Below are 229,606 nucleotides of genomic sequence, written 5' to 3'. Positions count from 1 at the left end.
CGACCCAGTATCCCAGATAGACATAGGGTAGGCCGAGGTGTTGAGCGCGGGCGATGTGATCGAGGATCATAAAGGTGCCGAGGCTTCGGCTGGTTTGGGAATGGTCGAAGAAGGAGTAGACCATGGAGAGGCCGTCGCAGAGGCGGTCGGTGAGGGCGACGCCGATCAGTGGGCCTTCTCCTTCACCGGAGAGGAAGGAATTTGGGCCTCGGCGGCGGTACTCGATGATGGCTGTGTCAACGTGCGTATCTTCGACCATCATGGAGTAGTCGCCCGGGGACATCTCTGTCATGCCGCCATTGGTGTGGCGGGCATTCAAATATTCATGGAACAGGTCATATTGCTCTGTTGAGGGGCCGGGTGGTAGCTCGGTGCCGATCAGATCCTGATTGTCTTTCCAGACGCGTTTGAGCGATTTGGTCCACTTGAACTCCTGAGCGCAGACGCGGATAGAGACGCAGGCGCGGCAATCCTCGCAGGCAGGGCGATAGGCGATGTTCTGGGAGCGACGGAAACCGCCTTGTGTGAGAACGTCGTTGAGCGCAGGGGCATTGGGTCCAACAAGATGCGTGAAGACTTTGCGTTCTTTACGATCTGGCAGGTAGGGGCAATCCGTGGGGGCAGTCAGATAAAACTGCGGGTTATCATAGGCTTGCCGTGTCACCTAGCGCGTCCCTCTCTCTTCTTTATTTATCGCTGGCCTTACAGATTATAATAGTAAGGAGCTGCAAATGAGAAGGTCAACCATATGATTATGGCGAGAGGTGTGCCGGCGAAGAGGAAATCTGAGAACCGGTAGTGGCCTGGGCCCATGACGATGAGGTTTGTCTGATACCCGATTGGCGTTGCAAAAGAGCAGTTTGCCGCAAAAATCAGGCAAACAATGAAGGGCTCTACAGGTACGCCCACCCGGTGCGCCATTTCGATTGCAATGGGCGTAAACAGCACCGCGGTTGCGTTGTTGCTGAGTAAGTTGGTTAAAACCGCGACAACAGCAAAGAGCAATGAGAGGACAAATGCCGGTGATCGGCCATCGGCGATGTTGAGAAGTGCTGAGGCGATGGCATCGTCGCCGCCGGTTGCTTCCAATGCCAGAGAGGCTGCGATCGAGGCGCCGATGAGCATGAAAATGCGACTATCGATGGTGCGTAGGGTCTGGCGGATGTTGAGGCAGCCGAAGGTGATCATGGCAAAGGTTGCTGCGACGGAGGCCACCATAATTGGTACAACTCCGGTAACGGCAAGCGTGATCATGGCAACAAAAATGGCCAGCGCACGGCGGGCATATTGTCGTTGAGGCAGCTCGGTTGCGGACCAGTCCATGAGGAGGACATCTCGGTTGCCGCGCAGACGGTTGATTTCTTCCCGGTTGCCAGCGATCAGCAAAACATCTCCAGATTCCATACGGATATCCGTCATTGGCATGCGCGGCATGCGGCTGCGGCGCTGCAATCCGGTCACCACACAGCCGGTATCAGCGTGGAAACTTGTCATGGAAAGCGTGCGGCCAATCAGGCGTGAACCGGGGGCAATAACTGCTTCAGCAAGGGTGAGGGTGCCAGACGGGGAAGCGTGCTCTGCTTCGCTGGTCGGGCTTTCGTTGGCGTCTGCTGGAAGGAGGGGATGGCGTTGGCTGATGGCGCGGGTGAGGGTGTCGCGGGTGGCGGCGACGATCACGGTGTCGCCCGGCTGCAACTGGACCTCTTCGAACGGAGGCAGGAGCGGGCGTTCGCCGCGCTGGATCAGGCGAACAGTCATTTCTTTCAGGGCAGGGAACATGCCCGCAACGGCCTTCTCACCAACCAGAGGATGGCCGTAAACTATTGGAATCTGTGCAATAAACTGGCGCCCGTCTTTGCCGGTAAACTCTTCCGCCATGGTTTGGCGCGGTTTGAGGACGCGCGGCAGAACGAACAGAACGTAGACGGCGCCAACGGCTGCCAGAATGGCGCCGAATGCGGTGAAAGTGAAGAAATTGATACGGACTTCACCGGTTGCGTTGGCCACGTTGGCGACGAGCAGGTTGGTGGAGGAGCCGATCATTGTTGTCATGCCGCCCAGGATTGTGATGAACGAGAGGGGCATAAGAAAACGTGAGGAAGAGGTGCTATGCGCGGCGGCGACTGTGGTCAAAATCGGCAGTGTGATGACCACGACAGGCGTGTTGTTCAAAAACGCGCTGACGATGCCGACGGTGATAAGCAGCGGTCCGGTCGCGAGCCAGCGGCGCTGCTTTGACATGCGCAGGATGGCCTGTGCGGGTTTGTCGAGAGCGTCTGTCTGAAAGAGGCCTTGCCCGACGATAAGCAGGCAGATCACCGTGATCAGGGCCTGATTGGAAAAGCCGGAGAGAAAATCCTCCGGCCTGATCGGTGATCCATTGAGTGTATGTGGGAAAGCCATGAACAGCAGCATGAGGGCTACGATGGAGCCAAGTGCTACGATTTCGATGGCGATGCGTTCCAGCGCATAAAGGACAATCGTGAATCCGATGATCACAAAGGTCAGGATCATCGGTATGTTCAGGTTCTCCATGCGCGTCCCCGCTCGTGCTACTCTTTCACACGTTATTAGAGGGTCCGGGCGGGTTCGTCACTGCACGTTGCATCATTGGTTTGTTATCGATGCAGACTATCCACCGGGGAATTCATAATAACGGCACCTAGCACGATATCATGGAGCAGTCGCTTTTGGTCACTAAACAATGAGACTATGAGGACAAAAGGGCTGAGTATTGTTACCGAGAAATAAAAGAGCAGAACGTGGATTGCTGCGTAGAGCGGATACGGGCGGCCACCATTCTGCAGGCGCATTTCCAGCCCAAACGCGCGCATACCCGGTGTTGCGGAGTTGTATCCGCCCAGTGAAAATGCGGTGTAGGCAAGGGCAACAAGTGGCCAGATTGCAGGGAATAACAGCCATGCAAGGCCAAGCGTCAGGATGCCGAGAAAGCCAACGACGAAGTAAGCGATACCAGAGAGAACGGTGATCGCGATGATATCAATCACGCACGCAAAGATCCGCTTTTTCCGCACACCATCAAACAGGTGCGGATTAAGGTAGGGATCATAATAAGTGTTGGGGTGCGCGCTCACTTGCTGGCTCATTTCTTCCTCGGTTAGATTCAACTGTGCTGAGGTCTTCCCCAGCGTCTTTCAGTAGAATTGGGTGTGCATTTTCAAGTTTCAAGCGGGAGTAGTAAACTATTTTTGTAGAATCCGGCATGTGAGGATATTTTTGCGTAGACCGCAATAGTTGCGCAAGCGCCAACGCAAGAGTTTGGCGCTTGTTCTGATTGCTCGTCGTATTGTCAGGCGTGGATAAGCCTAGAACCGCATCTCACCGGAGGAGAGTAGCGTGACGTGGATATCTCCGGCTTCCAGTGCCGCGATGATCTCTTTGGCGTGCTGGTTATCGCGGGTCTCAATGGCCACATCCAGCGTTGCCCCTTTGACTGAAACATCTAGGAACAGGCGGTGGTGGGAGACTTCCAGAATGTTGCCGCCCAGCTGGCCAATGGTGGTTGAGATTTCGCCGAGGATGCCCGGACGATCCGGGATGTTGCAGCGGATGTGAATGATGTTGCCGAGGCGAACCAACTGACGCAGTGCGATGGAAGCGAGCAGGCGTGGATTAATGTTGCCGCCGCAGAGGACAAGTCCAACTTTTTTGCCTTTGAAACGCTCTGGATGGGCGCACATGGCTGCAAGGCCGGCGGCCCCGGCGCCTTCGGCCACTGTTTTCAGGCGGGTGAGGAAGATGTTGATGGCTTCCTCAATCTGGCTTTCGCTGACCAGCAGGATGTCATCGACATATTCTTTGACCAGCTGCTGGGTGTAAGTACCGGGCACTTTCACCGCGATACCTTCTGCCAGCGAGTTGCCGCCACATTCCATCGGTTCGTCGCGCAGGGCTGCGTACATGGATGGGTAGAGCTCGCTTTCAACGCCGATGATTTCGATATCCGGTTTGATCGCTTTGGCTGCAACTGCGATGCCAGAGATCATTCCGCCGCCACCGACTGGCACGATCAGGGTGTCCAGATCCGGCTGATCCTTCAGCATTTCAAGGGCAATGGTGCCCTGGCCTGCAATGACCTGCAAATCATCGAACGGGTGGACCCAGATGTAGCCGTGTTCCTCAGAGAGGCGGTCGGCTTCTTTCTTAGCATCGTCGACGGTTTCGCCTGCGAGGACGACTTTGGCGCCATAGGCTTTGGTTGCCTCCACCTTCACATAAGGTGTGCCGTTGGGCATGACGATGAGAGCGGGAATGCCAAGGCGCTGTGCATGAAGTGCCACGGCCTGTGCGTGGTTGCCTGCGGACATGGCAATCACACCGCGGCTCTTTTCTTCTTCTGTCAGGTGCAGCAGCTTGTTCAGGGCGCCGCGCTCTTTGAATGCGTTGGTGGCCTGCATGTTCTCGTATTTGACGAAAACGGAGGCACCGGTGATGGCATCCAGTTGAGCTGCTGGCAGGAGCGGTGTTGAAATTACCGCGCCCTTGATGTTGTTTGCAGCCTCTTCAATGTTGGACAGGGTGAGAAGAGGTGAGGCCACCTTTGGCATATTTTGTTCTCGCAGGTGTCTTGTTTTACGGGCTTTATTTGCCGTTCAGTTTTTTCGCAAGTTCAGGTGCAAAGTAGGTTAAGACGCCATCTGCACCGGCGCGTTTGAAGGCCATCAGGCTTTCCATCATCGCCTTGTCCTTGTCCATCCAGCCGTTTTGAGCTGCCGCGCAGATCATCGCGTACTCACCAGAGACCTGATAGGCGTAGGTTGGTGCAAGGAAGGTATCTTTGATGCGGCGGAGAATGTCGAGATACGGCATGCCGGGCTTCACCATGATCATGTCCGCGCCTTCTGCCAGATCCAGCTCGGCTTCTTTCAGTGCTTCGTCAGTGTTGGCCGGGTCCATCTGATAGGTACGCTTGTCGCCCTTCAGATTTGCATTGGAGCCAACAGCATCACGGAACGGGCCGTAAAAGGCGGAAGCGTACTTAGCAGAGTACGCCATGATCTGCAGATTTTCGAAGCCCTGATTGTCCAGCGCATAACGGATTGCGCCGATGCGACCATCCATCATGTCGGATGGAGCAATGATGTCAGAGCCTGCTTCTGCCTGAATAAGCGCCTGACGGCAGAGCTGATCAACGGTTTCGTCGTTGATGATCTTATCACCTGCCATCAAGCCGTCGTGGCCGTGAGAGGTGTAAGGGTCAAGTGCAACGTCCGTCATCAGGCCAACAGGGAAACCTTCTGCCTTGATCGCCTGAAGGGCGCGGCAGGTGAGGTTGCTGTCATTCAGCGCTTCTGTGCCCATTTCGTCGCGCAGGTCTGGATCTGTGTTTGGGAACAGGGCAATAACCGGAATGCCCAGTTCTGCTGCCTGCTCAGCGGCGCGCACAGCCATATCGACAGAGTAGCGCTCAACGCCCGGCATGGAAGCAACTGGTTCCGTTTTCTTTTCGCCATCAATCAGAAAGATTGGCCAGATCAAGTCGTCAGTGGTGATTGTGTTTTCGCGGATGAGGCGACGGGACCAATCGCTGTGACGATTGCGACGCATTCGGCGGCCGTTCAAAATCTGGTTCATGTCTACGGAAGAATGCGATTCATTGGCAAACGGCATGGTAACTCACCTGAATGACTGGTTGTTGGCGCTCTCGTAGAGCTGAGAGCGACGGCTTACTCAAAACTACTAGGGCATTTGATGTCAGATAGCACGGTGTGTTTGCTTGATAAAACTCAAATTCTTTTTGTGTTCCAAAGCTTCTTTAGAATCGCAGAAAGGTTTTCGCTTTCCGTGCAATTTAATAGTGGACGACCTTGTTATCCCCTCAGCAGATTGGAAACGCAACGGGAACAAGTGGGGAATCAGTTCAGAATTGGACGCCAGTTTCAGCTTTGCGCGATTTATTGCGTTGGTTTGAAAGCTTTGCGTTTTTTGAACGTTGTTGTGTACGGGGCGCTGTTTTGACTGAGCAATTGGTCTTATCTTGGTCTTTCCGAGAATTGACGCAGTTTGGGTGCGGGTCTACCGATTGACGCAATTACTTCAATATTGGGGCTGATGGTTGTGGGAGGCCGTTGGCTGGGAGGACGGATTCCATGGAATTTGAACTGAACGAAGATCAACGTGCCTTTGTTGATATGGCTGCCGGGTTTGCGCAGGAGGAGATGGCGCCTTTTGCTGCGGAGTGGGATGCGAAATCTCATTTCCCTCTGGATGTGCTTCGCAAGGCGGCTGCGCTGGGTCTGGGCGGACTTTATGTGCGTGAGGATGTGGGCGGCTCTCAGTTGGGGCGGCTTGATGGGGCGTTGATCTTTGAAGAGCTTTCCAAGGGCTGTGTTTCCACGTCTGCGTTTCTTTCTATCCATAATATGGCAGCGGGTATGCTGGACCGGTTTGGATCTGATGAGCTGAGGCAGAGATTTCTCCCTGATCTTTGCAGCATGGAGAAAGTAGCGAGTTACTGTTTGACCGAGCCGGGTGCTGGTTCTGATGCAGCGTCTTTGAGAACGCGGGCTGTGCGGGATGGGGACCATTATGTGATCAACGGTTCCAAGTCCTTTATCTCCGGTGGTGGTGTGTCTGACGTTTATGTCTGCATGGTGCGCACCGGTGAGGATGGGCCGAAGGGAATATCTTGTATCGTTGTTGAGAAGGATGCGCCGGGGCTGTCCTTCGGTGCCAACGAGCATAAGCTTGGATGGTGTAGCCAGCCGACGGCGCAGGTGATCTTTGAGGATTGTCGTGTGCCAGTTGCCAATCTGGTGGGTGAAGAAGGGCAGGGCTTCAGTATTGCGATGGCTGGGCTTGATGGTGGTCGTCTGAACATTGGTGCCTGTTCTCTAGGCGGGGCGCAGTTCTGTCTGGACCGGGCGCTGCAGTATATGGACGAGCGTAAGCAGTTCGGGAGGTCTCTGGCGCAGTTTCAGGCGCTGCAGTTCAAAGTGGCGGATATGGCGACTGAGCTGGAAGCCGCGCGTCTGCTGCTTCACAAAGCGGCGTACTTGCTGGACAAAAAAGATCCTCAGGCGACCAAGATGGCGGCGATGGCCAAGCGGCTTGCGACGGATACGGGCTTCAAGGTGGTCAATGAGGCGCTGCAGATCCACGGTGGTTACGGTTATCTGAAGGATTATCCGCTGGAGCGTCATCTGCGTGACTTGCGGGTGCATCAGATTTTGGAAGGTACCAACGAGATCATGCGCGTCATCGTGGCGCGTGAGCTGATGAAGGCTTGAGCTGCCTAGCTGGTTCTTCATAGGATGAATTGAGGGAGCTGCTTTGGCTCCCGTGTTGCGTATCTTTGCCCGAAACTCGGTGTCTACTGCGCGGAGATACGCCTAACATTTTTAGCAAATGAATAGGTGCGCTGTGCAACAGGAATATGTGGGGGATGTCTTGTCCGAAACTACTGATGTTCTTTTTGAAGAGAAAGGCCATGCGGGCCTGATCATTCTCAATCGCCCGAAGGCGCTGAATGCTCTGACACATGAGATGTGTGTTGCCATGCATCGGCAGCTGGAGCGCTGGCTGATTGATGATGCGGTCCATCATGTTCTCATCAAGAGTAACAGCGAGAAAGCCTTCTGCGCAGGCGGTGATATTCGTCAGGTGGCTGAAAACGGCCCGGAGAATATCGACAAGAGTCTGCCGTTCTTTGCGGATGAGTATCGCCTGAACACCTACATGGAGAGCTATCCTAAGCCGTTGATTGCCTTGATTGATGGGATCGTGATGGGTGGCGGTGTCGGCATATCTGTGCATGGGGCTTACCGCGTTGGTAGTGAGAAGACATTGTTCGCGATGCCGGAGACAGCGATTGGCTTCTTCCCGGATGTGGGCGGCAGTCACTTCCTGCCGAAAATGCCTCAGAACACGGGCATGTATTGCGCTATGACCGGTGAGCGTCTGAAACAGGCAGATTGCTACTGGACCGGTATTCTCACTCATGCGGTGAAGCGGGATGATATGGCGGCTCTGGAAGAGGCGCTGTGCGAGGCGCAGGATGTGGAGCCAGTGCTGGCGCGCTATGCGTTTGATCCGGGACCTGCACCGCTGCATGCCAAAGCAGATGTGGTGGATGAGTGCTTTGGTGCTGAGAGCACGCTGGAAGTTGTGGATCGTCTGCGTAAGCTTTTGGGCTCTGAGCACGATGATTTTGCAGCTGCTGCACTGGATACGATCTCCAAGCGCTCCCCGCTGAGCATGGAAGTGGCTTTCCAGCAGGTGCGGCGCGGTGAAGGGCTTTCCATGAAGGACTGCATGATCATGGAGCATCGGATCGTTTCACAGATCCTGCTGGGCAAGGACTTCTATGAAGGTGTGCGAGCTGTGATTATCGATAAGGATCATGCACCTAAATGGCAGCATTCAAGCCTTGATGAAATAAAAACAGTTGATGTTGAGGCCCATTTTATGTCACCGAAGGGGGGTGACCTCGTATTTTAACGGGGCGAGGGGCCTCCTGCCTGTTGATGAGGCGGATGAGTAAGGTGGAGCTAAGAGTATGCCTGGCGTTTTTGTAGAGCTGATGAAGAGGGTTCCCTCCTTTCAGTTTTTGCTGCATGCGTATGTCAGGCTGCTTGCTGTGTTCATGTTGTTTGCTGGCCTCAACTACTGGAGCGCGATTATCGGTGTGCGTCTGATTGATGGCATGCCGTTTGAGGATGTGGGTGTGCAAGTGCAGTCCACCATTATCTTTTTCGCGATTCTTGATCTGGTGACTGCCATCGGCTTGTGGCTGCTTTCCAGCTGGGGAACAGTCATGTGGTTGTTCCGCTCACTGGCCCAGGTGGTGATGTATTCCGTGTTCCCCATGGTCTTTGGTCGTAGTCCGACCGAGGTGGTATTCTACATCAGTGCAATCGCCGTTTACCTCGTTCTGCTTTATCTTGCAGAGCGAGAGGAGCGGGCCTGATCGACCAAAGTCGTGTTTGGTCTGTAACTCATTGAAATTTATCGTTTTGCAAACGGCCGTTCACGTCAATTTGATCTGAGCGAACCCTAGGTGATCAGCTTCGGGCAAGTTCTAAATGTTCAAAATCCAGACGGACGGCGATTTTCGGGAGGATGCAATGGGAGAAACTGTTCTTCGCGTTGCTTTTATTGGTCTTGGCAATATGGGCGGCCCTATGGCTGCAAATCTTGTCAAAGCCGGACATGAAGTCGTCGGTGTAGATCTTTCTGAAGAGGCGCGTGCTGCGTTTCAGGCTGCAGGTGGGCAGGTTGCCACATCCGCGGTTGAAGCAGTCCGCGACGTTCAGGCTGTTGTTACCATGCTGCCAGCAGGGAAGCATGTTCGCGCCGTTTATACGGGCGCGGATGGCATTCTTGCGCATGCACCAAAGGGCACGCTGTTCATTGATAGCTCGACTATCGATGTGGACAGCAGCCGCGATGTTGCAAAAGCAGCGAGCGAAGCTGGCATGGACATGGTCGATGCTCCGGTTTCCGGTGGTATTGTGGGTGCTGCGAACGGCACATTGACCTTTATGGTTGGTGGGCCTGATGCTGCATTTGAACGGGCTAAACCGCTCCTGGATATCATGGGAGCCTCAATTGTTCATGCTGGTGATGCTGGCGCTGGGCAGGCGGCAAAGATCTGTAACAACATGTTGCTTGGTATTTCGATGATCGGTACCTGTGAGGCGTTTGTTTTGGCTGAGAAGCTGGGTCTGGACCCACAGAAGCTCTATGACATCTCCTCCAAGTCCTCTGGTCAGTGTTGGTCTTTGACCTCTTACTGCCCGATTCCTGGACCGGTCCCGACTTCGCCAGCCAACAATGAATACAAACCCGGCTTTGCAGCGCCAATGATGCTTAAAGATTTGTTACTGGCGGAAGAGGCAGCAGATTCGAGTGGGGCGAATACACCTATGGGTGAAAAAGCGGCTCGCCTTTATGAGGAATACTGTAACAATGGCGGGGAAAACGTCGACTTCTCCGGCATCATCCACTTGCTTCGGAAGTCAGGGTAAACAGAGGGTTAACGGAAAGGTCTACACGCTTGCTAGTGATTAAGAAATAATTCATCGTGTCTCTTAAGCGGTTCTTAGAAGCGGTCGCGTAAATTTGCTTCAAGTGCTGATAAAAATACGAACGCACGAAAAATATGGACATGAGGCGCAACCAGATGATCAATACAAACAGGGCCGTTGAGGTCTTGGCGCAAGAAGAAGAAACGGTAGGGCTGAAGCCTGCGTACCTTGAGGCACTTACGCTCATTGAGCGTTTGCATCGTCGCCTTCTTGACGTCATCAAAGATGAGTTTGACCGGATGGGTCGTTCCGATGTGAACAGCGTTCAGGCGCTGCTTCTTTTCAACATCGGCGACGCCGAGCTGACTGCAGGCGAGCTTCGTACTCGCGGTTATTATCTAGGTTCTAACGTTTCTTATAACCTTAAGAAGCTCGTAGAAACCGGATACATCAATCATGAACGTTCCCAGATGGATCGCCGTTCCGTACGTGTGAGCCTGACGGACAAAGGACGTGAAATTGCTCAGATTGTTGACGATCTTTATAGTCGTCATATCCTTTCTGTTGAGCAGGTTGGTGAGCTCTCAACCGAGAACTTTGAGGAGCTAAACCGGTCCCTGCGTCGTCTGGAACGCTTCTGGACAGATCAAATCCTCTACCGTCTCTGATTTCAGAGTGGTTTCTGACCTTTCAAAAAACACCGCTTCCGAAACCGGGAGCGGTGTTTTTGCTTGTCTGGATGAAGTTGCTGCTTCAATACCTGATAAGTTCAGATATGGTTTCAGGCGCGCTGGTAGAAGGGCAGGCCAGCCTCGCAACAGCCATCTGTGAGTAAGTCGGCCTGATTGTTGCTTTCTTGCACTAGGTCGGAACGAACACCTGCACAGCAGCCACCTTTTTCCCACTTAGGGTAAATAGCCATTAAACGGTCACATTGAGTGAGGAAGACACTTGCTCACTTTTCGGGCTGAAAAAGTACTGTTGGTTTTTTGAAATTTAGAAACTGTCAACTCTGATTTGTTCAGGGAGCCGATCACTTTCTCTAATTCACCAACAGATGTTCCTCCCCGAGTTTTGACGAAAGTCTTGCGAGTTTGCGCAGATAATGCCATGTAGATTTGCCATGTTAAGTCTCTGTTTACCAAGTTCGCATGGAATCTTACGGGACGATTGATTGCTAGGAGAACTATTTCGTGTTGGCACCTCTTTTAAACCGCAGCAAACTTGCTCTTGCTCTCGTTGTGAGTACGGGTCTTTCTGCAGGTATGATGTCCGCACAGGCGCAGGTTAAGGTTCCTGGGTTGCTTTCCTATAGCGGAAACATCCAGCAAGCTGTGACCGAGCCAGCTCCGGTCGTCACTGAGCAGCCGATTGTTGGTCAAGGCACAGAATGGGAAGACACCTTTGATGAGGGTGTTTCATCTCTGGAGCAGATCGACTTTGTGGCGCCGATTATCTCCAAGCAGACCACCCAGTACATGATTGACGCGATTCTCGATTATGAGCGCATCGCCCTCAATGGTGGCTGGCCTGAAGTTTCTACCAAAAAGGTTCTGCGCATCGGTATGCGCGCACCGGCCATTGCTTCCCTGCGACAGCGCCTGATTGTTTCTGGCGACATGGCGCAGCATGCTGGTGTTTCTGAAGTTTTTGACAGCTACGTTGATTCAGCCGTGCGTCGTTTCCAGCTGCGCCATGGTCTGACACCGGATGGTGTTGTGGGCCGCGCGACTGTGATTGCCATGAATGTGCCTGTTGAGGTGCGTTTGCAGCAGCTGCGCACCAATCTGGAGCGCGTTTCCGCTCTGGCTGATAACGTGAGTGATACCTATGTGAACGTGAATATTCCGGCAGCTCGTATTGAGGTTGTTGAGAATGGCCGCGTTCGTTCCCGCCACACTGCTGTTGTTGGCAAGCAGGATCGCCAGTCTCCAATCTTGAGCTCTGCGATCTACGAGGTGAACTTCAACCCGTACTGGACTGTTCCTGTCAGCATTATCCGGAAAGACCTTATTCCGAAAATGCAGAAGGATCCGCAGTATCTGGCGAAGAACAATATCCATATCTTCGACTGGTATGGAAAAGAGAAGCAGTGGCAGGAGATCGACTGGAACACGGATGAAGCGACCAAGTATCGCTTTACGCAGGAGCCGGGCGAAGGCAACTCCATGGGCAGCATCCGTATCAACTTCAACAACACCCATCAGGTTTACCTGCATGACACGCCAGAGCAGTCTCTGTTTGGCGAAGGCTATCGCTTCCATTCTTCCGGCTGTGTGCGCGTACAGAACGTGCGTGAGCTGGTGACATGGTTGCTGGGCTCCACAACGCCTGAGTGGACCCGTTCCCGCGTGGATGCGACCATCAACTCCGGTGAACGTCTGGATGTGAAGATGAAGAGCCGCATTCCGCTGCATCTGTCCTATGTGACCGCATGGGCGCTCAGCGATGGCATGGTCCACTTCCGTGATGACATCTACGACAAGGATGGTCTGTATTCAGCAAGTGTTGATCCGCTGGCGCAGGCCTCTGCTCAGTAAGCAGGCTTCACAGTTTCGAATTAAAGGTCGCTTCCGGCGTTTGTCGGGGCGGCCTTTTTCTTTTGGGGATGTGCTCGCTGACAGGCCTGCGTGTTACGTCACATGCTGCTAAAAATGCTGATGCAATTTACGAATCCTGAAGAGGTAAGGTGAGGGGCTCTATGGCAAAACTGGGACAGGTCTACTTTGAAGCGCGTGTTATCGGCAACTCCGTTCGCATGTCTGCAATCTGTGCTCAGAGCGGTGTTGAGGTGTTTGTGGTGGGGCCACGTAATGCGAGCGAATCGCATCTGAAACAACTGGCGCTCCGTAAGCTGGAACGTAAATTACAACCTCAAGATGCGTAATTCATAAATTTTGGGTGATGGCGGCAATACTATTGCGCAATTCCTATGAACAAAGCTTGGTTCATTACCCCCTATATGTTAATGGGCTAAGCACCCGAAGCTACAACTTGTCGGGGATCGGAATGCGAAACGATATTGGGACGTTTCGTCAGTTTGTTGCTCCAACCTTGTAATGAGGTCCACCTATGTCCGTATCGGATAGTCCAATTACGACGCCGCTCTACCCAGAGTTCTTTACAGGTAGCCTGGCTTCTGGTGACCCAGAGCTTCTCGAGGCAATCAATAAAGAGCTTTCTCGTCAGCAGAACGAGATTGAACTCATCGCTTCGGAAAATATCGTGTCCCGCGCTGTGCTGGAAGCACAGGGTTCCGTTCTGACCAACAAATACGCTGAAGGTTACCCTGGCCGCCGTTACTACGGTGGTTGTGAGTATGTCGACATTGTTGAGCAGCTTGCGATCGATCGTGTGAAGACACTGTTCGGCTGTGAGTTTGCAAACGTGCAGGCGAACTCCGGTTCTCAGGCTAACCAGTCTGTTCTTCTTGCGCTGGCTAAACCAGGCGACACTCTGCTCGGCATGAGCCTTGATGCGGGTGGTCACCTGACACACGGTGCACGTCCTAACCTTTCCGGTAAGTGGTTCAACGCTGTTCAGTACGGCCTGAACACCGACACTGGCCGCATCAACATGGACGAAGTGCGCGAGCTTGCAAAAGAACATCAGCCTAAGATCATCATCGCTGGCGGTTCTGCATACTCCCGTGAGATCGACTTTGCTGCATTCCGCGCAATCGCTGACGAAGTGGGCGCGTACCTGTGGGTCGACATGGCGCACTTTGCAGGTCTGGTTGCGGGTGGTCAGCACCCAAGCCCGTTCCCGCATGCGCATGTTGCAACATCCACCACGCACAAGACCCTTCGTGGTCCTCGCGGTGGTCTGGTTGTGACCAACGACGCTGACATTGCGAAGAAAATCAACTCCGCGATCTTCCCAGGTCTGCAGGGTGGTCCTCTGATGCACGTGATTGCTGGTAAGGCTGTTGCCTTCGGTGAAGCGCTGCGTCCTGAGTTCAAAACCTACGCAAAAGACGTTGTTGAGAACGCACAGGTTCTGGCTGAGACCCTTGTTGAAGGTGGTCTGGATATCGTTTCTGGCGGTACCGACACACACCTGATGCTGGTTGACCTGCGCCCAATGAATCTGACCGGTAAGAATGCAGAGATTTCTCTGGGCCGTGCGAACATCACCTGTAACAAGAACGGTGTTCCGCTTGATCCTCAGAAGCCTACCATCACTTCCGGTATCCGCCTTGGTACGCCTGCTGGTACTTCCCGCGGCTTCGGCAAGGAAGAATTCCGTGAAATCGGTAAGCTGATTACCGAGGTTCTGGAAGGTCTGCGTAAGACAAATTCCGTTGACGGCAACGAAGCTGTGGAAGCACAGGTCAAAGAGAAGGTACTGGCCCTTACTGCCCGGTTCCCAATCTACAAAAACTAATTTAAACGAGAAGAACCGCCGGAGATCCCTTCGGCGGTTCTTCAGTGTTTAGTTAAGGAGGCAGGCGAGATGCGTTGTCCGTATTGCGGGGGTGAGGACACCCAGGTGAAGGATTCACGCCCAACCGAGGATAATACAGCTATCCGTCGACGCAGAGTCTGCCAGACTTGTGGTGGTCGTTTTACCACCTTTGAACGTGTTCAGCTGCGCGAGCTGACCGTTATTAAGCGCAATGGGCGTCGCGTGCCGTTTGATCGCGAAAAGCTGATGCGCTCTGTTTTGATCGCAACCCGCAAACGTCCGGTGGAGCCTGAGCGTATCGAGCGCATGGTGAGCGGACTGGTTCGCCAGCTGGAAAGTTCCGGTGAGAGCGATGTTGTGGCGGAAGATATTGGTCATTTGGTCATGGAAGGGCTGAAAACCCTTGACGATGTGGCTTATGTGCGGTTCGCTTCTGTTTACAAGAATTTCCGTGAAGCCAAGGATTTCGAGGCTCTGCTGGATGAGCTTTCCGATGCGGATGTTGATCCGCTGATGATGCCACCGCGGACCTAAGCTCTGGCTTTTCGTTGTCTGTGACGTATATTCTGTTCGGGTTACGTCAAATCCATTTGAGGAATACGCTTTAAAGCAGTTCGCGTATCTTTATCCGAAAACGACGGACACTTTTCGGCGATACGCTTTAGCGCTGGCAGGGGGACAGCTTTGTCTGGTCACAAAGCATTAAATGCAAAGGAGCGAGCTGAGCACGAGCGCTTTATGGCGGCCGCACTCAGCTATGGCATTCGCGCAAAGGGTCGCACATGGCCCAATCCTCCGGTTGGTGCAATCCTGACAAAAGACTTTGGTGATGGCCCGGTCATCGTGGGGCAGGGGGCAACGCTGCCTCCGGGTGGTTCTCACGCTGAAGTGCTGGCCATCAAGGACGCTGGCGAGCATGCCAAAGGCGCGACTGCGTATGTGACCCTTGAGCCGTGTGCGCATTACGGGCGGACTGGCCCTTGTGCGCGGGCGCTGGTGGCTGCAGGTGTCAGCCGCGTTGTTTATGGCACGGCGGATCCAAATCCGGCAGTGGCGGGGCGCGGTAAGAAGATTTTGGAAGAAGGTGGTGTTGAGGTGCTGATTGGCGTTCTTGAGAAAGAATGCCGCGAAGCTGTGCGCGGTCATATCTCCCGTATCCTCAATGAACGCCCGTTTGTGCAGCTCAAGATGGCTGTTTCCAAAGACGGTTACATCGGCAAGCGTGGTGCGGGACAGGTGGCGATTTCCAGCCCGCTGTCACGCCAGCTGGTGCATGCTATGCGCGCGCAGATGGATGCGATCGTGGTGGGCATCGGTACTGTTCTGGAAGATGATCCGGAGCTGTCTGTTCGCTTGCCGGGCATGGCGCATCGTTCGCCGCAGCCAGTGGTGTTTGACAGTCAGGCGCGTATTCCGCTTTCCTCGAAGTTAGTGCAGAACGCAGAGAGCAATTCTTTGTGGGTGGTGATTGGCGATAATGCGCCGGATCATCGTGTCAGCGCGCTTGAGCGGGAAGGTGTGACAGTTATCGTCAATGACTGCCTCAGAAATGGCAAGGTATGTCTTGATAAGGCACTGGATGCGCTTTACATGCATGGTCTCTCCCAGATCATGGTAGAGGGCGGTGCTGAACTTGCGCACGGCCTGCTTCAGCAGGATCTGGTGGATGAGCTTTTGATTTTCCAGGGAACCAGCACGGTTGGTTCTGATGGCCTTTTGCCATTCGGTTTTGAAGGTCTGGAGAGTTTGCAAGACGGTTATAACAAGCAGATGCTGCGCCATGTGGGTGAAGATCTGTTGTGGCGGTATACGCCAAAAGAGAGGTTCTAGGTGTTTACGGGCATCGTTAGTGACGTTGGAACAATCCTTGAGCTGGAGCAGATTGCTGCAGGTCAGAGAGCGAAAATTGGAACTGTTTACGATCCTGATGGGATTGAAATTGGCGCGTCCATCGCCTGTTCCGGCGTCTGCCACACCGTTGTTGCGAAAGGTCGCGACGGCGAGCAGAACTGGTTTACCGTTGAATCTGCTGCTGAGACACTGGCCCTGACCACCGTGAAGGACTGGAGCGTCGGCAAGCGGGTTAATCTGGAACGTTCCCTTTCCATGGGCGCGGAGCTGGGCGGTCACCTTGTTCTGGGTCATGTGGATGGCAAGGCCACCATTGTGGAGCGGACCGAACACCCTGAGAGTGTTTACCTGAAATTTGAGTGTGCTCCTGAGTTCGCACGGTTCATCCCGAAGAAGGGATCTGTTGCGCTGGATGGCACCTCTTTGACGGTGAACGAGGCTGAAGGAAACACATTTTCCGTGTTCCTCATTCCACACACTCTGGAAGTGACCACGTGGTCCGACAGGGCGCAGGGGGATGAGATAAACTTGGAAGTGGACATGATGGCACGGTACGTTGCGCGTCTTGCAGAGTTTCCAAGTCTTGCAGAAATTGCAAAATAGCCTTATAGCCAAAAAATTCCGCAGGAAATAACTGGACATTTCGCTTGGGGCGTGGTTCCTGAGCGCACATACGTGGGTACTGTGAGTGCCCGTGGCCTTAACCAGCTTTGCTGATTGATGCAGCGAAAAGAACTGGTTGGCATTAGGAGAATTAAAATGAGCGCGGTTCCGCACATTCTTGTTATTGAAGCACGTTTTTACGAAGATCTGGCAGATGCCCTGTACGAAGGTGCTGCAGATGTGCTGGAGCGTGAAGGGGCGAAAATCTCTCGACTGGCTGTTCCTGGTGTGCTCGAAATTCCTGCTGCGCTTTCCATGGCGTTAACCGCAATGGAAAATGGCGAAGCAGATTATGACGGTTTTGTATTGCTCGGTGTTGTAATTCGCGGTGAAACCACCCATTACGACATCGTTTCTAACGAGTCGGCTCGTGCGATCATGGATCTTTCTGTGGATGCAAATGTTGCAGTTGGTAACGGTATCCAGACAGTTGAGAACGATGATCAGGCATGGGCGCGCGCAAGCGTTTCCAAGAAGAACAAGGGCGGCGGTGCTGCTGAAGCTTGTCTTGCTATGATTGACGTGCGCGACCGGTTCGGTGTGTAAGGTTTAGAATGACAACTGAAAACAACAAGAAAAACGCTGAAGTAAGGCCCGCTAACAAACGCGGTGTTGCCCGGTTGGCTGCTGTTCAGGCCGTGTATCAGATGGAAATCACTGGTGCGCGTTTGAACGATGTGCTGAACGAGTACGAAGCTTACCGCCTTGGACAGGAAGTGGACGGCGAGCAGTACCGCGATGCGGATCCTGCGTGGTTCCGCGATCTGGTGCAGGCTGTGTTCGAAGACCAGCTGCGCATTGACCCTCGCATTCACACAGCGCTTTCTGAAGACTGGCCGCTGAAGCGCATCGATACCACACTGCGTGCGATCCTTCGCGTTGGCTGTGCAGAGTTCCTGCGCAAGAAAGACGTTCCGGCCCGCGTGATCATCAATGAGTACATTGATGTTGCGAAGTCCTTCTATGAAGGAGATGAGGCACGTTTGGTCAACGGTATCATGAACCGTCTGGCTCGCGAGCTGCGTCAGTCCGAATTCGAAGACTAATTACATGAGCGAGAAAGCTGCCAGTTCCAGACCGGGAGAGTTCTCGCTTATTGAGCGCTATTTTGCGCCGCTTGCCACCAGCGCAGGCGCTGTGCATCTGCAAGATGATGCTGCTGTTTTTGCCCCTGACACCGGATGTGATTTGGTTGTGACCAAGGACATGCTGATGGCAGGGGTTCATTTTTTTAAAAACGATCCTCCCTTTGAAGTCGCGCAAAAAGCGCTTGGTGTGAACCTTTCCGATCTGGCTGCAAAAGGCGCAGAGCCCAAGGGCTATCTGCTGGGCCTTGGGCTTTCCAAAGAGATTGGAGAAGAGTGGGTTGCTGAGTTCTGCCGCGGTCTGAAGCTGGTTCAGGATCAGTTTCAGATTGATCTGCTTGGCGGGGATACGATTTCCTGCCCGCAAGGTCCGCTACTCTCCATCACCGCGTTTGGTCAGGTGCCAAAAGGGCAGGTGGTTCGGCGGAATGAGGCTGTTGCCGGTGCACTGCTTTATGTGACAGGCACTATTGGTGACGCTGCGCTTGGTTTGAAGTTGCGGTTGGGCGATGAACTAGCTAGCGAGCTTGAGCTTTCTGCTGAACATCGTGATTTTCTGCTGAACCGTTATCTGTTGCCTCAGCCTCGCGTTGCTGCTGTTTCTGCGCTTCGTGATTTTGCTGTTGCTGCGATGGATATCTCGGATGGGTTGATTGCCGACCTTGGCCACATGTGCCGGACGTCGCACGTTCAAGCTGCTGTCAGGTTGGAGAATGTGCCGCTTTCTGATGCTGCCTCTGCTATGATCGCAAAAGATGCCGCGTTCCGTGAGACTGCGATTACGGGCGGGGATGACTACGAGATCCTTGCGGCTGTGATGCCTGAGAATGCGGTTGCTTTTGAAGTGGCCTTGCAGGACGCCGGATTACGCTGTGCTCAGATTGGCGTGCTTTCTACCGCTGATGTTTCCGAGGATATGATTTCTTTGAGCCTGAATGGCGAAGCGTATGCGCTTCATGGTGCTGTCGGTTTCCGGCATTTTTGATTAGTGGTCTCGACCTGAGCTTTATTTTTGCTAGGGTACTCAGATGGAGTCGGCCATCTATTATTTAACATTCGTTGTTTCATTGCTTTATTTGATTGCCAAGTTGCGGAAGGTTCCTCGCGCAACGACAATACAACGCCAAAGACGGGCCAGAAAGCGTCTGATTTCTTATTACCTAGGAAGGTCGTTGTTTTTGTGGTGGGGCCTGATAGTGGTGATCGGAATTGCAAGACGCATTGTGTTGGGCTTGCTGGCATGACGTCAATCTGGATTCTGTTTTCGTTCATTATTTCAATTATTTATCTTATTATCAGGTTGTGTAAGTTGCCCGATGCAGCGACCTTGAAGAGGCGGAAGTGGACTAAAACTCGTGTGATTGTGCGAAGCGTGGCGTCGTCCTGGCTTTTGTTATGTGGATTGATAGCCCTGGCAGGGATCATAATGCGTGTTGCGTAAGTAATGCGATATAATCGACAATCCTTACGCCGCATGACGTATTTTCATCGGGTTATGCGTATATCTCCCAAAGTTGCAGATGATCTGGTGAGCTCTGTGGTTGCTCATTACGTGGAATTGATTAGGCTGTCGGTTCCTTCCTGCATTCTTTGAAAGATTTACATTATGGCAAATACTCTGGCGGCTCCGTTGATTGATGACGGATTGGCAAAGCGCAATGCGTTGCTTTTGGCGCTTGCCCAGTCGTTTGCTGGTGGTGTGCCTCCGATTATTTTTGCGACCACTTCTATTCTTGCTTCTGTTTTGCTGGTTGATGACAAGTCGCTTGCCACATTGCCAGTGACAGCCTTCGTGCTTGGGACGGCGATTGGTACGCTTCCTGCTGGCATGATTATGCGAAGCTTTGGGCGCCGTGCCGGGCTGGTTGGAGCCTTGTTGTTTGGCGTGCTTTGTTCTTTGCTGGCCGCTTATGCTGCTTACATCGGCAGCTTTATACTGCTGTGCATCTCCACTTTGGGCAGTGGGTTTGTTATGGCCTTTACTCAGCAGGCACGGTTTGCGGCAGCTGATACGGCGAGCCCTGCCTTTAAGCCAAAAGCAATCTCCTGGGTTTTGACCGGTGGGATTCTTGCAGGAGTGGTCGGGCCGCAGACCGTTATTCTTACTCAAGGCATGTTTGAGCCGTTTCTTTTTGTCGGAACGTACCTTGCTCAGGGCGTTTTGATGCTTATCGGTTTGTTTTTTGTAGCGTTTTTGGAAATACCGCTGCCACCGAAAGCAGAGAAGCATGAACGTGGACGCCCGCTTTCGGAGATTTTGAAGCAACAAAAGTTCTTCGTGGCGGTCGGATGTGGAATGATTAGTTACGCAATCATGAACCTGATCATGACCTCAGCGCCTCTGGCCATGGTGGCATGTGGGTTAACCAACTCAGATGCGGCGTTGGGCATCCAATGGCACGTGATTGCCATGTTCGCACCGAGCTTTATTACGGGCAGTTTGATCAGCCGATTCGGCCATGGTGCTGTTATCGGAGCTGGATTCCTGCTTTATGCAGTGTGCGCGCTGGTTGGCCTTACGGGACTAGAACGTTGGATTTTCTGGAGTTCCCTGATTTTACTTGGACTTGGTTGGAACTTTTCTTTCGTCGGGGCATCGGCTTTGCTCACGCAAACTTACCGACCAGAAGAACAAAACAGAGTCCAGTCCATAAACGACTTCTTCGTCTTTGGTTTAGTAGCAACTGCCTCGTTTTCCTCAGGGAAATTGTTAAACGTGTTTGGTTGGGAAACTGTCAACCTAATGGTGTTCCCGTTCGTTATCTTATGTCTATTTCTTGTTGTGTCACTGATGTTTACTGAAAAACGGGAAGTTAAAGTTTGAATAATTCCAAATAATTTCTCTCCTTTCAACATACGTGTTTCCTTCCACTACCGCGCAAAAGCAACTTGACGGATAGTGACAGGTATATACCGTCACTGTGTGCGTTAATTTACACAAGTGCAGTGCGGATTTTGCTACGAACACACACATAAGTAGCAGGGTACCCTTAGGGGAGGAAATATGACTGAACTTATCGTTACCATTGCGTGCGGTTTGCTATCTGTCGTTTACGGCATTTGGGCAATTCAAAGCGTGATGGCTGCTGACACTGGCTCTGCGAAGATGCAGGAGATTGCTGGTGCCATCCAAGAGGGCGCTCAGGCGTACCTCACTCGTCAGTACACCAGTGTCGCAATTGTTGGCGTTGTTATCTTCGTAATCGTTGCTTATCTGCTGTCCATCACTGTTGCTATCGGATTTGTTATTGGTGCCGTTCTTTCCGGCGCCGCAGGATTTATTGGAATGCTCGTCTCCGTACGGGCAAACGTTCGCACTGCACAAGCTGCAAGCCAGAGCCTGGGGGCAGGGCTCTCTATTGCATTCCGCTCCGGTGCCATCACTGGGATGTTTGTGGCCGGTCTCGCTCTTCTGGGCGTTTCCGTTTACTACCTCATCCTCACCGGTCCTATGGGTATGGACCCAACTTCCAGAACCGTGATTGACGCGCTTGTGGCTCTGGGCTTTGGTGCATCCCTGATCTCCATTTTCGCCCGTCTTGGCGGTGGTATCTTCACCAAAGGCGCAGACGTGGGTGGTGACCTTGTTGGTAAGGTGGAAGCCGGTATTCCTGAGGATGATCCGCGCAACCCTGCAACCATTGCTGATAACGTGGGTGACAACGTTGGTGACTGTGCCGGTATGGCCGCTGACCTGTTTGAAACCTACGCTGTGACGCTGGTTGCGACCATGGTTCTTGCAGCGATCTACTTTGCCGGAACTGCTGACCTTCAGGCGGCCATGCTGTATCCAATGCTGATCTGCGGTGTTTGTTCCGTAGCTTCCATCATCGGTACATTCTTTGTTCGCCTTGGTGCTTCCAACTCCATTATGGGTGCGCTGTATAAGGGCTTCATCGCAACAGCTGTTATCTCACTGATCATTCTTTATCCGCTGACCCATTGGGTATTTGGTGGAATGGATACAGTGCTGACAATGGGCAATGGCTTGAGCTTTACGCCGATGGCCTTGTTCCTCTGCGGTGTTTCCGGTCTTGTTGTAACTGGTCTGATCATCTGGATCACCGAATACTACACCGGTACTGGTTTCCGTCCTGTGCGTGCAATCGCGAAGGCCTCTGAAACCGGTCATGGTACCAACGTTATTCAGGGTCTGGCGGTTTCCATGGAATCCACCGCTCTGCCTGCGCTGGTGATCATCGCTGGTATCATCGTGACGTATCAGCTTGCTGGTTTGTTCGGTATTGCGATTGCGGTGACCACGATGCTGGCACTGGCCGGTATGGTTGTTGCGCTGGATGCGTTTGGTCCTGTGACGGACAACGCTGGTGGTATTGCTGAAATGGCTGAGCTGCCTGCGGAAGTTCGTGACACCACTGATGCGCTGGATGCTGTTGGTAACACCACAAAGGCTGTGACCAAAGGCTACGCTATTGGTTCTGCAGGCCTTGGTGCGCTGGTGCTGTTTACAGCCTACACTGAGGATCTGAAGTTCTTTGTGGCGAACTCTGATCAGTTCACCTACTTCCAGGGTATGACTGAGGCGTCCATCGACTTCTCACTGTCCAACCCATATGTGGTGGTTGGCCTGTTCTTTGGTGGTCTTCTACCATTCCTGTTTGGCGGTATCGCAATGACCGCTGTGGGCCGTGCTGCTGGTGCGGTGGTTGAAGAAGTTCGCCGTCAGTTCAAAGAAAAGCCTGGCATCATGAAGGGTGAAGAACGCCCTGATTATGGCCGTGCGGTTGATATGCTGACCAAAGCGGCAATCAAGGAAATGATTGTTCCTTCTCTGCTGCCGGTTCTGTCTCCGATTGTGATCTACTTTGTCATCAACGCGATTGCAGGTAAGGCGAATGCGTTTGCATCCCTGGGTGCGATGTTGCTGGGCGTGATCGTGACCGGTCTCTTCGTTGCGCTTTCCATGACCGCTGGTGGCGGTGCGTGGGATAACGCGAAGAAGTACATCGAAGACGGAAACCACGGCGGGAAGGGCTCAGACGCTCACAAAGCTGCGGTGACAGGTGATACCGTTGGTGATCCTTACAAAGACACCGCTGGGCCAGCTGTGAACCCAATGATCAAGATCACAAACATCGTTGCTCTTCTGCTTCTGGCAGTTCTGGCACACTAGGTTTGCTAGCGCATATCCTTATCCGAAAACCGGAACCACTTTTCGGGGATATGCGCTAAGTTTGATCCGATCTGAAGTTAAGAAGCCCGGTCTGAGAAGGCCGGGCTTTTTGCTGTTCTGGTGCGTTTAAGAGCTGGTCAGAACTTTACTGAAAACTCTGTTCCAAAGACCCAAGCGTCGGGGATGTCGTCGTTCCCTGCCGGGTTGACCACGTACTGGAAATCCAGCGTGAGGTAGGACCAGTCGCGGAACTGGTAGCGATGGGCGAATTCGAAGACGAGTTCGTAGGATTGGTTGACGAGGTTGTCGCTGTAAAAGCCGAGGATGAAAGCGCCTGCTGTGACGTCGTCGTCGCGGTTGGGGAGGAGGCCCTGATAAAAGAAGCCACCACTGACGCCGTAGGGCTGGGTGTTGATGGCTTGTTGGGGCGCCATGGTGAAGAGGCCCCAGAGGCTCAGGCCCTGATCTCCTTCCTCCTGATAGACCATCTGACGGGCAATCCCGTAGAGACCCCAGTTGCCTTCCCGTGACTCTGTGCTGTTGCCAAGCACATCCACGGTGCCGCTGTTGTAATAGGCGCCAAGTTGATAGTGGCCGGGAAGAAACTGGCTTGTATCATCCTTACCCGGATTGACGCCCACCTGACCAACCACCAGCACATTGCCTTCTGGCTGAAAGCGGAAGTTGAAGCCGTGTTCGGCGTTGTTCAGGTCATCGACGTTGGCATCGTAAACACCCAGGCCGAAATACTGGTTGTCAGGGAAGGTGTAGGTGCCAGCTACTCCCCATGTGTTGAAGGGATAGGTGGTAAAGGCAGGCTGGTTGATCAGGAGTTGGCCCGGCGTGCTGTTGAGGGCACCGTTGAGGTAATACGCAAATGTATCATCGCGGGCGAAGATGTCTCCCACTGCGAGGCGGCCTGCGGAGAGGTAGACCTGATCATGATAGAGCTTTTGCTGAAGGCTCAGGTTGGCGATGGCGAGGATGTCGCTGGAGAAGATCTGCGTGACGCCAAAGTCGTTGCCAATGGCTTCCTGCGAGAGGCCCTGACCCAGCCCCTGATACATGATGTAATGCAGGCTGCTGTTTTTGATGCCGAAGATTTTGTCAAAGTCCAGCTTCGCCATGCCTTCCAGACGTCCGCCATAAGTCAGGCTTTGCTTCATGCCGCCTGCGGGGTTTGCGGCGACGTCCTGCGTATAGAGAACGCCGAGGTCGAGGCCTTTATCAGAGAGGTCCGTGCGGATGCCGCCCCAGTCGCGGGTTTTGTTGTGCCATTGAGCCCAGACAAGCGGCCAGTTGCTGCTGTCTTGTGCGCGTAGTTCTGTGCTGGGTGTCAGGCATGTGCTGGCAACCGCGATACACCATAGAACTGACGACCTGCGTTTGAGTGGGGCAGGCATCTTGAACGCTCGCAAAAGCAGGTTCCCCTAAACTGGCTCAGCAAACAGAGAAACTCCGGAACAGCCCGTGGTCTCCTCCGATCACACGGCATGCTCCAGCCTTTAGAGCTTGTCACGTTCATTTGCATTCACGTGCCGCGCTCTAAGTCTTCACTTCAAAGCGTACCGAAAGCCGGAAGTGCTTTTCGGGGATACGCTCAAGATGGAACCCATCCTTTTTGCGAAAAACGCCGCAGATTTCAAAGAATATGCCCGCATCCTTCCGGTATGCAGCAGGGCTACATGCCGTACTCAGATTCACTCAATAGGTTGAGTATAGTCGGTTGTTCTGCGCGCTGCTGCTATCTGAAACCTGCTAAGTAAAATTGAGGTGGTTGCTTAGGCTGTTGGTTCCAGAAGCAAGGTTTCGCAGCGCTCTTTAACGTGTGGAGGGAACGGGCAGGACTTTCTGATTTCACGGTCCATGTGCATGCCCACGGCCTGCATGGTTGCGACTGGGGTGTCGTTGATCGCCTCAAACATGGTGTGTTTGAAGAGAATGGTTTTATCGCGCACTTCTTTGATTTCTGAGCGCACGACCAGCAGGTCACCCGCGGAGACTTCTGCCAGATACTTATATGTAATCTCCAGCGCTGCCATGCCCTTGTTGCTTTCGCGAATATAGGCAGGCGTGATGCCGATGTGGGCGAGCATGTGCCAGGTGGCTTCATCAAACTTGGAGGTGTACCAGGCCACATTCATATGGCCCATGTGGTCTTCCTGCTGCGGATAAACGATCCCGCGATATGTCTCAAACATCTTTGTTTCCAATATGATTGCAGTTTGAACCAGCCTATTGGGAAGCTGATGGCAGGTCATTACGACTGTCGGCTACGTTCGTTGGGGGCAAAGAAAAGCCGGCACCTGATCACAGGCACCGGCTCATTGTGTCTTTCAGATAATTCTTAAATCAGTAGTTCTTCCAGAGGATGATTGCGGCTGCGAGGAGGAACTGGTCCTTCAGCACAAAGACGCCAGTGCGGTTGAGGAGAGGGAAGAAGGAATCTGCATCCCAACCCGGAACAGAGAACATGAAGGTGAGGGTGCCGAATGCTGTGGCGGCAATGCCGAGGACACCCAAACCACCGAGGAAGCGGTTGAATGGCAGACACAGCAGCAGAAGAAGGAAGACCCATTCCACGATGCCGATGAAGTTGGAAGCGCCCTGTACATCCCAGACCTGATAGGTCCAGCTGAAGAGCACGTTGGATTCCATCAGGCGGACAATGCCTTGAGCTTCAAACTCATAGAACTTCATGGCGCCGATCCAGCCCATGACCAGCGCAATACCGGCAAAGCTTGCGAAGACTGCGAGCTTTTTGAGTGAGCCAGCTGTCTTGTCCTTTCCCGCTGCCTGCATGTGATGGCCCAGAATGTAGGCTGGCACAGCGAACATGGAGAGGTACTTGAGGAGGTTCTGCCCTGAGCCGATGATCGGGAAGCCGCCAAGAGCATCCATCCAGACCGGGTTTGTGAACAGGTATAGGAAGTTCAGCAGGAAGATCAGCATGGCCATCAGGCAGCCGAGGATGCCGAGACGGCGATCTTTGAGGCCGAGCAGAACCAGAATACCTGCTGGAACTTCAAAGAGGGCCATCAGAACGCCTGTCACTGGTGCGCCAAGAGCTGTAACCAGCCAGCTGAAGAGAGGGCTGTTGCCCAGCCAAAACTCAATCTGCTGATGTTCTGGTGCTGTGAACTTCAGCAGGCCCAGCCAGATCAGATAGGTTGCGGTGACAAGGGTGAGGTAGACAAAGAGAGCGTTTTCGGAGGGACGTATGTCTGTAATTCTTTTGAGGGGAGAAGAAGCTTGCGTCATGATTTTACTTCGCGTTTGTCGTTGAGGCCTTGAAGAAACCACGGAAGAAGACGGCCAGAATGCGTATAACTCCTCAATACAGGATCACATGTAGCAAACCTCCAATAACACCGGCGTTATTTTAAGATTGAAACTTAGAGTTTGGTGGGAAATGCAAAACGGCATTTATCTGCTTGTGATTGCGCATAAAAAAACGGCGCCTGCGAAAGGCGCCGTTTCTTGCAATTGAATGCAGGCAGTTTAGAGGCCGATTGATGGGTTTGCAGCTCCACGCAGGATCTGCGTCAGGAGACCATAATCAGCACCGCCGGTGCGTGTTTTTCTGCCGAGGTAATCAAAGACCTTCCCGTCTTCGATGCCGTAGTCAGCAACAGATTTCACGTAACCATCTTTATCAAAGTAAACTGCGACAACGCGCTGATCCACGATGGATGGGGACCAGAATGCCACTGTTTCGCTCTTTTGAGAGATATAATAGTAAGCTTCACCGTCCAGATTAGATGTTGTGGACGGGCTACCAAGGAGGAGTTCAACCTGCTCACGGCTGGAACCGACCTGTACATCTTGAATTGCATCAGGTGAAACCACCTGGCCATGCGTTAGTGTCTGGGTGAAGCAGCCGGCAAGTGGCAGGCTCAAACAAGCAAGGAACACAGTACGGCGCGCAAATGCAAACATTCCAAACATCCTGTTGGCTTGCAAATGCTGGCAAAATGCAGCAAGCAAGCGGTTTAGATTCAGACTTGTGCTTATGCCACCGACGTGGCAGGGACACAAGTAACTCGACAAGCGCAAGAGAGGTGCCATGATCTTCGGTTTTTTCCGTCGACGTAAAGACACATCCGTCAGAACAACTTACGAGCGGATCGTCGCGCAGGCACGACTACCAGTGTTTTATCGACACTATGGTATACCTGATACGAGCGAAGGTCGCTTCGAGATGATTGTTTTGCACGCTTTTTGTGTCTTTCACCGGTTAAGAGGCGAAGATAAGGCGTCCCGAAAATTTGCACAGGCTGTATTCGATTATTTTTTTCAGGATATGGACCAGAGCATGCGCGAGCTGGGTATTGGCGATGAAGGCGTGCGCAAACGTGTCCGAATTATGGTCGAATCGTTTTATGGCCGCACTGCCAGCTACATGGAAGCTTTGGAAAACAAGGACAATGCCGCTCTATTTGAGGCCTTTATGCGAAACATCTATGGGCAGAGCGGGGAAGCTGTTGCGATAAAGGCGCTGGTTCATTACATGCATGAGGCGGTGGAAGGCCTTGCTGCCCTTCCTACATCAGAAATTCTTGCGGGCGACGTCAAATTTGTGGCTCCAAAAACAGAACTTATAAGGGAAAGCGCCAGTAATGGCTGATACTGATTACCCGTGGGCTTATCAATTTGATGCGACGCGTCTTGGTAACAAAACCAAGCATCTGAAACTCTCTTTGAATGAGAGCGAGCGGGCGCAAATCGCCAAAGCCTATGATCTGCTTGAGCTGCCGGAACTGGATGTGGACCTTGAGGTGCGCCCATGGCGCCGTGATGGATTGGCCGTGCGTGGTCACATTCGTGCCAAAGCCATCCAGCAATGTGTCGTGACACTCGAACCCGTTGATTGCATGGTGGACGAAGAGTTCGACCGTACATTTTTGCCAGAGCAAGATTCCCGGGGGCGACGTCGCAGTGACGATGATACCTTGGAAGTAGATCTGGATATTGATGAGAGCGATCCACCGGACTATTTCGACGGGCCGCAGGTGGATCTCGGAGCTGTCATTTGTGAACATTTTGCTTTGGGTCTTGATCCATTCCCTCGGGCTAAAGGGGTTGAAATGGATGAGAAATATGCTCCGGACCCAGAGGAAGAACTAAAACAGGATGAAGAGCAAAAGCCTTCTCCCTTTGCTGCGCTAGAGGCCCTTAAAGGCAAAAAGTAAATCTTAGACTGCTGCAAAGGTTTTTTGGAGGTGGGTGTTGCGAGACGTTTATAATCGAGTATCTTCGCGACGCGCATTTCCACTGAACATAGGGAAAATGCTCTTAACTATTCCAAGGTCTGCCGATACAAGGGCAGACTTTGTTGGGACAAGGCAAGAAATTGGAAATGTCTGAAAAAATACGTATTTCTCTTGATGCTATGGGAGGGGATTACGGTGTTGAGGTGGTGTTGCCAGGTGCTGATCTGGTTTTGCAACGCTGCCCGAATATCGAGTTCCTGCTTTTCGGTGATGCCAAGGTCATCGAGCCAATGCTCGAGGAATACCCTCGTCTGAAACAGGCATCTGTCGTTCATCACTGTGATGTTTCCATTGGAATGGATGAAAAGCCCAGCCAGGCCCTTCGTAAGGGGCGCGGGAAGTCTTCCATGTGGAACTCCATTGCTGCGGTGAAGAACTCTGAAGCTCATGTTGCGGTTTCTGCCGGTAACACCGGCGCGCTGATGGCCATGTCCAAGTTCTGCCTGCGCACCATGTCTGGTATTGAACGGCCTGCGATTGCCGCGATCTGGCCGACACTGCGCGGAGAATCCATCGTTCTTGATGTGGGCGCGACTATTGGCGCGGATGCTCAGCAGCTGATCGATTTTGCAATTCTGGGCGGCGCGATGGCGCGTTCTGTCCATGGTGTCAGCCAGCCTACGGTTGGCCTTCTCAACATCGGCGTTGAGGAAGTGAAGGGTGTTGAGGAAGTGCGGACCGCAGGCAAAATGCTGCGTGACCTTTCTCCTCCAAACCTTGTTTACTCCGGCTTTGTTGAAGGCGATGACATCGGCAAGGGCACGGTTGACGTTGTGGTCACCGAAGGTTTTGCAGGTAATATTGCGCTCAAGACTGCGGAAGGCACAGCAAAACAGTTTGCTGGCTATCTGCGAGCTGCTATGAGTCGTACGCTCATGGCGAAGATTGGTTATCTTTTTGCACGCGGCGCGTTTGAACGTCTGCGCGCGAAGATGGACCCACGTAAAGTGAATGGCGGTGTGTTCCTCGGGCTGAATGGCATTGTGATCAAAAGCCATGGTGGAACAGATGCCGAAGGTTTTGCTGCTGCCGTTGAACTGGCCTACGATATGGCCAAGAATGAACTGATTAAAAAGATCTCTGACGATCTGGCAAACTACCATCGCGGTCGTTTCTCAGAGGCTGAAGAAAACTGAAGGGTTTAAAGTGAAGGCACTTCGCTCTGTATTTTTGGGCTGTGGCAGCTATCTGCCTGAGAAAGCACTTACTAACCAGCAGCTTACCGAGATTGTTGACACTTCGGATGAGTGGATCGTTCAGCGTACCGGGATCAAGAACCGTCACATTGCTGCAGAAGGCGAGTTTACCTCTCACCTTGCAGTGAATGCTGCCAAGGCTGCGCTGGAAAATGCCGGTGTTGATGCGCAGGACATCGATCTGATCGTTCTGGCAACCTCCACACCTGACAACACTTTCCCGGCAACAGCTGTTGCTGTGCAGGCTGCGCTTGGCATCAACCACGGATTTGCGTTTGACGTTCAGGCTGTGTGCTCCGGCTTCGTTTATGCTGTGACCACTGCGGATGCGTATCTGCGCGGCGGTCTGGCGAAACGTGCGCTTGTGATTGGCGCAGAGACTTTCTCCCGCATTCTGGATTGGGAAGACCGCACGACCTGTGTTCTGTTTGGCGATGGCGCTGGCGCTGTTGTGATGGAAGCGCAGGACGGCGAGCCTTCCATGGACCAGAGCGGAGTTCTGACTTGTCAGCTGCGTTCTGATGGTCGTCACAAAGAGAAGCTTTACGTGGATGGTGGGCCTTCCACCACTGGCACAGCTGGTCATTTGCGCATGCAGGGCAAAGAAGTGTTCAAGCATGCGGTTGGCATGGTCACTGACGTGATTGAAGCTGCCTTTGATGCCACTGGCACAACTGCGGAAGATCTGGACTGGTTTGTGCCTCACCAGGCGAACCAGCGCATCATTGACGCTTCTGCAAAGAAACTCGGCATCGCTCCTGAAAAGGTAGTGAAAACAGTTTCCCAGCACGGCAACACTTCAGCGGCATCGATTCCTTTGGCATTGGACAGCATTGTAAAAGCTGGCAAGGTCAAAAAGGGTGATCTGATCATGCTGGAAGCTATGGGCGGCGGCTTTACCTGGGGTTCAGTGCTCCTTAAGTGGTAAAAAGCAGCAAAAAACCCCAGAGGGTTGCAATTCTTAGCAAATGAGCTGTTGACCCTGACGCCGGTTGGCCATACCGTAACTTGTTGAAAGCAAGCTTTATTCTTACGGATCATGGCTTTACCGGAGGAGGGTGGAATGGGTAGTCACACTGTAACCCGCGCTGATTTATGTGAAGCGGTTTACCAGAAGGTCGGCCTATCTCGGACTGAATCTGCCGAACTCGTCGAGCAGGTGCTCGCAGAGATTTCTGCAAGCCTGGAAAATGGCGAGTCTGTCAAACTGTCTAGCTTTGGCTCTTTTGTTGTTCGCTCGAAAGGTGAACGCATTGGCCGTAACCCAAAAACAGGCGAGGAAGTTCCGATTTCTCCACGCCGGGTTATGGTGTTCAAGCCAAGCAATGTTCTTAAGCAGCGCATCAACGATGCACTGGTTGAGGGCGCCAGCTAATTTGCTGCCCCAAAAATAATAAGGTTTAGAGGGTCTGCATCGTGGAGAAGAGCGCCGACGCGTTCCGAACAATTAGTGAAGTAGCAAGCGAACTGGATCTGCCGCAGCACGTTCTGCGGTTCTGGGAAACTCGGTTTACCCAGATCAGGCCTCTGAAACGAGGTGGTGGTCGCCGCTACTACAGACCTGACGACCTTGAGCTTTTGCGCGGTATCCGCCATTTGCTCTATGGGGAAGGCTATACGATTAAAGGCGTGCAACGTATTTTGCGAGAGCAAGGCGTGCGCGTCGTTATGGACGTTTGGAAAGAGGGCGGTGGCGTTGTCATCCCGACCTCATCCAGCGCTTCTACGCCTGTAGGCGTTGCTCCTGATCCATCCCAGGTTTCTGATCATTCTGTGCGCAGTGCAGCGGAAGCTGCTGTGGCTCAGGCTGTGATGGCGCCTGCGCAGGATGTGTATGAGCCTCAGGAAGATTGGGTTGCTGAGCGACCTGCAGAAACACAGGCAGATCTTCCGCTTGAAAGTGAACCTGAGCCACAAATGCCGCTGCCATCTGGTTTACTGCCAGATGATGAGCCAGAGGCGGGTGGCAAAGGGGGGCATGGTGCCTTTGGCTTCATGGACCGTCTGATGGGTTCAGAGAAGGAAGAGGCTGCTGCGCCTGGTCTTTCCAAAGATGATGTTGATCGTCTGCAATCCACGCTGTTTGAGTTGCTGGAATGTAAGCGTATGCTGGATCAGGCACGCTAGTCAGGTCGATTTGATTTCGAGGTTTAGGGCGTTCACTGTTTCACGCAGTCGGCGCCCTTTGTCGTTTCAGGTGCGCTGAAACTCATCCCGCAAAATGACAGTGGTTGTCAGGTCCTTCACGCCATCTGTGGAGGCAATGGCATCGCGCACGTTGTTGAGCACTTCCATGGATGGGGCGACCACTTCAACCACCAGATCCAGCTCGCCGCTGACAGAGCTCACTCGTTTTACTTCCGGGAATGCGGCTAGCACGTCCAAAATTTCGCGCATGGGGGTGCGGGAGAGGCGAATGAAGAGGAAGGCGGAGATGTGGGTTGGGTCGAGACCGCCGATGTCTGCTCTGTAGCCGCGGATTGTGCCGTTGTTCTCCAGTCGAGTGATGCGCTCGCTCGTGGCGCTGCGGGACAGGTTGATGCGCGCGGCCAGTGTTTTGATCGGGATACGGGCTTCTTTGGAGAGGATCGCGATAATCTCGCGGTCGGTGGCGTCGAGCATTGGTGGTCCTTAAAGCGGGCTCTCAGGAAGAGTGCCGTTAAAATACTTATTAATCGCGACATAGTGTCGGCGCAACTGGCATAAAGTCGGTATTCTGAAATATCAGTGTCAGTTATATTCGGGTCAACCGGAGAGACCCATGACTGATATTAGCCATCCCGCCCCGAATTTTGACCGTGAAATCATTGCTGAGCTTCTGCATAAGCATTGGGATCTGAAAGGTGCTTTGTCGCCGCTGGAAAGTGAGCGCGACCAGAACCATCGCCTTGATGCGGAGGATGGAACGCGCTGGACCGTGAAGGTCGTCAATGCCAGTGAGCCTGAGGCGGAGACCGGTTTTCAGACGGCCATGCTACAGCATCTTGCTGTTTCTGCACCAGAGTTACCAATGCCGCGACTGCGCCTGACCAATAATGGCGGTGCCACGCAAAGTGTCTTTGGGCCAGATGGAGCACAGCATGCAATGCGTGTTGTTTCCTGGGTGACAGGCGTGCCGCTGGCTGAAACCAAGCGGGAGGAGGGCGTTGTTGCCAGCCTTGGCACTTTGGTTGGCAAAATGGATAAGGCGCTTCGCGGTTTTGTACATCCAGGAGCTCTGCGCAGTTTTGAGTGGGATCTTCGTGCTGCTGGTGATGCGCGTGATCGATTGACCGCGATTGGCGATCCTGATCATCGGCGTATTGTGGAGTACTTCAGTGAGCGCTTTGATCGTCTGGTTGCTCCTAAGCTCGCAGGCTTGCGGGCAGCTGTCATTCACAATGATGCAAATGACTGGAATGTGCTGGTCGATCCTGATGATCATTCCCGTGTCTGTGGTCTGATTGATTTTGGGGACAGCTTGCATACGCCAGTGATTGCGGAAGTTGCGATTGCGGCGGCCTATACGATTATGGAGGTGGCAGATCCAATTGGTGCTGCAGCAGATCTGGCCGCGGCTTATCATGCGGAGTATCCTTTGGAAGAGGGGGAGGTTGATCTTCTCTTTGACCTGATCGCTATGCGGCTTGTGACCAGCGTGAGCCTTTCTGCGCTTCGGAAAGACGAGACTGAAGACAATCCTTATCTGGCGGTCAGTGAAGCGCCGGCATGGAACCTGCTCTACAAACTTTACAGCATGAAGCCTGCGTTCGCGACGGCAATCCTTCGCAAGGCCTGTGGGTTTGAGGCGGTGCCGGGCGCGCGGAAGGTTGCGGAATTCTGCGCGAAGAACCGCAACTCCTTTGCCGGCTTGTTTGAGCGTCATCCCAAGTTGATGTCCAAGGCCATGGTGCCCTATGGAGATCCTCAAAATGAGATGACTGTGAAGTCCCGGGATCGTCAGCCGGAAGCGGCGCAGGAGTGGTGGGAAGATTACTGCGAAGCTCACAATGTGGAGCTGGGTATCGGTCCATGGGGTGAAAGCCGCAGTGTTTACTCCTCTGACTTTTTTGAGAGCCGATTTATCGAAGGTGAGCGCCGCCGCAATCATCTGGGGTTTGATTTGTTCCTTCCATCTGGCACCCGCGTTCGTGCGCCTATGGATGGCAAGGTCCGTTCTGTTGTGATTGAGACTGATCCTCTCGGCTATGGTTGCATGATCGCGCTGGACCATGAGACGGATTGTGGTCAGCCCTTTGTGAGCCTGTGGGGGCACATGGCGCATGAGGCGGCAAGTCGATTAAAGACAGGAGATGTCGTTAAAGCGGGTGAGACAGTGGGGTACCTTGGTGCCGAGGATGAGAATGGGGGCTGGGCACCTCATTTGCACTTGCAGCTTTCAGCGGATGTTTCTTTGAGCGCTGAGGAGATCCTTGGTGTTGGGGAAGAAAAGTATCTCGATGTGTGGGCGGATCTGTTCCCATCCGCCATTGATTTTGCCGGGCTTCCTCAAGAGACATTGGGCAGTGGCGGGCGTTCTATTGATGAGATCGTGTCGTCGCGCCGTCAGAACCTGTTGCCGAACCTTTCCATCTCCTACAGCGAGCCGATTAAGTTTGTGCGCGGTGAAGGGGCTTATCTGATTGACCATCGCGGACGAGCTTATCTGGACTGCTTCAACAATGTTTGCCATCTGGGACATGCGCATCCGGAGGTGGTTGAAGCGCTTTCTCATCAGGCAGGCCTGCTGAACACCAATACCCGTTATCTGCATGACAATATTGTGGAGTACTCCGAGCGCCTGACGGCTACATTGCCGGATGATCTGGCTGTTGCGTCTTTTGTGTGTACGGGCAGTGAGGCGAACAGCCTGATGATCCGTATGGCTGAAGCGCATACGGGCCGCCGGGATGCGGTGGTTTTGGACTGGGCTTATCATGGCACTACACCTGAGCTGATTGCGCTGAGCCCTTACAAATACAAGCGCAATGGCGGGAAGGGGCGGCCTGACCATGTGTTTGAGGCTGCCATTCCTGACGCGTACCGCGCTCCTGCAGACTGGGCACCTGAGGAGATCACTGCGCGTTATGTGCAGAGCGTAGCTGAGCAGCTGGATCTGATGAAGAAACAAGGCCGTGCACCAGCTTTCTTCATTGCTGAATCAATTCCAAGTGTGGCTGGTCAGGTGTTTATGCCGGATGGGTATCTGGATGAGGTTTACAAGCTGATCCGCGCTGAGGGTGGATTGTGTGTGGCTGATGAAGTGCAGGTTGGCTTTGGCCGGGTTGGTTCTCACTGGTGGGCTTTTGAAACCCAGGGTGTGACGCCTGATGTTGTGACGATGGGCAAGCCAATTGGTAATGGTCATCCTATGGCCGTTCTCGTTACCACGCGCGAAGTAGCGAAGAGCTTCAACAACGGTATGGAGTACTTCAACACGTTTGGCGGCAATCCGGTTTCCTGCGCGGTTGGGCTTTCTGTTCTTAATGTTATTGAGCGAGATGGGCTGCGTGAGAATGCTCGTGTGGTTGGTGACTATATTCTGGCTGGCTTCCGCAAGATGATGGAGAAGTATGAGTTCATTGGTGATGTGCGCGGCATGGGCTTGTTCCTTGGTGTGGAGCTTGTGAAAGACCGCGAAACCAAGGTGCCTGCAACGGATATGGCCAAACGCGTGGCGAACCGTGCAAAAGATCTGGGCATCTTGATGGGTACTGAAGGGCCCTATGACAATGTGTTGAAGATGCGCCCACCGATGATTTTTTCTAAGGAAAATGCGGATTACCTGCTGGACGTGCTCGATCAGGCCATGAATGAGTCCGTTTCGGCTCTGGAAACCATGTAAACTATCAAAAAAGGGCCAAAGTCTGGCCTTTTTTACCTGAAGAATAGGCGGGGACAGGAGGTTGTCTCCGCTTTTTCTTTGTCCTGAGGGCTAACTGGATAGGGCTAAGCGTGAGTTCATTTCATGTTCAATGTCCGGAGGCGTCGCTCAAGATCGCAACATACTGAGTGCTCCGGTTTGGTGTTTCGGGTTTGTTTTCAATTGGGTTGACTTACCAACCTTGCGGGAACAGGCCCCAGAGTTTGAAGGTGGGCGAACATGGTAACCATTGAAAGCAGTGCAAGCATTACCGCCTGGGGTGAGAGAACCTTTGGTCAGGTGGCTGATCTGAATGCATTGATTGAGCGGGCACGCGAAGAGCTGGCAGCTCTGCAAATGGCTGTCGAAAGCGGTGACAGTGCGCGTGATGTTGCAGCTGATGCAGCTGAGATTGCTATTCTATTGCATCGCCTCGTTGGTCTGCATGGTGCCGAGCTTTCCTTTGCCGTTGATGAAAAAATGGCACGTAACCGCACCCGCATCTGGTCTCTGGCTGGTGATGGTACCGGTCGTCACGTCGCTTAAGGCATCCGCCAGAGCTTTACGGTCTCATCAAGACTTATCCCCCTCGCTACGCTGAATGATACGCTTTTGCGTAGGCTAGGCGATCTATGGGGATCTTGATGAGTGAATGGACGACACATCTTAAGCTGCCGTTTCTGGCAGCTGCTCAAGCACAAAAGCATGTGACACATAACGAGGCCTTGGCGCTCGTTGATCTGGTGGTGCAGCTTGCTGTTGTTTCTGACAGCGTGAGCGCGCCTCCTGTGGACCCTGCTGAGGGTGATCGCTACATCGTGCCTGCTGGTGCCACGGGCATCTTTGCCGGACATGAGCACAAAATCGCGGCCTTCGATGGAGGTGTCTGGCGGTTTCTGGCACCAGTTGATGGCTGGGCTGCCTGGGTGCAAAGCCTGGGTGCCATGCGAGTTTACTCCGGAGATAACTGGATTGGGTTCTCTTCCGTTGCAGGACTAGGCGTTGATAGCACCACTGGCGGTGCTGCGTTTCAGCAGGAAACGACGGTACTTAGCGAAAGTGCGCATAAGGCACAGAGCCAGTTCGTGACCGTTGATGAACTGATCACTCTTTCCGGTAGCTATTCCGACAGCACTCTCCTTATTCCCTCCCGAGCAATCGTGTTCTGCGTTTCTACGCGTGTGACAGAGGCCATTACGGGCGCGAGCTCCTATGATTGTGGGATTTCGGGTGAGACCAGCAAGTTTGGTGGTTCGCTGGGAGCGACTGCTGGCTCAAACAATGCCGGGGTGATTGGGCCGACAGCGTTCTATGTAGATACGCCTGTGCGCATCACAGCGAATGGAGGCGGCTTCACTGGCGGTAAGCTCCGGCTTTCCTTGCATTACTTCCTGCCGATTGTGCCGCAGAGCTGATCATATTTACTTGAGTTTTCTGAGGCCGCTTCTGCGGTCTTTTTTTGTGTTTTGATGGAGGCCTTGAGCCTCCTTTTTTTGTTGGGAGATGCTGATGAAGTCTACGTTTGATCTGATTATCACTGATTTGCTTCACACCGAAGGCGGGTTTGCCCATCGCAGCCGCAAAGCGGATCCGGGAGGGCCGACACACTATGGGATCACGCAGGGCACATTGAGTGCGTGGCGGGAGCGAAAAGTGAGTGTGGAGGAAGTTAAGGCGCTGAGCCAAGCTGAGGCTGTCGAGATCTATCGGGCGCAGTATTGGGATGCTGTGCAAGGGGATCGTTTGCCGGTTGGTCTGGATTATGCGCTTTTTGATTTTGGGGTGAACTCGGGTCCTGCGCGGGCCGTGAAGACACTTCAAGCGATCCTCGGGGTGGGCGTTGACGGTGTGATTGGCTTGAAGACGCTTGCTACGATCAAGCAGCGGCCCGTGGTCTATCTCGTGAATGAGCTTTCAGCTCAAAGACTGGCTTTCATGAAGCGGTTGCGGAACTGGCCTTACAACAAGAACGGCTGGTCACGCCGGGTGCGGGAAGTTCAGGAAAAGTCGCTCAAGCTTTTGGAGGATCATGGCAAGCAGAAACAAACAGTGCCAGCTCTGGATGGGTTCGATCGCGGGCAGGGGGCAAAAGCGTTGGGGCAGGAGACTGGTGTGATCAATGCGTTGATGACACCGGAAGGTCTGAGCAAAGCTGCGGCGGCTGTTTCTGGCCTAGCCGGTATGCTTGCTGGTTCTGGCCCCGTGCAATGGGCGTTTGCGCTTTCACTGCTGATTGGTGTGGGCGTGGGCGGTTATCTGCTGGTGCAGAGAACGCGGGAAGCCTGATGATTGGAAGAAAAATGGTCGGGTAGGCCGGATTTGAACCGACGACCCCTTCACCCCCAGTGAAGTGCGCTACCAGGCTGCGCTACTACCCGAACCTATGAGGATACTTGCGCCTGGATGCGGGGACCGCACATGCAAGTATTCCTATTTCAGGAGTAGCCTTAACGGCTTATCCTTACAACTTTCCTACCTAATTCAGGTTGTCTGATCAAGGATCAAATGCGGCTGGCGTTATTGTGCTGGTGGAAAACGCCTGTATCGGGAGATGCCGGATTCCGCTGCAATGATGGCCCACAGGATGCCGAGCAGCAGGAAGTAGTGGCGCCAGTGGTCACTGTCAATAATGAAGCTAACACAAGCGTGTAGCAGGAACGCCACGTAGGTGCAGACGATATATTTCTGCCATGGACGTGGTTTGAAAACCAGTGGCAAAGCTTTGATCAGTGTCCAGAAAACGAGCGTTACATAGGAGAGGCCCCCAAGCCACCCGTAGGTTGTAAAGGCCTTCAGATAGGCGTTGTGCTCATCCTCCGGGAAGATGGAGTTAAACCCGCCAACACCAAGGCCAAATGGGCGTTCTGTGACAAGCGTGAAGCCTTCCCCCCAGCGGCCAAAACGACCCAGACGAGCACCATCATAATCCTGTACGAGCTTAGCGCGGAGAGTGAACATCTCCGAGATCGATTCAATGGAAAGGATTGCCAGGAGCGCTACAACAAGTCCGATACCTGCGAGGCCAAGGATGCCAAGGAGCTTCAATCGTGGGACTGAACGGCGCTCATTGATGAAGACGAGCAGGAAGACCATGAGTGCGCCGCCGAGCGTCATGCCCCAGGCTGCGCGGGAGAAGGAGAGGAAAGCGCCTAGCAGCAAGATAAGCAAGATGCCTGCTTTGAGGATGTTCTCCTTCAGTGGCTTGGTCAGGATGTCGTAGGTAATCAGCAGCGTCGGCAGCAGCAGGAACGGACCGTAGACGTTTGGGTCTTTGAAGGTACCTTTGGCACGGCCATACAGGGTGAACTGGTCATACGCTCCGGGGAAGACGTTGAAGTATCCAGCAACGGCCAGCAGCGTCGCAAACAGGGCTGCAAGCATATACCCCTTCTCAATAGCCTCAATCCGCTCGATTTTTGCTGAGAGTGTTGCTGCGTAGAGAAATGACGAGAAGGCTAGGAAGACCGTGACTGCGTAGAAGATGACAGCTTCTTTGGTGTCTGCCGCTGCTGGCAAAGCCATGATGCCGCCTACAATGTAGAAGCATAGCAGGATCAGAAGAGGCAGGATGTCTTTACGCAGTTCCAGCCCAAAGAAGGACCAGCCCACCAGCAAAAGTGCGATGAGTAGGTCATATGGGGCAGGTTCTATGATGACGAGCGCGCTCACGGACGCGGTCAGAAACAGCAGCGCGCGGGCGATTGTTTCTGTGCCGATCGTCAGAGGCACATGCCAGAAGGGGCGCGTGCGTCCGATAACATCGTGTGGGCGCGATAGGTCGGTCAATATGCGTTTTCCGTTTCCAGCAGGCAGAACGGTGTTTTAATCAGGATGTAGAGATCAAAGAAAACAGACCAGTTCTCGATATAGTAGATGTCGCATTCGACGCGCTTCTGGATTTTGTCTTCTGTGTCTGTCTCACCGCGCCAACCTTTGATTTGCGCCCAACCTGTTACGCCTGGTTTCACTTTGTGGCGTGCGAAGTATCCATCCACCACGTTCTCATAGAGGCGGTTTTCGGCCTTTGCGGAAAGGGCATGAGGGCGTGGACCAACGAGTGACAGCTGGCCCATCAGCACGTTGATGAGCTGCGGAAGTTCATCGATGGATGTTTTGCGGATGATACGGCCAACCTTGGTGACGCGTGGATCGCCTTTGGTCACCAGTTTGGAGGCGTTGGCGTCCGTCATGTCGTGATACATGGAGCGGAACTTGAAGACGTCGATCAGCTCGTTGTTAAAGCCATAGCGCTTCTGGCGGAAGATAACCGGTCCGGAACTGTCCAGCTTGATCAGCAGTGCCGTGATCAGCATGACAGGGGAGAGGGCGATCAGCGACAGGCTTGCAAAGAAGATGTCGAATGCCCGTTTGGCGATGGTGTCCCAATCCGCAATTGGCTTTTCCAGAACATCAACGAATGGGACGGTGCCCACGAAGGATGATGCTCTTTGACGGAAGCGGAGTTTATCTGCGTGTGCGGACAGGCGGATATCGACCGGCAGCACCCAGAGTTTCTCCAGCAGCTGAATGATGCGCTTTTCTGCGCGGATCGGGATCGTCACCAACAGCATATCGATCTGTGCGATACGAGCAAACTCCACCAGATCAGAAACGTTGCCGAGCTTTTGATAGCCAGCCACACTTGGCGGGGAGCGGTCGTTGGAGCGATCATCAAAGATGCCGCAGATCTCGATGTCATTGTTTGGCTGGCGTTCCAGCTCTGCAATAAGGTCGGCAGCTGCTTGACCGCCGCCCACCAGAACGGCTCGGCGGCTCAGACGGCCCATGCGTGTCCAACGTACGATGAAGCCGCGTATGACCATTCTGAAGATGGTCAGGACAGCAGCGCCGCTGACAAACCACTTCAGCAAGAACGCCTGCGGAATTTCAGCAGAAGGCAGGATCAGAAGCAGAGATGTAATCAGAGCGGCAAACACAAGCGCCCATGCTGTGATCAGGCGCATAACTTGTGCAACTACCTTTTGCAGGGCGTTGGCCTGATAAAGATCAGCCATCTGAAACAGCATGATGCCGATCATGGAGGCTTCGAACAGCGCAAAGATCTGCCAGAGGGGCGGGATATCGAGGGCTGATCCGCTTAAGTATGCGACAATCCCCGTGATAACGATCAGGGCTGCGTCTGCTGTGCGCATGAAGCCGTCAAAAACGGATTTGGAGATGGTGTTGGTGCGCAGGGTTGCTGCCACCTCCAATGCATCCTTGGAAAGATTGCTGATAGTGACGTCTTCGTTGTGCGTCGCAGATGCCTGGTGATCGTCTGTCGTGGTTTTTTCGTCAGGTGACGGGCCACTCTCAATTACATTGAAGCGATGTTTGACCATGTTGCCGTGCGCCTAAGTGAGTTTTTCTGGTGAGTGCAGCGCGGACTGTTGAGACTGCTGTGAAGCGTCTGCCAGTTCGTTCTTCGCACTTTGAACGGGTTGATAAAGTTGGGTTATGCTCTGTGCCATTTGTGACAGAGTGAAATTGGATTTGAGATGGTCCTGCAATTGCAGGCTCAGCTCGATCTGTTCATCCGTATGCGACAGCGCCCAGCTGACGGCGTTTGTCAGGGCTTGCTGGTCGTCTGGTTGAACGAGTGTCTTCTTGTGCTGCGCGTAAATTTCCGGAATGCCACCAACACGGGTTGTGATCAGTGGCTTTTGAGCAGCAAGCAGCTCCAGCACAATGTAGGGAAGAGCTTCTGCTCTGGACGGAATGACAGCCGTTTTTCCTAAGGGGAGAGCTTGATCGAGTTTCTGGAAGCCATGAAACGTGATGTAGGCCTGCAGGTTCCTGTCGCTGACCATTTGCTCAAAGAGCGCACGATCCGGTCCGTCGCCGACAACAGCGAGGGTTGGCCTGGAGTTGGTGTTTCGATGCAGGTCATCAATGGCGTTGATGAGCAGGTCTACCCCTTTGAGCAGACGTAACTCACCGATAAACAGGAGATCAGCAGCGTCTTCATCAACGGGGCTTTGCCAGAACTCAGTTTCTCTCAGGCCATTATGAACGATCTTGCTGTTTGGGCGTTCGCCCTTCATGCCGATCTTTTGTTGATAAGCGGCTTTCTCAAACGCACTGGTAAACACTAGTGAGTCTGTGAGAGGCTTCAGGAGCTTTTCAAGCGTGATGTAGACCTTGCCTGAGGTGCTGGAAAAATCGTAGTGCAAGCTTCCGCCGTGAGGGCTGTAAACACGTCTGGTTTGGATACCGCGCAGTTTGAGCGCTGTACCGATTGTACGTGCCCATACTCCCCCCTTGGCACCATGGCCGTGGAGCACATCTGGCTTTAAAGGAGCAAGATGTTTGAGCAGTTTGAAGAAACTAAACAGGTCTTTGGGAGCGAGCGCCCGCGCCATTGGGAGGGTGACTAAACCCAGAGAAAGTCTGGGTTTTAGTGTCTCCAGCTGTGCCAATGAAGAGGATGGAATATCGTTGGAGGCGCAGACGATGCCGAGCTCGTGACCCATCTCAATCTGCTCTTCGACCAGATCCATAAGATGGCGAAACGCACCGCCCAAAGGCGCACGTATGCAATGAACGATTTTCAGCTTGTCCGTAGACATCCGCAGCAAACTCCCCACCGCGCATGCATGGTCTGATGCTCCCCAGCACAGACCGCCGCGCAACTGAGTTTATTGCTAGCTTAAAATACTGTTTGACCTGTTAATCGACAGGGTTAATTAACTCTTAACCTGCGGTTTTAGCTTAACAAGACGCAAAGGCATGTAGGGTGCATGCTCTTAATTTTAAAAGAGCCGCTCGTGCACATACAGCGTGTCCCCTGGACGGACTGGTGCTGTGATTGGAACAACGCCGTTGGTCACTTCAGCGCCCAGTTGGCGGGTCAGGTCTACATCTTGCTGGCGTGCGCGTGCTGTGAAGCCACCGGCTGTTGCGATGGCGTTCTGCACTGTCATGCCTGGAAGATAGGCGTACTGGCCCGCGTTTCTGACTTCGCCCATAACGAAAATCGGACGATAGACGGCCACTTCAACGGAGACATCCGGATCGCGGATGAAGCCGTTCTTCAGGCGTGCGCGGATCATGCTTGCCAGTTGCTTGGGTGTTTTGCCGTTTGCGTTGACTTGCCCGATGAGTGGAAAGGCGAGGCTGCCGCCCTGATCAATCTTATAGGTGTTGGACAGATCAGCCTGTCCAAAAACAATGATGCGGACTTCGTCACTCGCGGCAAGCGTATAAGGCTGGACCAGCTCCTCATGGAAAGCAGGCTCTGGCTTTTTATAAGATGAACAACTCGTTAACAGAGTTAAGCCAGCAATAACTGCTAGTAGGCGCGGGCGCATTACGAAATCCTTTAAATTCATTGGGAGTATATTTCGGCGCTCAAGGTTAACAGAATATAAATATTGTAATTATCCTCCAATTAATTTTGTAAGAATTGTTGGGCTCTTTGTCATTTCTTTCCAGCATTTGATTAAGGTGCTTAATAACTTGGTTACCCTGTCTATGCATTCTTGTGCGCAGAAAATTGTTTCGGGCTTTGTATTGAGTGGGGAAGTGGGCTGTGCCGCAAGAAGATGTCTTTCTTGATATGGGCGTGCTGTTCAAAAAAGTGCTGAAGGGACTCCTTTGGGTGATCCCGTTTGCAGCGCTGGTCGCCTTTGGCACCTTCTATCTGGCCAGCAAGCAGGCTGCTAAATACACCAGTGAATCCAAAGTTCTTATCGATACTGCGAAGATTGTGCTGCCGGGGCAGATCCGGAACAGTGAGCAGGAACGCTCCCTCTTAGATAAAGAAGGCATCGCCAGTCAGGTCCAGCTGCTGCAATCGCGCGATCTGGCGCGTCATGTTGTTCAGAAGCTTGATCTTGAAAACAACAGTGTGTTTGCTTCCAAGAGTGAGCCGGGCCTCGTTGATCGGCTGATGACCTCCGTCGGGTTTGAGCCAACTTCCAATCAGGTGAGTAAAGCTGAGCGTCTTCTGAACAAGTTCACCAGCAATCTGGATGTTTATCAGGTGGACGGCTCCCGCGTGATTGCGGTTCGTTTTACCAGTAAGGATCCGGAACTGGCTGCACGTGTTGCGAACACCGTGGTCAATGAGTACCGCACGCTGCAGGACAATGCGAAGCGGGCAGTGACTAACAATACAGCGGATGCACTTGCTCCTCAGGTTGCTCGTCTTGAGAATGAGGTTGAGGCTGCGCAGCAGAAAGTTGCTGAGTTTCGCTCTGGTGCTGATTTGTTGCTGGGGTCTGAAAACAGAACACTTAATCAGCAGCAGTTGTCCGAGCTGAATTCTCAGGTCTCCGCTGCGATCGTGGCGAAATCTCAGGCTGAAGCGCAGGCCAAGCAGATCCGGTCTTTGTTGGAGAATGGCGGATCCCTGGAAACTGCGACGCAGGTGCTGAACTCTTCACTTATTCAGCGTTTGCGGGAGCGCCAGCTGGCGTTGGAGAACCGCATTGCTGAGCTTTCCACCACTTTGCTGCCGAACCACCCGCAGATCAAAGCTCTGCGCTCTCAGCTGCGTGGGTATGATCGCCAGATCCGTGCTGAGGCTGAGAAGATTGTTATTGGTCTTGAGAATGATGCCAAGATTGCTCAGGACCGTTATGTTGCTTTGAATGCGCAAGTGAATGAGCTGAAGAAAGAAGCGGCTCGTTCCGGTGCGGATCAGGTGCGTTTGCAGGAACTGGAGCGTGAAGCGCGCTCTAAAGAAGAACAGCTGAACCAGTTGCTGGTGAGTCTTCGGGAAGCGGAGGTTCTGCAGGGTGTTGGTGTTTTGAATGCTGACTCTCGTGTGATTTCCCGTGCCTCTGTGCCTAGCGAACCATCTGGCCGTAAACCATCTGCACTTGCTGCTATTGCTGGTTTTGCCGCGTTCTTCCTGGGATGTCTCTGGAGCATTGTTCGGGCGTTGATCTCTGGTGAGGTGCTGCGCCGCGAGTCTTTTGCGACGCCAGCTGCACCTGCAGCCAATCCGAGAGAGTCTATCGGGACTGCGACATCAAATGCGTTGGAAAGCGTAGTTGATGCGACAACCCGCAGCCATGCGGTTGCTGCCCCTCCTGTTGAGCTGAAGCCTTCCTTTGAAGAAGAGGAGGACAAGCCAGCTCCTGAGGAAGAAGAGATTCCTGAAGACGAGCTAACAGAAGAGCAGGCTGAGCTTCCTGATGATGCGGAAGACGAAGTTGTTGTCGATGAAACTGAAGAGTTTGATGAAGAGCAGGACGAAGAAGAGCACGAGGTTGACGTTCCATCCATCGCTTTAAAGGAAGTGAAAGCAGACAATGCGAACCAGCTGGAAAAGGTGAGCCGTGTTGTTGTGCTTAGCGTTGAGGATGAAAGCCTTTCTTCTCGTGTGGCTCTAAGCTGTACTCGCAAAATTGCAGCTCGTGGTATCATGCCAGTGGTTGTTGAAGTCCGCTCAGAAGGTGGAGAAGGTGCTCAATCCATCCTGAAGGAAACTCCGCTTGAGGAAGTGGGTGATGTTCCGCAGTCCGAAGATGGTTCAGAGCCGCTCAAGCCGGGCTTTTCTGAGTTGTTGGAAGGGGAAGCAGCTTTTACTAATGTGATCCACCGCGATCCGGTTTCCCGTGCGCACGTGATACAATCAGGTGTCATGCCTATTCGTGATGAGGTGGTTTATGGTGGTCGCTATAACCTCATCATGGAAGCGCTGGATCTGACTTATGATGTGATTGTTGCTGACCTTGGCCTCATCGAGCCAAGCCTGATTTGTGCGCAGATGCTCTCTGAAGCGGATCGTGTGATTATTGCGACAGATGGTTCTCCTGCAGGGCCTGAGTTGGAGAAAGCGCTCTCTATTCTGGAGAAACACACCAAGGCACCTGTTGAGGTGGAGCGTGTGGTCAGCAATGAAGCTGCGGCGTGGTTACAGGTCGATATGGCGGCGTAAGGGCTGCCATTTGCCAGCTTATTCTCAAAAAGAATTTTAGTGCTGCAGGCGGGCGAACATTCCGCGTATGCGGCGGTATAACTGCCAGAAGCTCTGGTTGTTTCTGAGCTTGCGCTTTGAGCTGAGTTTAGCGCTCTCTAGGGCTGCCGCGAGTTTGCCTTTGAAGGTAAGGGGCTCAATCCAATCTTTGAGATACTCTGGCTCAGCCCATGCCAGCTTGAAGCGTTCTTCCCCCAAGCCAAAATCAAAGACTTCCAGACCTTCCTCGCACATGTCCTCAATCACGTGTTGCATGAGCAGCTCGCCCGGGCTGTAGCGCATCAGGTCTCCGCTGATGATGGATGTGCAATAGCAATAGATGCGTTTTCCGGATTTGAGGCTGAGGCAGGTGCTGATGATCTCCTCATCAAGTTTCAGGCTATAGATCAGTGGCTTTGTTGGGCTGTCCTCTTTTGCTAGATCAGCGAAAGCCTCTCGTGCAAAGCTTTGATAATTGGGTAATGCAAAAGCTGTCGGAATGCCGGTTTCGGCTTGCCGCACTTCGCGCTGCTTGATCATCGCGTCCACAGTGGCTGATGCACCTTCGCAGGTTGTTTCTTTTGTGAAGGTGAGCGTGCCGAGAGACTGTAGCTTGTTCAGTTTGCTGCGGTGCTTCTTGCGGGCAGCTTTGGAGCGTTTTGCTTTGACAAATTCTTCTGCTGGGTCTGTCAGCTCAAACGGATAGATTGCGTTGGTGCTGGTGGTGTCGTCCATACGCACCAGAGGGTTGTCTGCGGTTTCCACCTTAAAGCTCATGTTGCCCAGATGGATGAGATCAACGCCCCATGCCTTCAGCACAGTAATCAGGCGAGGGCGGAGGAAGTGGGCTTGTGGTGCGGCCAGCAACTCTTTTGACCAATACCCTGTGTTCTGGTTGAAAATCTCCTCGCCAAGCCATCTTGCTGTTTTTGCCAGATGACACTGATGGAGGGCGAGGGGGAGAAGGACGTGGAGTTTCTTGTCGATGTATCCAGCAACAATCAAGGCTGTGGCCTTTTCGGAAGCAGCCACGTGTTGAGCCCAGCTTTTGCACCATTCATAGGCATGATAAGCGCTTCCTTGGGCTTCTGCTTCCAATGCCAGCCAGTCTACTCGCAATTGCTGCAGGTTGTTGCCGGTGTAAATCTGAAAGGAAAGTTGGTTCAAATCCAGCGTGGTCTTGCGATCAGCGCATGATGTGCTCTCGCTTTTTTCGGTGGATTGAGGAAGTGCCATTGAGAATGCCCTAAACAAAATACAAGGAATTATTAGTTCCAAGCTCTTAATGAATCTCAAATCTAACTATGTAGAGCAACCCAAATTGAAATTAATCGTAAATAATTCCCAGTTACAATTTGATACAATTTCGGTTGGGAACTAGGGGGTCTCCGTGCGGAAATCCTTCAAACATTTATTTATTAGTTGCGCGAGTTATCTTTTTAGCAGTCGTGGTCCCGCTCGTTTTTTTAAAGGGGTGACCGCTGGCGACGGTGTTATTTTTACGCTGCACCGCGTGCTGCCCGCGTCAGATCGAGCTTTTCAGCCCAACAAACTCTTGGAGGTCACGCCGAAGTTTCTTCGTGATACCGTCAAACAAGTGAGAGCTTCTGGATACGAGTTTGTATCATTGGATGTTGCGCTTGAGCGGCTTCGAGCCGGCGAGAAGTTTGCCTGCAGGTTTGCTGTTTTGACGTTTGATGATGGCTACAAAGACAATCGAGATGTGGCTTACCCCATCCTGAAGGAGCTGGGTGTCCCTTTCACAATCTTCATCAGCAGCGAATACAGCAACCATAATTCAGAGCTCTGGTGGATTATTCTGGAGCAACTCATTGCCGAGAACACGAGTGTTTCTCTGCGATATGGTGAGCGGCAGTTTAATTATGATTGCTCGTCACTTGAGTTGAAGGAAGCTGCTTTTGAAGCTTCACGGTGCATGCTGATCAGTGAAGTGCCTGAGACCGCTCAAAGAGATGTTGTTCGGGAAGCTGCAGAGCGATATGGCCATGACTGGCGAGCACTGTGTCAGGAACTTATTCTTTCCTTCGAGGAGCTGAAAGAGCTTGCTCAGGACCCTCTGGTGAGTCTGGGTGCTCATACCGATACTCATCCGATGTTGGCACGGCTTTCAACTGAGGAAGAGATCCGGCAGCATATACAGGCCGGACAGGAAGAAATGGTTGCGCGGCTTGGAACGAGGCCGACTATGTTGGCTTACCCTTATGGGTTTGCAGAGGCGGTTGACCGACGGTGTGAAGCTGTGGCGGAGGAGCTTGGGTTTGCGGCGGCTGTCACAACGCAGCCCGGGACGCTCTCTGCGAAGAACCTTGAGCGGCTCTATCATTTACCACGAGTCTCTCTGAATGGACTACATCAGAACCAGAGGATGGTTGATGTGTACCTGACCGGGGCTGCCTTTGCAGCCTATCACGCGGTGAAACGTGTACGGTCTTTGTTGCAGATGTAACGAGCGCTAGAGAACCTAGCGCTTCTTATAGGTCCAGCTGATGATCATGCCTGCCGGGATAACCCAGATCAGACCAGCGATTGCGAAGAAGATCAACTTAAGGGACCAGTGTTTGTCTGCCATTGTCAGATCACCAATCACCATGGCGACGAAGACATAGACGACCACAAACGTGACCAGAAAAATCATACCGATGAAGCGGCGCACTGGCGAAGCCATATAGTTCTCCTTAAAAGCCTCATTGCATTGGGCTCTTCTTTTCCGCGCAAGCCATAGTTCAAAATGCATATATTTTTCAAGAGGATCTTACTGATAATTTGCAGGCCTTGCTGATCTGATCCTACTGTTGGGCCTCTAAGCCTATGACAGCGCTGCGCTATTGAGTGGCCTGCTTTCGCCTGAAAATTCTAGGTAATTTGTCTAGACTGTTGTGAGGATCTGCGTATTTTTCCTGATTTGGCTGCGGATCTGACATATATAGGGGCAAACAAGCTCTTCGAATAGGTGTCATGTCTACTCCGTTCTATACTTCAGATCTTTCCGCCCAAGACCTATCCAACCGCAGGCAAATTCGTGTGTGGTTGCTGTTCATCTGCTTTTTGATTTTGGCCATGGTTGTTGTTGGTGGGGCGACCCGCCTGACGGATTCCGGCCTTTCCATCACGGAATGGAAGCCAATTCACGGTGCTATTCCGCCGCTGAACGCAGCTGAGTGGGAAGAGGAGTTTGAGAAGTATAAGCAGATCCCTCAGTACAAAGTTCTCAATGAGGGGATGACACTTGATGAGTTCAAAGGCATTTTCTGGTGGGAGTGGGGGCATCGCCTGCTAGGCCGCGTGATAGGTCTGTTCTTCTTCATCCCATTGGTGTGGTTCTGGGCACGCGGACAGGTCAGTTCCTGGTTGAAGCCACGGCTTGTGATCGCGTTTCTGCTGGGTGGTCTGCAAGGTGCGATTGGCTGGTGGATGGTGGCTTCAGGGCTGGTGAACCGGGTTGATGTGAGCCAGTACCGTCTTGCCGTGCATTTGAGTGTGGCGTGTATTCTGTTCGCCTATCTCTATTACCTTGCTGGCGTTCTCAAGCGACGTCCTGAGTTGAAGCGTGATGGCTGGGATGTGTTTGGTGATGGGCTGATGGGGGCGTATGGTTTGGTTGCTCTGGTGCTTTTCCAGCTGTTCCTTGGGGCGTTGGTTGCTGGCCTGAATGCGGGTCTGACCTTCAACACATGGCCGCTGATGGATGGGCAGATTATCCCATCTGGTCTGTTCATCATGTCTCCTTGGTGGATTAACTTCTTTGAGAATGTGATGATGGTGCAGTTCCAGCATCGCATGATTGCCTACGTGTTGGTGGTCGCTGTTTTCCTGCAGAGCTTTTATCTGATGCGTGGGAACCGGGATGCTGCGTTAAAACAGAATGCCAGCTGGTTGATGGTGGCGATTATCATTCAGGTGTTCCTTGGTGTCGTAACACTACTTGGCATGGTTCCAATGGATCGCGCATTGGCACATCAGGCCATGGCGCTGATTGTTCTTGCACTGGCTGTTGAGCAGGTTTGCCTGCTGCGCCGGGAAAAGGAAGCTGCGCTCAGATAATGATTCCGATTTCTGGAATAAGTGATTGATGTAGAATCGAAAAAGGCGCCCTAAGAGGCGCCTTTCTTGTTTTTTGAGCTGAAGCTTGGAGATTGATTCATTTTTCAATCTCAAGTCTTTGACTTATTTGAGAATTATGCGTTCTCAAGTGCTTGTTTCAGATCTGCGATGATGTCTGCTGCATCTTCAATGCCGATGGAGACGCGCACCACGTCTGGGCCAGCGCCTGCTGCTGTTTTCTGTTCGTCAGAAAGCTGGCGATGGGTGGTTGAAGCCGGGTGGATGACCAGTGAGCGGGTGTCGCCGATGTTGGCAAGGTGAGAGAACAGTTCCAGACCTTTCACCAGCTCTACGCCTGCTTCGTATCCACCTTTTAGGCCGAAGGTGAAGACAGCGCCTGCACCCTTCGGACAGTACTTCTGATGCGCCTGATAGAACGGATCGTTTGCGAGGCCAGCGTAGGAGACCCAGCTGACGGCTGGATGACCTTGCAGGAACTCGGCGACCTTTAGCGCGTTGTCAGAATGCTTTTGCATGCGCAAGGCAAGCGTTTCGATGCCTGTGATCAGCATGAAGGCATTCTGCGGTGAGATTGCAGGGCCAAGATCGCGCAGGCCTAGGACGCGGCAGCAGATTGCGAAGGCGATGCTACCGAAGGTCTCGAAGAGGCGCATGTCGTTGTATTCAGGGCGCGGCTCGGTCAGCATTGGATATTTGCCGGAGGCTGCCCAGTCGAATGTGCCAGCATCAACAATCGCGCCGCCCATGGAGTTGCCATGACCGCCCATGAACTTGGTCAGGGAGTGGAGCACGATGTCTGCGCCGTGCTTGATTGGCTGGCAGAGGTATGGTGTTGCCATGGTGTTGTCGACGATCAGCGGGACGCCAGCTTCTTTCGCAACGGCTGAGATGCCCTCAATGTCCATGACCACGCCGCCCGGGTTGGCAACACTTTCAATGAACACGGCGCGGGTGTTTTCGTCGATCTGGTCCGCAAAGCTTTGTCCATCCAGACCTTCCGCCCACTTCACATCCCAGCCAAAGCTCTTGAAGGAATGGTTGAGCTGGTTGATGGTGCCGCCATACATGCGCTTGGAGGCAACGATGTTGCAGCCCGGGGTCATGAGTGCGTGGAAGGTGAGGAGCTGTGCAGCATGACCAGATGCTACAGCCAGCGCTGCTGTGCCGCCTTCCAGCGTTGCGACGCGCTCTTCAAGCACTGCTGTGGTTGGGTTGGTGATGCGGGTGTAGATATTGCCAAACGCCTGAAGACCAAACAGGGAAGCGGCGTGGTCTACATCATCAAACACGAATGAGGTGGTTTGATAGATTGGTGTTGCGCGTGCGCCTGTGGTTGGGTCTGGTTTCGCGCCTGCGTGAATTGCAAGGGTATCAAAGCCTGGGGTGTTCTCGCTCATAAGGCAGTCCTTTCAATGCGCTTGCAGGATGGAGCGGTGCTGCGCAAGGTGCATGGCGTGCAAATCCTTGGAACAGGCGCGTCATTCTCTGCTGAAATTTATATAATTTCCCGCTAGGAACTATGAGGGGGCAACCGCAGGTTGGCAAGCGCAGAAGGGAAAGATGAGCGCGCTTCACTCTTGCAGAAAGCTCAAGCAATATGACGGCTATCTGATGCTTGAAATTCTGTTTGCTTTAGTGGTGAGGGATTGGAAAATCATTCTAAGAAGTGAAATGCGCTCTCAGGTGTAAGGATCCGAGAGCGCATAAAAATGCGTGTTTAGCTGGCTGCAACAGATGCCAGGCGCGGGATTTCGATCTTTGGGCATCGGTCCATAACCACTTTGATTCCCTTTTCTTCTGCCCGCGCAGCTGCGTCGTCGTTTCTCACACCCAGCTGAAGCCAGATGGCTTTGGGAGGTGTTGGCAGTGCGATGGCCTCATCGATGACGCCGCCTGCGGCTTCTGAGTTACGGAAGACATCAATCATGTCGACCGCTTCAGGCAGATCACTCAGGGATGCGTAGACTTTTGCGCCTGCGATTTCGGTGCCAGCCTGTCCTGGGTTGATTGGATAGACGGTGTAGCCTTGCTCCAATAGGTAGCCCAGCACGCGGAAGCTGGCACGTTCCGGCTTGTTGCTGGCGCCGACCAACGCAATTGTCTTGGTGCTTTCCAGTATGTTCTGAATGTAATCGTCGGAATAGTGATCGTGGTTCATATTCTTATCAACTCTCTGCAATTTCTCTGGCTGCCTGCTGCAGTTGCCGATGCGCGGCACGCAGCTCCTTGCGAATGACAAGTTTAAGACCGGACCAGACTGCATCAACGGCGCAGACCTTGATGTCGACCAGTCCCATAGGCAGGCAAATTTCTCTTACTTTATCTTCTGTCACCTCAGAGGGGACTTTGGATGCTTTCTTAGGCCATGACACCCAGATCATGCCGTCTGCATCCAGTTTCATGCGCAGCTTACCCAGCAGATCTGACAGTTCGCTTTGACCTGTTACAAAGATATGGGCAGTGCTTACGCCGGTTTCCAGAGTGGGCAGGAGGACCAGATCGTCAACTCCTGCGGTAATTTCATCGGAAACGCTCTGTGGCATGTTGTGCCACCAACAGTGCATGCCGGGTTTCAGACCTAGTTTTTGAGCTAGCGATCTTTTTGAATACCCGGCTGCCATGTTTGCCGCTCCTTACTAGCTGATCAGCTGTCTTTCCATTCCGGCGTGCGCTTTTGCAGGAATGCGCTGATGCCTTCTTCTGCATCATTGGCCAGCATGTTTTCAGCCATGACCTTGGAGGTGTAAGCATAAGCTTCTGCCAATGGCATATCTGCCTGCTTGTAGAAGGCCTCCTTGCCGGTTTTGACTGTCAGGGCAGATTTGGAGCCGATGACTTCAGCATACTTCTGCACCACGACTTCCAGATAGTCTGCCTGTACCACGCGGTTGATCAGGCCGTACTCTTTTGCGGTGGAGGCATCGATGCTTTCACCGGTCAGCAACATTTCCATGGCCTGCTTGCGGCCAATGTTGCGGGTGAGGGCAACCATTGGTGTGGAACAGAAGAGGCCGATGTTGACGCCAGGTGTGCAGAAGGTTGCGGTATCTAGCGCTAGAGCAAGGTCACAGGAGGCAACGAGCTGGCAGCCTGCTGCAGTTGCAACACCTGTGACGACAGCGATGACTGGCTTTGGCAGGTTCACAATTTTCTGCATCAGCTCAGCGCATTGGTCGAATGTTTGCTGATAGAAGGCTTTGCCACCGTCCGCCTCTGCGCGTGCAGCGGTCAATTCTTTCAGGTCGTGGCCTGCGCAGAACACCTTGCCTTCTGCGCCGAGCAGGACAACGCGAACTTCCGGGTTGGCTGCGGCTTCATCCAAGGCGGCGCAAAGCTCTTTCATCATGGCCATGGACAATGCGTTCATACGCTCCGGGCGCTGCATGACGATACGCTGAACACCATTGTGCAGCAGTTTGCCGAGCATTGGACGCTCTGCTTCGCTCTGATCTTTTGCGGTGTCTGCGTCAGACATGGTGGATCTCCATCGTGCTTAAAATAGTCGTTGAGATGCCTTTAGCAGGCTATCTGGCCTTGATTAAGTGTTAAATCACAGAGTGAACAAAACTTGAGCCTAGCGCAACGGTTTAGAACTTTTGTTCAGCTGGTAAATCGCAGCCTCATATATCAGTATGCCGGCTTGCATGAGGAGGAGGGACTTCATGACCAGTGAGGTGGCGGCGCCTGCTGTTAAGTTTAGTCCGGCAGAATTGACGGAATTTCTGGACAAGGCATTCCCGCAGATGCATGCGTTGGGGCGCGCATATTTCATCGACGAGATTCTACCGGGGAAAGCCATTGTCAGGTTGAAGGCAGGGGATGTTCATCTGCGTCCGGGCGGAACTGTGTCCGGCCCATCCTTGATGGCGCTGGTGGATTATGCCGCTTATGTGGTGCTGCTTGGCAATATGGGTCTGCACGCGCTTGCGGTGACCACCAACATCAACATCAACTTCCTGCGTAAAGCTGAGGCGGGCGATATGATCGCCACGTGCCGTATTCTCAAAGGTGGCAAGCGCCTTGTGGTTATGGATTGCGAAATCATTCGCGAAGGCAGCGATGACCTGATCGCCCACGCCACCGCAACCTATTCCATCCCACCGGCCTCGTTTAAGGGTTAGAGATCTGAGTGTGTAAAGCGAGTTTACACAGTTTGCGTTCTCGCGATGCTTCGCTCTTCAGCGTACTGTATCAGATCGGGCGCAATAGAAGCGATCTCTTGTCTGGCGATCTTTACAGCTTCTGCGCTGGCGGTTTCTGGCGAACCGGAGTTGAAAGGTGGTTCGGGGTGGTACTCAAACATCAACTGCAGAAGTTGTGCTTCTTCAGGCCCGAATAGTTCTGCCGTGAGAGATAGGGCAAAATCTATTCCTGCAGTCACGCCTCCACCAGTGATACGATTTCTGTCAACTGAAACGCGTTTGTTGACGACTGTAACATCGGCCAGTTTTTCCAGGGTTTCCCGATAAGCCCAATGGGTTGCTGCTTCGTATCCATCCAGCAAACCGGCTTCTGCCAGTATCAACGCTCCGGAACAGACAGATGTGACGTATTGTGCGTTATTGCCGACGTGGCGCAGGTGCTCCAGTACGCGTGAATTTTGCATCTGCTCAAGTGGATTTCCAGCACCGGGAACAAGAAGAATGTCGATTTCCGGGCAGTCCTCAAAACTATAATCAGGCATAAGCTGGATACCTGCATCGCAGGGCAGTGGAGCGCTGCTTTCAGCAAACGTAAAGGTCTCTAAACCTCTTGCAAACGCTAGGAATTGAAGGGGCCCGTAGGCATCCAGCATGGTCATGTCGGGATAAAGGAAGAGACCTGTTTTTAGCTTTTTCATGAGGGTTCCTCTCTGCTTGTTTAGTGATCAGGGCGCAATGATCCATTCCCGGAGAGGCTCCGGGTTGCATCAATGCCTTTGTTGTTGGTGTTTTAGAGTTGGCTGCTACAGAATCTGTTACGGTAATCCTGCGGGCTGATGCCTAAGTTGCGGATGAAGCTGCGGCGCATTTTCTCGCCATTCTCAAAGCCACATCGCCTGACAACCTCATTTATTGATGTTTGTGGGTTCTCGATATATTGGCGCGCCGTGTTCAGGCGGAGCTCCTCAACATACTTTGCTGGCGAGGTGCCGACATGTTTTTTGAAAAAGCGGGCGAATGTTCTGGGTGCCATATTCAAGAACTCTGCCATGCGATCGACTGAGAGATTTTGTTGCAGATTGGCAAGTATCCATTCCTGAAGTGCAATCATGCGTGCATCATCGCTTTTCTGGTAGGACAAGACGGAGCTGAACTGCGATTGCCCGCCCGGACGTTTTAAGAACATGACAGAATACTGCGCTATTTTGAGCGCAGTCTCTCGCCCCAAATCTTCTTCAGCCAGTGCGAGCGCAAGGTCGATGCCTGCGGTCATGCCAGCTGAGCTATAGAGCTTACCGTCTTTCTTATAGATCGCGTCAGGCTGCACCTTTATCTTCGGGTAGCGCTCCTGAAGCTGTTCGGCCCAGTTCCAGTGTGTGGTTGCGGATCTTTCATCGAGTAACCCTGCCTGAGCTAAAGCAAAGGTTCCGGTGCAGATTGATGCAACACGTCGGGCTCTTTGAGCTGCCTTCCTGATGCAGTCAATAAACGGTTGATTTTCGATGACTGATGACTTGTGTGCACCGCCAGCTATCAGAAGCGTATCGATTGCTCTGTTCTCAAACTCACTGAATGCCTTACTCATCATCTGAATGTTTGTGGGCCAGGTGGTTACAAGGCCTCCATGCAGTGAAACGACTTCAACTTGGTAGGTGGAAGGCTGCTCGTTTTTCATAAGTGAGGCAGAGGCAAAGATATCTAACGGTCCTGCAATATCTGTAGCAATGGCGCCGTCGAAGACCACCATAAGAACGAGCTTTGGTGTGTTGTGCGTTCCTGAGTCATGAGAGGTGGCAGTCGGTGTCTTTTGCATGACACTCACTATAAACGAGGTTCGTGCTGGCACAATGACAACGACCCCTCGTTTTCTGCCAGTTCGTTTCGTTAGTTGCTCTTGGCCTTTTGCAGGATCTTAGATGTCTGCTGCTTGGTCTCCAGCCGTGTTGTTGGGCAGCCGTCCTGGATTTTGCGCCACATGGGGTTGTTGAGGGCCATTTGGCATTGGGCGAGGTAGGATGTGCCATCGACGTAAAGGCAGGAGAAGTCACCGAGCTCTATGCGTTTGCCGCGATTGGTGCAGTAGCAATCCGGTTGTTTGAACAGGCTACGGGGCCGTTTACGAAACTTGCTTTCCTGCGCTTGTGCGTTCCAGATGCTAACCAGCAGAACGGACAGGATGATGATGAGATAGCGGTGCATTCCCTATGATAAGATAGGTGAGAGGCATCGCTACCTTTGTTTTTAAGGGGCCAGAGGTGCGTCTCAGAGATAGATCAATGTGCCTTGAGCACGTAGATCACGGAACCAGTCTGGCTCTTCTGTCAGGCGTGTCCAGCGCAGATCCAGTTTGCGCAAGTTTGTCAGGTTCTTCATTGAGTTGGGCAGCTCTTCAAGCGGGTTTGCGCGCAGATCAAGCTGGTAGAGGTTGGTGAGGCCTCCGATGTCTTCTGGCAACCGGTTGATCTGATTGTCACGTAAATCCAGAATTTCCAGCTGCTTCAGCTCACTTATGTTGGGCGGCAGTTTGGTGAGTGCGTTGTTGCGCAGGTAGGTCTCTCGTAAACTAGAGAGCTTGCTGAATGTCTGCGGAAGCTCCTTCAAGCCGTTGCCATAGAGACGAAGCTCCTGGAGGTTCTTTAACTGGCCAATGCTGTCAGGAAGCTGGCGGATGTTGTTGTCTGTACACCCAAAATACTCCAGTGCTGTCAGTTCTCCGATGCTGTTTGGTAGCTCTGTCATGACAGTGTTGCTGGCGTAAAGCACACGCAGCTGCTTCAGAGCACCGATTGTAGACGGCAAACATTCGAGTGGTTGGTGACTGAGGTCCAGAATCTGGAGTTGGCTTAACTGAGTGAGTGTTTCGGGTAGTCGGTGGAGTTTGCAGCCGTAGATGTAGAGTTCTTTGAGGCTAGTTAGCCGTGAGAATTCGCTGGGCACTTCTGAGAGAGCATTCTCGCCGAGATAAAGACTTTCCAGTGCCTTGCGTGTGAAGACTTCGCTGGGAATTACAGTTAGCCCGCAATTCGTCAGGGCCAGGTCTGTGAGATTGCCGCCTTTAACAACTGCGCAAGGTTCACCATCTTTCCGGTGCCGGATGGTATCTAACTGCAGAAAATCGAGTTTGTCTTCTATCATCACGTTTCTGGTCTTCTTTAGAGAAGGAACTGCTGTTGTAGTTCCTGAAGGCGTTCTTCTGAAATGGATTGCTTGAGTGAGTTGAGCAGCGACTGTGGCAGCTTGTGAGTTGAGGGCCGTGGCTCCTCAAATGTTGTCATGAGCTGATCCAATGATGCTCCGTGCTGTTGAAGCTCCTCATCAACTGCTTGCCAGAACGCAGCTCCTTTGACGTAAAACAGAGGGTAGTAGCTGGGATCGTTGGCGCCTGTGACTTTCTGGTGTGCTTCATACAGGCCTGTTGCGGCATGCGGAAAACGCTCTTTGAAAACCTGCCACTGATCCATGGGGCTTTCAGAGTGGATACCTGCCACTTTGAGTGATTTGTAGCCGTAGTACTGAGCAAGGCTCTCTGAGATCCAGAGCGGATAGGGGGTGTTTGCCAACAGGTGGAACAGTTCATGGGCGGAAACCCAATGAAGCTTGGCGATGTCTTCTGGAGATGCTGTTCCCTCGCTTGTGGCGAAGTTGGCCAGGAATGCCTGTTTGCCAGCTGCGCCTGCGATTTGTCCCAGCTTCTTGTCGATGGCCACCCACACCAGATCGATGTTCTGTTCCAATGCAGTCCGAGAGCCAAGGACGCTTTGTAGATACTCAAGTTGTTTTTGAAGGGCAGGGAGGTTGTCGGCTTTTAGAGCTTCTGCCGGATCATCTTTGTAAAGCGTCAGGGTGGTTTGGTTGGTTCTTAAAGTCTTGGCAGCATCACCCCAAGAGAGGATGAGTGGTGGTTCATGTGCTGTTGGGAGATCTGCGCATTTAAGTGTGGGGTCACTCCCTTGGACTTTGCCGCAAACTTCCACCGTCGAATAGCTTTCGAAGCGAGGAATGTCATCCCATTCCGTGATGCTCCACCATCCTTGAGGGGAATAGAGGTTTAGCTGGTTTGCCACAGCCAGTGGGATCTCACGCGGGTTTTGAAAGGTAACGTTCCATTGCAGCTTTCTGCATGAAAGCGCTCGGCCGTACGGCTCAAGGACTTCAACTCCATCGCACATGAGTTGCAGCGCGTTGGTGTCGCTTGGTTGAAACTGCGTGCGCGGTGCGTGCAGTGTGATCTCTTGCTTCGCCGGGAGTGTGATTGTTGCCGTTGCGTTTTCAGGGTGGGTCTTATCTGCTTCGATAATGATCTGAAGTGGAGGTGTTAGGGCAAAGGCAGAAGTGGCGCTTAAGGCCGCCATGAAGGAAAATAGAGAGAGGCGCATATTCAGGAAAACACTTGTTTGAAAAAAAACAATCTTGGATTGAGTAATCGATTCGATGATTACCGCATGGAAATGTGTTCTTCCCATGTTATCCAATGCAGGAGACATATGCTCCATAAAAGTGCACTGCGTTGAAGTGCCTAAAACTCTCAGCTTATTGAATTTTTTGAATTAAATTTGCCTGAAAGTTGAATTGTCGGTTGATCCAAAAGCAAAAAGCCACTTAAAATTCAGGGACTAAAGCCAAAGGCCGTTTTTTGAAGGAGGGGAGACCTGAGAGAGACGGCATGAGTGGGAGCGGGCTGGTGTTCTATCGTGCGTTTTTCGGTTTCATTTTTGATTTCCTTTTGGTGCCGCTGCGGTTCGGTTCCTTACTCGCCACGATCGGCTATATCGGCTTTCTCGCACTGAACATCCTTCTCATACTGGCTGTGCCAGCCTTCTTCGATCTGTACGTGGCCAGCGAGCCACGGGTGTTTGCCGAGTTCCGGGAGACCATGTTCTATCAGGACACCTCGTTTATTGGTGATCCGATCGTTTTTGTGAGTCTGGTGTTCTTCAACCTGCTTCTGGCGAATGCAACGCTGACGACCCGTTTGACCCGCAGCCGATGGCGGTTCTTTTACCCAACCCACTTCACTCCGATCAACTTGCGCGAATATCGTGTGGCCCTTGCGGGTGTTGGCTATTATGTCAGCTGCTATAGTGCCAACTGGGTCTTCTATGAATTGCAAGTGGACGACCTTATTTTGACTGCTGCGCGTGCTGCCGGAGTTTCCTGAGCACCAGAATCTTCAGATTCATGCGGAAAAAGTGTGGTATTATAATACCTATTTTATATCATATTGATTTTATTGATTAATTTGCTCGAGTGTGTAATTTTTTGCTCTTGACGCGGTGCGCAACCTCGCGTATCTACCCGTTCCTACACGGAGCTATCACGTTTAGCTGCTCTTTCGGGCCTGAACGCATTTCTCCCAAGAATTTTAACCGTCAAAACTACGGTAGATCTTATGAAGACTCATTCCACTAAAGTGGCTGAGGTCGACAAGAAGTGGATCTTGATCGACGCAGAAGGCGTTGTTGTTGGCCGTCTGGCAGCATTCATCGCAAACCGTCTGCGCGGCAAGCACAAGCCGACCTACACCCCGCACATCGACGATGGTGACAACGTAATCATCATCAACGCTGATAAAGTTGTACTGACTGGTAAAAAATACCAGAGCAAGAAGTACTACTGGCACACTGGTTACCCTGGCGGTATCAAAGAGCGCACCGCACGTCAGCTGATCGAAGGCCGTTTCCCAGAGCGCGTTCTGGAAAAAGCTGTTCAGCGCATGATGCCAGGTGGTCCTCTTTCCCGTGCGCAGCTGCGTAACCTGCGTGTTTATGCTTCTGCCGAGCATCCGCATGATGGCCAGTCTCCAGAAGTGGTAGACGTTAAAGCCATGAATCCTAAAAATGCGAAGAGGGGTTAATTATGTCTGAGCTACAGTCCCTTGAGGAACTGGGCGGCGCAATCGCCCCTGCTGAGAACGAAGCTCCTGTACATGTTCAGAAGCTCGACGCACAAGGCCGTGCATACGCAACCGGTAAGCGTAAAGACGCTATCGCACGTGTATGGATCAAGCCAGGCACCGGCAAAATCGTTGTAAACGGCAAAGAGTACAACGAGTACTTCGCTCGTCCAGTACTTCAGCTGATCCTGCGTCAGCCAATCATGCTCACCGAGCGTGATGGTCAGTACGACATCAACGTTACCGTTGCTGGTGGTGGTCTTTCCGGCCAGGCTGGTGCTGTTCGTCACGGCATCTCCAAAGCACTGACTTTCTATGAGCCAGAGCTGCGCGCTGTGCTTAAGAAAGAAGGCTTCCTTACTCGCGATAGCCGTGTTGTTGAACGTAAGAAGTACGGTAAGCGTAAAGCTCGTCGTTCCTTCCAGTTCTCCAAGCGCTAATACGCGATACTGGAAACAGTTTTACGGAAAGGGCTGCCATTTGGCGGCCCTTTTTGTGTTTGGCCTATGCTTTGCGGCTACTGAGATTGCGGAGTTGTTGCGGGCGGTGTTAGCTGCCACGTTGGATGAAAACAGCGGCGGAGTTCTGCGGTGGTCCAGTGGTTGCGAAAGTTTCTCTCAGCATTTTTGATGGCATTGGCGCCGCATAAACGAAGCGGGACACTTGCTCGTCTGGCTTTGGGGCTGGATAAGAGAAACCTGATGGCTCTCAGGGTTCTTTATCTCAAAGAGCACAAAGACTTTTCCAATATGCGGCGGCTTGGAGAAGTTCTGCAGTTGGGACTGCATGATCCGCAGCTTGCTCGTTTGGCAGAGCAGTATTTCCTTCACAGTCGTGCTCAGCGTTTTCAAGAGCTTCATTTTCTCAAGCTGTTTCCGCAGTATGAGCAGCAGCCGGGCTACTTTGTTGAGATTGGTGTTGGAGATGGAACGCATCTCTCCAACAGCTTTCTGTTTGAGAAGTCGCTTGGGTGGTCTGGTTTGCTGGTGGAGCCTAATCCGGATTGCTGGGAGCGTATTGGTGCTGCGCGTGATGCGCATCTGGATAAGCGAGCTGCCTGGAGTTCCGGGGGAGGGGTGCTGAAGTTCTTTTGTGCTGATACGCCAGAATACTCGGGAATGGCCTCAGTGGTGCAGGTGGGCGATAAGCCGGGGCGCGAGATTGAAGTGCCGATCGCGCGGACAGAGGATGTCTTGATCGCGTATGGGGTTCCGGATCATATCCCATTCATTTCCATTGACACGGAAGGGAGCGAGCTGGAGGTTCTGAAGGGGATTGACTTCTCGCGCCGGACGTTTGACTTCCTCTGCATTGAACATAATCACAGACCCGCGCAGCAGGATGCGTTGATCAAGTTTCTGTCTGCTTCTGGATATGAAGTGGTGCAGCCGGAGCTGTCAGGTATCGACTATTGGTTCATTCGAGTGGGGCGCGATGAACGTGTTGCACAAGCGGTTGAGGTTGCGCAGATTGCCGATGAACCTCTATTGATTTAGCTGGTTCAGCCGGCTTTCGCTTTCAGGCTGTTATCGTTGACTGGTACGTTGCGCCAGCTTTTGTAGAGCGGGTGGGCGTTCTTCATGTGCTCGAAGATTTTCACCATAACAAAGAGTGAAGCGAACTTGGCGAGATAAGCGATGATACCGCCTGTGAGCATGAGAGGCAGGTTGTTGGTTGCTGCTGCCCAGATGGCCAGGCCAACTGCGATCAAGCCGACGACCAAGAGGGCGAGGGCTTTCTGGTGGTAGGGCGCCGGGATTGGAACGAACATGCGGTTGAGCCACATGCGTTCGCCCAAAATAGCCTTTTGCGTCCAGGTTTGTGCGCCGACGTTCTTTTTGCCAAAGGGTGGAATGATCCAGACCCACGCAACTGCTGCGATAGACAATGCGACTGCCCAGAACCAGCCTAGGGTGGGTTGATACCAGAGCGGTGCGAGCAAGGCAGGCAGGACAAGGGCTCGAACAAGCAGGCTCTTTGGCTTGTTCAGGCGTGTTAGCGCAGCACTTTGGGTGTTCAGGTGACGAACGTGTCTAGGATCCCATCCGCCGATTTTCTGCGGTTGCATCTGCGAAAGCTTAGGATCGCCTGCCACGTTGTCCTCCATTCATTCCATGAGAACAGCGTGGCTTCAGACAGACTCACTGCGTGTTCTCGTTATATGCGCACCTTAACATAACTGCCTGGTGCGTCTTCCAATATTTTTGTACGGCGTGCGCCCGGCTTGCGTGCTTTTACCCGATTATCATCCTGAGATGTAATCCATTTTTGCCAGTGTGGCCACCATGACCCCGCTGTTTCAGATGCGTTCTGCATCCAATCATCCAGAGAGCCTTCCGGTTTGTTGCCGGTCCAGTATTGGTACTTCTCTTTGGATGGCGGGTTGACGACGCCAGCGATGTGGCCTGAGCCACTCAGTACATACTCAACAGGTCCACCAAAACAACCGCAGCCTTTGAAAACGGATTTTGCGGGAGCAATGTGGTCTTCTTTTGTTGCCAGATTGTAGACTGGGATCTGAATTTCACTCAGATCCAGTTTTTCCCCGGCCAGTTCCATCTCACCTTCGGCAAGTGCGTTCTTGTGATAGCAGTTGCGCAGGTAATAGGAATGATTGGCTGCCGGCATGCGGGTGCTGTCAGCATTCCAATAGAGTAGATCAAACGGGAATGGATCTTTGCCGCGCAGGTAGTTGTTGACCACATAGGGCCAGATCAGGTCGTTGGAGCGCAGCATGTTGAAGGCGGTCGCCATTTTGGAGCCGTCCAGATAGCCCTTCTGCCCCATGCGATGCTCGAGTATTTCAATCTGCTCTTCGTCTACAAAGACCTTCAGGTCACCCGCATGGGTGAAGTCCACTTGTGTGGTGAGGAAGGTCGCGGAAGAGATGCGGTCTTCTTCGCCAATTCTTGCCAGATAGGCGAGGGTAGCCGCGAGCAGTGTGCCACCAACACAGTAGCCAATGGCATTGACCGTAGACTGCTGTGTGGTTTTGCGAATGCGTTCCAGTGAGTTCAGGATGCCATCGCGCATGTAGTGCTCGAAGCTCTTTTGCGCTTGCTTCTCATCCGGGTTGATCCATGAAATGACGAAGACCGTGTGGCCCTGATCAACGGCCCATCTGATGAATGATTTTTCCTGATTGAGATCAAGGATGTAGTACTTGTTGATCCATGGCGGAACGATCAGCAGTGGCCGCTTCAGAACCGTCTCAGTGGTTGGTGTGTACTGGATCAGCTGGCATACATCGTTTTGCTCGACGATCTTGCCCGGCGTCACCGCAACGTTGACGCCAACCTCAAACTTGTCCGGATCGGTCTGGCGTATGCGCAGGTCGCCGTGGCCAGCTTTTATGTCTTCTGCCAGCAGCTTCATGCCTTTTACAAGGTTGCTGCCGTTTGAGGACATGGTCTCGCGCAGCAACTCCGGATTTGTCAGGATGAAGTTGGAGGGCGACATGGCGTTGGAGATCTGCTTCACATAGAAGCCCGCTTTGTGGCGTGTGTGATCATCCAGTTCATCAGCACCTTCCACCAGCTCCTCCGCCCAGTTGCTGGTTTGCAAGTACATCTGCTTGATGAAGTCGAAGAAGTTGTTGTCGTCCCACTGGCTGTCTTTAAAACGCTTGTCGGCATTAGATGGAGCGACAATGGGCTCGCTGTCTTCGCCTGCCATGCGTTTGAGCGTGGAGTTCCAGATGTTCATGTAGCCGGACCAGAGCTTCGTTTGAGCTTCAATGGCGCGGGAAGGGTCTTTCATCCAATAATTGCCGACTTCGGCGAGGGTTTTGACCACTGCGTTGAGCTCTTCGGTGCCTCCGGTTGCTGCCTCGCCTTTTTCGCGAGGTTCAAGGTAGGCTGCCAGAGCCTTGCCGCCGTTCTCGGCTATTTCAGAGAGGTTCTTGGCAAATTCCTCAGGATTATTGAGGATGTACTGCAACATTGGATTGGTGTCTTCACCGGTCATTTGCCTGCTCAGTCCTCGTATCAGGTGTCTGGTAAATACTCACCAGACCCAACCACATTCAGTGTCCGCTATCCGCACTCAAAAACATGCCGCATACACTCATGCGTTATCGGCGGTCTCTTAACCTACAAAAACGGCATAATGAGTATATCCCTAAGAAATTTGACAGGCACGTGAAAATCAGTGTGGCCTGTCTTAGTCCTTAGACGGATTCTTAGTAGGTATTTAGCAAGTAAAGTGATCTTACGGAACTGTGAGAAGTTTTGGGTTATTCTTAAGTTTTAGGGAGATGTTTAACTCTTGAGGAAAACTGGGAATACTCCGAATTCTTGAGATATTTCTTCTTAATATTTATCGGTTATGATTTGAGTATATCGTGTTCTGTATTCAGTAAATAAGAAGTGCCCTAGAGTAATAAACTAAGTGTTGTTAACGGGGTAATATATGTGGACTACGGATGACGCAACTGCTAAGTGCATTTTAATTAAAGTTAAGTGCTCTGCTGTTGTGTAGTAGACGGATCAAACGCGAGGTTCCAGATGTTGCTTAAGTTTCAACGAGTTTGCAGTGCAGTTGTACTGGCAGGTTTTGTTGGAGGTTGTGCATTGGGCGAATCTTTGACTGTGTATGAAGCGATTGAGAAGGGCAACGGTACCAAGCAGACCGGTATTGCTGAGCTTCCGCCTGAAGTTTCCAGTGATCTGCTTTCACCGGAACAGCGTGCTGCCTCAGAAGCTAATCTGCTTGCAATTTCCTCCGAAAGTAAGCGCAGAGCTGGCATTGGCAACACCTTTGAGAGCAGTGCCGACCAACTGAAAAAGATTGCTGGTGAGCAAGCGCAACAATCTCAAGCTGCGCAGACGCAATAATCTTTCGCCGTTTGTGGGGTTAGCGAATGCACCTTTAGTTGTGCATTTTGCGTGAATAGCCTTCTAAATTCTCAACTTGAAACCGCATGATCGATCACAAGCCGCAGATTTCTGCGGCTTTTTTGTTGGATTTAAAGTTTCCAGTCTTCTTTGAATACTTTAAAAAAATGTCGGTTTTATGCCTCATGAATGATGCGAAAAATGTTCGCACCTGCTAAAAGGCCGTGGAAACTTGGCCTTAATGACTCGTGGCCGGTTTTGAATGGAAATCAAAATATAGCTTGAAACGCTAAATACTGAAGAAAGTGAGGCTCGCGTCATGGACGACTTTCACAAGACACGCCGGCTCCCGCCATATGTCTTTGAACAGGTCAATCGTCTGAAAGCCAAAGCGCGAGCGGCAGGCGCCGATATTATCGACATGGGTATGGGCAACCCTGATTTGCCTACTCCGAAACATATTGTCGATAAGCTGGTGGAGACTGTGCAGAACCCGCGCACACATCGCTATTCCGCATCCAAAGGGATTCCGGGACTGCGTAAGGCACAGGCTGGCTATTATGAGCGTCGCTTTGGTGTAAAGCTAAACCCAGATACGCAAGTTGTTGCGACACTGGGTTCCAAGGAAGGGTTTGCCAATATGGCTCAGGCGATTACCGCGCCGGGCGATGTGGTGCTTGTCCCTAATCCATCCTATCCAATTCATGCATTCGGCTTCCTGATGGCAGGTGGCTCGCTGCGTTCCATCCCGGCCACTCCGGGACCAGAGCTTTTTGAAGCGCTGGAGCGGGCAGTGGTTCACTCCATACCTAAGCCGATTGCGATTATTCTCTGCTTCCCTGCAAACCCGACAGCAAGCGTTGCTGATCTGGACTTCTACCGCGATGTGGTGGCGTTTGCGCGCAAGCATGAGATCTATGTGCTTTCTGATCTGGCGTACTCTGAGATCTACTTTGGTGATGTGCCGCCGCCAAGCATCCTTCAGGTGGAAGGGGCAGCGGATATTGCTGTTGAGTTTACCTCTTTGTCCAAAACCTTCTCCATGCCGGGGTGGCGCATGGGCTTTGCAGTTGGTAATGAACGTCTGATTGCGGCTCTTGCTCGTGTGAAGTCCTATCTGGATTATGGTGCGTTCACTCCAATTCAGGTGGCAGCCGCGTCTGCTCTGAACGGATCTGATGACTGCATTCGTGAAACGCGCGAGATCTACAAGAAGCGCCGTGATGTGCTGATCGACTCTTTTGGACGCGCCGGTTGGAATATTCCTGCTCCGGAAGCTTCCATGTTTGCCTGGGCTCCAATTCCAGACCAGTTCAAACATCTAGGGTCGCTGGAGTTCTCCAAGCTGCTTATTGAAAAGGCAGATGTGGCGGTTGCTCCGGGAATCGGCTTTGGTGAACACGGTGAAGGTTTTGTACGTATCGGACTGGTTGAGAATGAACAGCGTATCCGCCAGGCCGCACGTGGCATTCGAAAGTTTTTTGAAGACGCGGGTAGCAATTCTAAGGAATTGAGTAAATCGGGCGCTTAGGCGCCCGCCCACCTACAGATACTGGGTATTTATGACTGATATTTTGAAAGTTGGCGTTGCTGGTCTTGGAACCGTCGGTGCTTCGTTGGTGCGTATCCTCGAGGCTAAGGCGAACGTTCTTGCCAATCGATGTGGCCGACCTATCAAAGTAGTGGCTGTGAGTGCTCGCAGCCGCTCTAAAGATCGTGGTGTTAATCTGGATGGATTGACCTGGTTTGAAGATCCCGTTGAACTTGCCAAGTTTGACGGGATTGACGTTTTTGTAGAGCTGATTGGCGGCGAGGACGGTCCGGCTGAGGTGAGTGTTCGCACTGCTTTGGAAACCGGTAAGCACGTTGTCACAGCCAACAAAGCATTGCTTGCCAAGCATGCTGTTGTGCTCTCCCGCCTTGCGGAAGACAAAGGCGTGAGCCTGAACTATGAGGCTGCTGCTGCCGGCGGTATTCCAATCATCAAGACCATGCGTGAGAGCCTTGCGGGCAATGATGTGTCGCGCGTTTACGGCATCATGAATGGTACCTGCAACTACATCCTCACCCGTATGGAGCGTGAAGGACTGTCGTTTGCAGAATGTCTTGCTGATGCGCAGCGCCTTGGTTATGCGGAAGCTGATCCGACCTTTGACATCGAAGGGTTTGATACCGCTCACAAGCTTGCTCTGCTCACCAGCCTTGCGTTTGGCTGCGAAGTGAATGCGGATGCGATCTATGTGGAGGGGATTACGTCCATCACCACAGCTGACATTCGCGCCGCGGACGAGCTTGGCTACCGCATCAAGCTGCTGGGTGTTGCTCAGCGCACAGATACGGGCATTGAGCAGCGTGTTCACCCGACCATGGTGCCAAAGTCTTCTGCGATTGCCCGCATTGATGGCGTGCTGAACGCTGTTGCTGTTGATGGTGATGCGGTTGGCGAAGTGGTGCTGGTTGGCCCGGGTGCTGGCGGTGATGCGACAGCGTCCTCCGTGATCTCTGATATTGTCGACATTGCCCGCAATGTTTCCATGCCAGTGTTTAGTCAGTCTGCGACAACACTGGAGACATATGTTCCAGCGCGTATGCGAGCGCATGAAGGTGGTTATTACATCCGTCTGGCTGTTTTGGATGTTGCCGGTACTTTTGCTACAATTGCGCGCTGTATGGCGGACAAAGGCATCTCACTTGAGTCTATTGTCCAACGTGGACCGCATTCCAGAAATGATAAGGATGGTGTAAGCGATCCTGCAGCACCGCGAAGTGTTATCCTTATCACGCACGAGACCACTGAACTGGCTGTGCGCGAAGCTCTGGATGCAATTGCTGCTGAAAATGTAACCTCTGGTAAGCCACAGATGTTACGAATAGAGAACCTGAAATAAAACTTCCTCACGTTTAACGTGAAAACAGGACACCCGAGAGGTTTAAATGGCGGATAGTCATCAGGACGCAACTGACGTTCTTGACCGTATTCTGACACTGGAACTTGCACGTGTTACGGAACGTGCTGCTGTATCTGCAGCGCGGCTTCGTGGACGGGGCGATGAAAAGGCAGCTGACCAAGCTGCTGTGGACGCAATGCGCCGCGAACTGAACCAGCTGCCAATCGACGGAACCGTCGTGATTGGTGAAGGGGAACGTGATGAAGCGCCGATGCTCTACATTGGCGAAAAGGTCGGCACCAAAGACGGGCCAAAGGTTGATATTGCACTGGATCCGCTGGAAGGTACCACGATCTGTGCGAAGAACATGCCAAACTCCATCGCTGTTATTGCGCTGGCGCCGGAAGGTGGCCTGCTGAACGCGCCGGACAGCTACATGGACAAGATCGCGATTGGTCCGGGATATCCTGAGGGTACCATCGATCTGGACCGTCCAATTCAGGAAAACCTTGCAGCTGTTGCGAAAGCAAAAGGTTGTGACGTTAAAGACGTGACTGTCTGTGTGCTGGATCGTCCGCGTCATGCTAAGCTGATTGACGACATTCGTGCAACTGGTGCTTCCATCTACCTGATTGGTGATGGTGACGTTGCTGGCATCATCTACACCACTGATCCTGAAGAGACCGGTATCGATCTTTACGTTGGTATTGGTGGTGCACCTGAAGGTGTTCTGGCTGCTGCAGCTCTGCGCTGTATCGGTGGTCAGATGCAGGGCCGTCTTGTGATCACCCGCGAAGAGCAGGTTGAGCGTGCAGGCCGCATGGGTATTGACGATATCAATCGCAAATACACCATGGAAGAAATGGCTGGCGGAGACGTTCTGTTCGCTGCAACCGGTGTGACTACTGGTAACTTCCTGAAGGGTGTGAAGCTGGGCCGTGACAACATCACCACCCACACTGTTGTGATGCGCTCTACGACCGGTACTGTTCGTTTCATTGAAGCGAAGCATACCCAGTTGGAAAAGTTCCATCTGGATTGATTTCGGTCTTTCACCGAGCTAATTGATGAAAGCGGGCGGGTGTAACAAACACTCGTCCGCTTTTGCATTTCTATGAGATATCGGGCAGTTTCTTTCTATGGTTATGACATTGGATGCAACCAGTGCTGAGCGACGTGTCGTTCTTGGTGTCAAAAAGTCCTTGAGCGCACGTGTGTGGCGTGAGCGGCTGGATGATCAGGGGCTTTCACAGGCGCTTGCCATTGCACAGAGAACGGAACTGCCTGAAGTGGTGGGACGTGTGCTTGCCGGGCGCAGTGTTCCACTGGAGGACGCCTCCGGGTTCTTAAACCCTTCCATTAAAGACCTGATGCCTGATCCATCCAAACTGGTGGATATGGACAAAGCCTGTGCACGCGTTGCCGATGCTTTGCAGGCTGGTGTGAAGATCGCCGTCTTTGGGGACTATGACGTGGATGGGGCTACTTCTTCCGCACTGCTGAAACGCTATCTGATGCAGCTGGGTGTGGAGCCGGATGTCTACATTCCCGATCGCATCATTGATGGTTACGGACCGAATCCGACAGCTATCAACCAGCTGCATGCAGGTGGTGCGCGGCTGCTGATCACTGTGGACTGTGGTTCCACCTCGTTTGAGGCATTTGAAGAAGCCAAGCGGCTAGGGCTTGAGGTTGTGGTTCTGGATCACCACCAGGTGGATGAGAACTTTCCGGAAGTGCATGCGCTGGTGAATGCCAACCGGCAGGATGATTTGTCCGGGCAGGGGCATCTGGCAGCTGTTGGTGTGACTTTCCTGTTTCTGGTCGGGCTTAATCGTGAACTGCGCCGCCGTGGGGCCTTTGCCCAACGGGCTGAGCCGCGTCTCATGGACCTGCTCGATCTTGTGGCGCTTGGTACCGTCTGTGACGTGGTTCCGTTGAAGGGCCTGAACCGTGCTTATGTGGTGCAGGGACTTAAAGTGATGGCGCGGCGTGAGAACATTGGCCTTTCCTGCCTTGCTGACATTTCGCGGTTGAGCGGTAAGCCGACGCCTTATCATCTGGGCTACATGCTTGGACCACGCATCAACGCCGGTGGTCGTATCGGCGATTCTGCGCTTGGTATGAAGCTGCTGTCCTCTGATGTCCGGGCTGAAGGGGAGCGCATTGCTGCCACGCTGGAGCGGCTCAATCAGGAGCGTCAGGCGATGGAAGCGGTCATGTTGGAAGAGGGCGAAGGTCAGGCCTTCCAGAAAATGGAAGGCGCTGCTCCGCCCGCTGTTTTGCTGACCGGCGCAGATGGTTGGCATCCGGGCGTTGTGGGTCTCATCGCGTCCCGCCTGAAAGAGCGCTATCGCCGTCCTGCGTTTGCTATGGCGTTCAATGAGCAGGGTGTTGGCACTGGTTCTGGTCGCTCAATCATGGGCGTTGATCTGGGTTCTGCGGTGCGGGCTGCTGTTGAGGCTGGCTTGCTTGTGAAAGGTGGTGGCCATGCGATGGCTGCTGGCCTGACCATCCAAAAAGACAAAGTGCCTGAGTTTGAAGCCTTTTTGACTGAGCAGCTTGGTGAGGATGTGGAGCAAGCCTCCGCTGATCATGAACTGACCATTGATGGTGTACTGACACCGGCTGGTGCGAACCTGAGCCTGCTTGATATGCTGGAACAGGCTGGGCCGTACGGGGCGTCCCATGCCGAGCCTGTTTTTGCTTTGCCATCGGTACCAATCAAGTTCTCCAAAGTTGTCGGACAAGGGCATGTGAGTGTGACGCTTGGTGGCAATGATGGAACCAACCTGAAAGCAATCGCCTTTAAGGCGGAAGACCAGCCACACGGCAAAGCGCTCTTACAATCTCGTGGCAAGCCCTTACATATTGCCGGAAGTTTGAGTGTTGATACATGGCAGGGGCAGGCGAAACCGTCCTTACGCATCATTGATGTTGCAGACCCATCCAAAGGCCAGTTTGGCGCCTAGTTGTTTGGGCGGCATGATGAGGATTGATCCTGTATCGTGAGAGGGGGGAAGTCATTGAATATCATCGCAGCAATGCCGCAACATCTTTCTGAAATGAATGAGGTCATCCTCTCCGCAAAGCGCCACTGGGGGTACTCTGAGGAGATGATGTCCGCGTGGCTGCCTGATCTGTTGGTGGATGAGAATATTCTGGCGAGCCGTCATTTCTGGGTTCTGGAAGAGAAGGGCAGCGTTGCCGGCGTTTTCTCTATCTATGTAGAAGATGACCTTAGCTGTGAGCTTGAGGACTTCTGGGTTTCTCCAGAGCTGATGGGCCAAGGCGCAGGCCGTCTTATGTTTGCTTTCATCCAGAACTGGCTACGTGAGCAAAAGCTTCCTGAACTCACGATCGTCTCTGACCCTAACGCAAAGGGGTTCTATGAGCACATGGGGGCTGAAGAGGTGGGTTCTAAACCATCGCTTCCGGTTGGGCGTACGCTGCCTGTGATGCGGTTCACCCTTGAAGATCTATGAAAGCCAACTGATGGAAATTCGCAGGTATGAGCAGACTGATTTTGCTGCATGCAGGGAGATCTTTTTGAGCAATGTTCCTCGCTTCTTTATGCCTGAGGAGCTGGATGAGTTTGCTCAGGATCTGAAGAGGCTGAGTGATCCTTACTTCGTTGCCGTAAAAGCGGGGCAGGTTGTTGGGTCTGGCGGCTATTTCCGTGGAGCAAAAGGAGTGGGACTTTCCTGGGGAATGGTGCTCCGTGACTTGCATGGTCAGGGCATTGGCAAGGCTCTGGTTCAGTATCGGCTGGAGCGCATTGCGGAAGACTGTCCGGATCAGGCGGTCCATATTGATACCTCTCAGCACACTCGGCCCTTTTATGAGAAAATGGGATTTATCGCTGAGCGTGTTGAAGAAAACGGTTATGGACCCGGGCTGCACAAGGTGCTTATGAAACGGCCTCCCGCTTTACCTTAAGTCTTTGCGAAAGATATCTACTCCGCTGACATCGGCTTCAATGCACTGCCAGCCCAATCCTTCGTAAAAACTGCGAAGGCTCAGTTTTGCGAAGAGGTAGAGGTGAGGGTACCCTTGTTGAGTGGCCAATGTCTCCAGCTCTTTTGTCAGCCGCGCGCCAATACCTTTTCGTCGGTGATCAGGCGAGATCCACAGTGAGGCCAGCCACGGCGTATATTGAGGGCGTTTGCTCATATCTGACTGCACGAGCATGACCATACCGCAGAACTCATCACCTTGATGGGCGATCAGTGTTGTGGGCAGAACTTCCGGGCTAAAACTCTTTTGCAGCTCGTCATAAACGTCCTCAATCGGGTGGCCTTCTTCCTCCCACCATTCCTGCCACATGCCTTTGGCTGCTGCTTCCAAAAACTGAGGAACGTTAGCCAAATTTGAGATTGTCAGAGTATCCTGCATCACCCGCCCATATGCTGTTTGATGAACAGTATCGCAGAAGGGTCTTTTGAGAGCCAACAAATAAGGCCATGAGCTGCGGTAGGTATGCGGGATCAGGCTGTTTGATCGTCTTCCTTCAGCGAACTTATCCCCCTTTCTGAAAATGCCTGCATACTGAGTTGCAGGTTCATGCGAATGGGCAGCTTGTGGGAACGTCCCTCAGGCTGGTGTGAGCCGGGCGGGGCTACTGTGAAAGGTAACGTATTTTACAGCAGGTCCGTGGAGGTTCCCCTTTCACCAACAGTGTTGAGGGATAGCGGATGTCCGGCCAGACCAGAGGGCGCCAGCACTGAGACCTGAGGCTTTCCAACCGCTTCAGGTCTTCCAAGTGTCTTTTGGATCCTGGCCTTAGCCTCCTGCAAAAACGCCCGGGCAAGGCGACAGCCGATGCTGAAGACTCACCAATTTACCATATGCGCAGGCATTGCCTGTCGCCTTGCTCATCCCGATCTTTGGGAGTTCTGGCTCAACGCTGCATGACAGACCATGCGGTGCTCTTTGTGTTGCTTCATCCCGAGGAGGTTGCAGTTCGTTCTTAAGCTGAAACAGCTGAGTTGGTTTTGATCTTTCCGCCTAGCAGCGATGAGTGGTTTGAAACTCAGAGTGAAAGCTCTTGCTAAGCCTCGCTTCAATCTGATGCAGGCGTTATGCATTTTTTGGAGAACACTGAGGACGATGCCCATGCAAAAGCAAAAAAGGAGCTTAGCATGCCATCTATATTTTCAAGAATGCAGCGCGTTGTGCTGACTGGATTATGTTCATCTGCCCTTTTGATTTCACCTGTTGTCAGTTCATCCGCTTGCACCAGTTTTGTGGTGACGGCCAAAGATGATAGCCGTGTGTATGGGCGGACGATGGAGTTTGGATTTGAAACTGAATCGACCGTTTCTCTCATCCCGCGAAACTATAAAATCACCAGTGCTGGTACTCTGGAGGATGGCAAAGAGTGGGAGGGGACAAGCTGGACAAGCAAGTATGCGGTCATAGGTATGGATATCAGAGGAGAGCAGACTGCGATTGTTGATGGCGTAAATGAAGCCGGACTTGCCGCTGGAGCTCTCTACTTCCCGGGTTTTGCTAAGTATTCAGAAGCAACATCAGGCGGAGCTGATGGAGAGCTTGCGCCGATTAACTTCCTGGTTTGGGTGCTATCGCAGTTTGAGACCGTTGAAGAGGTGAAAGAGGCGGTCAAATCAGTCAAGCTGGTCAATATTGAGTTTAAGGTTCTTGGAGAGATACCACCGCTCCATTTCACCATTCATGACCGTTCAGGGAAGTCTATTGTGATTGAGCCAGTGGACGATGGCTTGAAGATTTATGACAATGAACTGGGTGTCATGACCAACTCACCGCAGTTCGAATGGCACATGACTAACCTGCGCAATTATGTGAACTTAACGCCCATCAACACAGCTGCGAAAAAGTTCCCTGAAGGTGAGCTGTCTCCATTGGGGCAAGGTTCGGGGATGCTGGGTGTGCCGGGTGATGTAACACCGCCATCACGCTTTGTGAGAGTGACCACTTATGTTAACAGTGCCGAGGTCAAAGACACTTCAAAAGAGAACCTGAATGTTGCCGGTCATATTCTGAATAACTTCGACATCCCTAAGGGGTTTGCGCGTGATAGTGATCCAGATGCGGGAGCTGATGATGGTCCGGACTACACCCAGTGGTCTGTTATGGCTGATCTGAATGAAGCTACATATTATGTGCGTGCGTTAGATGCTATGAACTTCAACTCTGTGACCTTTGATGATTTTGATGTGAATGGCACGGAGGCAACCAGTTTGAAACCGATGGTGTCAGATCCATTTAGTAATCTGGCAGACTTAGCGAAATAATCCATGGAGGCTGTTGAGGAAGGTCCTCTGCAGCCTTCTATCATAATGCGACTTATTTCTGTTTGCTGAAGGTTTTGCAATTTTTGACGGTTATCCTATATGCAGTTGATGCGTGTAGGTGTTTCGCGCAGTATGTGATTTGGAATAGGGCATTAAGGAGCAGCTATGCCGGAGAGTGCAAGTGAAGCGGTGCCTGCGGAGCAGCCTCGCACCAAACTCGGACAAGGTCTTGGTCTTGGATTGGCGCTTGGTGGTTTTTGCGGTGTCATTGCGATCCTGAGCTCAGCTGCCAGCTCTCACACGATAGATAATCAGTATCTGGGCATTATCTCCCAAATCACCATGATGCATGCCGCCGCCTTTGTCGGGCTGGGTGTTGCGCATGGGATTACCAGTTCCAAAGGCATCGCCTTCGCCATGCTGCTGCTGTTTGCCGGGGTCGGCTTGTTCTGTGGCGATCTTGCCCAACGTTTGTTTGTTGGCGAGAAGCTGTTTGATTTTGCAGCACCAACAGGCGGGATGCTGATGATTTTGGGATGGCTGTTTGTGTTTCTGACTGGCCTGAACCGCATGATGAAAGGCTAGTTGGCTGATCCTACAGATCTCACAGTAAAGGGCGAACCGATTGGCCCGCCCTTTTTTGATAACTGAACTTGGTCGCTGATGCCTAATTGACCAGTCCACGGCCTTTCAGCAGTGGCTCAATGGATGGCATCTTGCCGCGGAAGTCCATGTAAGCCTTTGCCGGATCCTGAGAGCCACCAGCCGCGTAAATGAATTTTTCAAGCTTGGCGGCTGTGTCCGGATCAAATGCATCGCCGGTTTCTTCAAAGGCTTCGAACGCATCTGCATCCATGACCTCTGACCAGAGGTAGCTGTAGTAGCCTGCGGAGTATCCGTCTCCAGCAAAGGCATGAAGGAGATGTGGGATGCGGTGGCGCATGATGATCTCTTTTGGCATGCCGATGCCTTCCAGGATCTTCTTTTCCATCTGGGCCGGATCAAGGTTGTCCAGCTCGTCTTCCTTATGGATCGCCATGTCGACAATTGCGGTTGCCAGATACTCGACAGTTGCAAAACCCTGATTGAAATTTGCTGCTGCCAGCAGACGTTCCAGAAGCTCTTCTGGAATGACTTCGCCAGTTTGATAGTGGCGGGCGAACTTCTTCAGGATCTCTGGTTGCGCCAACCAGTGTTCGAAGAGCTGGGATGGCAGTTCTACAAAGTCGCGAGCTACGCTGGTGCCAGAGACGAGCGGGTGCGTGACGTTGGACATAAGACCGTGGAGACCGTGACCAAACTCGTGGAACAGCGTGCGTGCATCGTCAAAGGTCAGAAGGGTTTGCTCGCCTTCTGGCGCTTTTGAGAAGTTCATCACGTTGACGATGATCGGACGGATGTCGCCTTTGAGCTTTTGCTGAGAGCGGAATGCACTCATCCATGCGCCGGAACGCTTGGAGGCGCGGGCAAAGTAGTCGCCGATAAAGATGCCGAGATGATCGCCGTTTTTGTCAAAGACTTCAAAGACACGTACATCGGGATGATAAACATCTTGTCCCTGCAGTTCCTTGAAGGTGAGACCAAACAGGCGGGTTGCGGTGTAGAAGGCCGCGTCGATCATCTGATCCAGCTGGAAATATGGTTTGATTTCCGCTTCATCCAGATCATGTTTTGCGCTGCGTACTTTCTCAGAGTAGTAGCGCCAGTCCCATGGAGCGATTTCGATGTTGTCGCCTTCGGACTGTGCCATGTCTTGCAGATCGGCAGCTTCTTCCTGTGCGCGTGCTTTGGCCGGTCCCCAGACGTTGGTGAGCAGGTCATCGACTGCGCCGGTGGTCTTGGCCATCACATCATCAAGCTTGAAGGCCGCAAAGCTTTCAAAGCCCAGGAGCTTTGCTTTTTCGTTCCGCAGCTGCACGGTTTCGCGTACGATGGCTGAGTTGTTGGTTTCGCCAGCGTTGTCACCGCGCTTTGCCCATGCGTTGAAGGCTTCTTCGCGCAGGTCACGGCGTTTGGAGAACTGCAGGAATGGCTCAATGGAGGAACGGGAGAGGGTGATGGCGTACTTGCCCGGCTCACCGCGCTCTTCAGCTGCAGCGCTGGCGGCTTTGACGAGAAACTCTGGTAGGCCTTCCAGATCGCTCTCATTCTCCAGAACCAGCTTATAGGAGGCTTCGTCTGCCAGAACGTTCTGCGCAAAGCTGGTGCCCAGCGTGGCGAGGCGCTCGTTGATCTCTGCGATGCGGGACTTACCGGTCTCATCAAGGCCAGCACCAGCGCGGTGGAAGATGGAGTAGTAACGCTCCAGCACACGGTCCTGCTCAGGTGTCAGGCCAAGTGTGTCTTTCTTCGCCATCAGGGTCTCAACGCGCTTGAAGAGCGCCGGGTTGAGGAGTTTTTTGGTGTTATAGGCAGCCAGTTTGGGAGAAACGCTGCGCTCGACTTGCTGCAGGGTTTCGTTGGTATCCGCCGAGGAGAGGTTGAAGAACACGCTTGCGACTTGCTCTAGGGCTTCTTCTGCCAGCTCCAGAGCTGCAATGGTGTTTTCAAATGTCGGTTCTTCAGAATTTTGAGCAATGCGATTGATGTGGTCTTCGCCTGCCTTAAAGGCTTCTTCAAAAGCACCCTCAAAGTCTTCCGGCTTGATCTGTGAGAACGGCGGAAGTCCAAATGGGGTTTTCCAATCTTGCAGAAGAACCTTTGCGGTCTCGCTCATATTCAATCTCCGATGAAACGTAAAAGCGTTTTACTCTTCCTGAAATGCAGAAAGAGCCAAACAGCAGTCACTCATAAATGGTCGCAAATGCCTGCGGGAAGGATGCCTTGTGCAGGAATAGGCGGTAGAGATCTGAATATGGGTGCTAACAGCACTTGCGTAAAGGAAGGGCGGAGAAAAATCCCCCGCGCAGTTCCTGTTTGCGGGTCTCTATTGAACAGGGAACGGCAGTGAGACTGTTGTAAAGCCTGTCGCCGTGACGGGTTTCTGAGGGGCGGCCAGTGTCATCACCCAGAAGTTCCTGTAGGTGCCGTCTGTCCTGTTGGTGCGGGCAATGCCCATGTGGGTGACGTGCTTGTTGAGCAGGTTTTTGTTGTGGTCCGGAGAGGTCTTCCATCCGGTCATTGCCGCAGAAATGTTGGCGTAGCCGGCGCCGAGGTTCTCAGCTCCTGCATAGGATTTGTAGCCGTTGGTTTGGGTACGGCTGAGCAGGCTGGAAGAGGAATGGCGCTGTGTCTTGAGAGAATCCAGGCTGGCGATGTGGTCAGCCATATCCTGCGAAACTTCCGTGAGATGCGGATCGAGCTTGATTGGAGGTAGGGCGTGTTTGGCGCGCCATGCGTTTGTCTGGCGCATAGCTTCCTGCTTGTTGATTGCGATGTGCTGCAGCTCAACGTCTTCCGCACTATCAATACCCAGACTTGCACAGCCAGACAGCATTGCAGCCAACAGCAGGGCTGCAGTTCCCTTAAATTCCAATGTCACGCGCTTTTCCCGAAATGCCCGATTAGTCGTTTTCATTTTAGGGCGGAATTTGGGCCGAAACTGTACTGGCCAGGATTAATCCACGTAATTCCCAGATTCATTTGATCTCGGCCAATCCATGCAGGCCGACGGCCTGTGTTTCAGGTCGTCTTCAGCTTCCAAACCAACGGTGCAGTCCAAGCATTGGATGGTGCAAGTATTGAGTGAGGAGTTTTGGGGAATGGGTTCCAGATGATGTGCTGCTTATTGTTTCGGGGGAGCAATTTGCTCTTAGCTCCGTTTTTCCCGAGAGCGTGGAGGGCAGCAGGGCGGTTATGTCTGCGCAAATGAATCTTGCAGTACCCATGGATAGGAACGAAGCTGGGCCGTCCGCGCCAACAGCATGGTGGCTTCGCGTTGTTGGGCGTGACTGGCTGGCACCCTTTGTTTTGCTGGTTGTGTGTTTATGCCTTTATCTGCCAGGTCTGACGTCTGTTCCGCCTCTGGATCGTGATGAACCTCGATTTGCGCAGGCCTCCAAGCAAATGATGGAAACAGGCAATTATGTATCCATTCATTTTCAGGAGCTTGCGCGCAACAAGAAGCCCATAGGCATCTATTGGGCTCAGGTGGGTGTGGCGAAGCTTCTGGGATATGGAGAAAGCGCACCAATCTGGGTTTATCGAGTCCCCTCCGTTCTCGGGGCAATTGCCGCAGTCTTACTGAGTTACTGGACAGCGCGTGCTTTTTTCAGGGAACAGGAGAGCTTTATCGCGGCGTTGATGGTCGCACTTGCTCTCATTTTAAATGTTGAAGCACATTTAGCGAAAACGGATGCAGTGCTGCTGGCCTGTGTGATGCTCTCGCAAGGTGCGTTGGCGCGGATATGGGTTGCTCAGCAACGACCAGCGGTGTGGTCTTCGGCTTTGCTTTTCTGGTTGGGACTAGCGCTGGGCACCCTGATCAAAGGCCCGATTATTCTCATGGTCAGCGGTTTGACGGTTTTGTCTTTATGTCTCTGGGAGCGAAAGGTTTTCTGGCTACGAGGGTTGGCGCCGATTACTGGGTTGCTGATGTTTCTTGCGTTGGTTTCACCATGGTTGGTGGCTATCTACATAGAGACAGATGGTGCCTTCTTCAGAGATGCACTAGGTGGAGATCTGTGGGGCAAGGTGGGGACCGGGCGGGAGTCTCATGGGGCTCCGCCGCTGACGCATCTGTTAATCAGTTTCATTATTTTCTGGCCAATCCCTTCTTTTCTCCTCGTGACTTTCAAGGGAATTAGGCAAGATTTGAATAAATTTTGTTATAGATTCTTGTTGTGTTGGCTGATCCCGTCGTGGGTCGTATTTGAATTGGTTTCAACAAAGCTGCCTCATTACACTTTGCCCATGATGCCTGTTTTGGCGCTGCTGGTGGCAGGCGTGATGATGACAGATAGAGCAGCGAGTGCCGGTGTTGGCTGGCGATTTGCTTCTGCTGCTTTGTTTTTACTGGTGCCGCTGGGCATCCTGATCGCCGTTGTTGTCGGACCTTTGCTGCTAGATCTTTGGCCGTCTCCCCCCGGTGTGGTGCTGTGTGGGCTGGCTGTCATTGCTGCGTTATCAGCTACTTCTAAGCTGTTTGAAGGAAAGCTTGTTTCTGCATTGCCAAGTGCAAGTGTTTCCGCAGTGCTGATGTTCGTTGGCTTCTGGGCATTTTCAGGCCCGGCATTATCAACAATCTGGATTTCCTCCCGTCTGGTGGAAGCGGTTGATCAGCTTCCGGGGTGTGAGCGGAAAGAGATTGCTACAGCAGGTTTCTATGAGCCCAGCTTCGTATTTTTGCAGGGCACGCAAACAAAGCTACTTGGCGCAGAAGCTGCAGCACGTTTTCTGGCAAATGGAGGGCAGGAGACGGGCGCGTCCTCCGGGACTTGCAGAGTTGTGCTGGTGGAAGGACGGCAGCTGGATCGGTTTGATGCAGAAGCTCTTCGGTTGGGGATGAAGACTTCAGAGGTATCAAGTGTATCTGGCCTGAATATCAATGGCGGTAAAACATTGCTGGTACATATTTTTTCTGCGGGTGGGGCGGCGCAATGATTGATGACGGCTCCATAGACACTTTAGAGCGCCCTGTACGGGAAAAACAGAAAAACGAACAACAGGCTGATCTGAACCGTGATGCTGTCGATGCTGAGTGGGAAGAGCGGCAGGAAGACACAGATGGTCGTTGTGTAGAGGGTGAAGAGACTAGGCGGTCTTTCTTCCATCGGCTGCGCGCTCTAATGCAGGTTGCTGGTGGCAATGTGCGGATGCAGTTGAAGCAGGCGCGAGCGATTATGCGTAATCGAAAGAAGCGGAGTATCGGAGATACGACTGCTTTGCCGCCTCTCGTCAAACCTCAGAATATTGCCGCATTGCTTATAGCGCTTTGCGGATTGGCTATGGTTTTCCTTGATCACAGCAGTCCGATCTGGGCGCGGCAACTGCCTGTCGCCTACCATGATATTTTCGAAGTGATTACCGATGTAGGTAAGTCTGATTGGGTTCTCATTCCGACCGGACTATGGATTCTAGCAATGATTTTTGGAGGCTGGCAGCCCCGTGCGTTTCGTAGAAAGATGGCAGTGTCGTATTTGACGATATACGGGAGTTATCTGTTCTTTGTTGTCGCTGCGAGCGGGTTGCTTGCCATTGCTTTGAAATGGAATATTGGGCGAGCAAGGCCGACTTTGTTTGATGAAACGGGGCCGTTGTATTTCGACTTTTTTGCATGGGAAGCAAAGCTTTCTAGCCTTCCAAGCGGACATTCGACAACAGCTGGTGCTCTCATCGTCGCTCTGGCGCTGATTGCACCGAGGCTGCGGTGGTTGCTTGCCGTGTTGGGGCTTTGGATTGCTGCAAGTCGAGTGATTGTTGGTGCCCATTATCCGAGCGATGTGGTGGCTGGTATCATCATTGGCGGAGCATTTTCTTATTGCTGTGCGCGATGGATGGCGCGTCGGCGACTTGGGTTTGCCTTCGATAGCAAAGGTGGTGTACAGCCCATCATGAGCAGTTTCTCAGCTTCAATATGCTTGCGGAACTGGCGTGCAGCGCGATCTGGCAGTTCTTCTCCCGTACATGAACAATCGGAGACACTCCGGGCTAACTAGGTTTTTATCCCTGGCCTGAACGGAGTTCCGTCTCAGGGTAGGGGTAGCTGGAATGACCAAGAGTACCGCTGTACAGAAAATCGACGTGAGCGTCGTTATCCCTGCGAAGAATGAGAGAGATAATCTTCCTCCGCTACTGGATGAGATTGCTGAGGCGCTGAAAGAGTATCGGTTTGAGGCGATTGTTGTTGATGATGGGTCGACTGATGACAGTCTTGTTGTGCTCCAGCAATATGGGGAGAAAAACGGTTTTTTACGGGTGATCCATCATAAGCGGTCTGGTGGGCAGAGTTGTTCTGTTCGTACCGGGCTGCTTCATGCGCGTGGCACTTATGTGGCTACGATTGATGGGGATGGGCAGAACAATCCTATCTACTACCGCGAGATGCTTTCGGCGATGGAAAAGGGTGGTGAGCGTGTGGGGCTTGCTGCTGGCCAGCGGCTGGGTCGCAAGGCCAGTGTTTTCAAACGCTATGCATCCAAAGCTGCCAACAAGCTGCGTGGGGCGATTCTGAAAGACAATACACGTGACAGTGGGTGTGGTCTGAAGCTGCTTCGCCGCGATGTGTTCTTAAAGCTCCCATATTTCGACAGCTGGCACCGTTTCCTGCCAGCGCTTGTGATCCGCGAAGGATATGACGTGGTTCATGTGGATGTGGTGGACCGGGAGCGGGAGCACGGTGTTTCCAAATATGGGATCTTTGATCGGGCGTTGGTGGGCGTGTTGGATCTCTTTGGCGTGTGGTGGTTGCGCCGTCGCCGAAAAGTCATTCCTGAAGTGGTGATGGTGACTGAGTCGGACAAGTCTCCAGCGAAGGAGGCACATTGATGCTGGCTGGTCTTTATGAGTGGGTTTATGACGTCTTTGTAGCCCAGTGGGACTTTTGGGTTCTTTGGGGGTTTGTGGCGCAGTTCATGTTTATGATGCGCTTCATGATCCAATGGATTGCCTCTGAGCGGGTGGGACGATCCATCGTCCCGGTGGCCTTTTGGTTCTTCTCCATTGGGGGCGGATCGCTTCTTCTGACTTACGCTATCGTCAAGAAGGATCCTGTTTTTATTGCGGGACAGGGCCTCGGATTGATCATTTATTTCCGAAATCTATGGCTTATCTACAAGGAAAAACGCCAGGACCCGAATTTCTAGGCGATTTATCCGCAATAAATGCAACCAGAATGCAATTAAATTGCTGAACGCTATTTGCCCATGGGGAAGATAGACTTCCTCGTGGGTTTTTCGTAAAATTGCGTATTATTTGTGCATATTGATTGTAAAGGTTAGTGTGAAATACGTATTTTTGAAGAAAATTGCTCCGAATTTGCGCTCAGTTTTCAAGGTTAGTTTTTTCATTGCGCTTGTAATCTAAGTAATATTTCCTCTCTATTTCAGTATTGTTTGGATTAATTTGTTTGTATGTGTATACATAACTATATTTCTCGATTTTGATTAATGGTTAAATCGCATGCATTTGAGATATAATTTGCATAGAAACTTTGCAATCGTTGATGAATATCACCTCGTAGACTAACTTATTAATAAAAACCTCTTGACGTTTTTAGAGAAATATCATCGAATGCTTGATGAGGAGTGGTTGAAGCCAATAGGGGGGCTTTAAGGGCACGCGCTGACGTGTTTGTTTCGGATGTTTTCCTAGGAGAAAGGGAACAGCCTGCTACTTCCGGTGATGAATTTTAAAATTGGACAAAAAAAGAGGCTCCAATTCTATGAAAAAAATGATCCTTCCAGTTGCGCTGGGTGCAGCGTTCGCAGCGACTTCTTTGTCCGCAGCTTCCGCTGGCACTCTTGAAGACGTGCAAGAGCGCGGCAAACTGCGTTGTGCGGTTTCTACTGGTCTTGCAGGCTTTTCCTACACTGACGAAAACGGCAAGTGGCAGGGCTTCGACGTTGACTACTGCCGTGCGGTAGCTGCTGCTGTTCTGGGTGACGCGGATGCTGTTGAGTTCTCTCCAACCACTGGTAAGACCCGCTTTACTGCGCTGGCTTCCGGTGAGGTAGACATCCTGTCCCGTAACACCACCTGGACATTCTCCCGTGACGCTGACCTGAAGTTCACCTTCCTGGGTGTGAGCTACTACGACGGTCAGGGCTTCATGGTGAAGAAGTCTCTCGGCGTTGCTTCTGCTAAAGAGCTGGACGGTGCAACCGTTTGTATCCAGACCGGTACAACTACAGAGCTGAACCTGTCTGACTACTTCACAGCTGAAGGCATGTCTTACGAGCCACTGTCCATCGAGACAAACACTGAAGGTCGTGCAAACTACCTTGCAGATGCTTGTGACGTGTACACCACCGATGCTTCCGGTCTTGCAGCATCGCGTGCGACTTTCGAGAACGCAGACGACCACATCGTTCTGCCTGAAATCATCTCCAAAGAGCCACTCGGTCCGCTTGTCCGTCATGGCGACGATCAGTGGGCAGACATTGGCCGCTGGGTTCTGAACGCGCTGAAGATTGCTGAAGAAAAAGGCATCACCGCTGCGAATGCAGACGAAATGGCTGCGAACTCCAAAGACCCAGAAGTACTGCGTCTGCTTGGTGCTTCCGGCGAAATGGGCGCATCCGTTGGTCTGGGTAACGACTTCGCTCTCGTAGCTATCAAAGCAGTTGGTAACTACGGTGAAGTGTTCGAGCGTCACCTCGGTACACAGACCAAAGTTAACCTTACTCGTGGTCTGAATGCTATGTGGACTGAAGGTGGTCTGCAGTACGCACCTCCATTCCGTTGATCTGATCGAGATCTGACAAAAGGGGGCGCTGTTGCAGGATAACAGCGCCCTTTTTTCTAAGCATAATAAATAAGGCGGGCTACTTATGAGCACTTCAACCGTACCAGCCGATAATAGCTTCCAGTTGTCGCAACTGTGGCGAGATGCTCGATACAGATCCTATACGATCCAGATTATCGCGCTTGTCGTTGCTCTGTCAGTTGTGATGATGCTCATCAGCAATGCTGTCGAGAACCTCGAAGCACTTGGCAAAGATTTCAATTTCGGATTCTTATACGAACCAGCAGGCTATGACATTGGTCAGGTCCTGGTGAACTACACCTCCGCTTCCGGTCACTGGAAAGCGGCACTTGTCGGCTTGCTCAACACGCTTCTTGTTGCGTTTCTCGCGTGTGTGACTGCGACTATCATCGGCGTATTTGTCGGTGTTCTGCGTCTCTCCAATAACTGGGTCGTTTCCCGTTTGATGGCGGTTTACATTGAAGGCGTCCGTAACGTACCGCTGCTGCTGCAAATTCTGGCTTGGTACGCTGTCTTCATTCACGTGTTTCCGACACCAAAGCAGGCTGTCAAAGCACCAGTTATTGAAGGGGCGGTTTATGCAACAAACCGTGGTTTCTACATTCCGGGACTGACGTTTGACGGTGGCTACCAGATTGTTGTTGCAGTTCTGCTGGCTTCCATCGCGGGTATTTTTGTCTTCCGTCGTTGGGCGCGTCAGCGTCAGGAAGCAACTGGCCAGATTTTGCCAGTTGGCTACATCTCTCTGGCAATCCTGATTGTACCGACCGTGCTGGCTTACTTTGCTTCTGGCATGCCGATTGGTCTTGATTACCCTGTAGCCGGTCGTTTCAACCTGAAGGGTGGCCTGAAAGTTGGTACGCCGCTGATTGCTCTGTGGTTTGCGCTTTCCATCTACTCTGCTGCGTTTGTTGCGGAAATTGTACGCGCGGGTATCATGGCGATCAGTAAGGGACAGACAGAAGCTGCTTATGCGCTTGGCCTTCGTCCAAGACGGACCATGAGCCTTGTTGTTCTGCCGCAGTCCCTGCGCATCATCATTCCACCAATGATCTCCAACTACCTGAACATCACCAAGAACTCATCTCTTGCGATTGCGGTTGGTTATATGGATCTGACGGGTACGCTCGGCGGTATTACGCTGAACCAGACCGGTCGTGAGATGGAATGCATGTTGCTGCTCATGGCAACGTATCTGCTGATTTCGCTAAGCATTTCAGCTGTGATGAACGTTTACAACGAATCCGTAAAACTGAAGGGGCGCTAAGATGAGTGAAAACACTTTTGCCTATGTCGCGACCTCTGAAAAGCCTCAGTTGCCGCCTCCCCAGGGCACAACTGGTGCTGTTGGCTGGGCTCGTGAGAACCTGTTCTCTTCACCGCTGAATACTATTTTGACGCTTGTTTCCGTCTTTGTGGTGTTCTCGACTGTCCCTGGCATCTTCAACTGGGCGTTTGTTAACTCCGTGTGGAATGCAAACTCTCTGGATGAGTGCCGTGCGCTGACAGAAAATGGTGCGTGCTGGGCGGTAATTCGTGAGCGTTATCATCAGTTCCTGTTTGGCTTCTACCCAACTGAGCTGTACTGGCGTCCAATCTTGGCATTTGTGCTGTTGTTTGTGGCTCTGGTTCCCGCTCTTTGGGATGGTATGCCGAAGCGCGGTGCTGCGCTGATGGCGTCCATGACCTACCCATTTGTGGCGTTCTGGCTGATCTGGGGTGGTTTTGGTCTTGAGCCAGTGTCTTCCACCAAGCTGGGTGGTCTGCTGCTGACCATGATCATTGGTGTTTCCGGTATTTCGTTCTCGCTGCCGATTGGTATTGTGCTGGCGCTGTCCCGTAGCTCCAACCTGCCGATCGTGAAGTCACTTGCAGTGATCTTCATTGAGTTCATCCGCGGTGTGCCGCTCATTACCCTTCTGTTTGTTGCGCACGTGCTGCTCAACTACTTCCTGCCGAAGGGCGTGAACTTCGACATCGTGCTGCGTGTTGTTATTATGGTGACGTTGTTTGCCAGTGCATACATGGCGGAGGTTATCCGTGGTGGTCTGGCGGCATTGCCTAAGGGACAGTACGAGGCTGCGGATGCGTTGGGGCTGAGTTATTGGCAGAGCATGCGTCTAATTATTCTGCCGCAAGCGCTGAAAATCTCCATCCCAGGAATCGTGAATACCTTTATCGGCCTGTTTAAGGACACCACTCTGGTGCTGATCATTGGCCTTATGGATCCTCTCGGACTGGTTGCGCCTACGCTTGCTGACCAACGTTGGAATGGTATCTTTGTGGAACTTTATGCGTTTATCGCGTTCATGTTCTTTATCTTCTGCTTTGCAATGTCCCGATATTCGATGTATTTGGAACGCAAACTGCATACCGGCCATCGCTAGTCGCCTGGTGCATGCCTAAAAATTCGGAGTTATAAAAATGAGTGACGTAAACCTCGCTGAAGATATCCAGGCGGACCGCTCTAAAATGCATGTATCCGATACCGATGTGGCTATCGAGATTACAGGTATGAACAAGTGGTACGGAGACTTCCACGTTCTGCGTGATATTAACCTGAAGGTTATGCGCGGCGAACGTATCGTTATCTGTGGCCCGTCCGGTTCTGGTAAATCAACCATGATCCGCTGCATCAACCGCCTTGAGGAACACCAGAAAGGCCGCATCGTTGTTGACGGTATTGAGCTGACCTCTGACCTTAAGAAGATTGATGAGATCCGCCGCGAAGTGGGTATGTGCTTCCAGCACTTCAACCTGTTCCCGCATCTGACCATTCTGGAGAACTGTACATTGGCTCCAATCTGGGTTCGCAAGATGCCAAAGAAGCAGGCTGAAGAGATTGCGATGCACTACCTTGAGCGCGTGAAGATCCCTGAGCAGGCCAACAAGTATCCTGGTCAGCTTTCCGGTGGTCAGCAGCAGCGTGTGGCGATTGCCCGTTCGCTCTGCATGAACCCGAAGGTCATGCTGTTTGATGAGCCAACCTCTGCGCTTGACCCTGAGATGATCAAGGAAGTGTTGGACGTGATGATCGGTCTGGCGGAAGAGGGCATGACCATGCTCTGCGTAACCCACGAAATGGGCTTTGCCCGTAAAGTGGCGAACCGCGTGATCTTCATGGATCAGGGCCAGATTGTTGAGCAGAATGAGCCAGAGCCATTCTTCACCAATCCGCAGCATGAGCGTACTCAGCTGTTCCTCTCCCAGATCCTCAACCACTGATCTGGTCAGAGTTCCAAATTCAAAGCCTCGCTGTTGAAGCGGGGCTTTTTTCGTTTTGTTCGCAGGCATCTTTCACAGCACAGGACCTGTCACGTCTTTCCTTGCAGAGCATTGCTCTCAACAAGGAAAAACAAAAATGGCAGACTTTGATCTTTATGCTGGTATCGTCCAGCATTCTCCTAAATCCTGTGGTGCTTACTGTGTGAATGCGGCTCTTGCACAACTTGGCTTTCTGCCCAAGGCAACAGACGTCAATACGCTCAATGCGGCTGATCTCACCAAAGGCTATGACGTCACAACTGATCCTGGATGCATCAATTTGTGGCGGCTGAGCCATCTTATTTATCATCGCTTGCAGATTGCTGAGGTGGTAACGACGCAGACCTACAAAGTTTCGGGGAATCTGGAACTTGATCTGACTGCCTCACCAAACCCGACCGCTCTTTATAAAGAGAACGATGGGACACTTGATTTGGAGAACAGTCCGTCGGGCATGGTTGCTGTTGCTAAAACTATTGCCCCGGGTTTGGCAAAGAACATTACTTATTACACCGCGTTCGGCAAAGCGCTGTTCAACAACTTCAAGGTTCTGAATGCTGCTGGTGGTTATCTCTTCAATCGTGAAGAAGACTTGATCCAGAATAAACTTAGTCAGACTGTGACGCAGTCTACTGTGACTAGCATTCCCTTCCAGACTAATCAGGTAAACCTCATTCTGGTGCAATATGCGGGTACCAGTACAATGCATTGGGTTGCTGGCACGCGTCATCTGACGGACACGGACAAGGCCATGATCTATGATCCGGCGACAGGTGATGTTCTTGAAATTGCGACCACCGGTAACTTCAAGCTGCAAACCAGCCCTTCCGCAAAGCCTGCCACAAAGATTGGTCCTAACTCCTATGAATTTCCGGGCATCTGGATTCGGTTGGGCGCGTAATCTGCGTTCCTGCCACTAAATGATGCCGTGGAGCTACAAAGCCTGCGCACTCCTGACGGCGGCGCGCAGGCCTCGGCGGTGGGCGCCGGGGCTGCTCCAGGATTTTAGGAGGAAGTCGCGTATGTCGGCGTGGTGGGCTTTGGTGAACTGTGCGGCTTCCAGTGCGCTGACAATGCGGGAGGTGCGGATGCCTTCGTTGGCAGCGTAGGCGATGAGGGATGGATTGCGGCGGGCCTGAGCGCGGGTGAGGGGATTGCCGTGTTTGTCCAGAATGGTGCCATCAGCGTTGGTTTGCGGTACGGCCATATGGTGGACGGCGACAACTTCCCAGCGGTTGTTGAAGACGGGAGAACCGGAGCTGCCTTTCTGTGTATCGCCCGAGTACCAGCAAAACATGTGTGCATCAGTTCCATTTTCAATATGCAGAAGGTGGTTGTTATGAACGACCACGGCTTTGTTGCGACCAAGGGGATGCTGAATGATATTAATCGGATCTCCTTTCTTGATTTTGCCTTGCTGGCGGATGAGGGCATGCCATCCGTAATGATCCAGTGGAATGAAGCCAGGATCTTCATCCACCACAGCCACCACTGCGATGTCCAGCTCCTCACTGGCCCAGAAAAAACGATCCGGATCGATGGAGCAGATCTTTGAAGGGGTTTGGTTGCCAATGCGGTTGGTTTCTGCGCCGAGCTCAAAGAAGTGGGCTTTGGCGTCCTCTGGCGTGCTGAGAACATGGTGGTTGGTCATCATCAGGCCGTGGCCCACCAGAAAGCCTGTGCCGAACCTCAGTCCTTCCACGTGCTCAATTCTGCCAACAGAACGAGCGGCATAGAGGCCGTACTCAAAAAACTCGATTGGGAGCAGATCGTTTTGTGTGCCGATTAAGGCTTCCTTGCCGATGCTGGTGAGGTCTGGCTTTTCTTCTTCAAAGATCGGGCTCTGAACGGGCGTGGTTTGACCTTCAGACATGGCCAGCGTGGCGGCGCGTTGATTGTAGAGGGCCAACCGTTCCTTGCTGTCTGTTTCTGCCTGAGTTCCTGCCAGAATTGCGCTGCGGGTCTCTTTTAATTCCCCGCTTCGGTCTCTTAGTCGTTGGGCTGCTTTTTCAAGTAATACACTGTTTAAATTCTGTAATTTAAGAGTCATGAAATGTACCTTTAAATTGTTATCTGCATATGGCAAGCTTAACCGTAAACTCACCTCTTGTGTAAAGTTTAGTAGTTAATCGTAGAGGGGGAATACTATGAAAATTACATATGATGAGTTTTTGAAGTTAGCTCGTGACCCAAGTGTCCCTGAAGAACAACTGCTGAAATACTGCAGGGTTGTTCGGCATACGGGTGCATTCGACATACAATTCCAGGTGAAGCCGGAACTGGTGGAGATGACCGAGATTGATGAGGAGTTTGAGAATGCTCTTCAGATCGGTAACTGGGCTTCCCGCATTCGTCGGTACTGGCGCTTCAAAGAAGCCATGAAGGATCATCCTGAACGGCCTATGCTGATCTCTGAAGGGGACAGCTGGTTTCAGTTTCCAATTATCATTGACGATGTGATTGATCATCTGAGCGAGCACTACAACATTTACTCGTTGGGTGCTGCGGGTGATACGGCGCAGAACATGGTCTACGGTCCGGACCGCGCCCGGCGGCGGGAATATCTCTCCGCGCTTTATGACTACAAGGACAAGGTCTCCGGCTTCCTGTTCTCAGCTGCCGGAAATGACATTATCGGCGAAGATCCAGATACGGGTGTTGCAGTTCTCTTTGACATTCTTCAGGACTTCAACGGCGATATCAACGATGTGGACGGACATATCAATCGCGCGGCCTTTGATGAGAAGCTTGCTTTCCTGAAAGGGGCCTATGAGCGGGTGATCAGCGATATTCGCGGGGTTTCTGAGCTGCAGAACATGCCTGTGTTCGTGCATGGCTATGATTACGTGTTCCCTTACAAATGGCAGGGAGATACACGCGATCCGCTGCATGCGGCCAAGGATGAGTGGTTGGGAGAGCCGTTGTCTGACCGCAACATCCCGAGTGTGTTGGGACGGAAGATTATCAGCGCCATGCTGGATGAACTTTATGCCATGCTGGATGGTCTGGCAGCCGCGGATGCCAATGTGATTGTAGTGGATTGCCGGGGTGCTATGCCAAACCTGACGGACTGGGTGGATGAGATCCACGGCACGTCTGATGGTTTTGCCAAGGTTGCAGGCCGGTTCAAGATGGCGATTGATCAGGCGCTGGTTACTCATGGCGCCATGACCTGAACCAAGCAGGTGAGTTGACGTGAGAGCACCGGTTTAGAGGTCCGGTGCTCTCTTTTTTGCCGATGGGGCGGCGTGTTGTGTGAGGTGTTCTTGTCGGCGCTAGGCGAGGATCTGAGAGATGCCTGCTTTGGCAGTGAGTTGCAGTTCCTCGCGCGAGGTGCCGGAGCGGGCGCGTAGGGAGAGACCGTTGAGCAGGCAACCCAGCAGGTGGCCGGTGATCTCGGCGCTTTGTCTGGGCTGGATTTTCTGATCTTTGATCGCGACTTCAACGGTTTCGCGCATGGACTGGTCGATGGTGTCGAGGACCATTCTCAGGACTTCCCTGATCTCCTCATCGGCACCGGCCTCTGCTGGGGCGGTGCAGGTGACAAAACAGCCGAGCGGGCCACCGTCTTCCATGGAAGCTTCTGGGCGGTAAATCTCCATGGCTTTCATGAACACCTTCTCAAGGCCTTTGGAAAGGTCAGGCTCGGAGAGGATGGCGTTTTCGGTGCGTTTACCCATCATCTCTGCGAAATGCTGCAGACATTTGATGTACATGTCCTTCTTGGAGCCAAAAGCGGCATAAAGGCTTGGACGGTTGATTCCGGTCTCTGCAGAGATCTGGTCCAGGCTGGTGGCCGAGAAGCCGTTTTCCCAGAAAATTCGCTGCATTGTGGTTAGGGCGGTCTCTTTGTCATAGAGGCGGGGACGCCCGCGTGGTCGTGATGTACTCATTTATGTACTGCTTCGCATAAAAATATTGAGCTCTAAATATTGATGCGATACGGTACATAATTATTTTTGTAATTGGAAGAGTGAGTTATGTCTGTCACGGCAAAGGATTGTGGAGCCACTGAGCGTGTGATGGGAAGCCTGAACTGGGGCCAGAGAACAGGAGCTTACAGCAAAGGGCGGATGACGCGGCTGGAGCATTTGAAGCTTGTTGGCAATCTGGTGCGCACGCAGCTGGTGGATCTGGGTGATACGGTGAAAGACCGGCTGGGTTTGCTGTCGCCGGTTTCCTCAGAGCTGGAGGCGCTGTTGCCTGCTGAGACCTCATTGGTGCGCGATAGTCTGGATTTTGCGGCGGAGACCCATGATGCAAGACTGTTGCACCACAGTTGGCGGACTTATCTGTTTGGGGTGCTGCTGGGTGAGTATGCAGGTGTATCATTTGATCGGGAGCTGTTGTTCTCCGCAGCGATTTTGCATGACAGCGGGCTGATCAACAATCGCCAGACGCAGGTGCATGAGTGCTGCTTTGCGATTTCTGGGGCGGAGGTGGCGTGCAACCATCTTACCAGCTGTGGGCATGACAGGGACACGGTGCACAAGGTGGGCGATGCGATCGCGCTGCATCTGAATGCCTATGTGTCGGCCCGTGCTCATGGAGGTGAGGCGTATCTGGTGAACCGGGGAGCCATGTGTGATCTGTTTGGTGCCGGGCATCGGCGGATGGCCAAGTCCAGCGTAGAGCAGATTATGCACAAGCACCCGCGGGATGGGGTGATTGAGGCGCTGGAGTTTGAAACTGCAAGACATATGAAGGGCACGCGGCCCTATGTGCTGACGAAACTCACAGGCGGCACAGCGCCCAAAACCGTGTTTGACGTTTACGGCGTGTAGCGCTGATCAGAGCACAAGGGAGAGCAGTTTGCCCACTTCGGTATGCTGTTCTTCGGTGGTTGGGTACTCGCCGCAGACGCGGCTGATGGCGGCGTGGATCATGAAGGCGCGCACAGAAACAGCCCCCAGTTTTGGGTCCATGGCGCGGATGGATTTATCCTGCTGGCCCTTCTCGATGAAGCGCTGAAACAGCTTGTCGATGCTGCCAGCTACATCAAGGAAATTTTCTGCCCGGCTGCCTTTTTCCCAGCCTGCGACGTCGATGAAGATGCGCAGGAATTCTGGTTGTTTTTCAAAGTACTGCAGAATCTTCATGAGAGAGTGATTCAACTGCTCGCGGCCACTTGCTGTGCTTGTTTCAGCTTCCTCGTGCAAGGCATCCACGCAGATCTTGAGCTCCTTCAAACCGATCTCCGCAAACAGGCCGAGCTTGTCACCGAAGTGGGCGAAGAGCGTGCCTTTGGACACGTTGGCCTGCTCCGCGATGCTTTCTGTGCTGACCGCGTTGAAGTTGCCCTGATTGAACAGGTCCGTGGCGGCCACCAGAATGCGCTGGCGGGTTTCTTGCGCGCGTTTTTGTTTGCCCTGAAGCATGGTTCCCTCAAATTCAATAAAGTGACTATGGTCAAAAAATAAATTGACTCCAGTCATATTTTGAAAATAAGTTGACCGCAGTCAAATAAATGGAGTTCCCATGACAAACCGAATTTTTGTGTTTAGCGGTCATCTCGGAGAAGATCGTCTCGGGCATGCTCTTGCTGAGGCTTATGCGGATGCTGCGCGCAAGGCGGGAGCAGAGGTTCGTGTGATGAACCTGAGTGCGATGGCGTTCGATGTTGGCTTGCGGTCTGGCGATTACAAGGGGGGGCAGGGGCTGGAACCTGATCTGGTTGCGTTTCAGGAGAACCTGACCTGGTGCACGCATTGGGTGCCTGTGTACCCGCTGTGGTGGGGCGGTATGCCGGGGCCGATGAAAGGAATGCTGGACCGTACTTTGCTGCCGGGATTTGCGTTCCAGATTGTGGAAGGTGAAGAGCTGCCAGCCAAGCTGCTGACGGGGCGGAGTGCCCGGGTGCTGATCACCAGTGATACCGCTTCGAACTACTATGATGAGCTTTATAATCGCGCTCATGACACAGTGATGGGGCTTCAGATTCTCGACTTTGTCGGGTTTGAAAATCACAGCTTCCGCATGTTCTCACCGACTTACCTGTCGACTGAGGAAGAGCGTGCCGCATGGATTGCTGAGGCGGCTCAACTTGGTGAGCAGGATGCACTTGCCAAGCAGGAAGAGTTGGCTGTCGCCTAAATAAAAGCCCTGCAGGTCAATGACTTGCAGGGCTTTCTTGCGAATATGATTCTGGTTTAACTCAGGCTGGTTCGCTGATGACTTCTGTCTTTTCGCTGGAGCCCCATTCGGTCCAGGAACCGTCATAAAGTGCGTTTTTGCTAAAGCCGACCTGCTCCAGTGCCAGCGTGATAACGGCAGCGGTTACGCCGGAACCGCAAGATGTGATCACCGGGGTGGAAGCATCCACGCCGACCTGCTTGAAGATGTTTTGCAGGTCTTCCTTGGAGCGGAGTTTGCCTTCGTTCAGCAATAGGCCGAATGGCAGGTTGAGAGCTCCCGGCATGTGACCAGCACGAACGCCTTCGCGTGGCTCGGGTGCCAGGCCTTTGAAGCGCTCCGGTGCGCGGGCATCCAGCACAAGGTGGCTGCTGCTGTCCAGTGCATCCTGCACTTCATCCAGATTGCGCACCATGTCGTGGTTGAGCATGGCTGTGAAGTGGCGCTCCAGACGAGTTGGAACCTCATCGGTGAGCGGATAGCCTTCTTCTTTCCAAGCTGGCAGGCCGCCATCCAGAACGAAGACGCTCTCAACGCCAAAGGCACGGAACATCCACCAGACGCGTGCGGCTGAGAAAATGCCAGCGCCGTCGTAGACCACGATGGTCTGGCCGTCGCCAATGCCCATCTTGCGCATTTTGGATGAGAACACGTGTGGCTCCGGCATCATATGCGGAAGCGGGGAGCTCTGGTCGGAGACCTCATCAATGTCCATGAAGACAGCGCCGGGAATGTGCTCTTGCTCGTATTCCTTTTTGGCGTTGCGCTCCATGGCAGGCAGGTACCAGGAGGCATCAATGATGACCACATCGGGTGCATCAAGATGGTCCTTGAGCCAACTTACTGAGACAATTGGATCCTGCGCCATGTGTTAGTCCTCCAACTGGATGCGGACGCGTCTGTTCTGACGGCCTTTTTTCTCAATCTTAGTGATTGCAGCGGTTCCGATCTGTGCGGTATGGGACACATGTGTGCCACCGCATGGTTGCAAATCAACGTTCTCGCCAATTCTTACCAGTCTTACCCGTCCGCTGCCCATTGGTGGTTTTACACTCATGGTCTTTACAAGGCCGGGATTGGCTTCCAACTCTTCGTCGGTGATCCATTCCTGCGTGACAGCATAATCACCAGCAATGAGCTCCTGAAGCTTCCCTGTGAGCTCTTCCTTGTCCAGTGCAGCTTCTGGAATATCGAAGTCCAGACGGCCTGTGCCATCGCTGATCTGGCCGCCGGTGACTGGGAATGGCAGCACGACGGAAAGCAGGTGCAGGGCTGTGTGGACGCGCATGCGCTTGTAGCGGGTTTCCCAATCAACGTGCGCGGTGACCTTTGCTCCTGCGCTCAAGGCTGCTGGCAGCTGCGTGTCTTCTGCTGGCACATGCACGATCTGGGTGCGATCTTTGGAGTAAACGGTAGTCGCAATTGGAATATGGGTGCCGTCTTCCAGCTCAATGGAGCCACTGTCGCCCGGCTGGCCGCCGCCATTGGGGTAAAAGCAGGTCCGGTCCAGAATGATGCCGCCTTCTGGTGTGATTTCGCTTAGAGCCGCTTCGCTGCTGCGCAGGTAGGCATCGTCTCGGTACAAATGTTCTGTCATGGAATAATCTCAAATGGATAGGGAAAGGTGCGCCGTGAAATGATTTGGCGCACCTTCAAGGAGAAGTCTTAAGCGGTGGAGCGTGCGCTGAGCAGTTTGACTGCAAAGGCGGCCATGATACCCGCAAAAGAGTAATCGAGAATGCGCATCACACGTGGAGAGTTGCGCAGGAACTTGGAGACAGCAGAAGCACCAAACACCATGACCAGACTGCTTGGCACGTTCAGCAGAATGAAGAAGAAGCCAAGGAACAGCAGTTTAGAGGTCGCGTATGGATCTGATGCAGACACAAACTGAGGCAGGAAGGTCACGAAGAACAGCACAACTTTCGGGTTGAGCAGGTTGATCGTCACGGCCTTTGCCCAGATGGCTCTTGCGGTTTCGCGGGAGGCTTCACCCTCTTCCAGTGACAGCGCAGAGCCGTTGCGCAGGATCTGGAAGGCCAGATAAACCAGATAAAGCGCGCCAACGGTTTTGAGGATCTGGAAGGCAAACTCTGAGGCGGCGAGCAGGGCGGAGATGCCAACGGCAGCAAGGAACGCGTGGATCATCACGCCGTTTGTTGCGCCAACAATTGCCATCAGGCCGGCTTTGCGGCCCTGCGTGAGCGTTTTGCTCATGAAGAAGGTCATGTCCGGTCCGGGGGTGATGGACAGGATGAAGGCAGCAACGGTGAAACCCGCCATCACACTTAGTTCAGGCACAAAATACATGCGAAAGGCCCTCTGGGTTATTATTCTCAATTGGCCCTAACGTATTTTACTGTGCCAGCGCAAGTCTACTGAACTGTCCTCATTAAAACTAAAGTATTGGTGAGAACAGGCGGGCGGCCTGGGCTAGGACGCGGAAGGCGTAGCGGCGGTTGTTGAGTTCGAGGCGGTCGGTCTGGCGGGCGCCTTTGAAATCCTGCTGCAGCATCTCTTCTGTTTTTTGGATCATGTTCCGACCGGTGAACCACAAGGTGATCTCGAAGTTGATGTTGAAGGAGCGGTTGTCGAAGTTGACTGTGCCGATGCCAGCCAGCTCATTGTCGATGAGGATGACCTTCTCGTGCAGGAAGCCTTCCAGATAGCGGTAGACCTTGATGCCGTGGCTCGCGAGGTTGTCTGCGTGGGCGTAGCTGGCGAGCCAGACGAGCCAGTGGTCGGCTTTCTCCGGCAGCAGGATGCGCACGTCAACACCGCGCAGAGCGGCTGCATAGAGCGCTGTGAGGACTTCAATGCCCGGCACGAAGTAAGGGCTGACGATCCAGAGGCGATCTTTGGCGCGTGCAATGCTCTCTACGAACGTAATGGCGCAGTCTTCCTGAATGTCGGCGGGGCCGGTCGGCATGACCATGACGCTCTCGCCATCTGCTTTCGGGAAGCTGCCCGGCAGTTCCAGTTGGAGGGTTTTGCCAGTGGCGAACTGCCAGTCCTCGCTGAAGGAGAGTGTAGCAGCAAGAGCTGCAGGGCCGGAGACCTTTACGTGCGTGTCGCGCCAATGGCCGAACGTTTCTGAAAGGCCGAGGTACTCTTCGCCGATGTTGTGGCCACCAATCCAGCAATGCTTGCTGTCTGTGACCACCACCTTGCGGTGATTGCGGTAGTTGAGGCGCATTGGCCCCAGCATGCGCATGAGGCGGTGGCGTTTGTTAAACGCGCTGACGCGGACGCCAGCGTCCTGCAGGCGCGTGATGTACTGGGTTGAGAGGGAGCGGGAGCCGATATCATCATAAAGCAGGCAGACACGCAGGCCTGCTTTGGCGCGCTCAATGAGGGCATCTGCCAGCTCCAGTCCGATGCTGTCTTCGCGGATGATGAAGAATTGGACGAGTACGTGCTTTTCTGCGGTGCGAATGCCTTCAATGATGGAGGCGAACATGGCCGGACCGTCAATGAGCAGGTCGCAGGTGTTGTTTTCCAGAAACGGGACGGAGGCCACGCGGGTATGGACGGGCCAATGGCTGCTGGCTGCGCCGTCTACATAGGGTGTGTGGCGGTTGAGGACGTCGGCCTCGATTTGGGAGATGTCATCGCGCACTTCGATGTAATCATCCAGCCGTTTCCACGCGAAGATGAAATAAAGCGGGACGGTTGGCATGGGGATGAAAAACAGAGAGAGCAGCCAGGCAATGCTGCCTTGCGAGGTGCGGGAGTACATGATCTCGCGAATGGCACAAACCACTGCCAATGCGTAGAAAAATACACTGAATAGGGCGATCAGGGAGAGGAGGCTGAATGAAGATTCCAAGCGTTACAACTCCTGTAATGCGAGGACCTACTTATAGCTGTGCCAAGAGGATTGGTCAAAACCTCTTGGCGAATTTTGCAATGCTTTCCGTTAAGGGCAGGTTGTCGGAGCTTATTGGCGCTTTCTGGAAAGCTGGCGCCCTAAAGCGGGCACCAAAGGCTGATCATGCTGCTTCGAACGGGATAGCGATGTCGGACTTGCGTTCCATCCACTCTGGCACTGGCAGGCCTTTTTCGCGCAGAAATGTTGGGTTGAACATCTTGCCCTGATAGCGGGTGCCATAATCACACAGCACGGTCACGATGGTGTGGGCCGGACCAAGTTCTTTTGCCAGACGAATAGCGCCAGCTACGTTGATGCCGGAGGAGCCGCCGAGGCAGAGGCCTTCGTTCTGCAGCAGTTCGAAGTTGATCAGGAGGCCTTCTTCATCCGAGATGCGGTAAGGGATGTCGATCGGCGCGTCTTCCAGATTCGCGGTGATGCGGCCCTGACCGATGCCCTCTGAGATGGAGGAGCCTTCGGACTTCAGCTCGCCATGGGCGTAGTAATTGTAGAGCGCTGCGCCGTGTGGATCAGCGAGGCCGATCTTGATGTTCGGGTTCTTTTCCTTCAGACCGATACCGGTACCCGCCAGTGTGCCGCCAGTGCCGACTGCGCAGATGAAACCGTCGACTTTGCCGTCGGTCTGCTGCCAGATTTCCTGAGCGGTGGTTTCAATGTGACCCTGACGGTTGGCGACATTGTCAAACTGGTTGGCCCAGATGGCGCCTTGCGGATGGGTCTTGTTCAGCTCTTCTGCGATGCGCTGAGAAACTTTGATGTAGTTATTCGGGTTCTTATACGGAACAGCCGGAACTTCGATCAGCTCAGCACCTGCAATGCGCAGCATGTCTTTCTTTTCCTGAGACTGGGTCTCGGGAATGACGATGACAGAGCGGTAGCCCAGTGCGTTGCCGACCAGTGCAAGGCCGATGCCGGTGTTGCCTGCGGTGCCTTCCACGATGATGCCGCCTGGCTTCAGGGTGCCGCGTTTGACGGCATCGCGGATGATGAAGAGCGCAGCGCGGTCCTTGACGGACTGGCCCGGGTTCATGAACTCAGCTTTGCCGAGGATTTCACAGCCGGTACGCTCAGAAGGGCCTTTGAGGCGAATGAGGGGGGTGTTGCCGATAGCTTCGATGGCAGAGGCGCGCGTGTCCATAGTGTCTCTCAAATAACTCGTATCAGGATAAATTTCAGAATGCGGGTATTCGACCCCTTTTGAGACCACGCTACTGTGCTGGCCCGGCAAGAACAAGAAATGGGCTGCCAAAGGGTGCGTTAGACTAGGATATTATTCTCTTCGGATTTCCGTAGGAGAATAAAATTGCTCACGGGGTGTGTGCGGTTCGAATGTGCGCGCTAAATGCGATTTGAGAGAGTATCGATTTGCGCGCAGCTGGTTCCTGTCAGGATCTGCTTTCCAGCCAAGAGATGGCGTCTTTGGTGGCCTTCCAGAGGATTTCACCATTCTCTCCTGCGCGGAGCATGAAAGAATTATGAACTTCCTCTGGAACAGGCTGCACCTCCAGCAGGTTCACCTGCGTATCCAACGCTGGGGCAAAAGCTTCCTTGCGGGTGACCACAAAGCGCTCATCCGTTGGTACGCGGGACTGGTCCTTCTTCAGAGCAGCCGACTGCATGGCTTTGCTGTGGCTGTCTGGCTGCATCACGGTCACCGCAATGGCCCTGCCATCTGGCAGGAGATGGGTTTCGTTCTGCTGGACTTCGGAGTTGTAAATGACTTCGCCGTGCTGATCGATCAGCTCGACCCATAGGGTTTTGCGGCCCTGAATTTCGACTTCACCTACCCAGATGGACAGATCGCTTTCCAGCGGGTCTGCATAAGGGGCTTTGGGTGGTGGGGCGACGGTGACGGCGAGGTAGTCCTCTGGCATGGCGTAGGTGTTGCCGTCCGCGGACTTATCAATAAGCTGCGGGCCGGAAGGTGTGACCGGATCCGTTGCAGGAGGTGTTTCTGCCAGAGCAGGCGCGGCCAGCGTGAGCGGCGCAGCGAGACAGGCGGCAAGAAGACCAGATTTTGCGAAGCGAAAATTCAAGACGTGCGACAGACCGCACAGCGGAAACAGACTACTCATTGATGGCTCCCTGACTTTCACGCAGCAACTTTCCCAGAGGGGGCGCCTTATTGTGTGCAATAACACAGTCATCACGAAGTAGTGACTATGATAAATTGCACCAGATACATTAGAGGTATACGTATTTACTTAGAGTATCTATGCCATAATAATTGTATATAAATTATGTTTCGCGTATTTATACTTTCAGCTTATTTAATTGCTATTGTATAAAATTTTCATTGTGTTGATTTGCTATATGAAATGGAGAGAACTGTGATGGATGTCTCAGTTTCTCTCATTGGCAAAAAAATCACTTATTTTTTCAAGTGGCTTAAGTTTTTGAAACAACAGCGCTTCATTTCTGCCCCTTTTGTGTGGGGTGCGCCTGCCTGTAGTGCGGCGTTTTAAGTGCTGCGTGATATGCACAGCTCTCCCAGCTTATGAACTCCCCGATAATTTGGGGAGGCGTTGCTTGGCTAGTTGGTTGCCATATGCAGGATCAGGGTGAGTTTTGCGGCGAAATGGAGTGCCTCCGCTTTTGTGCGGAAGAGAGTTCTACCCAGATGGACTCCGTTTCTTCGGCCTGCGGCACTTGCCAGTGCTGCGGTTTCGCTGCGCGTGAACATGGTTTTCTACCCACTGTTTTTATTATTGTAGGGTTAGACGCGCGCGCACGAATTCTGTGAGATGAAACACTGATTTAAAGGGGAGGGGAAATTCAAAAAGGATGGCTCCCCGGGCCGGATTCGAACCAGCGACCAAGCGGTTAACAGCCGCTTGCTCTACCACTGAGCTACCGGGGATCATGACACCCTTGCGAGTTTGCCTCGCCGTTTGCGTGAGGAGGCTTTTACAGAGGCATGGTGTGTTTGCCAAGTCGTTTTTTAGGAATTTTTCGATTTGTGGACAGTTTCTCGTTTTTTTTATTGAGATATCCAAGGGGGTTAGCCAGAAATCTCCAAAAACCGCGGATTTTGCGGGTTTGATTTTCCGGTGATGTTGGAATCCTCACAAAGACAATTGACAGGGGAGCTGATTGCGCCCCACACTTAAGCCCAGAACTCCAGTTTCTTTTCGTCTGTGCCGAGGCTCCAGGCGGAAGGATTAAACGGGAATGCGGTTCCATATATATGGAAGTAAGCCGCAGCTGCCCCCGCAACTGTGAGCGGCGAGATCATTGCGATAATCCCACTGGCCTTTCTTAAGGCTGGGAAGGGGCTGTGATCGACAGAGCCGCAAGCCAGGAGACCGGCTGGAGATATGATTTGACATAGGACTGCTGTCGGGTGGACGGCGAGAGGTGCTCATGACACATATTTCCCTGTCTCCGTGTGAGACAGCTGCTGTACTTTCATATTCTTTGAGTGAAGCTTCGGCTTCCATGCGCTTGCTGATCAGCTAATTCAGATGGCTGAACAGAGCGGCGACCTTTGCGTTCGCCATTGTCTCGTAACGGGCGGTGCTCGTTCCGGGAAAAGCGTATATGCGGAAAAACTGGTTTTAAGCAGCGGGCGACGCCCGACTTATATTGCGACAGGCCAGGCCTTTGATGGTGAAATGGAGGAACGTATCGCGCATCATAAGATGCAGCGAGGCGACCTTTGGGACACTGTTGAGGAGCCGCTGGAGCTTGTGCGCGTGCTGAAAGAGCATGCCCATGCGGAGTGCGCCATCCTCGTTGATTGCCTAACGCTTTGGCTTTCCAACCTTATGCATGCCCAGCGGGACTGGAGCGTTGAGCTTGAGCAGCTGCGTGCTGTGCTCTCCGATCTGCCATGCCCCGTTGTGTTTGTTGGCAATGAGGTGGGCATGGGCATTGTGCCTGAAAACGCCATGGCCCGCGCCTTTCGTGATGAGGCCGGGCGCCTCAACCAGCGTATCGCTGAGTTTTGCCACTACGTGATGTTTGTTGCTGCCGGTCAACCGTTGCAGCTGAAGCCTGCTGTTTTTCCGGAGATTTCCCTATGACTGTTTCTTTTGCTGCCCCTTCTAAAAAAATTCCTGCTGTCATTATCACTGGTTTTCTGGGTGCCGGAAAAACCACATTGGTCCGCAGTCTTTTGATGAAAGCGCAGGACAAGCGCATTGCGCTCATCGTCAACGAGTTTGGCGAGATGGGCTTTGATGGATCGCTGGTCAATGGTTGTGCTGATCCGGATTGTTCAGCTGAGGAAGTGGTGGAGCTGGCCAATGGCTGCATCTGCTGTACGGTGGCGGATGATTTTCTGCCAACCATGGAAATGCTTCTGGAGCGGGAGCAAGTACCGGATGTGATCGTGATTGAGACCTCTGGTCTGGCTTTGCCGCAGCCTTTGGTGCGGGCATTTAATTGGCCTTCCGTGAAACCGCGCGTCACCGTCGATAGTGTGGTGACTGTGGTGGATGCGCCAGCAGTTGCTGCTGGCAAGGTAGCCTCTGATGAAGAGGCGGTTGCGGCGCAGCGTGCTGCAGATGAGGCGCTGGACCATGAAAGCCCGGTAGAAGAGCTGTTTGCTGACCAGCTGACCTGCGCCGACCTTGTTGTGCTTTCCAAAGCAGATCTTTTGACTGATGAAGAGCTTGCTGCGGTGAAGGCAACCATCAATGGCCGTTTGCGCGATGGGGTTGAGATTGTGGCTACCTCTCATGGTGAGCTGGCACTGGATGTTCTGCTGGGCCGGGATGCCGGGGCAGAGGATGATATGGACTTGCGTCTTTCTCATCATGAAGCGCAGCATGCTCACGACCACGACCACGACCACGACCACGACCACGACCACGACCACGACCACGACCACGACCACGACCACGACCACGACCACGACCACGACCACGACCACCACCATCATCATCACGATCATTCCCATGATGACTTTGAGAGTTTTGTGCTGCCAACCCGCCGGTTTGCCTCCATTGAGGAGGTGAAAGCTCAGGTGGAGGCGGCCATGAAGGTTTCCGGCGTGCTGCGGATTAAAGGCAGTGTGGTGGTGGAAGGCAAAGTGGCGCCGGTGCTGGTGCAGGCGGTTGGCCCACGTGTGGAAGCCTGGTTTGCGGCTGGCAGTGAAAGCCATTCCAAGCTGGTTGTGATTGGTCTTGCAGGATTGGACAAGCATAGCGTGAATGCTGCGCTGAGTGAATTTGAGTTGGTTTCTGCCTGATGCACGTACTTGTCGGGCAATCACGCCGATTGGATGATGGAGAAGAGGCTGTCGATCTGGGGCAGACGCCTGCGGATGTTGTGTTTTTAAGCGCAGCGGACACAGAGCTTGCTGGCCTTGCGGCCGCCCATGCCCAGCATGAGGGCTACTCCCTGCGGCTTGCCAGTTTTCTGGCGCTGTCCCATCCGTACTCTGTTGACCTTTATATTGAGCAGTGCATTCAAGCCTCCAAGCTTGTGGTCGTGCGCCTGTTGGGCGGCGTTGAATACTGGCGCTACGGCGTTGAACGGCTGGAAGCGGTCGCCCGTGCTGAAGGTGTGAAGCTGGTTCTGCTGCCGGGGGATGATAAGTGGGATGAGGAGCTTGCAAAGCGTTCCACCGTACCGCTGGAAACTGCGCAGATGTTGTGGCGCTATCTGATTGAGGGTGGTGCTGAGAACCTTTCCGGTGCCTTGCTTTATGCGGCGCGGATTGCTGAGCTACCAGTTGAAACACCTTCTGAGCCTATGGCGTTGCCGCGGGCCGGGCTGATGTTGCAGGGGCATTCGCTTCCTTCCTTGGATGATGTGCGGGCGAGCTGGAAAGATCCGAGCCGTCCTGTTGCAGCCATCGTGTTTTATCGGGCGCTTTATCAAAGCGGAGCAATTGAGCCAGTGCAGGCATTATGCCATGAGCTTGAGGCACAGGGGATAAATCCGCTGGTGCTTTATGTGGCGAGCCTGAAACAGGCGGAATGCGCGGCGGTTGTTTCCAGCGTGTTTGAAGAGTGCCCGCCTGATGTGGTTCTGAACGCCACGGCCTTTGCTTTGTCAAACGCTGGGGCTGTTCATTCCGGCACGGTGCTGGACAATCCAAGTGCATGCGTTCTGCAAATCGTACTGTCGTCTTCCTCTGAAGAGGGCTGGGCGGAGAGTGATCAGGGCTTATCCCCGCGCGACCTTGCTATGCATGTGGTGCTGCCGGAAATCGATGGCCGTCTTTTGACGCGTGCGATCTCGTTTAAGGAAGAAGGTGGCCGCGATACCAAAACACAATGTTCGCTTGTTCGTTTTGTACCAAAACCGGACCGGGTGCAGTTTGTAGCGGCACTAGCGGCCAATTGGGCGTGGTTGAAACACAAAAACACATATGAACGCAAAGTCGGCATAGTGCTCGCAAACTATCCCAACAAGGATGGGCGTATAGCAAACGGCGTGGGGCTGGATACGCCTGCCTCTTGCGCGCATCTGCTTTCTGCCATGAAAACAGAAGGTTATAGCGTTGCTGAGAATGCGCCTCGTTCTTCTGAGGCGTTGATAGAGGATCTGCTGGCAGGCCCAACCAATGCACTTAGCAACGCAAACCAACGCAAAGGCGGGGAAGAGCTGCCGCTGGAGCGTTATAAGCAGCTGTTTTCTCAGCTGCCTTTGGCGGTGCGCGCGGGGATTGAGGAACGTTGGGGTGCACCAGAGGATGATCCGCATGTTTTGGACGGATCTTTCCAATTGGCGCTGAAGACTTATGGCAATGTCACAGTCGGTATTCAGCCAGCACGCGGCTATAACATTGATCCTAAAGAGACTTATCACGATCCGGCGCTGAATCCGCCGCATCATTACCTCGCCTGGTACATGTGGCTGCGTGACAGCTTTGAGGCGGACGCACTTATTCACCTTGGCAAACACGGCAACCTTGAATGGCTACCCGGAAAAGCCCTAGCCTTATCAGAGGCTTGTTACCCAGAGGCGGTGATTGGGCCACTGCCGAATATCTATCCTTTCATCGTCAACGATCCCGGTGAGGGTTCTCAGGCCAAGCGGCGGTTATCCTCGGTGATCATTGATCATCTTACCCCTCCGCTCGCCCGTGCTGAGAGTCACGGTTCCGCTCTGGAGCTGGAAGCACTACTGGATGAGTATTACATCGCTGCAGGGGTGGACCACCGCCGCCTGAAAGCGCTTGGAAAAGAGATACTTGGCGTTGCTGCCCGTGAAGGTATGGACAAGGATATCGGTCTGACTTCCGATATGGATGAGGACACCCGTCTGGCGCGGCTGGATGCCTATCTTTGTGACCTGAAAGAGCTTCAAATCCGTGATGGTCTGCACATTCTTGGGCAGTCTCCTAAGGGCGAGCAGCGAGCAGAGTTGCTGGTGGCCTTGCTACGCGTGCCGCGTGGTGAAAAGCCTCATGAGAACAGTCTGTTACGCGCACTTGCTGAGGATTTGAATCTGGCTGGGTTTGATCCGCTGGACTGTGCATTTGAGCAGGCATGGGAAAGTGCGCGGCCAATGGTTTTGCAGGAGCTGTTAGAGGCTCCATGGCGCAGCTGCGGGGACACGGTTGAGCGGCTGGAAGCGCTGGCGCTTGAGCTGGTTTCTGGTGCGCGGGTGGTTCCTTCTGCGTTTACAGCGACTTCTGCGGTGTTGGAGGCGATGAGCCAAGAGATTGCACGCAATGTGGATGCGTCTGGCTCTGCTGAGGTGGAGGGGGTGTTATCCTCCCTTGCGGGTCGGTTTGTCCCCCCTGGGCCATCTGGTGCGCCGTCCCGTGGTCGTCCTGACGTGTTGCCGACCGGGCGTAACTTTTATTCTGTTGACGTTCGCTCCGTTCCCACAAAGGTTGCCTGGAGGCTGGGTGAGAGAAGCGCTAGCGCGTTGATACTACGTCATTTTCAGGATCACGGTGAGTGGCTGCAAAGCATCGCCATGAGCTGCTGGGGAACGGCAAATATGCGCACTGGCGGGGATGATATCGCTCAGGCTTTGGCCTTGATCGGTGCCCGTCCGGTGTGGGAAGAGGCCTCTGGCCGCGTAACAGGATTCGAGATTGTCCCACTTTCCGAACTCCAACGGCCCCGAGTTGACGTAACCCTCAGAATTTCCGGCTTTTTTCGCGATGCGTTCCCGCAACTCATACATCTGTTCGATGCTGCCGTTGCTGCGATCTCAGAGTTAGATGAACCGGAAGATGCCAATCCACTGGCGGCTCGCTTCAGGTCAGAGCTTGGGGGATTACTGGCCAAAGGCGTTGACGAAGGACAGGCCCGTAAGCGGGCGTCCACACGGATTTTCGGCAGTAAACCAGGGGCTTATGGGGCTGGATTGCAGGCTTTGATTGATGAGGAACTGTGGGATAAACGCGCAGATTTTGCGGAGAGTTTCCTTGAATGGGGCGGTTATGCCTATGGCCGTTCGCAGGAAGGCGAGCAAGCCAAAGAAGATCTGGTCACCCGCCTTTCTCAAGCTGATGCAGTGGTTCACAATCAGGACAATAGAGAGCACGATCTCCTTGATTCTGATGACTATTATCAGTTTGAGGGCGGTCTGGCAGCGACGGTTGAAACGCTGAAAGGCGATGCTCCACACATCTACCACAACGACCATTCCCGCCCTGAACGTCCTGTCATTCACACGCTTTCAGAAGAAATCGGGCGGGTTGTCAGGGGGAGAGCTGCCAATCCAAAATGGATCGCTGGTGTCATGCGCCACGGGTATAAAGGTGCTTTTGAGATGGCGGCGACACTGGATTATCTTTTTGCTTTTGGGGCGACAACCAATGCCGTTTCGCACCATCATTTCGATCAGCTCTATGATGCATATCTTTATGATGATGAGGTGCGGGACTTTATTGCGGAGAAGAATTCCGCAGCGCTTTTGGAAATGACCGAGCGATTTTTAGAGGTCATTCAACGAGATATGTGGGTGCCAAAACGAAACAGCGCCTATGATGATTTGTTAGAGTTGCGACGCGCACTCATGGATGGAGGGGAATAACATGGTAACGAAGACAGACATGAGTGAAGCAGATCTGGACGCCCGACACGCGGAAAAGATGCGCAAGAAGAAGGCGGCGCGCGACAAGATCATGGCGACGAAAACTATCGAGAAGGGATTGCTGATCGTCCATACCGGAAAGGGGAAAGGCAAGTCCACCGCCGGTTTCGGCATGATCTTCCGCAGCCTTGGCCACGGCCATAAAGTTGCTGTTGTGCAGTTCGTGAAAGGCCGGTTAGAGACCGGCGAACGCATGGCGCTGGACCGCTTCTCCGATCTCGTCACTATCAAGCGTATGGGTGAAGGCTTTACGTGGGAAACGCAGGACCGTCAGCGGGATATCTCTGCTGCGCGTGCGGCGTGGGACGCCGCGAAAGAGCTGATCAGCTCCCGTGAACACAAGATGGTTCTGCTGGATGAGCTGAACATTGTGTTGCGTTACGAATACATTCCGCTTGAAGAGGTTGTCGCTTACCTGCGTGATGAAAAACCTGAGGATGTTCATGTGGTTATCACTGGCCGTAATGCGAAGGATGAATTGATCGAGATTGCGGATCTTGTGACTGAGATGGGGCAGATCAAGCATCCGTTCCGCTCTGGCGTGAAGCCGCAGGAAGGGATTGAGTTTTAAGTCGTGCTGTCACCAGATAAGGGGATAAGAAAGCCAGCCCTGATGATACAGGGCACGGGTTCCAACGTGGGCAAAAGCGTTCTTGTGGCCGGGTTGGCCCGCGCTTTCACACGCCGCGGCCTTTCCGTTCAGCCGTTCAAACCGCAAAATATGTCCAACAACGCCGCTGTGACCGCTGATGGCGGGGAGATCGGGCGTGCGCAGGCGCTTCAAGCGCGCGGTGCCCAAGTTGCAACAAGCGTGCATATGAATCCTGTGCTGCTGAAGCCGGAAAGCGACAGTGGCTCTCAGGTGATCGTGCAGGGCAAGCGGTTTGGAACACTGCGCGGTGCGGAGTTTGGTCGGCAAAAAGGCACGCTTATCCAGTATGTTATGGAGAGTTTTGCTGAAGTTGAATCAAAAGCGGATCTGGTTCTGGTGGAAGGCGCTGGCTCCCCGGCGGAGATCAACCTTCGCAGCGGGGATATCGCCAATATGGGGTTTGCGGAGGCTGCTGACATCCCGGTGGTATTGTGCGGGGATATCGACCGCGGCGGTGTTATAGCCTCGCTGGTGGGGACGCATGCGGTGTTGGAATCTGATGAGGCAAAACGCATAAAGTCGTTTTTGATCAATAAGTTTAGAGGTGAACCCTCACTGTTTGATTCAGGTGTAACAGCTATTGAGGACAAAACCGGCTGGCCCTGCAATGGCGTGGTGCCGTGGTTTCCGCAAGTGATGGACCTGCCAGCGGAAGATGCGCTGGACCTTTCAGAGAGTACCAATCGCGGAAAGCTGAAGGTTGTCGTTCCCGTTATCAGCCGTATCGCCAACTTTGATGATCTGGATCCGCTTCGCATGGAAGCAGATGTTTCGTTGGAGTTTGTGTTGCCGGGCGAGGTGTTGCCAGCTGATGCGGATGTGGTTCTGCTGCCGGGCACCAAGTCCACCATTGGTGATCTGGCCTTCTTCCGGGCTCAGGGCTGGGACATTGATCTTTACGCCCATGTGCGCCGTGGTGGTCAGGTGCTTGGCATTTGCGGCGGCTATCAGATGCTTGGCAAGACCATAGCTGATCCGGAAGGGATTGAAGGTGAGGTGGGGTCTGTTGACGGGCTTGGCTTGCTGGATGTTGAAACGGTTCTGACACCTCACAAGGAAACCACTGAGAAGACCGGTCGGCATATTCCAAGCGGTGAAGATGTGACCGGCTACGAGATTCATGTTGGGCGGACATCTGGGCCTGACTGTGAGCGACCGTTTGTTGATCTGGGTGATCATGTGGATGGCGCGATCTCGAAAGATGGCTTGATTTCAGGCTGTTACATGCATGGCATCTTTGGTTCTGATAGGTTCCGTGCTGCTTTCCTGAAGGGCTTCGGCGCTACCTCTCAGCTGGGCTATGAGCACCGCGTGGAGCAGGCTCTGGATGCGCTGGCGGATCATCTGGAGGAGCATCTTGATCTGGATGCGCTTTGGGAGATTGCTCAGTCGCGGGTTTAGATGAGCCACGCGACTGCGGCAATAAGCAGAGCCAGCAGGGTGCAGGAGATGCCCATGAGTTTGAGTGAGCCATCGATATCATCTGCATCTACTGCTTTTCGGCCATTGGTGTTCATGAAGGGATCTTCCACGCGATACTCTGCATATTGGCGAGGACCGGCCAGAGCGATACCCAGTGCTCCAGCCATAGCCGCTTCTGGCCAGCCAGCATTGGGGGAGCGATGGTTTTTTGCTTCTCTCATGATGGTGGTGAAGGCAGCTTTGTAAGCGCGGCCTGAGATGAATGCAGAAAGTACGATTAGCAGGCCTGAGAAGCGTGAGGCGGGCAGGTTGATCAGGTCATCAAATCGGGCTGAGGCCCAGCCAAAGTCTTTATAGGTTTCGTTTTTATGGCCGATCATGCTGTCAGCGGTGTTGACGGCTTTGTAGATGAACAGACCCGGCAGACCTAACACGGCGAACCAGAAAATGGGTGCGACCACGCCATCCGAGAAGTTTTCGGAACACGATTCAATCGCTGCTCTGCTGACGCCAGCTTCATCCAGATAATCTGGATTGCGACCGACGATCATAGAGACCTGTTTGCGGGCTTCATCCAGACCGGAGTACCTCAGTGCATCGCGCACTCTGGCGACATGTTCGTAAAGACTCTTTTGAGCGATCAGCGTCATGCCAATCACGGCCAACAGGATGTTGCCTACAAAACTCCCCTCCAAAGTCGTTTGGAGTAGGGCGCCGATGATACCTGCTGTGGCAATCAGGCTTACAAGTGTTCTGACGCCATTCACTTTGCGTCGTTTTGCCGAGAAACTTGTTTTGTTGTACCAGCTTTCCAACTGGGAAATCTGCTTGCCAAACAACGTGACCGGATGCGGAAGTCTGGACCAGAGCCAGTTTGGGTCACCAATCACAGCATCCAGCAGGATCGCAAGCAGAACGATCCAGAGCGTATCTTCAAAGAACAGCATGGTTTTCGATCGCTGACAGAGACTGTTTCAGTGCGATTGCAAGCCTCTGCCTAGCAGCTTTATCGGCGGGCAGGCCAAGGCGCAACCAGCTTGGAGAGTAGTCAAATACGCGGGTCCAGATGTGCTGCTTTGCCAGTGCTTTATGCAATGCGTGTGCGTTTGGGTGGTCGATCAGGATGTAAAGATCTGTTTGGCCGACAATTGGCAGGTTCAGCTTCTGCAGGGATGCGCTGAAGATTTCCATTTCTGTTTTCAGGAAGGTGCGCATTTCGTCTTGCCAACGCAGGTCGGAAAGGGATGCGCTGCCGATATCCAGTGCAGGACCGGAGACGGCCCAGCTGCCAAGCTGGCTTTGCAGTTTTGCTGTGATCGCTTTGGGGCCAATCAGAAAGCCCAGACGCACACCGGCGAGGCCGAAGAACTTGCCGAAGCTGCGCAGCACGAGGATTGGCTGATCATCCAGTTCCGGAATGATTGAGGCATCCGGGTAAAGGTCCATGAACGCTTCATCGACAATCAGATAACCACCTGCCTTTTGCTGTTTTTCTGCCAGCTGAAGGAGTTCTTCTTTTGCAAAGATATTGCCGTTGGGATTGTTCGGGTTCACCAGCAATAGATGCTGTGTCGAAGCCTTGTGAGCCTCTGATGCGGAAATTTTTTGGACATCAGCGCCAGCCTGTTGCCAGCTTTCTTCGTGAGAAGAGTAGGTGGGACTGACGATCGAGATGGAAGAGTTCGCACCAAGCAGGGATGGGAGGGCGGTGATGATCGCCTGTGTTCCCGGGGCTGCTGTAATGCCGCTCTGCGATGGGATGCGGTAAGCTGTTCTTGCGGCCTCCAGAAGGGTGGTTTCAGCGCCTTCCGTTGGCAGCTCAGTCAAGCCGCGCAAGGTGATGTGTTCTGCTGCCGGATAAGCCACGGGATTGATGCCGGTGGAGAGGTCCAGCCAGTCCTCAGGAGTGCCGCCAAATTCGGCGATTGCCTTTGAAAGATCTCCACCATGTTGCATTGGTCGTACCCCGCTCAAACTTGCTCACCTGTTGTAGCGGGGTGCCCTTACGAATGCTATGAATCGCTGCGGAATTCTGCTGGTTTCAACAGGTGTTGGCAGCAGATACTCCTATTGGTTCATAGCCATCAATGCGATTGGTCTTGTTGATGTCGCCGCCAGCCCATTCCAGCACTTTGGGGTCCAAGGTTTTGTACCAGAGGGAGGGGATTGCAGCTAAAGCGAAGCAGCCGGGATAGCCGCTTGGCAAGCTGGGCAGATCCGGGAAGTTTCGAAGCGTTTGATAGGGGCGTAGCGGATTGGCGTGATGGTCTGAATGGCGCTGCAGATGGAAAGTGCTGAGGTTTGAAAAAATGTGGTTGGTGTTCCATGAATGGCGCGGCTGACAGCGCTCATACTTGCCATTTTCATCCTTCTGACGCAGCAAGCCGTAGTGTTCCACATAGTTGGCCTGTGTGAGGCCGTACCAGGCTACAACGCTTTGAATAACCAGCAGGAACAAAACTTTCCAGCCGAACAAGGCTGTGCAGATGGCAAAGACAATCAGGGTGATGGCATAGCCTTGCAGAATGTCGTTCTGGAGTGAGAATGTGCCAAGGCTTTTGCGATTGAGACGAGCCTTTTCGTTCTGCCAACCTCTCACAAAAGTACCAGGGATTTCTCGCAGGGCAAAGGCGTAGATGCTTTCTCCCATGCGTGCGCTGGCTGGATCTTCTGGAGTTGCTACATGCACATGATGGCCGCGGTTGTGTTCTATGCAGAAATGGCCGTATCCAACAACGGCCAGCGCCAGTTTGGCCAGCCATTGATCTGTCTTGTTGGTTTTGTGGCCTAGCTCATGAGCCAGCATGATTGTGCCGGAACCGAACAGGCCTTTGCCAAAGGCGAAGAGGGCAATGAGCCAGAGCGGAAGATCGTAAGTGCCAACAAGCCAGACGCCCGCAAACAGGTTGATCCATGCATAAGGCACCAGCCAGCGGACAAGGCGACTGTAATACGGATCTTCCGCCATTTGGGCGAGCACATCATCGGGTGGATTGTAAGGATCTTCGCCGATTAAGGCGTCCAGACCCGGGATGACGATGAAAAAATAAATGAGAGGGATGAAGAGTGTCGCGGTGACCAATGTATAGGCATAGAGCGCGACCGTGATCAGTGTGACGCTGCTGCTGGCATAGGCAATCAGCCAGTAATAGCGCTTTGCGTCCTTGTATGTGGTGATATTCCCTGCTTGATCCCGTGTTCTGAAAACCATCGCTCCCTCCCAGATGCTAGGTTTACCTTAGGGTAAGGTAGCAGCTTTTTGGGTAAAGCGAAACTGTGTTGTTTGGCGTGAGGGATTGGCGCTGATTACGCGACAGGTTCTTCTTCAGCCGCTGCCGGTTTGATGATGTCGTCCATCGGCAGGGTCTTGGACCACGTTTTGTAGCGCTTTTCCAGTTCATCGTAGTTTTCTTCGCAGCCCACGCGGAAATCCGGAAAGTTGGGGCCGCGCAGCCATTCCCCACGTGCGTTTCCTTTCAGCATCCAGCCATTGCCAGAGGAGAGGAAGAGGGTGGTGTTGAGGCTGAGGGCCTTAAACAGCTTGCGGGTGGCGACACCATGTTTCTTCAAGATGACATCCAGCTTGATGGCCTTGATCTTCCATGGTGTCAGCTTGATTGGTGCGGGCTTGCCGGCTTCAACAACAGGAATAACCTCCGGCAGCTCCAGCCGTTCAAGGGGGTAGAACTCCTTGAAATTACCAGCGGGTGATGCGCGATCCGGATTTGGCAGTTTGGGGCGATACCAGTTGACCGTGCTTGGGCTTTTGGAGGTTTCGCTCTCAATCTCAATGATTTGCAGCTGCAGTATGTTGCAGACAGGCTGGAAATCCAGATTTGAGCCTTTCGGGATCAGGATCGCTCTGCAATCCGGGCCGGGTTTATCGGCCTGATAGGCGGTTTCAGCGGACTGTGAAATGACTTTTGCATTGAGGCGCAGTTTGGCTTCTATGCCGACCTGAAAACCGTCTGACTTTCTGACGAGAAGAATATCCCAGTTGCCCCATTCTGGGTAGGCGATCCATTCCTCTGGCAGTTTGCTGATGAAGTGGGCGCACATCTCGTTTTCTGAGGCAAACTCTGCCTTGCGCCGTCTCTTTTTTCGGCGAGCAGGCGCAGAGCGTTTTTTTGATGTGTCAGTTATATCGCTCATAGAAAGCTGCCCCTTAAATCAGCCGTGCTGCAATCGCATGCCACTTGAGTTTAATTGGCAAATGCTTGCGCGGAAACGCAGAGTACCGGGTACTGCACAGGTTCTGTGGTGTTTGAGGTCGTGAAGGGGATGGATGTGCTGCGAATTCTGAAAGGTCCGATCTGGGCTGTTGATGCATTGATGGGGCAGAAGTCCTTTAAAAAGAACCCGATTATCGGCAGCCGCTGGCTGAATGAGCGCGGGTTTTATCTCAAACGCGTTGCCTGGGCAGAGCGGATGGCGGCGCTGCGCAGGAGGCAGATGGCGCATTACCTGAGTGATGATGACCGGCAGTTCTTCCATCGCAATGGCTATCTGGTGAAAGAGAATTTTCTGCCTTCTGAAGTTTTGAAGCGGGTTCAGGATGAGATTGCCACCCGCGAGTTTGCTGCAAGCGAAATGCGGCAGGGAAAAACGGTGACGCGGTTTATCGGGTTGCCGCCCTCCGTTTTGAAGGATTTGCCTGGCTTGCAGCAGGTGGTGCATGATCCGTTCCTGCAAAAAGCGATGCGTTATGTGGCCTCTTATAATGCGGATCCAATCCTGTTTTTGCATGCGGTTTTGTGGGATCTGGACAAGACACAGAAAGACCCGCAGACGGATTTTCACATCGATACCTTCCATGCGACCTCTAAATGCTGGCTGTTTTTAAAGGATGTAAAGGCAGAAGACGGGCCGTTTCATTACGTGCCGGGCTCTCATCGCTATACGCCTGAACGGCGGGAGTGGGAGTTTGATCAGAGCCTTGATGCTGTTCATCATAGCGATGGCATGCATGCAGCGGGCTCATTCCGCGCAAGTGAAAAGACGATCCGCAAGCTGGGATATGGTGAGCCTGTGAGTTTTGCGGTGCCAGCAAATACACTGGTGATCGCGGATACACACGGTTTCCACCGCCGGGGCATTGCAACACGCCCGGGTGTTCGACTTGGTCTCTTCGGAGACCTGCGCCGCTCACCGTACTTTCCATGGTCCGGGCTGGACGCACGCTCTCTGCCAGGCATCAAAGGCAGGCAATCTGAGATTTATACGGCTTATCTGAATTTCAGGAGCAAACTGACCGGCAAACCAAGCCATCATCGGGAGGTCGGACACGTAAAGATCGACGCGCCGCCGGTGTTGTGAGGGGCGAGCGACATTATTCGCGCAGAGGGCGCTGATTAATCGATACTATCAATGTTGGGAAGAAAAGTGGAGGCCTCTGCCGGAATCGAACCGGCGTACACGGATTTGCAATCCGCTGCGTCACCACTCCGCCAAGAGGCCCCGTGTGGTGTGAGAGGGCTTTTCTGATATTTGGGGCGGATAGTCAAGCGGGCAATTTCAATTCTGGTATCACTCTTGTGTAAAACACCGAAATCTATGGGGTTTACCTGAGTTCATGAATTTCTGAGTTGCACATGACCTTTGTCAAATTTCTTCGAAAAAGCTCATATTTGCATTGCAAAATTGAAAAATGGAAAAACAACAGAGGGTACTGTTTATTTTTACGGATGTGGCAGCTTGTGTTTGTGAAGCATGAGCGATATTTCTCAGCCAAAGAATCTTGCGAGACAGTGAGGACAGGATGGTCAACTTCGCGGAACAAAGAACACTGATGGTCGATAATCAGCTGCGGACCAATGATATTACAGACCTGCGCATTATTGGTGCGATGGGGAAGGTGCCTCGCGAAAAGTTCGTTCCGGAAAACCAGCAGGAGTTGGCTTACATCGATGAAGATGTGTCCGTAGATGAAAACGGCGAGCGCAAAATGCTCAAGCCGCATATCTTTGGCCGTCTTGTTCAGCTGGCTGACATTACAGACAAGGACGTTGTTCTGGTTGTTGGTGCTGCTTCCGGTTACGGTGTGGCAGTTGTTTCTTACCTTGCTGAATCCGTTGTTGGTCTTGAGGTTGATGTGGCGCTTTCTGAAGCTGCCTCGGCGAATCTTGAGCAGCTGGGTATTGAAAACGCAGCCGTGATTGATGGCGATCTGGCGAAGGGCTATGCGGCTGACGCGCCTTACGATGTTATTCTGGTCAACGGTTCTGTTGAGCAGCTGCCGGAAGCTTTGACTGCGCAGATGAAAGACGAAGGTCGTCTGGTTGTGGTTGAGGGTGAAAGCAATGCAGGTGTTGCGAAGCTTTACACCAAGTCCGGCGGTAATGTGAGTTCACGCTTTGCATTTAACGCGCATGCAAGTGCGCTGCCAGGTTTTGAGAAGCCGGAAGTCTTTGAATTTTAATTGACTTCACGCTTAGTGAGTTGAAGTGAGGCGAGGGGAAACCTTCGCCTTTTTTGTTTTTCTGTGAAAAGTTGAAATGAGTTTACCTTTTCGTGACGTGAATTACAGTTTTCTGGTCACGCAGGTTTAAAGCACTCCCAACTCCGGTGGGGTAAAATAGGAACTGCGGGCTGCTGCTGCCGTTTGCTTTGGTGATGTAGAGATATCCACGTCTCAATCATTGGGCGAAAAAACGGTAGTAAAATCTTAATGGTTCTATTAGTGTGCCTCCGGGGAATGATATTGCGTATTCGGGCTAGTTAGATTTCTGGATAAGATGTTGCTGGTTCGTCGCAGTATTTATTTTTTTTCCAAAATCGGTTTGATCGCCGGTTTCGGAAAACGCCGAATAAGATATACATTTCGGCGAACGTGTTGGGTTTGCGGTTCGTAAGATTGACCCTTGTTTGAGGCATTGAAAGTGGTTTCTCGAAAAACGTTAGCGGGTGCAGTTGCAGTAGTCGGCTTGCTTGTAAGTGCTCAAGGCGCGAATGCTCTCTCTATTAAAGAGGCATTATCGGCCACCTATCAGAATAACCCGACACTGAACGCATCACGCGCGCAGCTTCGTACGACGGATGAAGGCGTGCCGCAGGCGTTGTCCGGATGGCGCCCAACTATTACCGGTACTGGACAGTATGGATACCGTTGGGAAAGTCGCCAAGGCACCTTCAGGGATAATAGCGAATATCAGTTATCTCTTCAGGCAACGCAGCCACTATTTCGCGGGTTTAGGACAGTAAACTCCACACGCCAAGCTGAATCTATAGTTCGGGCACAGCGTGAAGATTTGCGTTTTGCGGAACAGACAGCTCTCTTTCAGGCTGCAACGGCCTATATGGATGTTATTCGCGACACTGCGCTTGTTTCTCTGCGCCGGAGCGACTTGAAGTTCCAGGAAGAGCAGGTTCGTGCCTCCAAAGACCGCTTCAATGTGGGTGAGGGTACGCGTACAGATGTTTCTCAGGCTGAATCCGGTCGTGCTCGTGCGCAGTCTGCGCTGAACACCTCTCTGGCAAACCTGAATACAAGCCGTGCTATTTTCCGTCAGGTGATCGGTATTGATCCGAAAAACCTGAGTGCTCGCACCAATATTACCAGTCTGCTGCCAAAAACAGTTTCCTCAGCAATCTCCATTGGTCAGGATGAGCATCCTTCCATTCAGTCTTCTCAGTTCATGGTTGATGCAGCGCAGTTCGCGGTAAAAACCGCTGAGGGCGTGTTGCTTCCGTCTGCAGATTTGGTTGGAACGCTTTCGTATAGCGACAACAATCAGAACCTTCCAGGTGTTACAGATAATTCTATCCGGTCGGCAACTGTGTTTGGTCGAGTAACTGTGCCAATTTATCAAAGTGGTAGCGAGTATTCTGCGGTTCGTCAGGCGAAAGAAGATCTGGGTCGTACAGAGATCCTCGTTGATGTTTCCCGTGATAGCATTCGCGCACAGGCAATTACTGCCTGGGGGCAGCTGAATGCGTCCATCGCGTCTATCACAGCGGCGGAAGCGCAGGTTGCTGCGGCTCGTCTGGCTCTAGAAGGTGTGATTGAAGAGCAGCGCGTTGGTCAGCGTACCACGCTCGATGTTCTGGACACTCAGAGTGATCTGGTTGATGCGCGTGTTACTCTCGTGACCGCACAGCGTGATCGTGTTGTGGCTGCTTATGCTGTTCTTTCAGCGGTCGGTCGTCTGGACTACGACAGCCTCGGTCTTACCGGTGCGCGTTACGATCCTACTGAACACTACCGTCTGGTGCGTGATAAGTGGATTGGTCTGCGGACCCCGGATGGACGTTAAGTTCCTCTGATAAAACGAAATTTTGAAGAAGGGAGCCTGTTGCGCTCCCTTTTTTGTTGCCCGGATTTGAGAGGATGCCAGTTTTCCTTGTGGGAATTGGCGTTTTGCCCGTTCTGTAGCTGTCAGGTGGGGCGGCTTTTCTCTTATATTTGAGTAAGTATTTATTAATGAACTGAGTCGGAAAGCCGGCGGATTAGACGCATTTAGAAGTGGAGTACATACATGGGAGCTGTTTCTCAAGGTAACGAGCCTTCCATGGAGGATATCCTGAGCTCGATCCGCAAGATTATTTCGGATGACGAAGCGAGTGGCGCAGAGCAAATGACAGATGCTGCATTAAGTGAAGCGGACGCGGGTCGTGAACTATCACAGGACGATCTGGATAAACTCTTTGACGATGCGCCAGCGGAAATGGAGCCAGCTCCGGCGCCTGAGCCTGAAGAGGTGAAGGCGGAAGAACCTGAGGTTCTTGAGCTGACACAAAAAGAGAAGATCGAAGAGGAAATCTCCTCCTTGAAGATGGTTGAAGGCCTTGCGGATGAAGACAAAGACGACGGTGGCGACATCGCGTTTCTTGATCAGCCAGGACCGGAAGCCTTTGGATTGAGCAGCACGGAGCAGGATGATATTCTTGAACCTGCTGCCGCAAAAAGTCCGACAGAAACACTTATCTCAAGCGCGACGGACGAAGTTGTGTCCAGCGCCTTTAACGGTCTTGCCAACACGGTGCTGTCCAAGAACGCCCGTACGCTGGAGGACCTTGTTGCTGAGATGCTGCGCCCGATGCTGAAAAGCTGGCTCGACCAACATCTGCCAAGTGTGGTGGAACGGCTCGTGCGCCAAGAGATCGATCGTATCTCACGCAAATAACTTACCGGGGAGAGGGGCGTTCCGTTCCCCTCACATCTCCCGGCCTTCATCACTCCCTCTGTGAAAACCTTGTCAAAACCCGTTTGTGGTGTGGGCTGTTTGGGTATTTGTCGCTCAAATATGCTCTGTAACCGCATGAAAGGTTGACTTAGGCGAGTGCATCCGATTTACACCAGACAAACTCCATAAGTGGAAGAGCTTTTAGGTATGCTGGATAAAACATATGAGGCGGCCTCTGTTGAGCCGCGGATTTACGAAGCCTGGGAACAGGCTGGGGCCTTTAAGGCAGGTGCGGGCGCAGAAGATGGAGCTGCGACCTACTCAATCGTGATTCCGCCGCCAAACGTGACGGGCTCTCTGCATATGGGCCACGCACTCAACAACACCCTGCAGGATATTCTTGTTCGCTACCAGCGCATGCGCGGTCGCGATGTTCTGTGGCAGCCGGGTATGGACCACGCTGGCATCGCGACGCAGATGGTTGTTGAGCGTCAGATGGCAGCTGATGGCGGCAACGTCACGCGCCGTGATCTTGGCCGTGAAGCGTTTGTTGAGCGCGTTTGGAAATGGAAAGGTGAGTCCGGCGGGATGATCTTCAACCAGCTCAAGCGTCTTGGTGCGTCTTGTGACTGGTCCCGTGAGCGTTTCACCATGGATGAAGGCCTCTCCAAGGCCGTTCTGGAAGTCTTTGTTTCCCTTTACAAAGAGAACCTGATCTACAAGGACAAGCGTCTTGTGAACTGGGATCCTAAACTTCTGACTGCGATTTCTGATCTGGAAGTTGAGCAGAAGGAAATGCAGGGTAACATGTGGCACTTCCGCTATCCGTTGGCGGATGGTGTGACCTACCAGCACCCAGTTGCATTTGACGAAGATGGCAAGGCAACCGAATTTGAGACCCGCGATTACATCGTGATTGCGACCACTCGTCCGGAAACCATGCTGGGTGATACGGCTGTTATCGTTCATCCGGATGATGAGCGCTTTAAAGAGCTGCAGGGCAAAGACATTATTCTGCCGCTGGTTGGCCGCCGTATTCCAATCATTGCTGATGATTATGTTGATCTTGAAACCGGTACAGGCGCGATGAAGGTTACGCCTGCGCACGATTTCAATGACTTTGACATTGGTAAGCGCCACGATCTGGCACAGATCTCCATTATGGACCGTGAAGCCAACATTGTTCTGCGTGAAGCAGAAGGCTTCATGGATGGTCTGGAGATGACCGACGAGTTGACCAAAACCCTTGAGACGCTTGAAGGCGTTGAGCGTTTTGCAGCCCGTAAGCTGATCGTTTCCATGCTGGATGAAAAAGGCCTGCTGGATGAGGTTGTTGACCACCTGAACATGGTTCCACATGGTGACCGTGGTGGTGTGCCGATTGAGCCTATGCTGACTGATCAATGGTATGTTGATGCCAAGACCATGGCACAGCCTGCTATTGCTTCCGTTCGTGAAGGCCGCACCAAGTTTGTTCCTGCAAACTGGGATAAGACCTATTACGAGTGGATGGAAAACATCCAGCCGTGGTGTATTTCCCGTCAGCTGTGGTGGGGACACCGTATCCCTGCGTGGTATGGCCCAGAAGGCAAGTTCTTCGTTGAGAAAAGCGAAGAAGAAGCTCTGGCGGCTGCTGCAGAGTTCTACGGCAAGCCTGTTAAGCTGATGGAACAGAACGATGCTCTGGCTGCACATGATGCAGGCGAAGCTGACTTTGTTGCCATGTACCGCGATGAAGACGTTCTGGACACCTGGTTCTCTTCTGCGCTGTGGCCATTCTCCACTATGGGCTGGCCTGACAAAACAGCTGAGCTGGCACGTTACTACCCAACGTCCGTTCTGGTAACTGGCTTTGACATCATCTTCTTCTGGGTTGCCCGGATGATGATGATGGGCAACCATTACATGAAGACCGAGCCATTCGACACGGTTTACATCCACGCCCTCGTTCGTGACGAGAAGGGCGCTAAGATGTCCAAGTCCAAGGGCAATGTGATTGATCCGCTGGCGCTGATTGAAGAGTACGGTGCGGATGCACTGCGCTTCACACTGTCTGCTATGGCAGCTCAGGGCCGCGACATCAAATTGGCGACCTCCCGTGTTGCTGGTTACCGTAACTTTGCGACCAAGCTTTGGAACGTGTGCCGCTTTGCGGAAATGAACGAGTGTCTTGCTGTTGAAGGTTTTGATCCGGCTCTGGTCAAGCAGACTGTGAACCGCTGGATCGTGACTGAAACCAGCCGCGCTATCCGCGAAGTTTCCGAGGCAATTGACACGTACCGCTTCAATGATGCTGCCGGTGGTGCTTATCGCTTTGTCTGGAACACCTTCTGTGACTGGTATGTTGAGCTGACCAAGCCAATCTTCTACAGCGATGATGAAGAGGCGAAGGAAGAAGTTCGTGCGACCACTGCTTGGGTTCGCGACGAAATTCTGAAGCTTCTGCATCCATTCATGCCGTTCATCACCGAAGAGCTGTGGCAGCGTACTGCTGAAACTGCAGGTTCCAAGCGTGATGAAATGCTGGTTCTGTCTTCCTGGCCAACTCCGATTGGTGAAGATGAGGAAGCTGCTGCTGAGATCAACTGGCTGATCGATATGATCGTTCAGATCCGCTCCGTTCGTTCTGAAATGAACGTTCCTGCGGGCGCGAAGGTTCCTGTTGTTCTTTCCGGTGCTTCCGAGCAGACCAAAGAGCGTTTGGCGATCCACGAAGCTGCGATCATCAAGAACGCACGTGCAGAAAGCGTCACTACTGCTGATGAGATCCCGCAGGGTTCTGCTCAGATCGTTGTTGGTGAAGCGACTGTTTGTCTGCCGCTGGCTGGCGTTATCGATCTGGATGCGGAAAAAGCACGTCTTGGCAAGTCTCTGGACAAGATTGTTGGTGAGCTCACCAAGATCTCCAAGAAGCTGGAAAACGAGCGCTTCCTTGCGAAAGCTCCTGAAGATGTTGTTGCTGCTGAAAAAGAAAAAGTGGCAGAGCTCGCAGAGCGTAAGGAAAAGATGGAAGCTGCTCTGGAGCGCCTTGCAGCTCTGGGCTAAAGCTCACATCCTTCTTAGAAATTCAAAACGCGGCTCCTCGGGGCCGCGTTTTTCGTTCAGGCCTTTTTCGCCTTCTTTCGTTCCTTCTTTTTCTTTGGCGTTTTTGCCTTGGGTTCTTTCTTTGTCTCAGCCTTGGCTTTGGGCTTTGGTTTTACAGGTGGCACGACGGTTTTCTCGGGCATCTGGAGATTGCCGGTTTCGCCGTAGTTGGTGACGAAGGGGTGGGCGACTTCGATGTTCTCATCTGAAATGAGTTTCAGGGTGCGGATGATGATACTTTCCTGAATGGCGAGATACTCATCACGAGTCGCGGCCTGCACGCTATCTTCGATCTGAATGACGATGCCGTTCTCGTCGATGTTCTCCAGTCTCACTTTTGCTGCGTCTGGTTGGGAGAGGGGATGTTTGGCCAGCATGCGTTTGATCTTGGTGATCAGCCTTTCCAGCTGCTCGGCGCTGGTGTCATATTTGAGGGCAAACCTGAGGACCACGCGGAAGTGGTCCTTTGCCGTGAAGTTCATAAAGTTCATCTTGGCAAGGTCCGCGTTGGGAATGGTGACCAGCGTTCGGTCTGTGGTTCTGATGCGGGTGGAGCGCATGCCAATGGATTCCACATGTCCGCGTATCTTGTTGAACTCGCAATAATCTCCAACCCGTACAATGCCGTCTGCATAAAGGATCAAGCCGCCCAGAAGGTTCTCCAGCGTGGGTTGGGCCGCAAGGGCGATGGCAAGACCACCCACACTGATACCGGCGATGATGCCGTAGAGCGGGATGTTCAGCCGCGTTGCGCCATAGGTGAGCAGGACAAGGGCGCAGATGATGGCGAAGAACTGGGTTGCTGTGCGAATGATGCTGCGATCGATGGAGGGAGCGCCGCGATTTTTCAGGAGCACCAGTTCGCTCAGAAGACGCAGGCTTTTGTAGATGATCACGGCTGCACCAATCCAGACCAGCGTTTCAATGGTCAGATCATAGACCTGCAGGACCGGTCCACCGATGTTGATCTGATAGTCCGCCAGATAGCGCAGGAAGATGAGGGAGCCGACAATGACGCTGGAGGTGATGATGCTGAGCACTTGTCGGCGAACCGGCTTCTTGCGATCCGGTAGGCGTCGCATGACGTTGATGAAGGCAAACAGAATAGCTGCTGCAATAGCAGTGATCAGGATCAGCGCGAACCACTGCCAGACGGCTTGACCGTAGTAAAGCTCCAACAACCAGGAAGGCTGGCTTTCAATCAGTGAGAACCATGCCGGAGGCAGCAGATGCCCCGGACTGCTGGCAAAGAAGTGGTAGAGATCCTGCGGGATGGAAGAGCGAGACGGAAGGTTCTTCACCTCCTCATAGAACTCAGGAATTCGGTCTACCGTTTGCGCTGAGAAAACATATTCTCCCTGCTGCGGTCCCTCTGTCATCTTGGTGATGACGATCTGGGTGAACGGGATTGTCCATGAATTCTCCAGTCCCGCCTGATTGAAGTCATAGGTACCAGCAGCGGTTCCCGGGATGTCGGGGAACGGCGGCAGCGGGATGCGGTCCAGTATCTCTTTGAGCTGGAGAACCAGCTCCAGAGAGGTTTGCTGCCGGGTTGCACTGGGAAGGCCGGAGAGATCGAAACAGCCTCTGGCACGTTCCAGAAGGATCTCGGCAAGGTGGATCTTGTTTTGCAGGCGCTCATGGTTCTTGCTCATGCCGAGCGTTTCCATGGAGAACGCTCCCATGCCGGTGTTCTCCTCATATGCTTCCTGAATGAGGTGGTTGGTTTCCTCCATGATGTCGAGGAAGCTGTCGAGGGTCGCTCTTGGGGAGCTGGTATCAGCAGGGGCGAGGGGGAACATCCCGATGATATCTTTTGCGCGGAACTCCATCAGTGGCATTGCTGGCATGCGCAAGGTCTCAGGCATGCCGTTCTCATCGCCTGGCATCTCCGGCTTCTCGGAGGGCGCTTTCAGGATCTCCTTCTGCTGCTGTTTGATGTACTTCTGGTAGAGGGATTGGGCAGGGGCCTCGCTTGGGAGTGCCAAAAACATAAGAACGCAAAGAAACGCAGAAAAAACGCGTGCAACGCATAAATAACGCAAACCAACGCAAAGAGGGGGCTTCAGGCTCTGTGCCTGTTGTTCTTGTGGTAGATATGCACGTTGTTGCTGTGGTTGCATCAAGGTCTCGGGTGTTGCCAGCAGTGAGTGTTATGAAACCAGTGACACAAGACCATTTGGGAAATTGGCGCCTTGTTATTTAAGTAAAATTTGCAGGTGAGCCATAAAAATCCACCGTGACATCTGGGCAACGCCTGTGGGTTAGCTGAGATTCCTCAGCGATTGCCGCCTGTTTGCCTCGTTCTGGCCTTTTCCCCGCGCCATTCCAGTGCTAAGCCCTGTACAGCTTGGGCGATTGAATCAATAGCTGCTGGAAAGTTTTATGGGTTTTACAATGCGTAAATATCTTGGGCGTGCTGCATCCTGCGCACTCGCTGCGTTGATTGGTGGGGCAGCTTACTCATTGCCTGCTCAAGCTCAGACACCAATTCATAACCCAGTTGCTGTGTTTAAAGGCCTCGACAAAATCACAGGCCGTATCACCACGTTTGATGTCTACATTGATGAGACCGTTCAGTTTGGTGCACTGCAGGTGACACCGCGCGTGTGTAACTCCCGCCCATTGACGGAAGCCTCTCAAACCACTGCGTTTATTGAGGTTGATGAGCTGACACTAGACAGCAAAGTGCGTCGTATTTTCAGCGGTTGGATGTTCGCCAGTAACCCAGGCGTTCATGCTGTGGAGCACAGCGTCTATGACATCTGGCTGATTAACTGTAAGAAGACCACATCGGTTCCACCGCCGGAAGGCTATGCTGGTCCTGCCGTTGAGCTTGTTTCCGAAGAGGATGAGCTGGCTGGCAAAGACTTTGTTTCTTCAGGTGAAATTCCGGTGCCGCGGCCTAAGGTTGTTGCCACCCTGCAGTAAAGATGATGCGGCCTCTTACAGGAGGCCGTTTTTGTTTTTGGGTGGAGCAGGACGCATGTCCTCAATGATCTGAAGCAGCAGCTTGCCTGAGGTTTTTTGCGGCAACGCGTTGAAATCACCATGCACCATCAACGCATTTTCCAGTAGCTTGCCGTACTGCTCTTTTGGAACTTCAGTAGCGCCGAATTGCTCCAAATGCTCTGTTACGAACTGGGCGTCCAGCAGCCTGTAGTTGCCATAGAGCAGGCGTCCATAGAGATGGACCAGCGCGACCTTTGAGGCGTCGCGTTCCAGCGAGAACATGCTTTCGCCGAAGAAGGCTCCGCCGAGCGACACCCCGTAAAGACCGCCTACGAGCTCGTCAGAAGTGTTATAAACTTCAACGGTGTGGCAATAGCCCATGGCGAAAAGCTCTGTGTAGAGCTTCCTGATCTCCGCATTTATCCATGTCTCTTTGCGCTCCGAATTGGTGGTTGCGCAATGGGAGATGACAGCTTTGAAGTTGCGGGAGGCGCGGACGATGAACTTGTCTGCGCGAACGGTTCGTGCGAGCCGTTTGGGGATATGAAATGAATCGAGCGGCAAGATGCCTCGCCGCTCGGGATCGATCCAGAAAAGATCAGGAGAATCCGCAGTTTCAGCCATTGGAAAGATGCCACAAGCATATGCTTTAAGCAGAATTTGTGGGGTAATCTTAAATTCCATGCTGGGCTGCTTTTGACCTCCCTAAATCTCCTCAGTTTTCTTCTGAGTTCTGTTCTGCAATGTGCGCTTCCAGGAACTTCTCCAGCCAATGGATATCATAGGCGCCATTGGCGATATCCTGGTTGTCCAGAAGCTCTGTGAAGAGCGGAACAGTGGTGTTGATGCCATCAACCACAAACTCGCTGAGCGCACGACGCAGACGCATCATACATTCCACACGAGAGCGGCCATGAACGATCAGCTTACCGATCAGGCTGTCATAGTGCGGAGGAATTTTGTAGCCCTGATAAACGCCGGAATCCACGCGCACGCCCAGACCGCCCGGTGGGTGGTAGTAGGTGATGGTGCCCGGAGATGGAGCAAATGTCAGTGGATGTTCTGCGTTGATACGGCACTCAATTGCGTGACCGGAGAAGCGTACATCTTCCTGATTGATGGAAAGGGTTGAGCCTGCAGCGATGCGGATCTGTTCGATCACGAGATCAATGCCGGTTACCATCTCGGTCACAGGGTGTTCCACCTGCAAACGGGTGTTCATTTCAATGAAGTAGAACTCACCGTTTTCATAGAGGAACTCGATGGTGCCCGCGCCGCGATACTTCAGCTTGCGCATCGCTTCGGCACAGATCTCGCCGATTTCCATCCGCTGCTCTTCGTTCAGAGCTGGGGAAGGACACTCTTCGAATACCTTCTGGTGGCGACGCTGCAAGGAACAGTCGCGCTCACCAAGGTGGATCGCATTGCCCTGACCATCACCCAGAACCTGCACTTCAATGTGGCGTGGTTTGCCGAGGTACTTTTCCATGTACAGCGCATCGTCGCCGAAAGCTGCTTTGGATTCAGAGCGTGCAGTGGAGATTGCAGTGTCCAGATCATCAGCGGTCTGAGCGACCTTCATGCCACGACCACCGCCGCCTGCAGCTGCTTTTACGAGAACCGGGTAGCCGATCTCTTTTGCAATTGTATGGACGTCATCTTCCGGAGTGATACCACCGTCAGAACCCGGCACAACTGGAATACCCAGTTCTTTTGCCGTGGTTTTTGCCTGAATCTTATCGCCCATCACGCGGATGTGCTCAGAGGTAGGGCCGATGAAGGTGATGCCGTGTGCCTCAAGGATTTCCGCAAAGCGTGCATTCTCGGAAAGGAAACCGTAACCGGGATGCACCGCATCGGCGCCAGTGATTTCACAGGCTGCCAGAATCTGCGGAATGTTGAGGTAGCTGTCGCGTGCTACCGGCGGACCAATACAAACACTTTCGTCAGCAAGGCGCACGTGCATTGCGTCTTCGTCGGCAGTGGAGTGGACCGCAACAGTGCGAATGCCCAGCTCTTTACATGCCCGAAGGATGCGGAGTGCGATCTCGCCGCGGTTTGCGATGAGGATCTTGGAGAACATAGAGACTACGCCTGTTATTCGATGATGATGAGTGGTTCGCCGAATTCTACTGGCTGACCGTCTTCAACCAGAATTGCAGTTACAGTACCTGCTTTTGGAGCAGGGATCTGGTTCATGGTCTTCATTGCTTCCACGATCAGGATGGTGTCACCCTTCTTGATGGATTTACCAACTTCGATGAACTGCGCTGCGCCTGGCTCTGGAGCGAGGTAAGCGGTACCAACCATAGGAGAAGTCACTGCGCCCGGATGGCTTGCTGCGTCTGCGGACACTGCGATCTCAACTGGCGCTGCAGCCGCAGGAGCTGGTGCTGGAGCTGCTACAGGAGCCGGTGCTGCGACTGCAACAGGAGCTGCCGCGACTGCGCCTGCTGACAGCTGACGAGCGACACGAACGCGGAGATCTTTGTGTTCCACCTCGATTTCGGTCAGGTTGGTTTCGTCCAGCACGTTAGCAAGCTGGCGGATCATTTCCTGATCAAACTTAGTTTCTTTCGTCATCGTTTTCATCGTCCAGTTCGAAATGCCCTGACTGGTGTCAGGAACTTTCGGTTTGGCCCCCCAAAGCGAATGTGCAGCAAGGATGGCCTTTAAAAATCTGTGAAAATCCAGTTACTCAGAGCAAAACACGGATCTTCTTAGTGAATGAACGCATCAAGCAGTCAGTCATTAACTGCATAGATGGCCATTAATTCTCTAGTTGCGAGATGCTGCTTTTAAAAAAGTATGCATCCGGTGTGCCTAGGCTGCGCATAAGGCAATATCATGTTTAACCGCGCAGAAAGGCACATTTCCCTTTGATTTACTCAGAAGTACACAAATGTAGTTGCGACTCCGCAACCAATCTGTTCTCAAAAACTCTGTGTAATGAGCTAGGTTTACTTGACGTATTGGTAAAGTGTAGCCAGACAAATAAACATAACTGGCCCTCTTATATGATCAGAGCGGACCAAGGAAAAGACCTTTGTCCGCTCTGAGCAGAGTTCTTAAGGATAAAGCAGCGAAAATGCGTTGATATGCGCGATTAAGATGAACTTACTCGCGTTCTGCTGCAATTTTTTCCTTCAAAGTGTCGTAGCCGACAGCGCCTACAATCACCTCATCACCCAGAATGTAGGATGGTGTGCCTGTGATGCCGAGCTGTTCTGCAATGGTGAAGACTTCCTGGAAGGTTTCAGCTGCGCGGCTGGACTTCATGGACTTTTCCAGATCTGCATCTGCAATGCCAAGGTCTTTCGCCACTTTCAGGCTGCTCGCCAGATTTGCACGGCCAGGCTGGCTGAGTAGGGCGAGGTGGAAGTCCTCGTATTTGTCTGGTGCAACTTCAGCAACTGCGATCGCAACGCGTGCAGCTTCCTGAGAGGCTTTGCCAAGAACTGGGAACTCTTTCAGCACTACGCGCAGGTTCTTGTCTTCATCGACGAGGCGAACGAGGTCAGACAGGGCGCGCTTACAGTAACCACAGTTGTAATCGAACAGTTCCACGAGGGTGACGTCACCATCCGGGTTGCCGAGAACGATCTGGTATTCACTGTTGTAGATCTCGTCGGAAAGGCCGGTGATGGCTTCTTTGCGAGCGCTTTCTTCTTCAGCGAGGCGACGCTTGTCCAGTTCCTGCAGTGCTTCCAGCACGATCTCAGGGTTCTGAACGAGGTACTCCTTGATGATCGTTTCCACTTCAGCGCGGTTCACCGATTCTGCTTGTGCAGAAAAAGTTGCTGGCAGCAGAGCGAGCGTTGCTGCACAAGTGATCGCAGCTCGGCGAATGAGTTTATTCATGACATCTCCTGTAACCCTGTTCGGGTGTTGGTTTTTATCTGTCTGATCTGTTAGCGGCGTCTTACCTGAGGCACTTTAACCGACAGTATATCGTCAGCTTGTTGCCAAGCCGGTGTGCCGACCTTCAATTTTTTTTGAGCACGCTTTGCGTAGCGCTGTGCGCTGCGGATATCGCCGCGGGCCATGTGACTTTGAGCTGTTGCCAGATCAGCGCCTGCGACGTCGCCGAGGCGAGCATTTGCGATGGCGAGCTGGGCATAGCCGTTCATGGAATACCGGTCTTTCTGAAGTGCTCTTGTGAGGATGCTCTTGGCTTCTTTCAGATATCTTTGGTCATTGGAGGCGACCATGGCGAAACCGAGCCAGATTTCGAAGTGCGGATTGCCCGGATAAAGGGCTAGTGCCTTGCGGAATGGTGCGATAGCGGCTTTGGGCTTGCCGCCTTCGAGCAGGGCTTGTCCCTTAATCTCATAGAAGTATGGATACTCCGGAGCCTTCGCGATCAGCGCGTCGATTTTTCTGACGGCTTTGGAAACTTTGTCAGAGCGCATGCTGGCAATCGCGCGGGCATACTGTGCGGCAAGGCTTTTGTCTTTGTCCGGGTAAGCCCGGTAAACAGAGTTTTTGTGACTGGTAAAGGCCAGCAGTTTGGCTTTGACCATGTCATGCTTCAGCTGAAGGCGTTCAGGATCCTTCTTGTTGAAGTGCCTGTTTTTTGCGCCTTGTTCTGAAGTGCGTTGAAACGTGCACGCGGCATTGGGTGGCTGAGTGCGTATGGATCAACATACTGAGCTGAGAACAATGCCTGATCTGCCATGCGCTCGAACGTGGTGAGCATGCCTTTGGCCGAAACGCCAACGCGATCAAGGTAGCGCAGTGCTGCCTGGTCAGCTGCAGATTCTTCTGAGCGGCGATAGGACAGGAAGTTACGCTGTGCGAGAGCGCCACCGCCAGATACAGCTGCCGCACCGCCTCGTGCGATGGAGCTGTTGCCTGTGGTTGCGCCTGCTGCCATTGCACCAGCACCAAGGATCATGCCGATGACGGACATGATTTGTGCGTTGGAGGCAGCCTGGCGCATACGAACGAGGTGATTACCTGCGATGTGGCCGGTTTCGTGCGCAATCACGCCGATCACTTCGCTTGGTGTTTTGGCGTCCATGATCACGCCGAGGTTGATGAACATTCTGCGGCTGTCAGGCACAAAGGCGTTGAAGCTTTTGTCGTTGACCAGAATAATCTCAACCTGATTTGCAGGAAGGCCTGCAGCACGGAAAATTGGTTTGGCGTACTCGCGCAACAAATCTTCAGTCTCAGCATCACGAACGAGGGGGAGACCCTTCTTTTGTTGAGCTTGAGCTGTGGTGATTGCCACATTAGGTACAACCAGTGAAAGTGCAGTCGCTGTGATGAGAAAATTGCGCGCAAACTTTGTTGCTTGTGATTTGACTGGTTCAATCACACGTTTCAATGCATTGTTCTTAAATTGCACGTCAAGTCCCCTTAGTTGGCTTGGCAGGCGCAGAGCGGTTCGCACTTAAAGTACTACATAGACTTTCAAATAAGCCTTAACCACCCAAGATAGGCAGTTATTAGGCAAAATTGCTAGGTGGCCCGAAAAATTAAAGCACAGGCTTTGAGAAGAAGAAATAAGAGGGAATGCATTTGTCAGTATTAATGGGATCAAAACGGAGTGAAGTGCTGCCATTTCAAGCTATGGAAGTGCTGAATGCTGCTAATCGCCTTGAGCAAGCCGGTGAACATGTGCTGCACATGGAAGTTGGGCAGCCTGGCGCACCGGTTCCTGACTCGGTTTTAAAGGTGGCGCATGAGTATCTGTCTTCCGGTCTCCTGGGGTACACAGAGGCGCAGGGCATTCCACTGCTGAAGAAGAGCATTGCACGCTATTACAAGCAGACCTTTGGGCTTGAAGTGCCGGAATCCCGAATCTTTGCAACCACCGGTTCTTCTGCCGGCTTCAATCTGGCGTTTTTGGCGGGTTTTGATCGGGGGGACCGGATTGCGATTACATCTCCGGGATATCCAGCCTATCGCAATATCATTGAAGTGCTTGGCTTGGAGTGTGTGGAAATCGAAGTTGGGCCGGAGACCCGATGGTCGCTGACGCCAGAGATCCTTGAGGAGGTGCACAAGGAAAAGCCTCTCAAAGGGGTGTTGGTGGCAAGTCCGGCTAATCCGACAGGCACCATGATGTCGCCTGAAGCCTTGAAAGCACTGGTGGAGGCCTGTGAGGCGTTGGACCTCTGGTTTATCTCAGATGAGATTTATCATGGTCTTGCCTATGACATGCAGGAGGAGACCGCACTTCGGTTTACGGACAAGGCGATCATCGTCAACAGTTTCTCCAAGTACTACTGCATGACCGGTTGGCGTATCGGCTGGATGGTGTTGCCTGAGGTTCTGGTGCGGCCGATCGAGCGGATTGCGCAGAGCCTTTACATCTCACCGCCGGAACTGGCGCAGGTGACTGCTGCAGCTGCGTTTGATGCGGTGGAGGACTACGAAAAGATCAAGGCGGGTTATGCTGCGAACCGTCAGGTGTTGCTGGATCACTTGCCTCAGCTGGGCTTTGATGTGCTGCCAGTGGATGGCGCGTTCTATGTTTATGCTGGTGTCTCCAAGCTGACCAATGACTCAATGGATTTCTGTCAGCGTATGCTTGCCGAAACGCATATTGCTGCAACACCGGGTGTCGATTTTGATCTCACTCGCGGCCATCAGTTCATGCGTTTTTCCTTTGCAGGTAAGGAGGCTGATATCAAGCTGGCCGTTGACCGATTGGAAAGTTGGCTGAAGTAGAGCCGAACGAATAACAAAAAAGCCCGCTCAAATTAGCGGGCTTTTTATTTGATCTCAGATCTTCCTAGAAGAAAGAGCGGCGCTGCCACCAGCCGGTGCGGCGTGGTGTGTCTTCATCGCTCTCAACCGCTACGGTTTCACCTTCAACCACCTTGTGAGAGGTGACGACTGGCTTGGTTGGTGCCTTTGGCTTTGCCGGAGCTTCAACTTCAACTGCTGCCTCTACCGCTGGAGCTTCCTCAGCAACAGGAGCTTCTTCCTTTGCTTCGGTCTTTGGCTCTTCAGCTGGCTTTTCTTCCTTCGGCTGCTCAGCAACAGCGTCAGCTGTCACAGCGACGGGCTCTGCTGCCGCTTCAACCACTTCTGCGACAGGTTCAACCGGTGCTTCTACTGCAGCTGGAGCTTCTTTGACGGCTACGTCTTCGGAAGCTTCTGCCTGAACAGCAGGTGCTTCGGCTTCTTCCTTGGCTTCAGAAGCTGCTTCTTTTTCTGCAGCAGGCTTTCTGCGACGACGACGCGGCTTGCGTGTCTCTTTCTTTGGCTCTTCTTCAGTTTCCGCTGTGGCTTCAGCAGGCGCAGAAGCTTCTTCTGCCGGTGCTGCATCTTCAGCGGTTTCAGATTTTGCCTCAGCGATGATTTCTTCTACGCTGTCCGCTGTGCCTTCTTCGGAGCGCTCAGCTTCTTCAGAAGATTCTGCGCCTTCAGCTGCTTCTGCGTTCTCGCCGTTTTCATCAGATGCATTTCTGCGGCGTGAGCGACGGCCACCACGGCGACCGCGACGACGCTTACGGCGGCGATCGTCCTCATCATCACCTGCGTCTGATGCTTCAGCATCCGCAGATTTTTCTTCAGCGGCTTCTTCGTCATCAGAAGGTTGTTCTTCAGACGGATCAGCATCGTCCAGCTTCTGTTCTGCTTCAGCCTTGTCTCCACCGCGACGGCGGCGGCGACGACGGCGACGGCGACGATCGTTGCCATCTTCGTCAGAAGCTTCCTGCTTCTGCTCGTCTGCGGCTTCCTCGATCACGTCTTCATCTTCCTCAATCGGGAAGATGGTGTCCGGCTGAACGGTTGCAGGCAGCGGCTGGGTGCGTTCGCTTGGTGTTGCGAGTTCACCGCGCTCCAGAGTGAAGTGCTGCTCGGTAACGCTGTCGTCACCAAAAATGGAGATTTCCAGACCGAAGCGGCGTTCCAGATCCATCAGGTGATGGCGCTTCTGGTTCAGGATGTACATTGCCACTTCGTTTGGCGTGCGCAGGTTCAGGTTATGTGAGGAGCCGCGCAGCAGCTGATCTTCCAGAGAGCGGAGGATGTGCAGAGCAACGGATTCTACTGAACGGACGATGCCAGAACCATGACAGTGCGGACATACAACGGAAGAGCTTTCCAGTACGCCAGTACGGATGCGCTGACGTGACATTTCCAGCAGGCCGAAGTGAGAAATACGGCCAACCTGAATGCGGGCGCGGTCAGACTTCAGGCATTCCTTCAGGCGACGCTCAACAGCGCGGTTGTTGCGGTTCTCTTCCATATCGATGAAGTCGATAACCACAAGGCCGGCGAGGTCGCGCAGGCGGAGCTGACGTGCGATCTCTTCAGCAGCTTCAAGGTTGGTTGCCTGAGCTGTGTCTTCAATATTCTGTTCGCGTGTTGCCTTACCGGAGTTCACATCGATAGCGACCAGAGCTTCTGTCTGGTTGATGACGATGTAACCGCCAGACTTCAATGTCACCTGTGGGGAGAACATTGCATCCAGCTGAGCCTCAACACCGAAACGGGTGAAGATTGGCGTCGCGTCACGGTATGGCTGAACATTTTTGGAGTGGCTTGGCATCAGCATGCGCATGAAGTCTTTTGCTTCACGGTAGCCTTCTTCGCCAGCAACCAGAACCTGATCGATGTCTTTGTTGTAAAGGTCACGGATAGAGCGCTTGATCAGGCTGCCTTCCTCATAAACGAGGGTAGGGGCCGCTGAATCAAGGGTCAGTTCGCGGACGTTCTCCCAGAGACGCAGGAGGTATTCGAAGTCACGCTTGATTTCTGCTTTGGTTCTGCTTGCACCTGCAGTCCGCAGGATAACACCCATGCCGTTTGGCACATCCAGATCACCAGCAACCTGCTTCAGGCGCTTGCGGTCTGTTGGCTTGGTGATCTTACGAGAGATCCCGCCACCACGGTCGGTGTTTGGCATCAGAACAGAATAACGGCCAGCGAGAGACAGGTATGTGGTTAGAGCTGCGCCTTTGTTGCCGCGCTCTTCCTTCACCACCTGAACTAGCAGCAGCTGGCGGCGTTTGATGACTTCCTGAATTTTGTAGTTGTCGCGCAGGCGGCGAGGGCGCTCGGTAACTTCTTCCTGCGCTTCGTCTTCGCTTTCATCCTGCTCGTCAGCGTCAGAGGCTGCTTCTGCAGTTTCTTCTTCTGCTTCAGCCTTTTCTTCAGACGCTTCGTCGGAAGCCTCTTCCTCAGTTGTTTCTTCGGAAGTGGTTGCTTCTACAGGAGCGGCTTCCTCGGAAGCTTTTTCTGCAGGAGTTTCCTCTGCGCTTTCACCTTCTGGGGCAGCTTCATCAGCAGTCTTTGCATCTGTGTCATCTTCGTCAGAAGGTGCTTCAGCTTCGATGTCCTCGATGCTGTCGTCCTGGAACGGCGCATCCATGCTGGCGAGTGCTTCAGCTTCGTGCTCGGCTTCAAGCGCGCTGGTTTCAGCTTCAATCAGCTCAGCGACAACCTCTTCAGAAGCTTCTGCGGCTTTCGCAGCGGCGGCTTTCTGAATTTCAGCTTCACGCTTAGCTTCTTCTTTTTCACGACGCTCGCGCTCGCGCTGGTTTGCAGCGGCTTCAGCTGCAAGCTGAGCTTCAAGAGCTTCGCGATCTTCTTTCGGAAGCTGATAATAATCCGGATGGATTTCGCTGAATGCGAGGAACCCGTGTCTGTTGCCACCATATTCGACAAACGCTGCCTGAAGAGATGGCTCTACTCTGGTGACTTTAGCTAGATAAATATTTCCGCGAAGCTGCTTTCTGTTTGCTGCTTCAAAGTCAAATTCCTCAACCCGATTCCCGCGCACGACCGTAACCCGGGTCTCCTCCGGGTGGGTCGCATCTATCAGCATCTTGTTTGCCATGAAGTGAGTTCCTTAGGACCAAGCCCTGAAGACGGCGCGAGTGGCGCTGAGATTTGTACATCCCCAGGTCGGTCAACTTGTTATTTAAGTTGCTAGTAGAAAAGGCGAGACGGCGGCGCGCATGAGCACGACAGGAAGGGACCGACTGACACGTCGGCGCACTGCTTCCTACAGTGTGTTCATTTGTATTTGCGCGTAGCTTTGACAAACCGTTCGCCCTTAATGATCTCTTGTGTCCGCCCAAAAGGCGGTATGCTTTAGATAGAAGCGCTTCTTCAGGCTTCCAGTAAGTAAACAACTCTTCGTGCGCCTAGCTGCCCTACCTCTCCGAATTTTCGGGGATAAAGCACTTATCCAGAGCGACAGAAAAACTGTTCACAACCCGCCATGACCGAAAATGTCACGGCAAAACTCTGTCTTGGTTCTCGAGCAGACTGCTCTTCCGGTTGGTTTATATCGTATCCACATCAACAAACTGGAAACGACATAAATTGCTCATATGGGCTTTTGAAGCATTCCGATCAGCTTGAAAACTGCGAAAATCTCAGGATATCAGCTTCAAAAAATATGGCTCACAACTTTACAGAACAGTTCCAAATCGAAGTCCTAGTAAACCTTTTACGATCCATCGAGACGCTTGGCAAGCTTGGGAAAATCGATCTGGCAGTGTGTTGCTACGAAAGCTGCAGTTGTTAATCAATGCTTAATGAAGGGTTTGGCGGGGTGACTTTCGCTTAATCGTCATTTAATCGTTCAACTTGATTTAAACTAAATTGCCAGCGTTTATTGAGGGGAGTGAAAAGGTGAGCCGCATCAGTCATGCATTCCAGTTCTGTGCTCTCAGCTTTTGTTGTTTTGCGTTTTCTCTTCTTGCGATTGTCGCAGTGAATGGCCCGGCAACAGCGCAAAATGCAGTTTCTGTCGTCTCGGATGCACGTGTTGCCGGAGATCTGGCGCGAACACGCTTCATTCTCGATATGGACGGTGAAGTGGGCTATAGCCTGTCATTCTTGTCCCGTCCTTATCGTCTGGTGATTGATCTCCCATCAGTGACCTTTGAGTTTCCACGAGATTTTACACCGAAGGGGCGGGGGCTTGTACGTTCCTGGCGCTACGGCTCCATTTCCAAGGGGCGTTCACGTGTGGTTCTGGATTTGAACTCACCGGTGGCGTTGGACAAAACCTTTCTGCTGCCCGGAGTTCAGGATCAGCCGACACGGTTGGTGATTGATTTGACCGAATCTTCCCCTGATGAGTTCGAGGCTTCCATTGGCCGTGCGATCTCGCAGACTTTGCCGGTAGGCGCGACAGCTTCTGTTCCTGATGAGACGAAGGTTGAGGAACCAGTACAAGCCGCTGATAGCAACTTGCCGGTGATCGTTATTGATCCAGGACATGGCGGCGTTGATTCCGGAGCCGTGGGCAGTAACGGGACGCTGGAGAAGGCGATTGTGCTCAACTTTGCGCGGTTCCTGAAACAGAAACTGGATAAACTTGGCTACTATCAGGTTCATCTAACCCGTGAAGACGACAAGTTCATTTCTCTTGGCAAACGCACCAAGATTGCTCGTGGCAAGGATGCTGACCTCTTTATCTCCATTCATGCGGATTCGATCACAAATGGGGCAGAGACCACGCGTGGTGCCTCAATCTACACTCTTTCAGAGAAAGCCTCTGACCGTATGGCAGCTGCTCTGGCGCGGCGTGAAAACTATTCTGATGTGATCGGCGGTGTGGATTTTTCTGATGAACCAGAAGAGGTTACGGATATTCTTGTGGAGCTGACACGTCGCGAAACCAAGAATTTTTCGATCCATTTTGCACGATTGGTGGTTGAAGAACTTAAAAGCGCCACAACAGTTATTAAAAATCCTCTTCGTTCTGCGGGGTTTCAGGTGCTGAAAAGCCACGATGTCCCTTCCGTTTTGATCGAGCTTGGATTTCTTTCCAATAATCTGGATGAGAAAATGTTAGGTTCTGATGAGTGGCGGGAACGTGTGTCGGATGCGATTGTTCAGGCAACGAACAGTTTCTTTCGGGCCAGAATTGCGCAGCAATAGCTGTTTGGCTGATTGTTTTTCGGGTGCGTATATGTCGCTGTTGCGGTGGGATAATTCCTAAGTTCCTGCCTCAGCTTTGCCATAATGAAAAGCGATTGGGTGCCAAACTGTAACAGTGAAGTCTGGATTCGGTTCTGCTGCACTCATTCGGGCCAAGACCTCTTGACCCTTTACCGGAAATGCATCAGGAACGGCGTTTGAAACTGGCTCTGGAATGCTGGCTTCACGACTCGAACATTCTTAGCGGGAAAGCAAACGAGCCCGAATATGAGATTATTTTTGAAGTTCATTGGATATCTCTTTGGGATTTCAGTTGTTCTGGGGCTGATTGCAGCGGCCGGACTGTGGATTTATCTCAATGACATAACCAAGGATCTGCCGGATTACACCGCGCTGAAGGATTACGAACCACCAGTCATGACACGTGTGCATGCTGCTGATGGTCATCTCATGTATGAGTTCGCGCGTGAACGGCGTTTGTTTATTCCGATTCAGGCTATTCCTGACCGTGTGAAGCAGGCTTTCCTTTCTGCAGAAGACAAGAATTTCTATGAGCATATTGGTATTGATCCGTGGGGCATTGGCCGTGCGGTGATCACCAACGTGCGCAACAGCGGTTCTGGTCGCCGCCTTGTTGGTGCGTCCACCATTACGCAGCAGGTAGCGAAGAACTTCCTTCTGACCGGTGAGCAGAAGTATGAGCGCAAGATCAAAGAAGCGCTTCTGGCTCTGCGCATCGAGCAGGCCTTCACCAAAGACGAAATCCTCGAGCTTTATCTGAACGAGATCTATCTGGGGGTAGGGGCATATGGTGTTGGTGCTGCATCCCTGATCCTGTTTGATAAATCCGTTCATGAGCTTGAACTGCAAGAGATTGCGTATCTGGCTGCCGTTCCTAAAGGCCCATCCAACTATCACCCATACCGCTATCGTGATCGCGCGATTGAGCGTCGTAACTGGGTGATCGACCGTATGGTTGAGAACGGATACGTTTCTGTTCAGGAAGGTATTGAAGCAAAAGCGAAGCCACTGGATGTGAAACTGCGTCCAACAGGAAACCTTGTGAGAGGGTCTGAGTACTTCTCTGAGGCTGTGCGTCGTCAGTTGGCTGCTCAATATGGCGAAGAGAAGCTCTATGAGGACGGTTTGTCCGTTCGGACCTCTCTTAATCCTGATATGCAGCTGAAAGCGCGTAAAGCCCTGCGTGATGGTCTGGTTGATTTTGATCATAAGCGCGGTAAGTGGCGTGGTCCGATCGGTAACATCGAAATCGCTTCCAGCGACTGGGGTGCTGCTTTGGATAAAGTTCAGACCCTGAATGATGTTCCTGAGTGGACCAGTGCTGTTGTTCTTTCTGTGAGCAATCAGAAGGCTGTTGTTGGACTTCGCCCAGAGCGCCTTGCGAACCGTAAGCTTTCTACCGAGCGCGTACGTGCTGATCTAAACCTGAGCGACATGAAGTGGGCGCGCGTTAATGGACGTGCTCCACGTAATGTTCAGGAAGTGCTGAACCCGGGTGATGTTGTTTACGTACAGCGTATGCCAAGCGGTAAGTACGTTCTACGTCAGGTTCCGGAGGTTTCCGGGGCTTTGGTGGCGATGGATCCGCACACTGGCCGCGTTCTAGCGCTTGTTGGTGGCTTCAGCTATGCAGAAAGTCAGTTCAACCGCGCGACACAGGCTTGGCGTCAGCCGGGTTCTGTTTTCAAGCCGTTCGTTTATGCGGCAGCGCTGGATAATGGCTATACGCCGTCTTCCGTGGTGCTGGATGCGCCAGTTGAGATTGAACAGGGGCCGGGACAAGACCCGTGGAAGCCACAGAACTATGGCGGCAAGTTCTATGGTCCGTCCACTCTGCGGACAGGTATTGAGCTTTCCCGTAACGTGATGACCGTGCGCCTTGCTCAGGACATGGGCATGGATCTGGTTTCCGAGTATGCGCGCAGCTTTGGCATTGATGACAACATGATGCCTGTGCTCTCCATGTCTCTGGGCGCTGGTGAAACAACCGTGATGCGTATGACTGCTGCGTACTCCATGATGGCCAACGGTGGCCGCCGTGTGCAGCCAACTCTGATTGACCGCATTCAGAACCGTTATGGTGAGACCATCTATCAGAACGACCAGCTGGTTTGCACCAACTGCTCCGAAGAGTATTGGGACAATCAGGCTGAGCCTGAACTGATCGACACTCGCGAGCAGGTGCTCGACCCAATGACGGCTTACCAGATCACCTCTATGATGGAAGGTGTGGTACAGCGTGGTACGGCGACAGGTGTTAAGGCTGTTGGTCGTCCGGTTGCTGGTAAGACCGGCACCACCAACGACGAGCGTGATGCTTGGTTTGTGGGCTTTACGCCAGAACTGACAGTTGGTGTATTTGTTGGTTACGACACACCTCGCAAGATGGGTAAGGGCGCGACTGGTGGTCAGGTTGCTGCGCCAATCTTCACTTCGTTCATGAAAGACGCGCTTCAGGATGCACCTCCACTTGAGTTCCGCGTTCCTAATGGCTTGCGTCTGGTTTCCATCAACCGCCGCACAGGTCTAAGGGCGTCTGCAGGCGCTCCGGGCACCATTCTGGAGTCCTTCAAACCAGGTACTTCTCCACCAGACAGTTACTCTGTGATTGGCTTCCAGGATGAGATTGGTATCCGTCAGGATCTTTCTCCGGAAGCAGGGCGGGCGGTTATGTCCGGTACCGGTGGTCTTTACTAAAACTCTTCATGGGCTGGTCATGCTAACTGCGTGACCAGCCCACAGTTTCTGTGGTCTGACTGATTGCGGAAATGATTTGCTGCGACTATGTTCGCAACCGACGCAGTACAATTGACTGCATTAAAGTTTTTTCAAAACAGTGAGGTATCCGATGCGCGCCGAAATGGAGGCCATCGTCGACGAAATCAAGCAGGCCATAAGCCTGCTGAGGAGGCATCTTTGACTGGGACGTCGCACTTGTCCGTCTAGATGAACTCAATGCGCTTTCTGAAGATCCAGATCTTTGGAATGACCCGACGAATGCGCAAAAACTTATGCGTGAACGCCAGCAGCTTGATGACAGCATCAATGGCGTTCGCAAGCTTGAGCAGGATCTCGTTGACAATCAGGAACTGATTGAAATGGGCGAGATGGAGGACGATCAGTCTGTCGTTGACGAGGCTGAAGGTGCTCTGAAAGCTATGCTTGAGCAGGTCAACAAGCTTCAGCTGCAGTCTCTGCTTTCCGGTGAAGCAGATGGCAACGACACTTACATCGAGATCAACTCTGGTGCGGGTGGTACGGAGAGCCAGGACTGGGCCAGCATGTTGCTGCGTATGTATCGTCGTTGGGGCGAACAGCACGGCTACAAAGTTGAGCTGATGGAATACAACGACGGTGAAGAAGCTGGCATCAAGTCTGCGACTTTGCTTGTGAAGGGTGAGAATGCCTATGGCTGGATGAAGACCGAAGCGGGTGTTCACCGTCTGGTTCGTATCTCCCCATATGACTCCAACGCGCGCCGTCATACGTCCTTTGCGTCTGTCTGGGTTTATCCGGTTATTGATGACAGCATCAATATCGAGATCAACGAGGCTGACTGCCGCATTGATACCTACCGTGCATCTGGTGCAGGTGGTCAGCACGTCAACACGACTGACTCTGCTGTCCGTATTACGCACAATCCGACAGGTATTGTTGTTCAGTGTCAGAGCGAACGTTCTCAGCATAAGAACCGCGCCACCGCGTGGGACATGCTGCGTGCGCGGCTTTATGAGGCTGAGTTGCAGCGCCGTGAAGAGCAGGCCAATAAGGATGCAGCCTCCAAGACCGATATCGGTTGGGGCCATCAGATCCGCTCTTACGTTCTGCAACCATACCAGCTGGTGAAGGATCTGCGAACCGGTGTTGAAAGCACAGCGCCTTCTGATGTTCTAGACGGTGATCTGGACAAGTTCATGGAAGCAACGCTTGCGCACCGCGCCTTCGGTAACGCGCCAGCAGCGGTTGAAGATCTGGACTAAACCTTATCTTCTGCAATGAATGAGAAAAGCCCCGGAACTCAGTTTCGGGGCTTTTTGCTTTCAAGGCAGTCTTTATCAGGAAGGTTTTGTCTGATCTTGATCGGTTTGCGCGGTGTGAATGTGATTATTGTGCTGTAGCAGCGATCCTCGCTGGTCAGGTGTATTGTGTCGATTACATCAGAAATGCTTGTGTTCTCTTGCATATGATCGCTTTTGAAGATCTGATTTGAAACCGGTAGATTGATGTAGAAGTTACCCTCGCCATGCGGGACTACCAATATCCCCTCACACAAGTAGTCTTTGCATTTTTCTGCAGTTTCGATGCGAAAGAGTTGCAAGGAGTAGGTTGAGTGAACTCTCGTATTTTCCGTGTCTTCTTGCCTCAGTACGCCATCTTTAATCAGAGGTCTCAGCTCACTGGGTGAGGCCTCTGAAAAAGTGGTGATCATTGCTCGTGCGTAACTGATGTTTGGGAAAGCGACTAAAAGAAGAAGTAGGATTAGGTAAAGCGGAAATTTCTGTCTCATTGCAAAGCACACGAAAGTTTTTGAGGCACACATAGGATAAGTATGAACTTAACCTATGTTGCTCTGTGTGTATTGCAAGTCAGGATACATGAAACATGCAGTCGATATGGTCACGGCAGGTTGAGGGCGACCTTGGTTTGCTGTTTTGGGCGGAAGATCGCTGCTAGTCTGTCGCCTGTGCGGATGAAGCGCATTGGGTTGACAGGTTTGCCGTTCAGGCGCACTTCGTAGTGAAGGTGAGGGCCGGTGGAGCGGCCTGTGTTGCCGACTGTGCCGACCAGATCGCCCATGTTGACGCGTTGACCTTCACTCACCAAAAGCTTTTGCATGTGGGCGTAGCGGGTGATCAGGCCGTTGTCGTGAACAATCTCTACAGACAGACCATAGCCGCCGTTGTAGCGGGAGAGTGAGACGATACCAGCGCCGGTTGCTTTCACAGGGGTTCCACGGTTGGCTTTGAAATCGAGTCCAGTGTGAATAGCTGGTTTGCCGAGGAATGGATCAGTTCGTGCCCCGTAAGGGCTAGAGATGTTAAAGCTGTTCAGTGGTCGCCCGAATGGGAGAGCGTCTACCTTTGCATTCAGTTCAATGCGTTGCTCGATGATCCGGCGGGCTGCAATCATGCTGCTGTCGAGATCCGCCGTTCCAATATCCTGATAAATGCCGCCTGCAGAGGAACGAGGTGTGACAAACGCTGGTTGAGACACCCCGGCTTTCTTGAGTAGGGTGTTGGCCCGTTTGATGTCGTCCAGTGCGGCTTGCGTGTAAGCCGTCAGCAGAAGCTGGCCTTGAGCTTGCTTGGAGTAGAAATCTTTGTGTGTTGCTGCTTGTTGCTCAGCAGCGGCCTTTTTCCCCGACAGAGTGCCCAGAATATCCAGCGGTGCAGAGCTGTTCTGCTGCGGCGCGTAGGACAGACTTGCTGTTGGAGCTGCAGGTGTCGTGCTCTTGAGCGGTTTGCGCTTTGGAGACGGTGGGATTGCGGAAAGGACGAGGTTGGACTGCTCCGCAAGTGTTACGAGAGCTTCGATTTCTCGGAACTGGCGCAGCAAGAGTTCTTGCTGTTTACGAGCCGGAGCGCTCAAACCAGAAGCGTCTTGATCCATGCGGCCTCTCAGCTCTCCAAGCTGAAATTTGAGGTCACGGATTTCGCTTTCATAGTTTTCACGGAGAGCTATTTCTCTGGATAATGTTGAATTAAGTCGTATCTCGCTGAGAGACTGCTGAAAGCTGCTTGCTAATACTGCAGAGACCACAGCCGTGGCTGCGAGACCGGAAATCCAATAGGCCACGGGCGGAATTGAGCGCAGCTCAGATGTGATGCGCGAAAGCCACATTGGACCATCCAACTTCAATTGACTGTAATTGCTGGAAAACTCGCTGCACCTAGAAAGTTTCATCGGATGACCACTTGCTCAGTTTGCCTACTGGAAATGATTTGTTAAGTTCGATTAAAGTTAGTTATGGTTAATAAAGTCTAAGTGCGGTGTATCATTAGGTCAATTTGATGAGCGGGCGGTAGAAGCCCGGAGTGAGGCCAGCTTCAGATCTTGCCCTGTCATTAAATGGGGGCTTCAGTGGTCCTTTGAAATGCTGTTTTACGAGCTGTTGAAAACGTGGCTCCGGGCGGACGCGCTGGCGGTCGCACATGAAGCGGAACCACTTTGCGCCAAAGGCGACGTGTCCTTTTTCATCCCGGTAGATCACATGCAGCACACTGGCTGTGTCCTCATCACCCATGGCGTTGGCCTTCTCGATCATGGATGGTGTGATGTCGAGGCCGCGTGCTTCCAGCACCAGAGGGATGATTGCCAGTCGGGCCAACAGATCTTTACCCGTGGATTGAGCTGCCTGCCACAGGCCATCGTGGGCAGGGAGGTCGCCATACGCTGCGCCAAGCTTCGCCAGCCGTTCCTGAATGAGTGTGAAGTGTTTTGCTTCTTCCAGACCTACGCGGACGAAATCATCGTAGTAAGAGCGCGGCATTGGTACATGTGTGAAGCGGCCAATCAGATCCCAGGTGAGGTCGATAGCATTCAGCTCGATATGGGCCAATGAGTGGAGTAGGGCGACTTTGCCGTTTTTGCCGCCGACGGCGCGCTTTGGCATATCGCGAGGTGGAAGCAGCTCTGGTTTGGCCGGGCGGCCCGGGCGGTCCGGCATTGGCCTTTCAGCGGATCCTCTTGAAATGGAGAGTGCGCCTTTGAACCATTGATTGGCCACGTAGTAGGCCAATGCGACTTTCAGGTTCAGATCAGGTGTCTCCAGGATCTGGCGTGCACCGTCCTTGAGCGACTTTACACTGATATATTCAGGGAGGTTGAGATGCGCTTGTCCAGCAAACGCATCTGCTTCATTCTTGCCCGGTAGTTTTGGCATTCTTTACTGGCTCAAACTCTTCAGTTCTTCCAAGACCTTTTCGACATGGCCGGGAACGCGGACCTTGCGCCAGATCTTGGCAATCTTGCCCGTTTTATCTATGAGAAACGTCGAGCGTTCAACGCCCATGTACTTCTTTCCGTACATGTTTTTTTCTACCCAGACGCCGTAGGCCTCACAGACCTCTTTGTCGGTATCTGCCCCAAGTGTGACAGTTAGCCCGTGTTTCGCCTTAAACTTGTCATGCTTTAGTGCTGTATCGGGCGAAATGCCAATGATAACAGCATTGTGTTTTTGAAACTCAGCCGCATGTTCGGTAAAGGCAATTGCTTCCTTAGTGCAGCCGGGCGTGTCATCTTTAGGATAAAAGTAAACAACGACTGACTGGCCAGTTTGTTCTGATAAAATGAATTGTCCTTGCGAATCTGTGGCTAAGGAGAAATCCGGTGCCGGCATTCCTTCCAGCGGTAAGGAAGGTGTCGCATCTTTTGTATCAGGCATTCTTTATTTGCTCCTGGGGTGTGCAATTTGTCTCTCAGGACTGCGTTTTTCTACATGGTGTAGATAAGTAATTTATCTTGCAGAGCACCTGTGATCACGCGATGCTAGCGCAGGTTACGATTCGAGCATACTCGAACGGACTACTAAAACAGGGAATAAGATTCTGGCTGTTGATGTTGGGAATTCAGCAGAGCTTGAAAGCTCTTCGGTTACACGCCGTTTTAAGCGCCGCGTTGTCTGGGGCGTTGTTTGTGTTTTTCTGTTTTTGACGATTGGTTTTGGCGGTTACCGTTTGATGAGCGGGCCGGTTTCTGTGCCTTATCTGGTGGATTGGGCGATCCGTCAGTTTGAAAGCAAGGCATTGAATGTCACGGTCGGCAGTGCCCAGTTTGACCTGTTTGGGGACAATGGCAGCCGCATCATTCTTGAAGACTCTCTCATTCGTGTCAAAGGGCGCACAGCTGCGACTGTTCTGCTGCCCCGGGCTGAGATTGGCATCAATCTCTCCGGTCTTTTGACGGGTGATCTGGAGATCACCAGTGTGGCGCTTGAACGCCCATCTGCAACCATTCGGCTGGCAAGCGGCTCAGAGCCTCTGCCACGGGTTCAGAACCGTGTTGTTGCGATTGACAAGTTCAGTGTGATTGCAGTTGAGGAACTCAAACGCTGGCACCTGGAAAAGGTTGCGATTGAGTATGGTCGGCTGGTGATTAACACTCAAGGGGAAGAGTTCGTCGCTGATGGCATTGATGCAAATGCGGTACTGCTGGATGACCTTTCCTTTGCTGTGAATGCGAAGATTGTGGGCCGTGAAGGGGATTGGTCATGGGATCTGAAACGGACCGTTACGCCTGAAACGGGTGTTCGCAACATCTCCGTCAATCTGCGTGAGGCTTCTCTGCGTGATCTGCTGCCGACACATAGTTTTGCGCGCGATGATAAGCTAGCAAGTACCCGCTTGTCGGTTGAAGCCAACGCTGAGCTTTGGGCAACTGGTGAGTTTGTCAGCGCAGATATGAATGTGCGGACGTCTCCGATCTTCATCCGCACTGCACCAGACAACTCCATCACCGTTGATGAAGCGTACCTGGATCTGAAACTGCAGCGCGATACTCCGGATATTATCGTTGGTCGGTCATATCTGCGCCGCAAGAATACGCGCGTGGTGTTTGGCGGTGTGTTGCAGCCACCTGTCACTGAGGGGGCAGAATGGAACTATTCTCTGGGCTCTCGAGAGATCGTACTGGCACCTGCGGATGTGAACTCGCCGCCACTGCTTTTCCCGGATGCGTATGCGTCTGGCTCGTTTGATCCAGCCAACTCTCTGATCTCAATTGAGCGAGCACGGGCCGTTGGTCTTGATGCGGACATCAATGTCGCTGGTTCTTTCTATTATGGTAAGCCGGGACCATCTTTGGCTCTTTCTGTTTACACCCCAAGCCTGAGCTTTGGTGAGGTGCTGCAGGTTTGGCCAACGATTACAGCTCCAAAAACCCGCGACTGGTTGATCAACCATCTTGGTCCTGGCCGTGTTGATAATGTGTACCTGGACTTGGCGCTTGGGCCTGCAGCTTTTGATGGTGATAAGGCAACGCCTGCCTGGCAGGGGAACGGGCTGACAGCGAAATTTGATGTGATTGATGGTTCTATCAAGGCGTTGAAGTCACTTCCTGTGGTGCGTGACCTGACTGGATCAGGGAAGATTGAAAACGAAGACTTTTCAATCTCCGGCACCAATGGCCACTTCCGCATGCAGGATGGTAATATCGTCAAGGTTCCGGAAGTTCAGTTTGCCATCAAGAAGATTGCAGGGCCCGGTATCCAGCCAGCGGAACTTTCTGTTGTTGTGACGGGCCGGGCAGATGATCTGGGTGTCCTCGCAGATTCTGAGCCGATCAACGCACTGGACGGCTTTAGCGTCGTGCCTGCGGATCTTTCCGGAACAGGTGAGGTACGCGTTGAGGCATCGTTCCCGCTTGCTAAGAACCTGAAAGTCAAGGACGTTGACTGGCGAGCCAATCTTGATCTGAAAGACTTTACCAGCAAAGCGAAGATTTCAGGTCAGACCATTGAAAACGCAGATCTTATTGTTCAGGCAGATACGAAACAGACGTTGATTACAGGTAAGGGCAAGCTCAACGGCTTCCAGTCCGAGATTGATCTGAGCACCAGCCGGGATGGTAGTGGTGGTGAGGATCGGCAGGGTGTCACGTTTGTTGCGAATGCCAAGGATCTGAAAGACTACGGCGTTGATCTACAGGATTACATCAAGGGTCCGATCAAGGTCAGCTATGAGGATAGCGGCGGTGCGCAGGTGTTTGAGCTGGATCTGGCGAAAGCTTCCATCAATGTGAGGGAAGTTGGTTGGAGTAAAGTTCCCGGCGTTCGTGCAACTGCACGTTTCCGTGTGACCAGCTCGGGCAATGCCAAGACACTGCATAACTTCTCGTTCCTCTCTGAGGGAGTGGAAGTGCGTGGCAATCTGAAGATTGATAGCAGTGGCAAGTTGTCTCTGGCTGATTTCTCCGCTTTCAACTTGCGTCCGAATGATAATGCGAAGATGACTGTTCGCCCGCGTCGTGGGGGTGGCTACAAGGTCGTGCTGAATGCAGAGCGCTTTGATGGTCGTGCCCTGCTGGATAGTTTTGGCGGCGATGGTGGTTCTTCTGCTGGCAAAGGCAGGAGAGATGTTGTTGAGGTTGATCTGAGCTTCCGCCGTTTGATCGGTTACAGAGGCGTTCAGGCGTCTAACGTGCGCGTAGACGGGTTGTTCCGCGGTGAGAGCCCGGTCGACCTGACAGTCTCTGGAGCGACCTCCAGTCGTGGTCAGTTCAACTTCACCGTTGGTGGCGAAGGTAAGCATCGTTTTGCGAAGGGCAAGCTGAACAACACCGGTGAGTTCCTGCGCTTCATGGACATCTTCCCGCGTATGCGTGGTGGTAGCGGACGTGTTGATATTCAGATGCCGAGTGATACCAACTGGGCTGGTCAGCTGACTGTGACGAACTTCTCTATTACAGAAGATCCGGCCATTAAGGCGTTGAAGGGCATTAAGCCTCGTGAAATTCGTGGGTCGCGGAATAGTGAAGTCTACTCGGCTGCGGTGAACTCTGGTGAGGCATCGTTCCAGAAGATGCGCATGCAGTTCTCCCGTAATGGCGATACGCTGAATGTTTCCAAAGGAACGCTGAGTGGTGCGATTATTGGTGGGACGTTTAGCGGCAATGCTAATCTGAAGAGCCGCAAGCTGGATATAGCAGGTACATTTGTACCGGCTTATGCGCTGAACAACCTGTTTGCCAAACTGCCTGTGATTGGCCTCATTCTTGGTGGTGGATCTTCTGATGAAGGGCTGTTTGGTGTGACTTACAAGCTGGATGGTACTTTCGAGAAGCCACAGTTTCAGGTCAATCCGGTCTCAGCGATTGCACCGGGCGTGTTCCGCCGTATCTTTGAATTTAAGTAGTGTTGACAGGGAGGTAGGCTGCGAAGCGCATGCACACGTAGTCTGCTTCCCAACCGTTTTCTTTTGAGTAGAGATCCGGTTTCAGGCGTTTGATCGTCTCTTTGTAAAACCGTTTTTTATGTGCCTCGCTGAGCTCTTCTGTGAGGCTGCCGGTAAAGAGCTCCAACCAGCCCTTCATACCCGTTTCCAGTGGCGTCCTGCGTTCTATCTCCGTGTGATAGGTGAGCGAAAACCCTGCCTCTTTCAGGGCGTGCATGTAGGTCTTAGGAGATGGGAAGATCCAGGGGCTTTTGTAGGGACCGAAATCTCTGTTCTCAGCAAACACATTTTCCATGGCAGAGCGGATGATCCGGCAGTTTCGGTCACAGCCCATTTCACCTACAAACCGTCCTCCCGGTTTCAGGGCTTTGACAACACCGCGAATGACGCCTTTGTAGTCTTGCATCCAGTGAAGGGCAGCGTTGGAGAAGACAGCGTTGAACTCATTTTCAAACTCAAGCTTTTCGCCGGACATGAGCAGGGTTTTGATGCCTTTTTCATCGGCTTGCCTGAGCATGTCCTCTGCGGTGTCTATGCCGGTGACGAGTGCGCCGCGGTTTTGAATTTGCGCTGCCAGTGTGCCTTCACCGCAGCCAAGATCCAGAATGATTTCTCCCGGTTCTACAGAGAGCAGCTCAAGCGCATCCTGTCCGAAGTCGGGGACATAGGCGGCGTGTTTGAGATACTGCTGTGCGTTCCAGTTCTGCAGGACCATGGATTTGCTCCGTCATTCCTGAGTAGAGGGTACTTGAAGGAGCCTAGTTCTGAGTGCAAGTTTCTGCGCGTAATTGGTTAAACTTGCGCTGTTTTGTGAGCAAAGAAAAAGCCGGGTGTTGTGACCCGGCTTCTCTGAATTCTTTGTGCTGTCAGTCGGTTAGACAGGCTTGACAAGAACGTGCTTTTTCTTGCCGAGGGACAGCTTGATAACGCCGTCGTCGGTCAGGTCTGCTTCGGTGATCTCGCGTGTGTGATCCTGTTCCGCTTTATCGTTGATGCGAACAGCACCGCCTTTGATATTGCGGCGGACTTCACCGTTGGAGGTGCACAGGCCTGCGGTTACGAACACGTTGAGGATGCCGATGCCTGCGTTCAGCTCTGCAGCTGCGATCTCGATGGTTGGCAGGCCAGCTGCGTTCGCGCCTTCTTCAAAGGCCTTGCGAGCGGTCTCTGCGGCTTTTTCAGCTTCTTCACGGCCATGGAGCAGGGCGGTTGCTTCGGTTGCCAGAACCTTCTTAGCTTCGTTGATGCCAGCACCTTCCAGAGCTGCCAGACGCTTGATTTCGTCCATTGGCAAAATGGTGAAGAGTTTTAGGAACTTCTCTACGTCAGCATCTTCGGTGTTGCGCCAGAACTGCCAGTAATCGTAGGGGCTGAGCATGTCAGCGTTGAGCCATACGGCACCAGCAGCGGTCTTGCCCATTTTTGCGCCGGACGCGGTGGTCAGCAGCGGTGTGGTGAGAGCGAAGAGTTCTTTGTCTGCCAAGCGGCGGCCGAGGTCTACACCAGAGAGGATGTTGGACCACTGATCAGAGCCACCCATCTGCAGGCGGCAGCCGGTGCGGCGGTGGATCTCAAGGTAATCGTAGCCCTGCAGCAGCATGTAGTTGAACTCGAGGAATGACAGATGCTGCTCGCGTTCCAGACGCAGGCGCACGCTGTCGCGCTGGATCATCTGGTTGACAGAGAAGTAGCGGCCTACGTCGCGCAGGAAGTCCATGTAGTTGAGTTTCAGGAGCCAATCGGCGTTGTCCATCATCATTGCGTCAGATAGACCATCACCAAACTTCAGAAACTTTTCAAAGACTTGCTTGATGCCGTTCTTGTTGTCTTCGATGGTTTCATCGGTCAGAACTTTACGGCTTTCATCCTTACCAGTTGGATCGCCAACGCGTGTGGTGCCGCTGCCCATCAGGGTGATTGCGCGGTGACCAGCCTGCTGGAACCAATAGAGCATCATGATCTGCACGAGGGAGCCGACGTGCAGGCTGCTCGCGGTACAGTCAAAGCCAATATATGCGGTGACGGTCTCGTTGGCGCACAGCTCGTCCAGCCCTTCGGCGTTGGAGAGTTGGTGCAGAAAACCGCGTTCTTCCATTGTCCGCATAAATTCGGATTTATATGAGCTCATTGGTCAAGCCTGTTCAATTTACTGAGTATTTCCAAGTTGAAAGGTCTATACCTGAGTTTTTGCTGGGATTCACTCGTTTTTTCTGGAAAGCCCAAAAGGGATGCGGGGTGTTTGGGATTGTGCGAGTAAATTGTGTGGTTGCTGTGAGAGAGCAGTGCTGCAACGGCGTGTGGCGCAGTGGCTCTTATGAGGTTTAGAGCGGAATGCGCCCGAATTTCAGTAGGTTACCGTGTGGGTCGTGGATGTAGAACTCTTCCATGTCCCAGGGGCGTTTGGCGAGTGGGGTGAGGCGGGGTTCGCTTTTGCCGTCTTCTGGAAGACCGAGTTTGCGGAATTCTTCGTGGAGAGCCGCGATTGGGCCGCCGCGAAAATACACACTGCTGTTTTCGCAGAGGTGCTTTTCTGAAGTGAGCCAGAAGTGAATTTCCAGATTGTCTCTTCTCAGAATCAGAAAGTCATCGCGCTCATAGACGACATTGGTAAAGCCCAGCTGACCTGCGTAAAACGCCTTTGTTTCCTGAATATTGAGGGAAGGTAGCGTGGGGAGAAGTTCAATTGTATCGGCTGTTGTCATCACCAGAATCTCTAAAATATGAATGTGAATAGTATATTTTAGAGAGTGCCAAATGCATTGCAATGGCCAAAAGAAAACCCCGTGACCTTCTCGAAGGCTCTAACGGGGTCTTGCTTTTCTGGTTGGATCGCCGCGATTTACCGTTTCAAGGCTATATGCTTGGGCGTCTTATATGATTTCTCGCCCTTGTACGTCCGGGTTCGATCCTTGCTTACCGCCTGATGACGCTCAGTCGTTCAGGCCGTTTTGTAGTGCCGATATATTGTGGCATCCTGCAGAGGGTCTTCATAAGTGCCGAATTGCCTTTATAAACACCGTACAACATGCAGGTCCGGTGGAGTCATTGGCTCTCCTTTTGTTGACCTGTTCCTAACGTAGGAACGGTCGGCATTTCTTTCAAGAGAAGGGGGAGAAAATAGTTAGTACCGGATTGCTCTGATCATTTCACTTTTTGAAAAAGTGTAAAAAGAAGGCGACCTTAGAAGGTCGCCTTTAAAAGGTATGCGGGTCTAATCAGCACGGTCAGTTGCTGATAACCTCGCTGCACTTAAACGCAGTTTCGTGACGGGGTGATGACATATTCCCCTTGCGCTCATATGTGCGTTGGTTTGCGTTCTTTTGTGTTTTTCTGCGTTGCTGTGTTGAGGCTGTTGTGACGCTCTTAGAAAGCCTTTTGGTACCAGCCTCCCATGGTCGCTGAAAAAATCTAAAGCAGTGTTTTGAGAGCTTCTGCCAGTTGCGTGGCGTTGTCTGTGCTGACTTTTGTGTCGAGCTTTTCTTCCAGCATGCGTTCGTAGGTCTGCCACATCTGGGCGCGGAGGTCTTTTCCCTTCCCGGTGATGTAGAGGGTCTTGCCGCGTTTGTCTTTTGGGGCTGGTTTGCTTTCGACCAGTGCGGCCTTAGCGAGAGACTGGATGACGCGGGAGAGGTTGGCCTGCTGGAAGAGGACACGTTCCTCCAGCTCGAACTGGCGCAGGCCGTCGGGAGCGTTCTCCAACTCCCAGAGGATGTCGTACCATGACAGAGGGGGAAATCTTTCTGCTTTAAAGGCGCTCTCAATCTCCGTGTAGATGGTCTTTTGCACCCGGTTCAGGGCGATCCAGAGAGAGACTGACTCTTTGCTGACAGACATCACATCCTCGTTATTTTCGCATTCAGGACTTGAAACGTGTTTCTATTCATTTAGATGTATATACATGCATATACATTAATTGACTATAAATCAATAAGTTAATGTATGTGCGCCTATGAAAAGCTACAGTTTTTATGTGGCAGACAGGGATATGAGGCAGGAAGCAGCATGAAGCATTTCACAAAATTTGCCGTTGTTGCGGCATCGCTTGCATTCACCGCATCGGCGCAGGCTGCAAGCTACAAGTTTGACCCGACACACACCGAGGTGCGCTTTTACTACAACCATGCGGGCCTGAGTGAACAGTCCGGTGAGTGGAAGGTTGTTAGTGGCGACGTGGAGTTTGATCCGGAAAAGATTGAAGAGACAAAAGTTTCCGTGGTCATTGACCCAGCCAGCATTGATACGGGTGTAGAGGCGCTGGATGAGCATATGAAGAACTCTGACTTCTTCGACGTAGAGAAGTACCCGGAGATTACCTTTGTTTCCACGAGCGTGAAGCAAACCAGTGCGACCGGTGTCACTCTGGTGGGAGATCTGACCATCAAGGACCAGAAGCATCCGGTGGAGCTGGACTTTAAGCTCAATCACAATGGTCCGCACCCGCTTGGCAGTTATTTTGACTACTATCAGGGCCAGTGGATTGGCGTAGAGGGTAAAGGTGAGATCCTGCGTAGTGATTTTGGTGTGGGCATGTTTGCGCCGCTGACCAGTGACCGTGTGCGTCTGGAGATCTCTGCTGAGATGCGTGAGGGCGGCTGGTAAGCCTGCTTGATGCAGCTTTGTATCGTCTGATGTGATCAGAGCTGCGTGCTCTTTTAAAAAACAAAACCCCGACTGGGGCCAGTCGGGGTTTTATTGTGTCTAAATGACGGGACTGCTTTGGATGGGCGTATCCGCTTGGGGATACGCCCGGGGTGCATTGGAGTTAAAACAGCCCCTTCATAAATTAGACGGAGTAGTACATGTCGAACTCAACTGGGTGAGGGGTCATGTCTGTACGCAGAACTTCTTCCATCTTCAGTTCGATGTATGCGTCGATCTGGTCGTCGTCGAATACGCCACCTGCTTTGAGGTACTCACGGTCTGCATCGAGGCTTTCCAGAGCTTCACGCAGAGATGCTGCAACAGTTGGGATCTCGGCGAGTTCTTCTGCTGGCAGATCGTACAGGTTCTTATCCATTGCATCACCAGGATGGATCTTGTTCTTGATACCATCAAGGCCAGCCATCAGTTGTGCAGCGAACGCCAGGTATGGGTTTGCTGTTGGATCCGGGAAGCGAACTTCAACGCGCTTACCTTTTGGAGAAGAGGTGAATGGAATACGGCAGGATGCAGAACGGTTCTGGGAAGAGTATGCCAGAAGAACTGGAGCCTCATAGCCCGGTACCAGACGCTTATAGGAGTTGGTGGACGCGTTGGTAAACGCGTTCAGGGATTTCGCGTGCTTCAGGATGCCGCCGATGAAGTACAGAGCGTTTTCGGAAAGGTCAGCATACTGGCTGCCAGCAAAAGTTGGCTTGCCTTCGTCCCAGATGGAGAAGTGGCAGTGCATGCCGGTGCCGTTGTCGCCGAAGACTGGCTTAGGCATGAAGGTTGCGGACTTGCCATACGCGTGAGCAACTTGGTGAACCACGTACTTGTAGATCTGCATGTGGTCAGCACAAGTGGTCAGGGTCTGGAACTGCATGCCGAGTTCGTGCTGAGCAGCTGCCACTTCGTGGTGGTGCTTTTCAACTTTTACGCCCATGTCGGACATAACGGTCAGCATTTCAGAGCGGATGTCCTGACAGCTGTCGATTGGAGGAACCGGGAAGTAACCGCCTTTGGTGCGTGGACGGTGACCGAGGTTACCGGACTCGTACTCGCTGTCCATGTTGGATGGCAGTTCGGAACAGTCCAGCTTGAAGCCGGTGTTGTATGGGTCAGCTGCGAAGCGAACGTCGTCGAAGATGAAGAATTCAGCTTCCGGGCCAACGAACACGGTGTCACCGGCGCCACATGCTTTCACGTAGGCTTCTGCACGCTTTGCAGTCATGCGTGGGTCACGGTTGTAACCTTCACCTGTGCGTGGGTCGAGAACGTCACAGAAGATGGACATGGTGGACTGTGCGAAGAATGGGTCTACGTGCGCTGTTTCCGGATCTGGCATCAGCATCATGTCGGATTCGTTGATTGCTTTCCAACCACCGATGGAAGAACCGTCAAATGCAACGCCTTCAGCGAACATGTCTTCATTCACCTGGGAGATATCCATGGTGACATGCTGCAGCTTGCCGCGCGGATCAGAAAAACGAAGATCTACGAACTTTACGTCTTTTTCCTGGATTTCTTTCAAGACATCAGCGGAGGTCGTCATAACTTCCTATTCCTCTTATAAATTCGCCAGTGGCGTCGTGTTATACTGTTGAAGACCAAACTACGCGGGACTGTTCCCCCCAACTCGTCACCGGTCCCCCATTTATCCCTAAGGAATTACTTAAACGGCGTCTTCGCCGGTCTCACCGGTACGGATACGGATGGCTTCTTCGATGGAAGAGACGAAGATTTTACCGTCACCGATACGACCGGTTTGTGCTGCGTCGCGAATAGCTTCGACAGCTTTGTCGACAAGATCGTCATTGAGTACGATTTCCACCTTCACCTTTGGCAGGAAGTCGACCACGTATTCAGCGCCGCGGTAGAGTTCCGTATGGCCTTTCTGGCGGCCAAAACCTTTTGCCTCGGTAACGGTGATCCCCTGAAGGCCAACCTCCTGAAGTGCTTCTTTCACTTCATCCAGTTTGAACGGCTTAATGATCGCCTCAATTTTCTTCATGGTCGTCACACTCTCAGTTCGTCTTGTATCTGCACCGCGTCTGGTCTGGCATGCTCTATAGAATGACCGTTACGTGTGCAGAAAGTTCGCGATTCAAAACTTACGGAAATATGAATGCAGAAACCGTGCCAGTTTTGAAATTTTCTTAAAAAGCCACAAAAGCGGGCATTTCGCTCCCTCAATAATAATGGGAAAGTGCATCTGAAATATATCTGGTGCACAAACACTGCGCAGGATGGTTAAAAAATAGGCAGTGTACGTTTTGTTCATCTCGCCAGAAACTAGGTGTTGGTTCCTTATGCAAGGCAGGGTTATGGTTGGAGTAGCAAAAGCTGATGCAGTTTCTCACGCGTTCTGATCAGGTCCTTTTTTAGGAGCGCGTTTAAAGGAGCGAGTGATGAGGTTGGTTTCTCTCGACCATGTCGTGCTTACCGTTCATGATGTTGAACGTACCAGTCGTTTCTATCAGGATGTACTGGGTATGGAGGAGATCATATTCGGAGGCGGGCGGCGGGCGCTGCACTTTGGCCAGCAGAAAATCAACCTTCAGCCCATTGATGTTTCGCAGGAGCCTTTGGCCAAGGAGCAAATGCCGGGCACGGCTGATCTGTGCTTTCTGGTGGAGAGCCTTGATGCAGCCATTGCGCGGCTGGGTGCTGCGTCTGTGACCATTGTTGAGGGGCCGGTATTCCGAACAGGGGCCAGTTCGCCCATTCTGTCCGTTTATATAAGAGACCCGGATGGGAACCTCATTGAGCTTTCTCAGCCGCAGGATGTGGTGATTGCCAGTGATGAGCGGCCTGAGGAGCTGAAGAAGACTAAGGGGACCGGGAAGCCCAAGTCCAACCGTTAGAAGCTTGAGCCTTTTCGGCGTAGATCAGGAGCTGCTTTGTTTCCGGATGAGTTCCAGCACGCCTTTGGCATCTTCTGGCTGGAGGAGCGGGTCTTTTAAGAACTCGCTTTGCTGCATGTCGTCCAAACTGCTTCTCTTTTTGGGATCAATCTGCATGGCATTGTTGACGAAGCGGGCGTACTCCGATTCATAGCTTTCATTGTAATAACCGGGTTCGGCTGCCAGATCCGGGTCATCTGTCGGCTTAAGCGCTTTGTACTCGCTGTTTGAGCTGTCTTTTTCATCGGCTCCCGAATTCTGGCTTTTCGAGTTGCTCAGTTTGCGGACAACATGGAGTGCAAAGGCGTAAGGGTTGTCGCAATCGGGCGCATCCAGCAGATTGAACTCACCTTCGCCGCCGCCGAACACCATTTGCCCCACAGCGTAGCCGTCCTGCTTGTCGTCCAGGCGGTCGCGTTTGTCCTCATCTTCAAAGGCTGCAGCGATGGCTTCCGGACTGGAGTACTCAGGTGTGCCGAAGTCTAGCGGGTCTTCGCCGATGACACCTGCAAAGCCGAAGTCGGCGATTTTGAGAGACTGGCTGTTTTGATCGAACAGGATGTTGCCGCCCTTGATGTCGTTGTGGCTGATGCCAGCTGCGTTTATGTGCTTCAGGCCATCGATCACTTCATTGGCCATGAATTGTAGTGCACCCCAATATTGGGCATGGCTGAGTTTGTTGTCGCGGTAGAGTTCTTCCGCACCCTGAAAGAGGTCATCTGCCTCGCAGCCTTCCACATACTCCATGGCAAGGCCTGTCTCGCCGTCGATCTCGTGCATGCCGTAGCACTGCACCACGTTCTTGTGCGGACCGGCGGCCATGAGCTTACCGTAGATCTGCGCCTCTTTCTGCAGGGCGTCTTTACCCTTCTGAGATCGTGCCGTCTTGAACGCAATGGACTTGCCATTTTGCTCATCGGTGAACAGGCTGACCTCCCCAAAAGAGCCAGCCCCCAGCCGTTTAGCGCGTTTGAGGTTGTCGGAAGGAAGCGGCAGGGTCGCCAACGGGCCTTCCTCATCCTCGGAGAAGCTGGGTTCATTGACATCGCTTACAGTGAAGCGACTGATGGGAGGTGGTGTTGTGGTTGGTGTTGGTTCTAGGTCGTCTTCGCTTTCCTCATTCTCAGAGAAGCTGTTTTCTACAGCATCGCTGACGGTGAAGCGGCTGGTTGGAGTGGCTGCTGTGGTTGGTTCAGGCTCGTCTTCGCTTTCCTCGTCCTCAGAGGAACTGTCTTCTATGACGTCGCTGATGGTGAAGCGGCTGGTAGGGGCTGCTGCTGTGGTTGGTTCAGGCTCGTCTTCGCTCTCCTCATCTTCAGAGGAGCTGTCTTCGACAACGTCGCTGATGGTGAAGCGGCTGGTGGGGGTGGTAGTAGTTGGTGTTGGTTCCAACTCGTCGTCGCTCTCTTCTTCTGAAGAGCTGTCCTCTACAACATCCGATACGGTGAACCGGCTTGCGACGGGCGGCTGGCCAAAGTCGGGTTCTGTTTGTCCGCTGTCGGGGGGAGTTTCACTGAGGCCGAGGAGGGTGATGACGTTGTCGGCCCATATGCCGATCTGGGCATCCTGATTGGCGGGGGTACCTGTTGGTGTCTGGAGGGGGCGCGGAGGTTTGGTCATGCTGCCGGTCTTCAGAGGTTGTGTTCACCCCTTCAGTGTAGTCAGCGCAGATGTTGATCCAGTGTATCCAATTGGAGGGATGCGATTAAAATGTATTTGAAGCTTCCGTGTCTCACTGTTTCTTGCTGGCTGACTTGTTGAGCGCGGCCTTTTCGGCGTCTTCCTCCTGTTTCATACGTGTGATGAGGCCTGACAGGACTTTCTGAGCTTCTTCTGGCTGGAGCAAAGGATCGGAGAGGAACTTGCTGGCCAGCAGGTCTTCTGCTGAGCCGCGAGCGCCAATGTCCATGAGGGTGGCTTCGTTGACAAAGTCCACATATGCGGTTTTGCCACCTTTGCCGTAGTGACCTGCTGTTCCGGCCTGTTTGGGATCATCCGTGGGGTTGAGCGCGCGGTAGTCTTTATCCCTGCCTGCAGCTTCCAGTTCTTCGATCTTTGTGCAGAGCATATAGGTGAGGGCGTGGGTATCGCCCGGGTTTCTGGCGCCGTATAGATGTTCGGATTTTTCTCCTGACTTGTAAGCCATCTGGCCCACGGCGAATGTGTCTTGTTTGGCATTGGCGCGAGGACGTTGGTCTTCGCCGGGAACTCCTTCCAGCGGTAAGGTTTTGATGGCCTCTGGTGCGGAAAGGGCGGGAGTGCCTATGGTGGCAGGGTCTTCTCCTATGATTGCGGCGCGGCCAAAGTCGCATAGTTTGAGGGTTTGGGTCTTCTCGTCAAAGAGCATGTTGCCGCTTTTGATGTCACTGTGACTGACGCCTGCCTTGGTGATGTGCTCTATGCCCTCCAATGCTTCCCTCAGCATGTTCTGGATCGCGCCCCAGTACTCGGTGTGGCTTATCTTGTTTTGCTTGTAGAACCGTTCGGCAGCGCTGAAGAGCTTGCTGGCGTCGCAGCCCTCAACATAATCCATCGCCAGCCCCTTTATGCCTTCCACCTCTCGCATGCCCTGGGAGGCAATGACGTTTTTATGTGGGCCTGCTGCTGCGATTTTTTCGTAGATCTCGGCTTCTTTCTCAAGGGCGGCCTGCGCTTCGAGGGTGTGTGCAACTTTGAAAGCGATGTCCTTGCCATCTTCTTTGATGCGGAAGACCTCGCCGTATGCTCCGGCACCCAGACGTTTGCCGATATTTTCCAGTTTGCTGGTGTCAACTTGCAGTGCCTGAGCTCCGTCCACGAGGTTTGTGGGGTCTGTGTCGTACATCCAGCTGTCGAGCTCGGGCTTGGAACTTGGAGCATTGAGCCAGCTGTCCTCATCTCCGGTCTCTGATGGCGGAGGCTTAAGCCAGCTGTCGCCGATGCCAGCTTCTTCTATAGGCTCATCAGGTTCCGGTATCTCCTGCGGATCGACGCCGAGGAGGTCGCACATTTGATCCGCCCATTTATCGACCTCGGGTGGAAGGTCGGGTGGGGGCTCGTTTCCATCTCCCGTCACTTTTGGCATGGATCACTCCGGTGCTGGCTCTTTTGCCTTTCAATTATGCATGGGAGTTCGTGCAGGGCGCTGTGATTTTGAGCCGCTGAGCACTGGTATCTTTTATGATTGTTAAGAGGGGCTTAGGTGTGAGGGCGGGATTTTTGTCAAATGAAGGCAAGATGAACTGCCCAACAAAAAAGCCGACCAAAGGGCCGGCTTCTTAGGTTTGTCAGGTTGGTGTCTGTCAGGCTCGGCCCATGAGGGCGGCGAGTTCGGCTTGATGGTCTTCTTCCATCTTGGTCATGAGGCCTGAGATCACCTGGCGGGCTTCATCTGGCTGACACAGTGGGTCTGAGATGAAGTTGGTTTTCAGGAGCTCTTCTGCTGTGCCACGGACATCGATTTCGAGCAGAGTGGAGAGGTTTACAAACTCAACATAGGCTGTTTCGCGACCTTTGCCAAAGTGGCCGGGTGTTCCTGCCAGTTGTGGATCGCTGGTTTCATGGAGTGCCTGATACTCGAGTGTTTCACCGTGACGTGCCATGTCGTTCAACTTGGAATGCATAGAATAGCTGAGGGCTGCCTGATCGCCGTTGTTCTTGGCGCCAAACAGGTTTTCAGCATGCTCGCCTGCGCGATAGGTCATCTGGCCAACGGCGAAGGTGTCCTGCTTTGCATTGGCACGGGGTTTTTCGCCCTCTTGCTGTGGAAGTGACAGGAGCGCTTCCGGTGCAGAATGAGATGGGGTGCCAATGGAAACTGGGTCTTTGCCGATTGCAGCAGCGCTGCCAAAGTCAACGATCTTGATCACCTGACTTTCTTTATCATAGAGCAGATTGCCGCCCTTGATGTCGCCGTGGCTGATGCCAGCTTTTGCCAGATGCTGTACGCCGCTGAGCACATCACGCATGATGAACTGCACGGTGCCCCAGTACTGGGAGTGGCTGAGTTTGTTGCTGGTGTACAAATTCTCTGCGGTGGTGAAGAGCTTGCCCGCTTCGCAGCCCTCCACGTATTCCAAGGCCAAGCCTTGTACGCCCTGAACTTCCACAATGCCCATGCTCTTGACCACATTGTCATGTGGCCCGACTTTGGCAATGTCGCTGTAAACCTTCGCCTCGCGCTGCAACGCTTCCCAACCGGCTTCCGTGCTGGCCACCTTGAATGCGAAGGACTTGCCGTCCTGCTTGATCAGATAGACGTCTCCGAAAGCACCTGCGCCCAGGCGTTTTGCGGATTGTTCCAGTGCGGTGCGGTCTGCCTCATAAGGGGCAGAGGAAGATGTTGGTGCTGAGGTTTGGGAACTGTCTGCGCTCGGTGGCTTTATCCGGTTTGCAAGCGTTTCAGTTGCGGCGGTGTCCAGAGGTTTTGCGTTGCTTGTTGTTGGCTGGGTTGAACTTTTTTGTACATCCGCGGTCACGCCGCGTGCTTCTAACTTCTCTGATTTTTCTGGAGCAGAGTTTCGTTGTGCACTTACGTCGTTCTGGAGTTGGCTCTGATCAACTGGAGTATGCTTGGGAGAGTTGACGGAATGCATGGGTGAGAAACCTTTACAGGCGAATAGACGTCGTGCTCCAGTCCGGTTGAACGGCTGGGGAGCTTTGGGTGGATTTCATTTCAGAAAGCCGTGCGCATACCTGCTCACGAATTTGCATCAGGTTGACCAGTGTGTTCTCCAGAGCAAGGTCATCTGTGAACTGTAAGGTTGCCTGTGCGTTGAGTTGCAGGTCGCCAGATTGAGACAGGCCGAGGAAGGCTCCACGCAAGAGTTCCACGTTCTGATTGAGTTCCAATGCCGCTTTCAGCGTGTTTTTATCTTCTGCAAGAAAGAGACTGGTACTAATGTAAACGAGATCGGAGCTTTCATTGAGTTCGACTGACCAGCGGCTACCATTTGCTTCCTCGATAAGGAATAGTCCATTATCAGGCTGGGTGGTCATACCCAGACGTCGTGCGAAAGCAGTTAGAAGCTGGTCGTAATGGGCTCGTCTCTCGTGCATGTTTTCGTTGTTTTCCCAAAGTGGTGCGCTGGTATCAACATTTACTCAGGAAGTCCCTCTGAAATCTGTGCCTTTTAGCACTAGCTCAAGTTTTGTGAATTTTCGTGATCGAAAAAACCGTGGCGGCAGTTGGGTAATGATGAACCAAATTCTTAGGGATAATGGGTAATAAATTTCACAAGACCTGTCGGATAGGGAATTGGAGAGCTTTATGCATGAGTTATTGACACCCTTGCAGATGAAGAAGGCAGATCGCCTGACAATTGAAGGTGGCTTTCCTGGCATTGAACTGATGCATAACGCGGGCAAAGCCGTGTTTGAGGTGATGCGCCAGATTCTGCATCCTTATTCCCGCGTTCTGGTGTTTTGCGGCCCCGGCAACAATGGGGGCGACGGCTTTGTTGTGGCGCAGCTGGCAGACAATGAGGGCTTTAATGTTTCTGTCGGGCTGGTGTGTGATCCGGAGACGCTGGAAGGCGATGCGGAGCTGGCCTATGACGAGATGGATCTTGACTTAACCTCAATGGATAACATGCGGGCGGCGCTGGAAGAGCTGGGCGAAGACGATGTGATTGTCGACGCCCTGTTCGGGGCAGGGTTGTCACGTCCGCTGGATGATGAGGTTCTGGATCTGGTTCAGCAGATCAACGAGAGCCCGGCGCAGTGTGTGGCTGTTGATCTTCCCTCCGGCGTGAGTGGCAAAAGCGGTGAGGTGCTCGGCGAGGCCGTTCATGCTGATATGACCATCACCTTCTTCCGCGCCAAGCCGGGGCATTATCTTTATCCGGGGCGAGCGCATTGCGGTGAGATTGTTGTTGAGCAGATTGGTCTGGACGATGAAGTGCTGGAGAAGGTCGGTCCCACGGCCTTTTATAATTGCGACAAGATCTGGGGCGACATTCCGGATCAGCCTGCTGTGGCTGGTCATAAATATAATAGGGGGCACACGGTTGTCGTTAGTGGGCCGAAATTCTCTACCGGTGCCAGCCGTCTGGCCGCGCTGGGCGCGCAGCGGGCGGGCAGTGGCCTTGTAACGGTTGTGGCGAGAGAGCAGGCAGCGCTTGTGCATGCGGCGCATCTGACGAGTGTAATGATCCGCCCCGCAGAGCGTATTGCTGATTTTGAGCGTATTTTGGAAGATGAGCGGCTCAACTCCGTGGTGATCGGGCCTGCTGCCGGCATTGGCCGGGAAACGCAAGAGCGTGTTGCGGAGTGCCTGTCTTCTGAGCGGGCTGTGGTGCTGGATGCAGATGCTCTGATGTCCTTTGAAGAAAAGCCGGAACATCTGTTTGAGTATATCGCGGAGAGTGAAAGCGCTGGGCGGGTTGTTCTGACACCTCACGAAGGGGAGTTCCGCCGGTTGTTCCCTGATCTTTATGATCCAACATCTACCTACTGCAAAGTGGAGCGAACCCAGAAGGCGGCCAAGCGGGCCGGTGCTGTCGTGGTGCTTAAAGGCGCAGATACCGTCATTGCTGATCCGGCAGGCAATGTCTCTATTAATGCCAGCGGTACACCGTGGCTTGCGACGGCGGGCTCTGGTGATGTGCTTGCAGGCGTGATTGCGGGATATCTGGCTCAGGGGCTCGGTGGTTATGAAGCGGCGGCCAAAGGTGTGTGGGTGCATGGGCGCGCCGCGGAGATTGCTGGGGCGGGGCTTATTGCTGAGGATCTGATCTCGCATATTCCGGATGTGATCACCGAGCTGGTTCAGTTTTTGGGAGACTTTTAGGGTCTCCCAGCCCAAGGGATAGGTTGTCTTTCTGAGATATCTGGTGGGAATCATCAATTTTTGTGATAATTAATCTGCAAAAGATGATGCGTATCATTTAGTGAAGCAAGCAATGCGATAGGCATGCGAGAAAGAGGTGGGTAATGCACGCGGAGCGTGTGGTTGTGCCTGCCTCCGGATGATTACGACGGATATTTACATGAGCAAGACGACACAGCACTCTGCAGCCCTACGCCAGATTATCGAGGCGCTGACACCGTTCAAAGACCATGATGCCAAGATGCAGGTCTCAACGGTTCTGACATTGCTCGAGATCGCGGCCCATCAGGAGGAGGGGGTGAAGATCCATCCTCTCAGCCTGCAAAAGAAGATTGGCTACCAGTCCGGCACCGCAACCCGAAACATCTATTACTGGTGTGAGGGGCATAAGGATGTGCGCGGCGGACATAACTATGCCCGTGTTGAGGCAGATAAGACGGATGGTCGCCGCCGGGAGCTGTATCTGACAGACAAAGGCGCGGCTTTTATGCAGCGTGTGCTGACGCCCCTTTGCGAATGATGGCTGTCAGCTGCTGAATGAATGCGTCAGGAGCTAAAAAAGAAAAACAGCGTGCGAGCTATCTCTTTCGCAGGAAATGGGTTTCAGGCCTGTGTGAAACAGGCAGGGCCCTATGAGAAATGAGCCCCAGATAGGCGTAATGCACAGTTTCATAGGTAGAAATGGCGTGGAAAACCGAGAACTGGGCATAAACAGCGCATTAGGTGGTTGACTTCTCTCGGGTTCCCATTTAGCTACCCCTCCAACGCGGCTGTGGCGAAATTGGTAGACGCACCAGATTTAGGTTCTGGCGGGAGACCGTGGGGGTTCGAGTCCCTCCAGCCGCACCATATCCCCGGTGATACGGTGCATAGATAAACGACCGTAGCTTATCGGAAACGGAAAAGTTGAGGGCGTTGTCGAAGTTCGGTTTATGCTCACCTTTTCGCCAGGCGGATAAGAGCTGAGGGGATCCCCCTTCAAGCGCAAACTCTTCCTTCGAAATTGGTGATTGTTTTCCGTACTGGGGCAAACCATTTTGGTTTGTCGTTACACGTCCTAAATCAAGGACGAAGCAAAGACCAATGCAGGTATCAGAAACCCTGGCCGAGGGCCTAAAGCGCGAACTCAAAGTCGTTATCCCGGCGACGGATCTGGCGACCCGCCTCGATGCATATCTGGACGACATGAAGTCCAAGGTTAACATCAACGGCTTCCGTCCGGGTAAAGTTCCAGTTTCTCACCTTAAGAAGATCCATGGCCGTCAGGCAATGGCTGAGCTGATCGGTAACCTGATCAACGAAACCACTGCTAAGACCATTGAAGAGCGCAAAGAAAAGCCAGCTCTTCAGCCAGAAATCGATCTTCCTGAAGACGATGCTGAAAAAGTTCTGGCAGGTGAAGCAGATCTCGCTTTCACCATGACTTACGAAGTTCTGCCTGAGTTTGAACTGGTAGATTTCGCAAAGATCGAACTTGAGCGCCCAATCGTTGAAATCGCTGAAGACGAAGTCGACGAGCAGGTTAAGCAGATCGCTGAATCCAACCGTCCATTTGAAGCGCGCGAAGAAGGCGCTGCTGCTGAAGACGGTGACCGTGTAACCATGCACTACCTTGGTAAGCTTGACGGCGAGCCATTCGACGGTGGTGAAGACGAAAACGGTCAGCTGGTTCTGGGTTCTGGTCAGTTCATCCCAGGCTTTGAAGAGCAGATCGTTGGCATGAAAATCGGTGACAAGAAAGTCATCGACGTGACCTTCCCTGAAGAATACGGCGCAGCAAACCTTGCTGGTCGCGCAGTAACCTTCGACATCGACGTTAAGGGCATTGAAGCTCCAGGCGAAGTTTCCATTGATGATGAAATGGCAACCAAGCTGGGTCTTGAGTCCCTGGACAAGCTGAAAGAAATCGTTCGCGGCCAGATCGAAAGCCAGTTCGGTGCAGCTACCCGTCAGAAAGTGAAGCGCGCTCTTCTCGACAAGCTGGACGAAGAGTACTCCTTCGAGCTGCCTGAAAAACTTCTGGAAACAGAATTTGAAGGCGTCTGGAAGCAGGTTGAAGCTGACATGCAGCAGTCTGGTAAGACCTTCGAAGACGAAGAAACTACTGAAGACGAAGCTAAAGCTGAATACCGCAAGATCTCTGAGCGTCGCGTACGCCTCGGTCTGGTTCTTTCTGAAGTTGGTGAGCAGAACAAAGTTCAGGTTACCGACGAAGAAGTTCAGAAAGCTCTGTTCGACCGCGTTCGTCAGTTCCCAGGTCAGGAACAGCAGGTGTTCGAATTCTACAAGAACAACGAACAGGCTCTCGCTTCCCTGCGTGCCCCAATCTACGAAGAGAAGGTTGTGGACTACATTCTGGAACTCGCGAAAGTTACCGACAAAGTCGTGTCCAAAGAAGAGCTGCTGGCTCAGGACGAAGACGAAGCTTAATTCTCGAATTTTTCCGAGAATTGCGGAGAGGGGGCCTTGTGCCCCCTTTTTCTTTTTTGAGATCTTGAAATTTGAGGTGGAAAGCCGAAATATCTAAAGCCGTCTTAAGTGCATAGGGCTAATGTGGCCTTTAAGCTCCCTTATAATTGGGATAAGACTATCAGGCCTTATGGAAACACTCCATAAACCTTGTGGCTTTACCTTTTGGCAAGTGCCTTTAAGACAAGGGCGACATCCCGTGGGTGGGCATGTTGCTTTTTTCGACATAAGTTTCTTGCAGGCTTGCCGGGATACCGGATAAGTTACCGAGCTTAATAAGCTTTCTGCATATTTAAAATGGATGACGCATGACCGATCCTGTTGAGTATTTTACGAACAGCCTGGTGCCGATGGTTGTAGAACAAACCAACCGGGGTGAGCGGGCCTATGACATCTTCTCAAGGTTGCTCAAGGAACGCATTATCTTCCTGACCGGTCCTGTGGAAGATACAATGGCGACGCTGGTCTGTTCCCAGTTGCTTTATCTGGAAGCGGAAAACCCGAACAAAGAGATTGCGCTTTATATCAATTCCCCGGGTGGCGTTGTCACTAGTGGTCTTGCTATTTATGACACTATGCAGTTTATCCGCCCGAAGATTTCAACTCTTTGTATCGGTCAGGCTGCAAGCATGGGTTCTTTGCTTCTGGCTGCTGGTGAAAAAGGTATGCGCTTTTCTCTGCCAAACAGCCGGGTAATGGTTCACCAGCCTTCCGGTGGTTTCCGCGGGCAGGCGGCAGACATTATGCTGCATGCACAGGAAATTCTGAAGCTGAAGCGTCGCCTCAATGAGATTTACGTTTCTCACACAGGTCAGACTCTTGAAGCTGTTGAAGAAGCGCTTGAGCGTGATAACTTTATGAGTGCAGATGCGGCGAAAGAGTTCGGTCTGATTGATAACGTTATTGAAAATCGCGAGAGCCTGAACGTTATCGAGCCAGCTTAAAGCCGGTTTTTAAAAGTAACTCGCGCGCAAGTTTTTTTAACAGGGAATGAACTTTGCGTGCGGGGCTTAAAGGAATGTTGATTATTGCGAGCCAAATATCGCATAAGAGAATGGCTATTAGTGATTTCCAAAGCTTCCCTCTGGAAGCGGAACACAAAACGCGATAAGTCAGTAGAACGTCGAGGCGAATATTTCGCTGTCGAGTTAAGAATTCTAACAGGGGCTGCGTCCCCTGAAACGATGCGGGGTTATATCTCATGAGCAAAGCCAGCGGCAGCGACAGCAAGAATACGCTTTACTGCTCGTTTTGCGGAAAAAGCCAGCATGAGGTCCGTAAGCTGATTGCGGGTCCGACCGTGTTCATCTGTGATGAATGCGTCGAACTCTGCATGGACATTATTCGCGAAGAAAACAAATCTTCGCTGGTGAAGTCTCGTGATGGGATCCCGACACCTCAGGAAATTCGTGGCGTTCTGGATGATTACGTGATTGGTCAGGGCCGAGCCAAAAAGGTTCTGTCCGTAGCGGTGCACAACCACTACAAGCGCCTGAATCACGCGTCCAAGAACAACGATGTTGAACTTGCAAAGTCCAACATCCTGCTGGTTGGTCCTACCGGGTGTGGTAAAACCCACCTGGCACAAACGCTCGCCCGAATTCTGGATGTTCCGTTTACAATGGCTGACGCAACCACGCTGACTGAAGCGGGTTACGTTGGTGAAGACGTTGAAAATATTATTCTGAAGCTTCTTCAGGCCGCTGACTACAATGTTGAGCGCGCACAGCGTGGTATTGTCTACATCGATGAGGTGGACAAGATTACGCGTAAAGCAGAGAACCCATCCATCACCCGCGATGTTTCCGGTGAAGGTGTTCAGCAGGCACTGCTGAAGATCATGGAAGGTACTGTTGCTTCTGTGCCTCCGCAGGGTGGTCGTAAGCACCCACAGCAGGAGTTCCTGCAGGTGGACACCACGAACATTCTGTTCATCTGTGGTGGTGCGTTTGCTGGTCTGGACAAGATCATTTCTGACCGTGGTCGTTCCACCTCTATCGGTTTTGCTGCGTCCGTCATGGCGCCGGAAGATCGTAAGACTGGTGAGCTGTTTGCGGAGCTGGAGCCGGAAGATCTGCTCAAGTTCGGTCTTATCCCGGAATTTGTTGGTCGCTTGCCTGTGATCGCAACTCTGGAAGACCTGGACGAAGATGCACTGGTTTCAATTCTGCGTGAGCCTAAGAACGCATTGGTTGCTCAGTATCAGCGTCTCTTCGAGATGGAAAATGTTGAGCTGACCTTCCACGAAGATGCTCTTAAGGCAATTGCCCGCAAGGCGATTGAACGTAAGACCGGTGCACGTGGTCTGCGCTCCATCCTTGAGGCGATCCTTCTGGAGACCATGTATGAGCTTCCTGGACTGAAGGGCGTCAAGGAAGTTGTTATTTCTGCTGAAGTCGTCGACGGCGAAGCACGTCCTTTGTACATCTATGAGGACCGTGCGGAGAATTCAGCCACCAGCGCATAAGCTAGGTGATTGAAGAGCCATTTGGCGTCGCTCGCAGGTGTTGAGTTTAATTTGGGCGGTAACTTGAGAAAAAAGTGCCGCCCATTTTTTGTCTCATGCGTCTAGCATGATGCGGTGAATGAGTGTTCTGCGTAAACGGCGGATCAGGCCAGAAAGGAAGGCATTCCGGCTTAAGGATGAGGATGGTCAGGCGGTGTTATACGCTCCTTCCAACAGGAAAAAAGCTTATAATATCAACAGATCGCTGAAAGACTTAAGAGGGGAGTGCTTGACACTTGGGGGCGGTGTCTCCACGTAATAGGTCTAGTTCGCAGCTTGGCGAGTTTGTTCGTGCCCGTTCCGGGGCGAGGAGGTTCGGCCTTTACAAAAATTCTTCGAATGGCCTTGTGGTCCGAGTTGATTTTTATGTTGCGCTTTTTCGTGGCTTTCGTTGGAAAGCCGCATTTTGAAAGGAATAGAGATGGCTGACAATGAAATGCGCCCGGTAGAAGAAACGGAAAGCTCGGTATTTCCAGTTCTCCCACTGCGCAACATCGTCGTATTCCCTCATATGATCGTGCCGCTGTTTGTAGGGCGCGAGAAATCGATCCGTGCTCTGGAAGAGGTCATGAACTCTGACAAGCAGATCCTGCTTGCCACCCAGATGAACGAGGCGGATGACGATCCGGATACTGACCAGATTTATAAGGTCGGTACTCTTGCAACAGTTTTGCAGCTGCTGAAGCTGCCTGATAATACCGTAAAGGTTTTGGTTGAAGGTGGTGCACGTGCCGAAATCGGCGGGTTCACCGATCGCGAAGACCTTTATGAAGCGGAAGCTGTCATTCTCGATGAGACTGGTGGTGACGAGGTTGAGGTTGAAGCGCTTGGCCGTTCAGTGATTTCCGAGTTTGAAAACTACGTGAAGCTGAACAAAAAAGTGTCTCCTGAGGTTCTCGGCGCCGTCAACCAGATTGACGACTTCTCGAAACTTGCTGACACCATTGCATCCCACCTTGCAGTGAAGATCCAGGACAAGCAGGAGCTGCTTGGCACTGTGGCGGTCACAGAGCGCCTTGAGAAGGTGCTGGGCATGATGGAGAGCGAAATCTCCGTTCTGCAGGTGGAAAAGCGCATCCGCTCCCGCGTGAAGCGCCAGATGGAGAAAACCCAGCGCGAGTACTATCTGAATGAGCAGATGAAGGCCATTCAGAAAGAGCTTGGCGATGGTGAAGACGGCCGCGACGAACTTGCTGAGCTGGAAGAGCGCGTTGAAAAGACGAAGCTGTCCAAGGAAGCTCGCGAGAAGGCGAATGCTGAGCTGAAGAAGCTGAAGCAGATGAGCCCAATGTCTGCGGAAGCAACCGTTGTTCGCAACTACCTTGACTGGCTGATCGGCATTCCTTGGGGCAAGAAGTCCAAAGTGAAGCACGACCTGACGCTGGCTGAGAAGGTGCTGGACACCGATCACTACGGCCTTGAGAAGGTCAAGGAGCGTATTGTCGAGTATCTGGCAGTGCAGAAGCGCGCGAACAAGCTGCGCGGTCCTATCCTGTGTCTCGTTGGCCCTCCAGGCGTTGGTAAAACCTCTCTGGGTAAATCCATTGCGAAAGCAACTGGTCGCGAATTCGTGCGTATGTCCCTTGGCGGCGTACGTGATGAGGCTGAGATCCGCGGTCACCGCCGCACTTACATTGGCTCCATGCCGGGTAAGGTGATCCAGTCCATGAAGAAAGCGAAGAAGTCCAACCCGCTCTTCCTGCTCGACGAGATCGACAAGATGGGCATGGATTTCCGTGGTGATCCATCTTCCGCTCTGCTTGAGGTTCTTGACCCAGAGCAGAACGGCAGCTTCATGGATCACTACCTTGAAGTGGAATACGATCTGTCTGACGTCATGTTCGTGACCACCGCCAATACGCTGAACATTCCTGGCCCTCTGATGGACCGTATGGAAATCATCCGTATTGCTGGTTACACCGAAGACGAGAAGATCGAGATCTGCCGTCGCCACTTGCTGCCTAAGGCTGTGAAGAACCACGGTCTGAAGGATGGTGAGTTTGAAGTGTCTGATGGCGCTTTGCAGAAGACCATTCGTCTTTACACCCGTGAAGCCGGTGTGCGTAACCTTGAGCGTGAGATGAACACTCTGGCGCGTAAGGCTGTGAAAGACATTCTGACCTCTGACAAGAAGTCCATTTCTGTTGATGAGGACATTGTTGAGGAATACCTCGGTGTTCCACGCTTCCGCTTCGGTCAGGTTGAAGACGAAGATCAGGTTGGTGTTGTCACCGGTCTGGCATGGACCGAGGTTGGCGGTGAGCTGCTGACCATTGAAGGTGTCATGATGCCAGGTAAGGGCAAGATGACCGTAACCGGCAACCTGCGTGATGTGATGAAAGAGTCCATCTCCGCAGCTGCGTCTTACGTTCGTTCCCGTTCTGAAGACTTCGGCATTGAGCCACCACTGTTCGACAAGCGTGAGCTGCATGTTCACGTGCCGGAAGGGGCTACTCCTAAGGATGGTCCATCCGCTGGTATCGCCATGGCGACCACTGTCATTTCTGTGATGACAGGTATTCCGGTTCGTCGTGATGTGGCGATGACAGGCGAGATCACGCTGCGTGGTCGCGTGCTGCCGATCGGAGGTCTGAAAGAGAAGCTTCTGGCGGCTCTTCGTGGCGGCATTAAGAAGGTTCTGATCCCTGCGGACAACGCGAAGGATCTAGCTGACATTCCTGACAATGTGAAGAATGAATTGGAAATTATTCCAGTCGCTCGCATGGACGAAGTCCTTGAACATGCTCTTGTTCGTATGCCTGAGGCCATCGAATGGAGCGAAGAGGAAGATAAGTCCAGCTCAGAAGCATTGGTCAAAGATGACAAGGGTTCAGGGGTCGTTGCCCACTAAACCAGAGCGTCAGGTTGTGGATACAAAAGCCTCGGACAAGTTCCGAGGCTTTTTTTGGTTGATACTACACAGGAAATGGCCGTTTTCTGCGGTTTGCGGCTTGATTTGAACGCATTTTCGCACGAATGTCCGATTCAGGAGTGCAGCGCGAATCTAAAGCATTCCCCACGTTATTTTAGAAAGGGACTGTCATGAACAAGAATGATCTGATCGGGGCCGTTGCAGAAAAAACTGGCTTGACCAAAGCACAGGCAGGCGAAGCAGTAGAAGCATCTTTCGAGGCAATCACTGAAACCCTGAAGAGCGGCGATGAAGTTCGGATCATCGGATTTGGCAACTTTTCCGTTTCCGCTCGTGCGGCAACTGAAGGCCGTAATCCACGCACAGGCGAAACCATTCAGATTCCGGCTTCCAAGACGCCGAAATTTAAAGCTGGTAAAGGCCTGAAGGACGCGGTCAACGCCTAATTGGGCTTGTTCGTTTTGGGTTGAAAAGTCCCTGTTGCTCATTGGAGCGGCAGGGGCTTTTTTTATGCGCGAATTTCAGGTGGGCTTCCGATTTTTGGCTGTGCAGACAAGCCTTTGTTTAATCAGGTAATTCACAGGATCGGTGACTGGCTCAAGTTTTTTGCTGGTAATGTCGTTTTTTTCAATTTCAGGACTTGCCAAGGGTAGGGAGGGCGGCTAAATAGCTCCCCACGCCACACGGCGTACCACCCTAGCGGGGGCGATTAGCTCAGTTGGTAGAGCGCTTCGTTTACACCGAAGATGTCGGGAGTTCGAGTCTCTCATCGCCCACCATTCTCTTTAAGGAATGTTCAACGCGCCTGGATGGGCGATTAGCTCAGTTGGTAGAGCGCTTCGTTTACACCGAAGATGTCGGGAGTTCGAGTCTCTCATCGCCCACCATTCCTCTTTCAAGAGGATGCCAAGTCTCCCGGAGATCCGCGGAGGCTTTTTTGTTGTCTGACCTCCCGAAAATTATCGAGGGCTGCTCCATTAAGCTTAAGGGCGCCTTACGGCTCTTGGTTTCTCAACGCTGTAGGGAAGGGGACTAATCTGAGCAAAAACCAAAGGATGATCTCAGGATCTTCTGGCTAAGCTTCTGGTAGTGGTTTGTGGAGTTTGGTCCCAGAACGTGTTTTTGAATTTTGCTTTTCAAAGCGGTTTTGGGTTGGAGTGCGCGTTTTCACTGGTTGATCTCGATCAATCCACCGTCACGTGTACTTGAGCTGTTATTGATCGGCTAAGTGTGTCGTAGATAACACCAGTTCGAGCCGAGATGGTTTTTAACTCCGTATAGCAAACAAGTATAACTACGTGGAGGCATGCGCCGTATGAGTGGTTCAAGTCATAAGCATCCCATCTGTCCGCCACTTGTGTGGCATACCTTGGTCACCATCATTCTGGCTGGCATCGTTGCTGATGTGAGCTGGGAGATCTGGGCGCGTTATATTACGCCGTTCTGGGTTGGTGGTCCTCTTCAGCCAGCTGCGCTTGTGCAGTCTGTGTTCGGCTTCAGAAACCTGTTCTGGGCTGAGGTCATTCACGCCGTTGTTGGCGTTGTCTTCTATCCACTGGGTTACGTTTATATTGCCCGTCCGCTGGCGCGCGTGATCATTCCGCCGCTGCCATGGTGGATTGTTGGTCTTTGCTACGGTGTTGGTCTTTGGGTGTTCGCGCTTTACATCATGGCGCACATCTTTGCTGGCCTGCCACCGTTCCTCGGCTTTATCCAGCTGACATGGGCTTCCTTGGTTGGTCACATGCTCTTCGGCTTCATGACCGCTCTGGTGGTCCGCTACCGTCACGGTTGGTGATTGGCTGATACGTGATTAAGTTCACTGCAAAAGAAAAGGCGGAGCACTGTGCTCCGCCTTTTTTGTGTGTAGGTTCTGATGATCTTTTAGAAGGTCAGATCCTGAGCTGATTTTGAAGAGATCTGGAACACGCCTTTGCGGTTTTCAATCGCGTCTTTGATTGGCTGGCTGCTGTAGAACACCAGACGCAGACCGCTGACAGTGTCTTCGCCGAACACTTCCAGACTGTGATAGTCGGTGCAATTGTCAGAGAGTTGGCGCAGGGCTTCTGGTTGGGCTGGCTTTGCCAGTGCTTCTTTCAGCAGTTCACCGCTGTTGTTGAGGTAGGTGATGCGGCAGGTTTTGTCTTCAGATGCGGTCATGTTCTCATAGTGAGAGAGAACAGGGTAGGCCTCCAGAAGCTTGCCCATGATTGCTGCGCGTGGTGCTGGGTTCTTGAAGCTGACTTCGCGCTGCAGGCCGTAGATTTTCTCGTCCTGTGTCAGAACACTGACGGTTTCGGTCAGAGAGTCTTTTTCAAGCGAGCAGGCGGTCTTCGTTTCTTCTACTACACAGTCTTTGTAGCCAACCTTCTCCAGTAGGCCTTTTACGTCATGCTCAAAGCGTTCCACTGTCAGACCGTGGATGGCTGGCAGGTTAGCAGGGTCGAGTGCCATGCGTTTGGAGGTGGTCGCTGTGACCTTTGTTTCGTTCTTCGCTGGTGCATTTGCTGTCACAGCGATGATCTGCGTGTTGTTGGTGACGTTGGATGCAGCAGCTGGAACTGTGATGTTGACCAGGCGTGTTGGCAGACCCGGTGTTGGAACCACAGATGATACTGGTGTTGGTGCAAGGGAGCCGCCTTGTGCAGGGGCTGCTGTTGCGACTGGAACAACGACTGTGTTGACAGCGGGAGCAGGCACGGTTGCTGAAACAGGGGCTGCTGGTGCGGCCTGTTGTGGTGAAGTCAGTTCATACAGCTTGGCAATCTGACTGTTGTTGAGCTTTCCGCTGGCTGGTGCGCCGATTGAAATCTGGAACTGGCGGATTGCGTTGCGTGTGCGGCGACCGGAAACGCCGTCCGGTGTGCCGGCATCAAAGCCGAGCATGTTCAGGCGTGCCTGCACGTCCTGAGTTTCAGCTGAATAGTTGCTTCTTTTTCGTGTGGCTTTGCGCTGTGCTGGCTGTGCTTGATTTGCATTGTTCTTTTTGGCACCATTTACAATCGCGCTGCCGATGATGCCTGCGCCGAGGCCGAAGATGAAATCTTCAGAGCCTGCGCGAGCAGATGTGGCGCTGATTGCTAAAGAGAGGCAGAGAGCTGAAGTAAGCTTTGTCGTTTTGCGCATATTTTTGCCTTGCACGTATCAATAAACTTAAAGAAGCGGAGAGAAAGAACTCGCTGCCGTACATTTATCTCAAACTATAATAAATTGTAAGTTGAATATTTGAATGAAATCGCGCTTGGGTTGAATGATGGCCGCGCTAAACCGTCGCCTTCGCGAATCTCCCAACTCAATATTTGGTTTGGGAGATTTGCGCTTTAAAGCATGTTCGGCGGCTGGGGACAAATCCAGAGCTGATTGTAGGGCTTGCTTTGCTGGTGCTACTTCACGCCCCAGATGGAGAGTTTGACTTGTTGGTTTTCACCGATGAGGGCGACGACGAAGTTGGCGTCGTAGTTTCGGATAGGGTGAAACTCAGCGATAGAGACGTCGTAGTATTTGCCGTTGATACGACCTGAGGCGTCTTTGTCATAGGTGGTTCCTGCGTGATCCCATAAGTGGACTTCCATGCGCTGTTTGCCTCGGTTCTTTGGGTTGCGTTTGCAGAACGTATCAAAGCCCAGGTGGCTGCTGACCAGATAGTTGCCATTGCCGATGACTTCGACAGCGACTTCCTTCGCTACACCGCCGCTGCCCTGAAACTCACGATCTGCTCCGCGACGCAGGAGTTGGGTGCCGTCTGTTCCTATGTCCCATTCGATGAGCTTTCCGCGTCCGTGGGGTTCTTTGTGTATTGTCTGTCCCAGGCATCTGTGTCCAGTCTTGAACTCACTGGGGCCTTCGCTTGTGGTGAGGGTGATCCATCGGCCATTAGGGCTGCCGTCTGCAGCTGTGATAGTGGCTTTCTGTATTGCTCCTGCCACCCAAGTAGGGCCGCGCTCGATTACTGTTGCGTCCTGGCGCTTGCGCAAGCGTGTTATTCTCAACTTCCCATCGCTGTCTCGAAAAGCGAGCAGGTTTGCAGTTCCATCGCTCAGGGCAAGTTGATCTGCATTGCCCGCAAACTCATAAATACCACGGCGGTGGAGTGCTTTTTCGGTGGGAATGTCTTCCGCCTGCTTCAGCTTGAAGGCTTGTGCAAATAGTGTTCCGTTTTTGCGTTGAGCGACGACCATAGCTGCTGAACCGGAGCTTGCAGAGGTTACCTCTGTAACTTCCGGGCCGGAGCGAAAACCGCGATATGTGATGGTCCCGTTACCAGTTATTTTCCAGAGCATCACTCTGAGTTTGTTATCTCCATCGATAATCGGTGTGATGAAGTGTGTGTCGTCGATTTTCGCGATGGAGACACTGCGGGCTTTGCTGCGTTCTACGAGGTCTACTGGAGTTGCGACATCAGATTGCCAGGTGGAGATGACAAGGTTGTTTGCTGAATCTGAGGCGACGAGAATGTAACCTGGATGTCCGTTGGCATCATAACTTTCGGCCACAATTTCATTGGCGAGGAATGGGAAGGAGTATGATGTTGCGATGTATGAGACGTCAGGTTTGAACTCTTTTAGCTTATACAACTTTTCAGAAAGGGCCGGGGTGATGCACAGGCAGTAGGCGGCCAGCAGAGCCAGCGCTTTTATTCTCATCATATTGGAGCTCCCGAAGGGTCATAAATGCAGGTGGGCAGAAATGAATTCCGGGAGTTACTTTAACTGTGCATGCAGCAGGAATAATCTCTCGGTTGTGGGGAGGTACTCCTGACAGGGCGCGGGCTGTTTGTGTTGGCCGCCGGAGAATGGGGCCAACACAAGACTTCGTAGAAAAGGACAGTACTCAGAACTTCAGTTCATCTGCGGCTTCTGATTTGGTCTGAAAGATGCCGGTTTGCTTTTCCTCTGCGAGCTGGATCGGATAGCCGTCGTAAAGCACGATGCTCATGGATTTGAGATTGCGGCTGCCTTCCAGCTCAATGGCGTAGAAGTTCCGGCAATTCTCGGTCAGTGTCAGGAGCGTTTCTGGATCGGATGGATTGGCTTCAGCTGTGGCGAGCAGGCTGTTGGCATCTCCGGTGTAGCGTTCGAGACAACTTTTCGAGGTTGAGGTTGCCATCTTCTTAAAGCGGGTGAGGTTGGGATAGGCTTCTGCAAGCTTGGTCAGCACAGCTGAGCGTGGGGCAGCTGTTTTGAAGCTGACATTCCGGGAGATGCCGTAGATGACTTTCCCGACTTTGACGACGCTGACTGTTTCCTCCAGGTTCTTGGAGGTTTTTTCGCAGATTGTGAGGCCGGTGGTTTCAACGCATTCCTCATAGCCTTCTGTTTTCAGCAGATCGGCTGTTCTGTCACTGCGCATGCCAGTGACCATCCCGTAGATGTTGGGTGGGTTTTTCGAGTCTAGCGCAAGTTTGCTCTCTTTGGGAAGTCTGGCGGTTGCCTTTTCAGCTTCCGTGTATCCGCCCGGATTGGACTGGGGCAGGGGCGGTTTAACCAGGGAGGGCTGTGCCTGATCGATCTGCGTCTTGGGGCGACGTACCTTTATGGTGCGGGCGTAAAGTGCTTCCAGCTGAGAAGAGGTGAGGTGCCCGGTGGCCACATAACCAAGAGAGTGCTGGAACTTGCCGATGGCGCGCAGGGTGCGTTTGCCGGCGACACCATCGGGGAAGCCGGCGTTGTATCCAAGCAGGTTGAGACGATACTGGACGTCTTTGAGCTGAATGCGGCTGAGCGCGACTGTTTGCTGGCTTGGGATGCGCGGAACGCTGTGTGGTGGCTGCGGCTGTGCGTTCACCACTTGCGAGGGTTGCTGCTCGCTGGTGGCATGATCGATGATCGTCTTTCCGATGGCGCCTACGCCAAGGCCGATGATGAAGTCCCCAGTGTCTGCCTGTGCAAGTGATGGTGCTACGACAGCTGTTGTTGCTACGAGAGCAAGCGTTTTGAAAAATGTGCCCATAAAACCGGTCCTTAAAATGAATTGGACTGTCGACTTTTTTGTTTTTTGGCTGTGATGATCGCGAAAAGTGTATCGCGGAAGCCGCCCCAGACTAAGTAGAATTACGAGATTTGACTTTTTTGAGGCGGTTTTCGAAATTTCATGGACGGCAAAAAAGATTTTTTTCGAAGTCAGGCGAAATATCCTTGAGTCCAGAAGGGGATAAAATGCCTATTTCGCGGCCTTGTTTTCCACATCTGAGGGCTTTCAGAGGCCAATTTTCACAGTGAAAACAGGTTATTCAGGAAAAACTCGCAAACTGCATCCAACGGTGCTTGACTTGGACCCGCCCCCGCCGTACATCAGCGCCACCAACAACGACACAACGTTGCTGACCCAAGCGGGTGTAGCTCAGTTGGTTAGAGTGCCGGCCTGTCACGCCGGAGGTCGCGGGTTCGAGCCCCGTCACTCGCGCCACTTTTCTTCGGAGGGTGGTGCTACGGTAACAAGGTGTTGTTGAAGGTAGTTTGGATTGAGCGGGTGTAGCTCAGTTGGTTAGAGTGCCGGCCTGTCACGCCGGAGGTCGCGGGTTCGAGCCCCGTCACTCGCGCCACTTCCTTTTGGGAGAGGTGTTCAGTCCGAGCGTTAAGTTATAGCTGCGGGTGTAGCTCAGTTGGTTAGAGTGCCGGCCTGTCACGCCGGAGGTCGCGGGTTCGAGCCCCGTCACTCGCGCCACTTCTCTTTGAGAAGTTGCTGCTATAACGACCATATAAATGAGAGTTGCGGGTGTAGCTCAGTTGGTTAGAGTGCCGGCCTGTCACGCCGGAGGTCGCGGGTTCGAGCCCCGTCACTCGCGCCACTTTCATTTACTACGAAAAGCACGGTGATCGCTTTGAATAGCGCGCCGTGCTTTCGTGTATCTAGGCTCAGCTTCCAATGATCTTTCCTTTATTTCCCTATTGTTTTTAATTATTGTAATTTAAGGGTATTTTGCTGTCTTACATTTAGGGCAGGGGAGCTGCGTTGCTTTGCGGATTTAGCTAAAAATTTTTCTAAGGCAGGTGTTTAAAATGAAGACCGGTGTCACTACCTCATGGGTATTGAAGGGCGACTCTTCAATTGAGACATTTTGACTATTTACGTGGAACTACGCAGGAAATTGTGCCTGTTTTAGTGTTTAATTTTAAGCCTTGAGTAGTTTTCCCAAGCAATTGTTAGAAATCGTCATTTTTCTATTTTAATATGAGTATTTTACTCATAATATATATCTCTAGGTTTTTAGCGGTTTTTTTGTGCCCGCCTTACGAGAATGTGATCTTCTCGTGGCGTAAGGCACTCTTTCCTACCCGATTTACTCCGTTGTAAGGTCTTGCGCAGATTGTGGGGCTAAGCTAATCGTGCGTTGCGGTGCGACTAGATACACCGGATCCTAGGGTGTCCTTCCTATCCTTACGCCCTACTTTCTGCAGTGTGTGCAGTGCACCAAGAGTTTTATTGGTCGCATGACCTGTTACGTCCAGGGACGGATATTCAAATGGAAGACCTCCTCAGGGAGTACATCCCGATTGTCGTCTTTATCGGTGTTGCCCTCGTTATTGGCCTCGCGCTTCTCATCGCCCCGTTCATTGTTGCTTTCAAGAACCCGGATTCTGAAAAGCTCTCTGCTTACGAGTGTGGTTTCAACGCCTTTGATGACGCGCGTATGAAATTCGACATCCGGTTTTATCTGGTATCGATCCTCTTCATCATCTTTGACCTCGAAGTTGCTTTCCTCTTCCCTTGGGCTGTTGCCTTTGGTGATCTGGGCTGGTTCGGCTTCGTCTCCATGATGATCTTCCTGGGCGTGCTCACGATTGGGTTCATCTATGAATGGAAGAAGGGAGCGCTGGAATGGGATTGATCTCTGACGGCTCCAAGCCTCTTGTCTCTCAAGCTCCAAAAGGGATCATCGATCCCAACACAGGTCGCCCGGTGGGCGAGAATGATCCATTCTTCATGAATGTGAACAACGAGCTTTCTGACAAAGGCTTTCTGGTTACTTCCAGTGAAAGCCTGATTCAGTGGGCACGTACCGGTTCTCTCATGTGGATGACGTTTGGTCTTGCCTGTTGTGCAGTGGAAATGATGCAAATGTCGATGCCGCGTTATGACGCAGAGCGTTTCGGCTTTGCTCCTCGTGGCTCCCCACGTCAGTCTGACGTGATGATTGTTGCAGGTACACTGACCAACAAGATGGCACCTGCGCTGCGCAAGGTTTATGACCAGATGCCAGAGCCTCGCTATGTGATTTCCATGGGATCCTGCGCGAACGGCGGCGGTTACTACCACTATTCCTATTCTGTTGTGCGCGGTTGTGACCGGGTTGTTCCGGTTGACATCTATGTGCCGGGTTGTCCTCCAACTGCTGAAGCGCTGCTTTACGGTGTGCTGCTGCTGCAGAAAAAGATCCGTCGCACGGGTACGATCGAAAGATGATTTACAGGTCGTGCGCTGATGGGTGCACGGCCTTATCGACATTGCTGGCAAGGGTTTCCCTGCCGTTTGTGAGATGTCCAACCTATAGGAAACAAGGTAATGGACGAGACGCTTAGCGAACTCGGTGAATTTATCGAGCTAACGCTTGGAGACAAAGTTGAGAGCTGGTCGGTTGCTTATGGCGATCTCACTCTTAATGTGTCCCATGACCAGATTATCAATGTTCTGCGTTTCCTGCGCGATGACGCGCGGTGCGGTTTTATAGCATTGGTTGATATTTGCGGTGTGGACTGGCCGGCTCGGGAAAAACGTTTTGACGTTGTGTACCACCTGCTTTCCCCTGTTCAGAACCTGCGCATCCGCGTGAAGGTTCAGACAGACGAAACCACTCCGGTTCCGTCTGTGATTTCCATTTTCAAGGGCGCTGAATGGTTTGAACGTGAAGCCTACGACATGTACGGCATTCTGTTCACCGGTAACCCTGATCTGCGGCGCTTGCTGACCGACTACGGTTTTGACGGTTTCCCGCTTCGCAAGGATTTTCCTCTGACAGGTTATGTAGAGGTTCGTTACGACGACACCAAGAAGCGTGTTGTTTATGAGCCTGTGCAGCTTACTCAGGAATTCCGTAGTTTTGATTTCCTCTCACCATGGGAAGGCACTGACTACGTGCTTCCTGGTGATGAAAAAGCATCGAACTGAGGCACGGGTAGAGAATGGCTGAGGCTCAGGTACGAAACTTTAATATTAACTTTGGTCCGCAGCACCCTGCGGCGCACGGTGTGCTTCGTCTGGTTCTTGAACTGGACGGTGAGGTGGTCACTCGCGTTGACCCGCATATCGGTCTGCTGCACCGGGGTACTGAAAAGCTGATCGAGCACAAGACCTATCTTCAGGCTGTGCCTTACTTCGATCGTCTGGACTATGTGGCACCGATGAACCAGGAGCATGCGTATGCTCTTGCTGTTGAGCGCCTGCTGGGCATTGAAGTGCCTAAGCGCGGTCAGCTGATCCGTGTGCTTTATTCCGAAATCGGACGTCTGCTGTCACACTTGCTGAACGTGACCACACAGGCGATGGACGTTGGTGCGTTGACACCGCCACTGTGGGGCTTTGAGCCTCGCGAAGAACTCATGGGTTTCTATGAGCGTGGTTGTGGTGCGCGTATGCACGCGGCTTATGTGCGTCCGGGTGGTGTTCACCAGGATCTGCCACAGGATCTGCTCGATGATATGTGGAACTGGTGTGATCCGTTCCTCAAAACTCTCGACGACATTGAAGGTCTTCTGACCGATAACCGTATCTTCAAGCAGCGTAACGTTGATATCGGCGTTGTTGATCTTGATGAAGCCTGGGCAATGGGCTTCTCCGGTGTGATGGTTCGTGGTTCCGGCGCAAAATGGGATTTGCGTAAGTCGCAGCCTTATGAGTGCTACGATGAAATGGAATTCGACATCGCAATCGGCAAGAACGGCGATTGTTATGACCGTTACCTGATCCGCATGTTCGAGATGCACCAGTCTGTGCGTATCATGAAGCAGTGTCTGGAGATGCTGGGTAAGGAAACAGGTCCTGTTTCTTCTACTGATGGTAAGGTGGTTCCTCCGAAGCGCGGAGAAATGAAGCGCTCCATGGAAGCTCTGATCCACCACTTCAAGCTTTACACCGAAGGCTATAAAGTTCCTGAGGGCGAGATTTATGCAGCCGTTGAGGCGCCAAAAGGCGAATTCGGCGTGTATCTCGTTTCTGATGGAACCAACAAGCCTTACCGCTGCAAGATCAAGGCTCCTGGCTTTGCTCACCTGCAGGCGTTGGATTACCTGTGCCGCGGCCATATGTTGGCTGACGTTGCCGCTGTCATCGGTTCCATCGATATCGTATTTGGGGAGATTGACCGGTAATGTCAGTGCGTCGTCTTCATCACGAACAGCCAGAGTCTTTTGAGTTCTCTCCAGAAAACCTGGAGTGGGCGAAAAAGGTCATCGAGCGTTACCCGGAAGGACGTCAGGCTTCTGCTGTCGTGCCTATTCTGTGGCGCGCTCAGGAACAGGTTGGTTGGGTGACCGAGCCAGCGATCCGCGTGATCTCTGAAATGCTCGATATGCCTCGCATCCGTGTTCTGGAAGTGGCAACCTTCTACACCATGTTCCAGCTGCAGCCGGTCGGCAAAAAAGCACACATTCAGGTGTGTGGCACGACCCCATGTCAGCTGCGTGGTTCTGAAGAGCTTATCAAAGTTTGCAAAAGCAAGATTTCTGAGACACCTCACACACTTTCCGAAGATGGAAACTTCTCCTGGGAAGAGGTTGAGTGCCTTGGTGCTTGTGTGAATGCGCCGATGGTGCAGATCTTCAAGGATTTCTATGAGGATCTGGACGTTGAGAAGTTCGAGAAGCTTCTTGATGACATCGCAGGCGGAAAGCCGGTTCTGCCGGGCCCTCAGGGTGTTGATCGCATCTTTGCGGCGCCAGAGGGTGGTCCAACTACATTGCTGAATATTGAAGACACCACAAAAGGTGCTCCTCAGGAAGCGGTGATTGTTGACGGTTCCGATGCTGCGTCCAAACACCATGCAGGTGCTGCTCTGAATACTGGCGGTGCTGGTTACACGGGTGTTCCTCGCCCAGCTGAAGCTGGCGTTGCGGAGTTCGTTGAGCGCCACCGCAAGGCTCAGGAAGCCAAAGCGAAAGGTGAGGGGTAAGCGATGCTGAACGATTCCGATCGTATCTTCACCAATATCTATGGTCTGCATGATTGGGGGCTCGAAGGAGCCCGTCAGCGCGGATCATGGTCTGGTACCAAAGAAATCATTGAAAAAGGTCGTGACTGGATCATCGACGAAATGAAGACCTCCGGTCTTCGTGGTCGTGGTGGTGCGGGCTTCCCAACCGGTCTGAAGTGGTCCTTCATGCCGAAGGAAAGCGATGGTCGTCCGGCCTATCTCGTGGTCAACGCGGATGAGTCCGAGCCGGGCACCTGTAAAGACCGTGAAATCATGCGTCACGATCCTCACCATCTGGTTGAGGGTTGTCTGCTTGCTGGTTTCGCGATGGGTGCTATTGCGGCTTACATCTACGTACGCGGTGAGTTCATTCGTGAGCGTGAACGCCTGCAGGCTGCGATTGATCAGGCTTATGATGCTGGCCTGATCGGCAAGAACAACAAGAACGGCTACGACTTTGATATCTACGTGCACCACGGTGCAGGGGCTTATATCTGCGGTGAGGAAACTGCACTGCTGGAAAGCCTTGAAGGTAAAAAAGGTCAGCCGCGTCTGAAGCCTCCGTTTCCTGCGAACATGGGTATCTACGGCTGCCCAACCACAGTGAACAACGTGGAATCCATTGCTGTTGCGCCGACTATTCTGAAGCGCGGTGGTGCATGGTTCTCCGGCATTGGTCGTGAAAACAACGCTGGTACCAAGCTGTTCTGTGTTTCCGGACACGTGAACAAGCCTTGTACCGTTGAAGAAGCGATGGGCATTTCCTTCAAGGAGCTGATTGAAAAGCACTGCGGTGGTATCCGCGGCGGCTGGGACAATCTGCTGGCGGTTATTCCGGGTGGTTCTTCTGTTCCTTGTGTGAAGGGCGAAGACATCCGTGATGCGAAGATGGACTTTGACGGTCTGCGTGAAGTTGGCTCCTCGCTGGGTACAGCTGCCGTGATCGTGATGGACAACTCCACCGACATCATCAAAGCGATTGCCCGTCTGTCCTACTTCTACAAGCACGAAAGCTGCGGTCAGTGTACGCCGTGCCGTGAAGGTACGGGCTGGATGTGGCGCGTGATGGAGCGGATGGTCAAGGGCGAGAGCTCTTACGACGAAATTGACATGCTGTTCAAAGTTACCAAGCAGGTGGAAGGTCATACGATCTGCGCGCTGGGTGATGCGGCTGCATGGCCTATTCAGGGTTTGATCAAAAACTTCCGCCCTGTGATTGAAGACCGGATCGACCAGTACGTTGCCAAGCACCGTACACCGACCGACAAAATCGCTGCGGAGTAGGGGATGAAGATCAGAAACGAGAAAAAACGCCTCGATGTAAATGTAAGCGACCTTTCAGGTTCCGTGTTTGATGATTGTGTCCTGTCTGGATGCCGATTTAACAACGTGAACATGTCTGGTGGCCGCATCAACGACGTTAATCTCTCGGGCTGGTCTATCCATGATGCAAATCTCTCGGGTTGGTCAGTCGAGAAAGTTAACTTTTCTGGACTGATCCTTGAAAATGCCAATCTGGCTGGCGCTCAACTTAACAGCTGCCGGCTAGAGGGCATGACCATCGATGGAATTGAAGTGACTGAGCTACTTGAGGCTTACCGAGCCCAGGAAGCTAAGGGTGAGGATGCCAACGCATGACTAAGCTTGTCGTCGACGGCAAAGAAATTGAAGTTCCTGCGGAATATACCGTTATGCAGGCCTGTGAAGAGGCCGGTGCGGAAATTCCTAGGTTCTGTTTTCATGACCGGCTCTCCGTAGCCGGCAACTGCCGCATGTGCCTTGTGGAAGTTAAAGGCGGACCGCCAAAGCCGGTTGCCTCTTGCGCAATGGGCGTGCGCGATCTGCGTCCGGGACCAGAAGGCCAGCCACCAGAGATCTTTACTAAGTCTCCAATGGTGAAAAAGGCGCGTGAAGGTGTGATGGAGTTTCTCCTGATCAACCACCCGCTGGACTGCCCTATCTGTGACCAAGGCGGTGAGTGTGATCTTCAGGATCAGGCCATGGCTTACGGTGTAGATAGTTCGCGCTTTGCTGAAAACAAGCGCGCAGTTGAAAATAAATACATCGGTCCGCTTGTTAAGACGATCATGACACGCTGCATTCACTGCACCCGTTGTGTTCGCTTCACGACCGAAGTTGCCGGTGTTTCCGAACTGGGCCTGATTGGCCGTGGTGAAGACGCCGAGATTACCACTTATCTTGAAGAAGCGCTTTCCTCCGAGCTGCAGGGCAACGTGATTGACCTTTGCCCGGTTGGTGCTCTGACTTCCCGCCCTTACGAGTTTAACGCTCGTCCATGGGAACTGGTGAAGACAGAGAGCGTCGACGTGATGGACGCACTTGGCTCCGCTATCCGTGTTGATACACGCGGTAAAGAAGTCATGCGCATCATGCCTCGCCTCAACGAAGAGGTGAACGAGGAATGGATCTCTGACAAAACCCGTTTCATCTGGGATGGTCTGAAGACACAGCGTCTGGATCGCCCATATGCGAAGCAGAACGGTAAGCTGGCTCCAGCGAGCTGGACTGATGCTCTGAACGCGGTTGCAGAGAAGGTAAAAGCGGCAGGCGGTGCTAAGACTGCTGCAATCGCTGGTGACCTTGCCTCTGTTGAAGACATGTTTGCGCTGAAGGCTCTCATGGAGAGCATTGGCTCTGCAAACATGGACTGCCGTCAGGATGGCGCTCAGCTTGATCCATCTCTCGGCCGTACAACATATCTGTTTAACTCTTCCGTTGAAGGTATTGAAGACGCTGATGTAATTCTTCTCGTGGGTGCGAACCCGCGTGTTGAAGCTCCAGTTCTTAATGCCCGCATCCGTAAGGTTTGGCGTCACGGCGGTGCGAAGATTGGCTTTGTCGGCCAGCCTGCAGATCTGACCTATGACGTAGACTATCTTGGCGCTGGTCCAGACACTCTGGCAGACATTGCTTCTGGCAAGAATGCATTTGCAGAGGTTCTGAAGGGTGCGAAGAAGCCAATGATCATCGTTGGTGAAGGCGCAATCGCTCGTGAAGACGGCGCTGCTGTTCTTTCTACTGCTGCAAAGCTGGCTGAGAGCATTGGTGCTGTGAGCGATGAGTGGAACGGCTTTAACGTTCTGCACACTGCTGCAAGCCGCGTTGGTGGTCTGGATATCGGATTTGTTCCGGGTGAGGGCGGTCTGGATGCTGGTGGCATTCAGGATGCAGCTGCCAAGGGCGACGTTGATGTTGTGTTCCTGCTTGGTGCAGACGAACTGGATATGTCTTCCTTCGGTGATGCGTTCGTTGTTTACATCGGTACTCACGGTGACCGCGGTGCTCACCGCGCTGACGTCATTCTGCCAGGTGCTGCTTACACCGAGAAGCCAGGTACCTACGTGAACCTGGAAGGCCGTGTACAGCTGGCTAACCGCGCTGCATTCCCTCCAGGTGATGCACGAGAGGACTGGGCGATCATTCGTGCGCTTTCCGGTGCACTTGGTAAGCCGCTTGCCTTCAACAGCTTTGCGCAGCTGCGCGGTGCACTTGTTGAAGCTGTTCCTCACATGGCGAACGTAAATTGCATTGCAACCGGTGTGGCTTCGGATGTTTCCAAGCTTGCTGTACGCGGTGGTGACATGAGTGGTGCCGGTTTTGCGCAGGCATTCAGTGATTTTTATCTAACCAACCCGATTGCCCGAGCTTCAGCGGTGATGGCCGAGTGTTCTGCACTTGCCATGCAGCGCCGAGCTGAGGCGGCGGAATAAGGGGACGGTGAGCATGGAAGCTTTTTTCTGGGATTACGGTTGGCCACTGATCATCATGCTCTTCCAGAGCGTGCTCCTGATGGTCGTGCTGCTGCTGATCGTTGCTTACATTCTTTACGCTGACCGTAAGATCTGGGCTGCTGTTCAGATCCGTCGTGGTCCTAACGTGGTTGGCCCCTGGGGCTTGCTGCAGAGTTTTGCGGATCTTTTGAAATTCGTTTTGAAAGAGCCAATGATCCCTTCCGGATCTGATAAGTTCCTGTTCTTGTTTGCACCGCTGATTACGGTGGTTCTCTCCCTTGCTGCTTGGGCCGTTATTCCGGTTGCGCAGGGCTGGGTGATTGCAGACATCAACGTGGGTATTCTTTATGTGTTCGCGATCAGCTCCCTTGGAGTTTACGGCGTGATCATCGGTGGTTGGGCCTCCAACTCCAAATACCCGTTCCTGTCAGCTCTGCGTTCTGCAGCACAGATGGTTTCTTACGAAGTGTCTATCGGCTTCGTGATCGTAACTGTTCTGCTCTGCGTTGGTTCGCTGAACCTTTCCGAGATCGTTTACGCACAGCAGGCCCGCGGTCTTGCTCATGTGCTGGGCGTTCCGTGGCTGTCCATTCTGAACTGGTACTGGCTGCCGCTGTTCCCAATGTTCGTGGTGTTCTTTGTTTCCGCTCTTGCTGAAACAAACCGTCCTCCATTCGATCTTGCGGAAGCGGAATCCGAACTGGTTGCAGGCTTCATGGTTGAGTATGGCTCTACCCCTTACATGATGTTCATGTTGGGTGAGTACGTAGCGATCTCCCTGATGTGTGGTCTGATGACCATCCTGTTTATGGGGGGCTGGCTGCCTCCGCTGGACATCGCTCCATTCACCTGGGTTCCTGGCATCGTCTGGTTCCTGCTGAAATGTCTGCTGGTGTTCTTCTTCATCTCCATGGCGAAAGCAATGGTACCTCGTTACCGCTATGACCAGCTGATGCGTCTGGGTTGGAAAGTCTTCCTGCCGCTGTCTCTGGCAATGGTGTTCATCGTAGCGTTCGTGCTGATGTTCATGGGCTGGACTCCACCGGTTGGCGGATTTGGAGCATGATTTCCATCGCCGGTTTGATCGGCGGTGTGATGGGAATTTACCTTGGATGGCTGAACTACCGTCTCCTTCTTGGATTTATGGAGGCAGCCATCAACAAAGGAAGAGAGCGCAACCCAACCGAAAAAGGCTGGGTTGAGCTGGCGGAACCAACGATCCGCAAAGTCATTTTTACCCTGACGATAATCGGGATCCCGATTATCGGATATCTCGCCGGAGCTAGCATTACTCCTTAATTCGAGAGGAAAGGGTAACGAGAACCTTGTATGACTTCCTTGAAGTGTTCGCAGGTTCTCTTGGATTGTAATCGATCTTTCGTGCCTCTGGCATGTTCGATCAAGAAAGGGCTGTAAAGGCTATGGGACTGGGACAGGCCGCAAAGTCGTTGCTTTTGAAGGAGTTCGTGTCGGCGTTTTTTCTTGCCATGCGTTACTTCTTCAAGCCGAAGCCGACAATCAACTATCCCTTTGAGAAGGGGCCGGTAAGTCCGCGTTTTCGCGGCGAACACGCGTTGCGCCGGTATCCGAACGGAGAAGAGCGCTGCATTGCTTGTAAGCTTTGTGAGGCGATCTGCCCTGCGCAGGCCATTACGATTGAAGCTGGACCACGTCGTAACGACGGTACTCGCCGTACCACCCGCTACGACATTGACATGACCAAGTGCATTTACTGCGGGTTCTGTCAGGAAGCGTGTCCGGTTGATGCGATCGTGGAAGGCCCGAACTTTGAATTTGCGACCGAGACGCGAGAAGAGCTGTTCTACGATAAGGACAAGCTGCTTGCGAATGGGGAGCGTTGGGAGCGTGAGATCGCTCGCAATATCGAATTGGATGCTCCGTACCGCTAAGGCGGGGGAGTAGGTTGTGTCCGGTTGGGGCTTTGCACTGACCGGGCGAGACAATAGGACAAAGGCAACCTAAAAATGGTTTTGCAGGCCCTGTTTTTCTATCTGTTTGCCGCACTTGCGGTGGCCTCTGCCTTCATGGTGATTGCATCTCGCAATCCGGTTCACTCAGTGCTGTTCCTCATCCTGTGCTTCTTTAATGCAGCCGGGTTGTTTGTACTGATTGGTGCCGAGTATCTGGCGATGCTTCTGGTTGTTGTCTACGTGGGTGCAGTCATGGTGCTGTTCTTGTTCGTGGTCATGATGCTGGATGTTGACTTTGCCGAGATGCGTCAGGGGTTCTTGCAGTATCTGCCGATCGGCGCGCTGATTGGTGTGATTTTGCTGGTTGAACTGCTGATGGTTGTCAGTGGCTGGTACATCGCTCCTGGCATGCTGGGTGAGGGGTCTGCCCCAACACCTCCTGTCGAGCAGACACAGAATATCGCCGCTATCGGTGAATTGCTTTACACCCGCTACATTTACTGGTTCCAGGTTGCTGGTCTGGTGCTGCTGGTGGCAATGATCGGTGCGATCGTCTTGACCCTTCGTCACAAGCCGGGCGTACGCCGTCAGAATATCTCTGAGCAGGTTGCCCGTCGTCCAGAGACCGCGATTGAAGTGGTCAAGGTTGAAAGTGGCAAGGGTTTGTAAGAGCCGTCTTTGACGGGTCTTCACCATTAATTCGTACCGGAGAAAAGACCTTCACCTGAAGGTTCCTTCTCCGGAGTTTGAATAGAACACGGGGAGCACTGAGAGGCGCCCATGGAAATTGGCTTAGCGCATTATCTCGGGGTCGCAGCGATCCTATTCACCATCGGGATCTTTGGCATCTTCCTCAACCGGAAGAACGTCATCGTCATCCTGATGTCTATCGAGCTCTTACTGCTCGCAGTTAACATCAACCTGGTGGCATTTTCCTACTTCATGCAGGACATGGTTGGTCAGATCTTTGCGCTCCTGGTTCTTACCGTTGCAGCAGCAGAGGCGGCCATTGGTCTTGCTATTCTGGTTGTTTACTTCCGTAACCGCGGCTCTATCGCCGTGGAAGACATCAATATGATGAAAGGCTGAGGGGCGGATGTTTTCAGCAATCGTTTTTCTGCCGTTGCTTGGCTTCCTGATTGTCGGGCTATTCGGCAATCGGCTTGGAGTCAAAGCCAGCGAGTACATCACCAGCGGCTTCATGATTGTCGCAGCCCTTCTGTCATGGGTGGTGTTTTTTCAATACGGGCTTGGTTCAGAAAGCACGCAGCTTATTACCATTTTCCGCTGGATCACCTCAGGGGATCTTTCGGTTAACTGGACAATCCGCGTGGATACACTCACCGCAGTGATGCTGGTGGTTGTGAACTCTGTGTCCTGTCTGGTTCACATTTACTCTATTGGGTACATGCACCACGATCCGCATCGTCCGCGGTTCTTTGCTTACCTTTCGCTCTTCACCTTTGCGATGCTGACGCTGGTCACTGCTGATGACCTGCTGCAGATGTTCTTTGGTTGGGAAGGCGTTGGTCTGGCATCTTACCTGCTGATCGGCTTTTGGTACCAGAAACCATCTGCTAACGCGGCTGCGATGAAAGCGTTCATCGTCAACCGTGTGGGTGACTTTGGTTTCGCTCTGGGTATCTTCGGTGTCTTCTACCTGTATGGCTCCATCGACTTCACCTCGATTTTCGCAAGTGGCCCATCTCTTCTTGAGAACAAAGAGCCTGTGCTGAACTTCCTGGGTTATGAGTTGATGGCTGAACCAGCGCTGACAGTTGTTTGTCTGCTGCTGTTCATGGGTGCCATGGGTAAATCAGCTCAGTTCCTGCTTCACACCTGGTTGCCGGATGCGATGGAAGGCCCAACGCCTGTTTCCGCGCTGATCCACGCAGCGACCATGGTGACAGCTGGTGTGTTCATGGTTGCGCGTCTTGCGCCGATCTTTGAACTGGCACCAACTGCGATGACTGTTGTGACCTTCTTCGGTGCGACCACCGCCTTCTTTGCAGCGACCATTGGCTGTGTGCAGAACGACATCAAGCGCGTGATTGCATACTCCACCTGTTCCCAGTTGGGTTACATGTTTGTTGCTCTGGGTGTGGGCGCGTTCGGTGTTGGTATCTTCCACCTGTTCACACACGCCTTCTTTAAAGCGCTTCTGTTCCTTTGTGCTGGTTCCGTTATCCATGCGGTTTCCGACGAGCAGGACATGCGTAAGATGGGCGGCCTGCGCAAGCACATCCCATGGACCTACTGGACCATGATGATTGGTACGCTGGCGCTGACAGGTTTCGGTATTCCAGGCCTCGCTGGTACAGCAGGCTTCGTTTCCAAAGATGCGATCATCGAAGCTGCTTATGTTGGTCATAATGCCTTTGCAAGTTACGCTTATTGGGCGACGGTTCTAGCTGCACTGCTGACAAGCTTCTACAGCTGGCGTCTTGTGTTCATGACCTTCCATGGCAAACCACGTGCTTCTGTTGATGTGATGAAACACATCCACGAGAGCCCATGGGTCATGCTGGTTCCATTGATCCTTCTGTCCATCGGTGCACTGTTTGCTGGTATGGCCTTCAAAGAAGCGTTCATGGGTCATGACTATGCGCACTTCTGGAAGGACGTCTTTGGCGGTACCAACAGTGAGCTTGCTGTGATTGAAGAAATGCACCACGTGCATTGGCTGGTTGCTTGGTCTCCGACCTTCGCAATGATCGCCGGCTTCATCATCGCTTACGTATTCTACATCGCAAAACCAGACATGCCGAAGGCTCTGGCAGAGCGTCATCAGCCACTTTACAAGTTCCTCCTGAACAAGTGGTACTTCGATGAGCTTTATGACTTCCTGTTTGTGAAGCCTGCTATGGCACTTGGCCGCTTCCTGTGGAAGCGTGGTGATGGCACAGTTATCGACGGACTTGGTCCTGACGGTGTTGCCTCACGCGTTCAGCAGGTTACCGGTTGGGTTGTTCGCCTGCAGTCTGGCTACATCTATCACTACGCATTCGCCATGTTGATCGGGGTTGCCTTCTTCGTCACCCTGGCCATGTTCTCCGGTGGGGGAGTTCATTAATGAACGACTGGTCCATCCTTTCCATCACAACATTTCTCCCGCTGGTAGGTGTTCTTTTCATCCTACTGGTGCGGGGTGATGATCCAGATGCGAAGACAAACATTCGGCGTGTTGCGCTGATTACAACGACCTTCACATTCATCGTCTCCCTGTTTATCTGGGGCGGGTTCACCAATGAGAACCCAGGCTTCCAGATGGTTGAGAAGTACGATTGGTTCGGTGATACCTTCACCTACCACATGGGTGTGGACGGCATTTCCATGCTGTTCGTCATCCTGACCACTTTCCTGATGCCACTTTGTATTTTGGCAAGCTGGGAAAGCGTTCAGGACCGCGTGAAAGAATACATGATCGCCTTCCTGGTGCTGGAAACACTGATGATCGGTGTGTTCTGTGCGCTGGATCTGGTTCTGTTCTACGTATTCTTCGAGGCTGGCCTCATTCCGATGTTCCTGATCATCGGTGTCTGGGGTGGTCCACGCCGCGTGTACGCAAGCTACAAGTTCTTCCTGTACACCTTGCTCGGCTCTGTGCTGATGCTGGCCGCTATCATGGCTATGTACTGGCAGGCTGGTACGCTGGACATCGTGGAACTGCTTGATAAGAGTGATTTCCCTGCACAGATGCAGACCTGGCTGTGGCTGGCATTCTTCGCAAGCTTTGCAGTGAAGATGCCAATGTGGCCGGTTCACACATGGTTGCCGGATGCGCACGTGGAAGCGCCAACTGCTGGTTCTGTTGTGCTGGCGGCGATCCTCCTGAAAATGGGTGGTTACGGCTTCCTGCGCTTCTCCCTGCCAATGTTCCCGATTGCGAGTGACATGTTCGCGCCGTTGATCTTCACACTTTCCATTGTGGCGATCATCTACACCTCTTTGGTGGCGCTGGCTCAGGAAGACATCAAGAAGCTGATCGCTTACTCATCCGTTGCTCACATGGGCTTCGTGACTATGGGTATCTTCTCTGCGAATGCGCAGGGTATCGAAGGCGCGATCTTCATGATGCTGGCACACGGTCTGATCTCCGGCGCACTGTTCCTGTGTGTTGGTGTGATCTACGACCGCATGCATACTCGTCAGATCACCGCTTACGGTGGCCTCGTGAACAACATGCCGCGTTATGCTGTTGCATTCATGATCTTCACCATGGCAAACGTTGGTCTGCCAGGTACTGCCGGTTTTGTGGGTGAGTTCCTGACCATGATCGGTGTGTTCCAGGTGAACACCTGGGTTGCATTCTTTGCTGCAACCGGCGTGATCCTGTCTGCTGCTTACGCTCTGTTCCTCTACCGCCGCGTCGTCTTTGGTGCGCTGGAGAAGGAAAGCCTCAAGTCCATGCTGGACCTGACTGGCCGTGAGAAGCTGATCCTGGCTCCGCTGATCATTCTGACGATCTTCTTCGGGTTTTATCCGGCAGCGCTGTTGGATGTGACGTCCGCGTCCGTTGGTGCCCTTATCGAAAACTACAACGCTGCACTAGAAGCAGGTGGCATTGCCACTCACGCTGCTGCAGCTGTCAGCCATTAACAGGGGAGCTGTGCACTCATGAATGCTGAGCTTCTAGCAATTCCTGATCTGATGCCGGTGATGCCTGAGATCCTTCTGGTTCTCGGTGCCATGGTCCTGCTGATGGTTGGTGCATTTGGTGGAGAGAAATCTACTCCGCTGGTAACGGGTATCTGCGTTGCGTTGCTCACTGTTGCAGGTCTGATCCTGCTGGTGAGCCCGCATTACGGCACCACTTTCAATGGCGCTTTCATTCAGGACGCGTTCTCCCAGTATATGAAAGTGCTGGTGCTGATCGGTTCCGGCTTTGCCATTGCAATGTCCGTTGCTTATGCCCGTTCTCAGAACTTTGACCGCTTCGAGTACCCGATCCTCATCGTGATCGCGACCGTTGGTATGATGCTGATGCTTTCTGCCAACGATCTGATCTCCATGTATCTGGGTGTTGAGCTGCAGTCTCTGGCGCTTTACGTGGTCGCTTCGATCAACCGTGACTCTGTTCGCTCTACTGAGGCCGGCCTGAAGTACTTCGTCCTTGGCGCGTTGTCTTCCGGTATGCTGCTTTACGGTATGTCCTTCATCTACGGCTTTACCGGTCACACTGACTTTGCGGGCATCGCGGCTGCTCTGACTGAAGAGCGCGCGTCTCTTGGTCTGGTGTTCGGTATCGTGTTCATGCTGGCAGGTATTGCCTTCAAGATCTCTGCGGTTCCATTCCACATGTGGACCCCGGATGTGTATGAGGGTGCGCCAACTCCAGTGACTGCCTTCTTTGCGGCAGCGCCTAAGATTGCTGCGTTTGGTATGCTGATCCGCGTGCTGATCGAAGCTCTGGGTGACGTGACCACTGACTGGCAGCAGATCATTGTGTTCATCGCAATCGCTTCTATGGCGCTTGGTGCGTTCGCTGCGATTGGTCAGAAGAATATCAAACGTCTGATGGCTTACTCTTCCATCGGTAACATGGGTTACGCGCTGGTGGGTCTGGCCGCTGGTACCGAGGCTGGTGTACATGGTCTGATCGTGTTCATGACCGCTTACCTTGCTATGACACTGGGTGCGTTTGCTTGCATCCTGTCCATGCGCCGTAAGGAAGGCATGGTTGAAGAGATTTCTGATTTGGCTGGTCTTTCCAAGACCAACCTGCCAATGGCTGTGCTGCTGGCTGTGATCATGTTCTCTCTGACTGGTCTGCCTCCGCTCATTGGCTTCTTCGGTAAGTTCTACGTGTTCATCGCTGCGATGGACGCTGGTCTTGCTCCACTGGTCGTGATCGGTCTGGTGACCAGCGTTGTGGCTGCTTACTATTACCTGCGCGTGATCAAGGTTATGTTCTTTGATGATGCGACTGGTGAGTTCCTGCCAATGTCCGGCGAAATGAAAATTGTACTGGGTCTTTCCAGTGCGGTTGTCGGACTGTTCTTCATCATGCCAGAGCCAATCATGAATGCTGCTGCCAACGCAGCTGGCGTTCTGTTCTAGTGCATCGATGATGAACCTTGGACAATTAAAAGACGAAGGCCCGGTGCGCTCAGCGCCGGGCTTTTGTTTTGAGCACTACGATCAAATCGGCTCCACCAACACCTACGGTCTGCAAAAGGCGCGGGTCGGACATCCCGGTAATCTGTGGGTACGCTCCGATATTCAGGTGACTGGCAGGGGACGCCGGGGGCGTGAGTGGACTTCTGAATCAGGCAATCTGTTTGCTTCTGTTCTGCTGCGTGTTGACGTGCGGAACGAAAAGATCGTTCAGCTGCCATTTGTAGCTGCGCTTGCGCTTGGTGAAGCCATCGAGCGGGCGACCGGTGCGCATAATCTGGCGCAGCTGAAGTGGCCCAACGATGTGCTCATTGATGGACAAAAGGTCTCTGGCATCTTGCTTGAGAGCGAAAGTGGGCCTAATGGTGAGCTGTGCCTTGTGTGCGGTTTTGGCGTCAACGTGTCTCATCACCCGGATCTTGGTGATTATGCTGTTACGGATTTGCGCAGCATGGGGTACATGTGCGACCCGAGCCAGGTGTTTGATGCACTTGCGCAAAGCTTCGCACGATGGCTGGAAACGTGGAAGGCGGCCAGTGGGTTTGAAGAGATCAGATCTGCATGGTTGCGGCGCGCCGTGGGGCGTGGGAAACCAATCCGCGTTCGCCTAAGCAATGAAGAATTTTCCGGTGTCTTTATAGATATCGATCAAATGGGCCGACTGATCGTGAAATTGGATCATGGCGGCGAGCGGCTGGTAACAGCCGGTGATGTTTTCTTTTCCTGACGACGTGCAAAGCACGTGGTGCTGGCTTTTGAAGTGATGAAGCCACACGTCTGACAGGGCATAGAGTTTATCAGCGTGTTCTTGTTCCGTAACCGGGACCATTTTGCAGAGCATGCTTTGAAGGAGTCTTAGATGTCGAGCACTGAAGAGCTCGTGTTCCTGCCTTTGGGCGGTGTTGGCGAAATTGGTATGAACCTCGGTCTTTATGGATATGGACCTGAGGATGATCGTCGCTGGCTGATCGTTGATTTTGGTGTGTCCTTCGCCGGTCCTGAAATGCCGGGTGTGGATCTGGTTCTTCCAGATATTCGTTTTCTGGAAGAAGAGCGTTCCCGTATTGACGGGATCGTTATCACCCATGCGCATGAAGACCACTATGGTGCGCTGTCCTATCTTTGGAAGCGCCTTGAGCTGCCGGTCTATGCCACGCCGTTTACTGCGCGCCTTCTGGAAGCCAAGCTGATTGGTGATGGGGCGGATTACCAAATTCCAGTGACAGTTGTTAATCAAGGGGATCGGTTCAAAGCCGGTATCTTTGATATTGAGCTGGTGACCATGACCCACTCGATCCCGGAGCCATGTGCTTTGGCTATCCGTATCGGTGGGCAGCTGGTTCTGCATTCCGGTGACTGGAAGATTGATCTGACACCGGGTGTGGGCAAAGCAATTGACTTGCAGCGGTTACGTGAGCTGGGCGATGAAGGCGTTGATGTTTTCGTGTGCGACAGCACCAACGCGGTCCGTGATGGGGTGAGCCCGAGTGAAGCGGATGTGAAGGAAGAGCTGACCCGCATCATCAAAGAAGCGCCAAACCGTGTGGCTGTGACCACGTTTGCCTCCAACGTTGCACGTATGCGTGCGGTGGCGGAAGCGGCGATGGCTGCGGAACGTGAGATTGTGGTGATTGGCCGGTCCATGCAGCGAACTGTCGAGATTGCCCGCGACCTTGGATACCTTGATGGTTTGGCTCCATTCCGTGATGAAGAGACCTATGGCTCTTTGCCGCGTGATAAGGTTGTGGCGCTGTGCACTGGTTCTCAGGGTGAAGCGCGTGCTGCAATGGCGCGTATCGCAGGTGATCAGCATCGCCTGATTGGTTTGTCAGCTGGCGATATGGTTATCTTCTCCAGTCGTACCATTCCGGGTAATGAAAAGGCTGTTTACGGCATCATCAACCAGTTGACCCAGCAAGGTCTTCAGGTGGTGACAGACCGTGATGCATTGGTGCACGTTTCCGGGCATCCACGACGTGGTGAGCTGGATCAGGTTTATAACCTTGTGCGCCCGAAGAAGGTTCTGCCGGTTCACGGCGAACCGCTGCATTTGCAGTGCCATAAGGACTTTGCCGAGAGCAAAGGCGTGAAAGACGTCAAGATCATCCGTGATGGCGACATGGTTCGTCTGCATCCGGGTGGGCTTAAGGTTATTGATGAAGCGCCGGCTGGTATCCTTGTTCGCGATGGTCATCTGGTGGCTGCACCGGAAGAGACCGGCGTGCAAGAGCGCCGCAAACTTTCTTATGGCGGCTGCGTGACGGTTTCGCTCATCCTTGATGGTCGTGGTGAGTTGCTGGGTGACATTGATGTGGTGTTGTTTGGCATGCCGGATGAGACTGAGGATGGTACACCGTTTGAGGACGCTGTTCGTGATGCGGTTTATGGTGCTGTGATTTCCATTCCGAAGAGCCGTCGCCGTGATGTTGAACTGGTTCGCGAAGCGGCGCGCCGGGCAGGGCGTTATGCGGTTGTGGAGCATTGGGGCAAGAAGCCACTTTGCAAAGCGCTGGTGCAACGCGTCTGAATTGCTTCGTACGATTTGAGATTTTGAAGGCCGCAGGTGAGTGCATCATCTGCGGCCTTTGACTTTTGATCCAATGGACTTTGCGTGGGAAATCTGTTCCTTAGAGCAAAGAGTTATTGGGAGGACCGCCATGATTGGACGACTAAACCACGTTGCGATTGCTGTGTTGGATATGGAAGAGGCGCTGAAGGTGTACCGCGATACCCTTGGCGGCATTGTGTCTGACAAAGTTGCGCAGCCAGACCATGGCGTATCTACTGTGTTTGTTGAGCTTCCAAACACCAAGATCGAGCTGCTGGAGCCACTTGGCGAGAACTCTCCGATCAACAAGTTCCTGGAGCGCAATACCCAAGGCGGTATTCACCACATTTGCTACGAAGTGGATGACATCATTGCTGCACGTGATCAGTTGGTGGCGAATGGTGCGCGTATTCTTGGTGATGGTGAGCCGAAGATCGGCGCGCACGGCAAGCCAGTGCTGTTCCTGCATCCAAAAGACTTCCTCGGCACGCTGACCGAGTTGGAACAGGCTTAAGGTTGCTTTGAAAGACTTGTGGTTTGCGAAAACTGGAAGTCTTTCGGCCTGCGTCTATTTCTTGTAGGTAGAACTATCTAGTTAGCTGGTTGCTTTGTGATATAAGTGACCAGCCGCAGACACAACAAGAAACTCCTGGAGCAGATTTATGGCTACGCCGCTACTCGTTGCACTCTATTTCATGATGTGGTGGATTTTGTTTCTGGCCATTTTGCCTTTTGGGGTGCGCACGCAAGCGGAAGAGGGTGACGTTATTCCCGGTACGACCGAGAGTGCTCCTAAGAATCCGCAGCTGCTGAAGAAGGTGATCATCAACACCATCGTCACGACCATCGTGTTTGCCGGGGTTTATTGGTTCCTGGAATCTGGTCTTGGAGCGCAGCTGTTTCCATTGGTTGATCAGTTTATGGGCAATGCCCCGTCCTGATTTTGCTTTTGCACCTCAAATGTGTGGCGCAAAATCAGAGAGTTACAGACATACAACATCAATACGAATGCTGAGCGATTCTACGGAATCGCTTTTTGCATTTCAGGGGCAGGTCAGTTTGTGATGAGCTGACTATAACGTCATGTGCGCAGGCGCTTTCACGTATTTGTAGTGTGCCTGCGGCTATGTTGAGTAGGTTTCACTGAATGGAAACGGCAGAAAACGGCGAAAAAAAAGCAAGGCCGAAGCCTTGCTATTAGAACGAGTTCCGCGTCTAAATGTTCTCTTTGCACTTGCGTAGAGTGCCGGCTGCAACCATAACGGGCGCCCGAGAACCTTCCTCCCAAGACTAAAGATCGCGATACCTTGCAACACCGCTTAAGGGTGCTGTTTTTGTTGTTGGACAGACACTAGCGTAATCACAATTGTTTGTCATCATTTTGTATCAATTCGCCGCAATTTTTTGCTTGCCTAAAATTTTAGCTATAATTTTTGGGAAATCCTGTGCACTGCAGCAGCAAGGGTGGGTCAAAAGCCGCGTGCATGGGGAAATGTCTCTTAGAAAATTGGCATATAGCCATGTTGGCAGTTACAACGAGCGTTCTGCTTGCTAAGAAGGCATAGAAGAGAAGCTTGGTGGTGAACCTGAGCTTGCTAGCCTTAAAAACTGAAGAGTTAAACTAATGCGTTTGTCCCGATATTTCCTGCCTATTTTGAAGGAAACTCCGAAAGAAGCCGAGATTGTATCGCACCGCCTGATGTTGCGTGCTGGTATGATCCGTCAGCAGTCAGCCGGGATTTATGCATGGCTGCCGCTTGGCCACCGTGTGCTGAACAAGATTCAACGTATTGTTGAAGAAGAGCAGAACCGCTCAGGTGCGGTGCAGCTGCTCATGCCAACCATTCAGCCTGCTGACCTGTGGCGCGAAAGTGGCCGCTATGATGCGTATGGCAAAGAGATGCTGCGCATTGAGGACCGTCATGAGCGCGAAATGCTCTTTGGCCCAACCAACGAAGAGATGATCACGGACATCTTCCGTTCTTACGTGCGCTCCTACAAGGATCTGCCGCTGAACCTTTATCACATTCAGTGGAAGTTCCGCGATGAAGTGCGCCCTCGTTTTGGCGTGATGCGTGGTCGTGAGTTCCTGATGAAGGACGCATACTCATTCGATCTGGACAAAGAGCGTTCAACTGAAGCGTATCGCCGTATGTTCGTGGCGTACCTGCGTACCTTCGCACGCATGGGTCTGACAGCTATTCCTATGAAAGCAGACACTGGACCAATCGGTGGTGATTTGTCTCACGAGTTTATCGTGCTGGCGTCTACCGGTGAGAGTGAAGTGTTCCTGGATAAGGACATTCTGGATCTGCCAATTCCAGGTGAAGACACCGACTTTGATGGTGATCTTTCCGGTATCATCGAACAGTGGACCACTCCATACGCTGCAACTGACGAGATGCACGATGAAGCTGCGTTTGGTGCTGTTGCAGAAGACAAGAAAGTGTCTGCACGCGGTATTGAAGTTGGCCACATCTTCCACTTCGGAACCAAGTACTCTGAGCCAATGGGCGCGAAGGTGATGACCGCTGAAGGCAAGGAAGTGCCTGTTCAGATGGGGTCTTACGGCATTGGTGTTTCCCGTTTGCTGGGCGCGATCATTGAAGCTTGTCATGATGATGATGGCATTATCTGGCCGAAAGAAGTGGCACCGTTCCATGTTGGTCTGATCAACATGAAAGCCGGTTCTGAGTGTGATGAGGTTTGTGAGAGCGTTTATGCTGAGCTGGAAAAAGCGGGCGTTGAGGTTCTTTATGATGACCGCAAGACCAGTGCAGGCCAGAAATTTGCAAGCATGGACCTGATTGGTCTGCCTTATCAGCTGGTTGTTGGCCCACGTGGTCTGAAGACCGGTGAAGTGGAAGTGAAAGACCGTGCAACCGGTGATCGCGAAATGTTGACCCCGGAAGCGGCTGTCAACAAACTGATTTCTGCCTTAAAAGGTTGATATCAGCGAAGCTTGGGGTAACTCAGTAGCTTCAATGGTATGCTAGGTGCCGGCGGCCTTTCCGCTGCCGGGCCTTTTTGCCAGAGCTTATGGCACTTGCTCTTCACGCTCCCTATATTCCACGGAGTAGTTGAACAGGCGGAAACGGAGAATAGTCTAGTATGACGGCAGAGATTCAGGCGGCTCATCCCGGAAAGAACCGGTGGTTTGCACCCTTTGAGTGGATGCTGGCAGGGCGTTATCTGCGCTCCAGACGCAAAGAAACTTTCATTTCTATTATTGCCGGTCTTTCCTTTTTGGGGATCACTTTGGGCGTTGCAACCCTGATCATCGTTATGGCGGTGATGAACGGGTTCCGCACAGAGCTGCTGACCAAAATTCTCGGCATTAACGGGCACGTACTGGTTCAGCCGATCGATAGCCCGCTCAATGATTATCAGGAAACCTCCGTCAAACTGGCTGGTATCGACGGTGTGGACTTTGCCATGCCGTTTGTTGAAGGACAGGCGATGATCTCCGGCCCAAGCGCTGATCTTGGTGCTTTGTTCCGCGGTGTTCACAAGTCTGACCTTGATAAGCTGGATCTTGTCTCCGGCAATGTTCTGCTTGGTACGCTGGATGGCTTCGACGAGGGTGAGGGCATTGCGATCGGTTCCCGCCTTGCGCGCCAGCTTGGTGTGACGGTTGGGGACACAGTTCGTGTGATTACCCCGCGTGGCAGTATCACCCCGATGGGGATGACACCGCGTGTGAAAGGGTATCCTGTCTCTGCAATCTTCCAGATTGGCATGAGTGAATATGACGGCACCATCGCGTTTATGCCGTTCAACGAAGCGCAGCTTTACTTCAACAAGGAAGGTCTGGCGACTGGCATTGAGGTCTATGCAGACGACCCGGATGCTGTTGGTCCGCTGCGTCCTATGATTGAAGAGGAAGCCGGGCGGCCTGTGTTTGTTTCAGACTGGCGCCAGCGCAATATGACGTTCTTCTCTGCGCTTGAAGTTGAGCGCAATGTGATGTTCCTGATCCTGACGCTGATTGTACTTGTGGCAGCTCTAAACATTATTTCCGGCATGACCATGCTGGTGAAAGATAAGGGCCGTGACATTGCAGTGCTGCGCACCATGGGGGCGACCCGCGGTGCCGTGATGCGGATCTTTATCATCACCGGCGCAAGCATTGGTACTATCGGCACGTTTGCTGGCTTCATTCTAGGTACGGTGGTTTGCTGGAATATTGAGAGCATTCGTCAGGCAATTTCCTGGCTGACAGCAACTGAGTTGTTCTCACCTGAGCTCTACTTCCTTTCCAAGCTTCCGGCTGAGATGGATCCAGGCGAGACCGCGAGTGTTGTGATTATGGCTCTTGTGTTGAGCCTGCTTGCTACGATTTACCCTGCCTGGCGCGCAGCCCGGCTCGATCCTGTTGAGGCTTTGCGCTACGAATGATGAACAAACCAACAAAACCGGTTGCTGGTGTTTCGCTTGAAGGTGAAGAGCGTGTTCCTGTGCTCAGCCTGCAGAATGTGGTTCGCAGCTATGATGAAGGCAAGAGCAAGCTGGAGATTTTGAAGGGCGCGGATCTCAACCTCTATGAGGGGGAGATGGTTGCGCTGGTGGCGCCATCTGGTGCCGGTAAATCTACGCTGATGCACCTTGCAGGCCTGCTGGAGAAGCCGCAGAGCGGTGAGGTATTGATTGGTGGGCGTGAGTGCTCCAAGCTCAATGATGATGCGCGCACTGCTATTCGCCGCACTGAGGTGGGGTTCGTCTATCAGTTCCACCAGTTACTGCCTGAGTTCACCGCTCTGGAGAACATCGCTTTGCCGCAAATGATTTGCGGGCTGAAGCGCAAGGATGCGGAAGAGCGGGCGCGTCAGTTGCTTTCCTATATGCGTCTTGCGGAGCGTGAGAGCCACCGTCCAGCAGAGCTTTCCGGTGGTGAACAGCAGCGTGTTGCCATCGCCCGTGCGGTTGCCAACGCACCGCGTGTGTTGCTGGCAGATGAGCCAACAGGAAACCTTGATCCGAACACCTCTCAGTATGTGTTTGAGGCCCTGACTGCGCTGGTCCGTGCTTCGGGTGTGGCGGCGCTGTTGGCGACGCATAACCTGGAACTTGCCAAGCAGATGGATCGTAGGATTACGCTTCGCGACGGTAAAGTGGTGGAGCTGCCCTAAGCTGCTTTGTTGTAAAAGCCTGAGTAAGAATCAAATGCCAGCGATACGGTCGCTGGCATTTTGCGTTTCGAGGCTCTGTTCTCGTTTTGACGCCACTGTTCTTGTGGCTCGCGTTCCTTTCCAGAGCGTGTGACCGCACGCCTTTTCTTCCAGCATTAACTTTGATCTAGTTCTCAACTCATTGAGTTGATGAGGGAATTGGCGTGCAATGATCTTGCATGACATATGCGTATACCACTCATTAACTATGAGTTTGACCCAGCTGAATTAGGGGTTGTGTAGATGAGAACATTGGTAGAACATAACAGATACAAACAGAGTTCAAATTAAGGGTGTTTGTTATGTCATTCGTACTTCGTGAAACAGCAGCATTCGGTTCTATTGTTCTTTTTGCAAGCAGCTGCCTGATGTGGGGTGATGCTCTGACACAGATGCTCCCGTAAGTTCCTTGGGAGTAGGCGTTGGGAAACTCGGGATAACCGGTGGTGCGATTTGCCAAGGAATTGCATTTTGCTTTTGGGTCCTCCAAATGAGGTGCTACTGTCGCGCACACCTTGCGAACCAAAAGGCTCAAGATGTCATCTCCAGGATTCGTCCATCTCCGTGTTCACTCAGCTTACTCTCTGCTTGAAGGGGCATTGCCTATCGGCAAGCTGATTGACCTTGCCTCAAAGGATGAGCAGCCCGCACTGGCGATCACGGACAGTGGCAACCTTTTTGGTGCGCTGGAGTTTTCTGAAAAGGCCTTTGGTGCTGGGATGCAGCCGATCATCGGGTGTCAGGTCTCCGTCAACTTTGAAGATCAGCCCGATGTCTCCGGTGATGATGCGGTGAGCGATCTGGTTTTGCTTGCGGCAAACGAGGAGGGCTACGAGAACCTGATGGATCTGGTGTCTCGTGCGTTCCTTGATACGGAGCCGGGGTTCAAGGCGAATGTCCCGATTTCGCGGGTGCTTGATAAATCAGGTGGCGTGATTGTTTTGACGGGTGCGAGTGAGGGGCCGATCAACTCTCAGCTTCGCGAAGGGCATGTTGATCTTGCCAAATCCCGTCTGGAGCTGTTGCAGAACACGTTTGGGGATCGCCTCTATGTGGAGCTGCAACGCCACAATATGAAGGGCGAGGAAGATGTTGAGCCTGAGCTCCTGAACCTTGCCTATGAATTGAATATTCCAATTGTCGCGACCAACGAAGCGTTCTTCCCGAACCCGGATGATTATGAAGCACACGATGCTCTGATTGCGATTTCTGAAGGTCGCGTTCTTGTTGAGACCGACCGACGCCAGCTGACACCGGAGCACTGTTTCAAGACCCGCGAACAGATGATGGAGCTGTTCTCTGATCTGCCGGAGGCGCTTGAGAACTCTGTTGTGATTGCGCAGCGCTGTCATTATCGCCCGTTGAAACGCGCACCAATCCTGCCACGCTTTGCCGGGGCAGATGCCGATGCTGAAGAAGCCGAACGGGCAGAGGCGGAAGAGCTGACCCGCCAGGCGAAAGAAGGCCTGCAGGCGCGTCTTGATGTGCACGGTCTGGCGCCTGATCTGGAAGAGAAAGATTACTGGGACCGTCTGGACTACGAGTTGGGCATCATTATCCGCATGAAGTTCCCGGGCTACTTCCTGATTGTTGCGGACTTTATCAAGTGGGCGAAGAACGAAGATATTCCGGTGGGGCCGGGGCGTGGTTCCGGCGCGGGCTCGCTGGTTGCGTGGTCACTGACCATTACTGACCTTGACCCTATGCGGTTCTCGCTTCTGTTCGAACGCTTCCTGAACCCGGAACGTGTGTCCATGCCGGACTTTGATATCGACTTCTGCCAGAACCGGCGTGAAGAAGTGATCCGGTATGTGCAGCGTAAGTATGGCCGCGAGCAGGTGGCACAGATCATCACCTACGGAACGCTGCAGGCCAAGGCGGTGCTGCGCGATGTGGGGCGTGTTCTACAGATGCCATATGGTCAGGTGGACCGCTTAAGTAAGCTGGTGCCTGGTAACCCTGCCAACCCGTGCACCTTGCCTGAGGCGCTGGAGCAGGAACCTCGGCTTCGTGAAGCTGCCAAACAGGAAGAGGTTGTTGATCGCCTTTTGAAGATGGCGATGAAGCTGGAAGGTCTTTACCGTCACGCGTCTACCCACGCGGCGGGTGTGGTGATTGGTGACCGTCCACTGGAACAGCTGGTGCCGCTCTACCGAGACCCGCGCTCTGACATGCCGGTTGCCCAGTTCAACATGAAGTGGGTGGAAGCGGCCGGTCTGGTGAAGTTTGACTTTCTTGGCCTCAAAACGCTGACGGTGATTGATACGGCGGTTTCGCATATCAAAAAGCGCGGCATCGAAGTTAAGATCGAAGAGATCCCGATCGATGATCCGCTGACCTATAAGCTTCTGGCAGCGGGTGAGACCGTTGGTGTGTTCCAGCTGGAAAGTCAGGGCATGCGCCGCGCGATTGCGGGTATGCGCCCTGACCGTTTCGAAGATATCGTTGCGCTGGTGGCTCTGTATCGTCCGGGCCCGATGGACAACATTCCGATTTACAACGCCGTGAAACATGGCGAGCAGGAGCCTGATTATCTTCACCCGTTGCTTGAGCCGATCCTGACAGAGACGAACGGTATTATCGTTTATCAGGAGCAGGTGATGCAGATCGCGCAGGTGCTTTCTGGTTACTCTCTTGGTGAAGCGGATTTGCTGCGCCGCGCGATGGGTAAGAAGATTGCCTCTGAAATGGAGATCCAGCGTGCCCGCTTCGTTGAGGGGGCTGTTGAGCAGAAGGTGGATAAAGACCAGGCCGGTATGATTTACGACCTGGTGGCCAAATTCGCGAACTACGGCTTCAACAAATCACACGCGGCTGCGTATGCGCTGGTGGCTTATCAGACGGCCTGGCTCAAAGCGAACTATCCGGTGGAGTTCCTCGCCGGTATCATGACGCTCGATCTTGGCAACACGGACAAGCTGAGCGACTTCCGTCAGGAAGCGATGCGCATGGGCATTGAGGTGGTGCCACCGAACGTCAACAAATCCGGTGTGCACTTTGATGTGCAGGACGGCAAGATCGTTTACGCCATGGGCGCGATCAAAGGCGTGGGCGAGCAGGCGGTTGAACACATTGTGGAGGTGCGTGGTGACGAGCCATTTAAAGATCTGGCCGACTTTGCGACCCGCATCAGTCCGAAGGTTCTGAACAAGCGGACCATCGAGAACCTGATCTCTGCCGGTGCTTTTGACGAGCTCAATCCAAACCGCGCTCAGTTGCTGGATGGTCTGGATCGCATCATCGGCATGGCGCAGCGTACGGAAGAGAATAAGAATTCGGGGCAGAACGACTTCTTTGGTGGTGACAACGCTCCTGAGCCTTTGATCCTTAATCCGACCGATCCATGGTTGCCGTCGGAGCGCTTGCAAAAGGAGCATGCTGCGGTTGGCTTCTATATCTCCGCGCATCCGCTTGATGAATACCGTGAGCTCTTCACCAAACTGCGTGTACAGCTTTGGAAGGATTTTGAGCGCTCTGTGAAAGCTGGTTCTTCCGCCGGGCGTCTGGCAGGCACGGTTACTGCGAAGCAAGAGCGCAAGACGCGCACCGGTAACCAGATGGGCATTGTGCGCATCTCGGACCCGACAGGACAGTATGAAGCGGTGATGTTCTCTGAAACGCTGAACCAGTGCCGCGATCTGCTGGAGCCGGGGGCTTCTGTCGTGCTGCTTGTGCAGGCGGATATGCGAGACGAGGAAGTCAGCGTTCGCATCTCGCAAGTGGAGCCGCTGGAGAAGGTGGCGGGCAGGGTGCATCGGACCCTTCGCATCTTCCTTGGCTCTGATGAGCCGATTGCGAGCCTGCAGCGTCAGTTGCGCCGCGGTGGGGATGGTGAAGTAAGCTGTGTCGTGCTGCTGGATGATGGTCAGCGTGAGGTGGAGGTCAAGCTTCCGGGCAATTACCAGCTCTCACCTCAGCTTTCGGGTGCGCTGAAAACGCTCCCCGGTGTGATGGACGTTCAGATGTCTTAGCCTGCATTGGCATTTGCAAAAAAGAACCCCGCTGAAGATGTTCGGCGGGGTTTGTTATTTCATGCCATTTGGTTCAATCTTAAAAGATTTTCTGGATGACCTGTTCAGCGCAAGCGTAACCAAGGCTTCTGGCGAAGCTGTCTACGCCCTTTTGTCCTTCGTTAGCCAGATCTGTTAAATCAGAGTGATCCATAACGTAGCAGGTAGAGGCGGCGATGATCTTGCCATCCTTGCCGGAAACCAGAAGCGCGCGTCCGCGGTATCGGTAGGCGAGGTTTGCAAACCAACCTGCGCTTTCCATCTCTGATTGATAGAAGACCGTTGATACATCCAGGTAATAGCCGGAGTAGCCGGTTTCTCTGGCAAGCTTCGTGAGGGCTTTTGCGCGTTGCTCCTCATTGATGGTTGGTTTGCTGTAAGGGCCTTTGATTGTGCCTCTAAATTGGAACTTGTGGGTTTTCTGCAGATATTTGGTCAACCGTTCGCGCATGGCGGTTTGTGGATCGTGCTTTGCTGCCGGAATGGAGGCCATCTCGCCATACGCGCCAGAGGCTGCATTCATGGCAGTTGTCACTACAACGCCCAGTAAGCCATGCTGGATGCCATGGGTGTTGATGTGGCTCTCTTTCACATGCCGGTTCTTGACGGGTTTTACCGCAGACTTGGAGATTGTCTTTGCATCAACGTCAGAAAGCTTGATGGTTTTGGCGCAGCCGCCGAGTGTCATAGCAACAAGTGTAGCTACGACGAGTTTTTTCAGTGCCATATTGAAATGTGTCCGAATTGAGTCTTTTTGTTGATGATTTGTTAACCATGATTTTTTGAGAAAACATAATATGTAATGCGCATACCCACAGTTTGGTTTCGCAACAGGTTGCTTTGGTTTGAGGGGTAAACTTTCTGGTTGCGAGAGCGCGGTGAGGGGGGATCTGATTTACTAAATCGGGCCTATATGTTGATCTTAAACCTTGAGTGCTTGATCTTCTTGAAAAGGGGTTCTATAAGCGCCCCATCCCGCACGCAGGGCGGGGTTTGTCCTTGTGGCGAGCTCCATCCGGTTAGAGAGTTGCACGGTTGTGCTGCCCTGCGGAGGATTAAACCGGAAAACTAAGGAGAATAAAGGCATGGCTTTGCCTGATTTTACCATGCGCCAGCTGCTTGAAGCAGGCGTACACTTTGGTCACCAGAAGCACCGCTGGAACCCAAAGATGAACAACTACATCTTCGGTGTTCGCAACAACATTCACATTCTTGATCTTGGTCAGACAGTTCCACTTCTGCACCAGGCTCTTAAAGCTGTGTCTGACACTGTTGCTGCTGGTGGTCGCGTGCTTTTGGTTGGTACCAAGCGCCAGGCTCAGGAAGCTGTTGCAGAAGCTGCTCGCAACTCTGCTCAGTACTACGTCAACGCTCGTTGGCTCGGCGGCATGCTGACCAACTGGAAGACGATCTCTCAGTCTATCCAGCGTCTGCGTAAGGTTGAAGAGCTGCTCGACGGTGGTGATGCAAACCGCATGACCAAAAAAGAGCGTCTGTTCCTTGACCGTGAGCGTCAGAAGCTTGAGCGCAACCTTGGTGGTATTAAAGACATGGGCGGTATTCCGGACCTGATCTTTGTTATCGACACCAACCGCGAAGCTAACGCAATTCAGGAAGCTCGTCGCCTGGGCATTCCAGTTGCCGCGATCCTGGATTCCAACTGTGATCCAGATGGCATCACTTACCCTGTTCCGGGTAACGATGATGCTGGTCGTGCAATTACCCTTTACACCGATCTGATCGCTCGCGCTGCTATTGACGGCATCGCACGCGCATCCGGTTCCATGGGTATCGATCTCGGCGAATCTGAAGAACTCCTTGAAGAGCCTGCACTTGCTGAAGAAGCTTCTGAAGAAGCTGCTGCTGACAAGAGCGAAGGCTAAGGTTTTCTCTCGGGAAGCGCATTTATGCGCTTCCCCTCCAGTTTTTATGTGATTGTTTGTGCGCATGCGCCGAACCGTCACAATCGCTATGCGATAAATCGGATAGATCCGTAGGGAAGTCGGTTTCCTCCGATTTTTTTAGACACACTCCCGTCCATGAGGCGTACGATGAGCATTACCGCTGCTATGGTGAAAGAGCTCCGCGAAACTAGCGGTGCTGGCATGATGGATTGTAAAGCTGCCCTGAAAGAAACAGGCGGCGACATGGAAGCTGCAGTTGATTGGCTGCGCACCAAAGGCCTTGCAAAGGCTGCTAAAAAAGCAGGCCGTGTTGCAGCTGAAGGTCTTGTTGCAGTTGCAGCTGAAGGCAACAAAGCTGTTGTTGTTGAGGTTAACTCCGAAACAGACTTCGTTGCACGTAACGACAATTTCCAGAAACTGGTTCGTGACATTGCTGCGACCGCTCTTACCGTTGATGGCGACGTTGAGAAGCTGGCTGCTGCTCCTTACCCAGGCACAGACCGCAGTGTTGAAGGCGAAATCAAGGAAGCTGTTGGCACCATCGGTGAAAACATGACCCTTCGTCGTTCTGCTGGTCTGTCTGTTTCCGAAGGTGTTGTTGCTTCTTACATGCACAACGCTGCTGGCGAAGGCCTTGGCAAGATCGGTGTTCTGGTTGGTCTTGAATCTGCAGGCGATGCAGACAAGCTGGCAGCACTGGGCAAGCAGATTGCAATGCACGTTGCTGCGACCAACCCAATGGCACTGAACACTGACGAACTGGATCCAGAAGCAGTTGAGCGTGAGCGCACTGTTTACATGGAACAGGCTCGTGAGTCCGGTAAGCCTGAAAACATCATCGAAAAGATGGTTGAAGGTCGCCTGCGTAAGTTCTATGAAGAAGTTACACTGGTTAAGCAGTCTTTCGTTATCAACCCTGATCTGACTGTAGAGAAGGCCGTTGAAGAAGCAGCTAAAGAAATCGGTTCTCCAATCAAACTCACCGGCTTTGTTCGCATTGCCCTTGGTGAAGGTATTGAAAAAGAAGAAACAGATTTCGCAGCTGAAGTTGCTGCTGCTGCTGGTAACTAATTTATTGAGGGCGTCGACTCAGTCGACGCCCTCTTTGTATCTGGATGCATGAAAAGAGGTTTACTATGTCTGATGGTGTTCGCTGGAAACGAGTTCTTCTGAAACTTTCAGGGGAAGCGCTGATGGGCGACCAGGACTTTGGCATCGATCCAAAGGTGGTTGAACGGGTAGCGGCGGAAATTTCAGAGGCTGTAAACCTGGGTGCGCAGTTCGGCATCGTTGTTGGTGGTGGTAACATCTTCCGTGGTGTGGCTCTGGCAGCCAAAGGCGGAAACCGTGTCACCGGTGACCACATGGGTATGCTGGCGACAATCATGAACTCGCTCACGCTTGCCGATGCTCTGCGTCAGCGCGGTATTCAGGCGCGTGTGCTTTCTGCTGTTCCGGTTCCTTCCATTTGTGAGAGCTTTACTCAGCGCGGTGCAGAGCGTTACATGGAAGACGGGGACGTTATTCTGTTTGCTGGTGGTACGGGCAATCCGTTCTTTACCACTGATTCTGGTGCGGCGCTGCGCGCAGCAGAGATGCAGTGCGATGTGTTCCTTAAGGGTACCAGTGTTGATGGCGTTTATGACGCTGATCCTAAGCTGAAGCCTGATGCGAAGCGTTTTGAGACGCTTACACCAGGGGAAGTTCTTGAAAAGAACCTGAAAGTCATGGATGCGACCGCGATTGCACTTGCCCGAGACAACTCTATTCCTGTAGTTGTCTTTTCCATCAAGACCTCCGGCGCGCTTGTAAATGTGCTGCGCGGGCAGGGGCTGTTTACGGTCATTGAAGACTAACAGGTACCGATTGGTATCTTAACTGTCAGAATTTGACCCGGGCCGGTCTTCCGTTTTGGAATGCCGGTCCGTTTAAATGATAGGTGAAAGAGGAAATTATGTCAGAGCTGGACTATGACGATCTTGACCGCCGCATGAATGGTGCGATCACAGCTTTGAAGCATGAATTTGCTGGTCTTCGTACTGGTCGTGCTTCTGCAAGTATGCTGGACACAATCAGTGTGGACGCTTATGGCGCTCCAATGCCGATCAACCAGGTCGCAACAGTAAGTGTTCCAGAGCCTCGCATGCTTTCTGTTCAGGTCTGGGACAAGTCCATGGTTGCTGCCACTGAAAAGGCAATCCGTGAATCCAGCCTTGGTCTGAACCCTGTTGTGGATGGTCAGATCCTGCGTCTGCCAATTCCTGAGCTTAATGAAGAGCGTCGTCAAGAACTCGTCAAAGTTGCGCATAAATATGCCGAGCAAGCGAAGATCGCTGCACGTCATGTTCGCCGTGATGGTATGGACACCATCAAAAAGCTCGAAAAAGCTGGTGAAATGAGCGAAGACGATGCGCGTTCTGCTTCTGATATGGTTCAGAAGATGACCGACGACATCATTGGCGAAGTCGATTCCGTACTTGCCAAAAAAGAACAGGAGATCAAGCAGGTTTAATCCTGTTTGGGAGCGGGGACTATATGACGGCGACTGTTGAATTTGAGGCAGTAGATACAAATTCCGACATCGGACTTTTGAGTGTGCCTCGTCACGTCGCCATCATCATGGATGGCAATGGGCGTTGGGCTCAGCGCCGTGGGCTTCCGCGTACTGAAGGGCATCGGCGCGGTGTGAAAACACTGCGCGAAGCCGTTAAACACGCACAAAAGCGCGGGATCTCCTACCTGACGCTGTTTAGTTTTTCCTCTGAGAACTGGTCGCGCCCGCAACAGGAAGTTTCCTTCCTGATGGCTTTGCTGCGCCGGTTTGTCTACGACGACCTGAAAGATCTGGTGAAAGCCAATGTGAAGGTTCGCGTTATCGGGTCCAAGGAAAATCTCGATAAATCCATGCTGACCCTGCTTAATGATGCGGAGCTGAAAACTGCGCATTGTACCGGGTTGGTTCTGGTGATTGCTTTTAACTACGGTGCGCGGGACGAATACGTCCGAGCTGCCCGTAAGCTGGCCGAACGCGTGGAAGCTGGTGAGTTGAAGGCTGCTGACATCGGGGAGGATGATGTCAGCGCTTGTCTGGATACCCATGAAATGCCGGATCCGGACCTCATTGTCCGCACGGGGGGAGAGCAGCGTCTTTCCAACTTCCTGTTGTGGCAGGCAGCATATGCCGAATTCTATTTCGCTCCTACGCCCTGGCCTGAGTTTGATTCAGGTGCTTTTGACGATGCTTTGCTGGCGTTCTCTAACCGCGATCGGCGGTACGGGGGTTTGAGCTCTGACGCGACTGGGACGTAATGCCTGATAAAAACAATCAGAACAATTCTGAAGGCGCCTCCGGAGGAATTATCCGGCGCGTACTTAATGCAAACCCTGATTTGCTGGTACGCGCTCTTTCCGCAGTTATTCTAGCTCCTGTCGCCTTGGCGCTGACTTGGGCAGGTGGTTTCTGGTTTGCCGGTCTTGTGCTGGTTGGCATGCTGATTGTTTATTGGGAATGGTACAAAATCATTCTGCAAAACACCCAGCGTCCTGTTGTGCTGTTGGGTTACCTGTTTCTTCTGTTTATTGGATTTGCCTATTTTCAGGCTCAGCCGCTCTGGATTGCCGGCGCGTTGATTGCTGGTGCTGTGGTGCTCTATAGCGCTGGTGGTTTCGACCGTGTTTCGCGCTGGGTGAGTGAAGGCTATGTTTATGCTGGCTTGACTTTTGTTTCGCTTCTGGCATTGCGGGAAGGGGATGAAGGTCTGTTCTTCATCATTTACCTCTTCCTCGTGGTCTGGGGCACTGACATTGCAGCCTATGTCTGTGGTCGCAGCTTTGGTGGTCCTAAGCTCTGGCCTGCTGTTTCACCAAATAAGACCTGGAGCGGTGCGCTTGGCGGCGTTTTCTTCTCTTCCCTGCTGGGAATGGGTTTTGTTGCTGTTGTCGGTGGATCTCAACTGATTTGGGCGTTTGGTCTTGCAGTTGTGCTTTCTGCGGTCTCCCAGCTTGGTGATCTGTTTGAGAGTTCCATGAAGCGTCGCTTTAAGGTTAAGGATTCCAGCCGTCTCATTCCTGGGCATGGTGGCCTGCTTGATCGTGTGGATGGTCTTGTTGCGGCTGCAGTGTTCTCCTATGTGATTGGTGTTGTGCTTGGCGGTCAGCTGTTTAATCCAAACGCTGGGTTGATGCTCTTTGCGTCCTAAGGATGCCTGTTTGCAGCTTCATGTGCTGACTGTTTGATTTGCAAGGGTTGTTGATATGACAAAGTCCCTCTCAGTGTTGGGAGCAACCGGATCGGTTGGAGCCAGTACGCTCAAAGTTATCGCCCACAGCCCTGAGCGCTATGAGGTCAACGCACTTGTTGCGGGTCGGAATGTTGAGGCGCTTGCCAAAGCGTGCCGCGAAACCAATGCAAAACGTGCTGTGATTGGCGATGCCAGCAAGTATGACGAACTGAAAGCCGCTCTGGCTGGAACTGGTGTTGAGGTTTCTGCAGGCCGTGCGGCGGTGCTGGAGGCGGCTGGCCAGAAAGTTGATCTGCTTGTTTCAGCCATGGTTGGTGCGGCTGGGCTTGAGCCGACCGTTGAAGGTATCAAGGCTGGTAGCAATATTGCGTTGGCTAACAAAGAGACCATGGTATGTGCGGGCACTATTGTGTGTGGCCTTACTGAGAAGCACGGCTCCAAGCTGCTGCCAATGGACTCTGAACACAACGCGATCTTTCAGGTGTTTGAGCAGGATGACCCTAAAGCCGTCGATAAGGTGATTGTCACTGCGTCTGGTGGGCCGTTCCGTAAATCCTCGCTGGACGAGATGCGGATTGCTACGCCTGAGATGGCTTTGAAGCATCCAAACTGGTCCATGGGGCAGCGCATCACCATTGATAGTGCATCCATGGTGAACAAGGGTTTGGAGCTGATTGAGGCTTACCATCTGTTCCCGATTACTGCGGATCAGCTGGATGTAGTGGTCCATCCACAATCAATTGTCCATGGGATGGTTAGATATTGTGATGGGTCATTATTGGCCCATATGTCCGTTCCGGATATGTGTGGACCTATTGCTCACTGTCTGGCCTGGCCAACCCGCAAGACAGCTCCGGTTGCGGATCTTGATCTGGGGATGATCGGGCGTCTGGACTTTGAAAAGCCTGATTTAGAGCGTTTTCCTGCTCTTTCACTCGCACGGCGTGTGATGGAGATGGGTGACGGGGCAGGCACTGTTTTTAATGCAGCGGACGAAGTTGCCGTGGAAGCGTTTCTTGGACGGAAGATCGATTTCCTGCAGATATCAGAGCTTCTTGAGGATGTTCTGAATCGGCTTCATACGCAAAATATGCTAGATTGTTCGGATCAGCTGGAGGAGATTCTTCAGTTGGATCAGGTAGCGCGTCGAGTTGCAAACGAAGTTATTGGGAAGATGGCCGCCTAATCCGGCGCTTCCTTTAAAAAATAAGGTAAGGCTGTTCGCATGGACGTTCTGAGTTCAGTTCTTGGTGGTTCGCTCGGAGTCATCATCCCTTTCTTGGCTGTGCTTACCGTGGTCGTGTTTTTCCATGAGTTAGGGCATTTCCTCGTTGCGCGTTGGTGCGGCGTCAGGGTTCTTGCGTTTTCAGTCGGGTTTGGACCGGAGTTGTTTGGCCGTGATGACAAGCACGGTACGCGCTGGAAGGTTTGCGCCATCCCGCTGGGTGGCTATGTGAAGTTCTCCGGTGATGAGAATGCTGCAAGTGTTCCGGATCGCGATGAACAGGCCAGAATGGATGAAGAGACGCGCCGGACTGCATTCTTTGCAAAAAACCCGTGGCAGCGCTCCGCAATTGTGGCCGCAGGGCCTATTGCCAATTTTATCCTCGCTATTCTTATCTTTGCAGCAATGTTTGGATTTTTAGGAAAATACGAAACATTGCCGCGTGTGGATCAGGTGCGTCCGGGCAGTGCTGCCGAGATGGCTGGCATGATGCCAGGGGACCTGATTGTTGCCATTGATGGCAGCCCTGTAGAGAGCTTCAGCGATGTTCAGCGTCTCGTGACTGCGAGCGCAGGCGTTCCGATGGAAATCGATGTTGAGCGCGGTGATGCGATTGAACGATTGACGGCAACGCCGGAACTGCAGGAAATCAGTGATGGTTTTGGAAACACTCAGAAAGTTGGCATTCTGGGTATTCAGAGGAATACTTCCCAAGAAGATATCATAGTGAAGCGATTTGGCCCCGTGGAAGCCGTAGGTGAAGGGGTAAAAGAGACATGGTATATTCTAGACAGGACATTGGGTTATATTGGCGGTCTCTTCCTTGGTAAAGCAGATCCGGATCAACTGGGTGGTCCGATTCGCGTAGCGCAAATTTCAGGGCAAGTTGCGACCCATGGTATTTTACCGCTAATTAACCTTACCGCAGTTTTGTCAATTTCTATTGGTTTACTCAACCTCATGCCGGTTCCCATGCTGGATGGGGGGCACTTGCTGTACTACATCATCGAGATTGTAAGGGGGAAGCCGTTGAGTGAAAAACTGCAGGATTTCGGGTTCCGTATCGGAATCACTCTGGTTCTACTTCTAATGGTTTTTGCGACCTGGAATGATCTGCGGTCGATAATCGGCTCTTAGGTAAGTTGCGTAACCAAAGGCCTGAGCAAAGGATTGGGCAAATTGCATTAAATCCGGTTGTGGCGCCTTGCTTTACTCTGAAAACCTTGTACAAAGTTCCTAGGTGTTTCAGATTCTATCCATTACCCTGAAGCGCATTAGTGATCTGAGGATCAGGGGACTAGTGCAACTTCAGGCTGAAAATAAAAGGCATAGCAGTTCTATGCAGTCATTTAAGAACCTGTCACGTGTGTCGCTTTTGGCAATGGCCGTTGCAGCTACTAGTACAGTTGCTCCGGTTGGGGTTCCGTTCATCGGAGCAGGGGTTGCCGAGGCCGCGGTGGTTAACAAGATTGTCGTCAACGGTGCTACCCGCATCGAAGATGAAACAGTTCGTAACTACCTGACTATCCGTCCAGGAAAATCGTTTTCTGCAATTGATATCGACGAGAGCCTGACCACGCTTTATGCGACCGGTCTGTTTGCTGATGTTTCCATTGAGCAGCGCGGCGGCACTCTTGTTGTTGATGTTAAAGAAAACCCAGTTATCGGCAAAATCTCCTTCGAAGGTAACAAGCGACTGACAGACCAGGCTCTGCAATCAGTTGTTCGTTCTTCCGAGCGTTCCATGCTGACACGGGCGCGTGTTCAGTCTGATGCTCAGAACCTTCTGGAAGCTTATCGTCGCTCCGGTCGCTATCGTGCGTCTGTTGAGCCGAAGATTATTGAGCGCGCTAATAACCGTGTAGATCTGGTTTTTGAAATCGAAGAAGGTGATAAGACCGGTGTTGCCCGTATTTCCTTCATCGGTAACAAAGCTTTCTCCGACGGCTACCTGCGTGAGCAGATCCAGACCCGTGAAAGTGGTTTCCTTGGCTGGTTGCGTACAACCGACGTGTATGACCCGGATCGCCTTGAGGTGGATCAGGAAGCTCTGCGTCAGTTCTACTACCAGAAGGGTTACGCTGACTTCCGCGTTGTTTCTGCCGTTGCAGATCTGGACCGTGAGCAGAACATCTTCTACGTGACTTTCACGGTTGATGAAGGTGAGCAGTACGAGTTCGGCGATATCGAAATCGATACTTCTCTGTCCGCGATCGATCCAGAAGCGATGCGTCAGTACCTGCGCACTCAGTCTGGCGATACTTACAACTCTCTTGAAGTTGAAAAAACGCTTGAAGCTCTGACACTGGAAGTTTCCAAAGCAGGCTACGCGTTCGCTCAGGTTCGCCCACGTGGTGAGCGTGATTACGAGAATAAGACTGTTTCGATCACTTACCTGATCGAAGAAGGTCCGCGTGTTTATGTTGAGCGTATCAATGTTCGCGGTAACGATCGTACACGTGAGTACGTGATCCGCCGCGAGTTCGATCTTGCTGAAGGTGATGCTTACAATCGTATCCTGCTGGATAAGGCTGAGCGCCGTCTGCGTAATACCCGTTACTTCAAGAATGTTCGCATTACCCGCCAGCAGGGCAGTGCTCCTGACCGTGTGATCATTAATGTGGATGTTGAAGAGCAGCCAACCGGTGAAGTTTCATTCGGTGTGGGTTACTCCACCTCTGACGGTGTGATCGGTGATATCTCCATCACCGAGCGCAACTTCCTTGGTCGTGGTCAGTACGTTAAAGCTGCTGTTGGTGGTGGTACCGATAACCAGAAGTATGAGTTCAAGTTCGTTGAGCCATTCTTCATGGGGCGCCGTATCTCTGCAGGTCTGGATGTATACCGCCGCGTATATGATCAGAACAGCTCCCGTGCTTACGAAGAGCAGACAACTGGTGGTGCAGTGAACTTCGGTCTTCCGCTTCGCGAAGACGAGTTGACATTGAACCTGTTCTACAAGCTTTACCAGCGTGATCTGACCCGTAGCGACTCAACCGGGATTGGTCCAAATCAGTGTGCGGACGGTGTGTCTTTGGGTGTCTGTGACTCTCTGGGCGAGTACACTACGTCTCTTGCTGGTTTCTCTTTGGTCTACAATACGCTGGATAATAACCTGAACCCGCGTGATGGCTATGTTGCTTCTTATGAGCAGGAAATCGCTGGTCTGGGTGGTCAGTCTCAGTACCTCCGCGGTCAGTTCAAGGCGAGCGCATTTGAAGAGCTTTACGCTGAATGGGGGCTTGTGGGTCTCGTGAAGGGGTCCGCGGGTTACATCGAATCTATCGGTAACCGTCTACGCGTGACTGATCAGTATCAAGGTTCTCCTGATCGTATTCGTGGTTTTGCGACCAACGGTTATGGTCCACGCGATGAGACCGGTGGCGATGCTCTCGGTGGTAAGTACTACGTTGCTGCTACTGTTGAAGGTCAGTTCCCATTCCCTGTGTTCCCTGAGGAGCTCGGATTGTCTGGTGCCTTCTTTGCCGATGCAGGGTCTTTGTGGGGTGTTGATAGCGATTTAGCCAACGTGATTACCAGCAACGGTTCTCAGATCCAGTCTGAAGACTTCGATCTTCGTGCGTCTGTTGGCTTTGGTGTGCTGTGGCAGTCTCCGTTTGGTCCGCTGCGTGCTGACTTTGCTTGGCCTGTGCTCAAAAACGATGTTGATGAAACGCAGGTATTTAAGCTCAGCGGTGGTACACGCTTCTGATCCGCTTAAAATTTGATTATAATCGGTCGCCGAAACCCTCGGCGGCCGATTTTTTTTGTAGGACCCTATGACAGAACCATCAAATCAGTCTGAAATGAGCCCGGTTTTCTTCCCTGAAGCTCAAACAATAACAATTAAGCAAGTTGCTGAATGGGCTGGGGCGGAGATTGTTCGTGGTGATCGTGAGCTGACCATTTCTGGTGTCGCTCCACTGGATGAAGGCGTTCCCGGAACGCTCGTGTTCATCGATAACCCTAAGTATCTAGATCAGCTTGAAGGTACCAAGGCAACAGCTTGTCTGGTGAGCAAAAAGCATCTGGAGAAGGTTCCTGAGGGTGTTGTTCCGCTGCTTGCTAAAGAGCCGTATCGTTCGTTGGCGAAGGTTCTGGCGGAGCTCTATCCGGATGCTATGCGGCCACTTCCTGTAACTCGAGAGACTTCTGTTAGCCTGCGTGCTTATGTTGAAGAGAGTGCGAAGCTGGGCGAAGGCGTTGTTGTTGAAGCAGGGGCGGTGATTGGCGCTGATGTGGTGATTGGGGCCGGGTCTCGCATTGGTCCGAATGCTGTGATTGCTGCCAACTGTCAGTTGGGTGAGAGCTGCTCCATCGGAGCAAATGCCAGCCTGCAGCATTCCGTGCTTGGCGACCGTGTCATTATTCACCCAAACGTAAGCTTGGGGCAGGATGGCTTTGGCTTTGCGATGGGACCAGGCGGACATATCAAGGTTCCCCAGCTGGGCAGAGTTGTGCTAGGAAATGATGTTGAAATTGGTGCTGGCTCCTGTATAGACCGCGGTGCGAACCGTGATACGACTGTGGGCGATGGGACCAAGATTGATAATCAGGTTCAGGTTGGCCACAACGTGAATATCGGCAAGCACTGTGTGATTGTTTCTCAGGTGGGGATTTCCGGAAGTTCGACCCTTGAGGACTACGTCGTTCTGGGCGGGCAGGCTGGTGTTTCCGGTCATGTTCGCATTGGAATGGGTGCGCAGGTTGCTGGTGTGAGTGCTGTACACGACGATCTGGCGCCAGGTGGGCGTTATGGTGGTGTTCCGGCACGGCCGATCCGTGAGTGGTTCAAGGAAATGACCGTACTGCGTCGTCTGACGTCTCAGAGCGGCAAGAAGTAACAGATTAGAACCGGGAGTTTCTCCCGAAAGTTAACTGGGGTGGCTGGTGAACGAGGAGGGCGTGTCCTCACTGTCTCTATGGGAGGCGAGCGCCAGTCCAACCAATATTGCTGAGGCATTATTATGAGTGATGTAGAGACCAAAACACTGGAAACTGCGGATATCATGCGGGTTATGGAGCTGCTGCCCCACCGCTATCCATTCCTGATGATTGACCGTATCGTAGATATGGACGGTGATAATTCTGGTGTTGGTATCAAGAATGTAACCATCAATGAGCCACATTTTCAGGGGCATTTTCCTAGCCAGCCTGTAATGCCGGGTGTTCTGCTTATCGAAGCGATGGCTCAGACTGCTGGTGCGCTTTGCGTTCATGCCCGTGAAAAGACGGATGTGCCTTCTCTTGTTTACTTTATGACCATCGATAAGTGTAAGTTCCGTAAGCCAGTGGTTCCTGGTGATCAGGTCCGCTTTCATGTGAAGAAGATCCGCAACCGCGCAACCATCTGGAAGTTCGAAGGTGTTGCAATGGTTGATGGTCAGAAGGTCGCTGAAGCTGAAATCAGCGCGATGCTTGTCGATTCAGACGAGGCGAATTGAGGTCATTGATGCAACAGATTCATCCCACCGCAATTATCGAGGATGGGGCCGTACTTGGAGAGAATGTCAAGATCGGTCCTTACTGCATGGTGGGGCCCAAGGTAACACTTGGCGATGATGTAGAGCTTGTTTCACACGTGGTGATCGCTGGACGGACAACTATCGGTGCCCGGACCAAGGTCTTTCCATTTGCAAGCTTGGGGCATCAGCCGCAGGATCTGAAATTTTCCGGCGAAGATACGCTTCTGGAGATTGGTGAAGACAACCAGATCCGTGAGCACGCGACCATGAACCCTGGCACTGCCGGTGGTGGTGGCGTCACGCGGGTTGGTAATGGCGGTCTGTTCATGATGGGCACCCATGTGGGGCATGACTGCATCGTGGGCAATAACGTCATTCTGGCGAACAATGCGACGCTTGCCGGTCATGTGGAAGTTGAAGACTTTGTGATCTTTGGTGGTCTGTCTGCTGTGCGTCAGTGGTGCCGTGTTGGTTCGCATGCCATCGTTGGTGGTTTGACCGGCGTTGAGTTTGATGTGATCCCTTATGGTTCCGTTATTGGTGATCGCGCGCGCCTTGCCGGGCTCAACCTGATTGGTTTGAAGCGCCGCAACTTCTCTCGTGAAGAAATCCATGCTCTTCGTGGAGCCTATAAGGAAGTCTTCAACAGCGAGGAAGGTACGTTGCGGTCCCGTGCTGAGGCTGCGCGCACCAAATACGCTGAGTTTGAAGGTGTGCAGACGATGACGTCGTTCATGCTGGAAGATGAGAAGCGCCGGTTCTGTACACCGCGCAACAATGGCGAATAAGGGTCTGTTTTGAATTCATGGTGAAACAGGCACCTATTGCTGTGATTGCTGGTGGTGGCGATTTGCCGGGTTTGGTCATTCGTTCAGCTATGGCGCAAGGACGTGAGGTCGTTACTATTGCGATTAAGGGGGAGGCAGATGCCTCCCTTTCTGCGTTTAATCCCGTTGAGCTTGGCTGGGGGCAGATTGGAAAGCTGTTCTCGACGCTGAAATCTAAAGGCGTGCGTGACGTTGTTTTGATCGGCGGTGTGCAGCAGCGTCCAGATTTTACGTCCATCCTTGGGGATTTTGGTACGATGTGGCGCTTGCCGCGTATTATTGCTGCTGTGGTTGGTGGTGATGATCATCTGTTGGTGAAAGTTGCTGGGATATTTGAGCGAGAGGGACTGCACGTGGTTGGTGCTCATGAAGTTGCTCCTGAACTGGTTGCAAGCCCGGGGCATGTGGCTGGTCCTAAACCAAGCAAGAAGGCCTTGAGTGATATGACGCTTGCCATTGAGGCAGTGGATGCACTGGGCAGGCTGGATATCGGGCAGGGCGCGATTGCCGTTAATGCGCGCGTTGTGGCCGTTGAAGGGGCGGAAGGCACGGATGCCATGCTTGAGCGTGTTGCCGCCTTGCGTGAAAACGGAAGGGTTCGCTCAAAGGGTGCTGTAGGTGTGCTTGTGAAGTGTTCTAAGCCGCAGCAGGACCTGCGTTTGGATATGCCGGGCATTGGGCCGCAAACCATCCGCAAAGCCGCTGAGGCGCAGCTACAAGGCGTTTGTGTGGAGGCCGGGCGCGTTCTTGTGGCCCATCGCGACGAGGTTGAGCGCCTCTGCGATGAGCTGGGTGTGTTTCTTTATGGTTGTACGCGCGGTGAAGAGGCTGACACATGAGCGAGTTGGAAGCTGTAAAGCCGTTCAAACTGTTCTTTGTCGTTGGTGAAGAATCCGGTGATCAGCTTGGCGCTGAAGTGATCAAAGCTTTGCGGGCACGCATTGGTGACCGCCTTGAGGTTTGCGGGCTTGGTGGAGAGCGGATGGCTGCGCAGGGTGTTCAGTCCATCTTTCCGCTGCATGATATTGCCGTGATGGGCATTACGGCTGTGCTGGAGCGTTTGCCGACCATTATTCGCCGCGTGCATCAGACGGTTGATGCGGTGATTGCCGAGCAGCCGGATCTGCTGCTTATCATCGACTCCCCTGATTTCACCCATAATGTGGCCAAGCGTGTGCGCAAGAAAGCGCCGCATATTCCGGTGGTGGATTATGTGAGCCCGTCCGTTTGGGCTTGGCGTCCTGGCCGTGCGAAGAAGATGGCGGCTTATGTGGATCAGCTGCTTGCGCTGCTGCCGTTTGAACCGGATGCACATAAGCGTCTTGGTGGACCGCCATGCGATTATGTAGGGCACCCGCTGATCGAGCGTCTGGATGATCTGCGTCCTGCTGCCGGTGAACGTGCTGAGTTGGGAGATGGCAAGAAGCAGCTGGTGGTGCTTCCGGGGTCTCGAACCAGTGAGGTTTCGCGGTTGCTGGAGCCGTTTGGCAAAGCTGTTGAGCTGATCTGTGCGCAGGATCCGGATGTTGAAGTGACTATTCCGGCGGTGCCGCATCAGGAGCAGCGCATTCGTGAAGGTGTAAAGTCCTGGAATGTGCAGCCGCGTATTGTGACGGGAGAGGCTGAAAAGTTTGCAGCTCTGCGGCGTGCCAATGCTGCGCTTGCGGCGAGCGGAACGGTTTCTCTGGAACTGGCGATTGCCGGTGTGCCCATGGTGATTGCCTATAAGCTGGACTGGTTCTTCCGCCGCCTGAAGCAGATCAACCGCTTTATCAAGATTGTGGCGGTGGACACTATTGTGTTGCCGAACCTTGTTCTGGGTGATTACAGCATCAAGGAATATATTGAGGAAGAGGCCAGCCCTGAAGCTCTCAGCGAGGGTGTTCTGGCGCTGCTTTCTGACAGTCCGGAGCGGCAGGCGCAGCTGGATGCATTTTCCCGTATTGATGAAAAGATGCGTTTGCCAGAAGGTGAAAGCCAGGCGGGTAAAGCTGCGCGGATTATTCTGGAGACTGCTGGGCTCTCAGTTTAAGTGCTTTTCAAACTGATTCATAAAGTGGGCGTAGCTCATTGAAAACGAAGAGTCATTTGATCTGTCACTTAAAGTGGTGCTTTAAGTTGAAATCTGAAAGGCCTGAGGGAAACTTCAGGCCTTTTTTATGTGCGCTCAGTTGCTCAGCACCTTGATGTCGAGGGTGCCGCGGCAGGTGCCATCCGAGAAAACGCCGGTGGCTTCCTGACTTCCTACAAGGCCTGTGGCGGCCAGTTCCACATCAACGGGTGTTTTGCTCTCGTCATCTGGGAAGATGATTTCATACTCGTTCTCAATGGAGAAGATGCCAGCGCTCACGCTGCCGCCGATGGAAATCACGAGGATGTCGTGGCCTTTGTCGGTTCCGCGTTTGAGGGCGTCATTGGTGGAGTCCGGATGGTTTTTGGTGGTGAAACCTTCGCCGTAGCGCTTGGCGCAGGTGCCATCGTCCGGGCTGCCGTCGGTCATGGACAGGTTGGAGAAGGTGATTTCTTTGTCGCCCGGACCCAACCTTTGGGCGACGGCCAGCGCGGAGGTGCTGGTGATGGCCAGTGTCGTAAGGATGATCGCGGGATAGAATAGAGCTTTCATGATATTCTCACTACTTCTTGTCTGGGCCATTGCTCTGTTTTGATGAGTAGGTCTTGCCGTTATGCAAGGTTGTCAGCTCGATTGTTATTTGGCCGACGCATGTGCCGTCTGAGAAAACGCCGGTGGCGCGGCCTGCGCCTATAAAGCCTGTGGCTGCGAGTTGCAGTTTGACCGGCTGTTGGTCTCCCTCATTTGGAAAGGTGAACTTGTACTGGTTTTCAATGGAGTACACTCCGCTTCCGACATATCCACCTAGGTAAATGAGTTCGATCTTTTGACCTTCGGAAGTTGTTACCAGACGTTCCTTTTCAATCGTCGCTGCATGGCCTTTTGTTATGAAACTCTTGCCGTAGCGCTGCTTGCATATGTTTGCATCTGCCTTGTTGTGGAGCGGAGTGACATTCGAGAAGGTCGTGATTTTATCGCCGAGGCCAACACGAATGCTTAGCGCTTCAGCCACGGTTGTTGTGTGGCCAAAAATAAACAAGCTCAGAGCTGCACATATGACAGCTTTCATTGGGCGTTTATCCTATTGCTGCGCAGATTGGATGGTGACTTTGCCGCGGCAGGTGCCGTCAGAAAAGACGCCGGAGGCTGTTCCGCTGCCGATGAGGCCGGTGGCGAACATCTTCACGTCGATGGCTTCTTTGTGCTCATCGTTGGGGAAGATGATCTCGTACTCATTCTCGATGGATAGGATGCCATCACCAATGGTGCCTCCGGTGGAGGAGATGATGATATCATGGCCCTCTGTCGTTGTTTTCTGGGCTTCTTGTGAGTTTGTGTCAGGGTGATCGGTGGTTTTGTAACCGGTTCCGTAGCGTTTTGCGCAGGTGCCGTCGTCGGGCGTACCATCTGCCATTGTCAGGTCGGAGAATGTGACGGTTTCGTTGTCGCTGCCGAGGCTGTGATTGTCTGCCAGTGCTGCGGTGCTGACAAAGGCGATTGCGCCGAGGCTTGCTGCTGCGCAGAGAATTTTCTTCATGGGGTGCCACCACTCGTTGCTTTTTCCGGCCAAAGGCCGCGCAAAGAGTAGTCCTGCTGCGTTAACGCAAATGCTCCTGTTGCGTTTTGATTTTCATTAGGATGAAGAATAGGTTTGAAGCGTGGTTTTGGATTTAGCCAGTTTCTAATGCACTACACATAAACATAGGTGAAAACTGAAGGTTTGCACCTTGTTCGGGCGTTTGTGCCTGAGGTGTTGTGCTAGAGTTACCGTTCTAATGTTCTTATGCCCACCGTGGTCGCGGTTTGCGGGCACATCCACACTTTGAGGTCTTTTATGAAAGTCAGAGAAGCCGTTCTGGCGGATGCTGCGGAAGTCAGCGGATTTTTGCAGGAGTTGGCAGCGCTTGGAAAGCGGAGCCTGCCGAGTGATGAAGAGTATGTGCGCTCGAATTACATCTCCCACGCAGACAGAATCCGTTGCTCTGTGGTTGAGGATGAAGATGGGTCGCTGCTCGGCCTGCAGATCCTGAAGCGTGCTTCTGAAGGCAATCCATATGGCGTGACACCGGGCTGGGGCATTATTGGCACGCATGTGCGCCCGAGTGCGGCGCGCCGTGGTGTTGGGCGGGTGCTGTTTGCGTCCACACTGGAAGCAGCGCAAGGGGCGGGCCTTGGAAAGATTGACGCAACCATTGGGGCGAGTAATCCGGAGGGGCTGGGCTACTATGAAGCGATTGGGTTCCGGACCTACAAAACCTCTGAGACATCCATCAGCAAGTGTCTGGAAGTCAGCGCGTAATCAGCAGATGGTGTCATTTCACATTGATGACGGAGAACCTGCCGGAGCAGACGCCATCAGAAAAGACGCCGCTGAACATTTTTGAGTTGATGAAACCGGTGATGAACTGGGTGATCTCCACTTCCTGATCCGGTTCGTTGGGGAAGGTGATCAGCACCTGTGAGTGCTCGGCATAGATGCCGTCCCCGCGCAGCTCACTGCGGGCGTAGAGGCTGAACTTGTGGCCTTTATCGCTGACGAACTGACCGCGCCGTCCATTGGGGTTCGGAGAAACGGTATAGCCGTTGCCGTAACGCTCTTTGCAGAACTCAACGCCCACGGCATCTGTAAGGACAGTCAGGCTTTGAATGGAGATCTGGCGGGATGTGGAGAGGCGCTTTAGGTCGGTGAATGGATTTGCCCGGTTGTCACGATGAATGAACTGGCTGTGGGCTGGCCCCGGCATAGCAAAGGTGAAGGCGAGCAAGACACCTGCATACTTCAGTTGGTTTAGGCGCATATACACTCCCATTTCGATCCCTGCTGTGTCCTACCTCTCATTTCGGAAAGTGTGGCGGCTGCGTTGCTGCCAGTTGCCTGCCTGCGGAGTTTAGAGAGTGCCGCTTAACGCATCAGTTCTGAACCAGCCTGTGTTTGAGGAAAATCCTAGGCTCTGTGGTTGGGTTTGAGAGAGCCTTAGGGCAACGTCCATGGGCCAACGGAAACCTTGCCCGTGCAGGTGCCATCCGTGAAGACACCACTGTAGCTGTCTCCGCCAATCAGGCCGGTGACGAACTGTGTGACCTCAATTTCTTCCTCTTCATTGCCCGGGAATGTCATCATGAACCGGTCGTGTTCTGCAAAAATGCCTTGTCCCATGATTTCGCTGCGGTCCACCAGAGTGACTGTATGGCCTTTGTCGCTGATGTAGGTGCGCTTTGGGGCTTCCTTGGAGGGGGAGACCGTGTAGCCGTCGCCGTAGCGCTCAACGCAGATGGAGTTGTCTGAGGTGCCGTCCTGCATGCTGAGTTCGGAGATGGAAACGTCTCTGGTTGCTTCTGTAACGTCTGTGTTGGCTAATGCGTAGGGTGCCAGACCGGTTGAGAAGAGGGCAATAGCCGCAAAAACGGGGAGAGGTACAAGGCGCATCAACACTTCCTTTCCTGATGCCGGTGGCATGGCCAGGCGCTGGCTCAAAGGTTGAGGATAGGGAAGTGGCGAGGCATGAACAGGATTAAGATGCCTCATGGTTTGCAAGGGCTGAATGCAAACGGAATGTTTCAAATAAAAAGGAGGCAAAATGCCTCCTTCTTCGATAGCAGTTTTTTCAGCTTCTTGAGCTTCGCTACATTTGCCGAAAACCGGTGATCGCTTTTCGGCAGAATGTTTTTAGCGACGCTGGTCGATTGGCTGATAGTCACGCTCGGAATAGCCGGTGTACAGCTGGCGTGGACGACCGATGCGCTGGGAAGGATCTTCAATCATTTCCTTCCACTGTGCGATCCAACCTACTGTACGAGCCAGTGCGAAGAGCACGGTGAACATGGTGGTTGGGAAGCCCAGAGCACGCAGGGTGATGCCGGAGTAGAAGTCAATGTTCGGGTAAAGCTTCTTCTCAACGAAGTAAGGATCGGTGAGAGCAACTTTTTCCAGTTCCATTGCCACTTCAAGAAGCGGATCGTCCTGGTGGCCCAGCTCAGCAAGCACTTCATGACAGGTTTTCTGCATGATGCGTGCGCGTGGGTCGTAGTTTTTGTAGACGCGGTGACCGAAGCCCATGAGGCGGAACGGATCGCTCTTGTCTTTTGCACGTGCAACGTACTCAGGAATACGGTCAACAGAGCCGATTTCGGAGAGCATGTTCAGAGCTGCTTCGTTTGCACCACCATGGGATGGACCCCACAGACATGCGATACCAGCTGCAATACATGCAAATGGGTTCGCGCCTGAAGAACCAGCAAGACGGACGGTAGAGGTGGAAGCGTTCTGCTCGTGGTCAGCGTGCAGGATGAAGATACGGTCCATAGCGCGAGCCAGAACCGGATTTACTTTGTATTCCTCACATGGAACTGCGAAGCACATGTGCAGGAAGTTGGATGCGTAGTCCAGATCGTTTCTTGGGTAAACGAAAGGCTGGCCAACGTGGTATTTGTAGGCCATTGCAGCAATGGTCGGCATCTTCGCGATCATGCGCAGGGAAGCAACCATGCGCTGGTGTGGATCGGAGATGTCGGTGCTGTCATGATAGAAGGACGAGAGAGCTCCAACGGTACCGGTCATGACTGCCATTGGGTGGGCGTCACGACGATAGCCTTTGAAGAAAGAGCTCATCTGATCGTGGATCATGGTGTGGTAGGTTACGCGGTGAACAAAGTCGTCCTTTTCTGCGCGTGTTGGCAGTTCGCCGTACAGCAGCAGGTAGCAGGATTCCAAAAAGTCGCCGTGTTCAGCGAGCTGTTCAATCGGATAACCGCGGTAAAGCAGAGTACCTGCGTCACCATCGATGAAAGTGATCTTGGATTCGCATGAGGCAGTTGATGTGAAACCAGGGTCCAGTGTGAAGTGGTCAGTTTGCTTGTAAAGCGAACCGATGTCCAGAACATCAGGGCCCATGGAGCCAGAGTGGACGTTAAAGTCCCAGCTGTTGTCTCCAATAGTCAGTTTCGCTGTTTTGTCGCTCATATCAGGCAACCCCCATTTTGTATCTCCTCATGCGACTTGTTCCATTTGTGTACAAATGAATACACTGCATGATCTGACGTTTCCGCCCGGAGGAGAGTGTTGTCGTGGAACTGCCTATATCATTTGCCGCGATGGGGCAAGCACCCGCAACCACCGCTTTTAGTTATAAGTGAAACTACCGTTACGACCAACGGGCATTTGTAGCGGTAGTTTCTCTGAAATTTCAGCGGATTATGCTGCAAAATCACGAATGCGTGCGCAAGATTCGTCTTTTCCGAGCACGACAAGCACATCAAAGATGCCTGGGGATGTCCCACGACCAGTGAGTGCAGCGCGCAATGGCTGAGCTACTTTGCCGAGTTTCAGCTCTTCTGCTTCCGCTACTGCCTTAACGGCAGTCTCAGTGCTTTCCACGGTCCAGTCGGCGAGGGCTTCCAGAGCTGGGAGCACCTTGCCAAGAACAGCTTTAGCTTCGTCAGACAGGATCTTTTCAGCTTTTGCATCCAGATCCAGCGGGCGCTGAACCCACAGATAGCGTGCAGATTCCTGCAGCTCCACAAGGGTCTTTGCGCGCTCTTTCAGGCCAGGCAGAGCGGCCATGAACTTGTCCTGGTTGCCATCTCCTGCAAGCCACGCCATCACGTCAGCGCCGCCTTCCACGTCCATCAGATAGGTGAGGAAGTGCTGGTAGAGCTCTTCGTCGCTTTCAGAGCGCATGTAGTGGGCGTTCAGGTTTTCCAGCTTCTTGAAGTCGAAGCGGGAAGGAGACTTGCCGCATGCGTCCAGACCGAACCATTCGATCATCTGCTCGGTGGAGAAGATCTCGTCGTCGCCGTGGGACCAGCCGAGGCGTGCCAGATAGTTGCGCATTGCAGATGGCAGGTAGCCCATTGCACGGTATGCTTCTGCTCCGATTGCACCATGGCGCTTGGAGAGCTTTGCGCCGTCCGGACCGTAGATCAGCGGAATATGCGCCATAACTGGTACATCCCAGTTCAGAGCCTTGTAGATCAGGGTCTGACGTGCAGCGTTGGTCAGGTGGTCATCACCGCGCACGATGTGGGTCACGCCCATGTCGTGGTCGTCAACGACAACAGCCAGCATGTAGGTCGGGTTTCCGTCAGAGCGCACGAGGATCAGATCGTCCAGATTCTCGTTTGCGAACTTGACTGTGCCCTGCACCTGATCTTCCACGATGGTGTCGCCTTCCAGCGGCGCTTTCAGGCGGATTGCAGGCGCAATGCCTTCCGGTGCTTCAGAAGGGTCACGGTCGCGCCATGTGCCGTCGTAGCGCGGCGGGCGGCCTTCTGCGCGGGCCTTCTCACGCATTTCGTTCACTTCTTCCGGCGTGCAGTAGCAATAGTAAGCTGTGCCTTCCTTGACCATCTGCTCAGCCACTTCGCGGTGACGGTCTACGCGGCCATACTGAGAGATTGGCTCGCCATCCCAATCCATGCCCAACCAGGACAGGCCATCCAGAAGCGCGTCTACAGCTTCCTCGGTGGAGCGGGACCGGTCTGTGTCCTCAATACGCAGCAGCATTTTGCCGCCGCTGTGTTTAGCCAGCAGCCAGTTGAACAGGGCTGTACGGGCGCCACCAATATGCAGGTAGCCGGTAGGAGAAGGCGCAAAGCGCGTGACGACAGGTTTAGTCATAGCTCGTCCGGAAAAGTTTCAAGTTACTTCGAATAGTTTGGGGTAATTACGGCGGGGCGCCGTATCTTGACGGGCTGTGTACCATAGCATTGAAAAGTTCCCAAGTGGCAGAAAGGGACTTAAGGGTGCGCGAGGGGCAATCATCCTCAGACAAGACGCAATCTGGTGGTTCGGCTCCCAGAATAGACGCGCTTTGCCTGAAGGGGGATAAGTTTTCTTCCTCTGCCTTTGAGGGAGACCTGTTGCTCGCTGAGGATGTTCTGGAGCCTGCGGGAACACAGCAACGCAGAAAAACGCAAACCAACGCAAAAAACGCAAATAGCAACGCAACTGAAGTGATCTGTGAGGAAAATCAGCGTGTTGGGGTGCGGGAGCGATGTGTTGCGGCTGCGTTGACCGTTCGTAGTGCCATATTCTGGATAATGAGGCCGGATTGGCCGGCGGCAGTAAGTTATGCCCGCACGGCTCTCTCCCAAGACTGGGACCGCGGGCAGGGCATCGTCTGGTATGCGCTGAGCCATATGGCGGGCGTGCTGGTGTATTTTTCGCTACCTGCCGAGCCTTACAGTGTTTTAAGCGGACTTGCCTCTATCCTATTGGGATTGTTTGTTTTTCGTAGGATGAGGAATGGCCGGTCGACGGTTGGACTTACAGCGATTTTGTTTTTTGCGCTCGGCTTTTTTCTCTCGGATTTACGCGTGGAGTTTGCGCGTAGTGATCCGCTGGGGCGTCCTGTTACGCGGAAGGTGGAGGGAGTTGTTACCGGTCTAAAGCAGTCTGGGCAGCACTCTTTCTCCGTTATCCTCGGGGAGGTGCTGGAACACTCCAAGAGGGGGACAACTCCGCTTGACTACAAAATCAGGCTTAGCCTGAAGGGGATGAAAGAGGCACCGGTGCTGGGGGATAAGATGCAGCTGAAGGCACGTCTGCTGCCGCCCGGTGGGGCTGTGCGGCCCGGCGGCTATGACTTTGCCAGAACTGCGTTTTTTGATGGGATCGGCGCGGTTGGGTATGCGCTTTCAAGACCTGTCGTGCTTGCTCATGATGGGGGCACTGGTTTTCTGGAGCATGTGGATACGATACGAAGCGGTATCGCTGGACGCATCCGGCGGGTGTTGGATTACTCGCCAGAAAGTGCCTTTGCGGTTGCTCTCCTGGTCGGCAAACGGGACTATCTGGCTTCCGCTGATAAAGACGCCCTACGTAATGCAGGCCTTGCACATGTCCTCGCTATTTCCGGCATGCATATGGGGTTGGTGACCTCTCTGGTTTTCCTCGCCGCACGGTTGGTTCTGTCTCTTAGCCAAAGCCTTGCCTTGAAGGGACATATCCACGTTTACGCCAGCATTGCCGCGTTGATTGCGGCAACGGTTTATCTTGGTTTGTCAGGGGCTTCTGTCGCCACGCAGCGGGCCTATCTGATGGCTGTGCTGATCTTATGCGCCGGGTTGCTTGGTCGCCGCGCGTTCAGCCTGCGCGGACTTGCTCTCGCCTGTCTCCTCCTTTTAAGCCTGCGCCCGGAGGAGGTCTTATCCCCGGGCTTTCAGATGTCCTTCATCGCCGTCCTTGCTTTGCTGTCAGCTTACTCCTTTGGCAAGGACTGGCTTCGGGATGACCGTGAAGCTTATGTTTTAAAAGGGAAAACAGGCGTTTTGCGCACTCTCAGAAAACCCGCAAAGTGGCTTTTTGCCTGCGCAATGACCTCCCTGATCGCAGGCGCTGCCACCGCTCCAATTGCTGCATTGCACTTTGAGCAGATCGCACCCTATGGGGTGGTTGGTAATGTGCTGGCCATGCCGCTGGTGACCTTTGTGGTTATGCCCCTTGGTCTGCTTGCCCTGCTCACGATCCCACTTGGCGCTGATACGTTCTTTCTGCAGGGTATGGAGGTGGGATTATCTCTGGTGCTGAAGGCCGCCTACTGGGTGAGCGCATTGAGCGACGGGCTCACCAATCTGGGAGTTGCCAGTGTCTCAGGTTATCTGCTGGTGATCCTTGCGAGTATCACACTCTGCATCATGCCCTTACGCCTGAAATGGCTTTCTGTGCCAGCGTTTGCAGCAGGCCTTATGGGCTTTGTGGTGGAACGGCCACCTGATGTGATGATTGCCGATGCAGGTAAGCATATCGGGTTTTATGGCGAGGGCGGGTCCTTCCGCCTGACATCCTCGCGTATGTCATTTGCTGCTGACAGCCTACTGCGGGCAGGGGGATACTCTGCGAACTCCTTTAAGGAGCATAAAACGCGGGCAACAGATCGTTCCTGTGATGAGGAGGGCTGTGTGTTGGCGTTATACCCGCACGGAGCGATGGGCGGAGGAAGGGAGCAAAAGCCGTCAGTCCTTCTGGCGCAGTCGAAGGTGGAGGGCGCTCTGGAGGCTGATTGTCAGCTGGCATCCATCATCGTCACCCAAGCTCAGGCCCCTTCCAGCTGCAATGCTGAGCTGGTTTTGGATCAAAAGGTTTTTGGAGAACGAGGCTCGGTTTACATCTGGTTGTCAGTTCAAGCGGGAAACGGGCATAAAATAAAAAAAGTGCGCTGGGCATATGATGCTCAGCGCAGACCTTGGAATCCTAAATTGCCTATAACAACCAGTGCGTTAATAGCGGCGGAAGAGCGCAATCATCTTGCCCTGAATGCGGACGCGCCCCGGGCCGAAGATGCGAGTTTCGTAGGCGGGGTTGGCCGCTTCAAGCGCGACTGAAGCACCTTTTTTGCGCAGGCGCTTCAGAGTTGCTTCCTCATCATCGATCAGCGCCACAACGATTTCGCCGTTATCCGCGGTGTCGCCGCGTTTAATCAGCACTGTATCCCCGTCAAAGATGCCAGCGTCGATCATGGAGTCGCCTTTGACTTCCAGCGCATAGTGTTCGCCGCGGCCCATCAGATCTGCAGGCATTGCAATGGAATGGCTCTGGTGCTGGATTGCTTCGATCGGTACACCCGCTGCAATGCGGCCCATCACCGGAATTTCCAGCGTCGGCACTTCGTCAGGGGAAGGCGTCCGCGGTGGAGGTGGTGTGGCGACCTTCTTGCTCAGCGAGCCTTCGATAACCTCTGGAGCAAAGCCCTTTTCCTTGGCCGCAGGCTTCAGGCCTGGCGCGATGGATTCTGGCAGCTTGAGGATTTCCAGCGCACGGGCTCTATTTGGCAGGCGGCGAATGAAGCCGCGCTCTTCCAGAGCTGTGATCAGCCGGTGAATGCCGGATTTGGAACGGAGGTCCAGCGCGTCCTTCATCTCATCGAAGGAGGGTGGAACACCTGCTTCCTTCAAGCGTTGATGGATGAACATCAAAAGCTCGTGTTGCTTCTGTGTAAGCATCTTTTATCCCCGTTCGCTCCTAAGCGCAGATTGAAAGTGAGCAGCCATACTCTCCGGTTCCGAAGATGACCATTCGTTGATTTGCATTCCCAACAAGCTGAAAGACTTCAACTTCTGCGATTGGGAGGACAAAACACGAACGTACTCTACCTGTTCTCATTGTGTTCTGCAATGGGTTTGTTGCGTTTAAGCCCTGCTAGAACTGGGGGAATTGGATTTTGATGGGTGAGTGGACAGGGGTTGTCCACTCTCGTCTTGCGGATTTAGCGTAGCTTGAGAAGTTCAACTTTTTCGCCTGCTGATGCAGCCGGTGCGTGTGGCGGGCGAACAATCAGAGCGTCTGCTTTGGTGAGAAGCGCAAGCATTGAGGAATCCTGCTTACCAAACGGCTCGGTTGTCAGGTTGCCTTGCGCGTCGGTGCTCAGGCTGGCGCGCAGGTAGTCCTGACGCAGGTCGTTTGCAGGCAGGTCAGCGGTCAGCGTGGCTTTGGTAACGCCTTGATTTGCCAAAGGTACTGAGCGCCCCAGCATTTTGTCGAGGAGAGGCCCAAGGAAGAGGAGGGCGCAGACAAGACTTGAAACCGGATTGCCCGGCAGGCCGAGGACTTTCATTGGTCCAAGAGCGCCTGCCATGAGTGGTTTGCCCGGACGCATGGCGATGCGCCAGAAACCAAGCTCCATGCCTTCTGCTCCGAGCACGTCCTGAATGAGGTCGTGGTCGCCAACAGATGCGCCGCCGAGCGTGACTAGAACATCGGCTTTGGCCTCAATTGCCTGCTTGACGCGAGCTGTGATTTCTTCAGGCTGGTCCGGGGCAATGCCCAGCATCATTGGGATACCGCCGCAGTTTTTCACAAACTCTGCGATGCCGACCTGATTGGAAGCGATGATTTGATTCGGGCCCGGTGTCTGGCCTGGCTCAACAAGCTCGTCTCCGTTTGCGAGGATTGCGACAACCGGCTTCTTGCGCACTGGCAAGCTCGCGTGGTTCATCGCGCCTGCAAGGGAAAGCTCGCGGAAGCCGAGTGGGGCGCCTGCTTTGAGGAGGATCTGGCCTTCTTGGAAGTCCAGTCCGGCAGGGCGGATGAACTTGCCAACAGTTACGCTCTCTTGGCAGAATAGGTTATCCCCGTCGCGGCGGGCATTTTCCTGCATCAGGATCGCATCCGCACCAGCTGGTACCGGCGCACCTGTGAAAATACGCAGGGCTTCGCCGTCTTGCAGTGTGCCGTCGAAGTTGTGCCCGGCAGCGACTTCGCCGATGACCTTCAGTGCGCGCTCAGGATCTTCGGTGTCAGCTGCTTTTACAGCATAACCATCCATTGCGGAGGCGGAGAATGGAGGCTGGGTCCGAGTTGCGGCAACATCTTGTGCCAACACGCGTTCGCCTGCTTCCAGAAGTGGTAAGCTCTCGCTTGTGGTTGGGTTTACGTCCTTGAGGAGGCGGTCGAGTGCTTCTTCGATGCTGATCAGGCTCATTTGGAGTTATCCTCCTCAGCCAGATAGTGACCGGACTTGCCGCCCTTCTTCTCCAGCAGGCGAATCTCACCAATCTCCATGGAGCGATCAACGGCTTTGGCCATATCGTAGATCGTCAGGCACGCAACAGAAGCAGCTGTCAGCGCTTCCATCTCAATACCAGTCTGACCAGAGACCTTTGCGAAGACTTCAATCTCAATGCCCGGCAGCTCCGGGTTTGGTGTGAAGTCCACTTGCACCTTGGAAAGAGCCAGCGGATGGCACAGAGGGATCAGCTCATGTGTGCGCTTGGCAGCCATGATGCCCGCGATGCGCGCTGTTGCCAGCACATCGCCTTTCTTGGCATTGCCGGAAAGGATCATGTCCAGAGTCTCAGGCTGCATCTTCACCTGACCGCCAGCGCGGGCGATGCGTGAGGTGACCTCTTTCTCCGAGATGTCGACCATATGAGCCGCACCACTGTCATCAAGGTGAG

The 229,606-nt window shown here is 52.9% G+C and carries 200 protein-coding genes, 10 tRNA genes and 1 riboswitch (2 of these 211 cut by a window edge); of the genes, 128 read left to right on the top strand and 82 right to left on the bottom strand.

Annotated elements, in window-relative coordinates; genetic code table 11:
- From PSE_RS17535 to hemB, 5 genes are all read right to left on the bottom strand, one after another.
- Window positions 1–664, bottom strand: partial view of an arginyltransferase gene (locus PSE_RS17535; protein ID WP_014286078.1) — the 5' portion only. The gene continues 83 nt to the left of window position 1, outside the view; 664 of the gene's 747 nt are visible here — the first part of the coding sequence; its start codon is at window positions 662–664; its stop codon lies off the left edge, out of view.
- Between the two features lie 38 nt (window positions 665–702).
- Complete coding sequence (locus PSE_RS17530; protein ID WP_014286077.1) at window positions 703–2,535, bottom strand: SLC13 family permease; 1,833 nt, start codon at window positions 2,533–2,535, stop codon at window positions 703–705.
- Between the two features lie 83 nt (window positions 2,536–2,618).
- Window positions 2,619–3,107: an RDD family protein gene (locus PSE_RS17525; protein ID WP_208608986.1), complete on the bottom strand. Its 489-nt coding sequence runs from the start codon at window positions 3,105–3,107 to the stop codon at window positions 2,619–2,621.
- Window positions 3,108–3,326: 219 nt separating this feature from the next.
- Complete coding sequence (locus PSE_RS17520; RefSeq protein ID WP_008546945.1) at window positions 3,327–4,568, bottom strand: threonine ammonia-lyase; 1,242 nt, start codon at window positions 4,566–4,568, stop codon at window positions 3,327–3,329.
- Window positions 4,569–4,602: 34 nt separating this feature from the next.
- A complete protein-coding gene (hemB, locus tag PSE_RS17515) occupies window positions 4,603–5,631 on the bottom strand; it encodes a porphobilinogen synthase (RefSeq protein ID WP_008547025.1) in 1,029 nt (342 codons plus the stop codon).
- A gap of 479 nt (window positions 5,632–6,110) precedes the next feature.
- Between hemB and PSE_RS17510 the strand changes: the two genes are divergently transcribed.
- From PSE_RS17510 to PSE_RS17435, 16 genes are all read left to right on the top strand, one after another.
- A complete protein-coding gene (locus PSE_RS17510) occupies window positions 6,111–7,250 on the top strand; it encodes an isobutyryl-CoA dehydrogenase (protein WP_014286075.1) in 1,140 nt (379 codons plus the stop codon).
- A gap of 160 nt (window positions 7,251–7,410) precedes the next feature.
- Window positions 7,411–8,460 carry an enoyl-CoA hydratase/isomerase family protein gene (locus PSE_RS17505; RefSeq protein WP_208989778.1) on the top strand — a complete coding sequence of 350 codons (1,050 nt, stop codon included), beginning with the start codon at window positions 7,411–7,413 and terminating at the stop codon, window positions 8,458–8,460.
- Window positions 8,461–8,518: 58 nt separating this feature from the next.
- A complete protein-coding gene (locus PSE_RS17500; RefSeq protein ID WP_008546554.1) occupies window positions 8,519–8,929 on the top strand; it encodes a DUF6163 family protein in 411 nt (136 codons plus the stop codon).
- Window positions 8,930–9,086: 157 nt separating this feature from the next.
- On the top strand, window positions 9,087–9,989 hold the full coding sequence (gene mmsB, locus PSE_RS17495) for a 3-hydroxyisobutyrate dehydrogenase (protein WP_041769086.1): 903 nt from the start codon (window positions 9,087–9,089) through the stop codon (window positions 9,987–9,989).
- 155 nt (window positions 9,990–10,144) lie between these two features.
- Window positions 10,145–10,657, top strand: a complete 513-nt coding sequence (ldtR, locus tag PSE_RS17490; RefSeq protein WP_008546709.1) for a transcriptional regulator LdtR — start codon at window positions 10,145–10,147, stop codon at window positions 10,655–10,657.
- 525 nt (window positions 10,658–11,182) lie between these two features.
- Entirely contained in the window at window positions 11,183–12,529 is a 1,347-nt protein-coding gene (locus tag PSE_RS17485; protein ID WP_008547215.1) for a murein L,D-transpeptidase, read from the top strand.
- Between the two features lie 161 nt (window positions 12,530–12,690).
- Window positions 12,691–12,876 carry a serine hydroxymethyltransferase gene (locus PSE_RS17480; protein WP_014286070.1) on the top strand — a complete coding sequence of 62 codons (186 nt, stop codon included), beginning with the start codon at window positions 12,691–12,693 and terminating at the stop codon, window positions 12,874–12,876.
- Between the two features lie 185 nt (window positions 12,877–13,061).
- A complete protein-coding gene (gene glyA, locus PSE_RS17475) occupies window positions 13,062–14,375 on the top strand; it encodes a serine hydroxymethyltransferase (RefSeq protein WP_014286069.1) in 1,314 nt (437 codons plus the stop codon).
- Between the two features lie 69 nt (window positions 14,376–14,444).
- Entirely contained in the window at window positions 14,445–14,930 is a 486-nt protein-coding gene (nrdR, locus tag PSE_RS17470; RefSeq protein WP_037035745.1) for a transcriptional regulator NrdR, read from the top strand.
- 150 nt (window positions 14,931–15,080) lie between these two features.
- On the top strand, window positions 15,081–16,226 hold the full coding sequence (ribD, locus tag PSE_RS17465; protein WP_008546201.1) for a bifunctional diaminohydroxyphosphoribosylaminopyrimidine deaminase/5-amino-6-(5-phosphoribosylamino)uracil reductase RibD: 1,146 nt from the start codon (window positions 15,081–15,083) through the stop codon (window positions 16,224–16,226).
- Window positions 16,227–16,850 (top strand): riboflavin synthase, encoded by a 624-nt coding sequence (locus PSE_RS17460; protein WP_014286067.1) that lies wholly within the window; start codon window positions 16,227–16,229, stop codon window positions 16,848–16,850.
- Window positions 16,851–17,006: 156 nt separating this feature from the next.
- Window positions 17,007–17,456 carry a 6,7-dimethyl-8-ribityllumazine synthase gene (ribH, locus tag PSE_RS17455; protein ID WP_008546707.1) on the top strand — a complete coding sequence of 150 codons (450 nt, stop codon included), beginning with the start codon at window positions 17,007–17,009 and terminating at the stop codon, window positions 17,454–17,456.
- 8 nt (window positions 17,457–17,464) lie between these two features.
- Window positions 17,465–17,956, top strand: coding sequence for a transcription antitermination factor NusB (gene nusB, locus PSE_RS17450; RefSeq protein ID WP_008546596.1), 492 nt, complete (start codon window positions 17,465–17,467; stop codon window positions 17,954–17,956).
- A 4-nt stretch (window positions 17,957–17,960) separates the two neighbouring features.
- Complete coding sequence (gene thiL / locus PSE_RS17445) at window positions 17,961–18,980, top strand: thiamine-phosphate kinase (protein ID WP_014286065.1); 1,020 nt, start codon at window positions 17,961–17,963, stop codon at window positions 18,978–18,980.
- Window positions 18,981–19,601: 621 nt separating this feature from the next.
- The gene (locus PSE_RS17440; RefSeq protein ID WP_041768654.1) at window positions 19,602–20,819 is read left to right on the top strand and encodes an MFS transporter; all 1,218 of its coding nucleotides are present in this window, start codon (window positions 19,602–19,604) and stop codon (window positions 20,817–20,819) included.
- A 180-nt stretch (window positions 20,820–20,999) separates the two neighbouring features.
- The gene (locus PSE_RS17435; protein WP_008546888.1) at window positions 21,000–23,129 is read left to right on the top strand and encodes a sodium-translocating pyrophosphatase; all 2,130 of its coding nucleotides are present in this window, start codon (window positions 21,000–21,002) and stop codon (window positions 23,127–23,129) included.
- 137 nt (window positions 23,130–23,266) lie between these two features.
- Here PSE_RS17435 and PSE_RS17430 read toward each other — a convergent pair whose 3' ends face one another.
- The 4 genes from PSE_RS17430 to PSE_RS17415 form a co-directional block, all read right to left on the bottom strand.
- On the bottom strand, window positions 23,267–24,532 hold the full coding sequence (locus PSE_RS17430; RefSeq protein ID WP_014286062.1) for a carbohydrate porin: 1,266 nt from the start codon (window positions 24,530–24,532) through the stop codon (window positions 23,267–23,269).
- Between the two features lie 378 nt (window positions 24,533–24,910).
- Window positions 24,911–25,330: a thioesterase family protein gene (locus PSE_RS17425; protein WP_014286061.1), complete on the bottom strand. Its 420-nt coding sequence runs from the start codon at window positions 25,328–25,330 to the stop codon at window positions 24,911–24,913.
- A 151-nt stretch (window positions 25,331–25,481) separates the two neighbouring features.
- Window positions 25,482–26,390 (bottom strand): DUF417 family protein, encoded by a 909-nt coding sequence (locus PSE_RS17420; RefSeq protein WP_014286060.1) that lies wholly within the window; start codon window positions 26,388–26,390, stop codon window positions 25,482–25,484.
- A gap of 240 nt (window positions 26,391–26,630) precedes the next feature.
- Complete coding sequence (locus PSE_RS17415) at window positions 26,631–27,068, bottom strand: outer membrane protein assembly factor BamE (RefSeq protein ID WP_008546731.1); 438 nt, start codon at window positions 27,066–27,068, stop codon at window positions 26,631–26,633.
- A 127-nt stretch (window positions 27,069–27,195) separates the two neighbouring features.
- On the opposite strand from PSE_RS17415, the gene PSE_RS17410 reads away from it, so the two are divergent.
- The 6 genes from PSE_RS17410 (at window position 27,196) to PSE_RS17385 (ending at window position 31,725) form a co-directional block, all read left to right on the top strand.
- Entirely contained in the window at window positions 27,196–27,756 is a 561-nt protein-coding gene (locus PSE_RS17410; protein WP_208997979.1) for a ubiquinol-cytochrome C chaperone family protein, read from the top strand.
- Entirely contained in the window at window positions 27,749–28,321 is a 573-nt protein-coding gene (locus PSE_RS17405; RefSeq protein WP_014286058.1) for a DUF177 domain-containing protein, read from the top strand. The genes PSE_RS17410 and PSE_RS17405 overlap by 8 nt, the downstream gene beginning before the upstream one ends.
- 167 nt (window positions 28,322–28,488) lie before the next feature.
- Window positions 28,489–29,538 (top strand): phosphate acyltransferase PlsX, encoded by a 1,050-nt coding sequence (gene plsX, locus PSE_RS17400; protein WP_008546257.1) that lies wholly within the window; start codon window positions 28,489–28,491, stop codon window positions 29,536–29,538.
- A 10-nt stretch (window positions 29,539–29,548) separates the two neighbouring features.
- Window positions 29,549–30,526 (top strand): beta-ketoacyl-ACP synthase III, encoded by a 978-nt coding sequence (locus tag PSE_RS17395; RefSeq protein ID WP_014286056.1) that lies wholly within the window; start codon window positions 29,549–29,551, stop codon window positions 30,524–30,526.
- Between the two features lie 135 nt (window positions 30,527–30,661).
- Entirely contained in the window at window positions 30,662–30,973 is a 312-nt protein-coding gene (locus PSE_RS17390) for an integration host factor subunit alpha (RefSeq protein WP_008546564.1), read from the top strand.
- A 41-nt stretch (window positions 30,974–31,014) separates the two neighbouring features.
- On the top strand, window positions 31,015–31,725 hold the full coding sequence (locus PSE_RS17385) for a MerR family transcriptional regulator (protein ID WP_014286055.1): 711 nt from the start codon (window positions 31,015–31,017) through the stop codon (window positions 31,723–31,725).
- A gap of 66 nt (window positions 31,726–31,791) precedes the next feature.
- Here the strand turns inward: PSE_RS17385 and PSE_RS17380 are convergent, their stop codons facing one another.
- Complete coding sequence (locus PSE_RS17380; RefSeq protein ID WP_008546341.1) at window positions 31,792–32,220, bottom strand: Lrp/AsnC family transcriptional regulator; 429 nt, start codon at window positions 32,218–32,220, stop codon at window positions 31,792–31,794.
- Between the two features lie 139 nt (window positions 32,221–32,359).
- On the opposite strand from PSE_RS17380, the gene PSE_RS17375 reads away from it, so the two are divergent.
- The 4 genes from PSE_RS17375 (at window position 32,360) to PSE_RS17360 (ending at window position 37,726) form a co-directional block, all read left to right on the top strand.
- The gene (locus PSE_RS17375; protein ID WP_014286054.1) at window positions 32,360–35,422 is read left to right on the top strand and encodes an aminotransferase class III-fold pyridoxal phosphate-dependent enzyme; all 3,063 of its coding nucleotides are present in this window, start codon (window positions 32,360–32,362) and stop codon (window positions 35,420–35,422) included.
- Between the two features lie 258 nt (window positions 35,423–35,680).
- Window positions 35,681–35,986 (top strand): DUF550 domain-containing protein, encoded by a 306-nt coding sequence (locus PSE_RS17370; RefSeq protein WP_008546976.1) that lies wholly within the window; start codon window positions 35,681–35,683, stop codon window positions 35,984–35,986.
- 98 nt (window positions 35,987–36,084) lie between these two features.
- Window positions 36,085–36,855 carry a DUF2793 domain-containing protein gene (locus tag PSE_RS17365; RefSeq protein ID WP_041768653.1) on the top strand — a complete coding sequence of 257 codons (771 nt, stop codon included), beginning with the start codon at window positions 36,085–36,087 and terminating at the stop codon, window positions 36,853–36,855.
- Between the two features lie 94 nt (window positions 36,856–36,949).
- Complete coding sequence (locus PSE_RS17360) at window positions 36,950–37,726, top strand: glycoside hydrolase family 108 protein (RefSeq protein ID WP_208997978.1); 777 nt, start codon at window positions 36,950–36,952, stop codon at window positions 37,724–37,726.
- Between the two features lie 15 nt (window positions 37,727–37,741).
- Here PSE_RS17360 and PSE_RS17355 read toward each other — a convergent pair.
- From PSE_RS17355 to PSE_RS17335, 5 genes are all read right to left on the bottom strand, one after another.
- Window positions 37,742–37,818: transfer RNA gene (locus PSE_RS17355), tRNA-Pro, on the bottom strand.
- Between the two features lie 139 nt (window positions 37,819–37,957).
- A complete protein-coding gene (locus tag PSE_RS17350) occupies window positions 37,958–39,226 on the bottom strand; it encodes an O-antigen ligase (RefSeq protein WP_208997977.1) in 1,269 nt (422 codons plus the stop codon).
- Window positions 39,223–40,782, bottom strand: coding sequence for an undecaprenyl-phosphate glucose phosphotransferase (locus PSE_RS17345; RefSeq protein ID WP_014286050.1), 1,560 nt, complete (start codon window positions 40,780–40,782; stop codon window positions 39,223–39,225). Before PSE_RS17345 ends, PSE_RS17350 begins: the two co-directional genes overlap by 4 nt.
- A 12-nt stretch (window positions 40,783–40,794) precedes the next feature.
- The gene (locus PSE_RS17340) at window positions 40,795–42,009 is read right to left on the bottom strand and encodes a glycosyltransferase (RefSeq protein WP_014286049.1); all 1,215 of its coding nucleotides are present in this window, start codon (window positions 42,007–42,009) and stop codon (window positions 40,795–40,797) included.
- 183 nt (window positions 42,010–42,192) lie between these two features.
- Window positions 42,193–42,750 (bottom strand): polysaccharide biosynthesis/export family protein, encoded by a 558-nt coding sequence (locus PSE_RS17335; RefSeq protein ID WP_014286048.1) that lies wholly within the window; start codon window positions 42,748–42,750, stop codon window positions 42,193–42,195.
- Window positions 42,751–42,971: 221 nt separating this feature from the next.
- Between PSE_RS17335 and PSE_RS17330 the strand changes: the two genes are divergently transcribed.
- The gene (locus PSE_RS17330) at window positions 42,972–45,329 is read left to right on the top strand and encodes a GumC family protein (RefSeq protein WP_014286047.1); all 2,358 of its coding nucleotides are present in this window, start codon (window positions 42,972–42,974) and stop codon (window positions 45,327–45,329) included.
- Between the two features lie 36 nt (window positions 45,330–45,365).
- Here PSE_RS17330 and PSE_RS17325 read toward each other — a convergent pair whose 3' ends face one another.
- Window positions 45,366–46,583: a GNAT family N-acetyltransferase gene (locus PSE_RS17325; protein ID WP_014286046.1), complete on the bottom strand. Its 1,218-nt coding sequence runs from the start codon at window positions 46,581–46,583 to the stop codon at window positions 45,366–45,368.
- 391 nt (window positions 46,584–46,974) lie between these two features.
- On the opposite strand from PSE_RS17325, the gene PSE_RS17320 reads away from it, so the two are divergent.
- Window positions 46,975–47,814 (top strand): polysaccharide deacetylase family protein, encoded by an 840-nt coding sequence (locus tag PSE_RS17320; protein WP_208997976.1) that lies wholly within the window; start codon window positions 46,975–46,977, stop codon window positions 47,812–47,814.
- A gap of 15 nt (window positions 47,815–47,829) precedes the next feature.
- Here PSE_RS17320 and PSE_RS17315 read toward each other — a convergent pair whose 3' ends face one another.
- Complete coding sequence (locus PSE_RS17315) at window positions 47,830–48,033, bottom strand: DUF2842 domain-containing protein (protein ID WP_008546191.1); 204 nt, start codon at window positions 48,031–48,033, stop codon at window positions 47,830–47,832.
- A 290-nt stretch (window positions 48,034–48,323) separates the two neighbouring features.
- Between PSE_RS17315 and PSE_RS17310 the strand changes: the two genes are divergently transcribed.
- A complete protein-coding gene (locus PSE_RS17310) occupies window positions 48,324–49,409 on the top strand; it encodes a COX15/CtaA family protein (RefSeq protein WP_014286043.1) in 1,086 nt (361 codons plus the stop codon).
- A 134-nt stretch (window positions 49,410–49,543) separates the two neighbouring features.
- On the opposite strand, the gene PSE_RS17305 is transcribed toward PSE_RS17310, so the two are convergent.
- The 4 genes from PSE_RS17305 to PSE_RS17290 all read right to left on the bottom strand — a co-directional run bounded on the left by PSE_RS17305 (window position 49,544) and on the right by PSE_RS17290 (window position 52,905).
- Window positions 49,544–50,827, bottom strand: coding sequence for an O-acetylhomoserine aminocarboxypropyltransferase (locus PSE_RS17305; RefSeq protein ID WP_014286042.1), 1,284 nt, complete (start codon window positions 50,825–50,827; stop codon window positions 49,544–49,546).
- Window positions 50,828–51,147: 320 nt separating this feature from the next.
- Window positions 51,148–51,588, bottom strand: a complete 441-nt coding sequence (locus PSE_RS17300; protein WP_014286040.1) for a CoA-binding protein — start codon at window positions 51,586–51,588, stop codon at window positions 51,148–51,150.
- Window positions 51,589–51,595: 7 nt separating this feature from the next.
- Window positions 51,596–52,051, bottom strand: coding sequence for a DUF3052 family protein (locus PSE_RS17295; protein WP_041768652.1), 456 nt, complete (start codon window positions 52,049–52,051; stop codon window positions 51,596–51,598).
- Between the two features lie 23 nt (window positions 52,052–52,074).
- Complete coding sequence (locus PSE_RS17290; protein WP_008546960.1) at window positions 52,075–52,905, bottom strand: enoyl-CoA hydratase; 831 nt, start codon at window positions 52,903–52,905, stop codon at window positions 52,075–52,077.
- Between the two features lie 187 nt (window positions 52,906–53,092).
- Here PSE_RS17290 and PSE_RS17285 point away from each other — a divergent pair, with 187 nt between their 5' ends.
- On the top strand, window positions 53,093–53,551 hold the full coding sequence (locus PSE_RS17285; RefSeq protein ID WP_014286038.1) for a PaaI family thioesterase: 459 nt from the start codon (window positions 53,093–53,095) through the stop codon (window positions 53,549–53,551).
- A 23-nt stretch (window positions 53,552–53,574) separates the two neighbouring features.
- On the opposite strand, the gene PSE_RS17280 is transcribed toward PSE_RS17285, so the two are convergent.
- The 5 genes from PSE_RS17280 to PSE_RS17260 form a co-directional block, all read right to left on the bottom strand.
- Window positions 53,575–54,270, bottom strand: a complete 696-nt coding sequence (locus PSE_RS17280; protein WP_014286037.1) for a DJ-1/PfpI family protein — start codon at window positions 54,268–54,270, stop codon at window positions 53,575–53,577.
- Window positions 54,271–54,362: 92 nt separating this feature from the next.
- Window positions 54,363–55,385, bottom strand: a complete 1,023-nt coding sequence (locus tag PSE_RS17275) for a GlxA family transcriptional regulator (RefSeq protein ID WP_014286036.1) — start codon at window positions 55,383–55,385, stop codon at window positions 54,363–54,365.
- A gap of 71 nt (window positions 55,386–55,456) precedes the next feature.
- Entirely contained in the window at window positions 55,457–55,771 is a 315-nt protein-coding gene (locus PSE_RS17270; RefSeq protein WP_014286035.1) for a hypothetical protein, read from the bottom strand.
- Window positions 55,772–55,834: 63 nt separating this feature from the next.
- The gene (locus PSE_RS17265) at window positions 55,835–56,707 is read right to left on the bottom strand and encodes a leucine-rich repeat domain-containing protein (RefSeq protein ID WP_014286034.1); all 873 of its coding nucleotides are present in this window, start codon (window positions 56,705–56,707) and stop codon (window positions 55,835–55,837) included.
- Between the two features lie 17 nt (window positions 56,708–56,724).
- Window positions 56,725–57,948: a hypothetical protein gene (locus PSE_RS17260; RefSeq protein WP_041769081.1), complete on the bottom strand. Its 1,224-nt coding sequence runs from the start codon at window positions 57,946–57,948 to the stop codon at window positions 56,725–56,727.
- 287 nt (window positions 57,949–58,235) lie between these two features.
- Between PSE_RS17260 and PSE_RS17255 the strand changes: the two genes are divergently transcribed.
- From PSE_RS17255 to PSE_RS17240, 4 genes are all read left to right on the top strand, one after another.
- On the top strand, window positions 58,236–58,730 hold the full coding sequence (locus PSE_RS17255) for a hypothetical protein (protein ID WP_014286032.1): 495 nt from the start codon (window positions 58,236–58,238) through the stop codon (window positions 58,728–58,730).
- Between the two features lie 231 nt (window positions 58,731–58,961).
- Window positions 58,962–59,426: a 50S ribosomal protein L13 gene (rplM, locus tag PSE_RS17250; protein WP_037035767.1), complete on the top strand. Its 465-nt coding sequence runs from the start codon at window positions 58,962–58,964 to the stop codon at window positions 59,424–59,426.
- Window positions 59,427–59,428: 2 nt separating this feature from the next.
- Window positions 59,429–59,905: a 30S ribosomal protein S9 gene (gene rpsI / locus PSE_RS17245; RefSeq protein WP_008546672.1), complete on the top strand. Its 477-nt coding sequence runs from the start codon at window positions 59,429–59,431 to the stop codon at window positions 59,903–59,905.
- A gap of 150 nt (window positions 59,906–60,055) precedes the next feature.
- Complete coding sequence (locus tag PSE_RS17240; protein ID WP_041768651.1) at window positions 60,056–60,961, top strand: FkbM family methyltransferase; 906 nt, start codon at window positions 60,056–60,058, stop codon at window positions 60,959–60,961.
- Between the two features lie 5 nt (window positions 60,962–60,966).
- Here the strand turns inward: PSE_RS17240 and PSE_RS17235 are convergent, their stop codons facing one another.
- Window positions 60,967–61,560: a DUF6653 family protein gene (locus PSE_RS17235; protein ID WP_008546784.1), complete on the bottom strand. Its 594-nt coding sequence runs from the start codon at window positions 61,558–61,560 to the stop codon at window positions 60,967–60,969.
- A 62-nt stretch (window positions 61,561–61,622) separates the two neighbouring features.
- A complete protein-coding gene (locus PSE_RS17230; RefSeq protein ID WP_014286028.1) occupies window positions 61,623–63,431 on the bottom strand; it encodes an alpha/beta hydrolase in 1,809 nt (602 codons plus the stop codon).
- 605 nt (window positions 63,432–64,036) lie between these two features.
- On the opposite strand from PSE_RS17230, the gene PSE_RS17225 reads away from it, so the two are divergent.
- The 7 genes from PSE_RS17225 to PSE_RS17195 all read left to right on the top strand — a co-directional run bounded on the left by PSE_RS17225 (window position 64,037) and on the right by PSE_RS17195 (window position 71,127).
- Window positions 64,037–64,300 (top strand): hypothetical protein, encoded by a 264-nt coding sequence (locus PSE_RS17225; RefSeq protein ID WP_208997975.1) that lies wholly within the window; start codon window positions 64,037–64,039, stop codon window positions 64,298–64,300.
- Between the two features lie 319 nt (window positions 64,301–64,619).
- Window positions 64,620–65,831, top strand: coding sequence for an LL-diaminopimelate aminotransferase (locus tag PSE_RS17220; protein WP_014286025.1), 1,212 nt, complete (start codon window positions 64,620–64,622; stop codon window positions 65,829–65,831).
- Between the two features lie 31 nt (window positions 65,832–65,862).
- Entirely contained in the window at window positions 65,863–67,188 is a 1,326-nt protein-coding gene (locus PSE_RS17215) for a homoserine dehydrogenase (protein ID WP_008547003.1), read from the top strand.
- Between the two features lie 46 nt (window positions 67,189–67,234).
- Entirely contained in the window at window positions 67,235–68,230 is a 996-nt protein-coding gene (gene glpX, locus PSE_RS17210; protein ID WP_008547053.1) for a class II fructose-bisphosphatase, read from the top strand.
- 97 nt (window positions 68,231–68,327) lie between these two features.
- Window positions 68,328–70,160 (top strand): single-stranded-DNA-specific exonuclease RecJ, encoded by a 1,833-nt coding sequence (gene recJ, locus PSE_RS17205; protein WP_014286024.1) that lies wholly within the window; start codon window positions 68,328–68,330, stop codon window positions 70,158–70,160.
- A gap of 54 nt (window positions 70,161–70,214) precedes the next feature.
- A complete protein-coding gene (locus PSE_RS17200; protein WP_014286023.1) occupies window positions 70,215–70,673 on the top strand; it encodes a GNAT family N-acetyltransferase in 459 nt (152 codons plus the stop codon).
- 10 nt (window positions 70,674–70,683) lie between these two features.
- Window positions 70,684–71,127, top strand: a complete 444-nt coding sequence (locus tag PSE_RS17195; RefSeq protein ID WP_041768650.1) for a GNAT family N-acetyltransferase — start codon at window positions 70,684–70,686, stop codon at window positions 71,125–71,127.
- Here PSE_RS17195 and PSE_RS17190 read toward each other — a convergent pair.
- Window positions 71,119–71,583, bottom strand: a complete 465-nt coding sequence (locus PSE_RS17190) for a GNAT family N-acetyltransferase (protein WP_208997973.1) — start codon at window positions 71,581–71,583, stop codon at window positions 71,119–71,121. The two genes, PSE_RS17195 and PSE_RS17190, sit on opposite strands and share 9 nt — an antisense overlap.
- A gap of 746 nt (window positions 71,584–72,329) precedes the next feature.
- Between PSE_RS17190 and PSE_RS17185 the strand changes: the two genes are divergently transcribed.
- Entirely contained in the window at window positions 72,330–73,463 is a 1,134-nt protein-coding gene (locus tag PSE_RS17185) for a linear amide C-N hydrolase (protein WP_158309193.1), read from the top strand.
- 165 nt (window positions 73,464–73,628) lie between these two features.
- Window positions 73,629–74,048 (top strand): DUF423 domain-containing protein, encoded by a 420-nt coding sequence (locus tag PSE_RS17180; protein WP_008546546.1) that lies wholly within the window; start codon window positions 73,629–73,631, stop codon window positions 74,046–74,048.
- An 82-nt stretch (window positions 74,049–74,130) separates the two neighbouring features.
- Here the strand turns inward: PSE_RS17180 and PSE_RS17175 are convergent, their stop codons facing one another.
- Window positions 74,131–76,179 (bottom strand): M3 family metallopeptidase, encoded by a 2,049-nt coding sequence (locus tag PSE_RS17175; protein ID WP_014286018.1) that lies wholly within the window; start codon window positions 76,177–76,179, stop codon window positions 74,131–74,133.
- 210 nt (window positions 76,180–76,389) lie between these two features.
- On the bottom strand, window positions 76,390–76,944 hold the full coding sequence (locus PSE_RS17170; protein WP_208997972.1) for a CAP domain-containing protein: 555 nt from the start codon (window positions 76,942–76,944) through the stop codon (window positions 76,390–76,392).
- Window positions 76,945–77,468: 524 nt separating this feature from the next.
- Here PSE_RS17170 and PSE_RS17165 point away from each other — a divergent pair.
- From PSE_RS17165 to PSE_RS17125, 9 genes are all read left to right on the top strand, one after another.
- Window positions 77,469–79,004: a glycosyltransferase family 39 protein gene (locus tag PSE_RS17165; protein WP_208997971.1), complete on the top strand. Its 1,536-nt coding sequence runs from the start codon at window positions 77,469–77,471 to the stop codon at window positions 79,002–79,004.
- Complete coding sequence (locus PSE_RS17160; RefSeq protein WP_014286015.1) at window positions 79,001–80,059, top strand: phosphatase PAP2 family protein; 1,059 nt, start codon at window positions 79,001–79,003, stop codon at window positions 80,057–80,059. The genes PSE_RS17165 and PSE_RS17160 overlap by 4 nt, the downstream gene beginning before the upstream one ends.
- A gap of 52 nt (window positions 80,060–80,111) precedes the next feature.
- Window positions 80,112–80,888 carry a glycosyltransferase family 2 protein gene (locus PSE_RS17155; RefSeq protein WP_014286014.1) on the top strand — a complete coding sequence of 259 codons (777 nt, stop codon included), beginning with the start codon at window positions 80,112–80,114 and terminating at the stop codon, window positions 80,886–80,888.
- Window positions 80,888–81,205 carry a lipid-A-disaccharide synthase N-terminal domain-containing protein gene (locus PSE_RS17150; protein ID WP_008546501.1) on the top strand — a complete coding sequence of 106 codons (318 nt, stop codon included), beginning with the start codon at window positions 80,888–80,890 and terminating at the stop codon, window positions 81,203–81,205. Before PSE_RS17155 ends, PSE_RS17150 begins: the two co-directional genes overlap by 1 nt.
- 578 nt (window positions 81,206–81,783) lie before the next feature.
- Window positions 81,784–82,806 (top strand): amino acid ABC transporter substrate-binding protein, encoded by a 1,023-nt coding sequence (locus PSE_RS17145; RefSeq protein ID WP_014286013.1) that lies wholly within the window; start codon window positions 81,784–81,786, stop codon window positions 82,804–82,806.
- 85 nt (window positions 82,807–82,891) lie between these two features.
- Window positions 82,892–84,094, top strand: a complete 1,203-nt coding sequence (locus tag PSE_RS17140; protein WP_014286012.1) for an amino acid ABC transporter permease — start codon at window positions 82,892–82,894, stop codon at window positions 84,092–84,094.
- Window position 84,095: 1 nt separating this feature from the next.
- The gene (locus PSE_RS17135; RefSeq protein ID WP_008546704.1) at window positions 84,096–85,214 is read left to right on the top strand and encodes an amino acid ABC transporter permease; all 1,119 of its coding nucleotides are present in this window, start codon (window positions 84,096–84,098) and stop codon (window positions 85,212–85,214) included.
- Window positions 85,215–85,251: 37 nt separating this feature from the next.
- Entirely contained in the window at window positions 85,252–86,052 is an 801-nt protein-coding gene (locus PSE_RS17130; protein ID WP_008546717.1) for an amino acid ABC transporter ATP-binding protein, read from the top strand.
- A 136-nt stretch (window positions 86,053–86,188) separates the two neighbouring features.
- A complete protein-coding gene (locus PSE_RS17125; RefSeq protein WP_041768648.1) occupies window positions 86,189–86,992 on the top strand; it encodes a hypothetical protein in 804 nt (267 codons plus the stop codon).
- A 33-nt stretch (window positions 86,993–87,025) separates the two neighbouring features.
- Here PSE_RS17125 and PSE_RS17120 read toward each other — a convergent pair whose 3' ends face one another.
- Window positions 87,026–88,141 carry a serine protease gene (locus PSE_RS17120; protein ID WP_014286010.1) on the bottom strand — a complete coding sequence of 372 codons (1,116 nt, stop codon included), beginning with the start codon at window positions 88,139–88,141 and terminating at the stop codon, window positions 87,026–87,028.
- Between the two features lie 97 nt (window positions 88,142–88,238).
- Here PSE_RS17120 and PSE_RS17115 point away from each other — a divergent pair, with 97 nt between their 5' ends.
- Window positions 88,239–89,267 (top strand): hypothetical protein, encoded by a 1,029-nt coding sequence (locus PSE_RS17115; RefSeq protein WP_014286009.1) that lies wholly within the window; start codon window positions 88,239–88,241, stop codon window positions 89,265–89,267.
- Between the two features lie 99 nt (window positions 89,268–89,366).
- Here PSE_RS17115 and PSE_RS17110 read toward each other — a convergent pair whose 3' ends face one another.
- A complete protein-coding gene (locus PSE_RS17110; RefSeq protein WP_008546874.1) occupies window positions 89,367–89,984 on the bottom strand; it encodes a TetR/AcrR family transcriptional regulator in 618 nt (205 codons plus the stop codon).
- A gap of 87 nt (window positions 89,985–90,071) precedes the next feature.
- On the opposite strand from PSE_RS17110, the gene PSE_RS17105 reads away from it, so the two are divergent.
- Window positions 90,072–90,875, top strand: coding sequence for an HD domain-containing protein (locus PSE_RS17105; RefSeq protein WP_014286007.1), 804 nt, complete (start codon window positions 90,072–90,074; stop codon window positions 90,873–90,875).
- 6 nt (window positions 90,876–90,881) lie between these two features.
- On the opposite strand, the gene PSE_RS17100 is transcribed toward PSE_RS17105, so the two are convergent.
- Window positions 90,882–91,469 carry a TetR/AcrR family transcriptional regulator gene (locus tag PSE_RS17100; protein WP_008546589.1) on the bottom strand — a complete coding sequence of 196 codons (588 nt, stop codon included), beginning with the start codon at window positions 91,467–91,469 and terminating at the stop codon, window positions 90,882–90,884.
- Window positions 91,470–91,569: 100 nt separating this feature from the next.
- Here PSE_RS17100 and PSE_RS17095 point away from each other — a divergent pair, with 100 nt between their 5' ends.
- Window positions 91,570–92,184, top strand: coding sequence for an NAD(P)H-dependent oxidoreductase (locus tag PSE_RS17095; RefSeq protein WP_014286006.1), 615 nt, complete (start codon window positions 91,570–91,572; stop codon window positions 92,182–92,184).
- 61 nt (window positions 92,185–92,245) lie between these two features.
- On the opposite strand, the gene sseA is transcribed toward PSE_RS17095, so the two are convergent.
- The 8 genes from sseA to PSE_RS17060 form a co-directional block, all read right to left on the bottom strand.
- On the bottom strand, window positions 92,246–93,091 hold the full coding sequence (gene sseA, locus PSE_RS17090; protein WP_014286005.1) for a 3-mercaptopyruvate sulfurtransferase: 846 nt from the start codon (window positions 93,089–93,091) through the stop codon (window positions 92,246–92,248).
- A 3-nt stretch (window positions 93,092–93,094) separates the two neighbouring features.
- Window positions 93,095–93,820: an alanyl-tRNA editing protein gene (locus tag PSE_RS17085; protein WP_014286004.1), complete on the bottom strand. Its 726-nt coding sequence runs from the start codon at window positions 93,818–93,820 to the stop codon at window positions 93,095–93,097.
- Between the two features lie 68 nt (window positions 93,821–93,888).
- On the bottom strand, window positions 93,889–94,533 hold the full coding sequence (locus PSE_RS17080) for a LysE family translocator (protein ID WP_008546863.1): 645 nt from the start codon (window positions 94,531–94,533) through the stop codon (window positions 93,889–93,891).
- Window positions 94,534–94,621: 88 nt separating this feature from the next.
- A complete protein-coding gene (gene cls, locus PSE_RS17075) occupies window positions 94,622–96,052 on the bottom strand; it encodes a cardiolipin synthase (protein WP_041768646.1) in 1,431 nt (476 codons plus the stop codon).
- A 163-nt stretch (window positions 96,053–96,215) separates the two neighbouring features.
- Window positions 96,216–97,253 (bottom strand): cysteine synthase A, encoded by a 1,038-nt coding sequence (locus PSE_RS17070; protein WP_014286002.1) that lies wholly within the window; start codon window positions 97,251–97,253, stop codon window positions 96,216–96,218.
- Between the two features lie 247 nt (window positions 97,254–97,500).
- A complete protein-coding gene (locus PSE_RS17065; RefSeq protein WP_014286001.1) occupies window positions 97,501–98,190 on the bottom strand; it encodes a hypothetical protein in 690 nt (229 codons plus the stop codon).
- Window positions 98,191–98,648: 458 nt separating this feature from the next.
- Window positions 98,649–98,798 carry a hypothetical protein gene (locus tag PSE_RS27395; protein WP_008546290.1) on the bottom strand — a complete coding sequence of 50 codons (150 nt, stop codon included), beginning with the start codon at window positions 98,796–98,798 and terminating at the stop codon, window positions 98,649–98,651.
- 102 nt (window positions 98,799–98,900) lie between these two features.
- Window positions 98,901–98,975: transfer RNA gene (locus tag PSE_RS17060), tRNA-Asn, on the bottom strand.
- Between the two features lie 248 nt (window positions 98,976–99,223).
- Window positions 99,224–99,444: riboswitch (cobalamin riboswitch) on the top strand.
- 135 nt (window positions 99,445–99,579) lie between these two features.
- Between PSE_RS17060 and cobU the strand changes: the two genes are divergently transcribed.
- The 5 genes from cobU to PSE_RS17035 are packed head-to-tail and all read left to right on the top strand — an operon-like array spanning window position 99,580 to window position 107,177.
- The gene (gene cobU / locus PSE_RS17055; protein WP_083841585.1) at window positions 99,580–100,140 is read left to right on the top strand and encodes a bifunctional adenosylcobinamide kinase/adenosylcobinamide-phosphate guanylyltransferase; all 561 of its coding nucleotides are present in this window, start codon (window positions 99,580–99,582) and stop codon (window positions 100,138–100,140) included.
- Complete coding sequence (gene cobW / locus PSE_RS17050) at window positions 100,137–101,309, top strand: cobalamin biosynthesis protein CobW (protein ID WP_014285996.1); 1,173 nt, start codon at window positions 100,137–100,139, stop codon at window positions 101,307–101,309. The genes cobU and cobW overlap by 4 nt, the downstream gene beginning before the upstream one ends.
- Window positions 101,309–105,064, top strand: coding sequence for a cobaltochelatase subunit CobN (gene cobN / locus PSE_RS17045; protein ID WP_041768645.1), 3,756 nt, complete (start codon window positions 101,309–101,311; stop codon window positions 105,062–105,064). Before cobW ends, cobN begins: the two co-directional genes overlap by 1 nt.
- A gap of 1 nt (window position 105,065) precedes the next feature.
- On the top strand, window positions 105,066–105,695 hold the full coding sequence (gene cobO / locus PSE_RS17040; RefSeq protein ID WP_008546500.1) for a cob(I)yrinic acid a,c-diamide adenosyltransferase: 630 nt from the start codon (window positions 105,066–105,068) through the stop codon (window positions 105,693–105,695).
- A 42-nt stretch (window positions 105,696–105,737) separates the two neighbouring features.
- On the top strand, window positions 105,738–107,177 hold the full coding sequence (locus tag PSE_RS17035) for a cobyric acid synthase (protein ID WP_051125934.1): 1,440 nt from the start codon (window positions 105,738–105,740) through the stop codon (window positions 107,175–107,177).
- Here PSE_RS17035 and cbiB read toward each other — a convergent pair.
- The 4 genes from cbiB to PSE_RS17015 all read right to left on the bottom strand — a co-directional run bounded on the left by cbiB (window position 107,174) and on the right by PSE_RS17015 (window position 111,350).
- Window positions 107,174–108,145: an adenosylcobinamide-phosphate synthase CbiB gene (gene cbiB, locus PSE_RS17030; protein ID WP_014285993.1), complete on the bottom strand. Its 972-nt coding sequence runs from the start codon at window positions 108,143–108,145 to the stop codon at window positions 107,174–107,176. The genes PSE_RS17035 and cbiB overlap by 4 nt on opposite strands.
- Window positions 108,132–109,154, bottom strand: coding sequence for a threonine-phosphate decarboxylase CobD (cobD, locus tag PSE_RS17025; RefSeq protein WP_014285992.1), 1,023 nt, complete (start codon window positions 109,152–109,154; stop codon window positions 108,132–108,134). Before cobD ends, cbiB begins: the two co-directional genes overlap by 14 nt.
- An 85-nt stretch (window positions 109,155–109,239) precedes the next feature.
- Window positions 109,240–110,409, bottom strand: coding sequence for an alkane 1-monooxygenase (locus tag PSE_RS17020; RefSeq protein WP_014285991.1), 1,170 nt, complete (start codon window positions 110,407–110,409; stop codon window positions 109,240–109,242).
- Window positions 110,410–110,504: 95 nt separating this feature from the next.
- Window positions 110,505–111,350 (bottom strand): hypothetical protein, encoded by an 846-nt coding sequence (locus tag PSE_RS17015; RefSeq protein WP_014285990.1) that lies wholly within the window; start codon window positions 111,348–111,350, stop codon window positions 110,505–110,507.
- A 54-nt stretch (window positions 111,351–111,404) separates the two neighbouring features.
- On the opposite strand from PSE_RS17015, the gene PSE_RS17010 reads away from it, so the two are divergent.
- Window positions 111,405–112,514 carry a phytanoyl-CoA dioxygenase family protein gene (locus PSE_RS17010; protein ID WP_208997970.1) on the top strand — a complete coding sequence of 370 codons (1,110 nt, stop codon included), beginning with the start codon at window positions 111,405–111,407 and terminating at the stop codon, window positions 112,512–112,514.
- Window positions 112,515–112,581: 67 nt separating this feature from the next.
- Here the strand turns inward: PSE_RS17010 and PSE_RS17005 are convergent.
- Window positions 112,582–112,655 (bottom strand) — tRNA-Cys (locus PSE_RS17005).
- 301 nt (window positions 112,656–112,956) lie between these two features.
- Here PSE_RS17005 and PSE_RS17000 point away from each other — a divergent pair.
- The 4 genes from PSE_RS17000 to PSE_RS16985 all read left to right on the top strand — a co-directional run bounded on the left by PSE_RS17000 (window position 112,957) and on the right by PSE_RS16985 (window position 119,365).
- Window positions 112,957–113,616 (top strand): protein-L-isoaspartate O-methyltransferase, encoded by a 660-nt coding sequence (locus PSE_RS17000; protein ID WP_008546544.1) that lies wholly within the window; start codon window positions 112,957–112,959, stop codon window positions 113,614–113,616.
- Window positions 113,617–114,076: 460 nt separating this feature from the next.
- Window positions 114,077–115,450: a TolC family outer membrane protein gene (locus PSE_RS16995; RefSeq protein WP_041768642.1), complete on the top strand. Its 1,374-nt coding sequence runs from the start codon at window positions 114,077–114,079 to the stop codon at window positions 115,448–115,450.
- A gap of 222 nt (window positions 115,451–115,672) precedes the next feature.
- Window positions 115,673–116,320, top strand: coding sequence for a PopZ family protein (locus tag PSE_RS16990; protein ID WP_014285987.1), 648 nt, complete (start codon window positions 115,673–115,675; stop codon window positions 116,318–116,320).
- Window positions 116,321–116,527: 207 nt separating this feature from the next.
- The gene (locus PSE_RS16985; RefSeq protein ID WP_041768641.1) at window positions 116,528–119,365 is read left to right on the top strand and encodes a valine--tRNA ligase; all 2,838 of its coding nucleotides are present in this window, start codon (window positions 116,528–116,530) and stop codon (window positions 119,363–119,365) included.
- A gap of 56 nt (window positions 119,366–119,421) precedes the next feature.
- Here the strand turns inward: PSE_RS16985 and PSE_RS16980 are convergent, their stop codons facing one another.
- The gene (locus tag PSE_RS16980) at window positions 119,422–121,398 is read right to left on the bottom strand and encodes a mechanosensitive ion channel family protein (RefSeq protein WP_014285985.1); all 1,977 of its coding nucleotides are present in this window, start codon (window positions 121,396–121,398) and stop codon (window positions 119,422–119,424) included.
- 391 nt (window positions 121,399–121,789) lie between these two features.
- Between PSE_RS16980 and PSE_RS16975 the strand changes: the two genes are divergently transcribed.
- The gene (locus PSE_RS16975) at window positions 121,790–122,335 is read left to right on the top strand and encodes a DUF2155 domain-containing protein (RefSeq protein WP_008546745.1); all 546 of its coding nucleotides are present in this window, start codon (window positions 121,790–121,792) and stop codon (window positions 122,333–122,335) included.
- 15 nt (window positions 122,336–122,350) lie between these two features.
- Here PSE_RS16975 and aat read toward each other — a convergent pair whose 3' ends face one another.
- The 6 genes from aat to PSE_RS27525 all read right to left on the bottom strand — a co-directional run bounded on the left by aat (window position 122,351) and on the right by PSE_RS27525 (window position 127,709).
- Window positions 122,351–123,040, bottom strand: a complete 690-nt coding sequence (aat, locus tag PSE_RS16970; RefSeq protein WP_014285983.1) for a leucyl/phenylalanyl-tRNA--protein transferase — start codon at window positions 123,038–123,040, stop codon at window positions 122,351–122,353.
- Window positions 123,041–123,071: 31 nt separating this feature from the next.
- Complete coding sequence (gene accC, locus PSE_RS16965; RefSeq protein ID WP_014285982.1) at window positions 123,072–124,439, bottom strand: acetyl-CoA carboxylase biotin carboxylase subunit; 1,368 nt, start codon at window positions 124,437–124,439, stop codon at window positions 123,072–123,074.
- A 14-nt stretch (window positions 124,440–124,453) separates the two neighbouring features.
- Window positions 124,454–124,948, bottom strand: a complete 495-nt coding sequence (gene accB, locus PSE_RS16960) for an acetyl-CoA carboxylase biotin carboxyl carrier protein (protein WP_008547175.1) — start codon at window positions 124,946–124,948, stop codon at window positions 124,454–124,456.
- A gap of 525 nt (window positions 124,949–125,473) precedes the next feature.
- Window positions 125,474–126,217 (bottom strand): DsbA family protein, encoded by a 744-nt coding sequence (locus PSE_RS16955; RefSeq protein WP_014285981.1) that lies wholly within the window; start codon window positions 126,215–126,217, stop codon window positions 125,474–125,476.
- Between the two features lie 50 nt (window positions 126,218–126,267).
- Entirely contained in the window at window positions 126,268–126,879 is a 612-nt protein-coding gene (locus PSE_RS27530) for a M48 family metallopeptidase (RefSeq protein ID WP_051125933.1), read from the bottom strand.
- An 8-nt stretch (window positions 126,880–126,887) separates the two neighbouring features.
- Entirely contained in the window at window positions 126,888–127,709 is an 822-nt protein-coding gene (locus PSE_RS27525) for a M48 family metallopeptidase (RefSeq protein WP_208997969.1), read from the bottom strand.
- Window positions 127,710–127,894: 185 nt separating this feature from the next.
- Between PSE_RS27525 and PSE_RS16945 the strand changes: the two genes are divergently transcribed.
- Window positions 127,895–129,037 carry a pyridoxal phosphate-dependent aminotransferase gene (locus PSE_RS16945; RefSeq protein ID WP_014285980.1) on the top strand — a complete coding sequence of 381 codons (1,143 nt, stop codon included), beginning with the start codon at window positions 127,895–127,897 and terminating at the stop codon, window positions 129,035–129,037.
- Window positions 129,038–129,101: 64 nt separating this feature from the next.
- On the opposite strand, the gene PSE_RS16940 is transcribed toward PSE_RS16945, so the two are convergent.
- The gene (locus PSE_RS16940) at window positions 129,102–132,161 is read right to left on the bottom strand and encodes a ribonuclease E/G (protein WP_014285979.1); all 3,060 of its coding nucleotides are present in this window, start codon (window positions 132,159–132,161) and stop codon (window positions 129,102–129,104) included.
- 803 nt (window positions 132,162–132,964) lie between these two features.
- On the opposite strand from PSE_RS16940, the gene PSE_RS16935 reads away from it, so the two are divergent.
- From PSE_RS16935 to prfB, 3 genes are all read left to right on the top strand, one after another.
- The gene (locus PSE_RS16935; protein WP_051125931.1) at window positions 132,965–134,221 is read left to right on the top strand and encodes an N-acetylmuramoyl-L-alanine amidase; all 1,257 of its coding nucleotides are present in this window, start codon (window positions 132,965–132,967) and stop codon (window positions 134,219–134,221) included.
- Window positions 134,222–134,488: 267 nt separating this feature from the next.
- Window positions 134,489–136,939 carry a penicillin-binding protein 1A gene (locus tag PSE_RS16930; RefSeq protein ID WP_014285977.1) on the top strand — a complete coding sequence of 817 codons (2,451 nt, stop codon included), beginning with the start codon at window positions 134,489–134,491 and terminating at the stop codon, window positions 136,937–136,939.
- Between the two features lie 151 nt (window positions 136,940–137,090).
- A protein-coding gene (gene prfB / locus PSE_RS16925; protein WP_128647353.1) for a peptide chain release factor 2 occupies window positions 137,091–138,222 on the top strand; the annotation gives its coding sequence in 2 pieces (ribosomal slippage) (window positions 137,091–137,159 and window positions 137,161–138,222; 1,131 coding nt in all).
- Between the two features lie 637 nt (window positions 138,223–138,859).
- On the opposite strand, the gene PSE_RS16915 is transcribed toward prfB, so the two are convergent.
- From PSE_RS16915 to PSE_RS16905, 3 genes are all read right to left on the bottom strand, one after another.
- A complete protein-coding gene (locus tag PSE_RS16915) occupies window positions 138,860–140,083 on the bottom strand; it encodes a M23 family metallopeptidase (RefSeq protein ID WP_014285975.1) in 1,224 nt (407 codons plus the stop codon).
- Between the two features lie 157 nt (window positions 140,084–140,240).
- Window positions 140,241–141,125 carry a ferritin-like domain-containing protein gene (locus tag PSE_RS16910; RefSeq protein WP_014285974.1) on the bottom strand — a complete coding sequence of 295 codons (885 nt, stop codon included), beginning with the start codon at window positions 141,123–141,125 and terminating at the stop codon, window positions 140,241–140,243.
- Between the two features lie 3 nt (window positions 141,126–141,128).
- Window positions 141,129–141,626, bottom strand: coding sequence for a peroxiredoxin (locus PSE_RS16905; RefSeq protein ID WP_008547082.1), 498 nt, complete (start codon window positions 141,624–141,626; stop codon window positions 141,129–141,131).
- A 295-nt stretch (window positions 141,627–141,921) separates the two neighbouring features.
- Between PSE_RS16905 and PSE_RS16900 the strand changes: the two genes are divergently transcribed.
- The gene (locus PSE_RS16900; RefSeq protein WP_208997967.1) at window positions 141,922–145,092 is read left to right on the top strand and encodes an AsmA-like C-terminal domain-containing protein; all 3,171 of its coding nucleotides are present in this window, start codon (window positions 141,922–141,924) and stop codon (window positions 145,090–145,092) included.
- Here PSE_RS16900 and PSE_RS16895 read toward each other — a convergent pair.
- The 4 genes from PSE_RS16895 to PSE_RS16880 form a co-directional block, all read right to left on the bottom strand.
- Entirely contained in the window at window positions 145,085–145,846 is a 762-nt protein-coding gene (locus tag PSE_RS16895; protein ID WP_014285971.1) for a class I SAM-dependent methyltransferase, read from the bottom strand. The genes PSE_RS16900 and PSE_RS16895 overlap by 8 nt on opposite strands.
- Before the next feature lie 159 nt (window positions 145,847–146,005).
- Window positions 146,006–147,259: a tyrosine--tRNA ligase gene (tyrS, locus tag PSE_RS16890; RefSeq protein ID WP_041768639.1), complete on the bottom strand. Its 1,254-nt coding sequence runs from the start codon at window positions 147,257–147,259 to the stop codon at window positions 146,006–146,008.
- 193 nt (window positions 147,260–147,452) lie between these two features.
- Window positions 147,453–147,833, bottom strand: a complete 381-nt coding sequence (locus PSE_RS16885; RefSeq protein WP_014285969.1) for a VOC family protein — start codon at window positions 147,831–147,833, stop codon at window positions 147,453–147,455.
- 706 nt (window positions 147,834–148,539) lie between these two features.
- On the bottom strand, window positions 148,540–148,965 hold the full coding sequence (locus PSE_RS16880; RefSeq protein ID WP_014285968.1) for a MarR family winged helix-turn-helix transcriptional regulator: 426 nt from the start codon (window positions 148,963–148,965) through the stop codon (window positions 148,540–148,542).
- Window positions 148,966–149,133: 168 nt separating this feature from the next.
- On the opposite strand from PSE_RS16880, the gene PSE_RS16875 reads away from it, so the two are divergent.
- A complete protein-coding gene (locus tag PSE_RS16875) occupies window positions 149,134–149,730 on the top strand; it encodes a YceI family protein (RefSeq protein ID WP_041768638.1) in 597 nt (198 codons plus the stop codon).
- 184 nt (window positions 149,731–149,914) lie between these two features.
- Here the strand turns inward: PSE_RS16875 and glnA are convergent, their stop codons facing one another.
- Both glnA and PSE_RS16865 read right to left on the bottom strand, forming a co-directional pair.
- Entirely contained in the window at window positions 149,915–151,324 is a 1,410-nt protein-coding gene (gene glnA, locus PSE_RS16870; RefSeq protein WP_014285966.1) for a type I glutamate--ammonia ligase, read from the bottom strand.
- A 120-nt stretch (window positions 151,325–151,444) separates the two neighbouring features.
- Window positions 151,445–151,783: a P-II family nitrogen regulator gene (locus PSE_RS16865; protein ID WP_008547261.1), complete on the bottom strand. Its 339-nt coding sequence runs from the start codon at window positions 151,781–151,783 to the stop codon at window positions 151,445–151,447.
- A gap of 397 nt (window positions 151,784–152,180) precedes the next feature.
- Here PSE_RS16865 and PSE_RS16860 point away from each other — a divergent pair, with 397 nt between their 5' ends.
- On the top strand, window positions 152,181–152,636 hold the full coding sequence (locus tag PSE_RS16860) for a VOC family protein (RefSeq protein ID WP_041768637.1): 456 nt from the start codon (window positions 152,181–152,183) through the stop codon (window positions 152,634–152,636).
- A gap of 24 nt (window positions 152,637–152,660) precedes the next feature.
- Here the strand turns inward: PSE_RS16860 and PSE_RS26770 are convergent, their stop codons facing one another.
- The 4 genes from PSE_RS26770 to PSE_RS16840 all read right to left on the bottom strand — a co-directional run bounded on the left by PSE_RS26770 (window position 152,661) and on the right by PSE_RS16840 (window position 157,712).
- Complete coding sequence (locus PSE_RS26770) at window positions 152,661–154,295, bottom strand: protein kinase (protein WP_014285964.1); 1,635 nt, start codon at window positions 154,293–154,295, stop codon at window positions 152,661–152,663.
- Between the two features lie 112 nt (window positions 154,296–154,407).
- Window positions 154,408–155,739: a protein kinase gene (locus PSE_RS16850; RefSeq protein WP_041768636.1), complete on the bottom strand. Its 1,332-nt coding sequence runs from the start codon at window positions 155,737–155,739 to the stop codon at window positions 154,408–154,410.
- Window positions 155,740–155,956: 217 nt separating this feature from the next.
- Window positions 155,957–157,249 (bottom strand): protein kinase, encoded by a 1,293-nt coding sequence (locus tag PSE_RS16845; RefSeq protein WP_014285961.1) that lies wholly within the window; start codon window positions 157,247–157,249, stop codon window positions 155,957–155,959.
- 13 nt (window positions 157,250–157,262) lie between these two features.
- Window positions 157,263–157,712 carry a type III secretion system chaperone gene (locus PSE_RS16840; protein WP_083793192.1) on the bottom strand — a complete coding sequence of 150 codons (450 nt, stop codon included), beginning with the start codon at window positions 157,710–157,712 and terminating at the stop codon, window positions 157,263–157,265.
- Between the two features lie 211 nt (window positions 157,713–157,923).
- Here PSE_RS16840 and PSE_RS16835 point away from each other — a divergent pair, with 211 nt between their 5' ends.
- The 11 genes from PSE_RS16835 (at window position 157,924) to PSE_RS16785 (ending at window position 169,128) form a co-directional block, all read left to right on the top strand.
- Window positions 157,924–159,444, top strand: a complete 1,521-nt coding sequence (locus tag PSE_RS16835; protein WP_041768635.1) for an NAD(P)H-hydrate dehydratase — start codon at window positions 157,924–157,926, stop codon at window positions 159,442–159,444.
- Between the two features lie 199 nt (window positions 159,445–159,643).
- Window positions 159,644–160,003, top strand: coding sequence for a hypothetical protein (locus PSE_RS16830; protein WP_208609004.1), 360 nt, complete (start codon window positions 159,644–159,646; stop codon window positions 160,001–160,003).
- Between the two features lie 246 nt (window positions 160,004–160,249).
- Window positions 160,250–160,332, top strand: a tRNA-Leu gene (locus PSE_RS16825).
- 234 nt (window positions 160,333–160,566) lie between these two features.
- Window positions 160,567–161,913: a trigger factor gene (gene tig, locus PSE_RS16820; RefSeq protein ID WP_014285959.1), complete on the top strand. Its 1,347-nt coding sequence runs from the start codon at window positions 160,567–160,569 to the stop codon at window positions 161,911–161,913.
- A gap of 347 nt (window positions 161,914–162,260) precedes the next feature.
- Window positions 162,261–162,896, top strand: a complete 636-nt coding sequence (gene clpP, locus PSE_RS16815) for an ATP-dependent Clp endopeptidase proteolytic subunit ClpP (protein ID WP_008547009.1) — start codon at window positions 162,261–162,263, stop codon at window positions 162,894–162,896.
- Between the two features lie 257 nt (window positions 162,897–163,153).
- Window positions 163,154–164,419: an ATP-dependent Clp protease ATP-binding subunit ClpX gene (gene clpX, locus PSE_RS16810; protein WP_008547232.1), complete on the top strand. Its 1,266-nt coding sequence runs from the start codon at window positions 163,154–163,156 to the stop codon at window positions 164,417–164,419.
- A 460-nt stretch (window positions 164,420–164,879) separates the two neighbouring features.
- Window positions 164,880–167,309, top strand: a complete 2,430-nt coding sequence (gene lon, locus PSE_RS16805; protein ID WP_008547296.1) for an endopeptidase La — start codon at window positions 164,880–164,882, stop codon at window positions 167,307–167,309.
- A gap of 191 nt (window positions 167,310–167,500) precedes the next feature.
- Complete coding sequence (locus PSE_RS16800; protein WP_008546789.1) at window positions 167,501–167,776, top strand: HU family DNA-binding protein; 276 nt, start codon at window positions 167,501–167,503, stop codon at window positions 167,774–167,776.
- 257 nt (window positions 167,777–168,033) lie between these two features.
- Window positions 168,034–168,109: transfer RNA gene (locus PSE_RS16795), tRNA-Val, on the top strand.
- A gap of 32 nt (window positions 168,110–168,141) precedes the next feature.
- A tRNA-Val gene (locus PSE_RS16790) sits at window positions 168,142–168,217 on the top strand.
- A gap of 428 nt (window positions 168,218–168,645) precedes the next feature.
- Window positions 168,646–169,128 carry a hypothetical protein gene (locus PSE_RS16785; protein ID WP_051125930.1) on the top strand — a complete coding sequence of 161 codons (483 nt, stop codon included), beginning with the start codon at window positions 168,646–168,648 and terminating at the stop codon, window positions 169,126–169,128.
- A gap of 86 nt (window positions 169,129–169,214) precedes the next feature.
- Here the strand turns inward: PSE_RS16785 and PSE_RS16780 are convergent, their stop codons facing one another.
- The 3 genes from PSE_RS16780 to PSE_RS16770 form a co-directional block, all read right to left on the bottom strand.
- The gene (locus tag PSE_RS16780) at window positions 169,215–170,456 is read right to left on the bottom strand and encodes a peptidoglycan-binding protein (RefSeq protein WP_041768634.1); all 1,242 of its coding nucleotides are present in this window, start codon (window positions 170,454–170,456) and stop codon (window positions 169,215–169,217) included.
- A gap of 257 nt (window positions 170,457–170,713) precedes the next feature.
- Window positions 170,714–171,976 carry a hypothetical protein gene (locus tag PSE_RS16775; protein WP_014285954.1) on the bottom strand — a complete coding sequence of 421 codons (1,263 nt, stop codon included), beginning with the start codon at window positions 171,974–171,976 and terminating at the stop codon, window positions 170,714–170,716.
- 184 nt (window positions 171,977–172,160) lie between these two features.
- Complete coding sequence (locus PSE_RS16770; protein ID WP_014285953.1) at window positions 172,161–173,279, bottom strand: peptidoglycan-binding protein; 1,119 nt, start codon at window positions 173,277–173,279, stop codon at window positions 172,161–172,163.
- A 379-nt stretch (window positions 173,280–173,658) separates the two neighbouring features.
- On the opposite strand from PSE_RS16770, the gene PSE_RS16765 reads away from it, so the two are divergent.
- The 28 genes from PSE_RS16765 to dnaE all read left to right on the top strand — a co-directional run bounded on the left by PSE_RS16765 (window position 173,659) and on the right by dnaE (window position 201,942).
- Window positions 173,659–173,735: transfer RNA gene (locus PSE_RS16765), tRNA-Asp, on the top strand.
- A gap of 59 nt (window positions 173,736–173,794) precedes the next feature.
- Window positions 173,795–173,871: transfer RNA gene (locus PSE_RS16760), tRNA-Asp, on the top strand.
- A 45-nt stretch (window positions 173,872–173,916) separates the two neighbouring features.
- A tRNA-Asp gene (locus tag PSE_RS16755) sits at window positions 173,917–173,993 on the top strand.
- Window positions 173,994–174,040: 47 nt separating this feature from the next.
- Window positions 174,041–174,117 (top strand) — tRNA-Asp (locus tag PSE_RS16750).
- A 675-nt stretch (window positions 174,118–174,792) separates the two neighbouring features.
- Entirely contained in the window at window positions 174,793–175,158 is a 366-nt protein-coding gene (locus PSE_RS16745) for an NADH-quinone oxidoreductase subunit A (protein ID WP_008547103.1), read from the top strand.
- Window positions 175,149–175,733 (top strand): NADH-quinone oxidoreductase subunit B family protein, encoded by a 585-nt coding sequence (locus tag PSE_RS16740; RefSeq protein ID WP_008546978.1) that lies wholly within the window; start codon window positions 175,149–175,151, stop codon window positions 175,731–175,733. Before PSE_RS16745 ends, PSE_RS16740 begins: the two co-directional genes overlap by 10 nt.
- Before the next feature lie 99 nt (window positions 175,734–175,832).
- Window positions 175,833–176,435 carry an NADH-quinone oxidoreductase subunit C gene (locus PSE_RS16735; protein ID WP_008546747.1) on the top strand — a complete coding sequence of 201 codons (603 nt, stop codon included), beginning with the start codon at window positions 175,833–175,835 and terminating at the stop codon, window positions 176,433–176,435.
- Window positions 176,436–176,449: 14 nt separating this feature from the next.
- Window positions 176,450–177,634, top strand: a complete 1,185-nt coding sequence (locus PSE_RS16730) for an NADH-quinone oxidoreductase subunit D (RefSeq protein WP_041768633.1) — start codon at window positions 176,450–176,452, stop codon at window positions 177,632–177,634.
- On the top strand, window positions 177,634–178,434 hold the full coding sequence (gene nuoE, locus PSE_RS16725) for an NADH-quinone oxidoreductase subunit NuoE (RefSeq protein WP_014285951.1): 801 nt from the start codon (window positions 177,634–177,636) through the stop codon (window positions 178,432–178,434). Before PSE_RS16730 ends, nuoE begins: the two co-directional genes overlap by 1 nt.
- A gap of 3 nt (window positions 178,435–178,437) precedes the next feature.
- Window positions 178,438–179,739 (top strand): NADH-quinone oxidoreductase subunit NuoF, encoded by a 1,302-nt coding sequence (gene nuoF, locus PSE_RS16720; protein ID WP_008546776.1) that lies wholly within the window; start codon window positions 178,438–178,440, stop codon window positions 179,737–179,739.
- Between the two features lie 3 nt (window positions 179,740–179,742).
- Window positions 179,743–180,093, top strand: a complete 351-nt coding sequence (locus tag PSE_RS16715; RefSeq protein WP_008546530.1) for a pentapeptide repeat-containing protein — start codon at window positions 179,743–179,745, stop codon at window positions 180,091–180,093.
- On the top strand, window positions 180,090–182,186 hold the full coding sequence (gene nuoG, locus PSE_RS16710) for an NADH-quinone oxidoreductase subunit NuoG (RefSeq protein WP_014285950.1): 2,097 nt from the start codon (window positions 180,090–180,092) through the stop codon (window positions 182,184–182,186). The genes PSE_RS16715 and nuoG overlap by 4 nt, the downstream gene beginning before the upstream one ends.
- Window positions 182,187–182,199: 13 nt before the next feature.
- Window positions 182,200–183,273: an NADH-quinone oxidoreductase subunit NuoH gene (nuoH, locus tag PSE_RS16705; protein ID WP_008546369.1), complete on the top strand. Its 1,074-nt coding sequence runs from the start codon at window positions 182,200–182,202 to the stop codon at window positions 183,271–183,273.
- On the top strand, window positions 183,270–183,506 hold the full coding sequence (locus PSE_RS16700) for a hypothetical protein (protein WP_014285949.1): 237 nt from the start codon (window positions 183,270–183,272) through the stop codon (window positions 183,504–183,506). The genes nuoH and PSE_RS16700 overlap by 4 nt, the downstream gene beginning before the upstream one ends.
- Window positions 183,507–183,628: 122 nt before the next feature.
- Window positions 183,629–184,117, top strand: a complete 489-nt coding sequence (gene nuoI, locus PSE_RS16695) for an NADH-quinone oxidoreductase subunit NuoI (RefSeq protein WP_014285948.1) — start codon at window positions 183,629–183,631, stop codon at window positions 184,115–184,117.
- A gap of 75 nt (window positions 184,118–184,192) precedes the next feature.
- Window positions 184,193–184,807, top strand: coding sequence for an NADH-quinone oxidoreductase subunit J (locus PSE_RS16690; protein ID WP_008546727.1), 615 nt, complete (start codon window positions 184,193–184,195; stop codon window positions 184,805–184,807).
- A gap of 111 nt (window positions 184,808–184,918) precedes the next feature.
- Window positions 184,919–185,227, top strand: coding sequence for an NADH-quinone oxidoreductase subunit NuoK (gene nuoK, locus PSE_RS16685; RefSeq protein ID WP_008546212.1), 309 nt, complete (start codon window positions 184,919–184,921; stop codon window positions 185,225–185,227).
- Window positions 185,228–185,234: 7 nt separating this feature from the next.
- Window positions 185,235–187,211 (top strand): NADH-quinone oxidoreductase subunit L, encoded by a 1,977-nt coding sequence (nuoL, locus tag PSE_RS16680; protein WP_008546190.1) that lies wholly within the window; start codon window positions 185,235–185,237, stop codon window positions 187,209–187,211.
- Window positions 187,211–188,737, top strand: coding sequence for an NADH-quinone oxidoreductase subunit M (locus PSE_RS16675; RefSeq protein WP_008546553.1), 1,527 nt, complete (start codon window positions 187,211–187,213; stop codon window positions 188,735–188,737). The genes nuoL and PSE_RS16675 overlap by 1 nt, the downstream gene beginning before the upstream one ends.
- Window positions 188,738–188,755: 18 nt before the next feature.
- Window positions 188,756–190,198: an NADH-quinone oxidoreductase subunit NuoN gene (nuoN, locus tag PSE_RS16670; protein WP_014285947.1), complete on the top strand. Its 1,443-nt coding sequence runs from the start codon at window positions 188,756–188,758 to the stop codon at window positions 190,196–190,198.
- Window positions 190,164–190,982 carry a biotin--[acetyl-CoA-carboxylase] ligase gene (locus PSE_RS16665; RefSeq protein WP_208997965.1) on the top strand — a complete coding sequence of 273 codons (819 nt, stop codon included), beginning with the start codon at window positions 190,164–190,166 and terminating at the stop codon, window positions 190,980–190,982. The genes nuoN and PSE_RS16665 overlap by 35 nt, the downstream gene beginning before the upstream one ends.
- A gap of 132 nt (window positions 190,983–191,114) precedes the next feature.
- Window positions 191,115–192,782 (top strand): ribonuclease J, encoded by a 1,668-nt coding sequence (locus PSE_RS16660; protein WP_014285945.1) that lies wholly within the window; start codon window positions 191,115–191,117, stop codon window positions 192,780–192,782.
- Between the two features lie 130 nt (window positions 192,783–192,912).
- Window positions 192,913–193,317 carry a methylmalonyl-CoA epimerase gene (gene mce, locus PSE_RS16655; RefSeq protein ID WP_008547081.1) on the top strand — a complete coding sequence of 135 codons (405 nt, stop codon included), beginning with the start codon at window positions 192,913–192,915 and terminating at the stop codon, window positions 193,315–193,317.
- A 148-nt stretch (window positions 193,318–193,465) separates the two neighbouring features.
- Window positions 193,466–193,744 carry a DUF1467 family protein gene (locus PSE_RS16650; RefSeq protein ID WP_014285944.1) on the top strand — a complete coding sequence of 93 codons (279 nt, stop codon included), beginning with the start codon at window positions 193,466–193,468 and terminating at the stop codon, window positions 193,742–193,744.
- 683 nt (window positions 193,745–194,427) lie between these two features.
- Entirely contained in the window at window positions 194,428–195,753 is a 1,326-nt protein-coding gene (gene proS, locus PSE_RS16645; protein ID WP_014285943.1) for a proline--tRNA ligase, read from the top strand.
- A gap of 224 nt (window positions 195,754–195,977) precedes the next feature.
- On the top strand, window positions 195,978–197,201 hold the full coding sequence (locus PSE_RS16640) for a lipoprotein-releasing ABC transporter permease subunit (RefSeq protein ID WP_014285941.1): 1,224 nt from the start codon (window positions 195,978–195,980) through the stop codon (window positions 197,199–197,201).
- A complete protein-coding gene (locus tag PSE_RS16635) occupies window positions 197,198–197,932 on the top strand; it encodes an ABC transporter ATP-binding protein (protein WP_014285940.1) in 735 nt (244 codons plus the stop codon). The genes PSE_RS16640 and PSE_RS16635 overlap by 4 nt, the downstream gene beginning before the upstream one ends.
- 575 nt (window positions 197,933–198,507) lie before the next feature.
- Complete coding sequence (gene dnaE / locus PSE_RS16630; RefSeq protein WP_014285937.1) at window positions 198,508–201,942, top strand: DNA polymerase III subunit alpha; 3,435 nt, start codon at window positions 198,508–198,510, stop codon at window positions 201,940–201,942.
- 79 nt (window positions 201,943–202,021) lie between these two features.
- Here dnaE and PSE_RS16625 read toward each other — a convergent pair whose 3' ends face one another.
- Window positions 202,022–202,708: a hypothetical protein gene (locus tag PSE_RS16625; RefSeq protein ID WP_014285936.1), complete on the bottom strand. Its 687-nt coding sequence runs from the start codon at window positions 202,706–202,708 to the stop codon at window positions 202,022–202,024.
- A gap of 358 nt (window positions 202,709–203,066) precedes the next feature.
- Here PSE_RS16625 and rpsB point away from each other — a divergent pair, with 358 nt between their 5' ends.
- The 14 genes from rpsB (at window position 203,067) to lpxB (ending at window position 217,675) form a co-directional block, all read left to right on the top strand.
- The gene (gene rpsB / locus PSE_RS16620; RefSeq protein ID WP_014285935.1) at window positions 203,067–203,864 is read left to right on the top strand and encodes a 30S ribosomal protein S2; all 798 of its coding nucleotides are present in this window, start codon (window positions 203,067–203,069) and stop codon (window positions 203,862–203,864) included.
- Window positions 203,865–204,032: 168 nt separating this feature from the next.
- Window positions 204,033–204,956: a translation elongation factor Ts gene (gene tsf / locus PSE_RS16615; protein ID WP_014285934.1), complete on the top strand. Its 924-nt coding sequence runs from the start codon at window positions 204,033–204,035 to the stop codon at window positions 204,954–204,956.
- A 65-nt stretch (window positions 204,957–205,021) separates the two neighbouring features.
- Complete coding sequence (gene pyrH / locus PSE_RS16610; RefSeq protein ID WP_008546436.1) at window positions 205,022–205,741, top strand: UMP kinase; 720 nt, start codon at window positions 205,022–205,024, stop codon at window positions 205,739–205,741.
- A gap of 98 nt (window positions 205,742–205,839) precedes the next feature.
- Entirely contained in the window at window positions 205,840–206,397 is a 558-nt protein-coding gene (frr, locus tag PSE_RS16605; RefSeq protein ID WP_008546529.1) for a ribosome recycling factor, read from the top strand.
- 23 nt (window positions 206,398–206,420) lie between these two features.
- Entirely contained in the window at window positions 206,421–207,194 is a 774-nt protein-coding gene (locus tag PSE_RS16600; protein WP_014285932.1) for an isoprenyl transferase, read from the top strand.
- On the top strand, window positions 207,194–208,084 hold the full coding sequence (locus PSE_RS16595) for a phosphatidate cytidylyltransferase (RefSeq protein ID WP_014285931.1): 891 nt from the start codon (window positions 207,194–207,196) through the stop codon (window positions 208,082–208,084). The genes PSE_RS16600 and PSE_RS16595 overlap by 1 nt, the downstream gene beginning before the upstream one ends.
- 55 nt (window positions 208,085–208,139) lie before the next feature.
- Window positions 208,140–209,312: a 1-deoxy-D-xylulose-5-phosphate reductoisomerase gene (gene dxr / locus PSE_RS16590; RefSeq protein WP_014285930.1), complete on the top strand. Its 1,173-nt coding sequence runs from the start codon at window positions 208,140–208,142 to the stop codon at window positions 209,310–209,312.
- A gap of 39 nt (window positions 209,313–209,351) precedes the next feature.
- A complete protein-coding gene (rseP, locus tag PSE_RS16585; protein WP_014285929.1) occupies window positions 209,352–210,488 on the top strand; it encodes an RIP metalloprotease RseP in 1,137 nt (378 codons plus the stop codon).
- A 202-nt stretch (window positions 210,489–210,690) separates the two neighbouring features.
- Window positions 210,691–213,063 (top strand): outer membrane protein assembly factor BamA, encoded by a 2,373-nt coding sequence (bamA, locus tag PSE_RS16580; RefSeq protein ID WP_014285928.1) that lies wholly within the window; start codon window positions 210,691–210,693, stop codon window positions 213,061–213,063.
- A gap of 67 nt (window positions 213,064–213,130) precedes the next feature.
- On the top strand, window positions 213,131–214,195 hold the full coding sequence (gene lpxD, locus PSE_RS16575) for a UDP-3-O-(3-hydroxymyristoyl)glucosamine N-acyltransferase (protein WP_014285927.1): 1,065 nt from the start codon (window positions 213,131–213,133) through the stop codon (window positions 214,193–214,195).
- Between the two features lie 123 nt (window positions 214,196–214,318).
- Window positions 214,319–214,795: a 3-hydroxyacyl-ACP dehydratase FabZ gene (fabZ, locus tag PSE_RS16570; RefSeq protein ID WP_014285926.1), complete on the top strand. Its 477-nt coding sequence runs from the start codon at window positions 214,319–214,321 to the stop codon at window positions 214,793–214,795.
- A gap of 8 nt (window positions 214,796–214,803) precedes the next feature.
- Entirely contained in the window at window positions 214,804–215,604 is an 801-nt protein-coding gene (lpxA, locus tag PSE_RS16565; RefSeq protein ID WP_008546289.1) for an acyl-ACP--UDP-N-acetylglucosamine O-acyltransferase, read from the top strand.
- Window positions 215,605–215,621: 17 nt separating this feature from the next.
- Window positions 215,622–216,482, top strand: coding sequence for an LpxI family protein (locus PSE_RS16560; RefSeq protein ID WP_014285924.1), 861 nt, complete (start codon window positions 215,622–215,624; stop codon window positions 216,480–216,482).
- Window positions 216,479–217,675: a lipid-A-disaccharide synthase gene (gene lpxB / locus PSE_RS16555; RefSeq protein WP_014285923.1), complete on the top strand. Its 1,197-nt coding sequence runs from the start codon at window positions 216,479–216,481 to the stop codon at window positions 217,673–217,675. Before PSE_RS16560 ends, lpxB begins: the two co-directional genes overlap by 4 nt.
- Before the next feature lie 135 nt (window positions 217,676–217,810).
- On the opposite strand, the gene PSE_RS16550 is transcribed toward lpxB, so the two are convergent.
- Genes PSE_RS16550 through PSE_RS16540 form a run of 3 tightly spaced genes read right to left on the bottom strand, consistent with a single transcriptional unit; the run spans window position 217,811 to window position 219,251 of the window.
- Window positions 217,811–218,266, bottom strand: coding sequence for a hypothetical protein (locus tag PSE_RS16550; protein ID WP_014285922.1), 456 nt, complete (start codon window positions 218,264–218,266; stop codon window positions 217,811–217,813).
- A gap of 10 nt (window positions 218,267–218,276) precedes the next feature.
- Entirely contained in the window at window positions 218,277–218,783 is a 507-nt protein-coding gene (locus PSE_RS16545) for a hypothetical protein (protein ID WP_014285921.1), read from the bottom strand.
- A 12-nt stretch (window positions 218,784–218,795) separates the two neighbouring features.
- Entirely contained in the window at window positions 218,796–219,251 is a 456-nt protein-coding gene (locus PSE_RS16540) for a hypothetical protein (protein ID WP_014285920.1), read from the bottom strand.
- A 297-nt stretch (window positions 219,252–219,548) separates the two neighbouring features.
- Here PSE_RS16540 and PSE_RS16535 point away from each other — a divergent pair, with 297 nt between their 5' ends.
- Window positions 219,549–220,013 (top strand): GNAT family N-acetyltransferase, encoded by a 465-nt coding sequence (locus PSE_RS16535; RefSeq protein ID WP_014285919.1) that lies wholly within the window; start codon window positions 219,549–219,551, stop codon window positions 220,011–220,013.
- A 13-nt stretch (window positions 220,014–220,026) separates the two neighbouring features.
- Here PSE_RS16535 and PSE_RS16530 read toward each other — a convergent pair whose 3' ends face one another.
- From PSE_RS16530 to gltX, 4 genes are all read right to left on the bottom strand, one after another.
- On the bottom strand, window positions 220,027–220,512 hold the full coding sequence (locus PSE_RS16530; RefSeq protein ID WP_014285918.1) for a hypothetical protein: 486 nt from the start codon (window positions 220,510–220,512) through the stop codon (window positions 220,027–220,029).
- Between the two features lie 176 nt (window positions 220,513–220,688).
- Window positions 220,689–221,141, bottom strand: coding sequence for a hypothetical protein (locus PSE_RS16525; RefSeq protein WP_208997964.1), 453 nt, complete (start codon window positions 221,139–221,141; stop codon window positions 220,689–220,691).
- A 240-nt stretch (window positions 221,142–221,381) separates the two neighbouring features.
- Window positions 221,382–222,674 (bottom strand): citrate synthase, encoded by a 1,293-nt coding sequence (gltA, locus tag PSE_RS16520; protein ID WP_008546659.1) that lies wholly within the window; start codon window positions 222,672–222,674, stop codon window positions 221,382–221,384.
- A gap of 231 nt (window positions 222,675–222,905) precedes the next feature.
- Window positions 222,906–224,330, bottom strand: a complete 1,425-nt coding sequence (gene gltX, locus PSE_RS16515; RefSeq protein ID WP_014285916.1) for a glutamate--tRNA ligase — start codon at window positions 224,328–224,330, stop codon at window positions 222,906–222,908.
- A gap of 125 nt (window positions 224,331–224,455) precedes the next feature.
- Here gltX and PSE_RS16510 point away from each other — a divergent pair, with 125 nt between their 5' ends.
- On the top strand, window positions 224,456–227,035 hold the full coding sequence (locus tag PSE_RS16510; protein WP_014285915.1) for a ComEC/Rec2 family competence protein: 2,580 nt from the start codon (window positions 224,456–224,458) through the stop codon (window positions 227,033–227,035).
- Here the strand turns inward: PSE_RS16510 and lexA are convergent.
- The 3 genes from lexA to moaC form a co-directional block, all read right to left on the bottom strand.
- Window positions 226,931–227,653: a transcriptional repressor LexA gene (gene lexA / locus PSE_RS16505; protein WP_041768631.1), complete on the bottom strand. Its 723-nt coding sequence runs from the start codon at window positions 227,651–227,653 to the stop codon at window positions 226,931–226,933. The two genes, PSE_RS16510 and lexA, sit on opposite strands and share 105 nt — an antisense overlap.
- Before the next feature lie 263 nt (window positions 227,654–227,916).
- Complete coding sequence (gene glp / locus PSE_RS16500; RefSeq protein ID WP_014285914.1) at window positions 227,917–229,131, bottom strand: gephyrin-like molybdotransferase Glp; 1,215 nt, start codon at window positions 229,129–229,131, stop codon at window positions 227,917–227,919.
- Window positions 229,128–229,606 carry the 3' portion of a cyclic pyranopterin monophosphate synthase MoaC gene (gene moaC / locus PSE_RS16495; RefSeq protein WP_041768630.1) on the bottom strand. The gene runs 25 nt beyond the window's last position, so the window shows 479 of its 504 coding nt (coding positions 26–504); its start codon lies beyond the right edge, outside the window — the gene reads right to left on this strand; it ends in the stop codon at window positions 229,128–229,130. Before moaC ends, glp begins: the two co-directional genes overlap by 4 nt.

The sequence above is a fragment of the Pseudovibrio sp. FO-BEG1 genome (assembly GCF_000236645.1).
Taxonomy (GTDB): Bacteria; Pseudomonadota; Alphaproteobacteria; order Rhizobiales; family Stappiaceae; genus Pseudovibrio.
Note: the sequence above shows the minus strand (reverse complement) of the source record. Positions and strands in the feature narration are given on the sequence as shown.

Excerpts from the sequence above, each read along its gene's own strand:
- PSE_RS17530 (WP_014286077.1), bottom strand. The coding sequence starts at position 2,535 with ATGGAGAACCTGAACATACCGATGATCCTGACCTTTGTGATCATCGGA.
- PSE_RS17525 (WP_208608986.1), bottom strand. The coding sequence starts at position 3,107 with ATGAGCCAGCAAGTGAGCGCGCACCCCAACACTTATTATGATCCCTAC.
- PSE_RS17520 (WP_008546945.1), bottom strand. The coding sequence starts at position 4,568 with ATGCCAAAGGTGGCCTCACCTCTTCTCACCCTGTCCAACATTGAAGAG.
- hemB (WP_008547025.1), bottom strand. The coding sequence starts at position 5,631 with ATGCCGTTTGCCAATGAATCGCATTCTTCCGTAGACATGAACCAGATT.
- PSE_RS17510 (WP_014286075.1), top strand. The coding sequence starts at position 6,111 with ATGGAATTTGAACTGAACGAAGATCAACGTGCCTTTGTTGATATGGCT.
- PSE_RS17500 (WP_008546554.1), top strand. The coding sequence starts at position 8,519 with ATGCCTGGCGTTTTTGTAGAGCTGATGAAGAGGGTTCCCTCCTTTCAG.
- mmsB (WP_041769086.1), top strand. The coding sequence starts at position 9,087 with ATGGGAGAAACTGTTCTTCGCGTTGCTTTTATTGGTCTTGGCAATATG.
- ldtR (WP_008546709.1), top strand. The coding sequence starts at position 10,145 with ATGATCAATACAAACAGGGCCGTTGAGGTCTTGGCGCAAGAAGAAGAA.
- PSE_RS17480 (WP_014286070.1), top strand. The coding sequence starts at position 12,691 with ATGGCAAAACTGGGACAGGTCTACTTTGAAGCGCGTGTTATCGGCAAC.
- glyA (WP_014286069.1), top strand. The coding sequence starts at position 13,062 with ATGTCCGTATCGGATAGTCCAATTACGACGCCGCTCTACCCAGAGTTC.
- nrdR (WP_037035745.1), top strand. The coding sequence starts at position 14,445 with ATGCGTTGTCCGTATTGCGGGGGTGAGGACACCCAGGTGAAGGATTCA.
- ribH (WP_008546707.1), top strand. The coding sequence starts at position 17,007 with ATGAGCGCGGTTCCGCACATTCTTGTTATTGAAGCACGTTTTTACGAA.
- nusB (WP_008546596.1), top strand. The coding sequence starts at position 17,465 with ATGACAACTGAAAACAACAAGAAAAACGCTGAAGTAAGGCCCGCTAAC.
- thiL (WP_014286065.1), top strand. The coding sequence starts at position 17,961 with ATGAGCGAGAAAGCTGCCAGTTCCAGACCGGGAGAGTTCTCGCTTATT.
- PSE_RS17440 (WP_041768654.1), top strand. The coding sequence starts at position 19,602 with ATGGCAAATACTCTGGCGGCTCCGTTGATTGATGACGGATTGGCAAAG.
- PSE_RS17435 (WP_008546888.1), top strand. The coding sequence starts at position 21,000 with ATGACTGAACTTATCGTTACCATTGCGTGCGGTTTGCTATCTGTCGTT.
- PSE_RS17430 (WP_014286062.1), bottom strand. The coding sequence starts at position 24,532 with ATGCCTGCCCCACTCAAACGCAGGTCGTCAGTTCTATGGTGTATCGCG.
- PSE_RS17425 (WP_014286061.1), bottom strand. The coding sequence starts at position 25,330 with ATGTTTGAGACATATCGCGGGATCGTTTATCCGCAGCAGGAAGACCAC.
- PSE_RS17420 (WP_014286060.1), bottom strand. The coding sequence starts at position 26,390 with ATGACGCAAGCTTCTTCTCCCCTCAAAAGAATTACAGACATACGTCCC.
- PSE_RS17415 (WP_008546731.1), bottom strand. The coding sequence starts at position 27,068 with ATGTTTGCATTTGCGCGCCGTACTGTGTTCCTTGCTTGTTTGAGCCTG.
- PSE_RS17410 (WP_208997979.1), top strand. The coding sequence starts at position 27,196 with ATGATCTTCGGTTTTTTCCGTCGACGTAAAGACACATCCGTCAGAACA.
- PSE_RS17405 (WP_014286058.1), top strand. The coding sequence starts at position 27,749 with ATGGCTGATACTGATTACCCGTGGGCTTATCAATTTGATGCGACGCGT.
- plsX (WP_008546257.1), top strand. The coding sequence starts at position 28,489 with ATGTCTGAAAAAATACGTATTTCTCTTGATGCTATGGGAGGGGATTAC.
- PSE_RS17390 (WP_008546564.1), top strand. The coding sequence starts at position 30,662 with ATGGGTAGTCACACTGTAACCCGCGCTGATTTATGTGAAGCGGTTTAC.
- PSE_RS17380 (WP_008546341.1), bottom strand. The coding sequence starts at position 32,220 with ATGCTCGACGCCACCGACCGCGAGATTATCGCGATCCTCTCCAAAGAA.
- PSE_RS17375 (WP_014286054.1), top strand. The coding sequence starts at position 32,360 with ATGACTGATATTAGCCATCCCGCCCCGAATTTTGACCGTGAAATCATT.
- PSE_RS17370 (WP_008546976.1), top strand. The coding sequence starts at position 35,681 with ATGGTAACCATTGAAAGCAGTGCAAGCATTACCGCCTGGGGTGAGAGA.
- PSE_RS17365 (WP_041768653.1), top strand. The coding sequence starts at position 36,085 with ATGAGTGAATGGACGACACATCTTAAGCTGCCGTTTCTGGCAGCTGCT.
- PSE_RS17360 (WP_208997978.1), top strand. The coding sequence starts at position 36,950 with ATGAAGTCTACGTTTGATCTGATTATCACTGATTTGCTTCACACCGAA.
- PSE_RS17345 (WP_014286050.1), bottom strand. The coding sequence starts at position 40,782 with ATGGTCAAACATCGCTTCAATGTAATTGAGAGTGGCCCGTCACCTGAC.
- PSE_RS17340 (WP_014286049.1), bottom strand. The coding sequence starts at position 42,009 with ATGTCTACGGACAAGCTGAAAATCGTTCATTGCATACGTGCGCCTTTG.
- PSE_RS17335 (WP_014286048.1), bottom strand. The coding sequence starts at position 42,750 with ATGCGCCCGCGCCTACTAGCAGTTATTGCTGGCTTAACTCTGTTAACG.
- PSE_RS17325 (WP_014286046.1), bottom strand. The coding sequence starts at position 46,583 with ATGGCACTTCCTCAATCCACCGAAAAAAGCGAGAGCACATCATGCGCT.
- PSE_RS17315 (WP_008546191.1), bottom strand. The coding sequence starts at position 48,033 with ATGGCTTCGCCAGTGCGCCGCTTCATCGGTATGATTTTTCTGGTCACG.
- PSE_RS17310 (WP_014286043.1), top strand. The coding sequence starts at position 48,324 with ATGTCTACTCCGTTCTATACTTCAGATCTTTCCGCCCAAGACCTATCC.
- PSE_RS17305 (WP_014286042.1), bottom strand. The coding sequence starts at position 50,827 with ATGAGCGAGAACACCCCAGGCTTTGATACCCTTGCAATTCACGCAGGC.
- PSE_RS17300 (WP_014286040.1), bottom strand. The coding sequence starts at position 51,588 with ATGAACCACGATCACTATTCCGACGATTACATTCAGAACATACTGGAA.
- PSE_RS17295 (WP_041768652.1), bottom strand. The coding sequence starts at position 52,051 with ATGGCAGCCGGGTATTCAAAAAGATCGCTAGCTCAAAAACTAGGTCTG.
- PSE_RS17290 (WP_008546960.1), bottom strand. The coding sequence starts at position 52,905 with ATGTCTGACGCAGACACCGCAAAAGATCAGAGCGAAGCAGAGCGTCCA.
- PSE_RS17285 (WP_014286038.1), top strand. The coding sequence starts at position 53,093 with ATGACCAGTGAGGTGGCGGCGCCTGCTGTTAAGTTTAGTCCGGCAGAA.
- PSE_RS17280 (WP_014286037.1), bottom strand. The coding sequence starts at position 54,270 with ATGAAAAAGCTAAAAACAGGTCTCTTCCTTTATCCCGACATGACCATG.
- PSE_RS17275 (WP_014286036.1), bottom strand. The coding sequence starts at position 55,385 with ATGCAAAAGACACCGACTGCCACCTCTCATGACTCAGGAACGCACAAC.
- PSE_RS17270 (WP_014286035.1), bottom strand. The coding sequence starts at position 55,771 with ATGCACCGCTATCTCATCATCATCCTGTCCGTTCTGCTGGTTAGCATC.
- PSE_RS17265 (WP_014286034.1), bottom strand. The coding sequence starts at position 56,707 with ATGATAGAAGACAAACTCGATTTTCTGCAGTTAGATACCATCCGGCAC.
- PSE_RS17260 (WP_041769081.1), bottom strand. The coding sequence starts at position 57,948 with ATGCGCCTCTCTCTATTTTCCTTCATGGCGGCCTTAAGCGCCACTTCT.
- PSE_RS17255 (WP_014286032.1), top strand. The coding sequence starts at position 58,236 with ATGAGTGGGAGCGGGCTGGTGTTCTATCGTGCGTTTTTCGGTTTCATT.
- rplM (WP_037035767.1), top strand. The coding sequence starts at position 58,962 with ATGAAGACTCATTCCACTAAAGTGGCTGAGGTCGACAAGAAGTGGATC.
- rpsI (WP_008546672.1), top strand. The coding sequence starts at position 59,429 with ATGTCTGAGCTACAGTCCCTTGAGGAACTGGGCGGCGCAATCGCCCCT.
- PSE_RS17230 (WP_014286028.1), bottom strand. The coding sequence starts at position 63,431 with ATGACCGGTGAAGACACCAATCCAATGTTGCAGTACATCCTCAATAAT.
- PSE_RS17220 (WP_014286025.1), top strand. The coding sequence starts at position 64,620 with ATGGACGACTTTCACAAGACACGCCGGCTCCCGCCATATGTCTTTGAA.
- PSE_RS17215 (WP_008547003.1), top strand. The coding sequence starts at position 65,863 with ATGACTGATATTTTGAAAGTTGGCGTTGCTGGTCTTGGAACCGTCGGT.
- glpX (WP_008547053.1), top strand. The coding sequence starts at position 67,235 with ATGGCGGATAGTCATCAGGACGCAACTGACGTTCTTGACCGTATTCTG.
- recJ (WP_014286024.1), top strand. The coding sequence starts at position 68,328 with ATGGTTATGACATTGGATGCAACCAGTGCTGAGCGACGTGTCGTTCTT.
- PSE_RS17195 (WP_041768650.1), top strand. The coding sequence starts at position 70,684 with ATGGAAATTCGCAGGTATGAGCAGACTGATTTTGCTGCATGCAGGGAG.
- PSE_RS17190 (WP_208997973.1), bottom strand. The coding sequence starts at position 71,583 with ATGCAGGATACTCTGACAATCTCAAATTTGGCTAACGTTCCTCAGTTT.
- PSE_RS17185 (WP_158309193.1), top strand. The coding sequence starts at position 72,330 with ATGCCATCTATATTTTCAAGAATGCAGCGCGTTGTGCTGACTGGATTA.
- PSE_RS17180 (WP_008546546.1), top strand. The coding sequence starts at position 73,629 with ATGCCGGAGAGTGCAAGTGAAGCGGTGCCTGCGGAGCAGCCTCGCACC.
- PSE_RS17175 (WP_014286018.1), bottom strand. The coding sequence starts at position 76,179 with ATGAGCGAGACCGCAAAGGTTCTTCTGCAAGATTGGAAAACCCCATTT.
- PSE_RS17165 (WP_208997971.1), top strand. The coding sequence starts at position 77,469 with ATGATGGAAACAGGCAATTATGTATCCATTCATTTTCAGGAGCTTGCG.
- PSE_RS17160 (WP_014286015.1), top strand. The coding sequence starts at position 79,001 with ATGATTGATGACGGCTCCATAGACACTTTAGAGCGCCCTGTACGGGAA.
- PSE_RS17155 (WP_014286014.1), top strand. The coding sequence starts at position 80,112 with ATGACCAAGAGTACCGCTGTACAGAAAATCGACGTGAGCGTCGTTATC.
- PSE_RS17150 (WP_008546501.1), top strand. The coding sequence starts at position 80,888 with ATGCTGGCTGGTCTTTATGAGTGGGTTTATGACGTCTTTGTAGCCCAG.
- PSE_RS17145 (WP_014286013.1), top strand. The coding sequence starts at position 81,784 with ATGAAAAAAATGATCCTTCCAGTTGCGCTGGGTGCAGCGTTCGCAGCG.
- PSE_RS17140 (WP_014286012.1), top strand. The coding sequence starts at position 82,892 with ATGAGCACTTCAACCGTACCAGCCGATAATAGCTTCCAGTTGTCGCAA.
- PSE_RS17135 (WP_008546704.1), top strand. The coding sequence starts at position 84,096 with ATGAGTGAAAACACTTTTGCCTATGTCGCGACCTCTGAAAAGCCTCAG.
- PSE_RS17130 (WP_008546717.1), top strand. The coding sequence starts at position 85,252 with ATGAGTGACGTAAACCTCGCTGAAGATATCCAGGCGGACCGCTCTAAA.
- PSE_RS17125 (WP_041768648.1), top strand. The coding sequence starts at position 86,189 with ATGGCAGACTTTGATCTTTATGCTGGTATCGTCCAGCATTCTCCTAAA.
- PSE_RS17120 (WP_014286010.1), bottom strand. The coding sequence starts at position 88,141 with ATGACTCTTAAATTACAGAATTTAAACAGTGTATTACTTGAAAAAGCA.
- PSE_RS17115 (WP_014286009.1), top strand. The coding sequence starts at position 88,239 with ATGAAAATTACATATGATGAGTTTTTGAAGTTAGCTCGTGACCCAAGT.
- PSE_RS17110 (WP_008546874.1), bottom strand. The coding sequence starts at position 89,984 with ATGAGTACATCACGACCACGCGGGCGTCCCCGCCTCTATGACAAAGAG.
- PSE_RS17105 (WP_014286007.1), top strand. The coding sequence starts at position 90,072 with ATGTCTGTCACGGCAAAGGATTGTGGAGCCACTGAGCGTGTGATGGGA.
- PSE_RS17100 (WP_008546589.1), bottom strand. The coding sequence starts at position 91,469 with ATGCTTCAGGGCAAACAAAAACGCGCGCAAGAAACCCGCCAGCGCATT.
- PSE_RS17095 (WP_014286006.1), top strand. The coding sequence starts at position 91,570 with ATGACAAACCGAATTTTTGTGTTTAGCGGTCATCTCGGAGAAGATCGT.
- sseA (WP_014286005.1), bottom strand. The coding sequence starts at position 93,091 with ATGGCGCAGGATCCAATTGTCTCAGTAAGTTGGCTCAAGGACCATCTT.
- PSE_RS17085 (WP_014286004.1), bottom strand. The coding sequence starts at position 93,820 with ATGACAGAACATTTGTACCGAGACGATGCCTACCTGCGCAGCAGCGAA.
- PSE_RS17080 (WP_008546863.1), bottom strand. The coding sequence starts at position 94,533 with ATGTATTTTGTGCCTGAACTAAGTGTGATGGCGGGTTTCACCGTTGCT.
- PSE_RS17070 (WP_014286002.1), bottom strand. The coding sequence starts at position 97,253 with ATGGACACGCGCGCCTCTGCCATCGAAGCTATCGGCAACACCCCCCTC.
- PSE_RS17065 (WP_014286001.1), bottom strand. The coding sequence starts at position 98,190 with ATGAGTAGTCTGTTTCCGCTGTGCGGTCTGTCGCACGTCTTGAATTTT.
- PSE_RS27395 (WP_008546290.1), bottom strand. The coding sequence starts at position 98,798 with ATGTTCACGCGCAGCGAAACCGCAGCACTGGCAAGTGCCGCAGGCCGA.
- cobU (WP_083841585.1), top strand. The coding sequence starts at position 99,580 with ATGGCTGAACAGAGCGGCGACCTTTGCGTTCGCCATTGTCTCGTAACG.
- cobW (WP_014285996.1), top strand. The coding sequence starts at position 100,137 with ATGACTGTTTCTTTTGCTGCCCCTTCTAAAAAAATTCCTGCTGTCATT.
- cobN (WP_041768645.1), top strand. The coding sequence starts at position 101,309 with ATGCACGTACTTGTCGGGCAATCACGCCGATTGGATGATGGAGAAGAG.
- cobO (WP_008546500.1), top strand. The coding sequence starts at position 105,066 with ATGGTAACGAAGACAGACATGAGTGAAGCAGATCTGGACGCCCGACAC.
- PSE_RS17035 (WP_051125934.1), top strand. The coding sequence starts at position 105,738 with ATGATACAGGGCACGGGTTCCAACGTGGGCAAAAGCGTTCTTGTGGCC.
- cbiB (WP_014285993.1), bottom strand. The coding sequence starts at position 108,145 with ATGCTGTTCTTTGAAGATACGCTCTGGATCGTTCTGCTTGCGATCCTG.
- cobD (WP_014285992.1), bottom strand. The coding sequence starts at position 109,154 with ATGCAACATGGTGGAGATCTTTCAAAGGCAATCGCCGAATTTGGCGGC.
- PSE_RS17020 (WP_014285991.1), bottom strand. The coding sequence starts at position 110,409 with ATGGTTTTCAGAACACGGGATCAAGCAGGGAATATCACCACATACAAG.
- PSE_RS17015 (WP_014285990.1), bottom strand. The coding sequence starts at position 111,350 with ATGAGCGATATAACTGACACATCAAAAAAACGCTCTGCGCCTGCTCGC.
- PSE_RS17000 (WP_008546544.1), top strand. The coding sequence starts at position 112,957 with ATGGTCAACTTCGCGGAACAAAGAACACTGATGGTCGATAATCAGCTG.
- PSE_RS16990 (WP_014285987.1), top strand. The coding sequence starts at position 115,673 with ATGGGAGCTGTTTCTCAAGGTAACGAGCCTTCCATGGAGGATATCCTG.
- PSE_RS16985 (WP_041768641.1), top strand. The coding sequence starts at position 116,528 with ATGCTGGATAAAACATATGAGGCGGCCTCTGTTGAGCCGCGGATTTAC.
- PSE_RS16980 (WP_014285985.1), bottom strand. The coding sequence starts at position 121,398 with ATGTTTTTGGCACTCCCAAGCGAGGCCCCTGCCCAATCCCTCTACCAG.
- PSE_RS16975 (WP_008546745.1), top strand. The coding sequence starts at position 121,790 with ATGGGTTTTACAATGCGTAAATATCTTGGGCGTGCTGCATCCTGCGCA.
- aat (WP_014285983.1), bottom strand. The coding sequence starts at position 123,040 with ATGGAATTTAAGATTACCCCACAAATTCTGCTTAAAGCATATGCTTGT.
- accC (WP_014285982.1), bottom strand. The coding sequence starts at position 124,439 with ATGTTCTCCAAGATCCTCATCGCAAACCGCGGCGAGATCGCACTCCGC.
- accB (WP_008547175.1), bottom strand. The coding sequence starts at position 124,948 with ATGAAAACGATGACGAAAGAAACTAAGTTTGATCAGGAAATGATCCGC.
- PSE_RS16955 (WP_014285981.1), bottom strand. The coding sequence starts at position 126,217 with ATGAATAAACTCATTCGCCGAGCTGCGATCACTTGTGCAGCAACGCTC.
- PSE_RS27530 (WP_051125933.1), bottom strand. The coding sequence starts at position 126,879 with ATGGTCAAAGCCAAACTGCTGGCCTTTACCAGTCACAAAAACTCTGTT.
- PSE_RS16945 (WP_014285980.1), top strand. The coding sequence starts at position 127,895 with ATGGGATCAAAACGGAGTGAAGTGCTGCCATTTCAAGCTATGGAAGTG.
- PSE_RS16940 (WP_014285979.1), bottom strand. The coding sequence starts at position 132,161 with ATGGCAAACAAGATGCTGATAGATGCGACCCACCCGGAGGAGACCCGG.
- PSE_RS16930 (WP_014285977.1), top strand. The coding sequence starts at position 134,489 with ATGAGATTATTTTTGAAGTTCATTGGATATCTCTTTGGGATTTCAGTT.
- PSE_RS16915 (WP_014285975.1), bottom strand. The coding sequence starts at position 140,083 with ATGTGGCTTTCGCGCATCACATCTGAGCTGCGCTCAATTCCGCCCGTG.
- PSE_RS16910 (WP_014285974.1), bottom strand. The coding sequence starts at position 141,125 with ATGCCAAAACTACCGGGCAAGAATGAAGCAGATGCGTTTGCTGGACAA.
- PSE_RS16905 (WP_008547082.1), bottom strand. The coding sequence starts at position 141,626 with ATGCCTGATACAAAAGATGCGACACCTTCCTTACCGCTGGAAGGAATG.
- PSE_RS16900 (WP_208997967.1), top strand. The coding sequence starts at position 141,922 with ATGAGCGGGCCGGTTTCTGTGCCTTATCTGGTGGATTGGGCGATCCGT.
- PSE_RS16895 (WP_014285971.1), bottom strand. The coding sequence starts at position 145,846 with ATGGTCCTGCAGAACTGGAACGCACAGCAGTATCTCAAACACGCCGCC.
- tyrS (WP_041768639.1), bottom strand. The coding sequence starts at position 147,259 with ATGAGCTCATATAAATCCGAATTTATGCGGACAATGGAAGAACGCGGT.
- PSE_RS16885 (WP_014285969.1), bottom strand. The coding sequence starts at position 147,833 with ATGACAACAGCCGATACAATTGAACTTCTCCCCACGCTACCTTCCCTC.
- PSE_RS16880 (WP_014285968.1), bottom strand. The coding sequence starts at position 148,965 with ATGTCTGTCAGCAAAGAGTCAGTCTCTCTCTGGATCGCCCTGAACCGG.
- PSE_RS16875 (WP_041768638.1), top strand. The coding sequence starts at position 149,134 with ATGAAGCATTTCACAAAATTTGCCGTTGTTGCGGCATCGCTTGCATTC.
- glnA (WP_014285966.1), bottom strand. The coding sequence starts at position 151,324 with ATGACGACCTCCGCTGATGTCTTGAAAGAAATCCAGGAAAAAGACGTA.
- PSE_RS16865 (WP_008547261.1), bottom strand. The coding sequence starts at position 151,783 with ATGAAGAAAATTGAGGCGATCATTAAGCCGTTCAAACTGGATGAAGTG.
- PSE_RS16860 (WP_041768637.1), top strand. The coding sequence starts at position 152,181 with ATGAGGTTGGTTTCTCTCGACCATGTCGTGCTTACCGTTCATGATGTT.
- PSE_RS26770 (WP_014285964.1), bottom strand. The coding sequence starts at position 154,295 with ATGACCAAACCTCCGCGCCCCCTCCAGACACCAACAGGTACCCCCGCC.
- PSE_RS16850 (WP_041768636.1), bottom strand. The coding sequence starts at position 155,739 with ATGCCAAAAGTGACGGGAGATGGAAACGAGCCCCCACCCGACCTTCCA.
- PSE_RS16845 (WP_014285961.1), bottom strand. The coding sequence starts at position 157,249 with ATGCATTCCGTCAACTCTCCCAAGCATACTCCAGTTGATCAGAGCCAA.
- PSE_RS16840 (WP_083793192.1), bottom strand. The coding sequence starts at position 157,712 with ATGCACGAGAGACGAGCCCATTACGACCAGCTTCTAACTGCTTTCGCA.
- PSE_RS16835 (WP_041768635.1), top strand. The coding sequence starts at position 157,924 with ATGCATGAGTTATTGACACCCTTGCAGATGAAGAAGGCAGATCGCCTG.
- PSE_RS16830 (WP_208609004.1), top strand. The coding sequence starts at position 159,644 with ATGAGCAAGACGACACAGCACTCTGCAGCCCTACGCCAGATTATCGAG.
- tig (WP_014285959.1), top strand. The coding sequence starts at position 160,567 with ATGCAGGTATCAGAAACCCTGGCCGAGGGCCTAAAGCGCGAACTCAAA.
- clpP (WP_008547009.1), top strand. The coding sequence starts at position 162,261 with ATGACCGATCCTGTTGAGTATTTTACGAACAGCCTGGTGCCGATGGTT.
- clpX (WP_008547232.1), top strand. The coding sequence starts at position 163,154 with ATGAGCAAAGCCAGCGGCAGCGACAGCAAGAATACGCTTTACTGCTCG.
- lon (WP_008547296.1), top strand. The coding sequence starts at position 164,880 with ATGGCTGACAATGAAATGCGCCCGGTAGAAGAAACGGAAAGCTCGGTA.
- PSE_RS16800 (WP_008546789.1), top strand. The coding sequence starts at position 167,501 with ATGAACAAGAATGATCTGATCGGGGCCGTTGCAGAAAAAACTGGCTTG.
- PSE_RS16785 (WP_051125930.1), top strand. The coding sequence starts at position 168,646 with ATGAGTGGTTCAAGTCATAAGCATCCCATCTGTCCGCCACTTGTGTGG.
- PSE_RS16780 (WP_041768634.1), bottom strand. The coding sequence starts at position 170,456 with ATGCGCAAAACGACAAAGCTTACTTCAGCTCTCTGCCTCTCTTTAGCA.
- PSE_RS16775 (WP_014285954.1), bottom strand. The coding sequence starts at position 171,976 with ATGATGAGAATAAAAGCGCTGGCTCTGCTGGCCGCCTACTGCCTGTGC.
- PSE_RS16770 (WP_014285953.1), bottom strand. The coding sequence starts at position 173,279 with ATGGGCACATTTTTCAAAACGCTTGCTCTCGTAGCAACAACAGCTGTC.
- PSE_RS16745 (WP_008547103.1), top strand. The coding sequence starts at position 174,793 with ATGGAAGACCTCCTCAGGGAGTACATCCCGATTGTCGTCTTTATCGGT.
- PSE_RS16740 (WP_008546978.1), top strand. The coding sequence starts at position 175,149 with ATGGGATTGATCTCTGACGGCTCCAAGCCTCTTGTCTCTCAAGCTCCA.
- PSE_RS16735 (WP_008546747.1), top strand. The coding sequence starts at position 175,833 with ATGGACGAGACGCTTAGCGAACTCGGTGAATTTATCGAGCTAACGCTT.
- PSE_RS16730 (WP_041768633.1), top strand. The coding sequence starts at position 176,450 with ATGGCTGAGGCTCAGGTACGAAACTTTAATATTAACTTTGGTCCGCAG.
- nuoE (WP_014285951.1), top strand. The coding sequence starts at position 177,634 with ATGTCAGTGCGTCGTCTTCATCACGAACAGCCAGAGTCTTTTGAGTTC.
- nuoF (WP_008546776.1), top strand. The coding sequence starts at position 178,438 with ATGCTGAACGATTCCGATCGTATCTTCACCAATATCTATGGTCTGCAT.
- PSE_RS16715 (WP_008546530.1), top strand. The coding sequence starts at position 179,743 with ATGAAGATCAGAAACGAGAAAAAACGCCTCGATGTAAATGTAAGCGAC.
- nuoG (WP_014285950.1), top strand. The coding sequence starts at position 180,090 with ATGACTAAGCTTGTCGTCGACGGCAAAGAAATTGAAGTTCCTGCGGAA.
- nuoH (WP_008546369.1), top strand. The coding sequence starts at position 182,200 with ATGGAAGCTTTTTTCTGGGATTACGGTTGGCCACTGATCATCATGCTC.
- PSE_RS16700 (WP_014285949.1), top strand. The coding sequence starts at position 183,270 with ATGATTTCCATCGCCGGTTTGATCGGCGGTGTGATGGGAATTTACCTT.
- nuoI (WP_014285948.1), top strand. The coding sequence starts at position 183,629 with ATGGGACTGGGACAGGCCGCAAAGTCGTTGCTTTTGAAGGAGTTCGTG.
- PSE_RS16690 (WP_008546727.1), top strand. The coding sequence starts at position 184,193 with ATGGTTTTGCAGGCCCTGTTTTTCTATCTGTTTGCCGCACTTGCGGTG.
- nuoK (WP_008546212.1), top strand. The coding sequence starts at position 184,919 with ATGGAAATTGGCTTAGCGCATTATCTCGGGGTCGCAGCGATCCTATTC.
- nuoL (WP_008546190.1), top strand. The coding sequence starts at position 185,235 with ATGTTTTCAGCAATCGTTTTTCTGCCGTTGCTTGGCTTCCTGATTGTC.
- PSE_RS16675 (WP_008546553.1), top strand. The coding sequence starts at position 187,211 with ATGAACGACTGGTCCATCCTTTCCATCACAACATTTCTCCCGCTGGTA.
- nuoN (WP_014285947.1), top strand. The coding sequence starts at position 188,756 with ATGAATGCTGAGCTTCTAGCAATTCCTGATCTGATGCCGGTGATGCCT.
- PSE_RS16665 (WP_208997965.1), top strand. The coding sequence starts at position 190,164 with ATGCTGCTGCCAACGCAGCTGGCGTTCTGTTCTAGTGCATCGATGATG.
- PSE_RS16660 (WP_014285945.1), top strand. The coding sequence starts at position 191,115 with ATGTCGAGCACTGAAGAGCTCGTGTTCCTGCCTTTGGGCGGTGTTGGC.
- mce (WP_008547081.1), top strand. The coding sequence starts at position 192,913 with ATGATTGGACGACTAAACCACGTTGCGATTGCTGTGTTGGATATGGAA.
- PSE_RS16650 (WP_014285944.1), top strand. The coding sequence starts at position 193,466 with ATGGCTACGCCGCTACTCGTTGCACTCTATTTCATGATGTGGTGGATT.
- proS (WP_014285943.1), top strand. The coding sequence starts at position 194,428 with ATGCGTTTGTCCCGATATTTCCTGCCTATTTTGAAGGAAACTCCGAAA.
- PSE_RS16640 (WP_014285941.1), top strand. The coding sequence starts at position 195,978 with ATGCTGGCAGGGCGTTATCTGCGCTCCAGACGCAAAGAAACTTTCATT.
- PSE_RS16635 (WP_014285940.1), top strand. The coding sequence starts at position 197,198 with ATGATGAACAAACCAACAAAACCGGTTGCTGGTGTTTCGCTTGAAGGT.
- dnaE (WP_014285937.1), top strand. The coding sequence starts at position 198,508 with ATGTCATCTCCAGGATTCGTCCATCTCCGTGTTCACTCAGCTTACTCT.
- PSE_RS16625 (WP_014285936.1), bottom strand. The coding sequence starts at position 202,708 with ATGGCACTGAAAAAACTCGTCGTAGCTACACTTGTTGCTATGACACTC.
- rpsB (WP_014285935.1), top strand. The coding sequence starts at position 203,067 with ATGGCTTTGCCTGATTTTACCATGCGCCAGCTGCTTGAAGCAGGCGTA.
- tsf (WP_014285934.1), top strand. The coding sequence starts at position 204,033 with ATGAGCATTACCGCTGCTATGGTGAAAGAGCTCCGCGAAACTAGCGGT.
- pyrH (WP_008546436.1), top strand. The coding sequence starts at position 205,022 with ATGTCTGATGGTGTTCGCTGGAAACGAGTTCTTCTGAAACTTTCAGGG.
- frr (WP_008546529.1), top strand. The coding sequence starts at position 205,840 with ATGTCAGAGCTGGACTATGACGATCTTGACCGCCGCATGAATGGTGCG.
- PSE_RS16600 (WP_014285932.1), top strand. The coding sequence starts at position 206,421 with ATGACGGCGACTGTTGAATTTGAGGCAGTAGATACAAATTCCGACATC.
- PSE_RS16595 (WP_014285931.1), top strand. The coding sequence starts at position 207,194 with ATGCCTGATAAAAACAATCAGAACAATTCTGAAGGCGCCTCCGGAGGA.
- dxr (WP_014285930.1), top strand. The coding sequence starts at position 208,140 with ATGACAAAGTCCCTCTCAGTGTTGGGAGCAACCGGATCGGTTGGAGCC.
- rseP (WP_014285929.1), top strand. The coding sequence starts at position 209,352 with ATGGACGTTCTGAGTTCAGTTCTTGGTGGTTCGCTCGGAGTCATCATC.
- bamA (WP_014285928.1), top strand. The coding sequence starts at position 210,691 with ATGCAGTCATTTAAGAACCTGTCACGTGTGTCGCTTTTGGCAATGGCC.
- lpxD (WP_014285927.1), top strand. The coding sequence starts at position 213,131 with ATGACAGAACCATCAAATCAGTCTGAAATGAGCCCGGTTTTCTTCCCT.
- fabZ (WP_014285926.1), top strand. The coding sequence starts at position 214,319 with ATGAGTGATGTAGAGACCAAAACACTGGAAACTGCGGATATCATGCGG.
- lpxA (WP_008546289.1), top strand. The coding sequence starts at position 214,804 with ATGCAACAGATTCATCCCACCGCAATTATCGAGGATGGGGCCGTACTT.
- PSE_RS16560 (WP_014285924.1), top strand. The coding sequence starts at position 215,622 with ATGGTGAAACAGGCACCTATTGCTGTGATTGCTGGTGGTGGCGATTTG.
- lpxB (WP_014285923.1), top strand. The coding sequence starts at position 216,479 with ATGAGCGAGTTGGAAGCTGTAAAGCCGTTCAAACTGTTCTTTGTCGTT.
- PSE_RS16550 (WP_014285922.1), bottom strand. The coding sequence starts at position 218,266 with ATGAAAGCTCTATTCTATCCCGCGATCATCCTTACGACACTGGCCATC.
- PSE_RS16545 (WP_014285921.1), bottom strand. The coding sequence starts at position 218,783 with ATGAAAGCTGTCATATGTGCAGCTCTGAGCTTGTTTATTTTTGGCCAC.
- PSE_RS16540 (WP_014285920.1), bottom strand. The coding sequence starts at position 219,251 with ATGAAGAAAATTCTCTGCGCAGCAGCAAGCCTCGGCGCAATCGCCTTT.
- PSE_RS16535 (WP_014285919.1), top strand. The coding sequence starts at position 219,549 with ATGAAAGTCAGAGAAGCCGTTCTGGCGGATGCTGCGGAAGTCAGCGGA.
- PSE_RS16530 (WP_014285918.1), bottom strand. The coding sequence starts at position 220,512 with ATGCGCCTAAACCAACTGAAGTATGCAGGTGTCTTGCTCGCCTTCACC.
- PSE_RS16525 (WP_208997964.1), bottom strand. The coding sequence starts at position 221,141 with ATGCGCCTTGTACCTCTCCCCGTTTTTGCGGCTATTGCCCTCTTCTCA.
- gltA (WP_008546659.1), bottom strand. The coding sequence starts at position 222,674 with ATGAGCGACAAAACAGCGAAACTGACTATTGGAGACAACAGCTGGGAC.
- gltX (WP_014285916.1), bottom strand. The coding sequence starts at position 224,330 with ATGACTAAACCTGTCGTCACGCGCTTTGCGCCTTCTCCTACCGGCTAC.
- lexA (WP_041768631.1), bottom strand. The coding sequence starts at position 227,653 with ATGCTTACACAGAAGCAACACGAGCTTTTGATGTTCATCCATCAACGC.
- glp (WP_014285914.1), bottom strand. The coding sequence starts at position 229,131 with ATGAGCCTGATCAGCATCGAAGAAGCACTCGACCGCCTCCTCAAGGAC.